This window comes from Microbacterium sp. zg-Y818, assembly GCF_030246905.1.
Classification (GTDB): Bacteria; Actinomycetota; Actinomycetes; order Actinomycetales; family Microbacteriaceae; genus Microbacterium.
Genome location: NZ_CP126741.1, coordinates 861434 through 1088228, shown reverse-complemented (window position 1 = coordinate 1088228; position 226795 = coordinate 861434). Strand labels below are relative to the sequence as shown.

Genomic DNA, 226795 nt, shown 5'->3' with positions numbered 1-226795 from the left:
GCGGCGCGCACGGCCTCGGGGCGGGACAGGTCGGAACTCATGCGGGTAATCTTAGAGTGAACCCGATTCCCGCTATCCAGAGGATCCTCCCGTGGCCAACACCCCCGCTTCCGCGCCGAAGGAAACGTCGACGACGACGCCCGCCGAGCAGGTGGGCTCGGGCAAGGGCCGCCCGACGCCGTCGCGTGCCGAGCGCGAGGCGGCTCGCAAGCGCCCGCTGGTGGCCGACACCAAGGAGGCCAAGGCGCGCGCGAAGGCGGAGCTCGCCGCGGCGCGCGAGAAGGCCCGCATCGGCATGGCCAACGGCGAGGATCGCTACCTGCCGGCGCGCGACAAGGGTCCGCAGCGCAAGTTCGCCCGCGACTTCGTCGACGCCGGGTGGCACCTCGGCGAGGCCGTCATGCCGATGATGCTGCTGGTCATCGTGCTGACGTTCATCCCGATCGCCGCCGTCACCTACTGGTCGTTCATCGGCCTCTGGATCTTCATCCTCTTCGTCATCGGCGACATGATCATCACCTCCATCCGGGTGAAGAAGGTCGCGAAGGACCGCTTCGGCACGCGCATGGAGAAGGGCCTCGGCTGGTACGCCGCGATGCGCACGATACAGATGCGCTTCATGCGTCTGCCCAAGCCCCAGGTGAAGCGCGGCGCGAAGGTCTGATCGCTGCGCGTCAGCGTGCGGTTCGGGCGAGTCCGCGGTTGATCTGCCGCGCCCAGAGCGGCCCGCGGTACAGGAACCCGGTGTAGCCCTGCACGAGGTCGGCACCGGCGTCCAGTCGTTCGCGCACGTCGGCCGCCGTCCCCACTCCCCCGACGGAGATGACGCAGAAGGTCGCCGGAACCGCTGCGCGGAGCACCCGCAGCACCTCGAGTGAACGCTTCTTCAAGGGCGCGCCGGACAGTCCACCGTCGCCGGCTGCCGCCACCACCGCGGGGTCGCTCGTGAGCCCCTCGCGGGAGATGGTCGTGTTCGTCGCGATGATGCCTGCGAGCCCGGATTCGACGGCGAGGCGGGCGATCGCAGTGATCTCCTCGTCGGGCAGGTCGGGGGCGATCTTCACCAGCAGTGGCGTGCTCCCGGATGCGTCGCGCACGGCCTCGAGAAGGGGTCGCAAGGTCTCGACGGCCTGCAGTCCGCGCAGGCCCGGCGTGTTCGGCGACGACACGTTCACGACGAGGTAGTCGGCCAGCGGCGCGAGCAGACGAGTGCTGGTGACGTAGTCGGCGGTGGCATCGGCGACGTCGACCACCCGGCTCTTGCCGATGTTCACACCGAGCACCGCTCGCCGCTTGCGGCGGCGGAGGGCACGCAGGCGGGATGCCGCAGCCTCGGCGCCGTGGTTGTTGAACCCCATGCGGTTGACCACGGCCCGGTCGGGCACCAGGCGGAAGAGCCGCGGGCGGGGGTTGCCCTGCTGCGGGATCGCGGTGAGCGTGCCCACCTCGACGTGACCGAAGCCGAGCGCCCACAGCCCTGCGGCCCCGGTGACGTCCTTGTCGAAACCCGCGGCGACTCCGAACGGGGAATCGAAGGTGAGGCCGAGCGCCTGCGTGCGCAGTTGCGGCGCCGGACGCGTGAACCGGCGCACGAGCGGCGCGAAGGGCCGCAGCCCCAGCGTGCGGATCACCGTCATCGCCGCGTGGTGCGCGGTCTCAGGGTCCAGACGCGTGAGGACGGCGCGGAAGAGAAGTGGATACATCGTCGGGTACCTGCGGCGGGGGTCGGGTCAGTCCGCGTGCACGGCGGCGCGGGCCGCGGCGTGGTCGGCACGCAGCTGTGCGATGGCGGTCTCGAAGTCCTCGAGCGAGTCGAACGCCTGGTAGACGCTGGCGAAGCGGAGGTAGGCCACCTCGTCGAGGTGGCGCAGCGGCCCCAGGATAGCCAGCCCGATGTCGTTCGTGTCGATCTGCGACGACCCTGTCTGGCGGATCGCCTCCTCGACCGACTGGGCGAGGATCGCCAGGTCGCCCTCGGTGACCGGCCGGCCCTGGCACGCCTTGCGGACGCCGGACATGACCTTCTCGCGGCTGAACGGCTCGATGACGCCGGAGCGCTTGATCACGTTGAGGCTTGCGGTCTCTATCGTCGAGAACCGCCCGCCGCACTCGGGACACTGGCGTCGGCGGCGGATGCTCAGGCCGTCGTCACTCGTGCGGGAGTCGACGACGCGGGAGTCGGGATGGCGGCAGAAGGGGCAGTGCATGGCACCGACAGACTAACGCCCGAAGCGGGCGGTGACCGCTTCGCCGTGCGCGGGGAGGTCTTCGGCCGTCGCGAGCGCCACGATCCCATCGGCCACTTCCGCCAGAGCGGCGCGGTCGTACGCGATGATCTGCTGCGGGCGGAGGAAGGTCGACGCGGACAGTCCCGCCGCGTAGCGGGCCTGACCTCCGGTGGGGAGGACGTGGTTGCTCCCGGCGAGGTAGTCGCCCAGGCTCACCGGCGACGCGGCGCCGACGAAGACCGCTCCGGCGTTCACGAAGTCGTCGACGTGGGGGTCGGCGAGGTGCAGTTCGAGGTGCTCGGGGGCGTAGGCGTTGCTCACCGCCGTGGCGGCGGCGATGTCGTCGACCAGCACCACGGCCGACTGCGGGCCCGACAACGCCTGGGCGATGCGCTCCGCGTGCCGGGTGCGCGACGCGCGTTCGGTGACCGCGTCGATCACCGCGGTCGCGAGAGACTCCGACGGCGTCACCAGCACGGCGGAGGCCTGCTCATCGTGCTCGGCCTGGCTGATGAGGTCCATCGCGACCAGCACCGCGTCGGCGCTGTCATCTGCGACGATGAGGATCTCGGTCGCGCCGGCTTCGGAATCGGTGCCCACCACGCCCGCGACGGCGCGCTTGGCAGCCGCGACGAAGTTGTTGCCCGGCCCGGTGACGACGTCGACCGGCTCGAGCCCGATCGACGCAACCCCGTACGCGAACGCGCCGATCGCGCCGGCACCGCCCATCGCGTAGATCTCGGTCACCCCGACGAGCCCCGCAGCCGCAAGGATCACCGGGTGCACCCGGCCGCCGTGCTCGCGCTGCGGCGGGGACGCGAGGGCGACTTCGCCCACGCCGGCGACCTGGGCGGGCACAACGTTCATCACCACACTCGACGGGTAGACGGCCTTGCCGCCGGGGACGTACACGCCGGCGCGGCGGACCGGCCGCCACCGCTGCTCGACCCGGGCGCCGGGCGACAGCTCGACGGCCGACGGAGGCGGGACCTGCGCGGCAGAGGCTTCACGCACACGGCGGATGGCTTCTTCGAGTGCTGCACGCACCGTCGGATCGAGCGAGGCGATGGCCTCGTCGACGTGATCTTGAGGAACCCGCAGGGCGTGACCCGACGCGCGGTCGAAGCGCTCCGCCTGCTCGCGCAGCGCGGCCTCGCCGCGGGAGGCGACGTCGTGCACGATCTGAGCCGCCGTCGTGAGCGCCTCCGCTCGCGCCGCTTGAGCGCGCGGGACGGATGCCAGCAACTCGGCCGAGGTGAGCGTGCGGCCGCGGAGGTCGATCGTACGGATCATCCCACCAGATTACCGGCCCCTCCCCCGGCCGCCGGCCGGGCTGCGGGCCTCAGCCCCGCGTGACGTCCGAGACGTCGTGCAGGTATCCGACGCGCCCGTCTTCGTGGCGTACGACGAACACCTCGCCCCGGTCCTCGATCACGAGCGCCCACGCGTCGGGGCCGATGCGGAAAAGCGGCGCCCCCTGCGCATCGACGACGTCGCGTTCGACGGGCACGAGGGCCCAGAACGCCTGACTCACCGGTCCGCCGGAGACCACGACGGGCTCCTCGACGACGACGGCCGCAGCCCACTCCGCTTCGGCGTCGGACTCGGCGGGGGTCTCGTCTGCTGCGGCGAGCGGCTGGTCGTCCAGCGAGCGCTCGACGTCGGGATTCTCACCGAAGGCGTCGGTGTCGTAGGCGCCCGTGTCCCGCGCGTTCGTGCCGGCTGCGGCCGTGTCTGCTGCGGCGCCTGCGCCGTACGCGCCTGCACCGTACGCATCGGTGCCGTAGCCGCCGGCGGCGTGGGCTCCGGCAGTGCCGGAGGCCGCGTCGGCGGGCTGCGCCGTGTCGGCGGCCGGGGCGGGACGCTCCGGGGCCGGGCGGGCGACAACCGGCCGCAACGGCCGGGCGTTGCGGTGCGCCGGAATCTCACGCCGGTACTTGAAGTCCTCAGAGAGCGTCGGCAGCAGCGGGGCGAAGACGGTGAGCACGACGCCGGCGAGCATCAGGAAGAACTCGACCCACACGACCCAGCTGCTCAGCCACACATCGGTCTGCACACCACGCACCACGTTGGTCCACAGCGCGGCGAGCCACACGACGGCGGAGACCGAGAACGCCACCGAGGCGAACTGATCGATCCCGAGCGAGCCGACGCGGCGGATGCCGTCGGGCGAGAAGCGGCGCAGGACCACGAGGAACACCGCCACCGTGGGAACGCCGATGGTGAGGATCCAGTCCAGACCCGAGTTCCAGACCGAGCCCCCGATTCCCCCGACGTCGCCGATGAGCTCGTCGCGGTACAGGGAGAAGAACGACACGATGAACGCCACGAGCCAGACAGCCAGGAGCGCCACTTCGCGCACCGAGAACGGACCCACGCCGTACTGCGGCGGGGCACCGGCGGACGCGGGCGCGGAATGCGCTGTGGCATCCGCGGCATCGGTGGAGTGATCGGGGGTGTTCACGGTGTTCTCGTCGAGCCGCTCGTCGGTCACGGTTCATCCCTTCGCCGTCGCGCCGGAGGCGCGGTCATCCGATGGTACCGGTCAGCCTAGGCAGTGGGGACCCAGCAGGCCCTTCAACTCGCCATAGAGATCCGCGGTCACCTGCACGTGCAGCGGCACCTCGAACACCTTCGCGATGCCGCCCTTGTGCACCTTCAGCGTCACCTCGGTGTCGCCCCGGTGCCGCGTGAGCACCTGTGCCAGTTCGCCGATCACGGCCTCGGTCGCCCGGTGCTCGGGCATCGTGAGCGTGAGCGGCCCGGCGACGTCGGTCGTGCCCAGATCCGGCGAGAATGCCGACTGGCCGTGCAGGTTCAGGCCGTCGTCGCGCCGCGAAACGCGGCCGCGGACGACGAGGATGGAGTCGGCGACGAGCATCGACTGGAACTCGGTGTACGTCTTGCCCATGAACATCACGGTCACCTCGCCGTTGAAGTCCTCGACCGTGATCATGCCGTACGGGTTGCCGCTCTGCTTGGCCACCCGGTGCTGCACGCTGGTCACGAGGCCCGCGACGGTGACCTGGTCGCCGTCCTGCACGTCCTCGGAGGAGAGCAGGTCGTGGATCGACATCGAGGCGTGCTTGGCCAGAGGTATCTCGAGACCGGCCAGCGGGTGGTCCGAGACATACAGGCCGAGCATCTCGCGCTCGAAGGCCAGCTTGTCCTTCTTGGTCCATTCCGGTCGCTCCGGCACCTTGGGCGGCATGACCTCCTCGGCCTCGTCGTAGAGGCTGTCGAAGTCGAAGCCGATGGCGCCGGTCGCGGCCTTGCGCTTGGAGTCCACGGCGGCCTCGGTGGCATCCTCGTGGATCTCCATCAGGGCACGGCGTGTCGAGCCCAGTGAGTCGAACGCCCCGGCCTTGATGAGCGACTCGACCGTGCGCTTGTTGGCGACGTGGATCGGCACCTTGGTGAGGAAGTCGTGGAAGCTGACGAAGTTGTCGTCGGCACGCGCCGTGACGATGCCGTCGACGACGTTGGTGCCGACGTTGCGAATCGCGCCGAGACCGAAGCGGATGTCGCTGCCGACGGCGGCGAAGTACCGGATCGATTCCCGCACGTCCGGCGGCAGCACCCGGATGCCCATGCGGCGGCACTCGTTGAGGTATACCGCGAGCTTGTCCTTCGCATCGCCGACGCTCGTCAGCAGCGCCGCCATGTACTCGGCGGGGTAGTGCGCCTTCAGGTACGCCGTCCAGTACGACACCAGCCCGTACGCGGCGGAATGAGCCTTGTTGAAGGCGTAGTCGGAGAAGGGCAGGAGGATGTCCCACAGCTTCTGGACGGCGGCGTCGGAGAACCCGTTCGCGTGCATGCCGGCCTGGAAGCCCGCGTACTGCTTGTCGAGCTCGGACTTCTTCTTCTTGCCCATCGCGCGGCGCAGGATGTCGGCCTGACCGAGGCTGAACCCGGCGACGCGCTGGGCGATCGCCATCACCTGCTCCTGGTAGATGATGAGGCCGTAGCTGGTGCTCAGGATCTCGGCGAGCGGCTCTTCGAGCTCAGGGTGGATCGGAGTGATCTCCTGCAGCCCGTTCTTGCGCAGCGCGTAGTTGGTGTGGGAGTTCGCTCCCATCGGGCCCGGCCGGTACAGCGCGATGACGGCCGAGATATCTTCGAAGTTGTCGGGCTTCAGCAGCCGCAGCAGCGACCGCATGGGTCCGCCGTCGAGCTGGAACACGCCCAGCGTGTCGCCCCGGGCCAGAAGGTCGTACGCCGCCTGGTCGTCGAGCGCGAGGTCCTCGAGCACGACCTTCTCGCCGCGGTTGGCCTCGATGTTGTCCAGCGCGTCGTCGATGATCGTGAGGTTGCGCAGCCCCAGGAAGTCCATCTTGATGAGGCCCAGGGACTCGCACGCCGGGTAGTCGAACTGCGTGACGATCTGGCCGTCCTGCTCGCGCTTCATGATCGGGATGATGTCGATCAGCGGCTCGCTGGACATGATGACGCCGGCGGCGTGCACGCCCCACTGGCGCTTGAGGTTCTCCAGGCCCACGGCGGTGTCGAACACCGTCTTGGCCTCGGGGTCGCTCTCGATGACGGAGCGGAACTCGGATGCCTCTTTGTAGCGGGGGTGCTTCGGGTCGAACATCCCGCCCAGCGGCATGTCCTTGCCCATCACCGCCGGCGGCATGGCCTTGGTGAGCTTCTCCCCCATGCTGAAGGGGAACCCGAGCACGCGCCCGGCATCCTTCAGCGCCTGCTTGGCCTTGATCGTGCCGTAGGTGACGATCTGGGCGACGCGCTCGTCGCCGTACTTCTCGGTGACGTACTGGATCACCTCGCCGCGGCGCCGGTCGTCGAAGTCGACGTCGAAGTCGGGCATCGAGACGCGGTCGGGGTTGAGGAACCGCTCGAAGATCAGACCGTGCTCCAGCGGGTCGAGGTCGGTGATCTTCATGGCGTACGCCGCCATGGAGCCGGCGCCGGAGCCACGGCCGGGGCCGACGCGGATGCCATTGCGCTTGGCCCAGTTGATGAAGTCGGCGACGACGAGGAAGTAGCCGGGGAAGCCCATCTGCACGATGACGCCGGTCTCGTACTCCGCCTGCTTGCGCACGGCGTCGGGGATGCCGCCGGGGTACCGCTCGTGCAGGCCGTTCTCGACCTCTTTGACGAACCAGCTCTCCTCGGTCTCGCCCTCGGGCACCGGGTAGCGCGGCATGTAGTTGGCCGAGGTGTTGAACTCGACGTTGCAGCGCTCGGCGATGAGCAGGGTGTTGTCGCACGCGACCTCGTGGTCGCGGAAGATCTGTCGCATCTCGGCGGGCGACTTGACGTAGTACCCGTCGCCGTCGAACTTGAACCGGTTGGGGTCGTCGAGGGTGGACCCTGACTGCACGCACAACAGCGCCGCGTGGCTCGTGGCGTCGTGCTGGTGGGTGTAGTGCAGGTCGTTGGTGGCCAGCAGCGGAATGCCGAGGTCCTTCGCGAGCCGGTGCAGGTCGGTCATGACCCGGCGTTCGATCGACAGACCGTGGTCCATGATCTCGGCGAAGTAGTTGTCCTTGCCGAAGATGTCCTGGAACTCCGCCGCCGCCGCGCGCGCGGCGTCGTACTGCCCCAGCCGCAGGCGCGTCTGCACCTCGCCGGACGGGCAGCCGGTGGTGGCGATGAGCCCCTTGGAGTACGTCTGCAGCAGCTCGCGATCCATGCGCGGCTTGAAGTAGTAGCCCTCGATCGAGGCCTTGCTCGAGAGGCGGAAGAGGTTGTGCATGCCCTCGGTCGTCTCCGACAGCAGGGTCATGTGCGTGTAGGCGCCCGAGCCCGAGACGTCGTCGCTGTTCTGCTCGGGCGTGCCCCAGCGCACCCGTGACTTGTCGCTGCGGTGCGTGCCCGGGGTGACGTACGCCTCGATGCCGATGATCGGCTTGATGCCGGCGTCTTTCGCCGTCTTGTAGAACTCGTACGCGGCGAAGGTGTTGCCGTGGTCGGTGACGGCGATGGCCGGCATGTCCAGCCGCACCGCCTCTTGGACCATGGCGCCGATGCGGGCCGCGCCGTCGAGCATCGAGTACTCGCTGTGGACGTGAAGATGAGCGAAGGAGTCGGATGCCACGGGTTCCAGTCTACGAGGAGCCCCGACATCGGCGGTCGGGCTGAGGGCGCGCCGCCTAGGCTGGGAGCATGGCCACTCCCGATTTCGTCCTGTCGCTGCGCGAGAGCATCGGGCACGCCCCGCTCCCCCTCGTCGGCGTCACCGCGGTGGTGTTCCGCGACGAGAAGGTGCTGCTGGGAAAGCGCGCCGACAACGGCTCATGGCAGTCGGTCTCGGGCATCGTCGACCCCGGCGAGGAGCCGGCGGATGCCGCCGTGCGCGAGTGCCTCGAGGAGGCCGGCGTCGTGGTGAAGGCCACGCGACTCGCCCTCGTACAGCAGATGCCTCGCATCACCTACGCCAACGGCGATCAGGTGGACTACCTCGACCTGGTGTTCCGATGCGAGTGGGTGTCGGGTGACCCGCACCCCGCCGACGGCGAGCTGACCGAGGTCGGGTTCTACGGCCTCGGCGAGATGACCGACGTCGCGCCCGAGAACGTGCGCAAGATCGCGCTGTCGATGGCCGAGGACGACCCGGCGACCTTCCGCGGCGGGCGCTAGAGGTCCAGCCGCATCAGCACGCGGGGAAATCCGGCGAGCACGGAGTCGGTGTCGGCGGCTTTGACGAATCCGGCGCGCTCGAACAGCGCCCGCGTGCCGACGTACGCCATCGTGAGGTCGACCTTCTCGCCCCGGTTGTCGACCGGGTAGCCCTCGATCGCCGGGGCGCCCCGCTCCCTGGCGTACGCCACGGCACCGTCGACGAGCGCGTGGGCGATCCCCTGCTTGCGGTGCCCCGGCCGCACCCGCACGCACCACAGCGACCAGACGTCGAGGTCGTCGACGTGCGGGATCTTGCGGTTGCGGGCGAACGAGGTTCCCGCCCGCGGGTACACCGCCGCCCAGCCGACCGGTTCGGCGCCGTCGTAGGCGACGACGCCCGGCGGTGGCTCCTCCGCGCACAGCTCCCGCACCCGCTCGGCGCGCGCGGATCCTCGCAGGGCATTGTTCTCGCGCGATCCGATGCGGTAGCTCAAGCAGAAGCACACGTTGGATGCCGGATTCTTGGGTCCGACGATCGCCGCGACGTCTGCGAACACGGTGGCGGGGCGCACGTCGATGACCATGACGCCATCATGGCGTCTCCCGGAAACAGGAGGAATGCCCGCAACAGGAGGAATCCGGCTGGATCGTCCTGTTCCGGTGATTCCTCCTGGGGCGGGGATACCGGGCGGGGTGCCGTGCCGGCGGTCAGTCACCGCGCAGCACGTCGAGGGCGTGCTGCAGATCGGCGGGATACCGAGAGGTGAAGGTGACCCAGTCGGTCGTCGCCGGGTGGGCGAACGAGAGCTCGCGAGCGTGCAGCCACTGCCGCGTGAGGCCCAGTCGCGCCGCCATCGTGGGATCGGCGCCGTAGAGCGGATCCCCGACGCACGGATGCCGGTGGGCGGCCATGTGCACGCGGATCTGGTGGGTGCGTCCCGTTTCGAGGTGTATCTCCAGCAGTGACGCACCGGGGAAGGCCTCGATCGTCTCGTAGTGCGTGACGGAGTCCTTGCCCTCGGGGGTGACGGCGAACTTCCACGAATGCGAGGGGTGCCGCCCGATGGGCGCGTCGATCGTGCCCGCGAGCGGGTCGGGGTGCCCCTGCACGACGGCGTGGTAGATCTTCTCGACCGTGCGCTCCTTGAACGCGCGCTTGAGCGCGGTGTAGGCGCTCTCGGTCTTCGCCACGACCATGAGCCCGCTGGTGCCGACATCGAGCCGGTGCACCACGCCCTGGCGCTCGGCGGCGCCGCTGGTCGCGACGCGGAATCCGGCTGCGGCCAGCGCCCCCAGCACGGTCGGGCCCTCCCAACCGACGGAGGGGTGGGCGGCGACGCCGACAGGCTTGTCGACGACGATGATGTCATCGTCGTCGTAGACGATGCCGAGGTCCGCAACGGCGACGGGCACGACCCGCGGCGGCTCCTTCTCAGCCCACGTCACCTCGAGCCAGCCGCCGGCGCGGAGCTTGTCAGACTTGCCCAGCGTGCGTCCGTCGAGGACGACACCGCCTGCTTCGGCCACCTCGGCGGCGAAGGTACGAGAGAAGCCCAGGAGCTTGGCGAGGGCGGCATCCACCCGCACGCCGTCGAGCCCGTCGGGAACGGGAACGCTGCGACTTTCCATGTCAGGCCTTCGCGGCCTCGTCGGAAGCCGAGGCGGCGTCGCCGTCGGACGCAGGCGCATGGTGCCGGTGGTGTTCGCGTGTGCCGTCGAACCGCAGGCCGACGAGCACCAGCACGGCGACGCTGATCATCATCGTGACGATGAAGATGTCGGCGATGTTGTAGATCGCGGAAGGGAACCCGAGCCACATCCACGGGGTGTGGATGAAGTCGATCACGTGGCCGACCAGAAACCCCGGCTCGCGCAGCAGGCGGTCGGTGAGGTTGCCCAGAATGCCGCCGAGGAGCAGTCCCAGCACCACTGCCCAGAGGCGGGAGTGCACGACGCGCGCGGCGAGGACGACGATCGTCACGGCAGCGGCGAGAAGGACCAGCGTGAAGATCCAGGTCACGCCCTCACCCAGGGAGAATGCCGCACCGGGGTTGCGCGTGAGGTAGAGCTGGAAGAAGTCACCCAGGACGGGAACCGTCTCCTCATAAGGGAGGTTCTCGATCGCGAGATGCTTGGTGAACTGGTCGGCGGCCAGCACCAGCGCCGCGAGAGTCGCGATGATGGTGCCGGCCGCCGCCGTACGCAGAGGCGTCCGTTCGGTCAAGGACCAGGCCTAGTGGCCGACGGCCGAGACCGGCGCGGAGCCGGACGTCGTGCCCGTGGTGTCGAGGTCGCGGAGCTTGCCCTCGATGTAGCTGCGCAGCTGCGAGCGATAGTCGCGCTCGAACTGGCGCAGTTCGGCGATACGCGTCTCGAGCACGCCGCGCTCCTTTTCGAGCCGGGCGATCTCGTCGCGGCCGCGGGCCTCGGCCTCGGCGACGATCGACGCCGCCTGTGCCTGCGCCTCGGAGATGAGCTTGTCGCGCTGAGCCTGGCCCTCGGCCACGTGCTCGTCGTGCAGACGCTGCGCGAGCTCGATGATGCCGGCGCTGGCGGCGACGGGAGCGGCCGGCGCGGACTCGGCGGCGGGGGTCTCGGCGACCACCTCGACGGCTTCGACCTCTTCGACCTCGGCGGGGGCCGCAGCGGCGGACGCGGCCGCCGGCGTCTCACCGGACTCGTAGGCGGCGAGCTTGGCCTTCAGCTCTTCGTTCTCCGCGATCGTCTTGCGCCATTCGACGACGATCTCGTCGAGGAAGTCGTCGACCTCGTCCGGGTCGAATCCTTCCTTGAAGCGCACGTGCTGGAACTGCTTGGTGACGACGTCATCGGGGGTCAAAGCCATTGTCTGGTCCTCTTTCGGAGCTCACGTCGCGGGCCGATCGGGAGCAGCCCGCTACCTGCGGGCCGATCAAACCAGCATAGTGCGAGCGGTCACGGGCCGCGAGGCGGGATGGGGGTCAGGGTCCGGCGATCGAGCGCGTGATCGACAGCAGCACGAAGCAGACGAGCATCGTCAGCGGGAATGCGAGATCGACGGCCACCGGCCCCAGTCGGAGCGGGGGGATGAACCTGCGGAGCAGCTTGATCGGCGGATCGGTGACCGTGTAGACGATCTCCGCCGCGACCAGGCCTGCGCCGCGGGGGCGCCACGATCGATTGAACATCGGGATGTACTCGAGGATCAGCCGCACGAGCAGCAGCAGAACATAGACGAGCAGGAGCGAGTTGACGATCGAGGCGACGAGCTTGAGCACGTCCACGGCGGTCTACTGCGCGAAGGCCGGCGCCTCGGGGTCGGCCTGCACCACAGCACCGTCACCCGACACCGCGACGTTCTCGGGCGACAGCAGGAACACCTTGCTGGTCACGCGCTCGATGCGACCGAACAGGCCGAGCGAGAGCCCGCTGGCGAAGTCGATCAGGCGACGCGCGTCGGCGTCACTCATCTGCGAGAGGTTGATGATCACGGGGATGCCGTCGCGGAAGTTCTCGGCGATGATCTGGGCGTCGCGGTACTGCTTGGGGTGCACCGTGAGGATCTCGCTGATCGCGCTCGGCGCGGGCTGGCGCACCACGGCAGGACGGTGGATCGGGGTCACCGGGGCGGGAGCCTTCTCGATCGGCTTCTCGCGGCGCGGCTGCTGCTGCGCTGCGGGCTCCTCGTAGACCTCTTCCTCGTCGGCCAGACCCAGGTACACCATGGTCTTCTTGAGGGGGTTCGACATCGCAATCCTCCGTGGTTCGCTCGTGTGTTCCGAGGCTATCCGTGCACGGGCCTCGGGCCCGTGATTGCCGAGCCGATCCGCAGGTGTGTCGCACCCGCGGCAATCGCCTCGGAAAAATCGCCGGTCATTCCGGCTGACATCCACCCCGCGTCGGGCACGACCGCGCGCACCTGATCGCGTGCCGCAGCGAGGCGGGCGAAGGCATCCGCCGCCGGTTCATCCAGCGGCGCGACGCCCATGACCCCGCGCACCCGCAACGTCGGGCACGTGCCGACGATGTGCTCCGCGAGACCGGCGACGTCGTCCGGCGATGTGCCGCCCCGCCCCGCGTCGTCGGTGAGATTGACCTGCAGCAGCACGTCGAGGATGCCTGCGACGGACTGCCCCGCCGCTTCGAGAGCATCTGCCAGCCGCGCGCGGTCGACCGAATGCACGACGGCGGCCGCCTCGCGGATGGCCCGGGCCTTGTTGGTCTGCGCCTGGCCGACGAAATGCCAGCGCAGGTCGGCGAGATCGGCAAGCTCCGCCCGCTTCGCGGTCAGCTCCTGCTGGCGGTTCTCCCCGACGTCGCGCACGCCCAGGTCGTACAACTCCCGGATGAGCGACGCGGGGTGGAACTTCGTCACCACGACGCGTGTGATCTCGCCCGGGTCACGGCCCGCCGACCGAGCGGCATCCACGATGCGCGCGTCGACGTCGGCGAGCCGCGCCTTGAGATCCACGGTTACTTCAGGAAGTCGGGGATGTCCAGGTCGTCGTCCCCGAATGCCGACTCGTAAGAGTCGGTCGAAGCCGGCGCACTGACGGTCACATGCTCGCGCTCGCGCTCCCGCTCCCGCGGGGTCTCGGCCTGAGCAGGCACCTCGCGGGCGGCTTCCGCGGCCGGAACCGTCGGCAGCACGGGAGCGGACGTGGCCCGCTGGGTCACCGGGTCCAGCCGCAGAGCGGGTTCGCCGCCGTCGAAGCCGGCCGCGATGACCGTCACGCGCACCTCGTCGCCGAGGGTGTCGTCGATCACCGTTCCGAAGATGATGTTCGCCTCGGGGTGGGCCGCTTCCTTGACGAGCTGAGCGGCGTCGTTGATCTCGAAGATGCCGAGGTTCGAGCCGCCCTGGATCGACAGCAGCACGCCGTGGGCGCCTTCGATCGACGCCTCCAGCAGCGGGGACTCGACCGCGAGCTCGGCGGCCTTGATGGCACGGTCGGCGCCGCGTGCGGAGCCGATGCCCATGAGGGCGGATCCCGCCCCCTGCATGACCGACTTGACGTCGGCGAAGTCGAGGTTGATGAGGCCCGGCGTCGTGATGAGGTCGGTGATGCCCTGCACACCGGCGAGCAGCACCTGGTCGGCGGTGGCGAAGGCCTCGATCATCGAAATGCCGCGGTCGCTGATCTCCAGCAGACGGTCGTTCGGCACCACGATGAGGGTGTCGACCTCTTCCTTCAGCTTCGACACGCCCAGCTCTGCCTGGCTCTGGCGACGGCGGCCCTCGAAGGAGAACGGCTTGGTCACGACACCGATGGTCAGCGCGCCGATCGACTTCGCGATGCGCGCCACGACCGGAGCGCCGCCCGTGCCCGTGCCGCCACCCTCGCCCGCGGTCACGAAGACCATGTCGGCGCCGGTGAGCGCCTCTTCGATCTCCTCCGCGTGGTCCTCAGCGGCGCGACGGCCGACCTCGGGATCGGCACCTGCGCCGAGTCCTCGGGTGAGCTCGCGCCCGACATCCAGCTTGACGTCGGCGTCGCTCATCAGCAGCGCCTGAGCGTCGGTGTTCACCGCAATGAACTCCACGCCCCGCAGGCCGAGATCGATCATGCGGTTGACGGCGTTCACGCCGCCGCCTCCCACACCCACGACCTTGATAACCGCGAGGTAGTTCTGGTTCTGGCTCATGCGCCGGCCTCCGTATCGTCCCGAACCCTAAACCTTCAACCTCATGTAGAGGTTTAAAGAAATGCTGGGTATGCAATTCCCGCTGACTCCGAAGCTAGGGTGCGGACGGGCCGCGCCGTGCAGCGTCGTGGGCGTGTCGCCGGATGCGAATTCAGAACCGGTCGTGGCGGGTCAGCGCAGCACGATGGCGTCGGGCGAGGACACGTCGTAGGCGGCCACCGTCTCGGGCGGCCGCGACCGCATGATGGTCTCGAGCGCAAGCGCCTTCATGGCCGACTGGTCGGCGCCTCCCCACACGATCTCGGTGCCGGTCGCCCCGAGGGTGAGCGTGACGTCGTTCGGCGTCGAGGCCGCGACCTGCGTCACCTGCATGCGGATGCCGGCGGGCAGCGACCGCACGACATGACCCACGGCCTCGAAGGCGTCCGATTGCGCACCACCGGCGACCTCGAGCAGCGGCTCCCCCACCGGCGGCGTGCTCGTCGTCGACAGTCCCACGCCCGCCGCGTCGACGAGGGTGTACCCCGCCGGCGACGACAGCACGCCGATCGGGGTGCGCTCCACGATGCGCACGACGAGCTCGTGCGGCGGACGCGCTTCCAGCGAGTAGGTCTCGACGAGGGGGAAGCCCACCAGCACGGCCTTGACCTCACTGTCGTCCACGAGCGGCATCGGCGTTCCGACCTGGCCGGACAGCGCCTCCTCGACGGCGCCGGCATCGAGTCGATCGGCGCCTTCGACGGTGATCGTCTGCACGGCGAACAGCGGGCTGTACGCGGCACCGAGTGTGCCCAGCACGAGCAGCAGCACGGCCGCGGCGACACCGATCCACGCCATCTGCCGGCGACGCTGGCGTGCCGTGAAGCGGCGCACCTCTGCGCGCAGCGCCCTCCTGCGGGCGCGGGCGGCGCGCATCACATCGCCCCACCGCACCTCGTCGCCTGCAGGCTCGGCCGGCGGGCGGGCGGACTCAGCGCCGCTCGCGGCATCCACGGCAGGGGGCGCAGGTCGAGTCAGCGGGCCGGCGTCCGCCGACGTGACCGCGTTCGGCGGGTCTTCGCGAAGGTGGAACGGGATCACCGGCGCGAGCGGCATCGTCTCGGCCTCGTCGGGCGGGGCGTCACCGGCGGAGCCGCGATCGACGGCCTCGGGAACCTCGGAGCTCGCCTCGGCGGGCTGCGGCCGTCGCGGCGGCCCCACGGTGCGGGGCGGGTCGACGGCGCGCGTCGCGGCATCCGTCCCGCCTTCTTCGGGGCGCGCCTCCGACGGCGGCGGGATGGGGCTCGGCCGGCGCATCCGGGCTACTCCGCCGCCGGGGACGGCGTCGCCGCGAGCGAGTCGAGCACCTGCGGGATGATGAGGTTCACGTTGCCGCAGCCGAGCGTGACGATGAAGTCGCCCTCTCGCGCGATCGACGCGGCGTAGTCCGCCGCCTGCTGCCAGTCCGCGACGAAATGCACGCGCGACGGGTCGCTGAAGGCGCCGCTGACGAGCTCGCCGGTGACCCCGGGGACCGGGTCCTCCCGTGCGCCGTAGACGTCGAGCACGACCGTCTGGTCGGCGTGGGACTCGAGCACCTCCGCGAACTCCCGGTACATCTCCTGCGTGCGGGAGTACGTGTGCGGCTGGTGGAGGGCGATGATCCGACCGTCGCCGACGACCGTGCGCGCGCCGGCGAGGGCGGCGGCGACCTCGGTGGGGTGGTGGGCGTAGTCGTCGTAGACGCTCACGCCGCGCTCTGCTCCGTGCAGCTCGAACCGGCGCTGCGTTCCGCCGAAGACCTCGACCGCGCGCAGCGACTGCTCGAGCCCGTAGCCGAGGGTGAGCAGCACCGCCACGGCACCCGCGGCGTTGATCGCGTTGTGGGCGCCGGGGACCGTCAGTCGCCCCTCGACCGAGACGCCGTCGTGGGTGATCGTGAAGGCGACGGGCCCTTCGGCGACGATGCCGGTGACCCGGACATCCGCCTGCGGGTGCTCACCGAACGTGATGACGTTCGGGTGCGCCAGCCTGGCCCGCACGCGCTGCGCGCCAGGGTCGTCGGACGAGATCACGACCGCCTCGCGCGCCTCGTCGCCGAAGCGGGCGAACCCTTCGTAGAACGCGTCGCGGGTCGCCCAGTGGTCGAGGTGGTCGGGGTCGACGTTGGTGATGAGGGCGACCGACGTGTCGTAGAGCAGGAACGTGCCGTCAGACTCGTCGGCCTCGATCACGAACAGCTCGTCGGCACCCGTGCCGCTCGAGACGCCGAGATCGGCGATCACACCGCCGTTGACGAACGTCGGGTCGGCATCCAGCCGCTGCAGCGCCGTGACGATCATGCCGGTCGACGTCGTCTTGCCGTGGGCGCCGGCGACCGAGACGAGCCGGCGCGAGCCGATCAGCCAGTGCAGCGCCTGCGAGCGGTGGATGACGTGCAGTCCGCGCTGCTTCGCGAGCACGAACTCGGGGTTCTCAGGCCAGATCGCACCGGTGTGCACGACCGTGTCGACGTCGTCGCCGAGGTTGGCGGCGTCGTGACCGACGTGCACGGTGGCGCCGCGCGCCGCCAGGGCCCGAAGCGCCGGGCTGTCGGCACGGTCGGAACCCGAGACGCGGATGCCGCGGTCGAGGAACATCCCCGCGAGTCCGGACATGCCGGAGCCGCCGATGCCGATGAAGTGCGCGGCGGTGATGTCGTCGGGGATGGGAAGGCTCAGGTCGGGTCGGATCATGGCCCGACAAGTCTAGGTCGGGTGCCGTGAAGGACAGCTGTGCGGCGCGCCCGTCAGCGAGCGAGCGCGGCGTCGATCATGGCGATGACGTCCTCGGTGCCGGTGCGGCTGCCGACGGATGCCGCCGCCTCCCGCATGGCCCGCAGCGCGTGGTCATCCTGCAGCAGCGGCACGATCTCGTCGCGCACCCGCCCGGCGGTGAACTCCCCGTCGGGGATGAGCCGCGCCGCTCCCGCACGCACGGCCGACGCGGCGTTGAGGGCCTGTTCGCCGTTGCCGACGGCGTACGGCACGTAGACGGCCGGGATGCCGAGGGCGCTGATCTCACTCACCGTCGCCGCACCCGCGCGCGCGACGACGACATCGGCGATCGCGAACGCGAGGTCCATGCGGTCGATGTAGGGCAGCAGCGCGTAGCCGGGGGCGCCGGGGTCCTGCAGCTCGTTCTTCTCCCCTGCCGCCTGCAGCAGCTGCCATCCGGCATCCCGCACGTCCTTCCAGGCGCCGGCGAAGGCTTCGTTCAGACGCCGGGCGCCCAGCGAACCGCCGAAGACGAGGAGCGTGGGCAGGTTCGGGTCCAGCCCGAAGTGGGCGGCAGCTTCGGCGCGCAGCGCCTCGCGGTCGAGGTCCGCGATCTCGCGCCGCAGCGGCATCCCCACCACGCGCGAGCGCTTCATCGGCGTGCCTGCGAAGGCGACGCCGACCCCTGCCGCTCGGCGCGCGCCGAGCACGTTCGCGAGCCCCGGCCGCGCGTTGGCCTCGTGCACGACGAAGGGGACCCGCTCGCGCGACGCCGCGACGTAGGCCGGAGCCGAGGCGTACCCGCCGAAACCGACGACGACGTCCACCCGGTGGGCGCGGATGTGCGCGCGCACCTGGGCGATCGCCCGCAGGAAGCGAGGCGGAAAGGCCACCGCCGCGCCGTTCGGGCGACGCGGGAAGGGCACCTTGTCGACGAACAGCAGTTCGTAGCCCCGCGCGGGCACAAGCCGGGTTTCGAGCCCTTCCCGGGTTCCCAGCACCAGCACGGTGTCGTGAGGGCTGCGGTCGCGCAGCCCGTCAGCGACGGCCAGCAGGGGGTTCACATGCCCGGCGGTTCCGCCGCCGGCGAGAAGGTACGTCGTCACCAGACGACCCTACCCGCGTCAGCGCGCGGCGACGCCGAGGTTCTTCACAGGCAGGGTGCGGGCGAACGACAGCAGGACACCGCAGGCCATGAGCACCGACAGCAGCGCCGTGCCGCCCTGGGACATGAAGGGCAGGGGCACGCCCAGCACGGGCACCACACGCAGCACCACGCCCATGTTGATGAGGGCCTGACCGACGATCCACACTGTGATGGCGCCGGCAGCGATGCGCACGAACGGGTCGTCGGTCTTGCGCACCACATGGAAGGCGCCGACGGCGAACAGCGCGAACAGCCCCAGCGCCACGATGCATCCGATGAGCCCGAGCTCCTCGCCCACGATGGCGAAGATGTAGTCGTGCGCGGCGGCAGGAAGCCAGGCGTACTTCTCGCGCGAGTTGCCCAAGCCCAGCCCGAAGACACCGCCGGCGGCGAGCCCCCACACCCCGTGCATCGCCTGGTAGCAGCCATCGAGGTAGTCCTCGATGCAGTTCGGGTTGAGGAAGCTCATGATGCGCGCCATGCGGTTGGGGCTGCGGATGGCGAGGACGGCGACGGTGACGGCGGCGAGGATCAGCGGGATGATGAACAGCCGCAGCTTCACACCCGAGAAGAACAGCGCGCCCAGCAGGATCAGCACCAGGATCATGGTCGTGCCGAGGTCGCCGCCGGCCATGACGGTCGCGATGACGAGGCCGCCGACGGGCACCACCGGGATGAAGACGTGCTGCCATTTGGTCAGCAGCGAACGCTTGCGGAAGAGCACCAGCCCGAGCCAGAGCGCGAGGGTGAGCTTGAGGAACTCCGAGGGCTGGGCCTGCTGGCCGGCGATGGAGATCCAGTTGCGGTTGCCGTCGTTCTCGATGCCGATACCTGGCACGAAGACGAGCAGCTGCAGGAACGTCGCTGCGATGAGGGCAGGCCAGGCGATCTTCTTCCAGAACGCCACTGGGAACCGGCTCATGACGAACATCAGCGGAATGCCGATCGCCGCGAACACCGACTGCTTGATGAGCGTGTCGAAGGGGCCAAGACCCGCCGCCGTGGAGACGGCCGACGTGGCCGACAGCACCATCACGAGCCCGAAGGAGGTCAGCAGGAGAGCCGCTGACGAGATCAGCACGAACTCGCTCGGCACCGGCGCGAAGACCTTGCCGAGCGAGATCCGCGCGGCCACGGGCCCGCGCGACGCGCCGTCAGGCGGGGTCGTCGGGGGTGTCGTGCGGTTGTGCGTCGTGCTCGTCATCGGCCCCCCTTTCGATCCGTTCGCGCACCGCCGCGGCGAAGCTGTTGCCGCGGTCGGCGTAGGACGCGAACTGGTCGAAGGATGCTGCGGCGGGGGCGAGCAGAACCACGTCCCCGTCACGGGCGATCCCCGCCGCCAGTTCGACGACCCGCGTCATGACCTCTTCAGTGTCGGCGTCGTCGACCTCGAATACCGGCACTGTCGGCGCGTGTCGCCCGAACGCCTCGAGGACCGCCGTCCGATCGGCGCCGATCACGATGGCCGCCTTGCTCTTCGCGCCCCTCCCCGCCACGAGGTCCGAGATGTCGACGCCCTTCAGCAGTCCGCCGACGACCCAGACGGCGCCGGGGTAGGCAGCCAGTGAAGATGCGGCGGCGTGCGGGTTCGTCGCCTTCGAGTCGTCGACCCAGGTGATCCCCCCCTCGACCGCGACCACCTCGATGCGGTGCGGGTCGAGCCGGAAGTGCTCCAGCGCCGCGGCGATCGCTGCCGGCGGCACGTCGAGGGCCCGGGCGAGGGCGCTGGCGGCCAGCACGTTCGCCACGACGTGGGGAGCCGCGAGCCCGTGCGCGGCGAGGTCGGCGACCGTGGTCAGCTCGAGCGCGGTGGTGGCCCGCTCCGCCAGGAACGCCCGGTCGACGAGGATGCCGTCGACGACACCGAGGTCACTGGGTCCCGGCACCCCGAGGTCGAAGCCGACGGCGCGGCATCCCTCGACGACCTCCGCCTCTTCGACCATCTCGCGGGTGGCGATGTCTGCCCTGTTGTACACGCAGGCGATGCGGGTGTTGGCGTACACGATCGCCTTCGCATCGCGGTACGCCCGGAACGAGCCGTGCCACTCCAGGTGGTCGTCGGCGAGGTTCAGGCACACCGAAGCCGCCGGCGAGACGGGCTGGGGAGTCGACTGCAGCCCGAGATACCAGAGCTGGTGACTCGACAGCTCGACCACGAGCACGTCGAAACCGGCCGGATCGCGCACGGCGTCGAGCACCGGCACGCCGATGTTGCCGCAGGGCGCTGCGCGCAGACCGGCCTCGGCCATCATGGTCGCCGCCAGCCGGGTGGTGGTCGTCTTGCCGTTGGTTCCCGTGATGAGCACCCAGTCCGCAGGGCGTCCGTCCTGCCGGGTCACCTTGTCGCGCACGCGCCAGGCGAGCTCGATGTCACCCCAGAGGGCGATGCCGGCATCCTGCGCCCAGCGGATCACGGCGTGATGCGGCGGGAAGCCGGGTGAGGCGACGATGACGTCGGGCGCGAAGTCCACGAGCTCGCGGGGCACCTCCGTCAAGGGGCCGGTCCACAGCTCGGCGCCGATCACCGGCAGCAGTCGCGCATACTCCTCGGCGGCGGTCTCGGTGACCACCAGCACCCGGGCGCCGAGCTCGGCGAGCGTGTCGGCCACCGAGAAGCCTGTGACGGAAAGGCCCAGGACGGCCACGCGCAGGCCACGCCAGTCGGCGTTCCAGCTCGTGAGTGCGTCCAGACGTTCATTCATTGCGCGGCGAGCCATTCGACGTAGAAGAGCGCGACACCGGTCACCGCGAGGATGCCGGCGATGATCCACATGCGCACGACGATGGTGATCTCCGGCCACCCTCGCAGCTCGAGGTGGTGATGGAACGGGCTCATGAGGAAGATGCGCTTGCCGCCGGTCGCCTTGAAGTAGTACCGCTGCAGCACGACGGAGCCGGGGGCGATGACGAAGACGCCCGCGATGAGCACCGCGAGCAGCTCGGTGCGGGTGAGAATCGACATCGCGACGATGACGCCTCCGATGGCCATCGACCCGACGTCGCCCATGAAGATCTTCGCCTTGGGCGCGTTCCACCAGAGGAATCCGACGAGGGCGCCGACGAAGGCAGCCGCGACGATCGTGAGGTCCAGCGGGTCACGGGTGAGATAGCAGGCATCGGCGTAGGCCGGCACGAGCGCGGTGCTGATGCAGCGTTGCTGGAACTGCCAGAACGACACCAGGCTGTAGGCCGACACCGTGAAGATGCCGGCACCCGTGGCCAGGCCGTCGAGGCCGTCGGTGAGGTTGGTGGCGTTGGACCAGGCGACCGAGAGGAAGGACACCCACGCGAGATAGAGGATCCAGCCGACGATCGCGCCCAGCGCCATGAACGACAGCACCGGGATGTCGCGGAACAGCGAGATGTGGGCCGACGCGGGCGTCACGTCGCGGACGTTCGGGAAGTTGAGGGCGAGGATGCCGAAGGGCACCGCCACGAGCACCTGGCCGATGACCTTGCGCCAGCCCGAGAGCCCGAGGCTGCGCTGGCTGCGCACCTTCAGGTAGTCGTCGATGAACCCGACGACCCCGAGACCCACCATCATCCACAGGACCAGCAGGCCCGACGCCGTGGGCGGGCTCCCACCGACGAACGTGCCGACCAGGTAGCCGAGCACGGTCGCCAGGATGAAGATGATCCCACCCATCGTGGGCGTGCCGCGCTTGGCGGCGTGCTGCGGGTTGTTGCCGTCCTCGGGGGTGCGGATGACCTGCCCCCAGCCCAGCTTCTCGAACAGCCGGATGAACAGCGGCGTGAGGAAGAGCGTGAACGACAGTGAGATCGTCGCGGCGATAAGGAGTGATCTCACGAGAACGATTCTCCCAGACGATCACCCAGATGCCGCAGACCTGCGGCGTTCGAGGATTTCACCAGCACCCGGTCGCCGTCGCGCAGCTCCTCCCGCAGGTAGTCGTAGGCCTCATCGGCGGTGGCGAAGTACACCGCCTCACCGTCCCACGAGCCCTCCGAGATCACCGAGATGAACAGGCGTCGGGCCTCGGGACCCACCACCACGATGCGGCGGATGTTCAGGCGCACCGCCAGCAGGCCGATGCGGTCGTGCTCCTCTCCCGAGAATTCGCCCAGCTCGCTCATCGCGCCCAGCACGGCGACGGTGCGCTGTTCGGGGCCCACGATCTGGGCGAGGGTCCGCAACGCGGCGGCCATCGAGTCGGGACTGGCGTTGTAGGCGTCGTTGATGATGCGCACCCGGTTCGAGCCCAGCGGCTGCATGCGCCACCGCTCGGCGAGCTCGACCGTCTCCAGACGTGCGATCGCGTCACGGGCGCTGACCCCGAGCGCGGTGGCGGCGGTGAGGGCGGCCAGCGCGTTCATCACGTGGTGCTCCCCCAGCACGCGCAGGCGCAGCGGCAGTCGCTCGCCGTCGACGACGACCGTGCACGACGTGCCGTCGGCATCCACCTCGACGTCTTCGGCGCGCACGTCCGCGGCGGACGTCCGCCCGAACCAGCGGACGCTCTGTCCGCGGTCGGCGGCGATCGTCGCCATCGTGGCCACCCGCGCGTCGTCGGCGTTGAGCGCGGCGACGCCCCCGCGGCGCACCGCGTGGATGAGTTCGGACTTGGCGCGCAGCGTCTCTTCCACCCCGCCGAAACCGCCGGCGTGGGCCATTCCGACCATGAGCACGACGCCGATGTCGGGCTCTACCAATCCGGCGAGCCGGGCGATCTCGCCCGGGCCGCTGGCGCCGAACTCGCTGACGAGGAACCGCGTGTCGTGGGTGACACGCAGCATCGTGAGGGGCGCGCCGACCTCATTGTTGAACGAGGCGCGCGGCGCGACCGTGTAGCCCTCGTCCTGCAAGATGCGCGCCAGCATGTTCTTGGTCGTGGTCTTGCCGTTGGACCCGGTGATCCCGACGATCTGCAGGCGGCCGCCGGCGCGCACCCGGGCGACGACGTCGCGCGCCAGGTCCGCCAGCGCGGCGACGGCATCGGCCACGACGATCTGGCTGATCGCTGCGGCGACGGGGTGCTCGACGATCGCCAGCACCGCACCGCGCTCGAGGGCGGCGTCGACGAACAGGTGGCCGTCGGTGTCCTCCCCCGGCTTTGCGACGAAGATGCCGCCGGGCTCGATGAGGCGGGAATCGGTGTCGACCGCACCGGCCACGACGGTCTCGGGCCCGGCTCCGGCGGCAGGGCGGAGTTCACCGGATGTGGCCCGGGCGACCTCGGCGAACGTCAAGGGAATCATGGGTGTCCGTTCTCGGTCACGAGCGCGCGCACGTCCGCGCGGGCGGCGCGATCACTGCGTCTTGGGAAGAAGGGGCGTCTGCGAATCAGAGGGCAGGACGCGGTAGTTCTTGAGCACCTGCGTCACGGCCTTCTGGAAGGCCTGGCGGTTCGCAGCAGACGATCTAATGGTAGTCGGCTCGTCGAGCGTGGTCAGAACGACGTACTGCGGATCGTCGGCCGGCACGATGCCGATGAGCGACGTGAAGTACACCCCGGACTTGTAGCCGTTCTCTCCGGCGACCTGCGCGGTACCCGTCTTGGCGGCGAGACGATACCCGTCCACGGCGATGAAATCGGCCATCTGGGCCTGCACCGCGACGTTCTCGAGCATGAGGGTCACCGCGTCCGCGGCCTCCTCCGAGACGACCTGCTCGGGTTCGGGCAGGTCGGGCTCAACCACGGTTCCGTCGGCGAGAGTGCAGGATTCCACGATCGACAGCGGCATCTTCAGGCCGCCGTTCGCCAGGGCCTGGTACGCGCTCGCGACCTGCGGGGACGTCATCGTGTAGCCCTGCCCGAACGTCGTGGCGTAGAACGTCTGGTTGTCCCATTCGGAGACGGGATGCAGAACCCCCTGCGGCTCCTGCGGCCAGTCGATCGCCGTTCCCCTCCCCACCCCGAAGCGTTGCAGGTACTCGTGGCGGGTGTCGGCGGTGAGCATCTCGCCGAACTTCGACAGCGCGACGTTCGATGAATCGATGAGCGCGCCGGTGAGGGTGTAGTTCAGCACCGGGTGCGATTCGAAATCGCCCACGCGGGCACCGTTGGGGAAGGTCTCGTAGTCCCCCGCGCTCACCGTCGTCAGAGGGGTCGCCACGCCCGCGTCGATGACACTGGCGGCGGTGATGGCCTTGAGGGTGGAGCCGGGCTCGTAGGACTCGAGGAACAGGCGCGAGCCGCGGTCCTCGGGCGCCGAGCCGTCGACGTTGTTCGGGTCGACCGTCGGGTACTCCGCCGCGGCACGGATCTTTCCGGTGGCCACCTCGAGCACCAGGATCGCCCCGCTCGAGGCCTGCTTGTTCTGCACCTCTTCGGCGATGAGCTGCTGCAGATACCACTGCAGATCGCGGTCGATCGTCAACTGCAGCGTGCCGCCGTCGACGGCGGGCGTCTCGATCTCGGTGCCGGGGATCACAACCCCGTCGGCGCCACGCAGGTAGCTGCGCTCTCCATCCTGGGGCGCAAGGCAGGTGTTCTCGATCTGCTCCACGCCGGCCAGGGGCTCGCCGTCCGAGCCCATGAAGCCCAGCAGGTTGCCGGCGACCGCCCCGTCGGGGTAGGTGCGCTGGGGGTGCGGGTCGAAGCGCATGAACGGCGCCCGCAGAGCCGCGAGCTCGCGGTACTGCTCGGTCGTCAGGCCGCGCTTGAGGTAGGCGAACCGGCTGCCGGGGTCTGCTGCGAGGGCGTCGTCGACGATCTTGATGATCTCGTCCGCGCTCTGCCCGGTGATGGCCCCCATCTCGGCGGCGACCTGCTCCCAGGGCACTTCGACGGTCACACCGTCGATCTCGCGCTCGACGGGACCGACGTTGAGCGGATCGAGCTTTCCGTCGTACTTCAGGATGCTGGTGGCCAGCGGCTCACCGTCTGCGTCTACGACCTCACCCCGCGTGCCGTAGAGCTGCTCGTGCGCGCCGAACGCGAGCTCCTGGGAGTCGGCGATGTGCCCGTCCGCGTTCACGACCTGGATGTCGACGAGCCGCAGGATGAACCCCGAGAGCACGGCGAGGACGACGGCGAGGGCGACGACGGTGCGCCGGCGCGGGCTGCGGGTGGCTCGGGTCGTCATGTCTCTCAGTGTGTGCGGGGGACGGGGAGTCCGTCGGTGATCGGCGGGGGTGTCGCGGCATCCGTCGCAGCGGCGGCGCCGCCCGCGCCCGCCGGCGCGTCGGGCGCGACCGGCACGCCCTCGATGGTGGACAGCGGCGCGGTCACCAGCGGGGCCTCGGCGATGAGGGCGTTCGGAACGGAGGGCCGGCCCAGCGCATCGATGGTCGATCCGCCCAGCGCGGCTTCACCGGCGCCGAGGACCGCGCCGTCGCTCAGGCGCAGATAGTTCGGGGACTCGGCGATCATCATGCCCAGCGCGGACGCATTCGCGGCCAGGAACTGGGGGGAGTTCAGCCCGGCGACGTCGTCGGTGAGGATCTGCTTCTGGTACGTCAGATCGCGCTGTTCCCGCGTGAGCTGCGCGACCTCGTACGAGCCCTGGGTGGTGACGATCGACAGGCCCATCTGCGCGGCGCCGATGGTGACCGCCCCGGCCACGGCGACGATCCCATAGAGAAGGCGCGGTCGCCGGCGCGGCGCCGGCGCGGCGACGACCTCGAGGCGTCGGCGCGGCCGGTCGATCGGTGCGGGCAGCGCTGCGGCCGTGGCCGCCGCGGAGCCCAAGGGCAGCGTGCTCATGCGTCCTCCCGCAGTCGTTCGGCGGCGCGCAGCCGCACGGGCGTTGCCCGCGGATTGCGGGCCCGCTCCTCGGCGGTGGCGAGCTCGGCACCCTTCACCAGCAGCTTCATGCGCGGGGCATGTTCGGGCAGTTCCACCGGCAGACCGGCCGGCGCAGTCGAGGTCGTCGCCGCAGCGAGCTCGCGCTTGACCAAGCGGTCCTCGAGGGACTGATACGACAGCACCACGATCCGCCCGCCGACCGGGAGCAGGCCCAGGGCCGCAGGAATGGCGCGTTCCAGCGCCGACAGCTCGGCGTTGACTTCCACCCGCAGCGCCTGAAACACGCGCTTGGCGGGGTGGCCGGCATTCTTCAGCGCGGCGGGGGTCGCCGCCTGCAGGATGTCGACGAGCCGGCCGGACCGCGTGATCGGCTCCGTCCGGCGTGCCTCGATGATTGCGCGGGCATAGCGGCCGGCGAGCTTCTCTTCGCCGTACCGCTCGAAGATGCGGCGCAGGTCGCCCTCGCCGTACGTGGCGAGGATGTCGGCCGCGGTCGTCCCCGCGGTCTGGTCCATGCGCATGTCCAGCGGCGCGTCCCGTGCGTACGCGAAGCCCCGGTCCGCCTCGTCGAGCTGAAGAGACGAGACGCCCAGGTCGAACAGGATGGCGTCAGCGGTCTTCCGACCCGTGGATGCCACGGCCTCGGCGATGCCGTCGTAGACGGTGTGGACGAGCGTGACGCGGTCTCCGAAGCGCGCGAGCCGCTCCCCCGCGATGCGCAGGGCGTCGGTGTCGCGGTCCAGCCCGATCAGCTGGGCCTCGGGGAACCGTTCGAGCATCGCCTCGGAGTGGCCGCCCATGCCGAGCGTGGCGTCGACGAAGACGGCTCCCTCGTGCTGCAGGGCCGGCCCGAGCAGCGCGACGCAGCGCTCGAGCATGACGGGGGTGTGGATGTCGCGGGCTTCCATGATGTGAAGGGCGTGGTCCTCGATCCTGATCCCCATCCGCTCCGACCTGGCACCGGGGAAGTGTGTCAGGGCGTGCGGCTGGGAGTCACGATCGAGGCTCAGAAGAGGCCCGGGATCACCTCCTCCTCCATGTCGGAATAGCTGTCTTCGTTTCCTTCGGCGTACGCGTTCCACGCGTCGGCGTTCCAGATCTCGGCGTGTGCGCCGACACCGGTGACGACCAGCTCGCGGTCGAGGTTGGCGTACGCACGCAGGGGCGGCGGGATGGTGATGCGGTTCTGGCTGTCGGGCTTCTCGGCGCTGGCGGCCGAGAGGAACATGCGCTGGAAGTCGCGGGACTGCTTGTTGGTCAGGGGCGCTTCGCGGATGCGCTCGTACACGCGCTCGAACTCGGCGGTGCTGAACACATACAGGCAGCGCTCCTGGCCGCGCGTGATGACGACGCCCGGACCGAGGTCGTCCCGGAACTTCGACGGGAGGATGACGCGGCCCTTGTCGTCGAGCTTGGGAGTGTGGGTGCCCAACAGCATCTCCACCACCCCCTTAGTCCGGCCCCGCCAGGTAGCGCCACTTTACTCCACTTCCCTCCACTTCACTACACCAACCTCCGACATTGCCCGTCGGCCACCCCGAGGAGCCGCAAACGCACGAAAAAAGAGCACCGACCCTGAGGTCGGTGCTCTTGCGTTTCGAGAGGTCAGTGCCGGTCTTGGCGGCGATCCCAGCGTTCGTTCATGCGATCCATGAACGAAGTGGAGGAGCGTGGAGGAGTGCCCGGGCGGGTTCGGGACCCATCCACCGGCGCACGACCCGAGCCCCGTGTGGGGGTGACGGCCAGCACGACACCGCCGAGCATGACGATGAAGGCGACGACGCCGATGGCGACCAATCCGGTCGATACCCCCGCGATCAGGCCGCCGAGGCCGAGAAGCACGAGAACCGTGCCGTAGACGATGTTGCGATAGCTGAGCGTGCGCCCATCGCGGGGCGCGCTCACCACGTCGGCGTCGTTGCGCATGAGATGGCGTTCCATCTCATCGAGCAGGCGCTGCTCCTGTTCGGACAGTGGCATGCATCCCCCTTGTGAGGTCCCAATAGGCATCGATTCTAACCGTGCCGTCGAGAACTAGGCTAGGCCCGTGTCGCCTACTGCGGATCCCATCGAGGCTGTTTCACAGCGACTGATCGCCTTCTTCACACACCAGCGGGATGCCGCCCGCGCAGAGGGGCCGGAAGCGGTGTCGTTCATCGAGGCGGGTGTCGGCGCCGTCGGCGGGGGAAAGCGCCTTCGCGCCCGCTTCTGCGTGACCGGATGGCGGGCTGTGGCCGAGGCCGGTGGCCGGCGCCCCGGGGATGCCCCGCCGGAGGTCATCGCCGCCGCTGCGGCGCTGGAGATCTTCCAGGCGGCCGCGCTGGTGCATGACGACCTCATCGACAACTCCGACACCCGGCGAGGGCGCCCGTCGGCGCATCGCGCGCTGGAGGCAGGGCACCGCGATGCCGGCTGGCTGGGCGATCAGGCGGGTTTCGGCCGCTCCGCGGCGATCTTGCTGGGTGATCTGCTGGTCGCGTGGAGCGACGACCTGCTCGAAGAAGGGCTCATCTCGGCCGCCGATGCCGCCCGCGCCGCCGCCGCGCGGCGGGAGTACGCGCTCATGCGGCGCGACGTCACGATCGGACAGTTCCTCGACATCGCCGAGGAAGCGGCCTTCCGGCAGTCCCCCGACGGTGAGCACGCAGACCGGGCCTTGCGCGTGGCATCCCTCAAATCCGCCCGCTACAGCGTGCAGCAGCCGCTTCTGGTGGGGGCAGCCCTCGCCGGCGCGGACCCGCAGCAGCACGCCGCGCTGGCGGAGTTCGGTCACCCCGTGGGCATGGCGTTCCAGCTGCGCGACGACGTGCTGGGCGTGTTCGGCGATGCTGCGGTCACCGGCAAGCCGTCCGGAGACGATCTGCGCGAAGGAAAGCGCACCGTGCTCATCGCTTACGCTCGCGAGGCGCTCCCCGTGAGCGCGCGGCGCACGCTGGATGAACTCATCGGCGACCCGCAGCTGGACCAGGAGCAGATCGGCGCACTCCAGCGCACGATCATCGACTCGGGCGCCCTGGACCGCGTGGAGGCTCTCATCTCCGCCTACGCCGCTGAGGCCGACCGGGCACTGCGCGGGGCGCACCTGGGCGATGCCGCCCTCGGCGAGCTGCGGGACCTCGCGCGCGCCGCGACGGCTCGATCATCCTGATCAAGCCGACTCGCGCTGATCGCCAAGCGCGCTGATCAGGCGAGCGTTTGGGCGACCCGGCGCACCTCGGCCTTGCGGCCCCGGCGAAGCGCCTCGATCGGGGGCAGACCGATCGAGTCGTCGTGGTCGAGAAGCCAGTCGATCGCCTCATCGTCGGTGAATCCGGCGTCGTGCAGCACGATCGCCGTTCCCCGCAGCGAAGAGAGCGGGTGCCCGTCCACGATGAACACCTCGGGCACCGCCAGCTTGCCGGTGCGACGGGATGCCACGAGGTGGTACTCGTCGATGAGACGCCTCACCCGGCCCAATGGTTCGCCGAGGGTCTCGACGAGTTCAGGCAGTGTCAGCCAGGTGGTCTCGATGCGCGAAGAGGTGGTGTCGCCGGTCACCCTCCCATGATGGCATCCAGTCGGGATGGGTCCGGCCGCTTCATGAGAATCTCATCATTCACAGGGGTCACTTGCGTCACTCGCGTTGACCCATATTCACTTCCGTGACAGCGTGGCGGGGGTTCCCCGAAGGAGACCTCACCATGCGACGACACCGCGCCCTCGCGCCGGCCCCCGCCGCCGCACCCCGGCTTTCATCCCCTCTCGTATCGACCACCGCAGCAGCCGTCCGCCGAAACTGGCCGGCCGCTGCGGCAGGGTCACTCGCGCTGCTGCTCACGTCCGGCCAGGCCGCCCACGCCGTCACGCCCCACCCCGTGCTGCGCGATGCGACGGTCGCGCCGGCGTCCGCCGGCAGCAAATCCCTTCCTGTCGGGCGCGCGCTGCCCGCCACGTCCTCGGCGCCGACCACCCATGTCGTCGAACCGGGCGACACCATCAGCTCGATCGCAGCGGCGCACGGGCTGCGGGTGGCCGATGTGCTCGCCCTGAACTCTCTGACCTGGTCGTCGGTCATCATGCCCGGTCAGACGATCCAGCTGGCCGCGCCCGCCGCCGCACCCGTCGCGCCCGCGGCACCCCCTGCCGGGACCTACTCGGTCGTCGCCGGCGACACCATGAGCGCCATCGCGTCGCGACACGGGGTGCCGACCGACGCGCTGCTGGCTGCCAACGGAATGGACCGGTCCTCGGTCATCTATCCCGGGCAGACGCTCGCGCTGCCCGGCGCGGGCATGCAGCCCGCGGCATCCGTCGCCCCCGCTGCGGCTCCCCCCACTCCCGCTGCTCCCGTTGCGGCGTCGCACGAGATCACGGCGGGCGACACGATGACCGGGATCGCCTCGCGCTACGGCGTGTCGCTCGACGCGCTGCTGTCCGCCAACGGCATGGATCGCTCCTCGATCATCTATCCGGGTCAGACCGTGAAGATCCCGGCTGCCTCGGTCGCGGGCCTCGACGCGGAACAAGCCGCGAACGCCCGCACGATCATCAGCGTGGGTCGGGAGCTGGGGGTGCCCGACCGGGGCATCGCGATCGCTCTGGCGACCGGCATGGTCGAATCGTGGTTGCGCAATCTGGACTGGGGCGACCGGGACTCGCTGGGCGTCTTCCAGCAGCGTCCCAGCCAGGGCTGGGGCTCGCCGGAGCAGGTGCGCGATGTCGAGCGCGCCGCCCGGGTGTTCTTCGGAGGGCCGTCCGACCCCAACGGAGCCGACAGCCGTGGCCTGCTGGACACACCCGGATGGGAAGCCCTTGCATTCACCGACGCCGCCCAGGCGGTGCAGGTCTCGGCCTATCCCCACCGCTACGGCGACTGGGAAGAGAAGGCGTACGCGTGGCTGGCCGCGCTCGGATGACCACAACCGGCGGCGGCGAGGGTGAGCCGCTACTCGGGGAGCGGCTGCGCCGTCCGTAGACTCTACGCGTGAGCACGAGCCAGCAGACGGACCCGCTGATCGGCCGTCTGGTCGACGGCCGGTACCGCGTGCGTGCTCGCATCGCCCGTGGCGGTATGGCCACGGTCTACGTCGCGACCGACCTGCGGCTCGAGCGGCGCATCGCTCTGAAGGTGATGCACGGGCATCTCTCCGACGACTCGATCTTTCAGAGCCGGTTCATCCAAGAGGCGCGCGCCGCCGCCCGGCTGGCCGACCCGCACGTGGTGAACGTGTTCGACCAGGGCCAGGACGGCGACATGGCGTACCTGGTCATGGAGTACCTCCCCGGCATCACGCTGCGCGACCTGCTGCGCGAGCAGCGCCGACTGACCGTGCCCCAGACCATCACGATCATGGATGCCGTGCTGTCGGGCCTGGCCGCGGCGCACCGAGCCGGTATCGTCCATCGCGACGTCAAGCCCGAGAACGTGCTGCTCGCCGAGGACGGTCGCATCAAGATCGGAGACTTCGGCCTCGCCCGCGCGACGACGGCCAACACCGCGACCGGCCAGATGCTGCTGGGCACGATCGCCTATCTGGCGCCGGAGCTGGTCACGCGCGGCAGCGCCGACGCCCGCAGCGACATCTACGCCCTCGGCATCATGCTGTACGAGATGCTCACCGGTGAGCAGCCCTACAAGGGCGAGCAGCCGATGCAGATCGCCTACCAGCACGCGACCGACTCGGTCCCCCGCCCGAGCGCCAAGAACCCCGGGGTGCCCGAGCCGCTGGACGAGCTGGTGCTATGGGCAACGGAGCGCGACCCCGACGAGCGCCCTTCCGACGCACGCGAGATGCTCGACCGGCTGCGCGAGATCGAGCGGTCGCTGGGCGTCGCACCGCAGGTGGTGCGCACCGCGCCCATCGGCGTGGTGTCCGAGGAGGACGTGCTCGACTCCGGGGAGATGACCAAGGTGCTCCCCGGGGCCTTCACCGCCCCCACGGTGACCTCTGACGTCGACAACTCCACGCGGCTGCGCCGACGCACGCAGCGCAACGCCGCCAAGGGCGGCTGGCTCGTGACCGTGGTGCTGCTGCTGGCGGGTCTCGCCGCAGGGGCCGGCTGGTGGTTCGGGTCCGGCCCCGGCTCTCAGGTGGGCGTGCCCGACGTGATCGGGATGACCTTCGCCGATGCCGAGGCGACCCTTGCCGTCGAGACGCTGCAGGCAGTGGAGACCGGCGAGAACAACCTCGAGGTGCCCGCGGGCCAGGTCATCCGCACCGAGCCCACACCGGGCTCGCGCGTGGACCAGGAGAGCCCCGTCACCGTCTTCGTCTCCCGTGGGCCGGCGGAGGTCTCGATCACCGCCCTGGCGGGAATGTCCGAGGCGCAGGCCCGGGAGTACCTGGACCAGAACATCGTGCGGGTGCAGGACGAGGTCGCGCGGGAGTTCCGTGACGACGTCGAACGCGACGTCGTGCTCGCGGCATCCATCACCCCGCGCGACGGTGGCGACCCGGTGGACTGCGCCGAGGGCTGCGCCGTGAGGCAGGACGACATCGCGTCGCTGACCGTCTCGGCCGGAGCGGTGCCCGACGTCGGCAACACGTCCGTGGAGTCCGCCACCCGCGCGCTGGACGAGGTCGGGCTGCTGGTGGCATCCGACACGATCGGCGAGTGGAGCAGCGACATCGACAAGGGTCGCGTGCTCGGGGTGGCCGACGTGGACGGCCCCCTGCGCCCGGGCGACACCGTCACCCTCGTGGTGTCGAAGGGGCCTCAGCCCATTCAGGTTCCCGACGTCACCGGTTCCACCGTCGCCGAAGCGATGAGAACTCTCGCCAACGCCGGCTTCGAGCCGGGCACAGCGCTGCCGGAGATCGCATGGGGCATCTTCACCGTGAGCAACACGTCACCGGAAGCAGGTTCGTGGCAGCTCCCGGGGACCTCCATCACTCTTCGCGTCACCGGCTGACCTTCCGTCGTCGCAACGGGACCCTCCGCGGGCGCCCGGTGGGCCGTCTGCGTCCACCGAATCGACGCTGACCCGCGCACGCGCTCAGTCGTCGCGAACGGCCCCGTGCGCGCAATGCAGTGGGCCGGTTGCGTCCACCCAGCGGGCGGGCGACGCAACCGCCCGACCCGGGCCGGGGCTCAGCGCTTCTCGAGCTCCTCGGCCACGAGGAACGCCAGCTCCAGGCTCTGCATGTGGTTCAGGCGCGGGTCGCACAGCGACTCGTAGCGCGTCGCGAGGGTGGCCTCGTCGATCATCTCCGACCCACCCAGGCACTCGGTCACGTCGTCACCGGTGAGCTCGACGTGGATGCCGCCCGGGAACGTCCCCACGGCGCGGTGCGCCTCGAAGAACCCGCGCACTTCGTCGACGACGTCATCGAAGCGACGCGTCTTGTACCCGGTCGGGGTCGTGATGCCGTTGCCGTGCATCGGGTCGGTCACCCACAGCGGTGTCGCGCCGGAGTCCTTCACGGCCTCCAGCAGCGGCGGCAGCGCGTCGCGGATCTTGCCCGCACCCATGCGCGTGATGAACGTCAGGCGCCCGGGCTCCCGCTCGGGGTCGAGCTTGTCGATGAGCTTCAGCGCCGTGTCCGTCGAGGTCGTGGGGCCGAGCTTGACCCCGATGGGGTTGCGGATGCGGGAGAAGTAGTCGACGTGCGCGCCGTCGAGGTCGCGCGTGCGCTCCCCGATCCACAGGAAGTGGGCCGAGGTGTTGTACGGCGTCCCGGTGCGCGAGTCGATGCGCGTCATGGGGCGCTCGTAGTCCATCAGCAGGCCTTCGTGGCCGGTGTAGAACTCCACGCGCCGCAGTTCGTCGAAGTCGGCTCCGGCCGCCTCCATGAACTTGATGGCCCGGTCGATGTCGGTCGCCAGGCGCTCATACCGCTGATTCGCCGGGTTCGACGAGAAGCCCTTGTTCCAGCTGTGCACCTCGCGCAGGTCCGCGAACCCGCCCTGCGTGAACGCACGGATGAGGTTCAGGGTGGATGCCGCGGTGTGGTAGCCCTTCAGCAGCCGCGCGGGGTCGGGCTGACGCGACCCGGCGGTGAAGTCGAAGCCGTTGACGATGTCGCCGCGGTAGGCAGGCAGCGTCACGTCGCCGCGGGTCTCGGTGTCGCTCGAGCGCGGCTTGGCGAACTGCCCCGCCATGCGCCCCATCTTCACGACCGGCATCGAGGCGCCGTACGTCAGCACGACCGCCATCTGCAGCACGGTCTTGATGCGGTTGCGGATCTGCTCGGCGGTGGCGCCGGCGAACGTCTCGGCGCAGTCCCCGCCCTGCAGCAGGAACGCGTTGCCAGAGGCGGCGCGGGCCAGCCGCTCACGCAGGTTGTCGACCTCACCGGCGAACACCAGCGGGGGCAGCGTCGCGATCTCGCTCGAGACGGCGGCCACGGCATCCGGGTCCGTCCAGAGAGGCTGCTGCTTGATCGGCAAGGCGCGCCAGGCGTCGAGGGGGTCGGTCTGCGGGAGCATCAGGCCAGTCTATCGACGCGCCACGGACGCCAGCGCCGTGTGACAGCGCCATGTGACAACGCCGCGAGGCCCCGTCAGCGCGCCGAGCCCGCGCGGCTCTTGACCGTCGACGCGTACACGTCGTCGTAGCGCTGCTCGCCCAGGCGCTGCAGCGCGACCATGATCTCGTCGGTCACCGACCGCAGCACGTAGCGGTCGCTCTCCATCCCCCGGTAGCGCGAGAAGTCCAGCGGCTCCCCGATGACCATCCCGACACGGCCGACGCGCGGGATCGTGCGGCCGATCGGCATGACGGCATCGGTGTCGACCATCACCACGGGGATGACTGGCACACGTGCTTCCAGCGCCATGCGCGCGATGCCGGTACGGCCGCGATACAGCTTGCCATCGGGGCTGCGCGTGCCCTCCGGGTAGATGCCGAGCAGGTCACCGCGGCCGAGCACCTGCAGGCCGGTGTTGAGCGACGCCTCCGAGGCCTTGCCGCCGGTGCGGTCGATGGGGATCTGACCGGTGGCCTTCATGAACATGCGGGTCGCCCACCCTTTGACCCCCTTGCCGGTGAAGTAGTCGCTCTTGGCCAGGAACGACATCGGCCGGTCGATCATGAGAGGGAGGAAGACCGAGTCGCTCACCGACAGGTGATTGCTGGCGAGGATCGCCGCACCCTCACGGGGGATGTTGGCCCGGCCCACGATCCACGGTCGGAAGATCGCTTTGACGACCGGTCCGATCACGATGTACTTCATGAGCCAGTAGAACACCGCTACGCGCTCCTGCCCGCGAGGTCGGCGACCCCGATGAGACCGGCGTCGTTGCCCAGCTGCGCGATGACGAAGTCGGCGACGGGTCGCTCGCCGTAGCCGGGAAGCGATGTCTCGTACGCCAGGCGCACCGGCTCGAGGAGCGTCTCGCCCAGCTGCGCCACTCCCCCGCCGATCACGAAGACCTCGGGGTCGAGCACCGCCTGGATGCCGCCGCAGGCTTCGCCGAGAGCAGTGGCGACTCTGCGCAGCGCCTCGACCGCGCCGGGGTCGTCGGCGAGCACGAGGCGCGAGATGGCGGGACCGGCGAGCGTGCCGTTCTCTTCGCGAATCTGCGCGAGGGCGGCGCCCATGCCGCCGGCGTCGGTGTCGGCGATCTCGTTCGCCTCCCGCTGCAGCGCGCGCCCCGAGGCGTACTGCTCGAGACAGCCGTTCTGGCCGCAGCCGCACAGGCGCCCGTCGCGCATGAACCGCATGTGGCCGAGCTCGCCGCCGATGCCGTGGCCGCCGTAGGCGAGCTCACCGCGCGACACGATGGCGCCGCCCACACCGGTGCCGAGCGTCAGCATGACCATGTCGCCCACGCCCCGGCCTGCGCCGAAGCGGTACTCGCCCCATCCCGCAGCGTTCGCGTCGTTCTCGATCGTGACGGGGCGGCCGATGCGCCGTTCCAGGTCCGCGCGCAGCGGCTCGTTGCGCCACGCGATGTTGGGCGCGTGATAGACGACCGACCGCGTCTTGTCGATGAAGCCCGCGGCGGCCACCCCGACGGCTGCCACCTCGTAGGACTGCGCGAAATGGCGGGCCATGTCGGCCACGGCATTCGCCAGCGACTCGGTGTCGACGGGTGTGTCGACTCGCAGTTTCTCGACGACGTTGCCGGCGTCGTCCACGACGCCTCCGGCGATCTTCGTCCCGCCGATGTCGATCCCGACCTTGAGCACGCGGCATCCTTCTTCCCGCCGCTGCCGGTGCGCAGGGCGTCTTGAAGTCTACTGCGCCGCCGCACAAGTCACCCGGAGCGCGACGCGCATGACGTTACACTCGGTTTCGGCGCAATAACCCGATTTTCGTTCGGTACCGAAGGAGTTGCCGTGGTCCAATTCGAAGTTCCCGCGATCGTCCCCGCTGATCCGCAGGGAAACATCAGTGATCTGCTCGCCGATCGGGTGAAAAGCACCCCCGACCTGGCACTGTTCGCCGTTCCCGACGGAGACGGCTGGCGCGACATCACCGCCGCCGCGTTCGAGAAGGAGGTCATCCGCCTTGCCAAGGGCCTGGTGTCCGCCGGCATCGAGCCCGGAGACAAGGTCGGCTTCCTCGCACGCACCACCTACGAATGGTCGCTCGTCGACTTCGCGATCTTCTATGCCGGCGCTGTCATGGTACCGATCTACGAGACCAGCTCGGCCGCGCAGATCCAGTGGAACCTCACCGACTCCGGCGCCATCGCCTGCATCGTCGAATCCACCGACCACGCCGCCCGCCTGGCGGAGGTCCGCGACGAGCTTCCGCTCATCCGCGACACGTGGACGATGGAAGCCGGTGACCTCGACACCCTCCGCGCCGCGGGCGCATCGGTCTCGGACGAAGAGATCGAGCGTCGTCGCAACCTCGCCGTCGGCGCGGACATCGCCACGCTGATCTACACCTCCGGATCAACGGGTCGCCCCAAGGGCTGCGTGCTCACGCACAGCAACTTCGTCGAGCTCTGCCGAAACTCCGCCAAGGCGCTCAGCGAGGTCGTCGCCGAGCCGGGCGCGTCGACGCTGCTGTTCATCACGACGGCCCACGTGTTCGCACGGTTCATCTCGATCCTGAACGTCCACGCGGGTGTGAAGACGGGCCACGAGCCCGACACGCGCCAGCTGCTGAAGGCCCTCGGCAGCTTCAAGCCGTCGTACCTGCTGGCCGTGCCGCGCGTGTTCGAGAAGGTGTACAACTCCGCCGAGCAGAAGGCCGAAGCGGGCGGAAAGGGCAAGATCTTCCGCGCCGCCGCCCACGCCGCGGTGGAGCACTCCACCCTGCTGCAGGACGGCAAGAAGATCCCGCTGGGTCTCGCGCTGAAGTTCCGCCTGTTCGACAAGCTGGTCTACGGCAAGCTGCGCGACGCCATGGGTGGCCGCGTCAAGTACGCCGTGTCGGGGTCGGCACCGCTCGGCCCGCGTCTGGGACACTTCTTCCACAGCCTGGGTGTGACGATCCTCGAGGGCTACGGCCTCACCGAGACCACGGCGCCGGCGACGGTGAACCTCGCCACCAAGTCGAAGATCGGCACGGTGGGCCCGGTCCTTCCGGGTGTGGGCGTGCGGCTCGGCGAGGACAACGAGATCGAGGTGCGCGGCATCAACGTCTTCAAGGAGTACTGGCGCAACCCCGAGGCCACGGCCGAGGCGTTCCACGACGGCTGGTTCAAGACCGGCGACATCGGCTCCTTCGACGAGGAGGGCTTCCTCACGATCACGGGCCGCAAGAAGGAGATCCTCGTCACCGCGGGCGGCAAGAACGTCGCCCCGGCCGCACTCGAGGACCCGATCCGGGCGAACCCGATCGTGGGCCAGGTCGTCGTCGTCGGCGATCAGAAGCCGTTCATCGGCGCCCTCGTGACGCTCGACTCCGAGATGCTGCCGACATGGCTCGCGAACAACGGCATGGACGCCGGCATGACGCTCGCCACCGCGGCGAAGGACCCGAAGGTGCGCGCCGAGGTGCAGAAGGCGATCGACACCGCCAACTCGCACGTGTCGCGCGCGGAGTCCGTGCGCAAGTTCAGCATCCTCGACAGCGAGTGGACCGAGGCCAGCGGTCACCTGACGCCGAAGATGTCGATCAAGCGCAACGTGATCCTGGCGGACTTCGCCTCGCACATCGAGGACCTGTACGCCGTTCCGGTGACAACGACCAACGTCGCTCTCGGCGGCTGACGGCTCCACCGCTGACGAAGAAGGCCCGGGGAATCGATCCCCGGGCCTTCTTGCGTGGTGCCGCTGTTGCCCGCAGCACGCGGTGGGCGTCAGAACCAGCTGGACTCGCGCACCTCGCGCATGGCCGCACGGCGCTCTTCGGGCGTGAGCCGATCGAGGTAGAGCATGCCGTCGAGGTGGTCCGTCTCGTGCTGCAGCGCCTGCGCGAGCAGGCCGTCGCCTTCGAGCACGACCTCGTTCCCGTCGAGGTCGATCCCGATGACCTTGGCGTGCGGATGCCGGACGGCGTCATGCCACAGGCCGGGGACCGACAGGCATCCCTCGCCCATCGGCACCGCCTCGCCCGAGACCTCCACCAGCCGGGGATTGAGGATGTAGCCGATGTCGCCGTCGATGTTGTAGCTGAAGGCGCGCAGGCCCACGCCGATCTGATTCGCGGCGACGCCGGCACGGCCGGGGAGCGCGACGGTGTCGAGCAGGTCCCGGACGAGTGCACGCACGCCGTCGTCGATGTCGTGGATCGGTGCGCACGCCGACCGCAGCACGGGGTCGCCGAACAGGCGGATGTCGCGGACGGCCATCAGACAGCGGGCGCGAGGTCGCGCAGGCCCTCGATGACGGTGGCTGCCAGCTCACGCGCCGCCGTGCGCGTGGTCGGGTGCAGCTCGCGGAACGAGATGGCACTTCCGGCGGCGATGTGCGGGTCGTACGGCACGTGCACGACGGAGCGCACGCGCGAGCGGAAGTGGGCTTCGAGCTCTGCGGGACGCACGAGCGGAGCTCCCGGGCGGCTCGCGTTGAGCACCACCACGGCGTTGCGGGCCTTGTCGGCGTGGCCGTTGGCTTCGAGCCATGTGAGCGTCTCGGATGCCAGGCGCGCCTCGTCGACGCTGAGACCCGTCACCACGATGATCGCGTCGGCCAGCTCCAGAGTCGCCCCCATGACGGAGTGGACGATGCCGGTGCCGGTGTCGGTGAGCACGACCGAGTAGTAGTGGGCAGCGAACTGCGCGACGTCGTTGTAATCCTCGTCGTTGAAGGCTTCCGAGACGTGCGGGTCGGTGTCGGATGCCAGCACGTCGAGCCGGGTCTCGTCGCGCACCACGATGTCCGACAGATCGTGGTAGCCCGAGATCTCCCCGCGGCGGCGCACCAGATCGCGCACCGTCTTTCCGCTGGGGTGACCGATCCGGTCGGCCAGCGTGCCCCGGTCGGGGTTGGCGTCGACGGCGATGATGCGGTCGTCGCGGGCGTCAGCGAGGGCCATGCCCAGCAGCGTTGTGATGGTGGTCTTGCCGACGCCGCCCTTGCGGGAGAGCACCGGGACGAACTTCGCGTTGCCGGTGAGCGTCGCGGCGATGCGGCGGTCCAGCTCTTTGCGCTCGCGCGCGCGGCGACCGTCACCGAGGTTGATGCGATGGCGAGACAGGGAGTACAAGAGGTGCTGCCAGGTGCCTTCCGGTTCGGGCCTGACCACGTGGTGCGGGTCGAGCAGACGGTCAGCGGTGAGCAGCTCGGCGGACTCGCGACCGGGCTCGATCTCGCCGAGGCGGCGGGGCGCGAGCTCCGCGCTGCGCGCACGCATGCGCTCGGCCGTGCGCGGGTGCGCCTCGTCCATGGCGCGCGCACGCCGGGCTGCGGCAGTCGACGCGGACGCCGATGTCGCGACGACACCGGACGGAGTGACCGCGTCGACAGCGGACGCAGAGCCGGTGACGGGACCGGACGTGGGTGCGTCGACGGCGCCCGTGGCGGCAGCAGACGCCGCGGCATCCACCTCCGCCGCGCTGACGGCCGTCGACGGCGCGACGACCTCGTCGGCGAACTCCTCGTCGTCAGCGAGCTCCTGGAATGCCGAGCGGTGCAGCTCCCCGGTCTCATCGTCGACCGTGACGTCCTCTGCGGCGACGATGTCGACGTTGCCGGTGGCGGGGTCGGTGGCCGGGGCGAACCCGATGGGAACGAAGCTCTCATCGATCACGACGCCGTCGTCGACGGCCTCGTCGTCGTCATCGTCATCGTCGGTCGAGGGCAGCACGACGTCGACCCGGGCCGTGGCGGCGCCGAGGACTCCGATACCGGTGGTGTCCAGGTTCGCGCCGTCGGCGAGGACGCCGTTCTCGGGCTCTTCGTCGTGGGTCGGGTCGTTGCGCTCGGGCGTCACAGCTCACTCCAAGTAGGGTTCGGGCCAGCTGCGCCCGCCCTGACAGGCTACTCGGAGGGGCGGACGACGGCCAAAAGGTCTCCGGCCTCCACCTGCTGGGTCCCCGACAGCGCCAGCCGCTCGATGACCCCGTCGACCGGGGAGGTGATCGCCGCTTCCATCTTCATGGCCTCGATCGACGCGATCGGCTGACCTGCGGTGACCGTGTCGCCCTCCTGCACCTTGACCGTCACGACACCCGAGAACGGGGCTGCCACCTGGCCGGGCTTGGAGGTGTCGGCCTTCTCGGCCTGGCGGTGTGCGACGTCGATCCCGCGGTCTCGCACGAACACCGGCCGCAGCTGGCCGTTGAGGGTCGTCATGACCGTGCGCATGCCCTTGTCATCGGCCTCGCCGATGGCCTCGAGGCCGACGTACAGCTGCACGCCCCGCTCGATCTCCACGACGTGCTCCGTGCCGGACGCCAGCCCGTACAGGTAGTCGACCGTGTCGAGCGCGCTGAGGTCGCCGTACGTGTCCCGAACCTCCTGGAAAGCGCGCGTCGGCCCCGGGAAGAGCAGCCGGTTGAGGGTGCGGCGGCGCGTGGCCGCATCGTCCTCGAGCGCGGCGGCGTCGTCGGCAGCCAGCTCCGTCACCCCGATCTTGACCTCGCGCCCCTGCAGCACCTTTGTACGGAAGGGCTCCGGCCATCCGCCCGGCAGCTCGCCGAGCTCCCCCGCCATGAAGCCGACGACCGAGTCGGGCACGTCGTACTTCTGCGGGTTCGCCTCGAAGTCGGCTGGGTCCGCTTTGACGGCTGCGAGGTGCAGCGCGAGGTCGCCGACCACCTTCGACGACGGGGTCACCTTCGGGATACGGCCGAGGATGGCGTCTGCCGCGGCGTACATGTCCTCGATGAGCTCGAAATCGTCGGCCAGCCCCAGCGCGATCGCCTGCTGGCGCAGGTTCGACAGTTGACCGCCCGGGATCTCGTGCCGGTAGACCCGTCCCGTGGGCCCGGGCAGGCCGGACTCGAACGGACGGTACAGGGCGCGGACCGCCTCCCAATAGGGCTCGAGGTCACTCACCGCGGACAGGTCCAGTCCGGTGTCGCGTTCGGTGTTCGCAAGCGCGGCGACCAGCGCCGACAGCGAAGGCTGGCTCGTGGTGCCCGACATCGGCGCGGCGGCGGCGTCGACGGCATCCGCGCCGGCGGCACTGGCCGCGAGCAGGGTGGCGAGCTGACCTCCGGCGGTGTCGTGCGTGTGCACGTGCACCGGCTGGTCGAACCGCTCGCGCAGCGCCGACACAAGACGCGCGGCGGCGGCGGGACGAAGCAACCCCGCCATGTCCTTGATCGCCAGGATGTGTGCGCCGGCATCCACCATCTGCTCGGCCAGGCGCAGGTAGTAGTCGAGCGTGTAGAGGTCCTCGCCGGGGTTGAGCAGGTCACCGGTGTAGCAGAGGGCGACCTCGGCGACAGCGCTGTCGGTGGCGAGCACCGCGTCGATGGCCGGACGCATCTGCGACACGTCGTTGAGGGCGTCGAAGATGCGGAAGATGTCCACACCGGATGCCGCGGCCTCATGCACGAAGGCGTCGGTGACGGCGGTGGGGTACGGGGTGTAGCCGACGGTGTTGCGCCCGCGCAGCAGCATCTGGATCGCCACATTCGGAAGGGCGGTGCGGAGAGCGTCGAGGCGCTCCCACGGGTCCTCGCCGAGGAAGCGCAGCGCCACGTCGTAGGTGGCGCCGCCCCAGGCCTCCATCGACAGCAGTTGCGGGGTGAGCCGGGCGACGTACGGTGCGGCGGTGACGAGGTCCTTCGTGCGCACCCGGGTGGCCAGCAGCGACTGGTGGGCGTCGCGGAACGTCGTCTCGGTGACGGCGAGGGCCGTCTGCTCGCGCAGCGCCTTCGCGAAACCGGCGGGGCCGAGTTCGAGCAGCCGCTGGCGCGAGCCATCGGGAGCGGGCGTGGTGAGGTCGAGCGCCGGGAGCTTGGATGCCGGATCGACCGTGACCGGGTTGGCGCCGTTGGGGCGGTTGACGGTGACGTCGGCGAGCCACCCCAGGATCTTCGACCCGCGGTCCTTGGACTCCCTCCCCTTGGCCAGGTGCGGCCGCTCGTCGATGAACGACGTCGAGAGGTCGCCGGCGACGAACGCGGGGTCTTCGAGAACCGACTGCAGGAACGGGATGTTGGTGGACACCCCGCGAATGCGGAACTCGGCCAGCGCGCGGCGGGAGCGCAGGACCGCGGCTTCGAAGTCGCGGCCGCGACACGTGAGCTTGGCGAGCATGGAGTCGAAGTGCGGGCTGATCTGGGAGCCTGCGGCGGTGGTGCCGCCATCCAGGCGGATGCCGGCGCCGCCCGGCGAGCGATACGTGGTGATCTTGCCAGTGTCGGGCCGGAAGCCCTGCGACGGATCCTCGGTGGTGATGCGGCACTGCAGCGCGGCGCCGCGCAGGCGGATGTCCTCCTGACGCAGGCCGAGCTCGTCGAGGGTCTCCCCCGCCGCGATGCGCATCTGCGCCTGCACGAGGTCGACGTCGGTCACCTCTTCGGTGACCGTGTGCTCGACCTGGATGCGCGGGTTCATCTCGATGAAGACGACCTCGCCGGTGCGGGGCCCCGCCGTCTCGAGCAGGAACTCGACCGTTCCGGCATTCTGATAGCCGATCGACTCGGCGAACGCCACGGCGTATCGGTGCAGCGACTGGCGCACGTCCTCGTCGAGGTTCGGCGCCGGCGCGATCTCGATGACCTTCTGGTGGCGTCGCTGCACCGAGCAGTCCCGCTCGAACAGGTGCACGGTGTGGCCGGCCTTGTCTGCCAGGATCTGCACCTCGATGTGGCGGGGCCGCTGCACGGCCTGCTCGAGGAACACCCGAGCGTCACCGAACGCGCTCTCGGCCTCGCGCATCGCCTCGGCCATGGCGGGGGCGAGCTCCTCCGGCTTCTCGACTCGTCGCATCCCGCGCCCGCCGCCGCCGGCGACGGCCTTGACGAAGATGGGGAAGCCGATCTCCTCGGCCTCGGCGAGCAGCGCGTCGACGTCGTCGGATGCCTCGGTGGAACGCAGCACGGGCACGCCGGCGGCGACCGCGTGGTGCTTGGCGGTGACCTTGTTGCCGGCCATCTCGAGCACTTCGGCCGGCGGGCCGATGAACGTGATGCCGGCCGCGGCCGCCTTTGCCGCGAGCTCGGGGTTCTCCGAGAGGAAGCCGTAGCCGGGATAGATGGCATCCGCCCCGCTCTCGGTCGCCACGCGGATGATCTCGTCGACGTCGAGGTAGGCGCGCACGGGATGCCCCTGCTCGCCGATGCGGTACGCCTCGTCGGCCTTCAGCCGGTGCAGCGAATAGCGATCCTCGTAGGGGAAGACGGCGACGGTCCGTGCGCCGAGTTCGAAGGCCGCGCGGAATGCGCGGATGGCGATCTCGCCTCGGTTCGCGACCAGGATCTTGCGGAACATGCTCACCTCACGTGGGATGACCGGGGCGCGCATCGCTGGACGCCGGAATGCCTGAGTGTGCTCACAGCCTAGAGGACGGTAACGTAGACCTCCGTGCACGTACTCTCCGTCAGTTCGCTCAAGGGCGGGGTCGGCAAGACGACGGTCACGCTAGGGCTCGCATCCGCTGCGTTCGCTCGCGGTGTCCGCACCCTCGTCGTCGACCTCGACCCGCAGTCCGACGTGTCGACGGGGATGGACATCCAGGTCGCCGGTCGCCTGAACGTCGCCGATGTCCTCGCCAATCCGAAGGAGAAGGTCGTCCGTCAGGCGATCACCTCCAGCGGCTGGGCCAAGGTGCATCCCGGCACGATCGACGTGATGATCGGCAGCCCTTCGGCGATCAACTTCGACGGCCCGCACCCGAGCGTGCGCGACGTCTGGAAGCTCGAGGAGGCGCTCGCGACCATCGAGGCGGACTACGACCTCGTGCTGATCGACTGCGCGCCGTCACTGAACGCGCTCACGCGTACCGCGTGGGCGGCGTCGGACCGCGTGATCGTGGTCACCGAGCCCGGGCTCTTCTCCGTCGCCGCCGCCGACCGCGCGCTTCGGGCGATCGAAGAGATCCGCCGCGGGCTGTCACCGCGGCTGCAGCCGCTCGGGATCGTGGTGAACCGGGTGCGTCCGCAGTCCATCGAGCACCAGTTCCGCATCAAGGAGCTGCGCGACATGTTCGGTCCGCTCGTGCTGTCGCCGCAGTTGCCGGAGCGCACGTCGCTGCAGCAGGCGCAGGGCGCCGCGAAGCCGCTGCACATCTGGCCCGGCGACTCGGCGCAGGAGCTGGCCGCCGACTTCGACGCTCTGCTGGACCGCGTCATGCGCACGGGTCGCATCGCCGACCCCGCCGAGGCCCGCGCCTGACCCCTCGCCGCTGCTGCTGCTGCCGGGTGAGTATTCGTCGCGCCGAGTGAGTATTCGTTGCGGCGGGTGCCCCCCGCGGCAAGCATGCGGCCGCGGCCTGAGACACCGGCGGCCACCAAGCTACGTAGACCGTCGCGAATTCTCGACGAGTGCGACCGAGAAACGCGAGTACTACTCGAGAACGCGAATACTCACTCGCGAGGGTCAGGCGGTGCGCTTCGAGCGGCGAGCGGCGAGCTCGTCGAGGGAGTCCGGCGCCTGCGCGTCGAAGTCCACCAGCGTGGACTCGACCTCGCGCAGCACCTTGCCCACGGCGATGCCGAAGACGCCCTGCCCGCGGCTCACGAGGTCGATGACCTCGTCGTTCGAGGTGCACAGGTACACCGACGCACCGTCGCTCATCAGCGTCGTCCCTGCCAGGTCGCGGATGCCGGCCGCGCGCAGCTGGTCGACCGCGGTGCGGATCTGCTGCAGCGAGATGCCGGTGTCGAGCAGGCGCTTCACGAGCTTGAGCACGAGGATGTCGCGGAAGCCGTACAGCCGCTGCGATCCCGACCCCGAGGCTCCCCGAACCGTCGGCTGCACGAGTTCCGTGCGTGCCCAGTAGTCCAGCTGCCGGTACGTGATGCCGGCGGCGCGCGCCGCCTGCGCCCCGCGATAGCCGGCTTCGTCGTCCATCTGCGGAAGTCCGTCGGTGAACAGGAGGTCGGCGAGGAACGGCTGCCCGTCGGCCGCTTCGTCAGCGGTCATGCTCGTCTCCTCAAATGTTCGGTCGGTTCTTCCACGCTAGAGGAGCCGAGGGGCACCTTCAATGACATCCGCTTCCAGACGTCGGCGTGTCGCGCTACGGCGTGATTCTCTCGAGCGCCGTCTGCACGAAAGCGACACGCAGCTCGTCCAGCCGGCGCACGAGTTCGGGTGCCAGCTCACCCGCACGGGCGCGGGCGTTGGTGTCGCTGCGACGCAGCATGGGTGCCAGCGCCGTCTCGACCAGGGCGACATCGCGCTCGGCGTTCTGGCGCAGCGAGCGCAGGTGGCGGGGCTGGATGCCGTGTTCTGCCAGCCCGGCCAGCGCGCGCAGCAGCGTCAGCGCGCGCTCGTCGTAGCTGTCTGCACCGGCCAGCAGACCCGCGGTGATCGCGTCGCCGAGCAGCCCGGCCTCGGCGCCGGCGGCGGCGATGAGCTCGTCTCGCCGGTATCGGCGCGGGGTGGCCGTGATCGACGGCGGCATGAGCGCGCCGAGGTCGTGACCCGCGTCGCGCTCGTCGAGCACTTCGCGGATGCGCTGCAGCGGCATGTAGTGGTCACGCTGGAGCGACAGGGCCAGCCGCAGCCGCTCGAGGTCGCCCGGGGAGAACTTGCGGTAGCCCGACTCTGTGCGCGTGGGCGCGACGATCCCCTGCACCTCGAGGAAGCGCAGCTTGCTGCTGGTGAGGGAGGGGAATTCAGGTGACAGCCGGGCCAGTACCTGCCCGATGCTGAGATATCCCGCGGGCGCTGAGCGTCCGCGGGGTGAGGCCTGAGCCATCAAGCGCTCGCCGCGCGGTCGACCGGTGCGATGAAGAAGTTGAGCCGGAACTTGCCGATGCGCACCTCGGCGCCGTCGGTGAGGATGGCGCGGTCCACCCGCTCGCCGTTGACGTAGGTGCCGTTCAGCGACCGCTGGTCGACGATCTCGAACGTGAGTCCGGTGCGTGTGATCTCGGCGTGACGGCGCGAGACGGTCACGTCATCGAAGAAGATGTCCGCTTCGGGGTGGCGGCCGATCGTGGCGACGTCGCTGTCGAGCAGGTACCGCGCGCCTGCCGTGGGGCCGGAGCGGACCATGAGCAGCGCCGACCTCGACGGCAGCGAGGCGATCGCCTCGAGCTCTGCCTCGGTCAGTTCGCTGCCGAACGGCACGAAGGACAGGTCCGAGTCGTGACCGAAGGTCTGCGTCGTATCCGACCCGCCCGCAGGGGTGCTCGCATCCGCCGCATTGCGGTGGATGTTTCCGTGCTCTCGACGGTCGTTCTCGTCCACGCTTCCTCCTTGGCGATTCAGCCTAGTGGATGCGCCGTGGCGCGTGCAGTGCGAATCGAGCCGCACACACCGGGCGCGGGGTGTTTCGGTGTGTGTCGTCGCGCGTGCCGATGCGGCCTCCCGCACGTAGCGTGGCCTGCGTCAGCCCCGGAGAACCAGGAAGGAACCGCGCCATGACCACGCCGCGCAACCACCGCCCGCCCACCGAGGTGCGTGAGCGGACGGCCTGCATGTGCATGCTCGGGCAGCGGTGCTCGGTGTTCGCCCCCGGCCACGCGGTGCACCTCATCCAGGCCCGCCTGGCGTCGGCGACCCCGGCCGAATGGTCGGACGCGATCGTGGACGAGGTGGATGCCGCCGCCGGGACGGTCTCGCTGCGCGCCGTCGACACCGGCGAGTCCGCGATCGTATGGAGCGCGGCGGGCGCGGCGCACGTCGCTGAGGTCGGCACCCCGGTCGCCCTCCACCGCCGCTACCAGGTGCTGGCCGTGGGCAGACGGTGGTTCAACGTCGCTCCGATCGGCGGGCACGCCGAGTAGGAGCGTCCGTCCCCGGGACGAACGAAGCCGACGGATCCGGAAGGCGCCGACTCAGACCGTCATCGAGTCCTTGACCGCCTGGCACGCGTCGATGCATGCGCGGCACGCCTGGGCGCACATGCGGCACACCTCGCTCATCTCGGCGTGCGGCAGGCACATGTCCTCGCACGTGGCGCACATCGCGATGCAGGCATCCAACACCGCCATCATCGACGCGGGCGTCATGCCCTGCATCCGCAGCATGGCGCGCATCATCGTGTTGCACATGTCGGCGCAGTTCATGCACGCCGGTGCGCAGTCCATCATCTGCGTCGAACACACCACACACGCCTGCTCGCACGCGGAACACGCGTCCATACACGCCTGCATCAGCGCCATGTCCATCGTGTCCATGCCGGGAACCGCCGACATGTCCTTCGACACGGCATCCATCATCCTGGAGTCCATCGCCCACCTCTTATCGTCCGTGCTCGACGAGCAGGGGGCCCGCCTGCCGGTCATGGTAGGACGGCCGGCCGACGCGCGGTAGCCCCCGGGTAGGGTCGGAGAGGTGATGCCCTCCCCCACCCGCACCCCCCGCCGAGCCCTTCTGGGCACCCTCACCGCCGCCCTGGGATTGAGCCTGGCCGGTGTGCTTGCGACAGCGGCCCCCGCCGCCGCGCACGACGAGCTGATCGCGTCGGATCCCGCCGACGGGAGCACGGTCGCCGCGCTGCCGCCCGAATTGACGCTCACGTTCTCGGCCGGTGTCCTCGACGAGCCCACCGCGACGCTGGTGGAGGTGACGGATGCCGCCGGCACCGACCTCACCGACGGCGATCCGGTCGTCGACGGCACCGTCGTCACCCAGTCGCTCGAGGGCGACGCGGCCGGTGAGGTCACCGTCACCTGGAAGGTGACCTCCAGTGACGGCCACCCCATCGACGGTCAATTCCGCTTCGAGATCACGGCAGCCGGCGCGCCGACGCCTACCCCGGAGGCAGTCACCGCACCCCCCGCCACCGCCGAGCCGACCGCGGACGAGATCACCGCGCCGGCTACGGAGTCGGCAACGCCCACCCCCGCAGCTGACGACGATGCCGCCTCGGTGCTGCCCTGGGCGCTCGGAGGAATCGTGCTGCTGGCCGCCATCGCCGCCGTGGCGTACCTGCTCGGCTCCCGCGCCCGACGCCGGCGCACCGACGGGGCTGCGGGCGGCCCCCAGGAACGCCCGGCCGACGAGGACTAGGCTGGTGGTCATGCCTCACTACGACGTCGTCATCCTCGGCGCGGGCCCCGGCGGGTATGTCGCAGCGGTCCGCAGCGCACAGCTCGGCCTGTCCGTCGCGATCATCGAAGAGAAGTACTGGGGCGGTGTGTGCCTCAACGTGGGCTGCATCCCCTCCAAGGCTCTCCTGCGAAACGCCGACCTCGCCCACACCTTCCTCCACAAGGCCGACCTGTTCGGCATCTCGGGGGATGTGCACTTCGACTTCGGCACCGCGTGGGATCGCAGCCGCAAGGTCGCGGACACCCACGTCAAGGGCATCCACTACCTGATGAAGAAGAACAAGGTCACCGAGTACGAGGGTCGCGGTACCTTCGCGGACGCCCACACGATCGACGTGGCCAAGGCCGACGGCTCGACCGAGCGCGTGACGTTCGACAACGCGATCATCGCGACCGGCTCCCGGGTGCGACTGCTGCCCGGCGTGGAGCTGAGCAAGAACGTGGTGACCTACGAGGAGCAGATCCTCTCCCGCGACCTGCCCGGTTCCATCGTCATCGTCGGCGCCGGCGCGATCGGCATGGAGTTCGCCTTCGTGCTGAGCAACTTCGGCGTGAAGGTCACGATCATCGAGTTCCTCGACCGGGCGCTGCCCAACGAGGACACCGAGGTCTCGAAGGAGATCCAGCGACAGTACAAGAAGTACGGCATCGACATCCTCACCTCCACCAAGGTGGAGTCGGTCACCGACGACGGCTCGAAGGTCACCGTCGCGTACACCGCCAACGCCGATGGCACCCCCGGTTCCATCGAGGCCGACAGGGTCATGATGTCGATCGGCTTCGCCGCCAACGTCGAGGGCTTCGGCCTGGAGAACACCGGCGTCAAGTTGACCGACCGTGGCGCCATCGAGATCGACGACTACATGCGCACCAACGTCGAGGGCATCTACGCCATCGGCGACGTGACCGCGAAGCTGCAGCTGGCCCACGTGGCCGAGGCGCAGGGCGTCGTCGCCGCCGAGACCATCGCCAAGGCCGAGACCCAGACGCTCGGCGACTACCGCATGATGCCGCGGGCGACCTTCTGCTCGCCGCAGGTGGCGTCGTTCGGCCTCACCGAGCAGCAGGCGCGCGACGCCGGCTACGACGTCAAGGTCGCGAAGTTCCCCTTCAGCGCCAACGGCAAGGCCAACGGCCTGGGCGAGCCCATCGGCTTCGTCAAGCTCATCGCGGATGCCGAGCACCTCGAGCTGCTGGGTGGACACCTCATCGGACCCGACGTGTCGGAGCTGCTGCCCGAGCTGACCCTCGCGCAGAAGTGGGACCTCACCGCTCTCGAGGCTGCCCGCAACGTCCACACGCACCCGACGCTGTCCGAGGCCCTGCAGGAGGCCTTCCACGGCCTCGCCGGGCACATGATCAACATCTGACGCCAGACGTCACCGCACCACCTGACGCCGCCCCAAGACGAAGCCGGGGGCGGCGTCAGGCGTTGGTGGCGCGTTTCGTCCCGCTGCGCTCGCTCAGCGGCCGCGGGTCAGAAGCCGAGCGCCCGCGCGAGTTTCGAACCGGATGCCGCGGGGCGCCCGCCCGCCTCGGCCACGAGGGCGTCGGCGGCGGCGAAGAGCGCCGCCCGCTGCTGCGGGTCGGCGGGGGCCGCGGGGCCGAGTTCCAGCTCCCACTCCCGCCAGGATGATTCCGTGCCGTGGCGCTCGTCGCGCGCGGTCACGTGGTCGTCGACGAACTCCGCGACGAGTCCCCCCGCGGCATCCGTCAGGGCATACGCCACGCGCGCGTTGCGGATCCGCGCGAGCGCCGTGAACGGGGGCTCCGCCCACTGCGAGAGAGCATCGACCACGCTCGAGGGCACCGGCAGCTCGAGCAGGTCGGCGGCGGGTTCCTCGCCGAGGGGCCACGCCCACTCGTGCTTTCCCTCGGGCGTGGAGATCTTGATGTGCCAGCCGGCATCGGGTCCCCCCGAGCGGCGCCGCACCGCGACGCCCGCTCGGGCGAGATGTCCCTCGGCGGTGTCGAGATAGCGGGCGTCGAGGTCCCGACGCTCGGCCTCGCCGACGGCGGCGACGCCGGGCAGTGCCGTCCAATCGGGCACGGCCACGGTGTCGTCGACGTCGTACTTGCGCTCCACCTCGAGCGAGCGCTGCGGCTCGTCGTCGGCGGTGGGGCGGTCGGGCTTGCCTGCCACGCGACTACGGCAGGTCGGGGTGGTCGTCGGGGTCGGGGTCGATGTCGTCCTGCGACTCGACGAAGCGGAAGACCGCCTCGGTGGGCCCGTCGTCGTCACCGGTGTTCTCCGGAGCACCTTCCCGCTCGTAGACGACCTGCGTCTCGCTGTAGGGCAGGATCAGCCGGTCCATGTCCGGGTCGTCGAGGGGAAGAACCTGTCCGTCGAGCGGACCTCCGTGCATACGTGCAATAGCCATGAGTTGACCTCCTGCTTCGACCATAGCCCCGCCCGCCTTGCGCTTCCGCGTCGTTGCCCGGCAGCACCGCGGATGCTACGGGCGCGCGCCTTCCCAGCCTCGCAGCGTGCCGTCGGGTGAGGCGAAACGGGCCATGAGCGTGCAGTCCTTGCCCCCCAGGCCCTCTTCGGCCAGCTGATCCAGCTGCGACAGCGCGAGCCGCGCGGCCGGCAGATGCACGCCCGTGGCCTCTCCCGCCTTCACCGCCAGCGCGGCGTCCTTGCGGGCGAGATCGACGGAGAACGTGGCATCGAAGTCGTGGTTGGCGGCTGCCGTCGGCACGACCCCCGGCACCGGGTACCAGGTGCGCTGCGCCCACGACTGGCCGGACGAGGCATCCACCACCTGCCAGAACACGTGCGGATCGAGTCCCAGGTGCTCGGCGAGCTGCGACCCCTCCGACATCGCCAGCACGCTGATGAACAGCATCATGTTGTTCGCGAGCTTGGCGGCGATGCCGCTCGTGGCTTCGCCGCAGGCGATGACCGTGCGGGCCATCGGGTCGACGATCGCGCGCGCCCGCTCGACGTGATCAGGGTGCCCACCCAAGAGGAACGACAGCGTGCCGGCCTCGGCGCCCGCCGTGCCACCCGAGATGGGGCTGTCGACGAACGAGAGTCCGCGCGCGGCGGCCTCGTCGTGGCACCACTGCGACGTGCCGACGTCGACGGTCGACGTGTCCAGCAGCAAGGTGGCGGGTGCCGCGTGCGCGAGCACGCCGCCTTCTCCCCCGTACACGGCGCGCACCTGGTCGGGCCCGGGGAGCGAGGTGAAGCAGGCGTCCGCGCCCTCGAGCGCGTCGGCGAGGCCGTCGGCGATCTGGATGCCGCGGGCGGCGGCCGCTTCGCGGGCGGCAGGCGACGGGTCGACGCCCCGCACGGTGTGTCCGGCGGACACGAGGTGGGCGGCCATGGGCGCACCCATGTGGCCGAGGCCGATCCAGGCGATGGTGGACATGGGGTTCTCCCTGCGACGTCGCTGTCGCGGCCGCGGGGTCTGCGGCCGTCACCAGTCACAATAGGGCGCGCCGCGGCATCCACCGAGCACGGCTGGCCAAGCAGGGGTCTGTGGCGGCATAGACTCAGGCGCGATGAAGCCCTTCCTGCTGCTGGCGACCCGCGCCGAAGACGTGCCCGCCGACGAGGAGTACGCGCTGTTCCTGCGCTACACCGGGCTGGACGAGCGGGATCTCGTGCGCAAGCGGCTCGAAGCGGAGCCGCTGGGCGAGGTGGACCTCGATGACTACTCGGGCGTCTTCGTCGGCGGCGGACCGTTCAACGCCTCGGACCCGCCGGAGAAGAAGTCCGCCGTGCAGCGGCGCGCCGAGGCCGATTTCGCGCGTCTGCTCGACCAGGTGGTGCCGCGGGACTTCCCGTTTCTCGGCGCCTGCTACGGCATCGGCACCCTGGGCTCGCACCAGGGCGCGGTGATCGACGGCACCTATCGCGAGCCGATCAGCGTCGTCACCGTGCAGCGCACGCCCGAAGGCGCCGCCGACCCGCTGCTGGCCGGCCTGCCGGACGAGTTCGCGGCATTCGTCGGCCACAAGGAGTCGATCGCCGTCCTTCCGCCGTCGGCGACGCTGCTGGCGACGTCGCCGGCCTGCCCCGTGCAGATGTTCCGCGTCGGCCGGAACGTCTACGCCACGCAGTTCCATCCGGAGTGCGACGTCGAGGGGATCTCCACCCGCATCCGCGCCTACGCGAAGTACGGATACTTCGCCCCGGACGAACTGGACCTGACGCTCGAGGCGGTGCGCCGGCTGCCGGTGACGCACACCGGTGGCATCCTGCGCGCGTTCGTCGAGCGCTACGCCCGCTGAGGCACCGCCCCGCCGCGCCCCGCCCTCAGTCGACCGCGGGGACGTGCCAGATGCGGTCGATGTACTCGCGCATCGACCGGTCCGAGGAGAAGAACCCCGTGCGGGCGACGTTGAGGATCGCCGACCGGGTCCACGCGTCGCGGTCGGCGTACGCGGCATCCACCCGCGCCTGCGCGTCGATGTACGACCGGTAGTCGGCCAGCACCATGAAGCGGTCGTCGTAGAGCAGGTTCGACACGATCGGCTCGAACACCGACGGGTCACCGCCCGAGAACGCGCCGGATGCGATGAGATCGATCGCACGGCGCAGGTCGTCGTCGCTCTGGTAGTACTCGCTCGGCCGGTAGCCGGCGACAGCGAGCGCTTCGACCTCGGGCTCGCTCATGCCGAAGAGGAAGAAGTTCTCATCGCCGACGAGCTCGCGGATCTCGATGTTCGCGCCGTCGTCGGTGCCGATCGTGAGCGCTCCGTTGAGGGCGAACTTCATGTTGCCGGTGCCCGAGGCCTCCTTGCCCGCGAGCGAGATCTGCTCGGAGAGGTCGGCGGCGGGGATCACGCGCTCGGCGAGGGTGACGTTGTAGTTCGGCGGGAAGAGCACCTGCAGTCGACCCTCCAGACGCGAATCCGTGTTCACGACCGATCCGACGGCGTTGATGAGGTGGATGATGCGCTTGGCCATCGCGTAGCCCGGCGCCGCCTTGGCACCGAAGATCACCGTGCGCGGCTGCAGGGCGGAGACGTCCAGGCGGCCGGAGAGGACGCCCTCGTAGAGCGTCACGACGTGCAGGAGCTTGAGCGTCTGCCGCTTGTACTCGTGCAGACGCTTGACCATGACATCGAGCATGTGGCCGTCGCTGATCTCGAACCCGTCGCGGGCGCGCAGCACCTCGTGCAACCGGCGCTTGTTCGCCGCCTTGACGTCGGCGAAGGCGGCACGGAATTCGGCATCCTCGGCGAACGGCTCGAGTTCGCGCAGGCGATCGAGGTCGGTGACCCACCCGTCGCCGATGGCCGCGGTGATGAGGGACGACAGTTCGGGGTTGGCCAGCCTCAGGAAGCGGCGGGGCGTCACGCCGTTGGTGACGTTGGTGAACTTGCCGGGGAAGAACTCATTGAAGTCGTGCAGCACCGTGTCGCGCAGCAGCTGCGAGTGCAGCTCGGCCACGCCGTTGACCTTCGAGGCGGCGACGGTCGCCAGATACGCCATCCGCACCGAGCGCTGGGGGAACTCCGCGATGATCGACATGTCGCGCACGCGCATCTCGTCGTCCGGGTACGCCTCGCGCACCGCGGCGAGGAAGTCGGCGTTGATGTGGAAGATGATCTCCAGATGGCGCGGCAGCAGCCGCCCCAGCAGGTCCACCGGCCAGGTCTCGAGAGCCTCGGGCAAGAGCGTGTGACAGGTGTAGCCGAAGCACTGCTGCGTGATCTCCCACGCGGCGTCCCAGTCCATGCCCCGCTCGTCGACGAGTACCCGCATGAGCTCGGGCACGGCGATGACGGGGTGGGTGTCGTTGAGCTGGAAGGCGACCCGGTCGGGGAGGGTCCGAAGGTCGGCGTCGCCGAGGTCGTCGAGGATGTCGGCGATGGATGCCGCGACGAAGAAGTACTGCTGCTGCAGCCGCAGCTGCTTGCCCTGGGGCGTGGAGTCCTCGGGGTAGAGGACCTTGGAGATGTTCTCGGCGTAGGTCTGCGCGCGCACGGCCTCTTCGTAGTCGCCGGCGTTGAAGATGCGCAGGTCGAAGGCATCGGTCGCCACGGCGGACCACAGCCGCAGGGTGTTGACGCGCCCGTTGTGGTAGCCCGGCACCATGTAGTTGTACGGCACGGCCCGGACGCTCCAGTCCGGGATCCAGCGGGTGCGGGTGACGCCGCCGTCGTCATAGGTCTCGGTGCGACCGCCGAACGAGACCGTCTGGGCCGCTTCGGGGTGGGGGAACTCCCACGGCGAGCCGAGCGCGAGCCAGGCGTCGGGCTGCTCGACCTGCTGGCCGTCGACGAACGTCTGGCGGAAGATGCCGTATTCGTAGCGGATGCCGTAGCCGACGTTGGGCACGCCCATCGTGGCGAGCGAGTCGATGAAGCACGCCGCAAGCCGCCCCAGGCCGCCGTTGCCGAGCCCCGGTTCGACCTCGATCGCGCGGAGCTCGTCGATGTCGATTCCGCACGCGGCCAGCGCCTCGGTCGCGACGTCGGTCAGGTCTGCGGCGAGCAGGTTGTTGTCGAGCTGGCGCCCCAGCAGGTACTCGGCTGAGAGGTAGCAGACGGTCTTCGCGTGCGACTCGCGCTGAGCCCGCCGGTCTTCCAACCACCGGGCGACGAGATAGTCCCGCACGGTGGTGGCAAGGGCGACGTAGCGGTCGTTGGCGGTGGATGCCGACAGCGTCACCCCTCGCTCGAGGTTGAGGTTCTGCAGGAACTCCTGCACGAATCCATCGACCGTCGGCGCGGGCGGAGCCACCGGCGCGATGGCCAGCGGGTGCGTCGCGCGGTGCGCAGAGGGGGAGGTGCTGTTTGTCTCGAACTGTTGGGCCACGACTACGACGCTACCCACCCTGGCGGGGGTGCGTGAACCACTCCCCCCTTTCCGCCGGTGGTTGCGACGCTCGGCGGCCCGACCGTTCAGGCGATGTCGGCGAAGCGCTCGACGTCGCCGGCCGCCACGGCGTGCTCCTCTGGCAGGTCCAGGCCCAGGTCGACGAGCACGACGCGACCGGCAAGGTCGGCGCCGGCACCCCGGATCAGCCCGGCCTTGACCGCGCCGAAGGTCACGGTGACCGCCGCCGGCAGCACCACATCGTCGCCGACGGTGCCGTCGTCGGGCTGCACGCCGCTGGGGATGTCGACCGCCACGACGCGGGAGCGGCCCGAGCGCACCGCGGTCAGCAGCTGCGTGACGGCCTCGCGCGCGCCGCCACGCAGCGAAGGGTCCGCCGAGGCGCCGATGCCGACGATGCCGTCCACGACGAGGTCGTAGGCGGGGTCGGCGGCACCCGCCTGCTTCAGGGTGACCGGGCGGGCGCCTGCGGCCAGGGCGGTGCCGAGGCCCCGGTCGTGGGCGGCATCCGCCGTCTGCAGCACGTCGACGCCGACGCCCTCCCCAGCAAGCGCCGCGGCGGCCAGCAGCGCGTCGCCGCCGTTGTCACCACGGCCGGCGAGCACGAGCACCCTGCCGCCGGGAGTCAGCTCGCGGCGGAGCACCGTCGCCAGGGCCGCCGCGGCGCGGTCCATCAGAGGCTCCCCCGCCGCCAGCAACGGCGCCTCAGCCGCCCGCACCTGGGCGGCGGTGTAGGCGGGCGTCAGGCTCATGCGTCCGCCTTCTGGCGGGCGTCTTCGGCTTCCTTCTCCGCCGCCTTCTTGCGCTCTTCGGCTTCGGCATCGCGTGCGGCCGTCAGCTCACCGGAGGCGACCATGACGGCGTTCTCGGCGCGGCGGACGCGACGCTGCGTGAAGGTCTTCGCCCCGTATCGGGCGCGGACGCGGTCGCTCTCCTCCTCCACGCCGGTGACGATATAGGCGCTCGCGATCAGCATCACCTGGGCCGACAGGTTGAACCAGAGCAGCAGCGCGATGAGCGAGGCGAACGTCGCCAGCAGGGGGTTGGCCGAGGCGCCGCCGACGAACAGCCCGGACAGCACCTGCAGCACGGTCAGCCCGAAGCCGCCCAGCAGGGCGCCGCTCCACAGTGCCCGGGCCGAGGGGCGCAGCCCCGACAGCACCCGGAACGAGACGGCGACGATGACGGTGTCGAGAACGAAGACGACGACGATCGTGAGCACCCGCCCGCCGATCTCGAGCAGCGTCGACGACGAGGAGACGCCGAGCCAGTCGGCGACGATCGCGAGTCCGGCAGTGCCGAGGAAGGTGATCGCAGCGGACGCCGCGAGCCCCAGCCCGATGCCGATAGCCAGGGCGAGGTTGCGCAGCAGCACCCACACGATCATGAGGTCTTCGGTGACCCGGTCAGCGATCATCCGCATGGCGGCGCGGAGCGTGCCGACCGCGCCGATGGCGGCGCCGATGAGACCGATGAGGGAGATCACGCCGGCGACGGTGAAGCCGGTGTTGACCGAGACCGATCGCGGATCCTCGATGATCCCCCCCTCCCCGACGATGCCGGGGATCGTGTTGTTCACGGCGGAGATCAGCGCATCGTAGGCGGCGGGGTTACCCGCCAACCAGAGCCCGGCCATCGAGAACCCGAGCAGCACGCCCGCGAAGACGCTGAACAGCGTGCGGTACGTGACGCTGTCGGCCAGGACCGGGCCGCGGTGCTCGACGTAGAGCAGCAGGGCGCGCACGGGCTTCTTCGACAGCGCCCAGGCGATGACCTTCTGCACGGCGTTCGGTTCGCTCATGCCGTCACCCTAGCCGCGTGGCGCGACGGCCCGCCGGACTTGACGCCGCCCGGGCCGGCATGGAAGCGCGGGGTCCCGGCGGAGCGCGGGGCGCGTGCGCAAGGTTGCGGTTCAGGCGGCGATGGATGCCGCGAGGGCGAGCCACGCCCCGCCGAGCAGGTAAGGACCGAAAGCGATGCGGGTGGTGCGCGTGGCCCGCCCGGAGGCCAGCAGGAAGAGCGCGACCGCTCCCCCCAGGACGAATGCGGCGGCGGTGCCGATGAGCACCGCCGGCCACCCCGCGTGCCCGAGGACCATACCCACCACACCGGCCAGCTTCACGTCGCCGCCTCCCACGCCTCCACCCATCGCCCGCAGGGTGGCGTAGAGGAGGAACAGCACCCCGCCGCCGAGGAGGGCCGTGACCAGCGGCACCCCGTCGCCGGCTGCCAGAGCGGCGAGCGCGAACAGCACGAGGATCAGCGGGTACAGCGGAAGGACGAGTGCGTTCGGAAGCCGGTGGCTCCTCAGGTCGACCACGGTGAGCGCGACGGTCGCGGCGGCGAAGAGCGCGTAGGCGACTGCGAGGGGCGCGACCACGAGCGGCGTGGCTTCCCACATCACCCGGAGTCCCGACACGGCGCCAGCGTATGGCTTTGCGCCGGGGCTCCGCGGGCGTGATCCACAGGGGCGCTGGGAGGCGCGCCGGCCAGCGGGCCCGCGGGCCCGCGGGCCCGCTGGCCGCAAGCTCAGCGGCGCCGAGTCACCAGAGCGGGTGGATGTCGGCGCGCAGGTGACGGTCGTACACCGCGTGCACGGCGGCGTCGAACGCGTCGATGTCGAAGGCGCCCGGCTCGAGCAGGGCCGCGGCGGCCGCGTTCGAGGACGCCTGGCGCACATTGCGCGCACCGGGGATGACGCTGGTGACACCCGGGCGGGATGCCACCCAGGCGAGCGATGCCGCCGGCAGCGACACGCCCTCGGGCAGTGCCGCCGTGAGATCGGCGACGGCCGCGAGCCCGGTGTCGTAGTCCACGCCCGAGAACGTCTCGCCGCGGTCGAACGCCTCGCCGTGACGGTTGTACGTGCGGTGGTCGTTCTCGGCGAAGGTGGTCGCGGCCGTGTACTTGCCGCTCAGCAGGCCCGAGGCCAGCGGCACGCGGGCGAAGATCGCGACGCCGGCATCCGCCGCCGCCGGCAGCACCTCGTCGAGGGGCTTCAGCCGGAAGGGGTTCACGATGATCTGCACGTTGGTGACGTTGGGGCGTGCGATGGCGGCAAGGGCCTGCGCGCAGGTCTCCACCGACACCCCGTACGCGGCGATGGTGCCGTCGGCGACGAGGTCATCCAGGGCGTCGTAGGTGGCATCCGCCTCGATGACCTCGGTGGGCGGGCAGTGCAGCTGCACGAGGTCCAGGGTGTCGACCCGGAGGTTCGCGCGGGAGCGGTCGGTCCAGGCGCGGAAGTTCTCGGGCGTGTAGTTCTCGGGCTCCTGCGCCATGCGGCGCCCCATCTTGGTTGCGACCGTGATGCCGTGACCCGGCCGGTCGGCGAGGAACCCGCCGATGAGAGTCTCGCTGCGGCCGTCGCCGTAGACGTCGGCGGTGTCGAAGAGGGTCACTCCCCCGTCGACGGATGCCGCCAGCACCTGCCGGGCGTCGGATTCGTCGACGACACCCCAGTCGGCGCCGAGCTGCCAGGTTCCGAGTCCGATCGCCGAGATGGACCGACCGGTGCGACCGAGAGGACGCTGCTGCATGAGTGCTCCTTTTGACCTGTCCAGAATGCCACGCTGCGGCGCGCCCCGGCGCGGCTACCCTGACCGGGTGCGGCGTGGCAGCCGCCGACCCGCGGCCGCGAGGAGCGCGGCGTCGACGGCCATCGCCAGCGCGACCATGAGCAGGTAGACCAGCAGGTCCCTGACGTCGAAGACCGTGCCGAGCAGCAGCATCGCGGGCGGGAAGGTGGTGCCGAGGCGCTCGGGGAGGCCGGTCAGCTGGAGCAGTTCCACGGCGGTGCACCACGCCGCTGCCACCAGCCCGAGGACCCGTGGGCGCGCTTCGGGGACCAGCATCGCGAGCCCGAGGTAGGCGGCGAGCGCGTAGAGCGCGTCCCCCGCGATGTCGGATGCGGCAGTGTCGGGCGCCCAGCGGTGCACGGCGAGTCCCGTGATGATCGTCGCCGCGAGCAGGCCGGCGGAGAGCAGGCGACGGCGGACGGGACGCGGCATCCGGTCACTGTAATGGGCTGAGGTGCGGACAGATGCCGCGGCGTGCGCGATGCGGAAGGATCGGGGTATGGATGCCGCACCCGCCGGACTGACACGCCTGCCCGCACCGCAATTCGTGATGACGGCCGAGGGCGACCGCCTCGCGACGTACACGTGGGGCGACGAGACCGCGCCGACCGTGCTGTGCGTGCACGGGTTCGGATCGAGCACCCGCGACAACTGGGTGGCCACCGGATGGGTGCGGGACCTGCTCGCGGCGGGGCTGCGGGTGCTCGCGGTGGACCAGCGGGGGCACGGGGCCAGCGACAAGCCGCACGCCCCGGGATCGTACGAGATGACAGGCCTGGTGACCGACCTCGTGACGGTGCTGGACACGTATCTGCTCGACTCCGTGCGCTACGTGGGGTACTCGCTCGGTGGTCGCGTCGGCTGGCAGGCGGCGGTGGACGTTCCGCACCGGATCGAGCGCGCGGTGCTCGGCGGCATCCCCGACGGCCGACCGCTTGCGCGCATGCAGATCGCCCAGGTGAAGGCGTACCTGGACGACGGGCGGCCGGTGGAGGATGAGGTGACTCGCCGGTACATCTCGCTGGCGGAGCGGGTGTCCAGCAACGACCTGCAGGCCCTCGTCGCGCTCGCCGAGGGGATGCGGCTGGGCGACAGCGACCCCGACCCGGCGTCGCCGCCGACGCAGCCGGTGCTGTTCGCCACCGGGAGCGAGGATCCGATTCTGGAGGAGTCGCGGCGGCTGGCGTCATCGGCGCCGCAGGGCACGTTCGTGGAGATCCCGGGGCGCACCCACGTCAACGCGCCGGGTTCCCGCGACTTCCGTCAGGCCGGGGTCGCGTTCCTCCGCGCGTGACCGCCGAGTGAGTATTCACTCGAGGCCGCGAATACTCACTCGGGAACGGGGGCGACGATCGCGCGCTCGTCGGGGATGCCGCGGGCGACGTCGCGGGTGCCGCGGCCCTTCGGGCCCCACTGCCGGTACGCGGCGAACGCGATGGGCAGCCCGCGCGCGACGCGGAGGTCGTCGCTGTCCATCGCCTGCACGTGCACGTGCGGCTGGGTGGAGTTGCCCGAGTTGCCGCACCGGGCGAGCTGCTCGCCCACCACCACCTCGTCGCCCGGTCGCACCTGCAGGGACCCGGCCTGCAGGTGCACCAGCGCGACGAACGCCTGGCTCACGCGGTCACGCACGATGACATGATTCCCCGCAACCGCCGCGGGGCCGTCCCGCAGGCGTCCCGCCTGCCCCGCGACGTACGCCACCAGCGCGAGCTGCGAGCGACGCGCCTCATGATCGGTCTCACGGTCGTGCACGCTCACCACCACGCCGTCGACGGGCGCGAGGATCGGCCTGCCGAACCCGACGAACCGCTCGGGTGGCTCGGTCGACAGAATCGTTCCCCACCCCCACTCCGACGCGGTGCGCCCGCGCTCGTCGACCCCGGTGAAGTCGATCGCGTATCGCTGACCCAGCACATCCACGCCGTGACTCGGGACGCGCCGGGCCGGGCTGTTCTGCACCAGCCATCGCCCCTCGAACGGCAGCGCCAGCAGCACCGGCGCACGGACGGAACCCGCCGCCGGCGACATGCTCACCGCCCCACACCCGCACAGGCAGCGACAGCGCCAGCGCCGCCGACGTCGAGGCCCGCCGCCCGCGCCGGCTCGGCATACGCCGCGGCGAGCGAGGCGACGGTGTCGTGCGCGTTGAGACCGCTCGGGTTCGGCACCACCCACAGCTGCGAACCGCCGAGCATCTCGCTCTGCCGCCCCGCCGTCGCGCGTGGCCTGCCGAAACCCTGCCGGTAGGCGGTGATGCCGACGATGGCGATCACCGCGGCATCCCACCCCGCGGCATCCGTCTCGAGCCGCCGGGCGCCCGCCCGCAGCTCTTCGCGCGACAGCTCATCGGCGCGCGCCGTCGCCCTCGGCACGAGATTCGAGATGCCGATGCCGGCGTTCAGCAGCATGTCGCGATCGCGCGGCGGCATGCCGTCGTCGGCGATGCGCGGGAGGCGGGGAAGGATGCCGGCGGCCAAGAGAGCCGGGTAGAACCGGTTGCCGGGGTGACCGAAGTGCACGCCGGTCGCCGCGGTCCACAGCCCCGGGTTGATGCCGACGAACACCAATCGCGGGTGCGGCGGCATGAGGTCGGGCACGCTCGTGTCGCGGAACGCCTGCAGCTGCTCGCGCGTGAAGCCCATGTCCGGCCGGCTGTCTCCCGATACGACGATGGCAGGGACTTCTCCCTGCCATGTCCAGGATATCGGGCCGACGGGGGCTTGCGGCAAGACCCCCTCGCGGGGGCAGGATGGGCGGCCTCGCCGCTGCGGGCCAGATACTGCGGACCAGCTGCGGGCCAGTCGGGGCGGAGCAGTCAGGGCGGCAGCCGGGGCGGGCAGCCGGGAGCAGGGGGCGTGTCATGTTCGACGTGATCATCGTGGGCGGCGGACCGACGGGCATGATGCTCGCGGCGGAGCTGCGGCTTCACGACGTGCGGGTGGTCGTTCTCGAAAAGGACGACGCCCCGTCCCCGCAGGTGCGCTCGCTCGGGCTGCATGTGCGCAGCGTCGAGCTGCTCGACCAGCGCGCATTGCTGGACCGATTCCTCGCGCTCGGCACGCAGTACCGGATCGGGGGGTACTTCGCCGGCATCGACAGCCCCTGGCCGGAGGACCTCGACACCGCCCACGGCTACATCCTCGGCATCCCGCAGCCCCTCACCGATCGCCTGCTGACCGAGCACGCCGCCGCGCTGGGCGCCGACATCCGGCGCGGCTCGACCGTCGTCGCGCTGACGCAGGACGGCGACGGCATCGAGATGGGTCTGGCGGACGGCACATCGCTGCGGGCCCGTTTCGCCGTCGGGTGCGACGGCGGACGCAGCACGGTGCGTCGCCTGGCCGGCATCGGCTTTCCCGGCGAACCCGCCACGATGGAGTGGCTGCTGGGCGAGATGGAGCTCACCGCCCCGCCCGAGACCGTGGCAGCGGTGACGGCCGAGGTGCGGCGGACGCAGCGCGGGTTCGGCGCCGGTCCCTCGGGCGAGGGCCGCTACCGCGTGGTCGTCCCCGCCGACGGCGTCGCGGAAGACCGCACCACGACGCCGACGCTCGACGAGTTCTGCGCGCAGCTGCGCCGCCACGCGGGCACCGACTTCGGCGCGCATTCCCCGCGATGGCTCTCGCGCTTCGGCAACGCCACGCGGCTGGCCGAGCGCTACCGCGTCGGGCGCGTGCTGCTGGCGGGAGATGCGGCCCACGTGCACCCTCCCCTCGGCGGACAGGGCCTCAACCTCGGCATCCAGGACGCCGTCAATCTCGGCTGGAAGCTGGCCGCCGAGCTGCGCGGTTGGGCGCCACCACACCTCCTGGACACCTATGAGTCCGAGCGCCGCCCCGTTGCCGACGATGTGCTCTCCCTCACGCGCGCGCAGAGCGAGCTGACGTTGACAGCCCCCGGCCCGCAGGCGGTGCGCCGCCTGATGACCGAGCTCATGACCATCCCCCAGGTCAACCGCCGCCTGATCGAGAAGATCACGGCCATCGGCATCCGGTACGACGTCGGCGACCCGTCTCCGCTGGTCGGCGGGCGCCAGCGGGACGTCGCCCTCACGCACGGTCGCCTGTACGAGCGCATGCGCGACGGGCGGGGGCTGCTGCTGACTCCCACCGGCGAGCTGGATGCCACGGGCTGGTCGGATCGCGTCGATCTCGTGGTCGACCGCAGCGCCCAGATGAATGCCGCGGCGGTCCTGCTGCGCCCGGACGGCCACATCGCGTGGCGTGGTGAGGACGCGCGGGGTTTACGCAGCGCGCTCGTCCGCTGGTTCGGAGAACCGGCCGCCGGTGCGCGCGTCGCTGAGCACCGCGAGTGACGCGAACTCATCTTCGCGCGAGACCGTCCCCACGCTCGTTGCCGCGCCCACTCTCCTTGTCGCGCCTGGGCCGGCGAGCCAGGATGAGGCCATGAACGCCTCCTCGCGCGGCGTCGGCACGGCGGGTCCCGCATCTCCCGCATCGACGCGGGTGCCACCGCAGCGCCTCGCCCCGAGCGATCGGGCGAACCTGATCATCGACCGCCCCGACCAGGTGAACGTCTTCCTCGTGGCCGGTCTTCTCACACCCGGCGGTTTCGTCGCACCGGACGGCTCGGTCGACATGCACGCACTGCGGCAGGCGGTCACGGTGCGTGCGCGGTCGATCCGCGAGCTGCGGCGGGTGGTGGCCCCGCGGTTCCTGCGAGCGCCCGCGTGGTCGGAGAAGACACCCGACCCGCAGCTGCACATCCGCCTGCTCGACCCAATCGCCGACACCGCTGACCTCGAGCGCGTGTGCGCCCGCCTGATGGTGACCCCACTCGCACGCGACCGCCCCCTCTGGGAGATGCTCATCCTGCCGTGCCGGGACGGCGTGCGGGTGGGCTTCATCTTGCGGATACATCACGTCCTCGCCGACGGAATGACGGCAGTCGACATCGTGCGCCGCCTGCTCGCCCCGGCGGACGACTCGCCCGCACAGTCCCCGGCTGACGGCGCGGGAGCACCCCTCCCCGGCGCAGCTCCGACGGGGCCGCGCTCACGCACGGCCGCCTTTCGCCGATTCGCCGCGACCCTCGGGGCGCACCGAATGCCGGACACCGTCCTGCTCGGACCGCTGGGCCGTCGGCGTGCCGTGGCGTTTGCGGATGCCGACCTCAGCGCCCTGCGGTCTCATGCCGCCGCCCGGGGCGCCACGGTCAACGACGCCCTCCTCTCGGTGATCGCCGCGGGCTATCACGCGGCCCTCGTCGCCTCCGGCGAACCGGTGCCCGCAGAGCTCGCGGTGTCGGTCCCGGTCGCCCTCGACCGCCACGGACAGGCGAGCAATCAGGTCGGACTAATGGTGGTGCCCCTCCCTCTGACCATCACGGACCCGGACAAGCGGCTCACGGCCGTGGCGACGATCACGGCACGGGAGAAACCGGCGGCCCGACGGCAGGGGACGCTCGAGATGATGCGCGGCCCCCTCGGTGCGCGGATCATGGTCCAGCTGGCCAAGCGGCAGCATCTGGTCGCGGGCTTCGTCACGAATGTGCGCGGCCCGAGCGGTGCGCTCCGCCTCGCCGGCGCGCCGGTGACCGCGCTCTGGCCGGTCGCGGTGATCGCGGGCAACGTGCGCCTCGGAGTCGCGGCCGTCTCGTATGCGGGGCGGCTCTGGTGCGGCATCCATTTCGATGCCGAGCACGTCGCCGGTGACGTGTTCGCTGACGCGATGCGCGAAGCGCTCGCCCGGACCGGCGCCTGATCGCCGACCTGGCCAGCGGCGGCGCGTTTCGTCTCGCGGCGCTCGCTCAATGCCTGTCCAGGAACGCCAGCACATCCCGGTGATAGCGCCGGTGCAGCGTGGTTCCCAGGTGCCCGGCCCGGGGGTACACGATTGCCCAGCCGCCGGGAATGCGCGCGGCGGTGTCGCGGAAGAGCTCCGGCGAGTAGAAGCGGTCGCGCTCCGCCCCGATGACAAGCGTCGGCACGGCGATCTCTGCCAACCGCTCCCCCACGTCGAAGTCGTCTTCGGCCTCGATGACCGCGAGCAGCTCGGCGCCGGCCTCGGCGAACGTGCTGCGCCCCATCAGCCACCCCGCCGCGCCGAACACGACCGCAGCGGGCGTGGATGCCGCGACCTCCGCCGCCATGATCGCGCCGGCACGCCGGGTGTGACCCGTGTGCACCGCGGCAGCCAGGCTTCGCTGCACCAGACTGCCGTGGTCGCTCAGGCGATAGGCCGCGGAGACGATGACCAGCCGGCGGACGAGGTGCGGGTGGTCCAGCGCCAGCTGCAGCGCCACGCTCCCCCCAGTCGACACGCCCACCACGTCGACCGGCGCGGGAAGGTGCGACGCGATCGCCGCCGCTGACCTGGCCGCGATCTGCGCCATCGACACCGGGGCGACCAGTCCGTGCGACCACTGCAGCCACACCAGCTCCCGCCTGCGCGCGAACGGCGCGAGAAGGCGCTGCTGCAGGGCCAGCCCGGCACGCGACGGCAGGTGAGGGCTGCCCGAGAGGCCGGGGAGGTACACCAGCGGCGCACCGGACCCGAACCGCAGATAGGGGATGCCGGGTGGCCATTCCCCTCTCACGACCGACGTCTTCGTCATGGGGTGCGACCTCCTGGCGGCCGATGGCGGGACGACTGCCCACAGCATCACCCGGGCACCGCGCCGACACAAGGACGTCCGGCCGCCCTTGTCGGCGGGCACGACGGTTCGGGATGATGGGGCGATGCAGCCACCACCGCTGGGCCGGTATCAGGAGATCGCCGACACCCTCGCCCGGCACGGTCTGGACTTCCTCGCCGGCGAGCTCGGCATCACGCGGTTCCTCCCCGCGCGCCGGCGGGCCGCAGCCGGCACTCCGCCCGCGCCGCCGGCTGACGCGCCGACCCAGCTGCGCTTGGTCCTCGAGGACCTCGGTCCTACGTTCATCAAGCTGGGTCAGCTGCTGTCGACGCGAACCGACCTGCTGCCGCCGGCCTACATCACCGAGCTGTCGAAGCTGCAGGATGCCGGACCCGCGGTGCCCGCCGAGCGGATCCGGGAGACCGTCCACCAGGAGCTGGGCAGCGACCCGGAGGAACTCTTCGCGTCGTTCGATTGGACCCCGATGGCATCCGCCTCGATCGGTCAGGTGCATGCGGCGACCCTCGGCGACGGCACGCCCGTCGTGGTGAAGGTGCGCCGCCCCGAGGTGGTCCGGCAGGTGCAGGACGACCTCGAGATCATCAACACCCTCGCCGGCCGAGCGGCCAAGGTGTCGTCGCTGGCCCGCTCCTACAACATCACCGGCATCGTGAAGGAGTTCTCCGACACCCTGCGCGCCGAGCTCGACTACCTGCGCGAGGCCCGCAATGCCGAGCGGTTCGCGCAGAACTTCGCCGCACGCCGCGGGGTGATGATCCCTCGCGTGTTCTGGGAGACCACCACCTCCCGCGTGCTCACTCTCGAGCGCATGACCGGCATCAAGGTGAGTGATCGGCAAGCCCTGGATGCTGCAGGCATCGACCCCGGCGCGCTCGCCGCGGCGGGCGGAAAGATCGTGCTGACGATGATCTTCGAGGACCGGTTCTTCCACGCCGACCTGCATCCCGGCAATCTCTTCGTCCACCCCGACGGCACGCTCGCTTTCATCGACTTCGGCATGGTCGGCGAGCTCAGCGAAGAACTGGCCGAGCAGCTCGCCGATGTGTTCATCGGCACGGGGACCCGCGACGCCGAAGCCCTCGCCAACGCACTGATCGAGCTGTCCGTCACCCAGGGGTCGGTGGACCGGCGAGCCCTGCGCGCGAGTGTGGCGTCCTTCCTCTCGCAGCACTTCGACAAGCCCCTCGGCGACATCCACTTCACCCGCATGGTCACCGACCTGCTCCGCATCCTCCGCGAGAGCCACCTGCAGCTGCCGCACGAGATCTCCCTCGTGGTGCGCACGCTCGTCGTCATCGAGGGGGTGGGCGTGCAGCTCGATCCCGCGTTCGACCTGAACGCGGTGCTCACGCCCTACGCCCGCCGCCTCATCCGCCGTCGGCTGTCGTTCGAGGCGCTGTCCAAGCGCATGGGACGCGCGTCGATCGATGCCGGTGCGCTCATGCTCGAGTTGCCCACGCGTCTTCGCCGGCTGATCGAGTCGGTCGATGACAACGGCATCGAGGTCCACCTGCGCGCGACAGAGCTCGTCCCGCTCTTCGCCCGCGCCGAGCGCATCGGCAACCGCGTGGTCGCCGGCATCATCACGGCGGCGCTCATCAACAGCATCGGCCAGCTGATGGGCCGCGACAACCGCCTGCGCACGTGGCAACGCGCCATCACCGGTGCCGTGCTCACCGCGTTCACGAGCCTGAGCGGCTACCTGCTGTGGACGTCCCGTCGACGACGGGACTGACGGCGCGGCCGGGCGCTCGGCAGGGCTGCTCTCGTTCGCGCAGACGCGCGAGTACCCCTCACGCGTCGAGGACCTCTATGCGAACCGTCACCGGGCCGTCCTCATGCAAGGACTCCGCTTCGCGGACGGCGCGCTTGAGCGGCAGCCAGTAGCGACCGGACGAGCTGGGGAAGATCGACGTGCGCCACGTCGTGCCGCCCACGGTCGCCTCGACCCGCACCGCGCCGAACCCGCGCGTGAAGGGGCCGGTCACCTCGCGGATGTCCTCGCTGAGCTCTTCCGGCACGTCGGTGAACAGCCACGTCTCGGGCCTGGCATCCCACCGGAACACGGTGGAGTCGAACTCGATGTGCACGAACCCAGTCTCCACCCCGGGGAGGCGGACGTGTGCCGCCCCGGGGGGCGCGGTCAGCCGATCGCCGGACGCGTCAGGAGACCCAGCGCGATGTCACGCCGAAGGCGTCGGCCACGGCACGGATCTCGTCCGCGCTCAGCCCCTCGCCGTGGCCGCCTGCGGTGAGGTTCATGTACTCGTACTTCGCGCCGGTCTCGGCGTACTCCACCCGGTCCACGGCACGGGTGACCGACAGATCCGAGCGGGCCATGACGCCGTGCTTGCTCCACAGCACGATCTCGTGCTCGCGCAGGCCCTGCACGTTGGCAGCCATGAGCTCGGCGGATCCGGGCACCATGAACTCCAGCACGCCGATGCCGTCGCGGAGGGCCACGATCGACTCCGGCTCCCATCGCAGGATGCGGCGGTTCATCGTCTCGGTGTCCCGATACGTCGGCACGTGGCTGAGGTAGGTCAGGTGCGGCGGCTGCGCGTGCACCACCGCGTGGAAGTCCAGCCCGCGCCGGCCGACCTGATCGTCGTGCACCGCGAGATGCGAGTTGAACTCACTCGTGAGCGCGTCGAACTGGCGCTGCGGCGACGAGAGCATCTCGGCACTCACGCCGTCGGCATCCACGATCACCGCCGCGATGGCAGCGAGCGGGTTCTCGGCGATCTGGCGCAGTCGCCGCCCCGATCCGGTGACGAGCAGCGTGCGCCCTGCCAAGGCGGGCGCCGCCAGCGGCAGCTCGATGCGCTCGGAGACCGGGAAGAGCTGACGAACGCGCGAAAGCTCGTCGAGGCAGATCGAGATGTTGCCGGCCCCGGCCTCGCTCGCGTCGATCTCGCAGATACGGTGCCCGGCCGCGCCCATGTTGGCGAGGTACTGCTCGATGGTCGGACGGTCGATGGCCATGGTCACTCCCTTGTCGCGATTCCGGTGAATCGTTTCAAGACTAGCCATGGTCTGACCACAGCTGCAACTCGCCGCCCCCTATGGCGAGGCCTTCAACCCGCTGTCGGCGCTGCCGGATGCCGCGGCGGCCATTTCCCTCCCCCAGCGCTTGGCGCGCTCCACCTCGCCATCGAGCAACGGGCCCGCGTATCCGCGGACACGGAAGGTCTCGGGCTTGGACGTCGTGTCGAATCCGAGTGAGCGCAGTTCCCTTCGCGCGACCTTGGCCGCAGAGCCTGGCAGACGCGGCTTGTCGACGCGGGTGTCGAAGACGGCGGCGGGAACGGGCGAGGACAGGGCGTCGAGCTGATCCAGCCACTCACGGATGCCGCGGTCCGGCGCGTGAGGCGCCGAGTGGGACTGCACGGCATCCGCGCGGGTCGCCGGGCGCGTCAGAGAGAAGGCGTGTGTCGGTCCCCCCACGACGACGAGATCGAACCCTTCGATCGAGGTAGGCGCAGAATCCGAATCCACGACGTGCACTGTGCCGCCGCGGTCACACCCCTCGGCCACAGCACGAGCGATCTGCTCGGTGTTGCCCCACAGGGATTCGTAGACCACGAGCACATTCATGTCCGCTCCATTCGTCGGGCCGCACTTCGGTGACGTGTCGATGCGCAGTCGCGCGTTGACCAACGTCGGCTGGCGGGCATCACCGCACCGCATTCACGACAGCCGCGCCTCCGCGTAGACCGCTCGGGCGCGATCTACGGCCAGGATATACCGGGGCGGATCAGGCCGATAGTGGCCGGATCGCGACGTCGCGCACGCGTCGGGCGGTCGAGGTTATCGTGGCGAACTCCCGCCCACCCAGCACGCTCTCGGTCCGCCGCATCAGCTCGTCACCGGCGAGCGCGGCGTACCCCGGACCGGCCGGGATCGGCGAGGTGGTCGTGGCATCCGTCACGAACTCCACCGCGAACCCGATGTCGCCCGCGATCCGCGCCGTGGTCTCGCAGCACTGCTCGGTGCGGATGCCGCAGACGACCAGCCGGCCGATGCCGCGAGCCGCGAGCTGCTGCTGCAGGTCGGTGGAGGTGAACGCGCTGACGGTGGTCTTCGTCACCTGGATCTCGTCGGCCCGGGGATCGAGCTCGGCAACGACCCGCACGAAGCCGGAGTCGGGGTCGAACACTCCCCCGGTGCCGGGCTCGGCATGCGTCACCCACGCCACGCTGTCGCCGACGCTGCGCGCATGCGCGACGAGCAGGGCGATGTTGTCGAAGACCCGCGGGTTGGCGGTGGCGGCCCAGTCGTCGCGGCGCTGCCGGAAAGACTCCTGCGCGTCGACGACGAGCAGGGCGGTGTCGGAGGTCGGGCTCATGCCCTCATCCTGCCGGGGCGCGGCGCCGCCGGAAAAGGCGGCAAGCCGTCACGGTGCGACGGGATCCGGCCACCCGTAGGGGGTATGGCCGACCCACGCGCGCTCCGGAATGAGGGGATCGGTCGAAATGAGGGCGACCTCGGCCAGGACGCCCTCATCCGGGCAGATCCCCTCAGTTCGGCGCGGCGCCCCGAACCCGTACGCGGCCACTCGCGCCACGCAACCCCCTGTGCACGGGCCGCGCCTGACGATGAAGATGGAGGATGCCGCAGACTCGCCTGCACGACTTCCGCCGCGGGAGCCTCCGCTTCGACGTCTCCGACACGGGACCGCTCGACGGCCCGACCGTAGTGCTGCTGCACGGATTCCCTGGGTCGCGCCGCACGTGGGACGCGGTGGCGCCCCTGCTGACAACAGCGAGCGCCCGCGTGGTGTCCTTCGACCAGCGCGGATACTCCCCGGGCGCGCGGCCTCGCCGGCGGCGCGACTACCGCGCGGTCGACGTCGTCGGCGACGTGACCGCGCTGCTCGATGCCCTGGGCGTCGACCGCGTGCATCTCGTCGGCCACGACTGGGGCGGATTCGTCGCATGGCGCATGGCCGCGGCATCCCCGCACCGCCTCACCGGGGTGACGGTGCTATCCACCCCTCACCCCCGCGCGATGCTGCGATCGCTGCTGTCGTCGGCGCAGGGGCTGCGGTCGCTGTACATCGGGTTCTTCCAGCTGCCGTGGCTGCCCGAAGCGCTGCTGCGACCTCGGCTCGCCCGGCTGCTCGTCGCATCGGGGCTCCCCGCCGACCTGGCTCAGGAATACCAGCGATTCCTCTCGGGCCCGCAAGCGCTGCGCGGCGCGCTCAACTGGTACCGCGGGATGTGGCTGCCCGACCGGCGTCGGCGACGTGCCGCCCGGCACGCCGCCACCGTCGACACGACCTACATCTGGGGCAGCCGCGATCAGGCGCTCGGCCGGCGCGCGGCCGAGCTGACCCGGAACTACGTCGACGCCGGATACCGCTTCGTCGAGCTCGACGAGAACCACTGGCTGCCCGAGCGGGCAGCGCCGCGGGTGGCACAGGAGGTGCTCTCGGCTATGGGGCTGGTTCACTCCGACGCGGATCCCGGCCGGTAGGACGAACGGGCGCAGCCCCGGCACTTGTACGCCACTCAGCCGGCATCCACCAGCAGCGCCACGAAGACCGCTAGCCCGAAGACGACGACCGACCAGCGCAGCACCGGAACGGGCAGCCTGCGACCGACCGCGGCACCCAGCCAGCCGCCCAGCAGGCCCGACACCGCCATGATGCCAGCCGCCGGCCACGACACCTCGGCGAAGACCGCGAAGAACACCAGCGACACCGCGCTCGCGACGACCGACAGCACGCTCTTGAGCGCGTTGAGCCGCTGCAGCGATTCGCGCAGCGCCACCCCGAGCACCCCCAGCATCATGATGCCGAGGCCGGCGTTGAAGTAGCCGCCGTACACCGCGACACCGAGCTGACCGACGCCCGCCCAGCGCAGTGGCTCGGCGCGAGGGGTGGATGCCGCGGCAGCCTCGGTGCGACGGGCGACCAGCGCGCTCAGATACGGCTGCGCGGCGAGGAGCAGCGTCGAGGCGAGCACGAGCCAGGGCACCACCGCGGTGAACGTGCTCTCGTCACCCGCGAGGAGCAGCGTCGAGCCGACGAGCGCGCCGATTACCGTGACGATGCTCAGCACGATGATGCGCCGCCGCTGGCCGGCGAGCTCACGGCGGTATCCCCATGCTCCGCCGACATAGCCGGGCAGGGCGGCCACCGTGTTCGTCACGTTGGCGATCACGGGCGGATAGCCGAGGGCGAGGAGGGCGGGGAAGGTGACGAGCGAACCGCCGCCGGCGATCGCGTTGATCGCACCGGCCGCCGTTCCCGCGAGGGCCAGCACGACGACCGCACCCCAGTCCATCCGACACCTCCCGAAGCCCACCCAAGCAGATGCCGGTCGCGGCGCCTACTCGGGGGGTTCGAGAGATCGCTGCGTCGGCTCGGAACCTTCGACCGGTGGTGCCGGTGACGTCACCCGAATCTGCCGCTGATGTAGTCCTCGGTGCGCTGATCGGCCGGCTGCTCGAAGATCTGCGCGGTGGGTGCGTACTCCACCAGCACGCCCGTCCGGTCACCGGTGGTGTCATCGGCGAGCGCGGTGAAGAACGCCGTGCGATCGGCGACCCGAGCCGCCTGCTGCATGTTGTGGGTGACGATGATGATCGTGTACTCACGGCGCAGCTCGTGCATGAGATCCTCGATGCGCATGGTCGCGATGGGGTCCAGAGCCGAGCACGGCTCGTCCATGAGGATCACGTCGGGTTTGACGGCGATGGTGCGGGCGATGCACAGACGCTGCTGCTGACCGCCGGACAGTCCGAACGCGGATTGCTTGAGCTTGTCCTTCACCTCGTCCCAGAGGGCCGCCTTGGTCAACGCCTCTTCCACCAGGTCGTCCATGCTCGACACCTTCATCCCGGTGACGCGGGGGCCGTAGGCGACGTTGTCGTAGATCGACTTGGGGAACGGGTTGGGTTTTTGGAACACCATGCCGATCCGGCGCCGCACCTCGATCGGATCGACGCCCTTGGCATAGATGTCGTCGTCCTGGAACAGCACCTGCCCCTCGACTCGAGCTCCGTCGACCAGGTCGTTCATCCGGTTGAGCGATCGCAGCAGGGTGGATTTGCCACACCCGGACGGGCCGATCAGGGCCGTGATCTCGTTCTTCCCGAAGCTGAGGTTGACGTCGGTGACGGCGCGGAAGGCACCGTAGTAGACGTCCACGTTCTCGCAGCGGATCAGCCCGCTCGGAGCGTCCAGCAGAGGCCGGTCGGCGTGCGGGTGGAACTGAGGGCGAGGCGTGTCCGCGGACGCGACGACACGGGAGGTGTTCATGGCTACCACCGTTTCTGATACTTGTTGCGGATGAAGATGGCCAGCGCGTTCATGAGCAGCAGCACAGCCAGCAACAGCACGCTGGTCGCGGCCGCCAACTCGTGGAACCCCTCTTGGGGACGGCCGGTCCAGTTGAAGATCTGGATGGGGAGGGTCGTGTAACCGCTCATCAGCCCGTTCGGGTCGAAGGTGATGTAGACCAGGGCGCCGAGGACCAGCAGCGGAGCCGCCTCTCCCAAGGCACGCGACAGCGCGAGGATCGACCCGGTCGCGATGCTCGGCACAGACGCGGGCAGCACCTGACGCCACACCGTCTGCCACGGGGTGGCGCCCAGCGCGAGCGATGCATCGCGGATCTCCCGCGGAACGGCACGAAGCCCTTCCCGTGTGGCGATGATGACGACGGGAAGGATCAACAGCGACAGCGCGAGCGCCCCACCGATGACGACGTTCTTGTTCTGCACCTGCAGCAGGCTGAGGAATCCGAGCGCGAGCAGGCCGTAGATGATCGCCGGCACGGCGGCGAGGTTCTGCACGTTCAACTCGATGAGCCGGTTGAACCAGCGCTTCTTGTCGGCGAACTCCTCCAGGTGGATCGCCGCGGCGATGCCGAGCGGGAGCGTGAAGACGGCGGTGGCGGCGATCACCCACGCCGAGCCGAGGACGGCCGGCCGCGCGCCCGCGGTCTCGGGTGTCGCCGAGGGGTAGTTGGTGAACAGCTGAAGGGAGAGCTTGCCCCAGCCGTCCATCAGGATCGTGATCAGCAGGGTCGCCAGCACCCCGAACGCGACGAGGAGCGACAGCCACAACAGCAGCAGGAAGAGCAGCGGACCGGGTTTGCGGTCCCCGTGGGTCCCTGTCCCCAGCGGAGCGGAGACCCGCACCGTCGCCGGCCGGGCGTGACGGGTGGTGGTCATCAGTAGGCCTCCCTGAAGCGGCGCACGAACCGGATGCTGATCAGGTTCATCAGCAGCGTGATGAGAAACAGCAGCAGTCCGACGGCGAAGAGGGTGTTGTATTCGAGACTCCCCACGCGGGAGTCCCCGAGGGCGGCGTTGGCGATGAATCCCGTCATCGTCTGCCCCTGCTCCAGCGGGTTGGTGACGATGCGGGCTTGACTGCCGGCGGCGATCGCGACGATCATCGTCTCGCCCACCGCGCGCGAGACCCCGAGCACGACGGCGGCGACGATGCCCGACAAGGCGGCGGGGAACACGACCCGCAGGGTGGTCTGCATGCGGTTAGCTCCCAGGGCGGCACTTCCCTGTCGCAGAGCGCTCGGCACGGCCGACATCGCGTCTTCGGAGATGGAGGCGATGGTGGGGATGATCATGACGCCCATCACCAATCCGGCCGCCAGCACGCTGAACGCGCCGGTGGGCAGCTGCAGCCATTCGCGCAGCACGGTCGCCTGCACGAACTGCAGAGCGAAGAACCCGTAGACGACCGTGGGAACACCGGCGAGAACCTCCAGTACGGGCTTGAGGATGCTGCGGGTGCGCGGTTTCGCGTACTCGGCCAGCATGATCGCCGCACCCAACCCGAACGGGACGGCGACCAGCAGGGCGATCGCCGTGGTCCACAGCGTGGCGGTGATCAGCGGGATCGCCCCGAACGAAGCGTCGGCGAACCGCGGTGCCCAGCGGGTGCCGAACAGGAACTCCCACACCGGGACCTCGGCGAAGAAGGACAGCGACGGAATCAGCAGCGCGATGAGGATGCCGGCGGTGGTGACCATCGTCAGCAGCGCGGCAAGGCGCAGAACCATCCTGATGAGGGTCTCGCCCGGCCGCCGACGGCCGGCGAACTGGGTACCCGGCCGGGGGCCCGGAGCAAGCTCCGGACCCGCGGCCTTCTCGATGACGGCGGTCATGAGATTCCTCGACGGAGGGTCTCACTCAGCCGAGTGAGGCGAGTTCTTCCTGGGCGACGGTGATCTGCTCCTGCGTCAGCGGGACGAATAGCGCAAGCTCCGCGATCTCATCGGAGTTGGCGACGTAGAAGTCGACGAACTCCTTCACCTGGGGCTTGTCCGCGTACGCGGCGTTCTTCACGTAGATGAAGAGCGGGCGCCCGAGCGGCGTGTACGTGCCGTCCTGCACCGTTTCGGTACTCGGGTAGACGCCGTCGATGGAGGCGGCGACGATGGTGCCCTCGTTCTCTTCGACGTAGCTGAGACCGAGGAAGCCGATCGCCCCCTCATCGCCGGCGACGCCCTGGATGGTGATGTTGTCGTCCTCCGAGGGGCTGTAGTCGGTGCGGATCGCGCCCGTCTCACCGTTGACCTCTTCGGTGAAGTAGTCGAAGGTGCCCGAGTCGGTGCCGGCACCGAAGAGCACGAGCGGCACGTCGGGGAAGCTGGGGTCGACGTCGGCCCAGCTGGTGACGGTGCCCTCGGATGCGGGCGCCCAGATCTTCGCGAGCTGCTCGAGGGTGAGGTCGGTGGCCCAGTCGTTCTCCGGGTTGATGATCACCGACAGCCCGTCGTTCGCGGCGATGATCTCGGTGAACTCGACACCGTTCGCTTCGCACTCGGCGGCTTCCTCGTCCTTGATGGGGCGGGATGCGTTGGAGATGTCGGTCTCGTCGGCGCAGAACGCCTTGAAGCCGCCCCCGGTGCCGGAGGTGGCGACGGAGACGTTCACCGAGGCATCCTGCTCCCGGAACAGGTCCGCGGCCGCCTCGGTGAGCGGGGCGACGGTCGAGGAACCGTCGGTTGTCACCGAGCCGCCGGAGCCGGCGTCACCGCTATCGGCGGAATCGCCGGCGGCGGGCTGGCCGCCGCACGCGCTCAATGCGAGAGCGACGGCGGTGAGCGTGGCAACGGCAGCGAATTTGGCTGTGGTCTTGGTCACGGGTGCGCTTTCCTTCATGCCCAGCGAAGGGCTCCAGGCCCGCCCGGTGCGGGGCGGGTCAGATAGTCGGTTCTCTATCTGACTGCCAGCGAAGTCCCGTACCTTGAACGCCGGGTGAACGCAGCCTGGCGGCCGGATGGCCCCCAGCGAACCGTCTGGTGCTCGCCGACCACGAGGAGCCAGTCGTCACACCCGCGACGGTGAACTCCCCGTCACTCCGACAGCATGACCGGAGCCGGGATGCCGGTGAGCTCGCGGAGCCGGTCGATGGGGACGTTCGCGCCGAAGGCCGGCATCCCGGGTTCGAGCCGACTGCCCGCTGCAAGGTCGCCGATCGGGAGCGGGTCGAATCCGAGCGCGTCGATCAGCTCCGCCGCGACGGCCAGGTCTGCGGGCGAATCGCCGGCGAGCGCGATCGACTTGCGCCCGAGGCGGCCCGCGGGGCGAGCCTCGTCCTCGAGGTCGTGGTAGCCCATGTGGTTGAGCGCTTTGACGACCCGTGCCCCCGGCAGCGCCTGCTGCACGGCTTCGCTCGAGGAGGTTCCGGGCGGGACGATGCTGTCGCGCGGACCGTCGGTCTCCCACCAGTGGTTCATCGCGTCGACGACCAGCTTGCCCGCCAGCTCAGCCACCGGGAGGTTCAGGTGTCTCCCGAGCGGGAGCGCGAGGATCACCAGGTCCGCCGAGCGTGCAGCCTCGGCCGGCGAGGCGGCGGTCGCGCCCGGCGTGAGGACCTCCGTGATCAATGCGATTCTCGCGGGGTCGCCCGAACCTGCGATCAGCACGCGCATGCCCGCGGCGTCCGCCAGACGCGCCAGGACGGTGCCGACCTTTCCGGCGCCCAGGATGCCGACGGTGTGTACGGGCCCCGTCATCGTGACGCCCCCACCCTGACGTCGGACTGTTCGGCCACGAGTTCGCGGACCCGCGGTATGACCTGGGTGCCGTAGAGCTCCACCGAGCGGAGCCGTGCACTGGCTGACACGGTGCCGGCAGTCGAGTAGATCATGTCGAATCGGCCGGCATCCAGCACTCCGACTGCGTGGGCGATCTTTCTCGCGACCGTCTCGACCGAGCCGACGTAGAGCGAGCCGTGCGCGACCTCGGACTCGAACTCCTCGCGCCGCAGAGGCGGCCAGCCGCGCAGCGCGCCGATGCGGTCACGGATCACCTTGTAGCCGGGGTAGAAGAGCGCCTTGGCTTCGGCGTCGGTCGCCGCGACGAACCCGGGCGAATGCATCCCGACCGGCTGGGCGATGGTGCCCTGCTGCTCGCTCGCCCGCCGATACAGATCTACGTAGGGGGCGAAACGGTCCGGCGCCCCGCCGATGATGGCCAGCATGAGCCGGAAGCCGTAGTGGGCCGTGCGGATCACCGACTGCGGCGATCCTCCGACTCCCACCCACGTGTTGAGTCGCCCCGACTCGGTCTTCGGATACACGTCCGCCTCGTGGAGCGCGGCACGGGTCGTCCCCTCCCAGGTGACCGGCTTCTCGTCCAGGAGCCGGTGGAACAAGTCGATCTTCTCCTCGAACAGCACCTCGTAGTCCTTGAGGTCGTATCCGAACAGCGGAAACGACTCGGTGAACGAGCCCCGTCCGAGGATCACCTCGGCCCGGCCGTGTGAGAGCGCGTCGACGGTCGCGAAGCGTTGGAAGACACGCACCGGGTCGTCCGAGGACAGTACCGTCACGCCCGAGGCGAGCCGGATGCGTTTTGTCACCGTGGCGATGCCGGCGAGCACCGTCTCGGGACTGGAGATGGCGAACTCCGGCCGGTGGTGCTCCCCCAGCGCCACCACGTCGATGCCGATCTCGTCTGCAAGCACAGCCTCGGCCACCGCAGCACGGATCGCCTGCGCCTGCGAGACGACCTGCCCCCGGTCATCACGGGGCAAGTCGCCGAAGCTGTCGATTCCGAACTCGATCTGTGAAGCATCCATCGTGCGCCTTCCGCGTTTAGTTGACACGTGAATCATCGCGCCGTATTGTTCACATGTCAACTACTGAGGAGCGGTGATGGGCACATCGACACGTCACGACCTGCCGACGAGCGAAGAGCTCGCGATCTGGCGGGCGCACATCGAGACCTTCGAGATCGTGCGCGCTCGGATCGACACGCGGCTGCAGCAGGACTCGCAACTGTCCAGCAGTGACTACAAAGTGCTCCTCGCGCTGAGTGAGGCCGACGGGAACGCGTTGCGTTCCTCGGAACTCGCCGCCCAGATCGAGTGGGAGCGCAGCCGACTCTCCGGACATCTGGGGCGAATGGAGAACCGACGCCTGGTGCGCCGCGAACCCTGCGCGGAAGACGCCCGCGGGTCGCGCGTGTGCCTCACCGATGAGGGCGCCCGCGCTTTCCGTGCCAGCACGCTTCCCCACCTGCGCGCGATCAAAGAGCTCTTCGTCGACGCGTTCACCCCGCAGCAGCTCGCCCACCTGGGCGAGGCCGCCGCAGCGCTGCGCAAGCACCTCGACCCCACCCCTGACCCGCCGGCGCAAAGCGTTCGAGCATCTCGATAGGGGAATCCTCCTCGACAGAAGGACGCAGCAGTGGGAGAAGAATCAGTCCGCCGAACCGACGTGGTCGTGATCGGTGGCGGACAGGCGGGATTGTCGGCCGGCTTCCATCTGAGTCGGCGCGGGTTCACCAGCGCGCTCACCGACCCCGACGCGGAACACACCTTCGTGATGCTCGATGCCGAAGAGCAGCCGGGTGGCGCGTGGCTGCACCGGTGGGAATCCCTGACGATGGCCACCGTCAACGGCATCTTCGACCTGCCGGGGTTTCGGCAGGCGCCTCCCGACCCGGCTGCACCGGCACGCGACGCCGTGCCCGCGTACTTCTCCGCGTTCGAGCAGCACGCGCAGCTGCCGATCCTCCGGCCCGTCACCGTGGCTTCGGTCACACGCGCCGATGACGACCCCGACGGTCGACTCCTTGTCCATTCCAGCGCCGGGACGTGGAGCACCCGCGCGATCATCAACGCGACGGGCACCTGGACCAACCCGACGCTCCCCTCCTATCCCGGGCAGGAGAGTTTCGGGGGACGCCAACTCCATACCCGCGACTACACGACGCTGCGCGACTTCGCGGGCGAGCGGGTCGCGATCGTCGGAGGGGGGATCTCGGCCGTCCAGCAGCTCGAAGAGATCTCGCGGGTGGCGGAGGTGGTCTGGTACACGCGCCGGGAACCGATCTTCCGCGACGGCGGCTTCACGCCCGAGGTAGAGGGGCGTGAGGTCATCTCCAAAGTCACGGCAGACATCGAAGCAGGAAACCTCACCGGCAGCGTCGTCTCCTACACGGGTCTCTTGTGGACCCCCTACGCGCTCGCCGCGAAGCGACGCGGTGTCCTCCTGCGACGGCCGATGTTCACGCGGATCGAACCGGCAGGCGTGCGAGAGGCAGACGGCACCCTCACCCCCGTCGACGCGATCCTCTGGGCAACAGGATTCCGCCCCGCCCTCGCTCACCTCGACCCGCTGGGGCTGCGCAACGCCCGGGGCGGCATCGAGATGCGAGGCACGCAGGTCGCCGCCGAACCCCGTGTGCATCTCATCGGCTTCGGCCCTTCACAATCCACCGTCGGAGCGAACCGAGCGGGGCGCGACGCCGTGCGCGCTCTGACCGGCCGCCCGCAGCCGGCCGTCGTCCGGGGTTGACCGACGGCAGCCCGCCGCTTGACCCGGTTGCAGGAACAGGGCTTTGACTTCCCTCAGCGGCTGCACCATTCGCCCGACTCTGAATCCGCACCGATCCCCAGGGGGAACCATGCCTTCCGTCCACCACCGCACCGTCCGCGTCGGCGGGCTCGACGTCTTCTACCGGGAAGCCGGGCCCTCCGGCGCCCCGGTGATCCTGCTGTTGCACGGCTACCCGACGAGTTCGCACATGTTCCGTCACCTGATCCCGGCCTTGGCCGACCGGTACCGCGTCATCGCCCCCGATCACATCGGATTCGGCCGCTCCTCGGCTCCCTCGGTCGACGATTTCCCGTACACCTTCGACGCGCTCGCCGACGTCACCGCCCGGTTCCTCGAGCAGGTCGGCGTCACGCGATACACCGTGTACGTGCAGGACTACGGTGCCCCGGTCGCCTGGCGGCTGGGGCTGCGCGACCCGGCCGCAGTCGAGGCCGTCATCTCACAGAACGGCAACGCGTACGAGGAGGGTTTCGTCGAGGACTTCTGGGCGCCCATCTGGGCGTACGGAGAGGACCCCTCTGCCGCGAACGAGGCGGCGCTCCGCCCGGCGCTCGAGCGCGCAGCGGTGGAATGGCAGTACACCCACGGGGTGCCGGACCCCACAACGATCGACCCGGATGCCTGGGAGCACGACATCGCCCTGCTGAACCGGCCCGGGGTGGACCGAGCCCAGCTGCATCTCTTCGGCGACTACTCGACCAACCGCGAGCTCTACCCCCGCCTCCACGAGTGGCTGCGCGAGACGCAGGTGCCCGTGCTCGCCGTGTGGGGCCGCAACGACGAGATCTTCGATGCCGCAGGGGCCGAAGCCTTCCGTCGCGATGTGCCGAACGCCCGCATCGAGCTGCTCGACGCGGGACACTTCCTCCTCGAGTCGAACCTCGACGACGTCGTGGAGATCATCCGCGATTGGCGCGGCGGGTTCTGACGCTCGATCAGCGACGAGCGGCCTGCGCCCGCAGCCTGCCGGCGCGGCGTCGCTCAGCTTTGCGCCGCCGCGCGACGGTGAGCCCGATACGCGCGTGTGCGGTTTCGGTTCTGGCAGGTCAGCGAGCAATACTGGCGGCGTCCTGCCGGCGACTGGTCGACGTACACGTCGGCACACGCGTCGCCCTCGCAGACACCGAGCCTGCTGGCATCCGGTTCGTGGCGAAGGTGGTCGATCAACGACAGCGTGGCGCCGGCCAGCAGCGCCCGATCGGGGCGAGCGGTGTGCCAGACCTCTTGCACCGTCCAGGCCTCAGAGGACAGCGCCGGTGACATCTGCGCCTCGGAGATGAGTCCGTTGAGCCGTTCGGCACACTCGCTACCCGAGGGCGCCGCGAAGATCGGATGGACCAGGTTCGCCGTCTCCACAAGGGTGCGCTCATCGAAGGGCGGAAAATGCGCCCAGAACTGCGGGCTTTGCGCACGGAGGCTCTCGGCCGTCGGATACGGCTCGTTGCCCTCGTGCGCTTCGATCCGGGGAGCATCGCCCCACTCGTTGACGATGTGCACGAGAAGCGGGAGGGGCAGAGGGTGTACCTCCGCGGTCTTCGGCGCTGCCATCGAGCTCCCCCTCCTGTCACCGGTAGTCAGAGCGTAACGCGTTGCACCGGACGAAGCGGATGGCGGGACGGCGATGCGTCACCGCGCCTCCACCGCGTCGTCGAGTCCGCGGAGCTTGCGCACCGGGGAGCAGAGGATCCACCCTGTGGCGAGGGTGGTGCCGACTGCTCCGACGACGATGGCGACGGCCGGTCCCCCGGCCGTGGCGACGAATCCGGCTGCGATGGCGCCGATCGCGATCATCCCCCAGCTGAGGAACCGGTAGGCGGCGTTGACCCGTCCGCGGAGGTCGTCGGGAGTCGCGAGCTGGCGGACGGTGACCGCCTGGGCTGCGGCGAGGCCGACGCCGAATCCGCTCAACGCAAGCGCGACACCCGCCACCGCGAGGGCGGCGGCCGAGGGCGCCGCCGCGATGAAGATCAGTGCGAGCGGGGCGGAGTTTCCCACGATCAATGCGGCGATGAGGGATCGTCCGTAACCGAATCGTCGGGTCGCTCTTGCGCTGACCAGCGCGCCGAGGACGGCGCCTGCACCCGACGTCATGAGCAGGCCGCCGAGGATCGCCGGGCCGAGCTCGTACTGCTGCGTGACGTGCAGCGTCAGGCCGAGCAGCAGGATCTCGCTGGCGAAGTTCCAGGTCGCGGCTTCCAGCGCCAGGTCGCGCACGACCCGGTTGCGACGGAGAAAGGCGAGTCCGGCCCTCGCCTCGAGCCACGGGGAGACTCGATCGACCGGTTCGTTCCGTGCACGCTCGACCGCGGTGACGCGCGTGAGGAAGAGTGCGGAGAAGAGGTAGGTGGCCGCGTTGGCGGCGAGTGCGATCGGCGCGGTCAGCGTCTGGACGATCACGCCGCCTACCCCACTGCCGGCGATCGACATGGCCGACTGGGTCGACGTCAGGCGCGCGTTGGCATCGGTGAGCCGGTCGTTCGGCACGACCGCGGGAAGCAGCGAGAAGTCGGCGAGCTGCGCCAAGACGGTGCACGCGCCGATCACGAAGACCGCGACGGCCAGCATCCAGATCGGCAGTGGAAGCGTCAGCGCGGCGATCACGATCGCTGTGAGGACGACCCCGCGTCCGAGGTCGGCTGCGATGAGCAGCCGCTTGCGCCGCATTCGGTCGACCACCACACCAAGCGCCAGAGTGAGGACGAGGAACGGCGCGTACTGAGCCACACGCACGACGGCGAGCTCGCCCGCACTCGCGTCGAGCGTCAGCAACGCGAGAAGAGGCAAAGCCAGCTCGCCGATCTCGGAGCCCAGCAGCGACGTCGCCGACGCGGCCCACAGCCACCGGAACGATCGACTCGGCCAGCGGTCCCCCGCTCTCAGGGTGCCGGCCCCGCCTCTCAACCCGTGCTGCTGTTCTCGCGATCCGGTCAGGTCACCTGTCGATTCACTCACCGCGCCCCCAAGGGTCAAGGTGCGTCACGCCATCATTGACGTCATCACGTGACAATTATGTCTCGCGATACCGGCGCTTGTCACGTGACCGGGGTGAATTGATCACCGAGACGCGATGCTGTGCACGAGCGTCTCTCTGCGCAAAGCCGGGCGACCCCCGACACATGCAGAGCCTCCGATCCCGTCCGGGTTCAGAAGAGTTGGCGCCAGTTCGCTTTGGCGAGATCGAGCAGCTCGTCGCCGCGGCCGGACATGACGGTGCGGATCGCGTAGAGCGCGAACCCTTTGACCTGTGCGGCCTCGATTGCGGGCGGCATGGAAAGCTCCTGCCGTTCGGTGACGACGTCGAGCAGGGCGGGCCCGTCGTGGTCGAGAACCTCGCGCAGAGCATCCGGAAGGTCCTCGCTGCGCTCCACGCGACGCGCGAAGATTCCCATCGCCTCGGCGATCGCGGCGAAGCTGGGGTTGGTGAGCCCTGTCCCGTAGGTGACGAATCCGGCCGCCTTCATCTCCAGCTCGATGAAGTTCAGGGAGGAGTTGTTCACCACGATCGTCTTCACCGGCAGTGCGTTCTGCGTGAGGGTGAGGAGTTCCCCGAGCATCATCGCGAGTCCGCCATCGCCGGCAAGGGCAACGACCTGTCGGTCCGGGTGCGAGACCTGCGCGCCGATCCCGTGGAGCAGCGCGTTCGCCATCGAACCGTGCGTGAACGAGCCGATCAGGCGCCGCCCCTCCGTCATGGACAGATAACGGGCAGCCCAGACGGTCGGCGAGCCGACGTCCGCGGTGAAGATCGCGTCGTCGGCGGCCTGCTCGTTCAGCAGGCGGGTGAGGTACTGCGGATGAATGGGACGCGTGCCCTTCGCCGGCACGGCCAACTCGTCGAGCTTCGCCCGTGTCTTCCGGTAATGGGCGGTGGCATCGTCCAGGTGTCCCCGATCTTCGCGCACGGCCAGTCGCGGGAGGAGCGCCGCAGCGGTCGCGCCGGCGTCGCCGACGAGCCCGAGGTCGAGCGGATGCCGTCTACCGAGCTGCGACCCGCGGATGTCGACCTGGATGGTCGTGGCGCGCTCGGGGTAGAACTGCTCGTACGGGAAGTCGCTGCCGAGTACCAGCAGAGCATCTGCGCCCTCCATGGCACGGTAGCCGGAAGCGAACCCGAGCAGACCCGTCATCCCCACATCGAACGGATTGTCGTGCTCGATGAACTCCTTGCCCCGAAGGGAATGCACGATCGGTGCGGCCAGCCGGTCGGCGAGAGCGACGACCTCATCATGCGCACCCTCCACACCCGCGCCGGCGAGGATCGTGACCTTGCGCGCGGCATCCAACAGCGCGGCGGCCTTATCGAGCTCCGGAGCGCTGGGCAGGATCACCGGATGCGATCGCTCGATCACGACGGCGCGGTTGTCGCCGATCTCGGCGAGGGCGACGTCCCCGGGAATGACCAGCACTGCGACTCCGCGCTGCTCGATCGCCGCACGCATCGCGATCTCGAGCAGCCGCGGCATCTGCTGGGGGTCGGCGACGTACTCGACGTAGACGCTGCACTCCCGGAACAGCTCCTGTGGATGCGTCTCCTGAAAGTACCCCGTGCCGATCTGCGCCGTCGGGATGTGCGCGGCGATCGCGAGCACCGGGACACGCGAACGGTTGGCGTCGAACAGACCGTTGATGAGGTGCAGGTTGCCGGGCCCGCACGATGCCGCGACGACTGCCAGCTGACCCGTCAGCGCAGCATCCGCAGCCGCAGCGAACGCCGCAGATTCCTCATGCCGCACGTGCAGCCAGCGGATCGTGCCGTCCTTGCGAAGCGCATCCGTGAACGCATTCAACGAATCCCCCGGAAGACCGTACACACGGTCGATCCCGTTGGCGTGCAACGTCTTCACGATGTTCCCAGCGACAGTGGCCATGACAGTTCATTCCTTCAGGGTTGCGGTTGTGCGGTTTTGGCGGACGGCGGCTCTCCCTCGGCCTTCACCTCACCCGCAGCGATCGCGGCGACGAGTTCGGCGTGATCCGCATGGGTCTGGTCCGCGTACGCGCGCGCAAAGCGGAGGATCTCTTCTTCGAAAGCGACTCCTCGTCCGATGTACGCGGCGATCGCCGCCGGGTCGCCGCTGCGGGCGTGCGCCTTCGCCAGCGTGCGACCGCAGGCCTTGGCGAACTGAGGGAGGTACGCCGCGATCTCGGCTCCCTTGGGGATGATCTTCATGTCGCGGTACTGACGCACGTAATAGTCCATGCCGTCGACGCGCATGTGCCCGAGGAAGATGTCGGCGGCGGACTGCATGAGGCGCTGACCCACGACGACCCGCTCGCCGTGGTTCGAGAACTCACTCGGGCCGAGGAACTCCTCGTACACCGAGGCGGCGGCCTGCTTCGCCTGCAGGAACAGGGGCTGACGCCCGCTGTCGCCCTCCAGAAGATGCAGCCAGAGCCGGACCGAGTCACTGCGGGTGAATCGATCGACGAGCCGGCGCAGGTGGGGCGGGATGGAGGCGAGGTAGGTGTCATAGACCTGCCGATAGGCACGGATGCGCTCTTCCTCGCTCATCCCTTCGTCGATCCGCTTCATCGGCTCGAGAAGGATCCTGTGCCGTCCGTTCTCTTCGGCGACCAGCTTCTTCGCCGAGCCGTGGTGGGTCTGCTTGCGCGACTGCTTCTCGATAGCGCGCGCTGCGGCATGGGCGAAGTCCGAGGTCAGTCCCTTCAGCGGCACATCGGCCGTGACCTGGTCATACCAGACGTCAAGCTCTCCCATGCGGGCATACCGTCGCATCGCCTTGCGGTATCCCGTCAGGACTGCGGCTGCGGCATCCTCACCGCAGGTGCCGCCGAGTCGCTCCGAGTCGCGGATTCCTTCCTGCGCACGTAACCGATCGACAGCTCGCATCTGCCGGACCGCGGGGTTCCATGCGCGCGTATGAGAGAGGGCTTCGGCTGCGGGTCTCATCGACCGCGCTCCTCGGCGATGGAGTTCGCGCCGTCGATCGTGATGAGCTGCCCGGTGAGGTAAGACGCGCCTTCGCCGGCGAGAAACGCGATCACGTACGCCACCTCGTCTGCGGTGCCGGATCGGCCGACGGGTGTGGCCGCGCCCATGCGCCGTTCCTGATCGGAGGCGGATGCCGTGTCGATCCACCCCGGAGCGACAGCGTTCACCGTGATGCCGGCCGCGGCCATATCGATCGCCGCCGCGCGCGTCAGTCCGACGATCCCGGCCTTCGCCGCATGGTAGGCGACGTCGCCCCGGTATGCGGCGACGGGGCCCGACACCGAGGACACGCTGACCACGCGCCCGTAGCCGGCGGCCTGCATGGGGCCCGTCACCGCGCGGGTCATCAGGAACGTCGTGGTCAGGTTCCGATCGAGCGAGGCGTGCCAGTGGCCGAGGACCGTTCTGCCGATCCCGCCCGGTGCGTACGAGTCGGACACGGCCGTCATCCCGGCGTTGTTGACGAGGATGTCCACTCCACCGAAGAGATCCCGCGCACACGCGAGGACCGCGTCCGCGCCGCCGTGATCGGTGAGGTTGGCGACCACCCCTTCCGCTCGGATGCCTGCGTCGCGCAATTCTGCGACGCGCTCGAAGATGCGATCCGTCGTCGATGTGATCATCACGTGGTTTCCGGCGAGCCCGATAAGACGCGCTGACGCGAATCCGATTCCGTGAGCGCTTCCCGCGCCGGTGACATCTGCGCCTCGCCGTCTTCGAGTTGTCATGGTGAAGCTCCCCTCTTGGGATCGACCGCCGAAACGGCTGGACGACGTCAACAGGTCGAGTCAAGACCGTGTGGTCGCCACAGGGTCAAGCGTCTGTTCCGGCCCGGGGTACGTCGACTCCGACGTTCCGAACGCCCGCATCGAACTCTCGACGCGGGCCATTTCCTGCTCGAGTCGAACCTCGACGACGTGGTGGAGATCATCCGCGACTGGCGCCGGGCGTACTGACGGATGACACGCTCGCCGAGGTCGGCGAGGATGTCGGAATGGCGGACGGCTACGACCCCCTGTTCCTCGACGCCGACGTCCCGTTGCCGACGTCGCGGCGACAAGTCGTGCGACTGGATTACCCGCGGTTCACCGTCGTGCTCGACATCGAACGGCGCCTGGCGGCCGTCACCGCGGTGAACATCGACGGCGCCTCTCTGCGTGACCTTCCACGCACCGGCGAGTGGCAGCTCGATCCCCGGGTGCCCGCCGACCAGCAGGCGGGACCCGAGGTCTACGCCGGGAACAACCTGGATCGCGGGCATCTCGTCCGTCGCCGCGATCCCGGGTGGGGCGAGACCCAGGCCGCGCGGGAAGCCACCGAGGCGACGTTCCGCTACCCGAACGCGGCACCGCAGGCCGCCGGGTTCAACCAGTCGAAACAGCTGTGGCTGGGACTCGAGGATCACGTCCTCGGCTACGCGGAGGCCACCGACCAGCGCCTGTCGGTATTCACCGCGCCCGTGCTGCGGGCAGATGACCCGCCCTACCGTGGCATCCGGATCCCCTTGCGGTTCTGGAAGGTCGCAGCGTGGCACTCCACCGACGGCCTCGCCGCCACGGCGTTCGTCCTGGATCAGAGCGAGCTTGTGGACATCCGCGAGGGGGCCGTGGTCGCGCCGCCGCTCGCGGCCTTCCGCACCTTCCAGATGCCGGTGGCCGAGGTCGTCGCCGCGACCGGGATCGACCTCGGTCCGCTCATCGACGCCGACGTGCTCCCCGTCACCGAGGGCGTCACGACGTGGCGAGAACTGGACACGACGGAGGACATCGTTCTCTGACAGCGTGGTGACCGAGTGCGGACAGCGACCGGCGCCACCATGTCGCGATCGTTTAAGGGTTCCAGGCGCCGCACGCGAAGACGGTGTCGGATTTCATCCGGTGCCTGAAGGCGATCTCGTCGACGACCGAGTACCCGGCGAGTGCGCTTCCGAAGGTGAGTACTCCGGCCGCGGCCAGAGCCAGTATGGACGTACGCTTGTCCCACTTTCACCCCCGCACGGCGCGTCAAGAACCTCCTGACCAGCAACGGCCGCCTGAATCTCCGCATCGAGCTTGAGATTCGCCGCGAGCTCGTTGACATTGAGGAGTCTCTCCTAACCCAGAGTTCGAGCGTCAGGCTGTCCACAGCGTCCATATCGAAGAGGTGCGCACCCAGACGCCCCATCACTCGGATGCAACCGGAGCGAAGTCCAGCCAGTCGAGGCCCTCCGCCGCGACACGGCGTGGGAGAGGTCAAAGTGATGGCATTGCGCTGACGCGATCAAGTTCCACCAACGAAAAAGATGGGCTGTTGGCAGAACCTGTCCTCGTGCGGCTCCCGCCGGATACCGTCCCCGCGTTTCCTCTAGTGGCCTCCACTTTTTCCTGTAGCCCGCGCCGAAACCGAAACCGAGGACCCCGGGGTACTCCCGCAAGCTCGATCGCGACGGCGACGGCACCGGCTGCGAGTAAGCACCAATCACCGCTACCCCACCCGCACAACCGTCCAGCGCGAGACGCGCGCTAGGCCGCCCGCGCAACCCCGGTCGATGCCCGAACGATCAGCTGCGAGCCGAGCGTCGCGACGTCGCCGATCACGGAGCCCGCAATCGCCTGCAACAGCAGGTCGACGGCGAGGGCGCCGCTGCGCTCGATGGGCATCTGCACCGTGGTGAGCCCTGGGGTCACGGCCCCGGCAAGGTCGATGTCATCGATACCCACGAGGCTGATGTCGTCGGGGCAGGTGCGACCGAGGTCCAGCATCCCCGCCTCAAGCCCGAGGGCGACGAGATCGTTGTAGGCAACGACGGCCGTGGCCCCGCTCGCTGCCGCGAGCGCGGCCGCGGCGCGCCCTCCCTGGATCGAGGCGGCGTGGTGGCTGAGGCGGGTGAGCCGGATGCCGTGGCATTGCGATGACGTGATCAAGTTTCACCCACGAAAAAGTCCCGGGAACCCTTAGGTTCCCGGGACTCACCGGTGGGCTGTTGGCAGAACCTGTCCTGGCGCGGATCGCGGCCGGATGCCGTTCCCGCGTTTCCTGTAACCACTCCCCGTTTTTCCTGTACGGGCGGGCGGGGCCATCCGTCGCGTCTCCGGAGGCGACGCCGCCAGCCCTCGTGACGCTGAGACATGCAAGCGGCGGTCGGCTCTCCCTCAACCCAGGTGTCCGGGAAAAGCCGGTCCGGCACCGATCATCCACCTGCACTGAAGGTCTCAAGCGCAACGACCACGACGAGAAGAACGGAGCTGAACCCGGTTCGGTGGACACGGGTTCAGCTCCAGTCGTCACTCACGTATACCGGGGCGGGTTTAGCCATGGATCTTCCCTCCGCAGATTCGGTCCCAACATCCGCCTCATCTCCGACCCGGGCACGCCGGGATCCGGGATCATCTCGATGGCGCTGAACACGATCACTTCCTGCTGCGCTGTGTCCGTGCTCGGATAGATATTCTCGAGCCACTGCCAGACGGCGACACGCTGTGCCTCGTTGGCCGCCGGACTCAGCAGCCAACGGACGACGTCCGGAAACAGGAGATGAGCTAGCACCTCTCCGTCGTTGTCCTCGAGACTTTCCTGAAGCAGTGGCCGCAAGAAAGGAAACTCGAAGAAGAGCGCCCCAGCGAGAGAGACCGTGCTGGCATTCATCGCAATACGTCCTGAAGTTCGTTCCTGAGGCTGCTCGCAACCAGCCGGTCATGATATGTGGCATTCGGGTTGTTCCTGAGCCACCTATTGAGTCCGTTCAAAGTCTCCTGCTCTTTCACACTGTGTGTTCTTCCGTTGTCTGACAGCGCGAACTTCAGCCGCGCTACCAGTCGGTGGCGAGAAGATCTCGCCGGGCGAGGAAGACGACGCCGCCGATGGCGTCAGCAGCCGCATCGAAGTCCGCGTGCGCGGCGACCAGACCGACGGCCCAGCCCTGAGGGGGGAACTTTTTGCGTGATCGCGGCGCTCCGGCCGAATGAGCCGCTCATACAGTTTTCGCGGCATCGTCGCCAGCAGCGAAGATACGCCGGGCGAGACCTCACGGGCCGCAGGAGAGGTCAGCGCCCGGTTTCGTACTCGAGAAGGTTCAGGTCGACGCATTGCTGGAGGTAACCCGAGACCCTGGCCGCGTGCGGCTCATCCCTGCAGTCGATTGCCACGAATCTTGATCCGGACCACTCCTGAAGCGTCCCGAGTTCACACAAACGGTCGTAGAGGTCTTGCTGAACCGCGACCCGATCCTCGCGCAGGTAGGCGCGCAACACGTACCTCCCCGATTCCTCCAACTTCTCGTCAAGAAGAAGACCGCGCTCGTCGTCGGCCCTGAAAGAAACCACGTCACCCAAGGCGACGCCGTAGCGGTAGAAGGGAATGCAACAGATCTCGAGCCGCTCCGAGTCGAGCCTACGGGTCCAGAGCTGCTCCAGGTTGGACTCATCGTCAGGGATGCTGGCATTGAGGATGAAGTCCGCCTTCTCCCGCCAGACGGGTGCGAGGTGCGTCCTGTAGGTGAACTGCGTCAACGGGCGCTCCCCCTCCAAGCCCCAGGCCAGTGCGTCGGCGGCCACGCGCCAGTGTAACCGCCAGGTGGAGTGGCGTGAGGAACGAACTGGTGACAGGTTCGGTTTAGGCCGCGAGTGTGAGCGGCTCGGTTAGCTTGGCTTCGAACTCGATGGGTGTCAAGCCGCCGAGGGTGTCCTGTGCTCGTTGCCGGTGGTATTTCCGCTCGATCCAGACGACGATCGCGAGCCGCAGCTCCTGCAGGGTCGCCCACCTCTGCTGGTTGAGCACGTTCGTTTGAAGAAGGCAAGCTCTACCTCTGCGCCATCAAGGACGTGTTCTCGAACCGGATCGTCGGGTACTCGATCAGCGACTGAATGAACGCACGTCTGGCCGTCGACGCCGTGAACAGCGCCGCCGCCAGGCGCGGGAACGTCGCCGGCTGCATGGTCCACACCGCCAGAGGACGCAGTTTCGCGCCCACAAGTTCGCCACCACCCCGGCAGATGTGATCTGCAGCCTAGTCGCCGCTCTCATCCGAGCAAGGCACTTGTGCGGTGCTCCCGTCGATGCGCAACCAGACACCCTCAAGGTCATCGATGTGGTCGATATTGAACGTCGTGAGGATCGAGTCCGCGGTGGGAGTCGACCCCCCGCTCGAGACGGTGACTCGCTCAAGCTCGTCGGTGGCCGGTATCGAGATCGACTCGGTTGTCGCTCGCAAGCCGTGCGGCGGCGCAGCGACAGCGAATTCACCTCCGGGTTCGAGGACGAAACTGCCGGAGCCCTCGTACGCGACCGTGACGTGACCTCCAGGTGGCTCAGCTCTGAACGAGAGCCTCAAGCCCTCTTGCATCGACCGGCTTCCACACCAGTGAAACCAAACCTCGCCAGAGCGCACCGTGAGCTCCAAGCGATCGTCACCGGGTTCGGTCGGAAAGAAGTACATGCATCCCGCCATCGTGCCCGCGCAAAGGGCGAGCACGGCAAGGGCACCCGCCCACCGTGCCATCAGGCGCAGTCCCTCGGTCAACATGCGGCATAGCCCCCTCGCCTAAAGCTGGCATCCCATTCGAAGTAATTGGCGCACGCTCTGTTGCCAGTTAGCAAGGTCGAGTATGCCGACGCTATGCCGTATGCAGCTGCGTACCCCAGGCCTCCCCACCCTGCCCATTGTGCGGCATGCCTGGATTCGTGAGCCATCAGGGAATCCCGACATAGAACGAGATGAGTGGGATCCTGCGTAACGAACACGTCGCCGAAGATCGTACCGCCCGTGCCCGCGCCTCCTGGATTGACGGCGTTTCCGCATACGAGTATTCCTGTCGACGCTGGCCGACAGTCGCCGCCGTTCGCCATCGCGTAGGCCCAGGCGGCTCCCGAGACGGGAGCATTTACGATGCGCCGGAGTAGGGGCAGGTCTTCCATGGCTTCAGTTGCGACGACGTTCCATTGCGTGAGGCCCGACCCGAACGTCATATAAAGCGGCGCGATCTGAGGAAGATACTGTTCATCGTTGGGCCATGGAAGCCGCCCTGGAAGACGCCGGTCGCCGCCGCGTACGCGGGCCAGCCGCCGCACAGGTGCTGATCAGCTTCCTGATCGCCAACTACAACCTCCGAAAGATCGCCGCGTGGCTCGACGACTACATCCGGGGACGACTCCCCGACCCTGCCAAGTTCAGACCGCTCCGCCGCCGCGACCGCGTGTGGGCGAACCGGTACACCAAGACCACCGGCGACGGCGATCCCACCATTCCCCCTCGCGGACCTCAGGCGGCAGCCGCAGCAGATTCCGACGACCCGCTTGTCCCGATGAGGACCTGACTCGCCGCAGGAGCAGCATCACCGGCCGGTGAAGAAACCGGCACACCCACGCTCACCCAGGACAATCGAACGCGCCCGAAACCGGGCGCGTTCGCCATTTCCGGGATCCGTTCCGCCGGGGTAGCCGATCCAACCGCTCCAGCCCTCACCACAACAACAGAAAAAGAAGAAGGGCACCGGCTTCACGCCAGTGCCCTTCTTCCTTATCGACCGTTTTGCCATCAGTTCTGCCAACGGCCCCACCGGTCGGGATGACAGGATTTGAACCTGCGACCCCTTGACCCCCAGTCAAGTGCGCTACCAAGCTGCGCCACATCCCGGTCTTCTGCTGTCCGCTGGCGGACAACTCCCCTATCCTAGCCGCTCCGCGCACGGCGCGCGAACCAGCACACCCCGCGCATGTCGCAGTCACCGTTGCCGCTGTCGGAGGGTGCCGCTAGCGTCTGGCCCATGAACCAGATCACGATCGAGCCGGCAACGTCGCCGCGGTTCGACGACATCCAGCAGGCGTTCGCCGACGGTGGCGACGGGGCCGAGTGCCAGTGCATGTGGTGGCTGCTGACGGGACGTGAGTTCGAGACCGCCACGGTCGCCGAGCGCACCGAGAAGTTCCGCGCCGAGATCGACGCCGGCCCGCCGCCGGGCCTCGTGGCCTACGTCGACGGCGTGCCTGCCGCGTGGGTGAGGGTCGGGCCACGCACCCGCCAGCCGCGCCTGGCACGCACCCGCAACTACGCCGCGTCCCCGGTGCCGTTCGACGACCCCGGGGTGTGGGCGGTGAGCTGCTTCGTCGTGCGACGCGACCACCGAAAGCAGGGGCTCACCCCTGCGCTGCTGGATGCCGCGGTGAACCTCGCTCGCGAAGGCGGCGCCCGCATCATCGAGGCGTATCCGATCGACGTATCGGCGAAGAAGGTGGCGTCGAACGACCTGTACCACGGCACGCTCTCCACCTTCGAGAAGGCGGGATTCCACGAGGTGGCCCGACCGAAGCCGAACATCGCGATCGTGCAGCTCGAGGTCTCGGGCTGAGCCGGGTGACCCACCCTCCCGGGCGGGCACCGCCCCGGACCGTACGATGAGACGACCGTCCGTCCTGCCCGAAGGAGCGCCGTGCGCACTGCACCCGACCGTTCGCCGACCACCCCCGCATCGAGCGCGCGGCAGGACCCCCGCTGGTGGTGGGGATTCGCGGTCTACGCGGTCGTTGCCCTGGTCCACGTCATCCTGCTGGCCGTGGATTCGCCGCTGACGTACCCGACCAAGCTCGCCCTCATGCCGGCGCTCATCCTCGCCGCAGCGTGGTCGCTGCGCAGGACGCGCTGGGGTGTCGCGCACAACCTCCTCGTCGCAGCCCTGCTGTTCTCGTGGTTCGGCGACGGCGCCGCCTTCTTCTTCCCGTTCTTCGACGACGAGCTGCCCATGATGCTGCTCAGCTTCGGACTGGCGCACGCCTGCTACATCGCCCTGTTCTGGCGACACCTCGCCGTGCGCCGGCTGCCCTGGTGGTCGGCCGTCTACGTGGTCTGGTGGCTCGTGCTGATCATCGTGCTGTGGCCGCTTCTCGGCGCCCTCGCCGTGGGCGTCGCCGTCTACGGCCTGGTCTTGGGCGGCACGGCCGCCGCCGCGACCCGCTGCAACCCGGCGGTCGTCGTCGGCGCGGTGTTCTTCTTGGCATCCGATACCACGCTCGCGTTCCGCCTGTTCGTCCCGGGCACGCCCGACTGGGCCGGGGTGGCCGTCATGGTCACGTACACGATCGGGCAGGGCCTCATCGCGTTCGGCGTGGCGCGGCACCTGCGCGGGGTGCGCGCGCGATGACGGATGCCGCCAAGCCGGCACGCGTCGACGCGTGGCTCTGGGCGGTGCGCGTGTACAAGACCCGCTCGGCCGCCACGACGGCGTGCCGCGCCGGTCACGTGCGGGTCAACGGCGAGCGCGCGAAGGCGGCGCAGCCGGTGCGGCCAGGCGACGAGCTGCGCGTGCGCATCGCGGGGTTCGACCGCATTCTGGTCGTGCGCCAGACGATCACCAAGCGGGTGGGTGCGACTCTCGCCGCCGCCGCCGTAGACGACCGCACGCCTCCCCCGCCGCCGCGCGAGATGACCGCGTTCGTGCCCGTCCGCGATCGCGGCGCCGGCCGCCCGACGAAGCGCGAGCGGCGCGAGACCGACCGTCTGCGCGGACGATGAGTGAGGCGAGCCTCGGGACTCAGAGGTCGTCGGCGATCTGCCCCGCGTACGTGGCGAGACCGCGCCGCAGCGCGACGTAGATCTCACGGACCGACGTGTCCTGCCCGAGCTCGGCCCGTCGGACCCATTCGTCGAACGCCAATCGCACCGTGCAGCTCACGGCGGTGATCAGCGCACGCGCGGTGAGCACGTCGGCATCCGCCTTCGCCGCGTCGACGGCGGCATCGGTGAGGGCATCGGCGCCGGCCGCCTCGTTGCGCAGTGCGACGGCCAGCAGCGCCGGTTCGCTGTGCACCAGCCGGCGCACCCGCAGCGAGCGCGCGCGACCGCCCGGCGCCTGCGCGTCGAAGGCTTCGAGCAGGCGCAACCACCCGGTGTCGAGCGCGGCGGCGACCGGAGCGCCGGCCCGGATCGCGGCGAGCGTCTCGCGGCGCACCGCAGCAGAGGTGTCGTCTTCGGGAGCGAAGAGCGCCTCCTCCTTCGTGGCGTAGTAGCGGAAGAACGTACGGGGCGAGATCCCTGCGGCCCGGGCGATCTCGTCGACGGTGGTCGCGGCGACCCCCTTCGACTCGAACAGCTCGAGCGCGGCATCCGAGATGTCGCGCTGCGTCTCACGGCGGCGGCGTTCGCGCAGCCCGACAGGCTCGTCGTTGAGCGCTGTGCGATGCGGGTTGCCGGTGTCCATGCGGCCAGTGTACAGATTGCGCCAACATGGCAGGCACTGCCAGTATTGTTGCTTCGTCGGCATCCGACACCTTCCCCTCGCATGGCGCCGCACGCGCGCGAGTCCCCAGCAGAAAGACCTTCGTGACCCTCGAGAAGACTCCTCCCACCGCGGACAACCCCACGCCCACCGGCACCGCGCCCGTCATCGTGCGCCCCGGCGTCGTCATCGCCCTGCTCGTGATCTCGGCCTTCGTCGTCATCCTCAACGAGACGATCATGAGCGTCGCACTGCCGAGCCTCATGACCGACCTCGCCATCACCGCGAGCACGGCCCAGTGGCTGACCACCGGGTTCCTGCTGACGATGGCGATCGTCATCCCCCTGACCGGCTACCTGCTGGCGCGCTTCCCGCTGCGAGGCGTCTACCTCGCCGCCATGAGCCTGTTCACGCTCGGCACCCTCATCGGCGCCCTCGCTCCCGGGTTCGAGATGCTGCTCGCCGGCCGCGTCGTGCAGGCATCGGGCACCGCGATCATGATGCCGCTGCTCTTCACCACCGTGCTGTCGATCGTTCCGGTGACGCACCGCGGGCGCATGATGGGCGTCATCTCCATCGTCATCGCCGTCGCCCCGGCCATCGGACCGACCGTGTCCGGCATCATCCTCTCCGCGCTCAGCTGGCGCTGGCTGTTCTGGATCGTGCTGCCGATCGCGCTCATCGCCCTCACCCTCGGCGCCCTCTGGGTGCGCAACGTCACCGAGACCCACCCGGCGAAGTTCGACGTGCTCAGCGTGCTGCTGTCGGCCCTCGGCTTCGGCGGCCTGATCTACGGACTCAGCTCCATCGGCGAAGCCGCCTCGGGCAACGCGCCGGTTCCGGTGTGGATCCCGCTCGCCGTCGGCGCCCTGGGGCTCGCCGCCTTCGTCGCCCGCCAGCTGCAGCTGCAGAAGAGCGACAGCGCGCTGCTGGACCTGCGCACCTTCAAGTCCAAGTCCTTCAGCCTCGCCGTGACGCTCGTCGTCGTCGTGATGGCGGCGCTCTTCGGCTCGCTCGTGCTGCTGCCCATCTACCTGACCGACGTGCTCGGCCTCGAGACGCTGACCATCGGACTCATGCTGCTGCCCGGCGGCGTGCTGATGGGCGTCATCGCGCCCATCGTCGGCTCGCTGTTCGACAAGTACGGGCCGACGCCGCTCGTGATCCCCGGCATGATCGTCGCCGCGGCGGCCCTATGGGGCATGACGACCTTCGACGAGTCGGCCACCATCCCCTGGATCATCGCCGTGCACATGACGCTCAACCTCGGCCTGGGCTTCGTCTTCACGCCGCTGCTCACCTCGGCGCTCGGCTCACTGCCGCGGGTTCTGTACCCGCACGGCAGCGCGATCGTCGGGACGATTCAGCAGGTCGGCGGCGCCGCCGGCACCGCGGTGTTCGTCACCCTCATGTCGGTGCAGGCGGCCTCGTCACTGGCGGAGGGCGCGAGCGCCGTCTCGGCCGTCGCCTCGGGCGTGCACCTGGCGTTCCTCACCGGAGCCATCGTGGCGTCGGCCGCGGTGATCCTCGCGTTCTTCGTGCGCAAGGCACCCGCGCCCGACGACGCCCCGCAGGGCGAGGCGCTTCCCGTTCACTGATCGCGGGTTCACGAAGGGTCGGCAGCGCGCGCTGTCGGCCCTTCGTCGTTCTCGGCGCTTCACCCTTCTCGGGCCTATGCGTGCTCCGGCAACAAGGCGAGCAGCCAGCCGGCGCTGCGCACCGCAGCCCCGGCCTCGGCGGCGCGCCGCGACAGCGCGCGGTCGGTCGTGACGACGATGACGCGACGACCGAGCGACACCAGCCGGGCTGCCTCGTCGACGATCGCGTCGTCGCCCGAGGCGGGCGCGCGCACCACGTGCACTCCCGCGGCAACGCCGGCAGAGCGCGCGGCGCCCTCGAGCACGACGGAGACCTCGGGGAACCACTGCCCTGCGGGAAGATCGATCGACCCGGCATCCACCCCCTGTCGCGCCCAGGCGGCCACGCGTGCCAGCAGCCGCGACCCGGCGCCGGCGCGGTCACGCCACCAGCCATTGGGGACCGAGCCCACGACGTTCGCGGCATCCACCACGATGGCCGGCCGCACGTCCAACAGAGTCCGCAGCTGTGGCCACGCCGTGGCCAATCCGGGATGCAGCGGGTAATCGTCGATGTTGGCGACGGGCACCCACGACAGCTCCCGGCTCTCGGCATCGCTGATGACGGGCTCGAACGGCGTCACGACATCGGCGAGCACGGTGCCGTAGCTCCAGATGCCCAGGTCCAGCATGCTGAGCAGCCGCGGCCGCACGGCATCCGCCGGCACCCCGGCCTCTTCCGCCGCTTCCCGCAGGGCCGCGGCCCCCGCGCTCTCGCCCTCGTGACGTGCGCCGCCGGGGAGCCCCCAGGTGCCGCCGAAATGACTCCACGACACCCGGTGCTGCAGCAGGATGCCGCGCTGCGCGTCGAGCGCCAGCAGCCCCGCTGCGCCGAAGCGGCCCCAGTAACGGGTGCCGTCATCGGCGACCACCCACGCGTCGCCGGGATCGCGCGGCCCGTCGGGGCGGCGCGGCTCATCCGGTGCGGGCGGGACGATCGTCACCGGTCCAGCCTGGCACAGCCCGCACCGCGTGGCGCCGCGCCGCGCACAAACCGCCGACGCGGCCACATACACCCACCCGGCCCGCCACGCCGGGAGCGCCACGCGATGCTGTGCGGCCCCACAATGGCGCGACCGTCGCCGCCAATGAGCGCTGTAGCCACTACATATGGGACTGTGTACTGGTCTGACCACATGCATATAGTGGTGAGCCCGCAGACCACCCCCCCGCCTCAGAGGATGCCATGACCGCCCCGACCCCGCCCGCCGCACCCCGCTCCGTCCCCGTCGCCGCCACCGTCGACGAGTACCTGTCGCGGGCCGACTGGCGGGTCAACGCCAACGCGAACCAGGGGTACTCCCTCGGCGGGCTCATGCTCAACGCCTCGGGAAAGATGATCGCCAACTACTGGCTCGATGAGGTGTACGCCCCCGAGGCGGGAGCTGCGCACCGCGACGGCGACCTGCACATCCACGACCTGGACATGTTCGCCGGCTACTGCGCGGGGTGGTCCCTGCGCACGCTGCTGGAGCAGGGCTTCAACGGCGTCCCGGGCAAGATCTCGTCGCGGCCGCCCAAGCACCTCAGCAGTGCGCTCGGGCAGATGGTCAACTTCCTCGGAACGTTGCAGAACGAGTGGGCGGGCGCCCAGGCCTTCAGCTCGTTCGACACCTACCTCGCCCCCTTCGTCCGGCTCGACGCGCTGACGTACGAGCAGGTGCGTCAGGCGATGCAGGAGTTCGTGTTCAACCTCAACGTGCCCTCGCGCTGGGGGACGCAGACCCCGTTCACCAACCTCACGTTCGACTGGACCGTCCCCGACGACCTCGCGCCGCAGCACCCCCTCATCGGCGGCAGCGTGTGCGACTTCACCTACGCCGACCTGACCGCCGAGATGACGATGATCAACCGCGCCTTCATCGACGTGATGACCGAGGGCGACGATGACGGCCGCGCCTTCACCTTCCCCATCCCGACGTACAACATCACCAAGGACTTCCCGTGGGACGCCCCCGAGGTCGATGCCCTGTTCGCGATGACGGCGAAATACGGCCTCCCCTACTTCCAGAACTTCGTCACGTCGGACCTCGACCCCCACATGATCCGCTCGATGTGCTGCCGACTGCAGCTGGACCTCACCGAGCTGCTCAAACGCGGCAACGGCCTGTTCGGCTCCGCCGAGCAGACCGGGTCGGTCGGGGTCGTGACCGTCAACTGCGCACGGCTGGGCTTCGTGCACTCCGGCGACGAGGCTGCCGTCATCGCGCGTCTCGACGAACTGCTGGAGATCGCGCGCGACACCCTCGAGGCCAAGCGCATCGTGATCGACCGGCACATCCAGGGTGGGCTCTTCCCGTACACCAAGCGCTACCTCGGGTCGCTCGAGAACCACTTCTCCACGATCGGCGTCAACGGGCTGAACGAGTTCGTGCGCAACTTCACCCGGGATGCCGAGGACATCACCACACCCGCCGGCATGACGCTGGCCGCCCGAGTGCTCGATCACGTGCGCGAACGGATGGTGCAGTTCCAGGAGGCCACGGGCCACATGTACAACCTCGAGGCGAGCCCCGCCGAGGGGGCGACCTACCGCTTCGCCAAGGAGGACATCGCGCGCTATCCCGGCATCCGTCATGCCGGCACCGCCGACAACCCTTACTACACCAACTCGTCGCAGCTTCCGGTCGGGTTCACCGATGACGCCTTCGAGGCGATGGCGCTGCAGGAGGACCTGCAAGGCAAGTACACCGGCGGCACCGTGCTGCACCTGTACATGGGTGAGGCGATGACCTCCGCCCGGGCGTGCAAGACGCTGGTGCGCCGAGCGCTGGAGCGGTTCCGACTGCCCTACATCACCATCACCCCGACCTTCTCGATCTGCCCTGCCCACGGCTACCTCTCGGGCGACCTGCCGTCGTGCCCGCAGTGCGGTGCCGAGTGCGAGGTGTGGACGCGCGTCATGGGCTACTTCCGTCCGGTGTCGTCGTTCAACGTGGGCAAGAAGGGCGAGGCCGCCGAGCGCGTGTACTTCGACCAGCAGAAGTCGGATGCCACGCCCCAGCTGGTCGGAGCCCCCACATGATCACCCCCACCACCGACGACCTGCGCGTCGCGGGCCTCACGCGCCTGTCGACGGTGGACTGGCCGGGCATGCTGGCGGCCACGGTGTTCCTGCAGGGGTGCCCATGGGACTGCTTCTACTGCCACAACCCGGCGCTGATCGCCCCGCGGGCGACACCCGCGATGACGTGGCACGAGGTGGCGGCGTTCCTCGACTCGCGGGTCGGGCTGCTCGACGCCGTGGTGTTCACCGGCGGCGAGCCCACCATGCAGCACGCGCTGCTCCCCGCGATGCAGACGGTCCGCGCCCGCGGCTTCGCCGTGGGACTGCACACCGGCGGGGCGTATCCGCGGCAGCTGGCGCGTGTGCTGCCGCTGGTGGACTGGGTGGGACTGGACATCAAGGCGGCCACCGACGACCGCTACACCGCGGTCACCGGCCGCCCGGGCGCAGGCGAGCGCGCATGGCTGTCGCTCGAGCTCGTGCTCACCCAGCAGCGGCTGCGCGAGAACACCGACCGCCCGCTGCAGCACGAGGTGCGCACGACCGTGCACCCCGACGCGATCGACGAAGCCGGCCTCACCGCGCTCGGATGCCGCCTGGCGGATGCCGGTGTGCGCGACTGGGCGGTGCAGCGATTCCGCGACACCGGCACCCGCACACCGCTCCCCCGCGGCGCCCGGACGACGCGCGCGGTCGCTCTCGACGGCATCCCCACCGCACGGTTCGACCGCGTCACCGTGCGCTGACCGCGCCCGCGTCGCCGCCCGTCGCCGCCGCGCCCGCCCCTCGCCCGAGAAACCACAAACGGGATGAGACATCGCGCATTGCGTGGTGTCTCATCCCGAAAGTGGTTTCTCGAGGGATGCCGCGGATGCGACAGCCCGAGCGATCAGCGCTGGCGCTTCTCGCGCACCCGCATGTTGATGACGATCGGGGTGCCCTCGAAGCCGAACAGCTCGCGCAGGCGCCGCTGGATGAACCGGCGGTAGCCGGGGTCGAGGAACCCGGTCGTGAACAGCACGAATGTCGGCGGGCGGGTCGAGGCCTGCGTGCCGAACAGGATGCGGGGCTGCTTTCCGCCGCGCAGCGGGTGCGGGTGCTCGGCGACGAGTTCGGAGAGGAACGCGTTGAACTTGCCGGTGGGGATGCGCTGATCCCACGACTCCAGCGCCGTTTCGAGCGCGGGCACGAGCTTGTCGAGGTGGCGACCGGTGAGGGCGGAGATGTTCACCCGCGGCGCCCACGCCACGTGGGCGAGGTCCTGCTCGATCTCGCGCTCGAGGTAGCGGCGACGGTCGATGTTCTCCATGTCGTCGTCGTTCAGGCGATCCCACTTGTTGAACGCCAGCACGAGGGCGCGTCCCGATTCGAGCACGAGGTCGATGATGCGCACGTCCTGCTCGCTCAGCGGCTGGCTGACGTCGAGCACGACGACGGCGACCTCGGCCTTCTCGAGCGCGGCCGAGGTGCGCAGCGACGCGTAGAAGTCCGCGCCCTGCTGCAGGTGCACCCGGCGACGGATGCCGGCGGTGTCGACGAGCCGCCAGAGCTTGCCGCCCAGCTCCACGACCTCGTCGACGGGGTCGCGGGTGGTGCCCGCCAGTTCGTTGACGACGACGCGCTCCTCGCCGGCGGCCTTGTTCAGCAGCGACGACTTTCCGACGTTGGGGCGACCGAGGATCGCCACACGGCGGGGACCGCCGATCTCCTGCTTGGCGACCGCCGAGACCTCCGGCAGCACCTTCATGACGTCGTCGAGAAGGTCCGCGACGCCGCGGCCGTGGATGGCCGAGACGGGGTACGGCTGGCCGAGTCCGAGGGCCCACAGGGCTGCGGCCTCGGGCTCGTGACGCTGGTCGTCGATCTTGTTGGCGACGAGGAAGACCGGCTTGCCGCTCTTTCGCAGCAGCTTCACCACATGCTCGTCGGTCGAGGTGGCGCCCACCATCGCGTCGACGACGAACAGCACCACGTCGGCGAGGTCGATCGCGACCTCGGCCTGTGCTGCCACCGAGCGGTCGATGCCACGCGCGTCGGGCTCCCAGCCACCGGTGTCCACCAGCGAGAACCGGCGGTCCATCCACTCGGCCTTGTAGGTGACGCGGTCGCGGGTCACACCGGGGGTGTCCTCAACGACGGCCTCGCGGCGTCCGAGGATGCGGTTGACCAGCGCGGACTTGCCGACGTTGGGGCGGCCGACGATCGCGACCACCGGCAGCGCCGGGGTGTACTCGATGCCGTCATCGCCCTGCGCCGCACCGGCGAGCAGGCCGGCGTCTTCGTCGTCGAGCTCATAGTCCGACAGCGAGGCGCGCAGGGTCGCTGCACGCTGCTCGGCGAGGTGCTCGTCCATGTCGGCGAGCTTCTCGGCCAGGTTGTCCGGGCCGCCTTCGTATTCTTCTTCAGCGCTCATGGTGCGCTCCCGTCTCTGCGTGGACGACGTCGAGTACGGCATCCACAGTCTGTTCGAAATTCAATGCGGTCGAATCGACCACCGTCACGCCGGGGGCGGCGGTGAGGAAGTCCACGACCTTGGAGTCGGCGGCGTCGCGACGGTGCAGGGCGTCGGCGACGGCCGTGGCATCCTGCGTCGTGATCTCGGCGCTGCGGCGCGCAGCGCGCACCTCGGGCGCGGCGGTGAGGAGAATCCGCACCGGCGCATCGGGGGTCACCACCGTGGTGATGTCCCTGCCCTCGACGATGACGCCGGCAAGGCCCGACGTCGCCACCAGCGCACGGAACATGGCGTTGACGGCCTCGCGCACCGCCGGGACCCGCGCAACGCCGCTCACAGCGTCCGACACGCGGGACTCACGGATGGCGTCGGTCACGTCCGTGGCGCCGACCCTCACCCAGTAGTCGTCGGGGTCGAGCGAGATCGCGAAGTCGAAGTCGCCCGCGACCTCGAGCACCGCGACGGCGTCGGAGGTGTCGACACCGTGCGACAGCGCGTGCCAGGCCAGCGCCCGGTAGGCGGCGCCGGTGTCGAGGTAGCCGTACGACAGCCGCCGGGCGGCCTGCTTCGAGACGCTGGACTTGCCGCTGCCGGCCGGGCCGTCGATCGCGACGACGATGGGGCCGCCGGTCGGGTCGGAGCCGAGGGAGGTGTCAGTCATTGGTGCTCGCAATCTTCCAGCCCCGCGCCGTCAGACCATCGACGGTCCGTCGCACCGCGGCGGGGACGACGCTGACTTCCGCCAGGCCGAACTGTGCGCCGGGAGAGTGCTCCAGACGCAGGTCCTCGACGTTCACGTCGAGGACGCCGAGGTCGCCGAAGAGGCGCCCCAGCTGGCCGGGGCGGTCATCGACCATCACCACGACGGGTTCGAAGCGGCGATTCTGGCCGTGTTTGCCGGGGAGTCGCTCGACGCCGTCGTTTCCGCGGCGGATGGTCTCAGCCACGTCGCGGCGGGCCCCGGGGACCTCGGGTTCGCGCAGCGCCGCCGACACGGCCGTGAGGTCAGCGGCCAGCGCGTCGAGAACGTCGACCACCGGGGCTGCGTTGGCGCCGAGGATCTGCACCCAGAGTTCGGGGGCGGATGCCGCGATGCGCGTGGTGTCCCGCACTCCCTGTCCGGCAAGGCGCAGCGAGCCCTCTGGCGCGTCGACGAAGCGGCCGGCCAAGAGGCTCGCCACCAGCTGCGGCACATGGGAGGTGAGCGCCACGGCCTGATCGTGCTCCTCGGGGCTCATCTCGATCGGCATGGCGCCGAGGTCCAGCGCGAGACCCTCGACCAGCGCCAAGTCGCCCGGCCGGGTCTCGCCGTCGCGGCAGACGACCCACGGGCGGCCGACGAAGATGTCGGCGCGGGCGGCGATGGCGCCGCCCCGCTCGCGGCCGGCCAGCGGGTGCGAGCCGATGTAGCGGGTGAGGTCAACGCCGCGCTCCCGCAGCCGCCGGAGCGGCTCGAGCTTGACGCTGGCGACATCGGTGACGACGGCCTGCGGATAGGCGGCCAGCTCACGCTCGATGACGTCGGCGGTGACGTCGGGCGGCACCGCCACGACGACGAGCACGGGCGCATCATCGGCGCGCGCGGCGCGGCCGGCGCCGTAGTCGATGGCCAGGCGCAGCTGTGCCGGGGATGTGTCGTCGAGCACGACGTCCACCCCGCGGGCGCGCAGCGCGTGGCCGATGCTCGAACCCAGCAGCCCGGCACCCACGATGCGGACGGGGCCCTGCACGCGCGCAGCGAGCGGCCCCGTCGTCGAATCGGTCACTGGCTCTCCTGGTCACCCGGCGACGGCTCTTCCGTCGCGGCGCGCGCCAAAGTGAGCAGCGCGCCGCGTTCCACTGTAGTCAACTCACGTGCCCGCCCAGCCGGGAGACTTCCCAGGTGCAGCGGCCCGAACTGGCGTCGGACGAGTTCGACGACGGGGTGGCCGACCTCGCTCATCATGCGCCGCACGATGCGGTTGCGGCCGGAGTGCAGGGTGAGCTCGACCAGACTCGTCTCGCCCGATGTGTCCAGCAGTCGGGCCTTGTCGGCGGCGATGGGGCCGTCCTCCAGCTCGATGCCTTTGGTCAACCGGCTGATCGTCTGTGCGGTGACCCGGCCGGACACCTTGGCGATGTACACCTTGTTCACCCCGAACGACGGGTGGGCGAGCACGTGCGCGAGGTCGCCGTCGTTGGTGAGCACCAGCAGCCCGGAGGTCTCGGCATCCAGGCGTCCGACGTTGTAGAGCCGCTCCGGCCAGTCCTTCGTGTACTGGCGCAGGTCGGGGCGGCCGTTCTCGTCCTTCATGGTGCTGACGACGCCGGTGGGCTTGTTGAGCATGACATAGCGCTTGGACTGGTCGAGCTGGATGACCGTGCCGTCCACGTCGATGAGATCGCGCTCGGGGTCGACACGGGACCCGAGCTCGGTGACGACCTGGCCGTTCACCCGCACGCGCCCCTCGACGATGAGATTCTCGGAGACCCGCCTCGAAGCGACACCCGCGTTCGCGAGCGCCTTCTGCAGCCGTACACCCTCGGTGTCCATCGTCTTTTCTCCTTCTGATCGTCGGGGATTGTCGTGCTCGGTCATCGCAGGCCTTCCACATCGAACCCGTCGGCGCCGTCGTCCAGCAGGGGCGAGATGTGGGGCAGCTCGTCGAGGGAGTTGATGCCCAGGTTGACCAGCAGCGCGTCGGTCGTGCCGTAGTTGATCGCCCCGGTCTCGGGGTCGGTGAACAGTTCGGTGATGAGCCCGCGCGCCACGAGCGTGCGCACCACCGAATCGACGTTGACCGCGCGGATCGACGCCACCTGGCTGCGGGTCACGGGCTGCTTGTAGGCGATGACGGCCAGGGTCTCAAGCGCCGCCTGAGACAGCCGCGACGGAGCCTGTGCGTTCACGAACTCCGAGACGAGCGCGTCGTGCTCGGCGCGCACGTAGAAGCGCCAGCCGCCGCCGACCTCGCGCAGCTCGAATCCGCGGCGGGGGCCTGCGGCCTTGCCGTCGTAGTCGGCCACGAGCGTCTCGATCGCCTGGCGCACGGCCGGCACGGGCGCGCCGACCGCGGCCGCGAGACCGACGAGCGACTGCGGCTCGTCGACGACGAGCAGGATCGCCTCGAGGCGCTCTGCAACGGATGCCACGTCCTGCGGCCGCTGCACGGGCTCTTCGCTGTCGTCGGTCGCGGGCACGGCCACAGGTTCGGTGTGCAGCGAGGGGTCATCGGTCATAGTCGGCTCCCAGAGAGGCGAGGCTGTCGTCCGACCACCGTTCGGCGGTCCAGCGGAGGGTCAGTTCGCCCAGTGGCTCGAGCTGCTCGAACGACAGGGCGGCGTGGCGGTAGAGCTCGAGCACGGCGAGGAACCGCGCGACGACGACGCCGGTCTGGTCCACACCGGCGACGAGGTCGCGGAAGTTGAGGGTGCCGGCAGCGCGCAGCAGAGTCACGACGATCGCCGCCTGCTCACGGATCGACACCAGGGGCGCGTGCAGGTGGTCGAGCCCGACATGCGGGATCTCCTTCGGCGCCATGGCGACCACCGCGAGCGCGGCGAAGTCATCGGGCGAGAGTGTCCACACGAGCTCCGGCACGGCGCGACGGTACTTCTCCTCCAGCGGCACCGAGCGGGTGTGCCGGCGGTCCTCGGCCTGCAGGTGGGCGGCGAACCAGGCCGAGACCTCTTTGAACGCGCGGTACTGCAGCAGACGCGCGAAGAGCAGATCCCGTGCCTCGAGGAGGGCGACCGATTCGGCATCCACCAGCTCGCCCTGCGGCAGCAGGCCCGCCACCTTCATGTCCAGGAGCGTCACGGCGACGACCAGGAACTCGGATGCCTCGTCGAGCTGCTCGGCGGTCTGCATCGACCGCAGGTAGGCGATGAACTCGTCGGTCACCCGGCTGAGCGCGACCTCGGTGATGTCCAGCTCGTGCTGCGAGATGAGTGAGAGCAGCAGGTCGAACGGACCGTCGAACACGTCGAGCGAGACGCGGAATCCGGGTTCGGCCGTCTCGGCCTGGGCTTTCGTCGACGGCTCGACGACGGCGGACGGGTCGTCGTCAGGCGACGGCGCCACGGGCGACCAGCTCCCGCGCCAGCCGCAGGTAGGCCTGGGCAGCCGGGTGCTCGGGTGCGAAGTCGATGATGGGAACGCCCGATACGGAGGCATCCGGGAACTTCACCGTGCGGCCGATGACGGTTTCGAGCACATCGTCACCGAACGCGTCGACCACCCGCTCCAGCACCTCGCGCGAGTGCAGCGTGCGCGGGTCGTACATGGTCGCCAGCACGCCGTCGAGCTCGATGCTCGGGTTGAGGCGGTCGCGCACCTTGTCGATGGTCTCGATGAGCAGGGCGACGCCGCGCAGGGCGAAGAACTCGCATTCGAGCGGAATGAGCACGCCGTGGCTCGCCGTGAGCGCGTTGACGGTCAGCAGACCGAGCGACGGCTGACAGTCGATGAGGATGACGTCGTACTCCCCCGCGACCTTGCGCAGCACGCGGGCGAGGATCGTCTCGCGGGCGACCTCGTTGACCAGGTGCACCTCGGCCGCAGAGAGGTCGATGTTGGCGGGGAGGATGTCCAGGCCCTCGACGGCGGTGGACACGATGACCTCGTGCGGGTCGCGCTTGCTGTCCAGCAGCAGGTCGTAGATGGTGGGGATCTCGTGCGTCGCGATGCCGAGACCCGCCGACAGCGCGCCCTGCGGGTCGAAGTCCACCGCGAGCACCCGGCGACCGTACTCGGCCAGCGACGCGGCGAGGTTGATGGTGGTCGTCGTCTTTCCGACGCCGCCCTTCTGGTTGCACAGCGAGATGATTCGCGCGGGACCGTGACCGTCGAGCTTCGGCGGGGTCGGGAAGCCCTGATAGGGGCGACCGGTGGGACCGATCGGTGTGTCCCCCGCCGCGGTCTTCGCCGCCTGTGCCTTACCCGCCACCGATGCTCCTGCTCTCTGGGATGCCTGCACCGATTCTAGCCATCACCGCGGCGATCGCCGGAGGGCGCGCGGTGGCGACCCTCCGGCGATGGCGACTAGCGCGCGGCGCCGGCGAGCGTGCCGGTGACCAGTTGCGAGGGGTCGTACGCGATGCAGAGGATCTCGCGGTCCCCACCTGCCCACGACTGCTCGCTGGGGTACATCGGCCAGTACTCCAGCGCCGACTCCTCCCAGGGTGTGCCGACGAAGGTGCCGAACTCGGCGATGCACGTCTCGTCGGCCTCGGCCGCGAGCGCGTCGGTGCCGGGGTACTCAGATCCCTCGACGTCGAAGGCGTGGTAGACCTCGTCCTCGTGCGGTTCCTCGCAGGGGACGACCGGGACGCTCTCCAGCTCGGTCTCGCCGGTCAGCTCCGAGGTGTTGAGGCAGTCCCCGACGCGGATCGCGAAGACGTCGACGGCTTCGGAGCTCTCGGTGACCTGGCCGCTCTCGGCGTCGCGAACGGGCTCCGACGAGGTGTCCGGCAGCGACGCGGCGGAACACGCGGTCAGCGTGGTCATACCGAGCACGACGAGGCCGGCGAGGGCGAGCTGGGGGCGGGCGAACTTCATGGTTGATCTCTCTTTTTCATAGGGAACTCATTGAGTGTTCAGAGGTATGACCATCCAGCTTGCCAGCACTCGGCGCGTCGGCGCCAATCGGGCGGGGTCAGAGGCTGCCCAGCACATCGAGCCGCACCTGGGCCACAATCGCGATGAGGGCGTAGTTCGTCACCGTGAGCAGCGGCGCCCACGTCAGCAAGGCGGCGCCGAGGCGCGGCATCCGCCCCCACACCCCATCGCGGAGCGCCCAGCCGAGCGTGAACCAGAACAGCGGAATGGTCACGAGCCACACCACCATGCACCAGGGGCAGAGCGAGCCGTACTCGAAGACGCTGCGGTAGGCGAAGAGGTGCACCAGCAGGAAGCCGCCGAGGACGAACAGTGTGAAGACGCGCCAGAACCACACCCGCAGCCCGTCGGGCGCGGCCAGCGCACTCACGCCGGCGTAGATCGGGCCGAGGAAGAGCGTCATGCCGATGAGCGAGTTGCTGAACCCCAGAAGGTTGCCGCCGGGTGACAGCAGGTTGGGTCCGCACGTGACCAGCACACTGATCTGGCACGAGAACAGCGGGTCCGCTCCCGTCAGCTGCCCGATGTACTCCTGGTAGAGCAGGAACGACACCACCCACCCGGCCGCTGCCGCGACGATCCAGAAGACGGCGAGCGCGCGCGATGGGCGAAGGGTGGTCGCGGCAGTGGTCGACATGCCCCTCAGTCTGGCGTCCCGCTCGCGCCGCCCGCTGATCGGCCGGCCGTGCAAACCCCACCCACCACCGCCCCGCCCGGCCCCACCAGACGCTGAGACGAATACGGGCGGCCGAGACTGTGGGGATTACCCACTGTCTCGGCCATCCGGTTTCGTCTCACCGATCGAGGTGACGAGGCGCGATGCGGCGCGGGCCCATCCGGGCCGCAGCGCCCCGCGGGTCAGCGAGCCCGCGGGTGGGACGTGACGTACACGTCGCGCAGCGCGTCGGGCGAGACGTAGGTGTAGATCTGGGTCGTGGCCACCGAGGCGTGGCCGAGCAGCTCCTGCACGACGCGCACGTCGGCGCCGCCCTGCAGCAGGTGCGTCGCGAACGAATGCCGCAGGGTGTGCGGCGACACGTGCGCGGTCAGCCCCGCGCGCTCAGCTGCCTGCCCGATGACCAGCCACGCGCTCTGCCGCGACAGCGGTGCGCCGCGGACTCCCAGGAACAGCCGCGGGGTCGCACTCCCCCGCCGCGACAGCTCTGGCCGCACCCGCGTGAGGTACGCGTCGACCGCCGTGCGCGCATAGGAGCCGATCGGCACGATGCGCTCCTTGTCGCCCTTTCCGCGCACGCGCAGCACGTCACCGTGCGCGAGATCGTCGACGTCGAGCTGGACGATCTCCGAAATCCGCGCGCCGGTGGCGTAAAGCAGCTCCAGCAGTGCGCGGTCGCGAAGGCCGACGAGGTCGCCCGGCAGGGCATCGGATGCCGCAGGCCCCGAGGCCTCGATGAGCGCCTCCACCTGCGCGATGGTGAGCGCCTTCGGCAGACGCCGCGCTGCCTTGGGCGGTCGCAGCCTTCCCGTCGGGTCGTCGTCGGAGAGCCCCTCCCGCACCAGGTGACGGTGAAACGACCGCACCGCGGATTGCAGCCGCGCCAGGCTCGACGCCGCCGGCGGCGGGTCGGCCGAGGCTCGGTCCGCGATGAACGCCGACACCACGTCGGCCGTCACAGCATCGGTGTCAGCGATTCCCTGCACCTCAAGCCAGCGCGAGTACCCGTCGAGGTCGCGACGGTAGGCGGCACTGGTGTGCTCCGAGAGACCGCGCTCGACCGCGACGTGACGGAGGTACCCGTCGACCGCGCGCTCGATGCGCATGTCAGTGCCCGGCGGCCCCGGATCGGCGCAGGCGCTCCGCGGCGGCGAACGCTCCGATCGCGAGGATGCCGTTGCGCATCCGCCCCTCGAGGATGCCGGTGATCACGTCGTCCAGCGGCACCCACGCCAGGCGGATGTCGCTCTCCTCGTCACCCCGGGCGTGCTTCTCGGCGGCGGCGGTGAGGCCGCGCGCGAAGAAGACGTGCAGCACCTCGTCGTTGCCGCCCGGTGAGCTGTGAAAGGTCACCAGTGGCTCCCACTGCGCGGCCACGAGGTCGGCTTCCTCCGCCAGCTCCCGCCGTGCGGCGTCGACGGGCGGCTCCCCTTCGACATCGAGCAGGCCCGCCGGGATCTCCCAGTCGCGGCTGCGGATCGGGTGCCGATACTGCTGGATCAGCAGCATCCGCCCCTCGTCGTCGAGCGCGACGACGGCCGCGGCACCGGTGTGCGCGACGTAGTCACGCACGATCTCGCCGTCGCCGTATCGCACGGTGTCGCTGCGGACATCCCACACGCGCCCCCGGTACACGAGCTCGCTGCGCACGACCTCGTACTCGACGGGCTCGTCGCGCAGCCCGGCGGGGTCGGGGTACTCCGCGGCGCCTGAGTCAGGCATTCTCGACGTCGAACAGTTCGCTGGCGCGGTGACGCTCGACGGCCGCGGCGATCAGCCCGTGGAAGAGCGGGTGCGGCTCGGTGGGCCGCGAGCGCAGCTCGGGGTGCGCCTGGGTGGCGATGTAGTACGGGTGCACGTCGCGCGGCAGCTCGACGTACTCCACGAGTCCCAGGTCCGGGTTCACGCCCGAGAAGACCAGGCCGGCGTCGGCGATCTGGTCGCGGTAGCGGTTGTTGACCTCGTAGCGGTGGCGGTGACGCTCATAGGCGACGTCCGAGCCGTAGACCTCCGCGGCGAGAGACCCCTCCGCGAGCTTGGCCGGGTACAGGCCCAGGCGCATGGTGCCGCCCAGGTCGCCGCCTGCGAGGATGTCGACCTGCTCGGCCATCGTCGCGATGACGGGGAACTCGGTGTCGGGGTCGAACTCGCTCGACGACGCGCCCTCGAGTCCGGCGACGTTGCGCGCGTACTCGATGACCATGCACTGCAGGCCGAGGCAGATGCCGAGGGTGGGGAGGCCCTGCTCACGCGCGAACCGCAGCGCGCCGAGCTTGCCCTCGATGCCGCGGATGCCGAAGCCGCCGGGGATCACGATGCCATCGACGCCCGCCAGCGCCTTCTCGGCGCCCTCGGGCGTCTCGCACAGGTCGGAGGGAATCCAGGTGATGTTGACCTTCGTCTCCTGGCCGAAGCCGCCTGCCTTGAGCGCCTCGGTCACCGACAGGTAGGCGTCGGGCAGGTCGATGTACTTGCCGACCAGGCCGATGGTGACCTCGTGCTTGGGGTTGTGCACCGCCTGCAGCACGGTGTTCCAGCGCGTCCAGTCCACGTCCGCGGCCTTCGAGAGCCCCAGCGCCCGCACGATGTAGTCGTCCAGGCCCTGCTCGTTGAGCATTGTGGGGATGTCGTAGATGCTCGGGACGTCCACGGCGTTGACGACGGCATCCTCATCGACGTCGCACATGAGCGCGATCTTGCGCTTGTTCGACTCGGTGACGGGCCGGTCGCTGCGCAGCACCAGCGCATCGGGCTGGATGCCGATGGAGCGCAGGGCCGCGACGGAGTGCTGCGTGGGCTTGGTCTTCTGCTCACCCGAGGCGCCCATGAACGGCACCAGCGACACGTGCACGAAGAAGACGTTGTCGCGACCCAGCTCGTGGCGGATCTGGCGCGCGGCCTCGATGAACGGCTGCGACTCGATGTCGCCGACCGTTCCGCCGATCTCGGTGATGATCACGTCGGGCTGGGGATCCTCGGTCGCCTGCAGTCGCATGCGACGCTTGATCTCATCGGTGATGTGCGGGATGACCTGAACAGTGTCGCCCAGGTATTCGCCGCGGCGTTCCTTGGCGATGACCTGCGAGTAGATCTGCCCCGTCGTGACGTTGGCCGACTGGTTCAGCTCGATGTCGAGGAAGCGCTCGTAGTGGCCGATGTCGAGATCGGTCTCGGCCCCGTCGTCGGTGACGAACACCTCGCCGTGCTGGAACGGGTTCATCGTTCCCGGGTCGACGTTCAGGTAAGGGTCGAGCTTCTGCATGACCACGCGCACGCCGCGCGCGGTGAGCAGGTTGCCCAGGCTCGCTGCGGTCAGTCCCTTCCCCAACGAGGAAACGACACCGCCTGTCACGAAGATGTGTCTGGTGGTGTCGTTCGAAAGGGGGGCCGCGCTAGAAGTTTCCGTCACGGGCTTTCATGCTACCAGTCATGCGCCGCCGAGGCTGAGCAGTTCGCGTGCGTGGCTGAGTGCCGCCTCGGAATCGGCCATCCCCGACAGCAGTCGGGCCATTTCGGCCTCTCGGTCGGCGCCGGCCAACCGCCGCACGCTCGAGGCGGTCACCGACCCGTCGCTGGCCTTCACGACGGTGAGGTGGTTGCCGGCGAAGGCGGCCACCTGCGCGAGGTGGGTGACCACGACGACCTGCGACGATTCGGCGAGTCGTGCCAGGCGGCGGCCCACCTCGATCGCGGCGGCCCCGCCGATGCCGGCATCCACCTCGTCGAACACGAACGTGGGCACCGGGTCGGTGCCGGCGATGACCACCTCGAGCGCCAGCATCACGCGGCTGAGCTCGCCGCCGGAGGCACCCTTGGCGACGGGCCGCGGCTCGGCTCCCGGATGCGGGGCCAGCAGGATGGTCACGTCGTCGCGGCCGGCGGCCGACGGCGACCCCGGCGCGACCTGCACCGCCAGGCGCGCGTCGGGCAGGGCCAGGGCACGCAGCTCGTCGGTGACGGCCGCGCCGAGCCGCTCTGCGGCAGCCGTGCGCGCGGCGGTCAGGGCGTCGGCGGCGACGTCGAGCACGGATGCCGCGGCGTCGCGCTCCTCCGTGAGACGCTCGACCCGGTCGCCGTCGTCGTCGAGTTCGGCCAAGCGGGCCGATCCGGTGCGCAGCAGGTCGATCGCGGCATCCACCGAGCCGTGCACGCGAGACAGCGTCGCGAGCTCGGCGCGACGCTCCTCGACGAGGGCGAGCTCCTGCGGTCCGGTCTCGTCGAGGTCGGCGAGGTATCCCGACAGCGACTGCGCGAGATCCACGGCGCGGTACCCGATCTCGGCCGCCTGCTCGGCAAGGGCGGCAAGAGAGCCATCGCGGTCGGCGGCACGCTCCAGAGCCCGCCGGGCCTCGGCGGCCAGCGCCGCGACGTCGGGCGCGTCGTCGTCGGTCGACAATGCCGCGTGGGCGGTCGCCGCGGCCACGCGCAGGTCCTCGGCGTGCGCGAGACGCTCGGCCCGACGCGTCAGATCGTCGTCCTCCCCCGGCTGCGGGTCGACCCGTTCGATGTCGGCCAGCAGCAGGCGCAGCTCCTCGGCCTCGCGCGCTCGGGCGTCGCGGTCACCGGTGAGCGTGGTCAGCTCGGCGTCCAGCGCCCGCCAGGTGTCGTATGCCGAGCGGTAATCCGCGAGTGCTGCGGCGACCGGCGCACCGCCGAACCTGTCGAGGGCCTCGCGCTGCGCGACGGCTGAGCGCAGCCGCAGCTGATCCGACTGCCCGTGCACGACGACGAGCTGGTCGGCGAGATCGGCGAGCACACCCGCGGGCGCGGTGCGGCCGCCTACCGTCGCACGGCTGCGACCCTCGCTCGAAAGCGTGCGCGCCAGGTACAGCTCCGCGTCGCCCCCGCCGATGGGTTCGAGGTCTCCGCCCGCCTCGCGCACCCGCTCGGCGACGGGTCCGTCGTCCGGGACGATCCACGTGCCCTCCACCGATGCCTGCGGCGCCCCCGAGCGCACGGCACCCGAGTCCGCGCGCTGACCGAGCAGCAGCCCCAGGCCTGTGACGACCATCGTCTTGCCCGCGCCAGTCTCTCCGGTGATCGCGGTGAACCCCGGGCCCATCGGCAGGGTCGCCTGGGCGATGACACCGAGGTCGCGCAGGCGGATCTCCTCGATCATCGCGAAACCTCGCAGAACACAGCGATGCTCACGGGGCCTCCGCCTCGACCGGTCCGACGGGTCCCCGCCAGCCGGTCACGGGCAGCTGGAACTTGCGCACGAGCCGGTCGGTGAAGGCAGCGGGATGCAGCCGCGCCAAGCGCACCGGGTCGGCGGAGCGGCGCACGACCACGCGGGCGCCCGGCGGCAGATCGTGCGAGCGCCGCCCGTCGCACCACAGCACGCCGAGGCCGTTGTTGCGCTCGAGCACCTCGATCGCCACCGCCGCCTCGGGGCTCACCACCAGCGGGCGCGCGAAGAGAGCGTGAGCCGACAGCGGGACGACCGTGATCGCCTCGACGGTGGGCCACACCACTGGTCCGCCGCCCGAGAAGTTGTACGCCGTCGACCCGGTGGGTGTCGACACGACGACGCCGTCGCACCCGAATGACGACAGCGGGCGGCCGTCGATCTCCATGACGACCTCGAGCATCCGCTCCCGGCTGGCCTTCTCGACGGTGGCCTCGTTCAGCGCCCACGTCTCGTAGATCACCGTGTTGGTGGCATCCTTGATACGCACCGACAGGGCCATGCGTTCCTCGACGACGTAATCGCGCGCAATGACGCGGCGCACCGCGTCATCCATGTCGTCCCGTTCGATCTCGGCCAGAAAGCCGACATGCCCCATGTTGACGCCGAGCACCGGGGCGGTGCCGTCACGGACGAGTTCGGCGGCCCGCAGGATCGTCCCGTCGCCGCCGAGCACGATGGCCAGCTCGATGTCGTCGACGGCGACATCGGTGCCGAGGGTGGCGACGCCCGAGAGATCGATACCCGTGAGATCGGCGCGATCCTCGGCGGTGACGACGGGGTGGGCGCCGGCGGACTGGAGGGCCTGGAAGACGCGCTGGGCAGCGTCGGCGTTGTCGCCCCGGTGGGCGTTGACGACGACGAGGATGTGTCGCTGAGGCTGCGTCATTCGATCTCCGCCAGTCGGTTCACGGTGCGCAACCATTCTGTCGGATTGCCGTCCACGCCCGGACGCAGATGCACCAGATACTCCGCGTTGCCGTGCGTGCCGGCGATCGGCGACGAGATGAGCCCGCAGGTGCCCAGGCCCGCGTCCCATGCCGACCACAGCACGCCGGCGACGGCGTCGGCGCGCAGGCCGGCGTTCTTGACGAGCCCCTCACGCACGCCCGTTCGCCCCACCTCGAACTGCGGCTTGATCAGCAGGACGACGTCGGCGTCCGGGGCGCAGACGGCCACCACGGCCGGCAGCACGTGCGCAAGCGAGATGAACGACAGGTCGCCGGTGACCACCGACGGCGCCACGTCGACGCCCGAGGCCGCGGCGAGGCTCTCCGGAGTCATGTGCCGCACGTTGAACCCTTCGACGGCCCGCACCTCGGGGTCGGCGGCGACGGATGCCGCCAGCTGACCGTGGCCCACGTCGACGGCGAGCACGGGATGGGCGCCTCGTTCACGCAGCACCTGCGTGAATCCTCCGGTGGACGCCCCCATGTCCAGCGCCGTCCGGTCCTGCACGTCCACGGCGAAGGCGTCGAGTGCGGCGATCAGCTTGTGCGCCGCTCGGCTGACGTAGTGATCGGATGCCGCGACGGTGATCGCGGCATCCTCCCCCACACGTGCGGACGCTTTCACGAGCGGTTGCCCGTCGACGCTCACGAGGCCGGCGGCGATCAGCTGCGCGGCGTGCGTGCGCGAGCGCGCAAGCCCGCGCGCAGCGACGGCCGCATCGAGACGCTCCGTCATGCTGAGGGGTCTGCCGGGCCGGACTGCAGCCGACGGGCCAGTTCGTCGTGCAGCGCCGCGTACCCCTGGGCCCGCTCGCCGAGGGGCTGGCCCTCGATCACCTCGAGCGCCGACAGCAGATCTTCGCGCGGCTGCGCGGGTTCGGCTGCGGACGGCTCGGGCGCGGCATCCATCGACATGCCCCCAGGATAGGCGCTGGTCCGCCGGATCAGGGCCGGTGGAACGGGTCGGCGTACAGCCGCTCCGGCACGCGGAACCCGAAGATACCACGTCCTGTCGCCCAGATCGCCGCCGCGCCCGCGCGCACGAGATCGATGGGGCGCGAGCCCTCGGAAAGGATGTGGACGTCGGGTCCGTCGATGCGGACCGCCGCATCGCGCACGGTCGTGACGTCGCCCTTGATCTTCACCTCGGGGTACGGCTCATGCAGCTCGCGCAGGTCGCCCAGGATGTACGTCGGCCGCGAATGCGGCGGCGCAGCCAGCACGTGCTTGGGCCGGTCCACCCCGGTGAGGACGAGCACCGACGGGATGCCGGCGGCCTGAGCCCCCGCGATGTCGGTGTCGAGGCGGTCACCGAGGAACAGTGGGTTCGATGCGCCGAAGCGGGCCACGGCTTCGTCGAAGATCGGGCGTTCCGGCTTGCCCGCCACGACGGCGAGCCGGCCGACCGCGGTATGCACGGCTGACACCAGGGTGCCGTTGCCCGGAGCGAGGCCCCGCGCCTGAGGGATCGTCCAGTCGGTGTTGGTGGCAATCCACGGGATGCCGCCCTCGTCCTCAGGCAGTGCGAGCGCGTACGCCGCTTCGGCCAGGTGCTGCCAGCCGACGTCGGGCGCGAAGCCCTGCACGACCGCGGCCGGCGAGTCGTCGGCGCTGCGCGTGACTGCGTAGCCCGCCTTCTCCACCTCGACCGTCAGTCCGTCACCACCGACGACGAGGATGCGCGCGCCGGGCGCCACGCGCTCCCGCAGCAGCCGCATGGCCGCCTGCGGACTGGTTACGACGTCCTCGGGTCTGGTCGAAGACAGGCCGAGTTCACGCAGGTGGCTTGCCACCGTGGCGTCGGTGCGCGAGGCGTTGTTGGTGATGTAGCCGAGCCGGCGGGTCTGACCCGCGCGCACCAGGCTCTCCACCGCGTGCGGAAGCGGGCCGGGTCCGGCATAGACGACCCCGTCGAGGTCGGCCAGAACGACGTCGACTCCGTCAAGCGGCGTCGGCGTGGCGTTGCGCGAGAACAGCGCCATCACTTCTCCGGGGCGTCGTCCGACAGCCCGGCGTCGTCGAACAGCGTCTCGCTCTTCGGGTCGATGGCCTCATCGGCCACCGCAACCGTCTCTGGCTCCGCGGCCGTTTCGGGCTCCGCGGCCGTTTCGGGCTCCGCGGCCGACGTGGCCCCCGACTCGGCTTCAGAGGCGTCGGCGCCATGAGCTTCGGCGTTCTCAGCGCCAGCCTCAGCGACAACCGCCTCCGCCTCTTCGGCGTCGGCCTCGTCACCCTCAGCATCGTCGGGCTCGAGCGCGAGCTCCTCGACCTCGTCGACGATCTGGAACTCCTCGTCCGCCGACGAACCGAGAGCAGCGTCGATCACCTCGGCGGCGACGATCGCGCGGCGCTGCCACTCGGCGGACTCGGCATCGCGTCCGAGCTCTGCCAAAACGGTCGCGCGGGCGGCGAAGAGCGCCGGGCTCCACTCGAAGGCACGGTCCGGATCCAGCTCGGGAATGTCCAGCTCCGCCAGTGCACGCTGCGGCTGCCCGAGGTCCAACTGTGCGCCGGACATCGCGATCGCGAGCTCGACCCGCGCCGGGGTGGCAAGCGCCGCGCGGTCAACCGAGCGACCGAGCTCGAGAGCGCGGTCGGGCCGTCCCACGCCGCGCTCGCTGTCGACCATGAGCGCGATCTGATCGTCGCGTCCCGAGATGCGGCGGTATGTCCGCAGTTCGCGCAGCGCCAGGGCGAAGTCCCCGATCGCATATGCCGTGATGGCGGCGGTCTCCCGCGCGACGGCGATGCGGCCGGCCCGGCGAATCGCGGCGAGGGCGTGCTCGTGTGCCAGCTGCGGGTCCTCCTCGATGAGCATCGCTGCCATCGCGAGGTGGCGACCGACCTGCTCGGCGTTCTCCTTGCTCAGGGTCTTCAGCTCATTGCGTGCCGAAGGGTGCAGATCTGCTGCAGTGACGTCGTCGGGGATGTGCGGTCCCGACTCACGCTCTTCCTGCGGGGGACGCGAGACTCGGCGATCGTCACGGGCATCGAACGGGCGCCCGCCTCCATCACGCTTCGCATAGGGCTTGCGGTCGCCGTCACGCGGCGGGTACGACTTACGCTCACCGTCACGAGGCGGGTACGACTTTCGCTCACCATCACGCGGCGGGTACGACTTCCGCTCACCATCACGAGGGGCGTACGGACGACGCTCACCGTCACGGGGCGGGTACGACTTCCGCTCACCATCACGAGGGGCGTACGGACGACGCTCACCGTCACGGGGCGGGTACGACTTCCGCTCACCATCACGAGGGGCGTACGGACGACGCTCACCATCACGCGGCGGGTACGACTTCCGCTCACCATCACGAGGGGCGTACGGACGACGCTCACCATCACGCGGCGGATAAGACTTACGCTCACCGTCACGGGGCGGATAAGACTTACGCTCACCGTCACGAGGCGCGTACGGACGACGCTCACCATCACGAGGCGGATAAGACTTCCGCTCACCATCGCGCGGCGGGTACGACTTCCGCTCACCATCACGAGGCGGATAAGACTTACGCTCACCATCGCGCGGCGGGTATGACTTCCGCTCACCATCGCGCGGCGGGTATGACTTCCGCTCACCATCGCGCGGCGGGTACGACTTCCGCTCACCATCGCGGGCAGCCGGCCGGTGATCACCGTCGCGCTTCTGGTACGGCTTGCGGTCGCCGTCACGCTTCACGAAGGGCTTGCGCTCCCCCGAGTTTCGCCGGTCGTCGGACACGTGCTTGGGGCGCCGGCGTTCTTCGCCATCCGGTCGCTTGTCGTCCGTCATCTCGGCTCCTTCCCTATTGCTTTGTTAACGCGAAATGGCCACCCAACTTTGGGTGGCCATTTCACGGAAGAAGTCCGGCGGTGTCCTACTCTCCCACAGGGTCCCCCCTGCAGTACCATCGGCGCTGAGAGGCTTAGCTTCCGGGTTCGGTATGGGACCGGGCGTTTCCCTCTCGCTATGGCCGCCGAAACACTATTGATGTTTCAGTCTGCACACAACAAAAGATTGTTGTCATGCGGTTCTCGACCGTACATCGAGAACCACTCAGTGGACGCGTAGCACCTCAAACGGGTGTGTTATCAAGTCATCGGCTTATTAGTACCAGTCAGCTGCATGCATTGCTGCACTTCCACATCTGGCCTATCAACCCAGTAGTCTAGCTGGGAGCCTCTCGCCCGAAGGCATGGAAGTCTCATCTTGAGGCCGGCTTCCCGCTTAGATGCTTTCAGCGGTTATCCATCCCGAACGTAGCTAACCAGCGGTGCTCCTGGCGGAACAACTGGCACACCAGAGGTTCGTCCAACCCGGTCCTCTCGTACTAGGGTCAGATCCTCTCAAACTTCCTACGCGCGCAGCGGATAGGGACCGAACTGTCTCACGACGTTCTAAACCCAGCTCGCGTACCGCTTTAATGGGCGAACAGCCCAACCCTTGGGACCTACTCCAGCCCCAGGATGCGACGAGCCGACATCGAGGTGCCAAACCATGCCGTCGATATGGACTCTTGGGCAAGATCAGCCTGTTATCCCCGAGGTACCTTTTATCCGTTGAGCGACAGCGCTTCCACAAGCCACTGCCGGATCACTAGTCCCGACTTTCGTCCCTGCTCGACCTGTCAGTCTCACAGTCAAGCTCCCTTGTGCACTTACACTCGCCACCTGATTGCCAACCAGGTTGAGGGAACCTTTGGGCGCCTCCGTTACTTTTTGGGAGGCAACCGCCCCAGTTAAACTACCCACCAGGCACTGTCCCTGAACCGGATTACGGTTCGAAGTTAGATATCCAGAGTGACCAGAGTGGTATTTCAACAATGACTCCACACGAACTGGCGTCCATGCTTCAAAGTCTCCCACCTATCCTACACAAGCCACACCGAACACCAATACCAAGCTGTAGTAAAGGTCACGGGGTCTTTCCGTCCTGCTGCGCGTAACGAGCATCTTTACTCGTAGTGCAATTTCGCCGAGTTCGCGGTTGAGACAGTTGGGAAGTCGTTACGCCATTCGTGCAGGTCGGAACTTACCCGACAAGGAATTTCGCTACCTTAGGATGGTTATAGTTACCACCGCCGTTTACTGGGGCTTAAATTCTCAGCTTCGCCTTGCGGCTAACCGGTCCTCTTAACCTTCCAGCACCGGGCAGGCGTCAGTCCGTATACATCGTCTTGCGACTTGGCACGGACCTGTGTTTTTAGTAAACAGTCGCTACCCACTAGTCTCTGCGGCCTCCAAACGCTTTCGGAGCAAGTCCTAATACGTCGAAGGCCCCCCTTCTCCCGAAGTTACGGGGGCATTTTGCCGAGTTCCTTAACCACGATTCTCTCGATCTCCTTGGTATTCTCTACCTGACCACCTGAGTCGGTTTGGGGTACGGGCGGCTAGAACCTCGCGTCGATGCTTTTCTTGGCAGCATAGGATCACCCACTTTTTATCCGCATCGTGTCTCAGCCTTAATGAGTGACGGATTTGCCTATCACTCGGCCTACGCACTTGCCCCGGGACAACCATCGCCCGGGTTGGGCTACCTTCCTGCGTCACACCTGTTAATACGCTAACCGCACCAGCATGGGGTCGTGCGCTAGCTCCAACGTTCTCACCCCGAAGGGATCGAATCAGAGGAATTCGGGCACTTAGCACCACTGGATTAGCTTGGGCGGTTCTTCGCCGGTACGGGAATATCAACCCGTTGTCCATCGACTACGCCTGTCGGCCTCGCCTTAGGTCCCGACTTACCCAGGGAAGATTAGCTTGACCCTGGAACCCTTGGTCTTTCGGAGGACGTGTTTCTCACACGTCTTTCGCTACTCATGCCTGCATTCTCACTCGTGTAGCCTCCACGGCTGGTTCACACCGCCGCTTCGCTGGCCACACGACGCTCTCCTACCCATCAATACGGCTGGACCACGAAGGCCTACCAATAATATCAATGCCACAACTTCGGTGGCGTGCTTGAGCCCCGTTACATTGTCGGCGCGGAATCACTTGACCAGTGAGCTATTACGCACTCTTTCAAGGGTGGCTGCTTCTAAGCCAACCTCCTGGTTGTCTAAGCAACTCCACATCCTTTCCCACTTAGCACGCGCTTTGGGACCTTAGATGGTGGTCTGGGTTGTTTCCCTCTCGACTATGAAGCTTATCCCCCACAGTCTCACTGCTGCGCTCTCACTTACCGGCATTCGGAGTTTGGCTGACGTCAGTAACCTTTTAGGGCCCATCGGCCATCCAGTAGCTCTACCTCCGGCAAGAAACACGCAACGCTGCACCTAAATGCATTTCGGAGAGAACCAGCTATCACGAAGTTTGATTGGCCTTTCACCCCTATCCACAGCTCATCCCCTCAGTTTTCAACCTAAGTGGGTTCGGTCCTCCACGACGTCTTACCGTCGCTTCAACCTGGCCATGGATAGATCACTTCGCTTCGGGTCTAGGACATGCGACTGAATCGCCCTATTCAGACTCGCTTTCGCTACGGCTACCCCTCACGGGTTAACCTCGCCACATATCGCTAACTCGCAGGCTCATTCTTCAAAAGGCACGCTGTCACCCCTACTAAGGAGGCTCCAACGGTTTGTAAGCAAACGGTTTCAGGTACTATTTCACTCCCCTCCCGGGGTACTTTTCACCTTTCCCTCACGGTACTTGTCCGCTATCGGTCATCTGGGAGTATTTAGGCTTATCAGGTGGTCCTGACAGATTCACACGGGATTTCTCGGGCCCCGTGCTACTTGGGATACTCTTCGCGTCAAGAGAGGCATTTCGACTACGGGGTTCGCACCCTCTATGACCAGGCTTTCAATCCTGTTCGTCTATACCTTCTTGTAACGCCGACAATTCGGCAGAACTGTCTGAAAAGTCCCACAACCCCGAATACGCAACTCCTGCCGGATATCACACGTACTCGGTTTAGCCTGTTCCGGTTTCGCTCGCCACTACTAACGGAATCGCGGTTGCTTTCTCTTCCTGTGGGTACTGAGATGTTTCACTTCCCCACGTTCCCTCTACCCGCCCTATATATTCAGGCGGGAGTCACTGGGTCGGCACGCCGCCCAGCGGGGTTTCCCCATTCGGAAATCCTCGGATCAAAGTGTGCTTATCCACTCCCCGAGGCTTATCGCAGATTGCTACGTCCTTCTTCGGCTCCAGATGCCAAGGCATTCACCGTTTGCTCTTAAAGACTTGAAAATCACATGAGTTTGAATCAAAACTCGCAACCCAGGCTGCAAGAGCCTGGATCAGAAATTGACTAATGATCTTTAAGATCATCGATCGAAACAATCCCGAAGGATCATCTCGAAGATGCTCGCGTCCACTGTGTAGTTCTCAAAGTACGGGCGGTACCCACCCCCGCCTGCCGGCAAGCCGACAAACAAAAGCAGGTCCAGAGTTACCGTCAGGCACCCAACCAGTAAAGGTCAGTGCGCATCCGGTCCCTCAGGACCCAACAGCGTGCATGTGCCGGCAGCAACCACCAGACCGTTCCAGCCGCAAGCGGCGTACTAAATCCGAAGGCAACCCTCCGACACCAAGTCAAATGTTCCACCCATGAGCTACCGGCGAGAACGTATGTCTCGATCCGGCGCCTGGACACCCCAAAGGGTGCCAGATGCTCCTTAGAAAGGAGGTGATCCAGCCGCACCTTCCGGTACGGCTACCTTGTTACGACTTAGTCCTAATTACCGATCCCACCTTCGACGGCTCCCTCCACAAGGGTTGGGCCACCGGCTTCAGGTGTTACCGACTTTCATGACTTGACGGGCGGTGTGTACAAGACCCGGGAACGTATTCACCGCAGCGTTGCTGATCTGCGATTACTAGCGACTCCGACTTCATGAGGTCGAGTTGCAGACCTCAATCCGAACTGGGACCGGCTTTTTGGGATTCGCTCCACCTTACGGTATTGCAGCCCTTTGTACCGGCCATTGTAGCATGCGTGAAGCCCAAGACATAAGGGGCATGATGATTTGACGTCATCCCCACCTTCCTCCGAGTTGACCCCGGCAGTATCCCATGAGTTCCCACCATTACGTGCTGGCAACATAGAACGAGGGTTGCGCTCGTTGCGGGACTTAACCCAACATCTCACGACACGAGCTGACGACAACCATGCACCACCTGTTTACGAGTGTCCAAAGAGTTGACCATTTCTGGCCCGTTCTCGTATATGTCAAGCCTTGGTAAGGTTCTTCGCGTTGCATCGAATTAATCCGCATGCTCCGCCGCTTGTGCGGGTCCCCGTCAATTCCTTTGAGTTTTAGCCTTGCGGCCGTACTCCCCAGGCGGGGAACTTAATGCGTTAGCTGCGTCACGGAATCCGTGGAATGGACCCCACAACTAGTTCCCAACGTTTACGGGGTGGACTACCAGGGTATCTAAGCCTGTTTGCTCCCCACCCTTTCGCTCCTCAGCGTCAGTTACGGCCCAGAGATCTGCCTTCGCCATCGGTGTTCCTCCTGATATCTGCGCATTCCACCGCTACACCAGGAATTCCAATCTCCCCTACCGCACTCTAGTCTGCCCGTACCCACTGCAGGCCCGAGGTTGAGCCTCGGGATTTCACAGCAGACGCGACAAACCGCCTACGAGCTCTTTACGCCCAATAATTCCGGATAACGCTTGCGCCCTACGTATTACCGCGGCTGCTGGCACGTAGTTAGCCGGCGCTTTTTCTGCAGGTACCGTCACTTTCGCTTCTTCCCTGCTAAAAGAGGTTTACAACCCGAAGGCCGTCGTCCCTCACGCGGCGTTGCTGCATCAGGCTTTCGCCCATTGTGCAATATTCCCCACTGCTGCCTCCCGTAGGAGTCTGGGCCGTGTCTCAGTCCCAGTGTGGCCGGTCACCCTCTCAGGCCGGCTACCCGTCGACGCCTTGGTGAGCCATTACCTCACCAACAAGCTGATAGGCCGCGAGCCCATCCCAGACCGAAAAATCTTTCCAGCTGCTGACCATGCGGTCGCAGCTCATATCCAGTATTAGACGCCGTTTCCAGCGCTTATCCCAGAGTCCGGGGCAGGTTGCTCACGTGTTACTCACCCGTTCGCCACTGATCCCCAAGAGCAAGCTCCTGGTTCACCGTTCGACTTGCATGTGTTAAGCACGCCGCCAGCGTTCATCCTGAGCCAGGATCAAACTCTCCGTAAAAGAAATGTGCCGACACAACCGGAATAAGGTCGTGTACAGCGAGTTTGAACTGACCAAATGGATGTCATTACTGACTTATCCGTTGCCGACCCCCCAAAGGGAATCGGACTTTGATCCAAAGGAATCTCACCCGGTAAAAACCGGGACGAGGTTATTTGGCATTTGACAAGTGCACGCTGTTGAGTTCTCAAGGATCGGATGCTCCTGCTGGCCGGCCTCTCGGCCTGCCCTGCAGGGCAACTTCTCTATCTTACCCATCTCCTCGCGCTTGTCAAATCGACCAGCGGGTGAGGTGGGAAGCTCCATCCGTGTCAGAAGACACTCGATCCGAAGATCGAAGAGGATGGGGTGTTGCCACTTGAGGGGTGCGGGGCTCTCGGCCTCTCCGCTGTCCCTGTGGGGCCAACAGAGAAAACAATACGTCGATCCTGGGGACTCGGCAAATCTGGCGCGCATCCCGGGAGTGTCGCCCGGAATCACGCGGCCAGAAGGGTGCGCACGGCGTCGACGAGCACCGCTCCCCCGGACGCCGCGAGTGCCTGTGAGACCGCGGACTGCGTGATCCCCTCGACCTCTGCGATCGCGCGCTGCGTGTCGCCGATGCACCGGCTGTACGTGATGCGCCGACCCCGCTCGGTCATAGCCGTCACGAGCTGATCGCGCGCGACGAATCCCGAGTTCGCCAGCCGAACCGCCTCCAGCGCTGCGGCATCGTGCCCGTCGGCGGCGGCCGCCCATGTGCGAACACCGGGAAGGGAACGGCTCTGCTTCGCGTGCACGGTGTCGATCGCTGCGCGGGCTGCCCACCAGGCGGGCCCCTCCGAGATGGTGCCGACGGTCACCGACGGCACGTCGTCAAGCGAACCCACGCCCATGCCGAAACGGCACTCGACGCCATCGGGGAGAGCGAGGCGAAGCAGGAGCACTCCAGCGGACGCCGCGGCAAGAGTCGGGTAGACGCCCTGAAGCTCATCCCCGACCGTGGGTCTCAGGGGCCGCTCCGCGAGTGCGAAGTCCGACTCCACCCGGGCGACGGCGGCCTCGAGGCGCTGTTGCGCGCCGCCCCGGTCGCTGAGGGTACGGGACCCGACGATGTCGGCGGTGACTGCCACACTCATGCAATAAGAGTACAGCTTATGTTTCTCGGATATAAGGGCTTGCCTTATGTGTTAGATCCCGAGGGCGTGGGCGACGCTCTGGGCCCGGGCGACCAGCTCGGCGCGCTGCTCGTCGACGCGCACCGGAGCCGTGCCGCCGACCCCGTCCCGGCTCGCCACCGAGCCCTGGATCGACAGCACCTCTCGCACCTGCGGCGTCAGCTGCGGGGAGATCTCGGCGAGGAGGTCGTCGCCGGCATCCTGCAGTTCCATCCCTCGCTGCTCGCACGCCCGCACCAACGCGCCAGAGATCTCGTGCGCGTCGCGGAAGGGCACTCCGCGCTTGACCAGCCATTCGGCGACATCCGTGGCCAGTGAGAATCCCTGCGGGGCGAGAGAGGCCATGCGCTCGGTGTCGAAGCGCAGCGTCGCGACCATGCCGGCGAACGCCGGCAGCACGACTTCGAGCGTGGTCACGGAGTCGAAGACCGGCTCTTTGTCCTCTTGCAGGTCGCGGTTGTAAGCCAGCGGAAGCGCCTTCAGAGTCGCGAGCAGGCCCGAGAGGTTGCCGATGAGCCGCCCCGCCTTGCCACGGGCAAGCTCGGCGATGTCGGGGTTCTTCTTCTGCGGCATGATGCTCGACCCCGTCGAGTACCCGTCGTCGAGTGTCACGAATCCGAACTCGCGCGTGTTCCAGATGATGATGTCCTCGGCGAAGCGCGAGAGATCCACCGCGATCATCGCCGCGATGAACGCGAACTCCGCGACGACATCACGCGCGGCGGTCCCGTCGAGAGAGTTCTCGGCCGGCCGGGCCAGCCCCAGCTCGTCGGCGACCAGCTGCGGGTCCAGCCCCAGCGTCGCTCCTGCCAACGCTCCCCCGCCGTAGGGCGAGACGCTCGCGCGCGCCGTCCAGTCGCGCAGGCGCTCGAGGTCGCGCACCAGCGGCCAGGCATGGGCCTGCAGATGGTGCGCCAAGAGGATGGGCTGGGCGTGCTGCAGGTGCGTGCGCCCTGGCATGATCGCGGTGGAATGCGCCTCTGCCTGGGCCACGATCGCATCGATGACCCGCAGGATCTCCCTGGCGATCAGCCGCGAGTGATCGAGCAGGTACATGCGCACGAGGGTGGCGATCTGGTCGTTGCGGCTGCGACCGGCGCGCAGCTTGCCCCCGAGCACCGCGCCCACCTCGGCGATGAGCGCGGCTTCCAGCGCGCCGTGCACGTCCTCGTCGTCCGGGCCGGCGACGAGGGTGCCGTCCTGCACGGCGGCGGCCAGTGCGTCCAGGCCCGCGTGCATGCGCCCTTCCTCGTCGGCGGTCAGATAGCCCGCGGCGGCGAGCGCCTTGGCGTGGGCATGGGAGCCGGCGATGTCGTACGGGGCCAGCGCCCAGTCGAAGTGAGTGGAGCGGCTCAGCGCCGCCAGTTCCGGCGAGGGGCCAGAGGCGAACCGTCCGCCCCACAGTGCGCCCGCGTTCGTGCCTTCACTTTTGCTTCCGCTCACCTGGTCAGCCTACCGGGGCCGACCGCCCGGCCGTTCCAGGGACGGCGCGGCGCGCGAGCAGCGCGAGCAGCCGCTCCAGCGGTCCCCGGCCCAGCAGCAGCGCCCACAGCGTGCACCCGGCGAGGATGCCGAGGGTGATCGGCCAGAAGGGGTGCAGCGCCCGGAACTCGGCGAGCCCCTCGGTGCTGCCGAGCGCGAGCCACGCCCACACCGCCCAGACGAGGAGCTGCGCGACGTAGGCGGTCAGCGGCATGGCGCCGGCAGCGCGCAGCGGCAGCACGACCCAGGTCAGCGGAGTGCGGCACAGCAGCAGGCACACCCCGATCGCGGCGATCGCGAACCCGCCCGAGCCGATGACCTCGAGGATGCCACTGGAGTGCGGCCGTGCCGTCCACACCGCGCCCCACACCGATACCTCCTCTTCGAACTCGCTGGCGCCGGAGACCAGCGCCAGCCCGTACCCCAGCATCGACAGGGAAGCACCCGCGACGACCAAGCGCAGCTGTGTGGTCAGATCCCGCAGATCGATGCGCGCCAAGCCCATGCCGGCGAGGAGGAACGCGATCCACACCGGGAACGGATAGTGCCACCCCACGAGCAGCGCGACCTGCTCCCCCACGGCCGTGTCCCAGAAGGGCGCCCGGTCGAGCCAGGCCTGCACGAACGGCATGACGAGGGCGACCACCGCCGCCGCGCTCAGAAGGGCGCGGGCGCCGAGCCCGGTGAACGGGATGCCGAGCAGGAACAGCAGCGCATAGGCGGGGAGGATCACGTAAACCGGCACACCCGTGGCGATGAGCAGAAGGCCGATGACGTACAGCACGCCGGCACGGACGGCCAGTCGTCCCCGAGCCGTCCGCATCGCGGAGCCGGCGAGGGGAACACTCCCCCCGGTGACCAGGCCGATCGAGACCCCCGCAAGGGTGGCGAACAGGATCGACGAACGACCGTCCGCCAGCCCCACCCACGTGGGCGTGTCCGGCGCTTGCCCGTCCAGCAGGTGCGCGGCGAGCATGCCGACGATGGCCAGCCCTCGCGCCAGATCGATCCCGGCCAGCCGGCCGGGCGCGTTCAACGTGCTTACTGCTGGCGCAGCAGCCACACCAGCAGCGCCTTCTGCGCGTGCAGCCGGTTCTCCGCCTCGTCCCAGACGACGCTCTGCGGGCCGTCGATGACCTCGGCGTCGACCTCGTAGCCGCGGTCGGCAGGAAGGCAGTGCATGAACGTGGCATCCGGCGCGGCGAGCGCCATGGTCTCGGAAGTGACCTTGTAGGCGCCGAGTTCCTGCAGGCGCGCCGCCTTCTCCTCCTCCTTGCCCATCGACACCCACGTGTCGGTGACGATGACGTCGGCGCCCGCGGCGGCCGCGACCGGATCGGTGTACAGCGTGAGCGACCCCCCGGTCTCGGCGGCGCGGCGCTCGGCGTCGGCGACGACATCGGCCCGCGGCGCGTACATCTCGGGCGAGGCGATGCGCACGTGCATGCCGGCAGTGACGCCCGCGAGGGCGTAGGAGTGGCCCATGTTGCTGCATCCGTCACCGAAGAAGGCGAGTGTCAGCCCCTTGAGCTCCCCCTTGTGCTCACGGATGGTGAGCAGATCGGCCAGCAGCTGGCACGGGTGGAAGTCATCGCTGAGGGCGTTGACCACCGGCACGCGCGTGCCTGCCGCCATCTCCTCCAGCCCGGCCTGCGTGTAGGTGCGCCAGACGATCGCCGCGACCTGGCGCTCGAGCACGCGCGCGGTGTCGGCGGGGGTCTCCTTGCCGCCCAGCTGACTGCTCGCCATGGAGATGATGAGCGGGGATCCGCCCAGATCGGCGATGCCGACGGCGAACGACACCCGCGTGCGGGTGGAGGATTTGTCGAAGATCACCGCGACCGTCTGCGGCCCTTCGAGGGGCTTCAGCTTCCAGCGGTCCTTCTTGAGGGCGACGGCCAGGTCGAGGATCTCGGCCTGTTCGGCCGCGGTCAGGTCGTCGTCGCGCAGCAGGTGACGGGTCACGCGGATGCCTCCTCGGGGGTGGTGGGGGCGTCGAGCAGGAGCGCCTGCTCGACGGTGGACAGCGCGCGGGCGAAGAGGTCCGCGAACTCGTCGATTTCGACGTCGCCGATCGTCAGCGGCGGCGCGAGGCGCACGGTGCTGTCGTTGGCCGCGTTGACGATGAGCCCGTGCTCCTGCGCGGCGGCGACGACGGCGCCTGCGACGGGATGCCGCAGCGCGATGCCGATGAGCAGTCCCTGCCCGCGGCATCCGTCCACCAGGGGCGAGCCGATGGCGGCGACGGCTTCGCGGATCTGCTGACCGCGCACGGCGGCGTTGGCCACCAGGTCTGCGCTCTCGATCTCACCGAGCACCGCCGAGGCGACGGCGGTGCCGAGGGCGTTGCCGCCGAAGGTCGAGCCGTGGGTGCCGGGGTAGAACAGCTCACTCGCCGCGCCGAAGGTGATGAGCGCCCCGATGGGGAACCCGCCGCCGATGCCCTTGGCCACCGTGATGGCGTCGGGGGTGATGTCGGCGTGCTGGAACGCGAACCAGGCGCCGGTGCGGCCGGCGCCGGTCTGGATCTCGTCGACGATGAGCAGCGCCCCGTGACGCGCGGTGATCTCGCGAGCGGCGCGGAGGAACCCCTCCGGCAGCTCCACGACGCCCGCCTCGCCCTTGATGGGTTCGACGAACAGCGCCGCCACCCGGTCGTCCATCGCCTGCTCGAGCGCTTCGACGGTGGAGTCGATGAACTCCACCCCGGGCACCATCGGCAGGAACGGCTCCTGCATGTAGGGCTTTCCGGTGAGCGCGAGCGTGCCCATGGTGCGACCGTGGAAGGCGTCCTTGAAGGCGAGGATGCGGGGCCGGGCGGCTCCGCCGTGCAGGCGGGCCAGTTTGAAGGCTGCTTCGTTGGCCTCCGCCCCGGAGTTTCCGAAGTACACGCGGCCGTCCGGGCCTGTGCCGGCAAGGCGCTTCAGGCGCGCGGCGAGCTCGAGCTGCGACGGGGTGGCGAAGAAGTTCGATACGTGGGCGAGGGTCGCGGCCTGCCGCGAGACCGCCTCGACGAACGTCGGGTGGGCGTGGCCGATGGAGTTGACCGCGATGCCGGCGAGGAAGTCGAGGTAACGACGCCCCTCGGCATCCCAGAGGGCCGCCCCCTCGCCGCGCACGAACAGCGCCGCGCGCTCACCGACGTTGCGCACCAGATCGCGCTGGGCGTCGTCCTTCCAGCTGTCTGCGGTCATCCCGCCACCACCTCCGTGCCGATTCCCTGCTCCGTGAAGATCTCCACCAGCAGCGAGTGCGGCTGGCGTCCGTCGATGATCGCAGCGGTGTCGACGCCACCGTCCACGGCGTCGAGGCACGCCTGCATCTTCGGAATCATCCCCGACTCCAAAGTGGGCAGCATGGCGCGCAGGTCGGTCGCCGTCAGGTGCGACACCAGCGAGCTGCGGTCTGGCCAGTCGGCGTAGAGGCCGGGTACGTCGGTGAGGATGATGAGCTTCGTCGCCCCGAGCGCAACGGCGAGGGATGCCGCAGCGGCGTCGGCGTTGACGTTGAGCGACTGCCCGGGATTGTCGAGGTCGGGCGCGATGCTCGAGACCACCGGGATGCGCCCGGCGGCGAGCTGATCGAGCACCGGCTGCGGATCGACCGCGACGACGTCGCCGACATTGCCGAGGTCGTGCTCGACTCCGTCGACGTGCACGCCACGGCGGCGTCCGCCGAACAGGCCCGCGTCTTCGCCGGACAGTCCGCTCGCGAACGGGCCGTGCGTGTTGATGCGGCTGACCAGCTGGGGGTTGATCTGCCCGGTGAGCACCATGCGCACCACCGAGATCGCCTCGGTGGAGGTGACGCGATACCCGCCCTTGAACTCGCTCGGAATCGACAGCCGGTCGAGCATCTTGGAGATCTGCGGCCCGCCGCCGTGCACGACGACCGGCTTGACCCCGACGAAGCGCAGGTAGGCGATGTCTTCGGCGAAGGCATCCTGCAGCTCGTCGGAGACCATGGCGTTGCCGCCGAACTTGATGACGATGATCTGGTCGCTGAAGCGCTTGAGCCAGGGCAGCGACTCGATCAGCACGCCGGCTTTGACCGCGGCCTCTTCGGGGGTGGTCTGCTGGATGTCGGTCATGAGGAGTACGCGCTGTTCTCGTGGACGTAGTCGTGCGTGAGGTCGTTGGTGAGGATCGTCGCCACGGCGTCGCCGACCTTGAGGTCGATGTGCACGTGGGTCGCGCGGGGGGTGAGGTCGACCTCCTCGCGCGGGCGGTCGGGGCCGCCGGCGGTGCAGACACGCACGCCGTTCATCCAGACGTCGACGTCGTAGGGGTCGAAGGCGGCATCCGTCGTGCCGATGGCGGCCAGCACCCGCCCCCAGTTGGGGTCGTTGCCGAAGATCGCGGCCTTGAAGAGGTTGTTGCGGGCGACCGAGCGGCCGACGGTCACGGCGTCGTCCTCGGTGGCGGCACCGGTGACCTGGATGGTGATGTCGTGGCTCGCGCCCTCGGCGTCGCCCTGCAGCTGGCGTGCGAGGTCGCTGCACACCGCGGCGAGCGCGGCGCGGAAGGCATGCGGGTCGGGGACGACGTCGCTGGCGCCGCTGGCGAGCAGCGTCACCTGGTCGTTGGTCGACATGCAGCCGTCGGAGTCGAGCCGGTCGAAGCTCACGCGGGTGGCGGCGCGCAGGTGGGCGTCGGCCTCGGCCGCGTCGATGACCGCGTCGGTCGTGATGACGACGAGCATGGTGGCAAGTCCCGGCGCCAGCATGCCGGCGCCCTTGGCCATGCCCCCGATCGTCCAGCCTTCGCCGCGGAAGACGCTCTGCTTGGAACGGGAGTCGGTGGTCATGATGGCGTGCGCGGCGTCGTCGCCACCGTCGGGACTGAGCGCTGCGATGCCCTTCTCGACCCCGTCGAGCACCTTGGCACGGAAGACCTCGTCGCCGGTGCCGATGAGTCCCGTGGAGCAGACGATGACGTCGCCGGCGCTCACGCCCAGCAGCTCGGCGGTCTTCTCGGCGGTCTGGTGCGTGGTCTGGAAGCCGAACGACCCGGTGAAGCAGTTGGCGCCGCCGGAGTTGAGCACGACTGCCTCGACCACGCCGTCGGCGATGGCCTGCTGCGACCAGATGATGGGGTTCGCCTTGGCGCGGTTGCTGGTGAAGACCGCCGCGCCGACCTTGAGCGGGCCGCGGTTGACGACGATCGCGACGTCCTTGTTACCGGTCGACTTCAGGGCGACGGCGACGCCGGCCGCGTCGAATCCTCGTGCTGCCGTGACGCTCACGGTGCCACTCCGTTCACGCTCAGGCCCGTGGCCTCGGGAAGGCCGAGGGCGATGTTCATCGACTGGATCGCGGCACCCGCGGTGCCCTTGGCCAGGTTGTCGAGCGCGGCCACGACCACCACGCGGTTCGCTGCGCGGTCGATCGCGAGGCCGAGGAGCGCGGTGTTGGCGCCCACGACGTCGGCGGTGCGCGGGAAGTGCCCCTCGGGCAGCAGCTGCACGAACAGCTCGTCGCCGTACGCCTGCTCCCATGCGCCGCGGATGTCGGCATCCGTCGCCCCCGGTGCGATGGGTGCGGAGCTCGTGGCGAGGATGCCGCGGGACATCGGCACGATCACCGGGGTGAACGAGATGCGGATGTCGGCGGGGTCGATGCCCGCGGGGCTTGCGGGGGCCGCGGCCAGTGCCTGGCGGATCTCGGGGATGTGCCGGTGCGTGCCGCCGACCGCGTAGGGGTTCGCGCTGCCGAGCACCTCGGCGGCGAGCAGGTTGGGCTTCAGGCTCTTGCCCGCGCCGGACGGACCGACGGCGAGCACCGTAACGATGTCACCCGGGTCGATGACCCCCGCGGCGACACCCGGGGCGAGGCTCAGGCTGACCGTCGAGGCGTTGCATCCGGGCGCGGCGATGCGGCTCGCGCCCACCAGGCGGTGACGTTGCTTTGCGCCGTCGACGAGCAGCTCCGGCACGCCGTACGCCCAGGGCTCGTGGAAGTCGCCGCCGTAGAACTGCGCCCAGGCCTCGGGCGAGGTCAGCCGGTGGTCGGCCCCGGCGTCGATGACGAGCGGGGTGTCGGCGAGCGCGTCGGTGTACTGCCCGGACTGCCCGTGCGGCAGGGCGAGGAACACGATGTCGTGGCCGGCGAGCACCTCGGGCGTCGTCTCCTGCAGCTGCAGGTGGGCGAGCGACCGCAGGTGCGGCTGGTGGTCGATGAGGGGCTGCCCGGCGTTGGAGTGTGCCGTGACGGTGCGGATCTCGATGTCGGGATGAGCGGCGAGGAGGCGCAGGATTTCGCCGCCCGCATAGCCGGAAGCGCCGGAAACGGCGACCGAATAGGTCATATATCCATCTTAATTGTCTGGGGTACGGGGCCAGGAACGGCGACGCCGGCGGGCGGCCGGACCGGCCGCATGCAGGGTCGCCTAGAGTCGGCGCCCGCCCAGACGGCGGCGTGCAGCAGCGGCGCTCGAGACGAGCGTCGAGGCGGTGCAGGCGGCCGAAGGCATGCCGCGACGATATCCCCCCGCCCCCGCGCCCCGCAAATCCGCCCTGTCGCCGCCGAGTGAGTATTCGCGGGGCCGAGTGAGTATTCGCGCGGCGGAGCTCAGTCGAGCGCTGCGAGCAGGGCGAGCTCGTCCGCGCGGCTCAGGCCGGAACGCCGCTCCCGGTCGAGGCCGGCGCGCCGCTCCGCAGCGAGGGTCCGCTCGAGCGTCGCGCGCAACGGCCGCAGCCGCCCACCGAGGATCGTGTACGCCGCGTGCGAGCGCGACCACAAGCCCGGCATGTCGGCGGGCAGCCACAGCGGCAGGGAGCTCGGACCCGACCAGTGGGTCACACCGTGGTCGAGCAGCCACTCCTCCGAGGCATCCACCATCGGACCCGTGTGCCCGGCCAGCTCCCGCGCGAGCGCGAGCACCTCGGCGAGCGGGTGCGGATCGCCCACGGCGTTGACGACTCCCGTCCAGGGCGCCTCGCCGATGGCGGTGATGAAGTCGGCCAGGTCGTCCACGTCGACCACCGCCACGCCCCGGCCGTCGGTCGGAGGCACCAGCACCGGCTCTCGGCCGGCGAGCGCGAAGCGCGCCACCCAATAGCCGAACCGGTCCGTCGGATCACCCGGCCCGGCGATCAGCCCGGGACGGACGATCGCCGCGCGATGGCCGAGAGCCCCTCGGACCGTCTCTTCCGCGGCGGCCTTCTCGTGCGGGTAGTCGCTTTCGTGCCCGGGTTCCAGCGACGCCACCACCGGTGCCGACTCGTCCGCCCCGGCGGCATCCGCGTCGGCGTACACCGAGATGGTGGAGACGTAGGTCCAATGGCGGGTCTGCGTGGCGAGGGCCTCGACGGCGGATGCCACGTGGGCGGCATCCGACGACACATCCACGATTTCGTCCCATTCGACGGCCGCCACCGCGTCATACGCGCCGTCCGCCGCGCGGTCGCCGGCGATGAGACGCGCTCCCTCCGGCGCCGGGCTGGAGCCTCGGGCAAGGCACGTCACGCGGGCACCGCGGTCGAGCCAACGCTCCGCGATGCGCGAGCCCAGCCATCCGGTCCCGCCGAGGATCAGCACGTCGGTCATGCGTTGATTCCACCAGAGGCGGGGCCGCGGCGCGACGGATGAATGCTCACTCGCGGGCACGAATACTCACTCGACAGCGCGAATACTCACTCGATGACGCGAATACTCACTCGCGAGCGCGTCAGAGGGGCCTGCCAGGATCGGAGGCATGCTCACCACGCTCGCCGTCTCCGGCTACCGGTCCCTGCGCGACATCGTCGTGCCGCTCGCGCCCCTCACCGTCGTCACGGGCGCCAACGGCTCCGGAAAGTCCAACCTCTATCGCGCGCTGCGGTTGCTCTCGGCCACCGCCAGCGGCTCTCTCATCTCGGCGGTCGCGCGCGAAGGCGGCCTGCCTTCGGTCCTCTGGGCGGGGCCAGAACAGGGCGGCGGAGAGGCGACGATCCGCCGCGGTCCGGTCGCCGTGCAGCTGGGGTTCGCCGGCGACGAACTCGGCTACCTCGTCGACCTCGGCATCCCCCAGTCCGATCAGCGCAGCCTCTTCGCCCGCGACCCCGAGATCAAGCGCGAGCAGGTCTTCGCCGGCCCGCTCGCCAAGCCCGCGACGCTGCTCATCGACCGGCTGCGCGGCGCGACCCGTGTGCGCGAGGGCTCCTGGGTCACCCTCGACCAGCAGCTCGCCCCTTTCGAAAGCATCGTGACCGACCTCGCCGACGGCGACACCGCCCCCGAGCTGCTGACCCTGCGACGCATGCTCGGCGCTTGGCGCTTCTACGACCATTTCCGCGTCGATGCCGACGCGCCGGCGCGACGCCCGCAGGTCGGCACCCGCTCGCACACCCTCTCGCACGGCGGCGAGAACCTGGCCGCCGTGTGGGCGACGATTCAGGATGCCGACCATGGAGCGGCCCTCGACCACGCCGTTGACGCGGCGTTCCCCGGCGCACGCGTGCAGGTCACCGGCAACGATGGCATGTTTTCGCTCTCCCTCCAGTTGCCGGGACTGCTGCGCCCGTTGCAGTCCACCGAGCTCTCCGACGGGACGCTGCGCTACCTGCTGCTCTGCGCCGCGTTGCTGCCGGCCCGACCCGCTCCCCTCATCGTGCTGAACGAGCCCGAGGCGAGCCTGCACGCCGATCTGCTGGCGCCGCTGGCCCAGCTCATCGCCGCGGCATCCGAGCGCACGCAGCTGATCGTCGTCACCCATGCGCCGCAGCTGGCCGCCGGCCTCGCCGATGCCGCCCACGTCGAGCTGCAGCGCACCCCCGACGGCACGGTCGTGGCCGGTCAAGGGTTCCTCGACGTCCCGGCGTGGAACTGGGGTTCGCGCTGACGCTCCCTCCCCCGAGTCCGATGACCCGCGGCGGCCGGGCCGCTGACCGGCCCGGCGAATACTCACTCGGCACGCCGAATACTCACTCGGCGCCGCGAATACTCACTCGCGAATCGCGGCTCCGAGGCGCTCGGCGGCGACGGCGACACCGGCGAGCTTCGCCTCGGTCGCCTCGGCGGCGGTCAGTGTGCGGTCGGGGGCGCGGAAGCGCAGCGCGAACGTGAGCGACTTCTCGCCCTCGCCGACACCCGACCCGCGGTAATCGTCCACGAGCCGCAGCGACTCCAGCAGCTCCCCCGCCCCGTCGATCAGCGCGGCGCGCACGGCGGATGCCGGCACGTCCCGCGGCACGACGAGCGAGACGTCCTGCGTCGCGGCCGGGTATCCCGACAGGGATGCCGCGACCACCCGGTCGCCGGCCAGCGACAGCACGAGGTCGAGGTCCAGCTCCGCCACGATCACGCGGCCAGGCAGGTCCGCGTCTTCGGAGACGGACGGCAGCACCTCGCCGACGTAGCCGACCTCGACGTCGCCGACCGACAGCACGCCGGTGCGTCCCGGGTGCAGCGCCGCGCGCTGCCCCTGCGCCACGTCCACGGTCACGCCGGCCGCCGCGGCCACCGTGCGGACCGCGTCCAGCGCGTCGCCCACGTCGAACGACTCTGCGGCCTGTCCTGGCTGCTTCGCGACCCGGTGGCCGGTCAACAGCACCGCGACGTGGCGTGCCTGCGGCGGAATCGAAGCGTCCAACGCCGCGAGCGTGGCGACATCGGGCCGCACCGCGAGCGGCGGCACGTGGTCGGTGCCGTAGACGACACCGGGCTCGGGCAGGAACACCGCGCCGGTCTCGAACAGCGCGAGGTCACCGAAGCCGCGCGCCAGGTTGCGGTGCGCGACCTGCAGCAGACCCGGCACCAGCGAGCGGCGCAGGAACGGCGCCTGGCCGTCGAGCGGGTTGGCGAGCTTGACGCTCGGCAGGTGCTCGCCGGAGGCGGACCCGTGCAGGTCGTTCTGCTCCGCCGTGGTGAAGGGGAACGACGGCGTCTCGGTGTATCCGGCGGCAGCCAGGGCGTTGGCCACGCGCCGGCGCCCCGCCTGCGCGGGGGTCAGGCCGCGGCCCGACGGCGGCACCGGCAGCACCGACGGAATGCGGTCGAACCCGTCGATGCGGGCGACCTCCTCGGCGAGCGTCCACTTGTCGGTCAGGTCCGGACGCCACGACGGCGGGATGACGACCCACCCCTCGCCGGTCTCGGTGACCTCGCACCCGATCTTCTCCAGCGCGCCGACGACATCGGCATCGCTGTAGTCCACGCCGATCAGGCCGGGCACGAACGCCCGGGGCAGATCGATCCCGGCGATGTGCACGTCGGCGAACAGCGCGCCGCCGACCTCCGTGTCGAGCGTCCCCCCGGCGTACTCGACCATCAGGTCGGCCACGCGCCGGGCGGCGACGAACGGGATGAGCGGATCCACGCCGCGCTCGAAGCGGCGCGACGCCTCCGACGGCAGCTTGTGCCGGCGGGCGGTACGGGCGATCGAGACGGTGTCGAACACCGCGGCCTCGATGAGCACGTTGCGCGTGGCATCCGTCATCTCGGTCGTGCCACCGCCCATGACGCCGGCCAGGCCGATCGGCCCGGACTCGTCCGTGATGAGCAGATCCTCGGTGCTGAGCGCGCGCTCCTTGCCGTCGAGGGTCGTGAGCTTCTCGCCCTCGTGCGCGCGGCGCACGGTGATGCCCCCGGTGAGGCGATCGAGGTCGTAGCCGTGGATCGGGTTGCCGAGCTCGAGCATCACGTAGTTGGTGATGTCGATGAGGATGCCGAGCGATCGGATGCCCGCGAGCGTGAGCCGCGCGACCATCCACGGCGGCGTCGGCTTGGTGGGGTCGACGTCACGGACGATCCGCACGACGAACTCGCTCGCACCCACGCGCCCGCGGATCGGCGCCTGGTCGTCGACCGCGACGGCGAAGCCCTCCACCGGCTGCTGCAGCTCGCCCCATTCCCGCTCGCCCGGGTCGCGGAACGCGGCACCGGTCGCGTGCGAGTACTCGCGCGCAACGCCGCGGATCGACAGCGCGTACCCGCGGTCGGGGGTGACGTTGATCTCGACCGCGACGTCGTCCAGGCCCAGCAGGGCGATGGCATCCGCGCCGACCTCGGGGTCGAGCCCCAGCTCCACCAGGCGCAGGATGCCGTTGTGCTCGTCGCCGAGGCCCAGCTCCTTCGCCGAGGCGATCATGCCGTCCGAGACGTGCCCGTAGGTCTTGCGCGCCGCGATCGGGAACGGCCCGGGCAGCACGGCGCCCGGAAGCGTCACGACGACCTTGTCGCCGGCGAAGAAGTTGCGGGCGCCGCAGACGATGCCGCGTACTCCCCCGTTGGCCTCTCCGACGTCGACCTGGCACCAGCGGATCGTCTTGCCGTTGGACTGCGGCTCCTCGACGAACTCGACCACCCGGCCGACGACGATCGGACCCTGCAGGTCGAAGCCGTGCACGTCCTCCTCTTCGAAGCCCACCGACACCAGCGCCGCGAGGACGTCCTCGGGTGTGGCATCGGCCGGGACGTCGACGTATTCACGCAGCCACGAGAGCGGAACGCGCATCAGACCACCATTCCAAACTGCTCGCTGAAGCGGACATCACCCTCGGCCATGTCACGCATGTCCTGTACATCGCTGCGGAACATCAGCGTCCGCTCGAAGCCCATCCCGAACGCGAACCCGGAGTACACCTCGGGGTCGATCCCGGCCGCGCGCAGCACGTTGGGGTTGACCATGCCGCAGCCGCCCCACTCGATCCAGCGCGCGCCGCCCTTGAAGGTGGGATGCCACAGGTCGAACTCCGCGGACGGCTCGGTGAAGGGGAAGAAGTTCGCGCGCATGCGCGTCTTCGCCTCGTCGCCGAAGAGCACCCGCGCGACGTGGTCGAGCGTGCCCTTCAGATGCGCCATCGTGATGCCCTTGTCGACGACCAGGCCCTCGAACTGGCTGAACACCGGCAGGTGCGTGGCATCGAACTCGTCGGTGCGGTACACCCGGCCCGGAGCCAGGATGTAGATCGGCAGGTCGCGCTCGAGCATGCTGCGCACCTGCACCGGGCTCGTGTGCGTGCGCATGACCAGGTGACGCTCGACCGGGTCGACGTAGAACGTGTCCTGCATCTGGCGCGCCGGGTGGTCCACGTCGAAGTTGAGCGCGTCGAAGTTGAACCACTCGTGCTCGAGCTCAGGCCCCTCGGCGATCTCCCACCCCATGCCGACGAAGATGTCGGCGATCTGCTCCTGCAGGAGGGTCAGCGGATGCCGCGCCCCGACGCGCGCACGCTGCGGCAGCGCCGTGATGTCGATGCGCTCCGCTTCGAGCTTCGCGGCCGTCTCGGCGGCGGCGACCTCCGTCTCGCGGGCGGCCAGCGCCTGGGTGACGCGGCCGCGGGCCTGGCCGACGAGCTTGCCGAATTCGGCCTTGCGTTCGTTCGGCACGTGGCGCAGCTGCGCGTTGAGTGCGGCCAGCGGCGAGCCCTCGGCGCTGTGCGCGGAACGCGCCGCCTTCAGCTCTGCCGTGGTGGTGGCGGCGGCGATCGCGGCGAGGGCCGCGTCGACGGCGGCATCCACCGCTTCCGGGGTGATTTCGGGAGTGTCAGACACGATCAACGAGTCTACCGAGGCCCGAGGGCGCTCCCGCCTCGATCAGCCGTCGAGCGAGCCTGCTTTACCGTCGAGCGTGCGCTCGGCCCGGCCCTGCACCGCGATGAGCTGGGTGTCGGTGACCTCGCCGACCGGGTGGTGCATGGGGTCCAGGTGCACCCGTGGCGAGCGGCGCGTGCGCTTCTGCAGCACATGCGCGACGTACGACAGCAGCAGGCACAGCACGATGTAGATGCCGCCGCCGACGAGGGCCGCGGGGATCAGCGGCGACCCGTAGACCGCGTTCGAGCCGAGCAGCTTCACGACGTAGAGCAGCTCGGGGTAGGTGATGATGAAGCCCAGCGCGGTGTCCTTCAGCGTCACCACCAGCTGCGCCACGATCACCGGCATCATCGCGCGGATCGCCTGCGGCAGCAGGACCAGGCGCATGACGCCTGACTTGCGCAGGCCGATGGCGTAGCCGGCCTCCCTCTGCCCGCGCGGCAGGGACTCGACCCCGGCGCGGATGACCTCCGCCAGCACCGACCCGTTGTACGCGATCAGCGCGATCACGACGGCCCAGTACGGCGGCATCTTCACGTCGATGACCGGCAGGCCGTAGTACAGCAGGGTCATGAAGACCAGCACCGGGATGGCGCGCAGCACCTCGACGATCCAGCCCACCGGCACACGCACCCAGGCGTGGTCCGAAAGCCGTCCGATCGCCAGGACGAGGCCGAGCACGATGGCGCCGACGGCCGCCACGGCGAAGGCGGCGAGCGTGTTGCCGGTGGCCTCGAGGAACAGCATCCAGATGGAGGCGTAACTGAACAGCTCCCACTTGGCGGGGCTGAACTGGCCGGTCTCTGCGAAGCGCCAGATGACCCAGGCCAGCACGGCCAGCACCACGAGGATGGTCAGCGCCCCGATGATGCGGTTGCGCACCACGGCACGGGGCCCGGGCACGTCGTACAGGACGGAGCTCATCGCGCGACCCTCCACTTGTTCTCGAGGGTGCGCTGCAGCCACGCCAGCAGCAGCACGAGGACGACGAAGATGACCATCACCCACACGAGCACCAGAAGCTGGTTCTCGCCACGCTCACTGAGCCACGACCGCACCGATCCGAGGTTGAGCACTGAGAAGCCGGCGGCGACCGTCGTGTTCTTCAGCAGCGCGATGAACACGCTCATCATCGGCGGGATGACCGACCGGGTCGCCTGCGGCAGCACGACGAGCGTCATCACCTGGGTGAAGGTCAGGCCGAGTGCTCTGGCCGCCTCGGCCTGGCCGACGGGCACGGTGTTCACACCGGAGCGCACGGTTTCGGCGACGTACGTGGCCGTGTAGATGCCCAGCGCGACCGTCGCAAGCAGGATCGCGTCGATGCGCTCCTGCAGCATGATCGGCAGGCAGAAGGCGAAGAAGAACATCACCAGCGTGAGCGGTGTGTTGCGGATCCAGTTGACGTAGACCGTGCCGACCCCCCTCGCGACGGGGACCGGCGAGACGCGCATCGCCCCGACGATCAGGCCGAGGACCAGCGCGATGACGGCGCCGCCGAAGAACAGCACCAGTGTGCCGCGCAGGGCCTCACCCCAGAGGTCGAGGTTGTCGGTGATGACACCCATCGATCCGCCTCTCGTTTCACATCAAATGGAACGATCCCGGCGGCGGCGCGAGCACCGCCGCCGGGATCAAGGTCACTCTGCCGCGTCGACCTCGGGCTGGTCGGCGCTCACGCCCGACGCACCCAGGTTCTTCGAGAAGATGGCCTCCCAGACCTCGCCGCCGTCGGTGAACATCGTGTTGATGTACTCCTGGAGCGCGGTGTCGCCCTTGGCGATGCCGACGCCGTAGCGCTCCTCGCTGAACGGCTCGCCGACGACCTTGAGGTTCTCGGGGTCCTGCGCGGCGTAGCCGATGAGGATGGCCTCGTCAGTCGTGACGGCGTCGACCTGGTTGTTCTTCAGGTCCTCGACGCACGTGGAGTACGTGTCGTACTCCTTCGTCTGCGCGGGCGTCTCGTCCTTGATCCGCTGCACCGAGGTAGAACCGGTGGCCGAGCAGACGACGTGGTCGGCCGTCAGCGCGTCGATGCCGGTGATGTCCTCGTTGTCGGCGGCGACGAGCAGTCCCTGGCCGGTGATGAAGTAGGGACCGGCGAAGGCGATCTGCTCCTTGCGCTTGTCGGTGATCGAGTAGGTGCCGACGTAGTAGTCGATGTCACCGTTGACCAGCGCCTGCTCGCGGTTCGCCGATGCGATCGGCTGGAACTCGATGTCGTCCTCGTCGTAGCCCAGCGATGCCGCGATCCAGCGCGCCACGTCGACGTCGAAGCCGGTGCGCTCACCGGTGGCGGGGTCGAGGAAGCCGAGACCGGGCTGGTCCTCCTTGACGCCGACCACGACGCTCCCGCGGTCGGTGATCGCGTCGAACGTGGGGCTGCCCTCGATCGTCACGTCTTCGGCGACCATCCAGGGCGTGCCGCTGGTGGTCTCCTCCGCCGCGTCACCGGTGCTGTCGTCGGTGGCACCGGGCGTGCCGCTGTTGCAGCCGGTCAGTGCGAGCGCTGCGACGGCGAAAGCCGCGACGGCGCCGCCGATCCGATTGATGCGCATGTGATCCTCCTGGTGATCTGTGCTTCTTGGGTCACCGCGCCGGTGCAGGGCGCGGACGTCTCAGTGGGTGATGAGCTTGGAGAGGAAGTCTTTGGCCCGGTCACTCTTCGGCGCGGTGAAGAACTGGTCGGGCGTCGCTTCTTCGACGATCTGCCCGTCGGCCATGAACACCACGCGGTCGGCGGCCTTGCGCGCGAACCCCATCTCATGGGTCACCACGATCATCGTCATGCCGTCCTGCGCGAGGCCGACCATCACATCGAGCACCTCGTTGATCATCTCGGGGTCGAGCGCGCTCGTGGGCTCATCGAAGAGCATGACCTTGGGCTTCATCGCGAGAGCCCGGGCGATGGCCACGCGCTGCTGCTGGCCGCCCGAAAGCTGCGCCGGCAGCTTGTCCGCCTGCTGGGCCACGCCGACCCGCTCGAGCAGGACGCGCGCCTCCGCCTCGGCATCCGCCTTCTTCATCTTCTTGACCTTGATGGGACCCAGCGTGATGTTCTCGAGGATCGTGAGGTGCGAGAAGAGGTTGAAGGACTGGAAGACCATCCCGACATCCGCGCGCAGCGCCGCGAGGGTCTTGCCCTCCTTCGGCAGTTCCTTGCCGTCGATCGTGATCGAGCCGCTCGTGATCGTCTCGAGCCGGTTGATCGTGCGGCACAGGGTGGACTTGCCCGAGCCGGACGGCCCGATGACCACGACGACCTCGCCACGGTTGACGGTGAGGTCGATGTCCTGCAGCGCTTGGAAGTCGCCGTAGTGCTTCTGCACGTCGGTCATCACCACGAGGGGCTGTCCGCGTCGGACATCGATGTTCGAAGTGCGCGGAGCAGCCTGCGAGTCTGGAGTCGCCATGAAGGACACTGTATTCCCGCGCTAAGACGCGCCACGGCAGATTGTGCCGACCTTTACCGTTCCGAAACATAACCGACGCGCGCGGGCGGCAGTGCTGCGGATGCCGCTGACGGGAGTCGCGCCGCCGCGATCAGGCGTCGGCGCGCTGCGCGAAGGCCGACTCGTAGAGGCACACGCTCGCCGCCGTGGCGAGGTTCAGCGACTCGGCGCTGCCGTAGATCGGCAGCCGCAAAGCGAGGTCGGCATGCGCCAGCGCCTCGTCGTCCAGCCCCCGCGCCTCGTTGCCGAACAGCCACGCGGTGGGGCGGGAGAGCTCCGCACGATGGGCCAGGAAGTCCTCGCCGCCGACGTCGGCGGCCACCACCTGCAGACCAGCGGCTCGTGCGCGCGCCGCCGTGGTCTCGAGGTCCGCGCCCACGGCGACGGGCACGTGGAAGAGCGAACCGGTCGTGGCGCGGACGACCTTGGGGTTGTACAGGTCCACGGTGCGGCCGGTGAGGATGACGGCATCGGCCCCCGCGGCATCCGCTGCCCGGATGATGGTGCCGAGGTTTCCGGGGTCTCGCACCTCTTCGCAGATCGCGATGAGTCGCGGACCCGCGGCGAAGACGTCCTTGACGGACGTGGGCGACTGGCGCGCGACGGCCACGATCCCCTGCGGGGTGACGGTGTCGGCCATCGCCTCGATGACCGCCTCGGTGGTGAAGACCACGTCGACGCCGGCATCCTGCGCCGCGTCGCGGACGTCGGCATGGCGCTCCAGCGCGCTCGGCGTCGCGAACAGCTCCACCAGCGTGTCGGGCCGGTGGGCGAGGGCTTCACGGGCTGCCTGCGGGCCCTCGAGCAGGAACAGTCCTGTCTCCTGGCGGGCGCTGCGCTTGGTCAGCTTGGCGACGGCACGCACACGAGGCGAGCGCGGATTCTCGAGCACGCTCCCATCCTAGGCCGCGCATGCGCGGAGAACGGATGCGGGCATGTGCACGGGAGCGGCATCCGGATACGCCGAAGGGGCGCCCTCCGTGGGAGGACGCCCCTTCGATCCGGTAGCGCGAGCGCCGCCGGTGGGAGTGCGAGGTCAGGCCTTGGGGGCGTTGACGTCGGAGGGCAGCGCGGCCTTGGCCGTCTGCACGAGCGAGGCGAACGTGGCCGGCTCGTTCACTGCGAGCTCGGCGAGCATGCGGCGGTCGACCTGCACGCCGGCCAGGCCCAGGCCCTGGATGAAGCGGTTGTACGTGATGCCGTTCTGACGGGCAGCGGCGTTGATGCGCTGGATCCACAGGCGACGGAAGTCTCCCTTGCGCTTGCGACGGTCACGGTACGCGTAGACCAGCGAGTGGGTGACCTGCTCCTTCGCCTTGCGGTACAGGCGCGAACGCTGACCCCGGTAACCGGAGGCGCGCTCGAGGATGACGCGGCGCTTCTTGTGGGCGTTTACAGCCCGCTTGACTCTTGCCATTTTCTTCTACTTCCTAACGTGCGGGGGGAGCTCAGAGACCGAGCAGCTTCTTGGCGACCTTCGCGTCACCCGGGGCGAGCACCTGCTCCTGGTTCAGGCGACGGGTGCGACGGCTCGCCTTGCCCTCGAGGTTGTGGCGCATGCCGGCCTGCTGCTTCATGAGCTTGCCGCTTCCGGTGACCTTGAAGCGCTTCTTGGCACCCGAATGGGTCTTCTGCTTCGGCATCTCTTCTTCCTTCGTTGCTGGTCCCGCGCAGGCGGGAGTCGGTATCCCGCGGTGCGGGGGTCTGTGGGGCCTATTCGGCCGTCTGGTCGCCCTCGGGCTGCCCGGCGTCGGCCTGCTCGGCGTCGCCGCGCTCGTCGTGCTCGCCGCCGGAGCGGGCGGAACGCGCCGCTTCCTTGTTGGCAGCGCGCGCGGCGTTCTGCTCGGTCTTGACCTCGGACTTGTTCTTGTGCGGGGCGACGACCATGACCATGTTGCGGCCGTCGATGGTCGGGCTCGACTCGACGGTGCCGTACTCCGCGACGTCCTCGGCGAACTTGCGGAGGAGCCGCACGCCCTGCTCGGGACGCGACTGCTCGCGCCCACGGAAGAGGATCATGGCCTTGACCTTGTCGCCGGCCTGCAGGAAGCCCTCGGCGCGCTTGAGCTTGGTTATGTAGTCGTGCGCCTCGATCTTCAGACGGAACCGGACCTCTTTGAGGACGGTGTTCGCCTGATTGCGCCGCGCTTCCTTGGCTTTCTGCGCCGCCTCGTACTTGAACTTGCCGTAGTCCATGATCTTGACCACGGGGGGCTTCGAGTTCGGGGCCACCTCGACCAGGTCGAGTTCGGCCTCCTGGGCCAGGCGCAGCGCCACCTCGATACGGACGACGCCGACCTGCTCACCCGCGGGTCCGACGAGGCGGACCTCGGGGACGCGGATGCGGTCGTTGGTGCGGGGATCGCTGATGCGGGACTCCTCTTACGTAGCGAATAGGTTCGGCCACCGCGACGATCCGCTTACAGCGGTCCCTCGCGGGCGGAAGATTCGCACGTTCCACCCGCACAGCGCATCAGCGCCGGCTTCTGCACCCTGACTACTCCGTGCGAGACGGAGCGGAGTGCGTGGACCCGGTAGCCTGGAGCGGCAAGCGCGGGTGGGATGTGATCCTCTTTCCATCCGGGAGCAGAAACCCCCGGTGCCCGCGAAAGTCTAGCAGAAAGTGCGATGTGAACACTATTCCCGATGGCCAGGACGATCTGACGGCGCACGGAAGTGCCCCGGATGCCGAGACTCAGGCCCGCTGGGAGGAGCAGGACCGCGCCGCAAGCGCCGCGACGCGCGACATCGCCGACGTGCCGGCGGTCGAGGTCATCACGACGGCCGCGGTGCATCTGATGAGCGCCGCCGCCGTGAAGGTCGGGCTCGCCGACGACCCCGACACGCAGATGGACCTCGATGAGGCGCGCAAGCTCATCAACGCGCTGGCCGGCCTGATCACCGCCGGTGCCCCCGAGATCAGCGACATGCACGCCCGCTCGCTGCGCGACGGCCTGCGCTCCCTGCAGCTGGCATTCCGCGAGGCGTCCGTGGTCCCCGACCCGATCGGCAAGGGCCCCGGCGAGAAGCTGACCGGCCCCGTCACCTGACCTGTCGCGAGTGAGTATTCGTGGTCGCGAGTGAGTACTCGCGGTGAATACTCACTCGCAGCGGTGAATACTCACTCGGCGGCGTGAATACTCACTCGGCGGCGCGGAGGAGCTTCACGGTCAGCGAGTCCACCAGCACCGCGACCCTGTCATCGGCGGCCCAGCGCGCGGCGAGGCGCTGCAGCACGGCATCGAGCTCTGACTGCTCGAGGCCCGCGATCAGCTGCAGCCGCACGACGAGCTCCGGTCCCCGCAGGCGCGCATCGGGATCCCCCGGAGCCACCGACAGGTCGAGCACCGCCAGCTCCCCGCCGATGCTCTCCTGCAGGCCGCGGTACACCTCGGGCGACGCGAAACTCGGCTCCCACGGACGCCCCTGGCCGATGGCCCAGACGGCAGGGCGGCGCAGCACGAACTCCGTCTCCGACGTCGGGTCGATGACGATGAGGTCGGTGTCGTCGTTCGCCGCGGCCAGCGCCGTGCGCACACCGTCGGCGGGAACGGGCCGCGCCGTGGCATCCCACCGCTGCATCGCCGTGACCGAGGTGAACACCGGCAGCACGCGACGCCCGTCGGGCGCTGCGACCGTCACGATCGACAGCTCCTGCGTCTTGTCGACCGTGAGGCCCGTCGGCCCCACCCCCTCGTCGCCCTTCTCGGCGACGAGCGGGATCAGCAGGCGTGCGCTGCGGTAGGCGTCGACGACCGCGGCCTGATCGCCCTCTCCCGCGCGGAACGCCGTCAGCGCCGCCAGCAGCGCCGGATCGGCCGAGCCGTCGTCACCGGCGTGGGGGTTGGCCTGGAAGGCGCGCCCCTCCCACGGCACGCCGGCTGAATCGCCGGAGTTGCCGCAGTGGTCGTCAGGCGCCGGCGACATCCAGCGCCTCAGCGAGCGTGAAGGCCCCGGCATAGAGCGCCTTGCCCACGATGGCACCCTCGATGCCGAGCGGCACGAGCTCACGCAGCGCAGCGATGTCATCGAGGCTCGAGATGCCGCCGGATGCCACGACCGGCTTCGGGGTGCGCGTGGCCACTTCGCGGAGGAGTTCGAGGTTCGGACCCTTCAGGGTGCCGTCCTTGGTGACGTCGGTCAGCACGTACCGCGTGCAGCCGGCCTGCTCGAGGCGGTCGAGCACCTCCCAGAGGTCGCCGCCCTCACGCGTCCAGCCGCGCGCCGCGAGCGTTGTGCCGCGCACGTCGAGCCCCACCGCGATCGCGTCGCCGTAGCGCGAGATGACGTCGGCCGCCCACTCGGGGTTCTCGAGCGCCGCCGTGCCGAGGTTGATGCGGGAGGCCCCGCTCTCGAGCGCCGCCTCCAGCGACCGGTCGTCGCGGATGCCACCGGACAGCTCGACCTGCACGCCCTTGACATTGCGGACCTGCTTGATCACCTTGCGCAGGACCGCGGTGTTGTTTCCCCGGCCGAACGCGGCGTCGAGGTCGACGAGGTGAATCCACTGCGCACCCTGGCGGGCCCAGGCCATCGCAGCGTCGACGGGGTCGCCGTAGGTCGTCTCGGATCCCGCCTCGCCCTGCGTCAGACGCACGGCCTTGCCGGATGCCACATCGACGGCAGGGAGGAGGATCAGCTCAGGGGTGGACGCGAAATCGTTCATGGCTCCAGGGTGCGGGCTCGGGGGCGCGGCGAAAGCCGCGACAGCACGGGTGGTCAGACAGTAGTGCGGCGCAGCGCGCCGATCCAATTGGACAGCAGGCGGATGCCGGCTTCGCCCGACTTCTCGGGGTGGAATTGGGTCGCCGACAGCGGTCCGTTCTCGACGGCGGCGAGGAAAGGGGCGCCGTGCCGGCTCCAGGTGACGGCGGGCGCCGGGAACGGCGGGATGACGTCGAGCGTCCAGGACTGGGCGGCATAGGAGTGCACGAAGTAGAAGCGCTCCTGTTCGATGCCGCGGAAGAGCACCGAGCCTTCGCCGGGTTCGACGGTGTTCCAACCCATGTGCGGCAGCACGGGGGCGTCGAGCTCGGTGACGGCACCGGGCCACTCCCCCAGCCCCTCGGTGTCCTCGCCGCGCTCGACGCCGTGCTCGAACAGCACCTGCATGCCGACGCAGATGCCGAGGACCGGAAGCCCTCCCGCCAGGCGACGGTCGATGAGCTCGTCGGCGCGGCTGGCGCGCAGGGCGTCCATGACCGCGCGGAACGCTCCGACGCCTGGAACGACCAGCCCGTCGGCATCGCGGATCAGGCCGCGGTCGGCCGTCAGACGGGCGTCGGCACCGGCGGCGATAAGTGCCTTCACCGCGGAGTGCACGTTGCCCGACCCGTAGTCGAGCACCGCGACGAGCGGCCGGTCGGGGGCGTCGCTCACAGCGCGCCCTTCGTGCTGGGCACGCCCTGCACGAGCGGGTCGAGGGCCTTGGCCTGGCGGAACGCGCGCGCGAACGCCTTGTACTCCGCCTCGGCGATGTGGTGGGGGTCACGACCACCCAGCACGGTGACGTGCACGGTCATACCGGCGTGGAAGGCGATCGCCTCGAACGTGTGGCGCACCAGCGAGCCGGTGAAGTGGCCGCCGATGAGGTGGAACTCGTACCCGGCGGGCTCACCGGTGTGCACCAGGTAGGGGCGTCCGCTGATGTCGACGACCGCCTGCGCGAGCGCCTCGTCCAGCGGCACCAGGGCGTCGCCGTACCGCGAGATGCCGCTCTTGTCGCCGAGTGCCTCGCGGATCGCCTGACCGAGCACGATTGCAACGTCCTCGACGGTGTGGTGGGCGTCGATGTCGGTGTCGCCGGATGCACGCACGGTGAGATCGGTCAGCGAGTGCTTCGCGAAGGCGGTCAGCAGGTGGTCGAAGAACGGCACGCTCGTGTCGATGTGGCTGCGGCCGGTGCCGTCGAGATCGAGTTCGAGCTCGACGGTGGACTCGCTGGTCGCGCGGCGCACAGACGCGGTACGCGCCTCGGGACGGGTCATGGCGTCGAGTCTATCGAGGCCAGCGCGTCGAGGAACGCGGTGGTCTCGGCCTCGGTGCCCGCCGTCACCCGCAGGTGCCCCGGGATGCCGACATCGCGGATGAGCACCCCCCGGTCGTACAGCGCCTGCCAGGTCGCGGCGGGATCATCCACGCCCCCGAAGAGCACGAAGTTGGTCCACGATTCGTGGGGCTCGTACCCGAGCGCCTGCAGGGTGGCAGAGATGCGGTCGCGCTGCGCGACGATCTCGTCGACCATGCCGAGCATGACGGGCGCGTGTCGAAGGGCCGCCGTCGCCGCCGCCTGCGTGAGCGCGCTCAGGTGGTACGGCAGACGCACGAGCCGCAGGGCGTCGATCAGCGCCGGATCGGCGGCCAGGTAGCCCACCCGGGCGCCGGCGAAGGCGAAGGCCTTGCTCATGGTGCGTGAGACGACGAGGCGCTCCCTGCCCGGCAGCAACGTGATCGCCGACTGCTGATCGTGGGGCGCGAACTCCGCGTACGCCTCGTCGACGACGACGATCCCGTGGCTGGCCTCGTAGACCGCCTCGACGACGTCGAGCGGCAGCGGCGTGCCCGTCGGGTTGTTCGGCGCGCAGAGGAAGATGACGTCCGGCGATGCGTCGGCGACCTGGGACGCCGCGTCGGACGGGCTCAGGGTGAAGTCGTGCGCCCGGTGGCCGGCGATCCACGAGGCCCCCGTCCCTCGGGTGAGCAGCGGGTACATCGAGTACGTCGGGGCGAAAGAGAAGGCGGTGCGTCCCGGGCCTGCGAACGCCTGCAGCACGTGCTGCAGGACCTCGTTCGATCCGTTGGCCGCCCAGATCTGTTCAGGGCCGAGGCCGTGTCCGAGGTACTCGGCGAAACCCTCGCGCAGCGCCGTGAACTCGCGGTCGGGATAGCGGTTGATCTCGCGGAGCGCCCGGGCCACCGAGTCGAGGATGTCTCCGGCCACCTCGTCAGGGACGGGATGGGTGTTCTCATTGACGTTCAGGGCGACGGGCAGAGCCGCCTGGGGTGCGCCGTACGGGGTTTGGCCGCGCAGATCCGCGCGGAGGGGCAGGTCGTCAAGACTCACGATCACCCCTCCCATGCTAGAGCGCATGGCGCGATCAGCGGTCGGCGGAGTACTCCAGCGGGATCGACAGGCGCTGCCCGGCGGCGACGGCCGAGGTCTCGAGCGCGTTGAGGCGCACGATGGCGTCGATGACGTCGCGCGGATCGGCCTTCGGTGCCACCTCTTCGGCGATGCCCCAGAGGGACTCGCCGGTCGCGACCGTCACGGTCTCGAAGCTGCCGGCGGGTGCCGAGTCGGAGACCGTCGCCAGCGCTCCCCCTCCGCTGAGCACGGCGACCGTGACGGCGGCGACGGCGGGCAGCGCGGCGGTGCCGACGAGCACGCGTCGACCGCGAGAGGTGATCCGCAGCCGCGTGGCGGACGGCGTGGGTCCGGCGAGCTGGATGGTGGTCATGAGTCCTCCTGTGTCGCGATCTTCGCATCCGACTCTCGGCCGGGAGAGCCGGATGCGAAGTTCTCTTCCGAAGTTATCTTCGAAGTTATAGGCTGTCAAGCACGAAACTCGCTCGGAGATCGATCGCACGCGACACGCGCGCACCTCGACCTTTCGGCATCCGTCACCGGATACGGTTTCGATAGGAGCACCCCACCACGGACCTCCGACATTCGAAGACGCTGCCCCATGCGGCGAGACGGGAGAGGGCGATGACCGACGCGACACCGGCCGGCCGCGAGCGGGCTCAGGACAAGCCGCACACGCGCCGACGCAAGAGCCTGAGCGAGAAGCAGCTCGCGATCCTCGAGGTGATCCAGCGATCGATCGCGCGCCACGGCTACCCGCCGAGCATGCGGGAGATCGGCGACGCGGTCGGGCTGAAGTCGCTCTCGAGCGTCACCCACCAGCTCAACCAGCTCGAGCTCAGCGGGTACCTGCGCCGCGACGCCGGCAAGACCCGCGCCATGGAGGTGCTGATCGACCTGCCCGGCTCCGCCGGCGAGAACCCGGCCGACGCGGCACCGTCGGTGGGCGACGCCGCCCTCGTGCCGCTGGTCGGACGCATCGCCGCGGGGGTCCCCATCACCGCCGACCAGCAGGTCGAGGAGATCTTCCCGCTGCCGCGTCAGCTGGTCGGCAAGGGCGACCTGTTCATGCTCAAGGTGAGCGGCGAGTCGATGATCGACGCCGCCATCTGCGACGGCGACTGGGTGGTCGTCCGCTCCCAGGCGACCGCTGAGAACGGCGACATCGTCGCGGCGATGCTCGACGGCGAGGCGACCGTGAAGACATTCCGTCAGCGCGACGGTCACACGTGGCTGCTGCCGCGCAATAGCGCCTTCGAACCGATCCTGGGCGACGAAGCCGTCGTGCTGGGCAAGATCGTGGCGGTCCTGCGGGCGATCTGACGCAGAACGACAGGGAGGGGATGCCGCGACGACTGCGGCATCCCCTCCTGCGTCCCCCCGCCGCTCGCGTCACACGCGCGCGGCCACCTGATCGCGCACACTGCGCGTTGCCGCGACCAGATTCCGCAGCGACTGCACCGTCTCCTCGTAGCCGCGCGTCTTGAGCCCGCAATCCGGATTGACCCACACCTGTCCCACGGGCAGCTCGTCGACCGCTCGTCGCAGCAGCGCCGCGATCTCGTCCGTCGACGGCACGCGCGGAGAGTGGATGTCGTACACGCCAGGCCCGACGCCGCGGGCGAAGCCGGAGCGGCGGATGTCGGCGATGACCTCGCCGCGGCTGCGTGCGGCCTCGATCGAGGTGACATCGGCATCGAGCGCCGCGATCGCCTCGATGACGACCGCGAACTCCGAGTAGCAGAGGTGCGTATGCACCTGGGTGGTCGGAGCGGCGCCGGCGGTGGCCAGCCGGAACGACGCGACGGACCAGTCGAGGTACGCCGGCTGGTCGGCCGCCTTCAGCGGCAGCAGCTCCCGCAGCGCGGGCTCGTCGACCTGCACGATGCGCAGGCCCGCGGCCTCGAGGTCGGCGATCTCGTCGCGCAGCGCGAGCGCGACCTGGTCGGCGGTCTCGGCGAGCGGCTGGTCGTCGCGCACGAACGACCACGCGAGGATCGTCACCGGGCCCGTGAGCATGCCCTTGACGTGCTTCGCCGTGAGACTCTGCGCGTAGGCCGACCAGGCGACGGTGATCGGGGCCGGACGCGCGACGTCGCCCCAGAGGATCGACGGCCGGGTCGCGCGTGAGCCGTACGACTGCACCCACCCGTTGCGCGTCACGGCGAACCCGTCGAGGTTCTCGGCGAAGTACTGCACCATGTCGTTGCGCTCCGCCTCGCCGTGCACGAGCACGTCGAGCTCGAGCTGCTCCTGCAGTGCGATCACCTGCCGGTTCTCCTCGCGGAGGAACTCTCGGTACCGTTCGCCATCCAGACGCCCCGCAGCGTGCGCGGCGCGGGCGCGGCGGATCTCGGGCGTCTGCGGGAACGAGCCGATGGTCGTGGTCGGAAGCACGGGCAGTCCCAGCGCCGCGCGCTGTGCCTCTTCGCGGTCGCCGGCCGCCGCACGACGGTAGTCGCCGGGCGCGAGCCCGGCGGCGCGGGCGCGGACGGAGCCGTCGCGCACCCCCGGCGCCGCACGCCGGTCGTCCAGCGCGTGTGAAGCGGCGTGGAGCTCGTCCTCGATCGCCGCCCTGCCCCGCGAGAGGCCGCGCGCGAGCGTCACCACTTGACCGACCTTCTGATCGGCGAAGGCCAGCCACGACGCCAGGCGGGGATCGAGATCGGGCTCGTCCGAGACGTCGTGCGGCACGTGCTGGAGCGAGGTGGAAGTGGCGGCGGCCACTCCTGCGGCACCGAGGCTGCGCAGCGCAGCGAGACGCTCCCACGCGGCATCCAGATCGCCGCGCCAGACGTTCCGGCCGTCGATGACGCCGCCCACGAGGATCTTGCCCCCCAGCCCGTCGACGACGGGCGGCAGGGAGCCGCGGTGCAGGTCGACTGCGATGGCCTCGATGGGAGCGGCGGCCAGACCCGCCCACGCCGAAGGTGAGAGCTGCGCGTAGCCGGCGGCGACCAGGATGGCGGGACGGTCCGCTGCCGAACCCAGCACGGCGTAGGCGCGCGCAGCCGTCTCGGCCAGGCGCTCCGGCGCCGCCGGCAGGCTCTCGCTCACGAGTGCGGGTTCGTCGAGCTGCACCCACTCCGCTCCGGCGGCACGCAGGGTCGCGAGGAGATCCCGGTACACCGGCAGCAGGTCCTCGAGGCGGCTGAGCGGGTCGAAGCCCTCGGGCGCGGCATCCGTCGCCTTGGCCAGCGCGAGGAGGGTGACGGGCCCCACGACGACCGGGCGAACGGTCACGCCGTCGGCCTTCGCCTCGGCGACCTGGCGGGCGAAGCGGTCCGTCGACAGCGCGAACGCGGTCTCAGGACCGATCTCGGGCACGAGGTAGTGGTAGTTCGTGTCGAACCACTTCGTCATCTCGAGCGGCGCCCGGTCGCCGTCACCGCGCGCGGCGACGAAGTATGCCGACAGCGGAATGGCGCCGTCACCGTCGCGCAGGTCGGCGAAGCGTGCGGGCAGAGCACCGACAGCGACCGCGGCGTCGAGCACCTGGTCGTAGAACGAGAAGCTCTCCGGCACGGACGAGTCCTCCCGCCCGAGCCCGAGTTCGACGAGCCGCTCGCGCGCGCCACGGCGCAGGTCGGCAGCGGCGCGCTCGAGACCCGCTTCGTCGAGGGTTCCGGCCCAGTGCGCTTCGACGGCGGTCTTGAGTTCGCGGCGCCGCCCGATGCGCGGGTAGCCGAGGATCGTGCCGTCGGGGAAGGTGGCGGTGGTCATGATGCGGTCTCCTTGTGTGGGGTGAGGATGCCGGCCTCGCCGAGGACGGCCAGGACGACGCGGTGATCGTTGAAGGCATAGAGGTGCACGCCGGGCGCGCCGTCTGCGACGACCTCGCTCGCCAGCCGGGCAGCCGCGGTCACGCCGATGTCGCGTTGGCCCTCGGCGGTCGGCTCGACCTCGAGGGCGATCGCCAGCTCTGCGGGCAGCTCCTCGCCCGTCAGCTCCAGCACCCGGCGGAGGCGCGCGGGCGAGGTGATGGGCATGATGCCGGGGAGGATCGGGATGTGGACGCCGGCTGCCCGTGCCCGCTCGACGAAGGCCAGATACACGTCGGGATGGAAGAACAGCTGGGTGATCGCGAGCGTGGCACCCGCGGCCTGCTTGGCCAGCAGCGCATCGAGGTGCTGGCCGGCATGCCGCGACCGGGGATGCCCCATCGGGAACGCCGCCACGGCGATCTGGGCGCGCTGGCGGGGCTGCACGCGGGCGGCGCCGGGAAGACCCGGGATCGCCGCCTCGGTGTAGGGGGCCCGCTCCGCCTGCACGCGATCGATCAGCTGCACCAGCTGCGCGGCGCTTTCGAGGTCGCCGAGGAAGGCCTCATCTTCGCCGACACCCGCCGGCGGGTCGCCGCGGAGGGCGAGGAAGCTCGTGATGTCGGCGTCGAGGAACTCCCGGATGAGTGCGGTCGCGCCGGCGTAGGTGTTTCCGACACAGGTGAGGTGCGCCAGCGGCTCGACCGACGTCGTCTGCCGGATGTGGCGCAGCACCGCGAGGGAGTCCCCGCCGGTCGACCCGCCGGCTCCGTAGGTGACCGAGAGGAAGCTCGGGCGCTGCTCGGCCAACATCCGGATCGTCTCGCGCAGCACCTCGGCTGCCGCCGGTGTGCGCGGCGGGTAGAGCTCGAAGGAGAACGGCACCGCCGGTGCGCTCGCCTCGGGCAGCAGGCTCATCTCGCCTCCTCAGGCGTCAGGGGACGCGGCCCATGCGGCCGCATCCACGCATCGTGTGCGTTTCTCGCGGGCGGGTGCCGGGCTCGGCTGTCGCTCCTGGCCTGCCCCCGTGCGGGGCGAGGCGACGATGGGCCAACGGTAACCAGGTCGCTCCTCCGGCTGCGGTCCTGTGACGATCCGTGCCGTTGTGTGTCGCCGCGTAACGTGGGGGCATGGTCGACGTCCTTCCCTACGGTTCCTGGCCCTCTCCCCTCTCGGCTGCGGAGGTCGCCGCGGCATCACCGCGGATCGAGGGGGCGACCTTCGTCGGTGACGGGGTGTGGTGGGGCCAGACCGTGCCCAGTGAAGGCGGTCGCACCACCGTGCGTCGGCGCAATCCGGACGGTGCGGTCTCGGACGTGCTCCCCGCCCCCTGGAACGCGCGGTCCCGCGTGCACGAGTACGGCGGCGGATCGTGGGCGGCCTCGCCCGACGGCACCCTGTTCTTCGTCGAGAAGACCGACCAACGGGTCTATGCGCTGCCCGCCGCTGGCGAGCCGACCCCGCTCACCCCGGACGCCGGCGACGTGCGCTTCGGCGGGCTGAGGTGGCAGCACGGGACGCTCCTCGCCGTGCGCGAGGACCACACCCGCGGGCCGCGCCCGGTGCGGGACATCGTCGAGATCGCGACCGCGGGCGACGTGCGCGTCGTCCCGCTGGGGGGTGGCAGCGACTTCGTGGCCCAGCCGGCGCTCTCCCCCGACGGCCGTCACCTGGCCTGGGTCGCCTGGAACCACCCCGACATGCCATGGGACCGCAGCCGCGTGATGGTGGCGAGGCGCGAGGCGGGCGGCACTGCGACGCCCACGTCGGTCACGTCCGGCACCGCCTCGGCCCTGCAGCCCGAGTGGCAGGATGCCACGACGCTCGTCTACGCCGACGACGTCACCGGACGGTGGAACCTGTGGCGCACGAACCCGGCAGCGGGCACGGCGCCCGAGCCGGTGACGCCGGCAGACGCCGACACCGGCGGACCGCTGTGGGGCCTCGGCCAGCGCTGGTTCGCCGTGCTCGAAGACGCGCGCATCGTCGCCGTCCAGACGAACGGCGACGACGAGGTGGTCGTCATCGGCTCCGACGGCATCGCACGGCCGCTCGAGGTGCCCCCGACCGCGGGGGTGTCGGTCGAGGACGCGGCCGGGACGCGCGTGCTGCTCACCGGGTCGGGCGCGACCCTGCCGTCCGGGCTGTGGCTGGTCGACGTCGACCGTCCCTCGGGCGCGATCACGATCGCCGGCGGCGAGTCCGCGTGGGACGCCGAGTGGATGCCGCAGCCTCGGCCGTTCACCGTCGACGGGCCGCTGGGTCCCGTGCACGCCTACGACTACCCGCCGACGAGCCCCGTCGCCGAGGCGCCCGAGGGAGAGCTCCCGCCGTACGTCGTGTTCGTGCACGGTGGACCGACCGGTCAGGTGGCAGGAGCAGCATCCGGCAAGATCGCCTACCTCACGAGCCGCGGCATCGGCGTGCTCGACGTGAACTACGCCGGCTCGAGCGGGTACGGCCGCGCCTACCGCGAGCGTCTGCGCGGCCAGTGGGGCGTCGCGGATGTCGCCGACGTGGCCGCCGCCGCTGCAGGGCTCGCCGCCGAGGGCCGGGCTGATGCCGCACGCCTCGCGATCGCGGGCGGCTCGGCCGGGGGGTGGACCGTGCTGTCCTCGCTGGTCGGCACCGATGTGTTCGCGGCCGGGATCTCACGCTACGGCGTGGGCGATGCCCGCTCGCTCGCGGAGGACACCCACGACTTCGAGGCCCGCTACCTCGACGGGCTCATCGGGCCCCTTCCCGAGGCGGAAGCGGTCTACGCGGAGCGCTCGCCCCTCAGCCATCCGGAGCGGTTCCGGGTGCCGGTGCTGCTGCTGCAGGGCGCCGACGACGAGGTGGTGCCGCCGTCGCAGTCCGAGGCCGTCCGCGACGCCCTGGCCTCACGCGGCGTGCCGCACGCGTACGTGCTGTACGAGGGCGAGGGGCACGGCTTCCGGCGCGGCGAGACGATCGCCAACGCGCTCGAGTCCGAGCTGTCGTTCCTGGGGCAGGTGTTCGGCTTCGAGACCCCCGGGGTGCCCACCCTGGAGCTCTCCGCCGGCGACTGACACCGCCGGGCGCGGCGAGCACACGGCCCCGGCGCCCGCGCTCACGCGTCGGTGCGGAACCGCTCCAGTTCGGCCGCGAGCCGCGGGGAGACGTGCGCGTGCAGCGCCGTGCCCTGCTCCTCGTGGGACTGGGCCAGGATGTGTCCGGTCTCGTGCGCCGCCGACACGAGGTCACCGCGGTCGTAGGGTACGAGCGCGTGCACCTCCACGGCGGGCAGCGGCAGCGCCGCCTCCACGGCCGCGCGCAGCTCGTCGATGCCCTCACCGGTGCGCGACGACACGAAGAGCGCGTCGGGCTCTAGGCCCCGCAGCACCATTCGGGTGTCCTCGTCGACGAGGTCGGCCTTGTTGAACACGACGATCTCGCGGATGTCCCGCGCTCCCACGTCGCCGATCACGTCCCTCACCGTCGCGAGCTGGCTCGCGGGGTCGGGGTGCGAGGCATCCACGACGTGCACGATGACGTCGGACCCGGCGACCTCTTCGAGCGTCGAACGGAACGCCTCGACGAGCTGGTGCGGCAGGTTGCGCACGAACCCCACGGTGTCGGTCAAGGTGTACACCCGGCCGTCCGTGGTCTCCGAGCGGCGCACCGTGGCATCCAGGGTCGCGAACAGCGCGTTCTCGACGAGCACACCGGCGCTGGTGAGCCGGTTGAGCAGGCTGGACTTGCCGGCGTTGGTGTAGCCCGCAATGGCGACCGAGGGGATCGTGTGGCGCTTGCGCTCGGCGCGCTTGGCGTCGCGCGCGGGACCGAAGTCGCGGATCTGGCGGCGCAGCACCGCCATGCGCGTGCGAATGCGGCGACGATCCAGCTCGATCTTCGTCTCACCGGGGCCACGCGAGCCCATGCCCGCGCCACCGGCGCCCACCTGGCCACCGGCCTGGCGGCTCATCGAGTCACCCCAGCCGCGCAGGCGCGGCAGCAGGTACTCGAGCTGGGCGAGCTCGACCTGCGCCTTGCCCTCGCGGCTCTTCGCGTGCTGGCTGAAGATGTCGAGGATCACCGTCGTGCGGTCGATGACCTTGACCTTGACGACATCCTCGAGCGCGCGCCGCTGGCTGGGCGCGAGTTCGGTGTCGGCGATGACGGTGTCGGCGCCGACCGACGCGACGATGTCACGCAGCTCCTGGGCCTTGCCCCGACCCACGTACGTGGCCGGGTCCGGGTGCGGACGCCGCTGCAGCACGCCGTCGAGCACGACCGCGCCGGCCGTCTCGGCGAGCGCCGCGAGTTCACGCAGGGAGTTCTCGGCATCCTCCTGAGACCCCTGCGGGTAGACGCCCACGAGCACGACATTCTCCAGCCGCAGCTGGCGGTACTCGACCTCGGTGACGTCCTCGAGTTCGGTGGAGAGCCCGGGCACGCGGCGCAGGGCGGCCCGCTCCTCGCGATCCCACTGGTCGCCGTCGCTGTCACCGTAGGCGGTCGACTCGTCCTGCAGCGCCTGTGCTGCGCCCAGCGGGTGGTTCTCTCCCCGCTCGCCGAACGTCGTGACCTTCACGCCCGAGCGCAGCTCTGCGCGGGCCAGCACCCGATCCACCAGGTCGACCGGGGTCGAGTCGGCGTTGTCGGGAATGGTGGTGTCTGTCATGTATTCCTTTCGGGATGCCGCTGACCGCGGCATCCTCAAACTCTAGCTTTCCGCCCTGCGGGTGGCCTCCGGTACGCTCGCAGGATGGGGAACGATCACTACTTCAGTGCGTCCCCGTCCAGTCCCGATGATCTCCGCCGCATCCGTGTGACCCTCGCAGGCCGCGCCGTCGAGGTCACGACGGCGGGCGGGGTGTTCAGCCCGGACCATGTGGATTCCGGAACGGCGGTGCTGCTGGCGAACACTCCACCGCCTCCGCCCGGTGGACACCTGCTCGACCTCGGCTGCGGCTGGGGTCCGATCTCCCTGTCGCTGGCCATGGATGCTCCCCACGCGACGGTGTGGGCCGTCGACGTGAACGAGCGGGCACTGGATCTCGTTCGCCGCAACGCGGAGGCGTTGGGGCTCACCAACATCAACGCCGCACTGCCCGACGATGTTCCCTCGGATGTCTCGTTCCGCTCGATCCGCTCGAATCCGCCCATCAGGGTCGGCAAGAGCGTGCTGCACGGCATGCTGCAACACTGGATCCCCCGCCTGGACGCGCGCAGCGACGCCTGGCTGGTCGTGCAGCGCAACCTCGGCTCGGACTCGCTGCAGCGGTGGCTGGATGCCACGTTCGCCGACGGCTACAGCGTGCACCGGGCAGCCACCGCCCGCGGTTTCCGGGTCATCCGAGTGCGCCGTCACGGCTCGCCCCCGACGGCCGAGATCACCCTGCCCTGAGCCGCCACCGTGGGGCGCCCGCACCCGCGCCTGGCGCGAGCGCGACCCGCGCCGGGCGCGACGTCGCAGGTCAGGCCAGCGTCACCTCGCCGGTGAAGACCAGGGTCGCAGGTCCCGACAGCAGCACGTGCTCGCCGTTGCCCTCCGTCCGCACGCGGACTGCGAGCCTGCCTCCGGGAACGTCGACCTGCCAGGCGTCCGGCGCGGCCGGCCCCGCCCAGTGCCGCACTGCAAGCGCCGCCGCCGCGACCCCGGTTCCGCAGCTGAGGGTCTCCCCCACCCCGCGTTCGAAGACGCGCATGGTGATCGCCCCGACGCCGCCGCGCACGAGCGGGTCGGCCGGGACGACGAATTCGATGTTCGCACCGTGGCGGGGCGCGGGGTCGAGAATCGGCTGCACCGTGAGGTCCAGGCCCTCGAGCTCGCGGTGCGTGGGGAGCGCGACGACGACGTGCGGATTGCCCACGTCGATCCCCTGGCCGGGGCGGGCGACGTCGAGCCCCCGGGCGCGCACGAGCACGTCGTCCCCCTCGGTGCGCCAGAGACCGAGGTCCACTTCGAACCCCTCGGGTGAGCGCGTGACCCGCTTCACACCGGCACGCGTGCCGATGTCGAGGTGGCCGCCATCGGCGAGGACGGCAAGCCCGGTGTCCACGAGATACCGCGCGAACACCCGGATGCCGTTGCCGCACATCTCCGCGGCCGAGCCGTCGGCGTTGCGGTAGTCCATGAACCACTCCGCGCCGGATGCCGCGGCCTCGCGACCCGCCTCGATCGCGGCGGAGCGCACGACGCGCAGGGTGCCGTCGCCGCCGATGCCGAACCGGCGGTCGCAGAGCACGGCGACCTGGTCGTCGCTGAGGTCCAGGGTGCCGTCGGGGTCGGCGACGATCACGAAGTCGTTGCCGGTGCCGTGGCCTTTGGTGAACGGGAGGGTCTGCGGCATCCGTCCAGTCTACGGTCGGGGCCGCGAGACCCGGCATGTGCACCCACGGGCACGTTACGTCGCCGGGCCTCGACACGTCCCCGTCGCGTGCACGGCGGCGTCACGCTAGCCGTCGAGCAGCGCGTCCGCCGAGGCGCCGGGCGGCACCCAGGTGACGTCGGGGTACCGCTTGAACCACGAGACCTGGCGCCGCGCGTAGCGCCGGGTGAGGGCCTGCGTCTCGGCGACGGCGTCGGCGTGCGGCATCCGCCCGTCCAGCTCCGCCAGGGCCTGAGCGTAACCGATCGCCCGTCGCGCGGTGACGCCGTCCTCCAGGCCGTCGGCGCGCAGGCGAGCCACCTCGTCGACGAGTCCGTCGGCCCACATCTGTTCGACACGGGCGTCGAGGCGCGCGACGAGCTCGTCGCGCGGCGTCGTGACCCCGACGATCGTCGTCGGCGTGTGCCAGAGCTGCGGTGCGTCCGGGAGGGCAGCCCCGTGGGTCGCCTCGCCGAGCTCGAGCACTTCGAGCGCCCGCACGATGCGCCGGCCGTTGCGCGGGTCGACCCGTTCCGCCGTCACCGGGTCGAGCTCCCGCAGCCGCGCGTAGAGCGCGCCGGGGCCCTCGGCGTCGAGCGTCGCCTCCAGCCGTGCACGCACCGCCTCATCGCGCGGCGGGAATCGAAAGTCGAACAGCACGCTGGAAACGTAGAGCCCCGAGCCGCCGACGAGGATCGCATCGGCGCCACGCCGGTGGATCTCACCGATCGTCTCGCGGGCCACACCCTGGTACCAGGCCACGGCGGCCTCATCGGCGGGGCGCAGGACGTCGAACAGGTGGTGCGGGATGCCACGCCGCTCGGACTCGGGCAGCTTCGCGGTGCCGATGTCCATGCCGCGGTACAGCTGCATGGCGTCGGCGTTGACGATCTCCGCCGGACGCCCTCGGTCAGCGAGGGCCTCGGCGAGGTCGAGGGAGAGCGTCGTCTTGCCGGTGCCGGTGGCGCCGACGACAGCCCACAGCCGCGGGGTGGCAGCCGCCACGTTCACCGGGTTCAGACGCCGATGCGCAGCGACGGCAGCCCGAGCGACACGGCGCGAGGCGCACCGGACTCGCCGGCGGGAGCGGGAACGCCGCACGACTCGGCCTGCGAGCGATCCCAGGCGTCGCCCGCGCGCGTGCGCCGAATGCGCAGAGGTGCGCCGTCCGGGGCGTCCGCGAGCAGGTGGAAGGGCGCCGCGTGCGTGACGACCGCGGTGACCACGTCGCCGGGGCGCGGGAGGGGGGAACCGGCGGGCACCTCGAAGTGCACGAGCCTGTTGTCCTCTGCTCGACCGGTCAGCCTGTGCGTGGCGGCATCCTTCTTGCCCTCGCCGGTCGAGACCAGCACCTGCAGCTCGCGGCCGACCTGCTTCTGGTTCTCTTCGAGGCTGATGCGGTCCTGCAGGGCGAGCAGACGCTCGTAGCGCTCCTGCACGATGTGCTTGGGCACCTGGTCGGGCATGGTCGCCGCAGGGGTGCCCTCACGGATCGAGTACTGGAAGGTGAACGCGCTCGCGAAGCGCGCGGCCTCGACGACCCGCAGGGTGTCTTCGAAGTCGGCGTCGGTCTCGCCGGGGAACCCGACGATGATGTCGGTCGAGATCGCGGCGTGCGGGATGCGCTCCCGCACCCGGTCGAGGATGCCGAGGAAGCGCGACGACCGGTATGAGCGGCGCATCGCCTTGAGGATGCTGTCGCTGCCGGATTGCAGCGGCATGTGCAGCTGCGGCATGACGGCGGGGGTCTCGGCCATCGCGGCGATGACGTCGTCGGTGAAGGCCGCCGGGTGAGGACTGGTGAACCGGATCCGCTCGAGCCCGGGGATCTCGCCCGCCGCCCGCAGCAGCTTGCCGAAGGCCTGACGGTCGCCGAACTCGACGCCGTACGAGTTGACGTTCTGTCCGAGTAGGGTGACCTCGATCGCACCGTCGTCGACGAGCAGCCGGATCTCGTTCAGGATGTCGCCCGGCCGGCGGTCCTTCTCCTTGCCGCGCAGGCTCGGGACGATGCAGAACGTGCAGGTGTTGTTGCAGCCGACGGAGATCGACACCCAGCCGCTGTGCACCGAGTCGCGCTTCGTGGGAAGGGTCGACGGGAAGACCTCGAGCGACTCGAGGATCTCGAGCTCGGCCTCGCCGTTGTGACGCGCTCGCTCGAGCAGGCTCGGGAGCGACCCCATGTTGTGCGTGCCGAAGACGACGTCCACCCACGGCGCCTTGCGCTGCACCGTCTCCTTGTCCATCTGCGCCAAGCAACCGCCGACGGCGATCTGCATGCCCGCGTGCTTGTCCTTGACAGACTTCAGATGCCCCAGGGTGCCGTACAGCTTGCCGGCGGCGTTGTCGCGCACGGCGCAGGTGTTGATCACGACCACGTCGGCCTCGGTGCCGGCGTCGGCGCGCACGTACCCGGCGCTCTCGAGCGATCCGGAGAGCCGCTCGGAGTCGTGGACGTTCATCTGGCATCCGAAGGTGCGCACCTCGTACGTGCGGGCGCGACCGTCGGCCGTGTGCGCTGCCGAAGACGGGGCGATGAGCGTGGGGGCGGCGGACGGGAAGGTCATGATGTTCCCCATTGTAGATTCCGTTGCGCGGTGAACGGTCGGTGCCAGAGGTCCCGGATCACCCGTCGTCGTCGGTTGATGCATACGGAGCGAGAAAGTCAGCGAGCTGCGCGGCATAGCCCTCGGGGTCGACGTTCCAGCTCTGGATGTGTCCGGCATCCGGCACCGGCACGTAGCGGCCCAGGGGGAGCGCGCGGGCGAACTCCTCGCTGTCCGAGTGCGGCACCAGTGGGTCGGCGAGACCCTGGAACACCAGAACGGGGACGGAGGCGAACACCGACGTCTGATCGAGTTCGTCCAGTGGCGTGAGAGACAGGTCACCACGCCACTGCACGACCTGTCGCACGAGCGGCGACAGCGCCCCCAGATGCAGTCGCTCCGCCTGGCCGTCGATGACGTGACCCCAGTCCAGCACCGGCGCGTCGAGCACCATGGCCACCACGCGATCGGCGTGCGCAGACTCATGCATGAAGCGCGTGACGATGCTGCCGCCCATCGAGTCGCCGTAGAGCACGAACCGCTCGGCGCCCTGCGACAGGGCGTAGTCCGCGGCGGCGTCGAGGTCGGCCCATTCCCTCTCCCCCAGGCTGAAGAGGCCGTTCGCACTCGCCGGTGCGCCTTCATCGTTGCGGTAGCTGATCAGCAGGGTCGGCAACCGGACATCACGGATGGTCGACAGCGGGCGCAGCCCGCTTTGGCGAAGACCGTCGATGCCGTGGACGAACAGCACCCAGGTCGACCCGTCGCCGTCGACCAGCCACGCCGGCATGGCACCCAGCTCGCCCTCGACCTCGACGTCGCGGAAGTCCACCCCCAGCGCGCTGCGCGGGTCTCCGGTTCACAGGTTGGGGTTGAGCGCGACGTCGACTCCGACTGCGGGCGCCCCGTCTGTGGGGAAGAACGTGCGCGTCACCGACTGTTCGTCCGAGCGCAGCACCGATCCGACGATCCCCTCGCCGGCGACTTCCCCGTCCGCCGCGGCCCAGGTCAGGCCGTAGGTGCCGACGCGCGTTCCGGCATCCGTGAGGGACAGGGTGATCTCGCCGTCGCCGACCGCTATCACGCTCCCCGCCGCGGTCGTGAGGTTGTGGTGCGGCGTGAGCAGCACCTGGGCACTGGCCAACGGAATCCCGACCAGTGCGGCCAGTCCTGCCGCCAGCACGCCCCCCACGACGACGAACGGCCACCGTCGTCGGCGGCGCTGGCGTCTCACACTGCGAGCATAGGGGATCTCAGCGGAAGCGCACGCCGCCGCGGGTACCGCTCTCGGCCAGCGCGGTGCGCGCGGCCGTCGCCGCCACCGCGCCCGGGTAGCCGCGCCGTGCCAGCTGGCCCATGAGACGGCGCATCGCGGTCTCATGGTCGACGCTGTCGAGCTGGCGAGCCTTCGTCCGTGCGAACTCGAGCGCACGCTCCGCCTCGTCGTCAGGCTGCTCAGCGAGCGCCTCGTCGGCGATCTCCCGCGGGATGCCTCGCGAGCTGAGGGTCTGTGCGATCGCCCGCTGCCCTTGTCCCTTGCGGTGGGTGCCGGCATGGATCAGTTGCTCAGCCAGCCGCGCATCGTCGAGGTAGCCCAACCGGGTGAAGGAGTCGAGCAGGGCTTCCAGATCGTCCGGGAGGAGCTCGTGCTCGGCCGCGGCCGCGCGGGCCTCGGACACGGACAGCTGGCGGGCGCGGAGCTTGCGCAGGAGGATGCGCTCCGCCACGGCCACCCGATCGGCACGGTCCTCGTCGGAATCCTCCGCCACGGCGGGCGCGACATCCGCATCCCACCTCGTGCGCCACTGCGGCGGGCCGTCGCCACGCCCCGCGGGGCGCCGGTCGAGGCGGGCCAGGGTCGCGGCGGTCTCGGCGACCGGGTCTGCGTCAGCGGCTGGCCCGGTGGCGGCGTTCCTGCTCCGCGCCGGTCCGGCGCTCGCACGGCGACCGCCGAACAGCGGGATGACGGGGGCGACCCCTTCGGCGTCCTCCGGGACGCCCCCGTCGCTCTCGAACCGGACCATCAGGCCGGGCGGCGTGCCGCGAGCTCGTCGGACGCCGGCTCCTCGACGACCTTCGGCTGGCCGATGCCCAGCTTCTGCTTGATCTTCGTCTCGATGTCGTTGGCGATGTCGGGGTTGCGCAGCAGGAAGTTGCGCGCGTTCTCCTTGCCCTGCCCGAGCTGGTCGCCTTCGTACGTGTACCAGGCGCCGGACTTCTTCACGAGCGCGTGCTCGACACCGAAGTCGATGAGACTGCCCTCGCGGGAGATGCCGGTGCCGTAGAGGATGTCGAACTCCGCCTGCTTGAACGGCGGCGCCATCTTGTTCTTGACGACCTTCACACGCGTGCGGTTACCCACCGCGTCGGTGCCGTCCTTCAGCGTCTCGATGCGACGGATGTCCAGACGCACCGAGGCGTAGAACTTCAGCGCCTTACCGCCGGCGGTGGTCTCGGGCGAACCGAAGAACACGCCGATCTTCTCGCGCAACTGGTTGATGAAGATCATCGTGGTGTTGGTCTGGCTGAGCCCACCGGTGAGCTTGCGCAGCGCCTGCGACATCAGACGCGCCTGCAGGCCGACGTGGGAGTCGCCCATCTCGCCTTCGATCTCGGCCTTGGGCACGAGGGCTGCGACCGAGTCGATGACCACCAGGTCGACGGCCCCGGAGCGCACCAGCATGTCGGCGATCTCGAGCGCCTGCTCCCCCGTGTCGGGCTGCGACACGAGCAGCTGGTCGATGTCGACGCCGAGCTTCTGCGCGTAGTCAGGGTCGAGCGCGTGCTCTGCGTCGATGAACGCGGCGATGCCGCCGGCGCGCTGCGCGTTGGCGATGGCGTGCAGGGTCAGGGTCGTCTTACCCGACGACTCCGGACCGTAGATCTCGATGATGCGACCACGGGGCAGTCCGCCCACGCCGAGGGCGACGTCGAGGGCGATGGAGCCGGTGGGGATGACCGCCACGGGCGCGCGCTCGTCGCTGCCCAGTCGCATGACCGAGCCCTTTCCGAACTGCCGGTCGATCTGGGCGAGGGCCGATTCAAGGGCCTTCTCGCGGTCAGCGGGTGAGGGCATGACGTGCTCTTTTCTGCTCGCGGTCGGTCGCCTGTAGGCTGACGCGCTCTGCCCGGATGGGCGGGATGCTGCGACAAGGCGTGTGGTGTGCGATGACGGGTTCCACGCTACGGAGGGCCTCCGACATTGGGTCGGTCGCCTGCCGTGATCGGGGATGACTCGTTCTCGACACCATCTGTGCAGGAGCCTACGCGCGTATCGAACACACTTTCGACGACACGCCGCGCCGCTTCGTCGTAACGTGCGAATGCGCTGGTCGGCTCAGCGCCCGCGCGGGTCCATGCGGCCGACGCCGTACCGCCGCGCGTCGGGCACGTCCGCTTCTTCGCAGAGCGCCACCCACACCTCACGGGCGCCGAGCCCGGCGTCGAGCGCTTCGCGCGCGGTCAGACCCCCGGCCCGCGACAACGCGAGGTCGGCGACGAGAGACGCGGCGCGCGAGCCGAACTCGTCCACGACGGCGCGATCGAACTCGCTTCGGCGCATTGCGGAGGAGATCAGCGCAACGAGAGCGCGGGCCTGGCATCCACCGACGCCACGAGGTCGTCCGGGACGACGTCGGGGAAGGTGTGCAGGCCTTCGAGCACCGAGATACGGTCGCCCACTTCACGCATGATCGACGAGATGGGCACATCGAGCGCGTCGGCCACGGCGGCGAGGATCTCGCTCGAGGCTTCCTTCTGCCCCCGCTCGACTTCGCTCAGGTACCCCAGAGCGACGCTGGCGCGGCCTGCCACCTGGCGGAGGGTGCGCCCCTTCTGAAGTCGGAAGTCACGCAGGACTTCCCCGATCTCTTGACGAACCAGGATCATTTCGGGCCCCCTCTCGCTTTCGATTCCATTGGGTGCATCACAGTACAACGACCAGAGCTGTCAATATAATCCCGCTTGTTGTGCGTGTGGTGAGAATCCGACATCCGTAACGCACGGGCCCCGCCGTCTGTTCCCGCTACAGCGCATCGAGCGCGAGCGAGACGGCGCGCACGGCTGCGGCGTTGCGGATCTGCTCCCGGTCGCCCTCGAGAACGAGGGATTCCACCCGGGATCCGAGTGAGGTGGACACCGCCACGTGCACCGTGCCGACGGGCTGCCTGTCCGGGGAGTCGGGACCGGCGATACCGGTCGTGGCGATGCCGATGTCGGCGGGATGGCCGGGGGAACCGACCGCGTTGCGCACACCGCGCGCCATCTGGCGGGCCACACGCTCGTGCACCGGACCGTGCGCTTCGAGCAGCAGCGCGTCCACGCCCAGGAGCGACTGCTTGAGGTCTGTCGCGTAGGCGACGATGCCGCCGCGCACGACGGCGGACGCCCCGGGTACGGCGACGAGCGACGCGACCACCAGGCCACCCGTGAGCGACTCGGCCACCCCCACGGTCCAGCCCAGCTCGCGCAGGCGTTCCACGAGTTGCTCCGCCTCGCTGCGGCGTCCGCCCGAGACGAGGGTCTGCTCCGCTTCGTCGGAAAGCTCAGGATCAGGGGCAGAGCGGAACGGGCTCATGAGGCCGTCCCGCGGCGTGCACGCCGTGAGCCGCGCACCTCGGCGACGATGTAGTCGACTCCGCTGGCGACGGTGAGGAGCACCGCGATCGTCATGGTCACGAGGTTGACCCAGTGGATCCAATCCCCCACGACCGTCCACAGCGGAAGCAGTGCGAGCGACAGCGCGACGGCCTGGGCGACGGTCTTGAGCTTGCCCATCCACGCCGCCGCCACCACGTGGTCACTGGCGACGATCAGGCGGTGCACGGTGACACCGACCTCACGCACCAGCACCACGACGGTGACCCACCACGGCAGCTCGGCGAGGATCGAGAGCCCCACGAACGCGCAGCCCGTGAGCGCCTTGTCGGCGATCGGGTCGAGCAGCTTGCCGAGATCGGTGACGATGTCGTGCTTGCGGGCCAGATACCCGTCGATCCCATCGGTGGCGATGGCCACGATGAACAGCACCGCCGCCCACCAGCGCAGGGGGCCGTCGGCACCGCCATCGGCCAGCAGCATCCACAGGAATACCGGGGCGCAAAGGATGCGCACGATCGTGATCGCGTTGGGGAGCTGCCTCGGGATTGCCACGATTCGAGCCTAGTTGCTGTGCCGGTCAGCGCCCGGTCAGGCCCCAGGCATCCTCATCGTCGGAGTTCTCCTCCACGACCTCGTACCCGGCGAACTGCTCCTCGACGGGGTCCTCCTCGTCGGGCACGTCTTCGCCCCGCAGTCGCGCGAGCACGCCCGGCAGCTGCTCCGTGGTCACGAGCACGTCGCGCGCCTTCGACCCCTCAGAGGCGCCGACGATCTCCCGCGATTCCAGCAGGTCCATCAGGCGCCCGGCCTTGGCGAACCCGACGCGCAGCTTGCGCTGCAGCATCGAGGTGGAGCCGAACTGCGTCGACACGACGAGCTCGGCGGCTGCAAGCAGCAGCTCGAGGTCGTCTCCGATGTCGGCGTCGACCTCCTTCTTCTCCACCACCGCGGCGACGTCCTTGCGATACTCCGGACGCGCCTGCTGCGTGACGTGCTTGACGACCTTCTCGATCTCGCTCTCGCTGACCCACGCGCCCTGCACGCGCACGGCCTTCGAGGTGCCCATGGGGCTGAAGAGGGCGTCGCCCTGGCCGATGAGGCGATCGGCTCCGGGCTGGTCGAGGATGACGCGGGAGTCGGTGACGCTCGTCACGGCGAACGCCAGGCGCGAGGGCACGTTGGCCTTGATGAGACCGGTGACGACATCGACCGACGGCCGCTGCGTGGCGAGCACCAGGTGGATGCCGCTGGCGCGCGCGAGCTGCGTGATGCGGACGATGGAGTCCTCGACGTCGCGCGGGGCGACCATCATGAGGTCGGCGAGCTCGTCGACGACCACCAGCAGGTACGGGTAGGGCTTGAGCACGCGCTCGCTGCCGGCGGGCAGCTGCACCTCGCCGGCGACGACGGCGCGGTTGAAGTCGTCGATGTGGCGGTAGCCGAACGACGCGAGGTCGTCGTACCGCATGTCCATCTCCTTCACGACCCACTGCAGCGCCTCGGCCGCCTTCTTGGGGTTCGTGATGATCGGCGTGATGAGGTGCGGCACGCCGGCGTAAGAGGTGAGCTCGACGCGCTTCGGGTCGATCAGCACCATGCGCACCTCGCTGGGCTTGGCGCGCATGAGCAGGCTCGTGATCATCGAGTTGACGAAGCTCGACTTACCGGAACCGGTGGAGCCGGCCACCAGCAGGTGGGGCATCTTGGCGAGGTTGGCCACGACGTAGCCGCCGCCGACGTCCTTGCCCACGCCGATCGTCATCGGGTGCACGGAGTTGGTCGCCGCGGGCGAGCGCAGCACGTCTCCGAGCGTCACGATCTCGCGGTCCGTGTTGGGGATCTCCACGCCGATCGCGCTCTTGCCGGGGATGGGGGCGAGGATGCGCACCTCGTTCGATGCGACGGCGTAGGCGATGTTGTTGGTCAGAGCCGTGATGCGCTCGACCTTCACGCCCGACCCGAGGGCGATCTCGTACTGCGTGACCGTCGGACCCCGCGAGAACCCCGTGACGCGCGCGTCGACGGAGAACTGATCGAACACGCTCGTGATCGCGCGCACCATGGCGTCGTTGGCTTCGGACCGCGCCTTCGGGGGCGTGCCGGCGGCCAGCGCGGCCGTCGAGGGCAGGCGATATGTCGCAGCGGGCGGCAGGCCGTCGCCGTCGCCGCCGAGGCCGGACATGCCGGGCAGCTCCCCGTCGCCCTGCACCTCGGTGGCGTCTTCGCGGATGCCGGTGTCAGCGCGCCGGCTGCCCTTGCGCACCGCGTCGGTCACGTCGGGATGGATGACTTCTGTCGCGGCATCCTGCACGGGAAGAGGCGGCAGGGGCGGGGGCGGCGCGATGGCCTGGTCGAACCCGCCGGTGTCGCCCTCGGGCGACAGCAGCATGGTGAGGTCCTGCGAGCCGATCCCGTCGTCGGGATCCTCCTCGCGACCGGACTTGTTGCGCCGCCACCAGGGCAGCGCGTCGTCCTCGTCGCCCGACGACGCGGCCGTGGGCGCTTTGGCCGGCTTCTCGACTCGCTCGGTGCCGAACATCCAGGCGTAGAGGTCGCCGAGACGGTGCCCGATGCGGTTGGGCGGCGTCTTGGTGATGATCAGCACGCTGAGCAGTGCGAGCAGGCCGAGTACGATGCACGCGCCGATCTCGGTCAGGTACGACAGCGGCTCACCGATCATCCAGCCGAAGAGGCCGCCTGCGGCACTGAGCGACGGCAGAAGTTCGCTCGGCTGCGGTCGTCCACCCAGCACGTGGCAGAACCCCGCGATGGTGAGTACCAGGAGCCCGAAGCCGATGCCGATGCGCCCGTTGTCGTGCACCGACGACGGATGCCGGAAGAGCCAGCCCGCCAGCAGCAGCAGGAGCACCGGCAGGATGAACGCCTCGCGTCCCAGCAGCGCCCCGGCGGTGTACGCGCTGATCGTTGCGGCGACCTCGGTGCCGATGAAGAACCACTCGACCACGGAGCCGGCGACCGCCATGAGCACGAGGAGGAACGGGAAGCCGTCGCGGCGCTGGTCCTTCTCGAGCGTCTCGGGGCCGAAGGCTCGGAACAGCCCCCCGGTGGCGTGCGCGAGCCCCATCCAGGCGCGCACGACGACGGGCGGTTTCTCGGGTTCATCCACGTATCGCTTGGGCGCGGGGGCCGGCTTGCGGGCGCGCGAGGACGACCCCTTCGCGGGCGCGCGGCCGCTCGTGGTCGGACTGCTGCTCCTGGCCATCCCTCCACGCTACGTCGGGACCACCGACATTGCCTGGAACGACGCGGCGCTTCGCCCGGCCCGGCGCGGCCCGCGGACCACTGCGACAGCGCACACCACGAACGCAGAACGCCCGCGGACCGCACCAGGCGGCCCGCGGGCGTCGTGACGGAAGGCTTACGCCTCGATCACCAGCGGCACGATCATCGGGCGGCGACGCAGACGCTGGTTGACCCAGCGGCCGATCGTGCGGCGGACGACCTGCGAGAGCGCGTGCGAGTCGCGCACGCCGGACTTCGACGCCTCGGCGAGCGCGGCGGCGATCTTGGGCTTGACGTCGTCGAACACCGAGTCATCCTCGGCGAAGCCGCGGGCGTGGATCTCGGGTCCGGTGATCACGCGGCCGGTGGCGGCATCCACCACGACGATGACGGAGATGAACCCCTCCTCGCCGAGGATGCGACGGTCCTTGAGGTCGGCGTCGGTGATCTCGCCGACCGTCGAGCCGTCGACGTAGACGAAGCCGATGTCGAGCTGGCCGACCACCGTGGCCACGCCGTCCTTGAGGTCGACGACCGTGCCGTTCTCGCCGAGGATGGTGCGCTCGGCCGGAATGCCGGTGTCCTGCGCGAGCTTGGCGTTCGCCATCAGGTGGCGATATTCGCCGTGCACGGGCAGCACGTTCTTGGGCTTGAGGATGTTGTAGCAGTACAGCAGCTCACCGGCGGCGGCGTGCCCCGAGACGTGCACCTTCGCGTTGCCCTTGTGCACCACGTTCGCGCCGAGCTTGGTCAGGCCGTCGATGACGCGGTAGACCGCGTTCTCGTTGCCCGGGATGAGGCTGGATGCCAGGATCACCGTGTCGCCGGGGCCGGGCTCGATCGCGTGGTCGAGGTTGGCCATGCGGCTGAGCACCGCCATCGGCTCGCCCTGCGAGCCGGTGGACATGAAGACGATCTTGTCGTCGGGCAGGTCCTGGGCCTTCTTGTAGTCGATCAGCACACCCTCGGGAACGGTGAGGTACCCGAGGTCGGCGGCGATCGTCATGTTGCGCAGCATGCTGCGGCCGAGAAGCGCCACGCGGCGGCCGTTGGCGTGAGCGGCATCCAGCACCTGCTGCACACGGTGTACGTGGCTCGAGAAGCTGGCGACGATCACGCGGCGCGGCGCCTTGGCGATGACCTGGTCGAGCACGGGCCCGATCGAACGCTCCAGCGGGGTGAAGCCCGGCACGTCGGCGTTGGTGGAGTCCACGAGGAACAGGTCGACACCCTGCTCGCCCAGTCGCCCGAACGCGCGCAGGTCGGTGAGGCGCCCGTCCAGGGGCAGCTGGTCCATCTTGAAGTCGCCGGTCACCAGCGCCATGCCGGCGGGCGTGTGGATGGCGACGGCCAGCGCGTCGGGGATGGAGTGGTTGACCGCGACGAACTCGAGGTCGAACGGTCCCACCTGCTCCTTCTGCCCCTCCTTCACGGTGAGCGAGTAGGGCTTGATCCGGTGCTCTTTGAGCTTCGCCTCGACCAGCGCCAGGGTCAGCCCCGAGCCGATCAGGGGGATGTCCCGCTTCAGCCGCAGCAGGTAGGGCACCGCCCCGATGTGGTCTTCGTGACCGTGCGTCAGCACGACGCCGACGATGTCGTCGAGGCGGTGCTTGATCGGCTCGAAGTCCGGCAGGATCAGGTCGACGCCGGGCTGGTGCTCCTCGGGGAAGAGCACGCCGCAGTCGACGACGAGCAGCTTGCCCTCGTATTCGAAGACGGTCATGTTGCGCCCGATCTCCCCGAGTCCGCCGAGCGGCGTGACGCGGAGGGTTTCGGGGGCGAGGGCGGGGGGAGAGGTGATCTCGTGGGGACTCATCGTGTCGTGCCGTGAACCTTCGGGAGTGCGCCGCCAGCTGCCGCGTTGCGGTCGGGACGGAAATTGGAGAAATCAGCGCCGACGACGTCGGTCACCAGGGCAAGCTCGTCCTCGATCATCGCCGCTTCCCACTCCTCCGGCCCCACGAGGGGCAGGCGGACGCGGGGGCTGGAGATGCGGCCGAGGCCGTGCAGGATGTACTTCGCGCTCACAGTTCCCGGCACGTGCGTCATGACTGCGCGCACGAGGGGTTCCAGCTGCTTGTGAGCCACCGTGGCCGCGGCGAGGTCGCCCCGGTTCACGGCGTCGATGATGACCCGATAGGGCGCGGCCGCGATGTTCGCGGTCACGCCGATCAGGCCGGTCGCACCGATCGCGAGGTGCGGAAGCGCGTTCGCGTCGTCGCCTGAGAAGTACATCAGGTCTGTTTGGTTGAGCACCCGGCTGACCTCGCTGAAGTCGCCCTTGGCGTCTTTGACCGCGAGGATGTTCGGGTGCTTGGCGAGACGCAGGATCGTCTCGTACTTGATCGGGACCCCGGTGCGTCCGGGGATGTCGTAGAGGATGACCGGAAGGTCGGTGGCGTCGGCCACCAGGCGGAAGTGCGTGAGGATGCCCGCCTGGGTGGGCTTGTTGTAATACGGCGTGACGATCATGATGCCGTCGGCGCCGGCCTTCTCGCTGGCCTTGTACAGCTCGATGGCGTGGGCGGTCTCGTTCGACCCGCCGCCGGTGATGATCTTGGCGCGGCCGGCCGCGACGTCCTTGCCGACCTCGACGAGGCGGATCTTCTCCGGGTCGGTGAGGGTGCTCGTCTCCCCCGTCGTGCCGGTGACGACGATGCCGTCGGCGCCGGCGGCGATGACGTCGTCCATGTGCTTCTCGACGGCGGGCCAGTCGACCTCACCGTCGGCGGTCATCGGTGTGACCAGCGCGACGAGGACCTGTCCGAACGGGTTGGCCTGATGCGTCATATTCCCAGGGTATCGGTTCACCGGCACGCTCCCGATAGTGTCGCGCCATGACGTGGCAGACCCGAGCGACCCGCGAGGTGTACGGCAACAGGTGGATCCGCGTGCGGGAGGACGCCGTCACCGGCCCCGCCGGACGGGGCATCTACGGGGTGGTCGAGATGCGGCATCCGGCCGTGTTCGTCGTCGCCGTCGACGACGAACAGCGCGTGTGCCTGGTCGCGGTGGACCGTTACACCGTCGGAGCGTCGCTCGAGGTGCCCGCCGGCGGCTCTGACGGCGAGGACCCGCTGGACGCCGCCCGCCGTGAGCTCGCCGAGGAAGCGGGCGTGACGGCATCCGACTGGGAGAGCCTGGGTGTGATGAGCGCGCTGAACGGCATCGCCGTCGCCCCCGAGCACGTCTTCCTCGCCCGCGGCATCGGCACGGTGCAGGACGCCGCGCACACCCAGGCCGAGGAGGGGATCGACGCCGTGCACTGGGTGCCGTTCGGCGAAGCGCTCGCGATGATCGCCGACGGCCGCATCACCGACGGCGAGACCATCGCCGCACTCGCGTACGCCGGCATCCGCCTGGGGCGCTTCGCCTGATCAGCGGCCCTTCGACGCCGTGGCGACCACGAGGCGGTCCGGCAGCACGCGCGTGAGCGCGACGAGCGCCTTGTACCGCAGCGACGGCACCGAGACGGACTTCCCGCGGGCGACATCGCGCAGCGACTCCACCACGACGTCGCGGGCGTCGAGCCACATCCACGCGGGCACGCCCTCGCGCCCCGGCTCCATGCCCATGCGCTCGTGGAAGTTCGTGTGCGTGAACCCGGGGCACACCGCGGTGACCATCACCCCGCGCGGGCTGTAGGCGACGTTCGCCCAGCGGCTGAAGCTGATGAGCCAGCCCTTGACGGCGCCGTAGGTCGAGCGCGGGGTGAACGCGGCGACGGATGCCACGTTGACGATGCGCCCGCGGCGGCGGGCCAGCATGCCGGGGAGGGCGGCGCGCATGAGCGCCATCGGCACGGCGACGTGCAGGGAGAGATGGCGCTGCTCGTCGGCGATGTCGTTGGTCTCGAAGGCCAGCGGCAACCCGAAGCCGGCGTTGTTGACGAGCATGTCGACGGGGCGGTCCTCGTCGCCCAGCCGCGCGACGACCGAGGCGAGGCCATCGGGATCGAGCAGGTCGGCGGCGAGCGCCTCGCACCCCACGCCGTGCGAAGCGGTGAGATCGTCTGCGAGTGCGGCGAGCGCATCGGCATCCCGTGCGACGAGCACGAGACCCATGCCGCGCTCTGCCAGCTGCCGGGCGTACTCGGCGCCCAGCCCGGAGCTCGCGCCGGTGATGAGTGCCGTCTTCGCCATGGGGGCGAGCCTACGACGCCGGCCGGAGGGTGAGGAAACGGTAGCGGACGCCGGTGCGCGACGTGTGCCACCCCTCCCCCGGGTCCGTGTCGACCGTGCGCCACGCGCTGCGGTCGGGCGCGAACGTGTCGCCGTCAACGTCGAGATCGAGCTCGGTGACCTCGAGCCGGTCGGCACGGTCGATCGCCTCGCGGAAGAGACCGCCGCCGCCGATCACCCAGATGCGGTCGGGGGCGTCCGCGCCGGCGTCGGCGAGCTGCAGCGCGGCATCCAGCGAACCGGCGCGCTCGGCGCCCTCGGCGGCCCAGGCGGGGTCGCGCGTGACGACGATGTTGCGTCGCCCCGGCAGCGGCCGGAACCGCGCCGGGAACGATTCCCAGGTCTTGCGGCCCATGATGACGGGCGCTTCGGCGGTGACCGCCTTGAAATGGGCGAGGTCCTCGGGGACGTGCCAGGGCATGCCGCCCTCGGCGCCGATCACGCCGCCGCGGGCTTCGGCCCAGACCAGGCCGATCGGCGCGCTCACACCGCCACCGCGGCGCGAATGGCCGGGTGGTGCCGGTAGTCCTCGACGAGGAAGTCTTCGTAGCGGTAGTCGAAGATCGACTCCGGGGTGCGGGCCAGACGCAGGGTCGGGTAGGGGTACGGGTCGCGGCTGAGCTGCTCGCGCACCTGCTCGAGGTGGTTGTCGTAGATGTGGCAGTCGCCGCCGGTCCAGACGAACTCTCCGGGCTCGAGGCCCGTCTGCTGGGCGACCATGAGGGTCAGCAGCGCATAGGAGGCGATGTTGAACGGCACGCCCAGGAACAGGTCGGCCGAGCGCTGGTACAGCTGGCACGAGAGCTTGCCGTCGGCGACGTAGAACTGGAAGAGGGCGTGGCAGGGCGCGAGGGCCATGCTCGGGATGTCGGCGACATTCCACGCCGACACGATCAGTCGGCGGGAGTCGGGGTTCGTGCGGATCTGGTCGACGATCTGGGCGATCTGGTCGATGTGGCCGCCGTCGGGCGTCGGCCATGAGCGCCACTGCACGCCGTAGACGGGGCCCAGCTCGCCGTCGGCATCCGCCCATTCGTCCCAGATCGTGACGCCGTGCTCGCGCAGCCACGACACGTTCGACTCGCCGCGCAGGAACCACAGCAACTCGTACGCGATGGACTTGAAGTGCACCCGCTTGGTGGTGATGAGGGGGAACCCCTCGGCCAGGTCGAACCGGATCTGCCGGCCGAACACGCTCGTGGTGCCGGTGCCGGTGCGGTCGTCCTTGCGGGTGCCGTGCTCGAGCACGTCGCGCAGGAGGTCCTCGTACGGGGTGGGGATCGCCGTGGTCACGGCTGCCACGATACCCGCGGTCGCCGCCGGCGGCTTATCCACAGCGCGCGCGCCCCTACACGCGGAAGGGCTAGCCTGAGCCATAGTGAACCCCGTCGATGCTCTCCTCATCCTCACCGCGCTGCTCGCGGTGACCCTCGGGGTCGGCGTCTTCGCCCGCTGGAGACAGGGCCGGCCGCAGCACCACGTGCCCAACGAGGTCGTGGATCCCGAGCGGCTGGGCGCGGAGCGCCTGGGCGACACGGCGACGCTGCTGCAGTTCAGCACCGAGATGTGCTCCCGCTGCCCGGGCGTGCACCGCACGCTCTCGGCCGTCGCCGACGAGCGCGACGGGGTGCTGCACCTCGACGTCGACCTCACCCACCGCCCCGACATCGCCAAGCACTTCGGCGTGCTGCAGACACCCACGACGCTGATCCTCGACGGGGATGGTGCCATCCAGACCCGCTTCGGCGGCATCCCCACCCGCCACGTGGTCGAACTCGAGCTCGCCCGGTTGACATCGGACATCGGCGGGTGAACCGGCCTGTGGATGCCACGCCCGCCGGGATCGACCCCCGCGGTCCCCGCTTCGCGGCGGCCATCACGTCGGCACTGCTGCTCGGGACCACGCTGCTCGGCCTCGTGGGCATGTCGACCGCCCGCGCGCCGTTCGGCTGGTTCGCCTACCAACCGCTGGCCGACGAGGTCTTCGCCCCCGTCGGCTGGGCCGTCGCACAGGCGTCCGTGGCCGAGCGTGCCGGTGACCCGGGCTTCGTCGCCCTGCTCGTCCTGGCGCTGCTGTTCCTGTGGGGCGTGCTGTCACCGCGCACGGCGCCCTGGGCGGCGCTCTTCCGCACGCTCGTGAAGCCACGGCTGGCCCCGCCGACCGACCTCGAGGACCCGCGCCCACCGCGGTTCGCGCAGGGTGTCGGGCTCTTCGTGTGCGCTCTCGGCCTGCTGCTGCACCTGGCGGGCGTGCCGTGGTCGCTGCCCGTCGCCGCGGCGGCGGCCTTCGTCGCCAGCTTCCTCAACGCCGCGTTCGGCCTCTGCCTCGGCTGTCACCTGTACCTGCTGCTGCAGCGGGTCGGGCTCGTGGGCCGAGCACGCCCCGGCACGGCCTGACGGCCACGCAGCCGTTCCCCCGCGGCATCCGCCCCGTTAGGCTCGCACCGGGAGCGCGCCCGGCGCCCCGCCGACCGGGAGGACACCATGAGCGTCACGAGCGAAGCCAGCACCACGTGGCAGGGCACACTTTTCGAAGGGTCGGGCGAGGTGGACCTCGGAACCTCGCACCAGGGTCCGTTCGCCGTGAACTGGAAGGCCCGCAGCGAGGGATCCGCGTCGGTGACGACCCCCGAAGAGCTCATCGCCGCCGCGCATTCGTCCTGTTTCTCGATGGCGCTCTCGAACGCGCTCGCCCAGAACGGCACGCCCCCCGAGCGCATCGAGACCACCGCCTCGGTCACCTTCGTCCCGGGAGAGGGCATCCGCGGCAGCCACCTGAACGTCAACGCGAGCGTCCCCGGCCTGTCGCCGGAGGACTTCGCCCGCCTCGCCGAAGAGGCCAAGAGCGGGTGCCCCGTGTCGGCCGCACTCGCGGGCATCGAGATCACCCTCGAGGCGACCCTCGCCTGACATGGTCGACCAGGGACGACCACGACGCGTCGTGCTGGCGGGGGCGTCGGGGCTGATCGGCAGCGCGCTCGCCGAGTCGCTGCGCGCCGACGGCATCGCCGTCACCACACTCGTGCGTCGGGCGCCCGCCGCCCCCGACGAGGTCGAGTGGCTCACCGACGACTCCCCGCTCAACCCCGACGTGCTCGCCGGCGCCGACGCGGTGGTGGGCCTCAACGGCGCCAGCATCGGGCGGTTTCCCTGGACCGAGGCATACAAGCACGAGCTGCTGTGGTCGCGCATCACGCCGACGCAGGCAATCGCCCGTGCCGTGCGCGACCTGGGCGACGACGCCCCCGCCTTCCTGTCGTCGTCGGCGGTGGGATATTACGGATCCGCGCCCGGCGAGCGTCTCGCCGAGACCGCCGGCCGGGGTGAGACGTTCCTCGCCGACCTCTGCGGCGAATGGGAGACGGCAGCCTTCGCGGCCGGTGACCGTGCCCGGGTCGTCGCGCTGCGCACCGCGCCCGTCGTGCACCGCGAGGGGGTCCTGAAGCCCCTGTTGCTGCTGACTCGGGCGGGTGTCTCCGGTCCGATCGGCCGCGGCACGCAGGCGTGGCCGTGGATCTCGCTCGACGACGAGGTGCGTGCGATCCGCCACCTCATCGATGCCGACGTCGAAGGACCCGTGAACCTGTCGGGGCCCACACGGGCGACCGCGAACGACCTCGGCTTCGCGCTGGCGGTGCAGCTGAACCGCCCCTACCTCGTGCGTGCGCCCGCCTGGGCGATGCGACTCGTGCTCGGCCCGGACGCGACCGAGGCGCTGCTCACGACCGATGCGTTCGTCGTACCGCACGTGCTGGAGGCGACGGGCTTCGACTTCGAGCATGAGACCGTCGACGAGGCGGTCGCGGCGGCGCTGGCTTCGTAGCCGGGGCGGTTGCCGGGCGGGGTTGCGGCGCCTGGCGGGGCTGCCTAGCGGGGCGGGGTGGCCTAGCGGGGCGCGGTGCGCGACGTGCGCTCCAGCGCGATCGCCTTGCGCACCGCAGCGCGCGCGCGTCGGCGGTCGCCCGCCGCGTCGTAGGCCAGGCCCAGCCGGTACCAGGCACGCCAGTCGTCCGGTGCCGCCTCGACCTCCGCGCGGTAGCGGGGGAAGAGCGCATCGGCCTCTTCGCGCAGCGGACGGCCGCTCGGACGCACCGAGACGGTTTCGACGGGAAGACCGCCCTCGGCCTCGAGACGGCGTCCGACCTGCTGTGCCCGCACCCCGAACCACAGCTCACGACCCAGGCCCCACGCCGCCAGCACCGGCAGCGCGAACAGGGCCACGCCCATCGCGACGCCGACCGGTTCGCCGCTCATCAGCAGCAGCCAACCGCGGTGGGCGACGAGCACGATGTACAGCGCCAGCATCACCGCCATCACGGCGACGCCGATACGGGCGCTCATGCGCCGGTGGTGCGGGCGACCTGACCGGGCACGCCGCCTTCGTCGATACCCGCATCGGCCGGTTCCGCGCCGGGAAAACGGATGCCGATGTCCAAGAAGCTGTCGAGGCCCACCACCACCCCGCGGGCGTCCCGTGCGGCCTGCAGTGCCAGGCGGATTCCGGGCGCGTAGGCGCGGGCGGGGTCGATGGTGTCGTGCACGATCGACAGCGACTCCCCCGGCCCCGAGAGGATCGTCTCCTGGCGGGCGATGACCCCGGGACGGCGCAGCGAATGGATCGGCACGCTCGCGACCTGCTGCCCGCGTGCGCGCTGGTCGACGTGTGGCGACTCGACGGGACCGACCTGGGAGCGCGAGGCGGCGATCAGCTCGGCGGTGCGCACCGCGGTGCCGCTGGGGGAATCGACCTTGGTCTCACGGTGAGCCTCGACGATCTCGATCGAGGGGAAGAACGGGGCGGATGCCGCGGCGAGCGCGGTTCCGAGCACGGAGCCGAGCGAGAAGTTCGGGATGAACACGGCGCCGGTGCCCGCGTCCTGCACGAGCGGGCGCACGAGGGCGATGCGCTCGGCCGACCACCCGGAGGTTCCCACGAGCAGCTGCTTCCCCCGCTCGACGGCGCGGCGCACGACGTCGATCGAGACGGCGGGGGTCGAGGTGTCGATCACGAGGTCGGCGGCATCCATCTCCGAAAGATCGCTCGCCGACGACAGCGCCGCAACCAGTTCGAAGCCTTCTGTCTCGGCCACGACCCCGCTCACGATGCTGCCGAGCTTGCCGGTCGCGCCGACGAGGGCCACGCGTGTCGTCATGCCACCAGCCTACGGGGCTACGCTCGAAGGCATGGTGAGCCTGCGCCCCGCACCCGTCGACGACCCCGCCGCGCGCGAGCTGCTCGAGGAGTACTTCGCCATGCGGGCCGAGACCTTCCCCGGCCCGGCGTACCGCACCGTCTTCCCCGACCCGGCGGCCTTCACTCCCGACGCGGGGGTGTTCCTGATGGTCGAGGACGACGAGGGGCGCGCGGTCGGCTGTGGCGGCATCCGGCGCATCGCCGACGGCCCTGACGGGCGCCGATACGAGGTGAAGCACCTGTACCTGCGGCCCGAGACGCGCGGTCGCGGGTGGGGCCGGCTGTTGCTGGGTGGGCTCGAGGATGCCGCGCGGCAGTGGGGGGCCGGCGAGCTCGTCCTCGACACGCACCACAGTCTCGAAGCGGCGGGGCGGCTGTACGCGGCATCCGGGTTCGTCGCCATCGAGCCGTACAACGACAACAGCAACGCGACCCGGTGGTATGGGAAGGTGCTCGGCGAGCGATCGGCTCCGCGCAGCGATGCGGGGCCAGCACACAGCCGTTCCGAGTAGACGAGCTGCCCGCTGGGGCGAATACTCACGCGGCGTGACGAATACTCACTCGGCGTGACGAATACTCACTCGCGAGCGATCAGCGGCCGCCGCGCAGCGCGGTCACCGGCTCGATGCGCGAGGCACGCCGAGCCGGGAACCAGCCGGCGACGAGACCGACCACAGCGCCGAGGACCGCGCCGCCGACGGCGATCCACGGGTCGATGATCGGTGTCCATTGCTGTGCCACCGAGAACAGTACGACCGACACCACGGCCAGCGCGGCTCCCAGCAGACCGCCGAGCAGCCCGATGATGATCGACTCCACCACGAACTGCGATGCGATCTGCCGTCCCGTCGCGCCCAGCGCCCGGCGCAGGCCGATCTCGGGCACGCGCTCGATGACGTTGAGCATCGTCACGTTCGCGATGCCCAGCGCACCCGCCAGCAGCACGATGCCTCCGAGGATCAGGAAGACCACGTTGACGTCGGCGCTCACGCTGTCGCCGAGGACTGAGCGCGCCGACGGCGCGGCGACCTCCAGGTTCTCGGGGGCACCGGGCGACAGCGCGATGGCCGACTGCTTGCCCACCTGCGGCCCGGTTCCCATGGATATCCGGATCTGCATCTCGCCGGGGGCCGTCAGCGCCCGCTCCGCGCGCGCCGTCTGCATCGGCATGACGACGGCGTCGAGCAGCCCGCCGCGGGCCTGCACCCCGTCGAAGACCCCGACGACGGCGTAGGGGACTCCCCCGATGAACACCGACGGCTGCCGGTCCACCCGGTTGATCCCCAAGCGCTCCGCCGCGCGCGCACCGAGCACCACGACACGGTCCGCCCGCTGGTCGTGCCCGGCGTCGAACATGCGACCGGTCACCAGTTGCCCGCCGATCACGTCGAGCAGGCCTGCCGTCGCGGCGACGAGGGCGGGCGACGCGACCGCGGGCGCCGAGGGGTCGTTCACCGGCACGGCGGTGATGGAGTCATCACCGAGCGACAAGTCGGCGACGAGCGTCGCCGCCTCCACGCCGACGAGCCGTGTGACGCGGTCGACGCCGTCCCACGGCAGCCGGGCCGTGGCCGCGCTGCCGCCCGACGCGGTCGCGGTCTCGCCGGGCGAGACCACCACCTGCGTCGCCTTCACCGCGTCGAATTGACGCTCGATCTGGTGCGCGGCCGTCTGCGCGAAGCCGATCGTCGCGACCAGGGCACCGATGCCGAGCACCGTTCCCACGAGCGTCATCGCCAGCCGGCCCGGCCTGGAGCCGATGTCCGCGGTCGCCTCGACCACGAGATCCTGGAAGGTGAAGCGATCGGCGCGCCGCACGTGGGGCACGAGATCAGTCGCTGCCGTGGTGTCGCCTTCCGCGGAGTCGGATGCCGCAGCGGAGTCGGATGCCACGGGCTTACGCCGCAGCCGAGGACGCCACCGCATCAGGACTCCTCGCTCAGGCGACCGTCGGCGATGCGCACGCGCCGGTCGGCGCGGGCGGCCACGGTGCTGTCGTGGGTGATGACGACGAGGGTGAGCCCGTCGGCGCGCAGGTCGTCGAACAGCTCCATCACCTCTTCGGAGGTGGCGGCATCCAGGTTTCCCGTCGGCTCGTCAGCCAGCAGCACGCTGGGGGTGCTGACCACGGCGCGCGCGACGGCGACACGCTGCCGCTCGCCACCGGAAAGCGTCGTGGGAAGGAAATCGAGGCGGTGCTCCAGCCCCACCCGCTCGAGCGTGTCACGGGCCCGGCGTTCGCGCTCGTGCCGCGGCACCCCGCTGTAGAGCATCGGCATGAGCACGTTGTCCAAGACGGTGCGCCGCGGCATGAGGTGGAACGACTGGAACACGAACCCGATCCGGCGCGCACGCACCGCCGCGCGCTCGTTCTCGGTGAGGGTCCCGGTCACGACACCGTCGATGCGGTACTCCCCCACGCTCGGGCGGTCCAGCAGCCCCAGCATGTTCAGCATCGTCGACTTGCCCGACCCACTCGGCCCGACGATGGAGACGTAGTCCCCGCGGGCGATGCGCAGGTTGACGCCCTTGAGCGCCTGCACCTCGGGCGGACCGGCGAACGAACGGGTCACGTCCCGAAGCTCCAGGAGCGCCTCGGTCACCGCCCGACCACCACGAGGGCGCCCTCGGCGAGCTCCCCGTCCACGGCTTCGACCTCGACGAAGCCGCCGGCCGCCAGTCCTGTGGTCACGACCACGAGCCGGGTGGCCGCATCCTCACCGTCGCGCGGATCGCCGTCGACCACCTCGATGCGCGCCTCGCCGCCGGGTCCTGCCGTCAGTGCCGCAACAGGCACGAAGAGCACCTCCCCGGCCGTCGCGCCGACGGGGAGGGACACCCGCACGTTCCGCCCCTGCAGCTGCATCGCCTGATCTGCGGTGAGCTCGTCGGGCTGCAGGGTGATCTCCCACCGGTCCCCCTGGGTCGCCCCGGGGGCGAGGGCGGCGATCACCGCGCGGTGCGGTGTGCCGTCGGCGAGCTCGAACGTGGCCTCGCCGCCGACCTCGAGCAGGGCGCCGTCGGCGGGCGCTGCCGCGCCGATGAGGGTGATCGACGCCCCCGACACGATCATCGCCGCGCCCTGCAGCACCTGCCCACGGGTGACGTCGACGGCGTCGACGCGGCGCGGCAGCTCGCTGAGGTAGAGCACCTCACCCGCCGACAGCGACGGCAGCGCCTGCTCCCGCGCCCGGTCCAGCAGCTGGCGGGCATCGGCGAGCTGGCGTTCGGCGGCATCGACCGCGGCGCGGGGGCCCGTCGTGTCCGGGGCGATGTCGAGCTGGCGACGCTCCAGGCGGCGAAGTTCCAGCGTGTCGCGCAGGTCGGACACCTCGGCGTCCCAGGCCGGCACCTCGGCCGGCTCGGCGGGGCGCTGCGCCAGCCGCACATCGAGGGCGCGCTGGGCGCTGTTGACGGCGTTGTCTGCGGCACGGACGTCCACGGCCGACGCGCCGCCGGAAGCCTGCCCCAGATCGGCCCGCGCTGCGGCGAGCGCCTGCTCGGCCGAGCGCACGCCCTCCTGCGCGGCGAGCACGGCGTCGGCGGCCCCTTCGTCCGACACCGGGGCCGGGTAGCCGACCTGCGCGTAGAGCTCGGCGACAGCCGCGGCAGCCGTGGCGTCGAAGACGTCAGACGCCGGGTCTCCGGCGTCGATGCCCACCGCCCGCATCGCCTCCTTGAACTGCACCACGTCGGGCCCCGTCAGCCCCACCACGAGCGTGCGATAGGCCGGCAGCTCACCGGGCAGCACGATGACGGGCCGTCCGGCCACTTCGAGAGCGACCGCGAGCGGCTCGAGGGTGGCGCCGACCTCGGGAACGCTCCCGGTGACCACTGCGGGGCCGCCGAGGGCGGCGGTGTCTATCGTCACCTCGACCGAGTCGGCATAGCCGACGTCGCCGCGGATCGTCACATCGTTGCTCAGGATGCCGCGCTCCACGGCGACGGTGATGAGGCCGGCTTCGGGCGGGTCGGTGAGAGACGCGGCATCCGCCGGCGACAGGACGAACCTGCCCACGAGAAGGCCGACGACGAGGCTCAGCACCGCGGCGGCCGCGATGAACCACAAGGCGCGGTTGGTGCGGAAGACGCGGCCCCACCCCTGCACCTTCGCCGACGGGGTGTCAGGGAGGTCGGGTTCTGCCGCACCGACGTCGCCGACGATCGCGGGCTCCGTCGCCTCATCGACCGGCAGCAGATCGTCGAACGCCCGCGCGTCGCGGCGGCCCACTTATCGTCCCTGCTCGGCAGCGGCCTTGAACGCGTCCAGTTCCGCCTTGTGGTCGGCGATGAACTGCTCCTCGAGGGCGGCGGTGATCTTCGTCTGCTCGTCGCGGTAGTCCGTCTCCTCGCGGCAGTCGAGGTCGGCCAGCGCGAGCTCGATTTCGCGCTCGGCCAGCTCGGCCAGCACCGGGTCGTCCTCGATCCACTCGGTCTGGCCCTCGTAGTACGCGTTCAGCTCGTCGATGAACGAGTTCTGCGCGTCCATCTGTGCGACGAAACCGGAGTGCCCGGACTCATCCATGCAGGCGGCCCACTCGGCGTTGAGGTCGGCGAACTCAGGAGCGACCTGCATGTCGGTGTAGAACGTGTTGAGCGCATCCATCAGAGGCTTGTGCTCGTCCGAGGTCAGCGGGTTGTCGCCGTCCATCTCGTGCTGGGCCCAGCCGTGGCATCCGGCCTGTGTCCAATCCCACTCGTACGAGCCGTCCTCGTCCATCTCCTCTTCGGGGATGCCGGGACCGTAGAGCACCTCGTAATACGCCGCCTGCTCGGATTCGGTGAGGCCCGAGACGTAGTCCTGGTTCGGGTCGCTGTACTCCTCATCGGCAGGCATGGGCTCGTCCATGCCTGGGGACTCGACCATTCCGTAGCCGTACTGGGCCACCCATTCGCGGGAGTCCGGGTCCCATACGTCATCGTCGCCGAAGACGACGGTGCCGTTGTTCGAGTTCGGGATGTACTCGAAGCCCGCCTCGTTCATGCATGCGGCGACGAGTTCCTCGCGCTCGGTGTTCTCCTTCTCGTACTTCTCGAGCTGCTCCTCCTCGCTGAGATCGCTGCCCCAGGCGGAGGCGAGGTAGGCACCCAGCGGGGACTCCTCCGCGGCGACGGCGTCGGCGTCGGACGCGGTGCACCCGGTCAGGGCGATCAGCAGAGCGGCGGTGCCGACGACAGCGCCCGCAGTGTGACGGTTCATGTTCCTCCCAGAGTCACCGCGGCGCACTCGCCGCGTCATATGGGCAGGCTATGCGCCAGCTGTGAACACCGCGTCCATCGCGAGGATGATCTTCGTGTGTCGCACCCACCCGATCACAGAGTGCCCGAGGGGACCGGGGCCCGCCGTGCGGATCGGCAGAGGTGTTACCGGATCGGTATCAGACCGGCGGCAGCTCGGGCAGTCCGGTGCGCAGCTCGACCGGCAGGTGGCCCAGGTCGTTGTGGGAGATGAGCGTCCAGGGGCGCCCGCTGCGCTGGGCGACCACGGTCAGCCCGCAGTGTGCCTGGTTGAGGGTCAGCCACCGCCACGCCGGCATCTGCAGCACCTCGCGGACGAACCAGGCGATCACGAAGTTGTGAGTGATGATCAGTTCGTGGGCGTCGGGCTTCCGACGCAGGAACTCGGCAACGGCGTCGGCCATCTGCGCCGATCCGGCTTCGGTCTCGGCCTCGGTGTACGAGCCGAAGAAGGATTCGTACACGGCCGGGGTGTCCTCGGACATACCGGTGGGGACGCAGTCGAACAGCAACCCGTTCGGCTGCGGCGACACGGCCGGCAGACGATCGGCGACCGCGCGGGCGGTCTCTGCGGCGCGTTCCAGGGGCGAATGCCACACCGCGGTCAGCGGCACCCCCGACAGGCGGTCGGCCAGAAGCGAAGCCTGGCGCTGACCGCGCGGCGAGAGGGGGCCGTCATCGATGCCGTGCTCGGCATCGATGTGCTCTCCATGTCGCACGAGGTAGAGGTATTGCGTCACGCTTCTCACTTCGTCGGGGGAATCGCCCTGCCGGGCGCATTCTCCAGCCTATGTCAGGCGATCACGCCGCCGCGCGGGCCAGCTCGGCGAGCTGGCTGCGCCCGAGCTTCACGCCCACGCCCTGCACCAGCTCCCCGACGTGGGACGGGGAGTACACGTTGACGATCGGAGCCACGACCGTCTTCTGCGCCAGCACCCACGCCAGGGCCACGGCGGCGTCGGACACGCCCAGCTCGGCACCGAGGGCGTCGAGGGCCTTCAGCGTGCGCGTGCCGCGGCGATTGATGCTCGCGGCCAGCTGCGCCCCACGGACGGAGGCCCCTACCCGCGAACGCGAGCGGTGGTGCCCGGCGAGGAAGCCGTGCTCGAGCGTCTGCGAGGGGGTCACCGCGATGCTCTGCGCCCCGGCGACCAGGCGAAGGTCGCCCTCGAAGTCAGTCCGACGCAGCAGGTTGTAGGGCACGTCGAGCGTGGTCAGGCGCGGCAGACCGGCAGAGGAGAGAATCCTCGCCTCGACCAGCTGGGGAGCGGTGAAGCCGAACGCGCCGACGGCACGCACCTTGCCCGCCTCGACCAGCCACTGCACCGTGGCGAGAGCATCTTCGAGGGCAGTGGTGCGGTCGGAGCCGCCGTCGAGGTACAGCAGGTCGATGCGGTCGGTGCGCAATGCGGTGAGCGATGCCTCCACCGCACGCACCAGGTTGACGGGGCCGAGCCCCGGGTGCTCGGGATGGCCACCCACGCGCACCGAGACGACCACCTCGTCGCGCAGACCCCGCGAGTGGATCCACTGGCCGAGGATGTGCTCGCTGCGGCCGCCGGCATAGGAGTCGGAGGTGTGCACCGCGTTACCGCCGAGCTCGAGGTAGCCGTCGAGGATGGCGTGACTGGATTCCAGATCGACGTGCCACCCGAATTCGGAGCCGCCCAGGATGAACGGGAAGACCGACAGCCCCGACTCCCCCAGTGGTGTGCGCACGCCGGTTCCCACCGGCGGCCCCATGACGGGGATGGGAGCAGAGGGATGGCCGCCCGGGGCCGCGGGCAGGCGCGTCGACGTATCCGTCGGGCCGACGCCGAATAAACCCATGTCACACCCCCCCACGGATCCCTCGCAGGACCCGAGCCGTTTCGTCCACGCCCCCGGCGCTTATCTCGAGGGTAAGCCAGGCCTGGGACACGCCCGGCCATTGCTCTGCACGTCGGGTGAACTTTGCATAACGTTCTGGTCACAACGTGCGCGTGTGTCCGCCATACGGGGGACAAACGGCGAACACCCGCCCTCCACAGGAGAGACGGGTGTTCGCGCGTGATCGGAATCAGGCCTCTGCAGGCACCTCAGCGGCCTCGGCGGGAGCGGCCTCGGCGGCACTCTCCTCCACCACGGGCTCCAGCGACAGCTTGCCGCGATCGTCGATCTTGGTGATGCGCACCAGCAGCTTCTGGCCCACGCCGAGCACGTCTTCGACGTTCTCGACGCGCTTGCCGCCGGCGAGCTTGCGGACCTCGCTGATGTGCAGCAGGCCGTCCTTGCCGGGCAGCAGCGAGATGAACGCACCGAACGCGGCCAGCTTCACCACGGTGCCGAGGAACTGCTCGCCGACCTCCGGGTTGGTGGGGTTGGCGATCGCGTTGACCTGGGCACGAGCGGCCTCGGCCGCGGGGCCGTCGGTCGCGCCGATGTAGACGGTGCCGTCCTCCTCGATGGAGATCTGCGCGCCGGTCTCATCCTGGATCGCGTTGATCGTCTTGCCCTTGGGGCCGATCAGCTCGCCGATCTTGTCGACGGGGATCTGCACGCTGATCACGCGCGGAGCCGTCGGCGCCATCTCGTCGGGGCCGTCGATCGCGGCGTTCAGCACGCTCAGGATCGTCATACGGGCGTCCTTGGCCTGCTGCAGCGCGGCGGTCAGCACCGACGACGGGATGCCGTCGAGCTTCGTGTCGAGCTGGATCGCGGTGACGAACTCGCTCGTGCCGGCGACCTTGAAGTCCATGTCACCGAGGGCGTCCTCGGCACCGAGGATGTCGGTCAGCGCCGCGTAGCGGGTCTGACCGTCGACCTCAGCCGAGACGAGACCCATCGCGATGCCGGCGACCGGAGCGCGCAGCGGCACACCCGCGTTCAGCAGCGACAGGGTCGACGCGCACACCGAGCCCATCGAGGTCGAGCCGTTGGAGCTCAGCGCCTCGGAGACCTGACGGATCGCGTACGGGAACTCCTCGCGGCTGGGCAGCACCGGCACGAGGGCGCGCTCGGCGAGGAAGCCGTGCCCGATCTCGCGACGCTTGGGGCTGCCGACACGGCCGGTCTCACCGGTCGAGTAGGGCGGGAAGTTGTAGTGGTGCATGTAGCGCTTGCTCGTCGTGGGCGACAGCGAGTCGATCTGCTGCTCCATCTTGAGCATGTTCAGCGTGGTGACACCCAGGATCTGGGTCTCGCCGCGCTGGAAGATGGCCGAACCGTGCACGCGCGGGATGACCTGCACCTCGGCGTCCAGCGGACGGATGTCCGCCAGGCCACGACCGTCCATGCGCACACCCTCGGAGAGGATGCGATCGCGCACGATCTTCTTCGTGACCGACTTGTAGGCGGCGGAGAACTCCAGCGGTGCCGCTGCCGGCAGCTCGCCGGCCTCGGTCGCGGCGATCAGCTCGGCCTTGACGCGGTCCTTCAGCTCGTCATCGGCGGCCTGACGCTCCTGCTTGTCGGCGATCTGGTAGATCGGGACGAGCGAGTCGTGCGCGCGAGCCGAGACGAAGTCGTACGTCTCCTGGCTGTAGGGCAGGAAGACCGGGAACTGCTTGATCTCCTTCGCGGCGGTGTTGGCCACCACGTTCTGCGCGCCGACGAGCTCCTTGATGAAGGGCTTCGCAGCCTCCAGGCCCTGCGCGACGATCTCCTCGCTGGGCTTGGTGGCGCCGGCCTTGATCAGGTTCCAGCTGTTCTCGGTGGCCTCGGCCTCGACCATCATGATCGCGACGTCGCCGTCGGGCAGCACACGGCCGGCGACGATGAGGTCGAAGACGGCCTCTTCCATCTGCTCGACCTTGGGGAAGGCGATCCACTGGTCGGCGTGCTCACCGTGACCGGGCATGAGCGCGAGGCGCACGCCGGCGATCGGACCCGAGAAGGGCAGACCGGAGATCTGGGTGGACAGCGAGGCGGCGTTGATCGCGAGCGCGTCGTAGTACTCGCCCGGGGCGATCGAGAGCACGGTCACGACGATCTGCACCTCGTTGCGCAGGCCCTCGACGAACGAGGGGCGCAGCGGGCGGTCGATGAGACGGCAGACCAGGATCGCCTCGGTGGAGGGGCGGCCCTCGCGGCGGAAGAACGAGCCGGGGATCTTGCCTGCGGCGTACGAACGCTCTTCGACGTCGACGGTCAGCGGGAAGAAGTCGAAGCCCTCACGAGGGTGCTTGCCGGCGCTGGTGGCCGACAGCAGCATCGTCTCCTCGTCGAGGTAGGCGGCGACGGCGCCCTGCGCCTGCTGCGCGAGGCGGCCGGTTTCGAAGCGGATGGTGCGGGTGCCGAAACGTCCGTTGTCCAGGACGGCTTCGGCGGCGGTGATTTCAGGACCTTCCAAGAGGTCTCTCCTTCTTTGTTTAGACTCGCACGCGCGTTTCGCGCACGAGATCGTTCGAAGGAGCAGGAACAGGCAGATATGGGCGCGCGGAACAAGTCCGCAGGTCCGCCTGCGCTGGCCACCAGTAGAAGACCACCGTCCGATTTCGGACGGGAATCCACCACAGGGGACCAGCTTTCTGCCGGGCCTGCTCCCTGAGCTCAGTATTCGATTGAGCGGATGCCACAAGGGCACCCTGACCGAGCCTAGCAGGCGCCGCCTGTCACGCGTCTGCGAGACGGTACGCCCGCTACCCGCGACGGGTGCGCCCTGCGTAGGCTGGTCCCATGAGCACCGATGACACGTCCGCAGCCTCCGAGGAGATGAAGCGCAAGTTCAAGGAGGCGCTCGACAAGAAGAACGCACACACCCGCAACGGTGAGGCGCACCTTGACGGCGACTCCGCCGTGCACGGCGCCCACGGCGCCGTGACCCGCCGCGAGTTCCGCCGCAAGAGCGGCTGACACACCGCAACCGGGGGGCCCGCCGCACGCGCGGTCGGGCCCCTCACCCTTGGGCGGGCCCGTTGCCGGCGGCCGGTCTCCCGGCCGGCCGCACGTCGTACGGCGCGTCCGGCAGCCGGTTCTGGAACTCCAGGATCGCCTCGTTGTGCACCGTGCCGTCGCTCACCTCGATAGCCCGCGAGAGCGTCTCGTCGGCGGACCATGCGGCCCGCCCGGCCATGACCGTGGGAACGAAGCCCAGCAGCGCCTCGCTGATCTCCCAGCTCGCCGAGTTCCACAAGTACGACGGGCTGTGGTCGACGGCGTAATAGTTGACGGAGCCACCGACGGTGAACATCGGGTCGGCGAAGCTCGTCGGCCGCGCCCACTCGAACCCCATCCCCTCATCGCATGAGACGTCCACGATGAGGCTCCCCCGACGGAACGCGGCGAGGTCGGTCGTCTTCAGATACACCAGCGGCTTGTTGGGGTCCTGCAGCGTGCAGTTGACGACGATGTCGCTCTCGGCGAGGAAGGCCGCCAGCGGCACGCGTCCCTCGTCGGTGATGACCTCGCTCGTGTCGGGTCCGTCGTGGTCGAACTGGATGATCTGAGTGGCGTGGATGGGCGCTGCGACCGACGCCGTCGCCCGGTTGGTGAGCACGCGCACATCCTGCACGCCGTGAGCCCGCAGGGCGGTCACGGCGCCCCGGGCCGTGGCTCCGAACCCGATGACGACCGCCGTCAGCCGCCGGCCGTAGTCCCCCGTCGAGCCGCACAGCTGCAAAGCGTGCAGCACGGAGCAGTACCCGGCGAGCTCGTTGTTCTTGTGGAAGACGTGCAGACCGAACGAGCCGTCGGCATTCCAGTGATTCATCGCTTCGAACGCGATGACGGTGAGGTGCTTGTCGAGGGCGAGCTGGGTCATCTCCTCGTCCTGCACGAGGTGCGGCCAGCCCCAGAGCACCTGGCCGTCGCGCATTCCGCGCAGATCGGCGTGCTGCGGCTTGGGCAGCAGCAGCACATCGGCCGCCTCGAACAGCTTTCCCCGGTCCACGATTGCGCCGACGATCGGCCGCAGCTCGTCGTCGGAGATCCCGAAGCGCTCGCCGTAGCCGGCTTCCAACAGCATCCGCGCACGGAGGTCCTCGGGGATCCGCTCGAGGTGGTCGGGGTGAAGCGGCACGCGGCGCTCGTCGGGCTTGAGTGAGGCGCCGACGACGCCCAACGTGAGAGGGTGCTGCGTCGCCATCGTCGCCTTCTTCCCGTCGCGGGGCCGGGTGGACACCGTGATCCGACGCTACCAGCGACGTGCCGGCCGCGCTCCGCCGGGCGTGGGACCCTACTCCCCCGCGAGCCCGCCCAGCAGGTGCCCGAAGGAACGCCCCTCACCCAGATAGGTGGCGGGATCGAACGGGTCCCCCTCGCTGCGCGTCGTGCGGCGAGCGACGGCGTCGGCCAGTTCCCGCGCGGCGCGGTCCACGCGCGCGGCGAGCGGGGCGACCTCATCGGCGGGCGCACCCCAGTCGCTCGATGCGGCGAAGACGCCGGTGGAAACCGGCTCGGCGTGCAGGTACGTGAACAGCGGCCTGATGGCGTAGTCGATCGCGAGAGAGTGACGCGGGGTCCCGGCATTGGCGCCGATGAGCACCGGCATGCCGGTGAGCGCATCGGGGTCGAGGATGTCGATGAACGATTTGAACAGCCCTGAATAGCTGGTGGAGAAGATCGGGGTCACGGCGATGAGGCCGTCGGCCGACACCACCGTGTTGATCGCCGTTTCCAGGGCGGGCGGAGCGAAGCCGGTCAGCAGGTTGTTGGTGATGTCGTGGGCGAGGTCGCGCAGCTCGACGGTGTCGATGCGCACCTCCTCACCGCGCTCGCCCAGTTCGCGCCGGGTGGCCGCGGCGAGCTTGTCGGCGAGCATGCGCGTCGAGGAGGGGTTCGACAGTCCCGCCGAGACGACGGCGATGCGGCGGTCGCTCATCGCGCACCCCCGCTCAGGCCGAAGGCGGCACCGGACGGAGCGTCCTGATAGGGGGAGGGACCGCTGAGGTTGTCGCCGCGGTTGGCGCGCGGGCGCGCCTCGCGCGGGGCGGCGTCGCCGTAGACCTCGGCCACGCGGGCGGCGTGGGTCGGGGCATCGGGCACGTCGTCCGGCCTGTTCTGAGCGAACTCGCGACGCAGCACCGGCACGACCTCTCCGCCGAGGAAGTCCAGCTGCTCGAGCACCGTCTTCAGCGGAAGGCCGGCGTGGTCCATCAGGAACAGCTGACGCTGGTAGTCGCCGAATACGTCGCGCATGCCGGCGTACCGGTCGATGACCTGCTGCGGCGAGCCCACTGTCAGCGGGGTCATTTCGCTGAAATCCTCCAGCGACGGACCGTGGCCGTAGACGGGCGCGTTGTCGAAGTACGGCCGGAACTGGGCGACGGCATCCTGGGAGTTCTTCGCCATGAACGCCTGGCCTCCCAGGCCCACGATCGCCTGCTGCGCAGTGCCGTGACCGTAGTGGGCGTAGCGCTGGCGATACAGGTCGATGAGTCGCTGGTAGTGCTCGGCGGGCCAGAAGATGTTGTTGGCGAAGAAGCCGTCACCGTAGTACGCGGCCTGCTCAGCGATCTCCGGAGTGCGGATGGAGCCGTGCCAGACGAACGGAGCGACGCCGTCGAGCGGCCGCGGCGTCGACGTGAAGCCCTGCAGCGGGGTGCGGAACTTCCCCTCCCAGTCCACGACGTCCTCTCGCCACAGCTTGTGCAGAAGCGCGTAGTTCTCCACCGCCAGCGGCAGGCCCTGCCGGATGTCCTTGCCGAACCAGGGGTAGACCGGCCCGGTGTTGCCACGGCCGAGCATGAGGTCCATGCGGCCGCCAGAGACATGCTGCAGCATCGCGTAGTCCTCGGCGATCTTCACCGGGTCGTTGGTGGTGATCAGCGTCGTCGCCGTGGACAGGATCAGTCGTCGCGTGCGTGCGGCGATGTACGCCAGCGTCGTTGTGGGCGAGGACGACCAGAACGGCGGATTGTGGTGCTCGCCCAGCGCGAAGACGTCCAGCCCCACCTGCTCGGCGTGCTCGGCGATCGTGAGGGTCGCCTGGATCCGCTCGGCCTCGCTGGGAGTGCGCCCCGTGGTCGGGTCCTGCGTGATGTCGCTCACGGTGAAGATGCCGAACTGCATCTGTGTGCCGGTGCTCATGTCGTCCACGGTCGTTCTCCGCTCCCGGATGCCGATCGGCACCCGTTCCATGCAAATGAATGTATCCGCTCCAACGCGTGCGCTACCAGGTTATTCCCGCGCGCGCAGGCCCCGGTGACCCCGGCGGCTCCGCAGGTAGTGTGGCCCGCGATGGACGAGGCAGCACACAATGGCGGCGGACCGGCATCGGCTCGGCCGAAGCCCGGCGCCGCGCGACCGAAGCAGCGCGTGCCCTTCTGGGACAACGCCCGCTTCGCTTGCATCGTGCTTGTGGTGTTCGGCCACGCGACGCAGCGCCTGACCTACGACTCGGATCTCGCCCAGGCGGCGTATCTGCTTGTCTACGCCTTTCACATGCCGGCCTTCGCGATCATCTCGGGCTATTTCTCCAAGGCCGGTGCGCTCGGCGAGCGCCAGATGGCCCGCGTCATCACCGACATCCTGGTGCCGTACCTGATCTTCGAAGGGCTCTGGACCCTCACGAAGTGGCTCGTCGAAGGGGCGGCCAACCCCAATCCCACCCAGCCGTCGTGGACTCTGTGGTTCCTGCTCGCCCTGGGGATCTTCCGCGTCTTGCTGCCGTACCTGGCATTGCTGAAGAAGCCCCTGCTGTGGACGGCGGCCATCTCGATCGGCGCCGGATACCTCCCGAACCTGGACTCGACCTTCTCGCTGGCGCGCACCCTCGGGCTGCTGTTCTTCTTCACGCTCGGCTGGTGGCTGCGAGACCGCGACGTCATCGCGCGCTTCGACCTGCTGCGGTCACGACCGTGGTGGGTGGTGGCCGGCGCTCTCGGCGTCATCTCGGTCGCGGCCTGGGCGACGTGGTTCTTCGTCGAAGAGTGGCGCACCCTCGACCTGCGGGCGTGGATGTTCTACGACACCGGCTATGCCGAGCTCGGCGCCGCCCAGTGGTGGGCGGGTGGGGTACGCCTGCTGCTCATGGTGGTCGCCCTGATCCTGACGGCCGCCTTCCTCGTGCTCGTCCCCCGGCGCGACAGGTGGTGGACCCACTTCGGCCAGTACACGATGTACATCTACCTGCTGCACTCGTTCGTCCTCTACCCCTTCCGCGAGTCCGGCGTGCTGCAGCAGCTGGATCCCGCGTGGTTCTGGCTGCCGGTGGTGGCGGTGCTGTCGGTGGCGATCGCCCTCGGCCTGGCGACGCGGCCCGTGCGCACCGTCTTCCGTCCCTTCGTCGAGCCTCGGCCGCGCTGGCTGTTCGCCGACCCTGCGCTCGCCGCCCGCGAGGGTCGCGGCAGCGACCCCACCGGTTCGCGCCGCACCCCCGAGCCGCCCCGCTCCGCAGGCGCCGGCCCGCGTCGACGCGGAGCCTGACGCCCGCGGCCTGCCTGCACCGCGCCGGAATCCCCCGCACGAACGACGAGGGCCGCCCCACACCTGGGACGGCCCTCAAGAAGTTTTGTGCGATTGAACGCTGGTTGCGACTTAGCGGCGCAGTCCGAGACGCTCGATCAGCGAGCGGTAACGCGCGATGTCGATGTCCTGGAGGTAGCCGAGCAGACGACGGCGCTGACCGACGAGCAGGAACAGCCCACGACGCGAGTGGTGGTCGTGCTTGTGCTCCTTGAGGTGCTCGGTGAGGTCCTTGATGCGCTGCGTCAGCATCGCGACCTGCACCTCGGGGGATCCGGTGTCACCGGGGTGCGTCGCGTACTCTTCGATGATCGCCTTCTTGACTTCTGCTTCCAGTGCCATAGGTGATCCCCTCTCTCCTCGTTGCGCGGCGCCCGACGCCTGATGCGTGGGCTCTCTTTATCCGCGGCCGATCTAACGGCAACCTGGAAAGTCTATCAGCCCGGCAGCACCGGCAGCATCCGGGCCGACGTCATCGCCGGCGCCGTCGGCGACCGGCCGCAGGGATCCGGACGTTCGTCGGCGGATTCCGGTCGACGCACCGTCCGCCCGCTCCCCGTGTCCCACCCCGGGCCTAGAGTCGCCGCGTGAGCACCGCACCCGTCCCGATCGTCACACCGACCTCGCCCGCCGCACCGCCGTCGGGGCCGCTGCGTCAACCGGGGGCGGCTGCACTGACCGTGCAGTTCCTGCTCACCGGGATCATCTGGGGATCGAGCTTCCTGTTCATGAAGGTCGCCCTCGAGGGCGTCTCCCCCGCTCAGGTCGTCTGGGCCCGGCTCGTGCTGGGGGCGCTGACCCTCGGGGTGTTCGTGGCGCTGCGGCGGGAGCATCTTCCCCGTCGACTGCGCCTCTGGGGCCACATGACGGCGCTCGCCCTGTCGTTCTGCGTCGCGCCGTTCCTGCTCTTCTCATGGGCGCAGCAGTACGTCACGTCGGGCCTTGCGAGCATCTACAACGCGACGACGCCGATCATGACCGCGGTGATGGCCTGGGCCGTGTTCCGCGTCGAGCGGCTCAAGGCCGCTCAGATCGCCGGCATCCTCGTCGGCGTTGCCGGGGTCATGGTGATCATCGCGCCGTGGCAGGGACTGGATCTGACCCAGAGCCTGCTCGCACAGCTCGCGATCCTCGGCGCGACAGCCTGCTACGGCTTCAGCCTCGCGTACATGCGGCGATTCCTGTCGAACTCCGGAATGAGCGCGCTGGTCTTCTCGTTCCTCAACATCGGCATCGCCGCCGCGATCATGCTCGCACTCACGCCTGTCGTGGCGCAGAGCCCTGTGCGCCTGGACGTGCCGATCGTGCTCAGCCTGCTGGCACTGGGGTGCCTCGGCACAGGGGTCCCCTACATCTGGAATCAGAACGTTCTGCGAGCCTGGGGCCCCACCCGCGCGTCGACGGTCACCTACATCACGCCGGTCGTGGGGGTGGCGCTGGGCATCGTCCTGCTCGGCGAGACCCTGCACTGGAACGAGCCCGCCGGGGCGGTGCTGGTGCTGCTGGGCATCCTGCTCGCGCAGAACCGCCTGCGGGTGCGGAGGCGACGACGGTCAGGCCTGGAACGAACCCTGCAGGTCGAGCGTGATGGTCACGTCCTTGCCCACCAGCACACCGCCGGTCTCGAGCGCGGCGTTCCATGTGAGACCGAAGTCCTCGCGGTTGATGACCGTCTTGGCCGTGGCTCCGGCCTTGTAGTTGCCCCAGGGGTCGGTGCCGAAGCCGCCGAACTCGACCTCGAAGGTCACCGGCCGCGTGATGCCGCGAATCGTCAGATCGCCGTCGATCAGGAAGTCGCCGTCGACGAGCCGCGCGGCGTTCGACACGAAGTCGAGCGTGGGGTGGTTCTCGGCGTCGAAGAACTCCGCCGAGCGCAGGTGGGCGTCACGTCCCTCGTCCTTCGTGTTCACCGACGCGACGTCGGCCGAGGCGGTCACGCGCACGCCGAGCGGGTTCTCGGGGGCCACGATCGTGCCGCTCTTGACGTCGAACGTACCGCGCACCTTCGAGATCATCATGTGGCGCACGCTGAACGAAACCTCGCTGTGCGAGGGGTCGAGCACCCAGGTGCCGGCCTTGTAGCCGGGAATCTCGATCGTGGTTGCGTTCGTCGCTTCGGTCATGGCGTCCTCCATCGTGCGCCGGGCTGTCCGGCGGTCTGTCACGCCCAACGACCGTTTTCCGGCATCTATTCCCGTGAATGGATCTTTGGGTCAGGACTTTCCCGAGGTCCCCGCTTCGAGGATCGACACGATCGAGAACAGCGTGAAGCACACCGCCCCCAAACCGGTGAGCACGCGCGCGGGGATGAAGAGCCCGGGGTCGGTGGTGGCCGCCTCGGCCAGGAACGCCGCGAAGAACAGGCACGCCAGACACGTGAAGATCGGGATGAGGGGCACCCGGTTCGCCAGCTCGAAATGCCGCCGCCACACCGCGGCCAGCAAGAAGACCTTCGAGACGACGCTGTAGCAGATCATGCCCAGCCCGATGAGAATGCAGCCCGGCGCAAGGCGCTCGGGCCGGTCCGAGCCGAACAGCACGACCAGCCCCCAGACGACGGCGAGGGTGCCCATGGCGAGCACCCAGCTCGTCCACGCCCAGCGCTCGGGCTCGTCGAACTCGTTGCGCACCTGCCGGCCGACCGTGGCCACCAGGGAGATGAGGCTGGCGCAGATGGCCGCAAGGCCGATCATGACGTGACCGGCGATGTAGCGGGGCGCCTCGGCCGAATCGGTGAGCAGGACCGCCGCCCAGACGACCAGCACCAGCGCGGCCGTCGCCGGGATGCAGATCAGTCCCACCATGACAGCCCTGCCGTACGCACCGTCCGGAGCGCCGTCCTCGTGCCGGCGGGCCGCGTTGTCCGTGATCAGTGTGAACGCGCTCGAGGCGACGGCGACCGTCGTGACGCAGGCGGCGATCAGCCCGACGCCGAACACGACGTGCCCGGCGACGAAGTCGGCGTTCGATGGCCCGCCGCGGATGACCAGCCCCCAGATCGCGGTGGCGGCTGCGACTCCGTAACCGAGCACCGGCAGGACCACCTTCCAGATCGGAGCGAAGGTGCGGGTCAGCTGGCGGATGATCATCGCGGCCGTGGTGAACAGTGCGATGCAGATGGCCGTCAATGCCATCAGCACATGGCCCGCCGTCCGGTGGGCAGGGTCGTCGCCCCCGGCGAAGACGTACCAGCCGAAGCTGAGGCAGACCGCTCCCATCAGGAGCGGGATGGCGCGGAACAGGATGCTGACACCGAAGTTCATGCGACATGTCCTTCCGCCGGCACCGCCGAACCGCGGTGCGGAGGGCTACAAGGTAGGACCGCGCGCACCCTGCCGCAAGAGCACACCGGGGAACGACGGAGGGGCGGATGCCGTGGCATCCGCCCCTCCGCAGGGTCGATCCGGTGCTCAGCCGACGGCGAGCAGATCGATGATGAAGACGAGGGTCTTGCCGCCGAGGAAGTGGCCCCCGGCCGGGCCGTAGGCCAGGTGCGGCGGGATGATCAGCTCGCGGCGACCGCCGACCTTCATGCCGGGAATGCCGTCCTGCCACCCCTGGATGAGGCCGCGCAGCGGGAACTGGATGCTCTCACCGCGGCTCCACGACGAGTCGAACTCCTCGCCGGTGTCGTACTCCACGCCCGCGTAGTGGACGGTGACGGTGTCGCCGGGCTTCGCCTCGGGGCCGTCGCCGACGATGAGGTCACGGATGACCAGCTCGGAGGGAGCCGGTCCCGTGGGGGCGTCGAACTCGGGCTTGCTTCGGTTGTCAGTCATGCTCCCCATCCAACCCGAGGTGCTGGGTGCGGTCAACGCGCCACGCTCGCTTGACACCCCCTGAGTGCCGGAGGATCATTGAGGCATATCGACTCAGCGCTCGGGAGACACGCAGGCATCGCCGCGGCACCGGGCGCTGAGTCGTTGACGGGACGTCGTCAGCCCAGCCGCCCGCACCGTCCGGCTACCGCGCGAAGAGCGCCGCCCGCGCCGCGACCGCTCGGGCGAGGAAGACGTGCTCGTCCTCGACCGCATGCGGGTCCCGGCCCGACAGCGCGCGCTGGCGGGCCGCGGCGAGCGCCGTGGCATCGGAGATGAAATCCTTCATGGCGGGCCCTCCCCCCGGCAGCGTGCGCGCCCACGCCATGGCGCGGCGACGCCCCGCGCCGGTGGCCAGCATGTCGACCTCCCCCGCAGTGAACCAGCCGGCTGCCGCATAGTCCGCCAGTCGTGCGCGCGTCAGCCGCGCCTCCTCCCGGCGCAGCAGCAGCACCCCCGCGATGAACAGGACGAACAGCGGCATCTGCAACGTCGTATACAGCGCGAAGAAGTCCGCGAAGAGCGCGGAGCCGTTCCACAGCGCGTGCAGCACCGTCGCGCCCACGAGGCCCAGCGCCCAGGGACCCAGCGCCGCCCCGACCGACGCGCCGTTGCGCGCGGCGCGGCCGAGGGCGTACCCCGTCACCGCCGTGAACATCACGTGTGCGAACGGCGAGAGGATGCCGCGCACGAAGAAGGTCACCGTGGTCTCGGCGACGCCCCCTTCGATGAGGGCGGAGGCGAAGTAGAGGATGTTCTCGGTGAAGGCGAAGCCTGCGCCGATGAGCGCCCCGTAGACGATGCCGTCGACCGGTCCATCGAACGCCCGCCGCCCGATGGCGAAGATGATCAGCAGCCCCAGCCCCTTGGCCACCTCCTCCACCACCGGAGCCTGCACGACCGACGAGAACGCCTCGCGCGCGGGCGAGCCGTCGTAGCCGATGACCAGGGTGATGACGAGGTCCACGGCGAGGGCGATCACGACCGACGCGATCGCCCCCCACGCAATCGCGAGCACGACGAGGGACCGGGGCTCGGGCTCCCAGCGGTCGACGATGCGCACCGCGAGGAGCACGCCGACGAAGGGCACGACCGCGAGCACCATGCCGACCACCGAGGCGGCGGCGCCCAGGAAGGTCAAGAAGTACGCCACCAGCCCCACCAGCAGCAGCACCAGGACGCCGATGATCCAGATGGGCGCGCTGCGACCCTTGCGCGGCGGCACGGGCAGCGCAGGAGGCGACGAAGGGGCAGGCGCGATGGGCGCGGCATGCCCGGGATGCGGCTGGGAGAGCGCGGAAGTGTACGGCACGACCGACAGCCTAGGGGTGGCGCAGAGTGTCGCCGATCGCCCCCGGTCGGGCCGCTAGCCTGAAGGGATGCGCTTCGCCCACGTGATTCCCTCCGCGGGTGCACCGCCCCGGCTTGCCGCCGTCCGCGGCGACGAGGCCGTCATCGTCGAGGACCTGTTCCCCGGCGCCCCTCGCCTGCTGCAGGACCTCATCGACGGCGGCGACGGGCTGCTCGGGCAGGTGCGCGACGCCGTCGATGCCGCCACGACGTGGCATCCGCTGGCCGGCACCTCCTTCGCCTCCGCAGTGCTCGCGCCGCCCGTGATCTTGGCGATCGGGCTGAACTACGCCGCCCACTCCAGCGAGCTCGGACTGAAGGCGGACACCGCCCCGACGGTGTTCGTGCTGTGGCCCAACTCCCTCACCTCGCATCAGGCGACGACGTCGTGGCCACGCTCCCTCAGCGAGTCGGTCGACTATGAGGCGGAGCTGGGCGTCATCATCGGCCGTCCCGCGAAGGACGTTTCCACCGAGGCGGCACTTGAATACGTGTGGGGCTACACGGTGGTCAACGACATCACCGCGCGCGACATCCAGTTCTCGGAGGCGCAGTGGTCGCGCTGCAAGTCGTTCGACGGCTTCACGCCCACCGGCCCGTTCGTGGTGACCGCCGATGAGATCCCCGATCCGCAGGACCTGCACATCTGGGCCGTGGTCGACGGCCAGACGGTGCAGGATGCCACCACGGGCCAGATGATCCGTTCGGTCGCGACCCTCGTGTCGCACCTGTCTTCGTCGGCGACGCTGCTGCCGGGCACCCTCATCTCCACCGGCAGCCCCGGTGGAGCCGGCTACTCCCGGGACCCGCAGATCTTCCTGCGCGACCGGTCCACCGTCACCGTCGGCATCGACGGCATCGGCGAGCTCACGACGCGCTGCCGCATCTACGACTGAACCCCCGCACGCCGCAGCGCACGGGGGTTCCGTCGACACCAGGGTCAGTCGCAGGTGATCTGCGTGCCGTCGGTCAGCTGCCACACACCGGTGCCGAGCTCATTGCAGGCCGCGTCGGTCGCGCCGAGCACCGCAGTGAAGATCACGATGCCGAGGATGATCATCAGCACCATGAGCACGCTGCTGATGATGATGGCCGCCAGTGCCCACGTGTTCTTGACGCCGGCCTTCTTGCTCTGCACGTACGCCACGATGCCGAGGATCAGGCCGAACAGCTGCGCGAAGAACGACAGCACGAAGGCGACGATGCCCAGCGTCTTTCCGGGCACGGGCGCGCCCGGCGCCGCCGGGGCACCGCTCGGGTCGTATGCGGGCGCCGCGCCGTACGCGGGCGCGGAGCCGTAGGCGGGCGCTGCCGGAGGTGCGGTCGGAGGCTGGTAGGGGGGCTGCCCGGCCGGAGGGGTGGGCGACTGCGGGGGGTTCTGGTCGGACATGTCTGCTCCTTGATGTGCCGGCGTGTCCCGGATGAGAAAACGCTAGCCTTCCCCGTTAAAGTGCGACAAATCGCCCCATTCAGCTCTCGATTATGCTATCGGCGGCCTGCTGCACCGGGATGGCGGCGGTGATGGCCTCGAGGCCCGACAACCGCGCCGGCGACAGCTGCTTGTCCACCTCGTCCCGGCTCATGAGCCCTGCTTCGACCACGAGGTCGCCCACGTTGTGGCCCGTCAGCAGGGCGGTCTTGGCGAGAGCCGCGGATGCCGCATAGCCGATGAACGGCGTGAGGGCCGTGACCACACCCACCGACGACCCGACCATCGCGCCCAGGCGTGCGCGGTTCGCGGTGATGCCGTCGATGCAGTTGACCCGCAGCGTGCGCATGGCCCGACGCATCCAGGTGATCGACTGGAAGAGCGAATGCGCGATGATCGGCTCGAACGCGTTCAGCTGCAGCTGGCCTCCTTCGACGGCCATCGTGATGGTGAGGTCGGCGCCCGCCACCGAGAAAGCGACCTGGTTCACGACCTCCGGGATGACCGGGTTGACCTTGCCGGGCATGATGCTCGAGCCCGCTTGGCGCGCCGGCAGGTTGATCTCGCCGAACCCCGCCTGCGGTCCGCTGGAGAGCAGCCGCAGGTCGTTGCTGATCTTCGACAGCTTGATCGCGTTGCGCTTGAGTGAGGAGGAGAACGACATGAACGAGCCCGTGTCGCTCGTGGACTCCACGAGATCCACCGCAGTCTCGAGGTCGAGCCCCGAGATCTCGCGCAGGTGCCGCAGCACGGCGCGGGAGTAGTCGGGGTGCGTCGTGATGCCTGTGCCGATCGCGGTGGCGCCCATGTTGATCTCGTACAGCAGCGACGCGTTCTCGGTGAGCCGCGCGTGGTCCTCGCCGAGCGTGGTGGCGAAGCCGTGGAACTCCTGCCCCAGGGTCATCGGCACCGCGTCCTGCAGCTGGGTGCGACCGACCTTCAGCACGTCGTGGAACTCGACCGCCTTGGCCAGGAACGACTGACGGAGCAGGTCGAGCTCCTCCAGCAGCGTGCGCAGGTCCAGTCCGAGGCCCACCTTGATCGCCGTCGGGTAGACGTCGTTCGTCGACTGGCTGCGGTTGGTGTGATCGATCGGCGAGAGGAAGGCGTAGTCGCCCTTGGGCCGCCCTGCCATCTCGAGCGCGATGTTGGTGATGACCTCGTTGGCATTCATGTTGGTCGACGTTCCGGCGCCGCCCTGCACGACGCCGACGACGAACTGGTCGTGGAACTCGCCGTCGATGACGCGCTGCGCGGCAGCGTCGATGAGGCGGGCGCGCTCGGGGTCGAGCGCCCCGATCTCGGCGTTGGCTCGGGCAGACGCCTGCTTGACCATCGCCAGCGCGCAGACGAGGTCGCGGTAGACCGAGATCGGCCGCTGCGAGATGGGGAAGTTCTCGAGGGCCCGGGCGGTGTGCACCCCCCAGTACGCGTCGGCGGGGATCTCCACCGACCCCAGGGAGTCGGTCTCGGTGCGGGTGGCGGGCGTGTCGTCCAGTGGCATGATGCGTCCTCGTGGGTGCTCACAGCGGTGTGATGGGATCCTCCGAGCCTACCCGGGGACACCGGTCGCCCTCGCCCGATGCCGTCAGCGAGCGGGTTTGCGCGAGAACGCCTCGAGCCGCTCCTGGGGAGTCAGCCGCGCCATCTCGGCGACCCACGCCGGCGAGAAGTGGTCGCCCGTGGGGGCATCGGCGACCGGGACGACGGCGTGGGTGATCGTGTCGTCGTACACGTGCACGAGATGGAAGGACTGCCCGGCATCCATGCCGTTGACCTCCGCCGGCGGCCGCTGCAGGTTCATCGTGTAGCAGGTGGCCGACGCGACGCTGACGGGGATGCCGGCGAACGTGCCGTGCGTGGAGTAGTGCAGGTGACCTGCGAGGATGCCGCGCACGTCGCTTCCCCGGACGAGGTCGGCCAGAGCGTCCTGGTGGCGGAGCTCGAGGATGTCGAAGAGCGGGATGTGGCTGGGAAGCGGCGGGTGGTGCATCGCCAGCAGCGTGCCCAGCGGCGCCGGCTCCCGCAGTACACCGCGCAGCCAGTCCAGCTGCGCGGGGTCGAGGTCGCCGTGGTGCCAGCCCGGCACGCTGGTGTCCAGCGCCACCAGGCGCAGCCCGCCCAGGTCCCAGACCCCGGTGACGGGCTCTTCGTTGGCCTCGAGCCCCAGGAGCTCGCGGCGGAGCTCGGGGCGTTCGTCGTGGTTTCCGGCCACCCAGATCACCGGCGCCTCGAGCCGTTCGGCGACGGGTTCGACCGCCGCGCGCAGTGCGCGATACGCCTCGGGCTCCCCCAGATCGGTGAGGTCGCCGGTGAAGACCAGCGCGTCGGGCCGCACACCCAGCCGCTGTACCGCCGCGAGCGTCGCCTCGAGGTTGCGGGCCACGTCGAAGCGCCCGCCGAGCCTGACGTCACCGCCCAGCAGGTGGGTGTCGCTCAGGTGAACGAGGGTGCGACGGGCCGGCGGATGGATGCCGAACTGCACAGGCTGCGGGGGCTGCATTCCGCCGAGTCTAGGCGAGGGCTCCGACGCCCGATCCGGTCAGTGGTTGAAGAGGATCAGCAGCAGACCGAACAGCACCGCGCCCGCGCACACCGCGAACGCGGCGTACGCCCCGACGAGCGCGAGACGCTTCTGACCATCGGTCAGCGGACTGCGGGTGGCGGCCTTCGCGGCGGCCTTGGCCGCCCGGCGCGCCTGCTTCTCGGAGATGACGGTGATGGCGTCGGTGAACTCCGCCGGGGCGACGACGGGAGCCCGCCCGGCACGCACCAGCAAACGCAGCCCGAGGGCGTAGAAGCCGACCACAACGACTGCGGCGAGCAGAGCGGCGACGAAGACCTCCAGGAATGCCACCCAATCGATCGAGAAGCTCACCGGTCGCCCTTCCGTTCGTCGGCGCGGGCGCCTGTCGTGGCATCCTTCGTCTGCGTCATCTCGTTCTCCGCCTGCTCGCGCAGGAGCGCGCGGTGACGGCGGGTGGGCGGCGGGTTGCGCTTGACCTTCACCGCGCGGCCGGACTCCGCCACTTCGCTCATCGCGTTGGCGGCGTTGACCTCGTTGCGGCGCGAACGCAGGAAGATCGCCAGGACGATGACGACCGCGGCGACCGCTCCCACCAGCACACCCACGACCTGGCCGAGCCACACCACGATGAGAGCGAAGAGCGCGCCGACGGCGCCGGCGGCGGGGAGCGTCAGCAGCCAGCCGATCATGATGCGTCCGACCGTGCGCCAGCGCACCGTCGAGCCGCGTCGACCGAGACCCGATCCGATGACCGAGCCGGAGGCGACCTGCGTCGTCGACAGCGCGAACCCGAGGGCGCTGGAGGCGAGGATGGTCGACGCGGTGGATGCCTCCGCAGAGAAGCCCTGCGCGGGCTTGACGTCGGTGAGGCCCTTGCCGAGCGTGCGGATGATGCGCCAGCCGCCCATGTAGGTGCCGAGGGCGATCGTCACGGCGCACGCGAAGATGACCCACAGCTGGGGCTGGTCCGAGGACTGCCACCCGACGGTGATGAGCGCCAGGGTGATGACCCCCATCGTCTTCTGCGCGTCGTTGGTGCCGTGGGCGAGTGCCACGAGCGACGACGTGAAGATCTGTCCCCAGCGGAAGCCGTCGCGCCCATCGGGCTTGGAGTCGTACCGGCGGGTCATGGCATAGGCGAGCTTGGTCACCGTGAACGCGATGATCCCGGCGGTCAGCGGCGCGATGAGGGCGGGCAGCACCACCTTGGACATGACGACACCGACATTGATCGCCGCCGCACTCGCGCCCACGAGGGTGGCCCCGATGAGACCGCCGAACAGTGCGTGCGACGAGCTGGAGGGCAGCCCCAGCAGCCAGGTGAGCATGTTCCAGGTGATCGCGCCGATGAGCCCGGCGAAGATGATCGACGGGAAGACCGTGGCCGAGATCTCGTCTTCTCGGATCATGCCGCCCGAGATGGTCCGGGCCACCTCGGTGGACAGGAACGCGCCCACGAGGTTCAGCACCGCCGCCAGCAGCACCGCGGTCTTGGGCTTGAGAGCACCGGTGGCGATGGGCGTGGCCATCGCGTTCGCCGTGTCGTGAAAGCCGTTGGTGAAGTCGAAGAAGAGGGCCAGTGCGATGACCAGGACGACGATGAGGGCTGCGGTTTCCACCGTTCGCTTTCCGTCGGGAGATGGGGGAAGGGTGTCGACGAAGTCGACGTGCGAACGAACAGTTCAGCGGGGATTCGTGCTCCGTTTACCGGGCCGCAAGAAATCCTCGCACATCCGCGCCCGTGCTGCGTGCCGTTTCGGCACGCATCGACACGTGCCCGCCCGACGGCGGCTAGCGTGGTGTGGTGACCGTCATCGCGCAGACGCCCCCGGCATCGCCCACTCCCCCCGTCGCCGCTCGCCGCCCGGTCGAGCGGACCCACCACGGCGACACGTTCTCGGACCCCTATGAGTGGCTCCGGGCCAAGGAAGATCCCGAGGTGATCGCGCACCTCGAAGCCGAGAACGCGTACACCGAGGCGCGCACTGCGCACCTCGAGGGCCTGCGGGAGCGCATCTTCGAGGAGATCAAGGGCCGCACCCTCGAGACCGACCTCTCGGTCCCGACCCGCCGCGGCCAGTGGTGGTACTACGGCCGCACCCTGGAAGGCAGCCAGTACGGCATCCAGTGCCGCGCCCCGCTGACCTCCCCCGAGGACTGGACGCCGCCGGTGCTGTCGCCTGACGTGCCCGTGCCCGGTGAGCAGGTCCTGCTCGACGGCAACGTCGAGGCGGAAGGTCACGACTTCTTCTCCCTGGGCAGCTTCGAGGTCACCAGCGACGGGCGCACGCTGCTGTACGGCGTCGACACCGAGGGCGACGAGCGCTACACCGTCCGCGTGCGCGACCTCGAGACGGGCGCCGCCCTGCCGGATGAGATCCCCGGCACCTTCGCCGGCGCGACCTTCTCCCCCGATGGCCGGTTCATCGTCTACACGACCGTCGACGACGCCTGGCGGCCCGACACCGTGTGGCTGCACGAGCTGGGCACCCCCGTCGCCGACGACACGAAGCTCTTCCACGAACCCGATGAGCGGTACTGGGTGGGGGCCGGCTTCACCCACAGCGACCGGTACCTCATGATCGAGCTCGGCTCGTCGATCACCTCGGAGGAGTGGCTGCTGGATGCCGACGACCTCCGCGGCACGCCGCGCGTGGTCTGGCCGCGGCAGGACGGGGTGGAGTACTCCTCCGAGCACGCGGTCGTCGCCGGCGAGGACGTGCTCTACATCCTGCACAACGACAGCGCGCTCGATTTCGAACTGGTGCGGGTCGCGGCATCCGACCCGTCCGGCGCGCGCAAGACGGTGCTCGCCCACGAGCCGGGCCGGCGCCTGCTGGGCCTTTCGACCTTCCGCGACTGGGCCGTGACGGCGTACCGCCGCGAAGGACTGGAGCGCGTCGGCATGCTCGACTACGCCACCGACGCGGTCAAGGAGATCGCCTTCGACGAGCCGCTCTACAGCGTGGGACTGTCGGGCAACCCGGAGTGGGCGCCGCCCATGCTGCGGTTCGGATACGGGTCCTACGTCACCCCCGGCACCGTCTACGACTACGTCGTGGCCACCGGCGAGCTGCTGCTGCGCAAGCGTCAGCCGGTTCTCGGCGGCTACGAGGCGTCGGACTACGCGCAGGAGCGGGTGTGGGCGACGGCGGGCGACGGCACCCGGGTGCCGGTGTCGCTGGTGTGGAAGCGCTCGTTCGGCGCGCCCGCCGTGGACGGCCCCCGCCCGCTGCACCTCTACGGCTACGGCTCGTACGAGCACTCCATCGACCCGGGGTTCTCGGTGGCGCGGCTGTCGCTGCTCGACCGCGGCGTCGTGTTCGCCATCGCGCACGTGCGCGGCGGCGGCGAGATGGGCCGCCAGTGGTACGAAGAGGGAAAGCTGCTGCACAAGCGCAACACCTTCACCGACTTCGTCGACGCCGCCCGTCACCTCGTCGACGCCGGCTACACCTCCCCCGACCGGATGGTCGCCGAGGGCGGGTCGGCCGGTGGGCTGCTGATGGGCGCGGTGGCGAACCTGGCGCCGGAGCTGTTCGCCGGCATCCTCGCCGGTGTGCCGTTCGTCGACGCTCTCACGACGATCCTCGATCCCTCGCTTCCCCTGACGGTGATCGAGTGGGACGAGTGGGGCGACCCCCTGCACGACGCCGAGGTGTACGCGTACATGAAGTCGTACTCCCCCTATGAGAATGTCCGCGAAGGGGTGACCTACCCGCGCATCCTCGCAGTGACCTCCCTCAACGACACCCGCGTGATGTACGTGGAGCCGGCCAAGTGGGTCGCGCGCCTGCGCGAAGTCGGCGCCGACGCGCTGCTGAAGTGCGAGATGGTCGCCGGCCACGGCGGCGTCTCGGGCCGGTACAACTCCTGGAAGGAACGTGCCTTCGAGCTCGCCTGGCTGCTGGACGTGCTGCGAGTCGCCGACGCCGAGTGAGTATTCGCGGGCGCGAGTGAGTATTCGCGGGGCGAGGGTCCCGCCTGCAGGTGATCTCACCGGAACAGGAGGCTTCTGTGGCATCCGCCCTGTGTCCGTGAGATCACCTGCGCCGGGGAGGCCCTCAGCGGTGCAGTCCCTGCGCGATGGCCGTCGAGATGACCGTGATCACCCGCTCGGATTCGAAGAGCACCTGGTGGTAGTCGAAGCGCAGGACGCTGTACCCCAGCAGGATGAGCCGGGCGTCGGCGGCCAGGTCGCGGCGGCGGTCCCTTCCCTGATGATGGGCGAAGCCGTCGAGCTGCACGACCAGCCGTTCCCCGATCAGCGCATCGACGGGGTGGCCGTCGATCCACACCTGCTGGCGCACGCTCACCCCGATCGAGCGGGCCAGCAGGACGAACCGCGTCTCGACCCCCGAGTCGGACAGGTCGGATGCCACGGCCGCCAGCGCCCGCGCCGCCTCCCCGCGCCATTGGATGCGTGCCAGCAACGCGGGAGGCACCGCCTTCTGCCGGATGGCCGATTCCCAGACGCAGAGGGCATCGGCCATCGGCGCGCAGCGCGCGACCTGGAAGAGGATGTTCGGCAGCGGGTCCACCAGGGTGCCCCCACCCACCGGCGCCGGCCCACGGGACCAATGCAGGCGCACTCCGTCGGCATCGTGGCGTGACGAGGTCGGCGGAACCACGAGGTGGGTCTGCTGGTGCGGCGGCGTCCACAGGCCGATGTGCGCCGCCGCGCTCACGCAGCTGAGTCGCCCGCCGACGTAGGCCGCACGGCGCGGGCCCGGTGGGCAGTCGCGCGTGACCAGCCAGGAGCGCCGCACCCGCTGCACCGCGCCGCGCTCTACCGCGAGGCGGATGCCGTGGGTCGTGAAGCCCGCGGCCTTCACGGCGCTGGAATGGGCGGCCCCGCCGTGGGCGACGAGCCACGAGACGAGTACCGATGTCGGATGCATGCCGTCATCCTGCGGGGCACGGCCTCGGCCCCGCGGGCGCCGAGCCGCGCCCCGTGGACGGACTCGCGACTCGGCCGCCTGTGCAGGAGGCGCAGCGGCGCAAGTGCGGCATCCACCCTCCCCCGGAACAGGAAGACTCACCGCAACAGGACGGAGAGCGCCCGAAGCATCCTGTCTCGCCGAGATCACCTGCGCCCGGGATGGATGCCGGCCCGTGGCGCGGCGGCGCTAGCGCGGCGCGAGCCCGGCATCCCTCCCCGCCGCGCGGCGGCGCGAGCGCGGCGCGAGCGCGGCATCCCTCCCCGCGACAGGAAGACTCACCGACACAGGACGAAGCAGCCCGGAACGACCTGTTCCCGGGAGACCTCCTGCAGCGGGGAGGTCTCCCGGGAACATACGGTCGCCCAGCGACGAAGGCCGCGTGACGCGTGACGCGCGACGCGAACTCAGCCGAAGAGCGCGGCGGCCTCTTCGTAGCGGTACAGGGGCACGGTGTTGAGCTCGCCGAGCGCCTCTTCGAACGAGACGCGCACGATGTCGGTGCCCTTCATCGAGACCATCTGGCCCCACGCGCCGTCCATGATGGCGTCGGCGGCGTGCAGCCCCAGGCGGGTCGCCAGCACACGGTCGAACGCCGAGGGCGAGCCGCCCCGCTGGATGTGGCCGAGCACGGTGGCCCGAGTCTCGATGCCGGTGATGCGCTCGATCTCCGGCGCGATGATCTCGCCGATGCCGCCCAGGCGCGGGCGGTTGAAGGCATCCAGTCCCTTGTCGCTGTAGGCCTCGTCCATGCCGGACAGCTTGAAGCCCTCCGACACGACGACCAGTGGCGCGCGGCCGCGGTCGTGGGCTTTGGAGACCTGCTCGCAGATGTCATCGATCGACATCGGCACCTCGGGGATGCAGATGACGTGTGCGCCGGCGGCCATGCCGGCGTGCAGGGCGATCCAGCCGACGTGGCGGCCCATCACCTCGGCGACCATGCACCGCTGGTGCGAGTCACCGGTGGTGCGGAGGCGATCCATCGCGTCGGTGGCGATGTTCACGGCGGTGTCGAAGCCGAAGGAGTAGTCCGTGGCCCGAAGGTCGTTGTCGATCGTCTTGGGGACGCCCAGCACGTTGATGCCGTCTTTGGAGAGACGGTTCGCTGCGGCCAGGGTGCCCTCGCCGCCGATGGCGATGATGCCGTCGATGCGGTGGCCGTAGAGCGTCTTGGCGATGTTCTCGGCGCCGCCGCGCGGGCCTTCGTAGGGGTTCGTGCGGCTGGTGCCGAGGATCGTGCCGCCGACCTTCGACAGGCCCTTCACCTCGTGTCGGGTCAGGGGGAAGAAGTCCGCGTCGACGACCCCGCGCCAGCCGTCGCGGACGCCGACGAACTCGAGGTCGTAGGTGGTGGTGCCCTTGAGCACGACGCCGCGGATGACCGCGTTCAGGCCGGGGCAGTCGCCGCCGCTCGTGAGGATGCCGATCTTCATGGAACGTCCTTGCTGTCAGCTGTTCAGTGATGGTGCGGCCACGCTGCCTCCCTCGACACTATCGCCGCACGCGATCACCTGCCAGACGTGCGGGCCGGGGTAAATGCGACGCGGCCCCGCCGAAAGGCGGGACCGCGTCGATCATCAGGCCGCGTCGGCGGCAGCGGGTATCAGCTGCCGCCGAGCGACCGCCGCAGCAGATGCATGAGGGCGGCCAGCTGCACCGAGTCGGTCGACGCGGCGTCGGCCGCCTCGCCGTCCAGTGCACGCGCCGCGAGGCCCTGCTTGGAGTCGATGAGCTCGGCGATCTTGGTGTCGATCGTGTGCGCCGCGATGATGCGCCACGCCGTGACGGGCTCGCCCTGACCGATCCGGTGCACGCGGTCGATCGCCTGGGTCTGCTCGGCTGCCGTCCACGACAGCTCCGCGAGGACGACGTTGGATGCCGCCTGCAGGTTCAGCCCCACACCGGCAGCCGTCAGCGAGCACACCGCGATGCCGACGCCCGGATCGTTGTTGAACGCGTCGATGGCGTCCTGGCGAGCAGGGGTCGTCTGGTCGCCACGGATCGACACGGTGCGCAGGCCCGCCGCGGCGAAGTGCGCCTCGGCGGCATCCATGACGTCGATGTGCTTGGCGAAGAAGACGACCTTGCCCACCGACCGCTGCAGCTGCACCGCGTAGTCCGCAGCGAGCAGGGCCTTGGCCTGGCCGATGCGGCGGACCATGGTGAAGACGTTCTCCGAGCCGGAGCCGGCGGACTTGGCCTCTTCCAGCTCGTTGTGCGCGACGAGCCGCACGATGTCCTCGTCGTAGTCGCCCAGGAACACCCGGTCACCGCGCGCTTCGAGGATGCGGCGGTACTTCGCCGCGAGGCGGTCGCCGAGCTCGCGCTCCGCGGCCCGGATCGAGCGACCGAAGTCGTCGTCGAGCTCGACGGGGAGGTCGGCGATGAGCTTGTCTGGGAGATCCGCGGCGACGTCCTTCTTCTTGCGCCGCACGATCCCCATCGAGATGACGGCCTCGCGCGCCTCGGGGTAGAACGCCTTGTCCGCCGGCGTCAGACCCGTGGCATCGAGCTTCTCCATGAGCTCGGGACCGGGCTTCTCGCCGTTGGTCCAGCCGAGGAAGCGCCAGATCGCGTCGAAGTCCTCGACGTCGTTGATCAGCGGGGTGCCGGTAAGGGCGAGCATGAGCGGGTCGCTGACCTGCTCGCGGATGAGACCGGCCAGCGCCAGCACATTCTGGGACCGCTGCGACGAGAGGTTCTTGATGAAGTGCGCCTCGTCGACGACCATGCCCTTCAGGCCGATCGAGCCGAGCCACGACAAGTGCCGGTCGAGGATCTCGTAGTTGACGATGAAGACGTCCGCGAACGCGTCGATGTTCTCGCCGTCGCCGTGGATGACCGTTGCACGACGCTGCGGCGTCCAGCGGTGCACCTCGCGGGCCCAGTTCATCTTGACCACGTTGGGCACGACCACCAGCAGAGGGTAGGCGTCGGCGACGGATGCCGCGAGCACCGACTCGGCCGTCTTGCCGAGTCCCGGCTCGTCGGCGAGCAGGAAGCTGCGGTGACCGTGACGCACTGCCTCGAGGAACCGCGACTGGTGCGGCATGATCTCGAGGCCCTTGGGCGACAGGCGGTCGAACTCGGGCATGGGCGGCAGGTCCATCGACGCCGCGGTGCCGCCGGCGCCGGTCTCGAACGCCTTGTACAGCGGCCCCATGAGCTCCCAGCCGTCGAGGCGGCGACGGGGAGTGTCGGCGTGCGGCTTGCGCGAGAGGTCCGGCGGCAGGAACGGGTTCGCCTCGCGGCGTGCCTCGATCTGCGGGGGGAACACCTGACGCGAGCTGACGGCGGCCGGGACGACGGGGGCCGCCACCGGGACGCGGTCGGTGATGATGAGCTCGTCCGGCGGGAGCTCGGCTCCCGACTCGAGCAGCCAGTCCCGACGCATGCGCTTGGCCACAGGCGACGTGGCCTGGTCGACCTCGAGCAGCTGGATGAGCGACGTGTCACGCGCCGCGGTCTTGGCGAGGATCGTGGCGACCCCGTCGAGGCGCTTGAGCAGCTCCGCGCGCGTGGCATCGGTGACGTCGGTGTCGGCCTTGACCCGGGCCCGCTCCTCGCGCACGAGGAAGGCGATCACCTGGAACTTCGAACGGTTGGTGGGGCCGAGCTTTCCGCGCTGGGACTTGGCCTCGACCTCGCGCACCTTGCGGGCGAGGATCGGGATGATGGGCGCGTCGTCGTCACGTCGCGACGACGAATTCTTCCTGCGCCGCGACGTGGACTGCGCGGCAGGTGCCGTGGTCGGCATGCTCCTCCTGGGCGTGGATGCCGGATGCCTCGGGCTTTCCCGGGGCGGGATCGATCTGCATGTCACCGCGTGCGGCTCGGATGCCGGGACGACCGCGGTAAAGGGACATCGCACGTGGCGACACGGGCCCACTGCGGCCGAATGCGGCGGCGAGGCGCCTTTCCCCGACATCCAGTCTAGGGCATATGCGCCGGTCAGCCCCAGATCATTGCGGCTATGTCTTCGGTATAGCCTTCGGGCCCGTAGTCCAGCCACACCGTGGACACCCAGCCGTTGTCGCGGAAGAAGTGCGTCTCGCCCTTCTCCACCAGCTTGTCGTCGTAGCTCAGGAGCGTCTCGTTGAACCGGCACAGGGTGCCGCCCTGCGCGTCGCCGCAGGCGAAGCCGGAGCCTGACAGCGCTGCGACCAGCTCGGATTCGGCGGCCGGGTCGACGATCGCGACACTCGTCGCGATGCCCCGCTCGGAGGGGTAGCCCCACGTGCACCGCAGCGTCGGCACACCCGATTCCAGCAACGCCAGCGCATCGGCGTTCTGCGTGGAGGGCATGGTGACGCCGGGGTCGTTCATCGGCGCGACATTCGCCTCGAGCACCCCGCGCATCGACGAGGAGTAGATGTCGTCGCAGGATGCCGGAAGGGCGATGTCCTGTGCGGGCGCGCTCGCGCTCGGCGACGCCTCCGGGGTGGCATCCGGTGTGGCATCCGGTTTCGACGAGCCTGCCGTTGGCGTGCCCGAGGGGGTGGCGCCGGTCGGCTCCGTGGCGGAGGGCTCCGGCTGGCAGCCGGCCAGCGCGCCGGTGAGCATGCCGACCACCGCCACGACGAGGGCAGTGCGGCGAAGGGAGGTCGAGGTGTCAGCCGAGGTGCGCATCGCCTCCGACGATAGCGCGATGCGGCCGCCAGGTCGGCGCAGCCGTCCACCGACGAGCGACGAGCCCGCTGGCCCTGACCGGGCTTGCGGGGACGGTTGAATCGGCGACATGATGCCTTCATCCGTCCCCGGATGAAGTCACGAAGGAGTGACGATGACACCTACGGCCCCGGTATCACGACGACAGTTCCTGAGTCTGGCGGGCATGCTCGCCGGGACGGCTGCGCTCGCCGCCTGCAGCGGATCGCCCATCGCGGGCCAGACCGCTCGGCCGCTGCAGTTCTGGCACCTGCTCAGCGGCGCCGACGGCGTGACGATGTCGGGACTCATCGACACCGCCAACGCCGCACAGACGGCGTATGGCGTGCACCCGACGGTGCTGTCGTGGGGCGAGCCGTACTACACCAAGCTCGCCATGGCGGCCGCCGGCGGACGGGCGCCCGACCTGTCGGTGATGCACGCGTCGCGTGTCGTCGGATACGCCCCCGGCGGGCTGCTCGACCCGTGGGACGTGCAGCGCCTGGCCGACCTCGGCGTCGACGAAGCCTCGTTCCCTGCGGCCGTCTGGGAGAAGGGTTTCGTCGGCGACGACCTCTACAGCGTCGCGCTGGACGCTCACCCGTTCATCCTCATGTTCAACACCGAGATCTGCGAGCGCGCAGGGGTACTGGACAGCGACGGACGCCTGCGTGCCGTCTCCTCCCCGGAGGACTTCCTGGAGCTCGCCCGGGCCGTTGCCGGCGAGTCCGAGGGCCACGGCCTGTCCTACGGTTACCTCGGCGACGGGGCGCAGATGTGGCGCCTGTTCTACACGCTCTACACCCAGCACGGCTCCGAGATCGAGCTGCCCGAAGGCGGCACCGCCGAGATGGACGACGACGTGGCGCTGACCGCCCTGACGTTCATGCAGCAGCTGCTCGACGGCGAGATCGCGGCGCGAGAGAACGATTACCAGTCGGCGATCGCCGAGTTCGCCACCGGCCGCAGCGGCCTCTTCCTCACCGGCGTGTGGGAGCTGCGGTCGATGCAGCAAGCGGACCTGCCACTGGATGCCACGCTCATCCCGACCCTCTTCGGTACGCCGAGCGTCTACGCCGACTCCCACGCGTTCACGCTGCCGCACCAGAGCTCACCGAACCCCGAGACGCGGGACCTCGTCTACCGGTTCGTCGCCGACATCCTCAAGGGTTCGTTCGACTGGGCCGGCGCCGGGCACATCCCGGCGTACCTGCCCGTCACCGAGGCTCCGGCTTATGCCGACCTGCTGCCGCAGGCCCACTACGCCGAGGCCGCGGAGTACGTGCGCTACGACCCGCCCGCGTGGTTCACCGGGTCGGGCTCCCGATTCCAAGCCGAGTTCGGCTCCGCGGTGCAGAACGTGCTGCTGGGCGGCGATGACCCGGTTGCCGCGATCACCCGCTTCCGCTCGCGCCTGGACACCCAGCTGCGAACACCCAATCCGGCCAACCCGCAGGGAGGCGCGTCATGACCACCACGGCACCTGCCGCCTCCACAGCGACGGTCGTGACCGGCCGTCCGGGGGCCCGCGTCCGCCACGCCACCGGCGAGCGCCGCGAGACCGCCGCGGCGTGGGGGTTCCTCACCCCGTTCATGATCGCCTTCGTGCTGTTCCTGGTGTGGCCGCTGCTGCACGGGCTTTACCTGAGCTTCACCGACCAGTCCCTCACCGGCGCCGGAGGCGGTTTCGTCGGGTTCGCCAACTACGCCGAAGCGCTCGGCGACCCGGTGATGTGGCGGTCACTCGGGAACACGGTGTGGTTCACCATCCTCTCGACGGTGCCGCTGGTGCTCCTCGCGCTCGTGATGGCCCTTCTGGTGCACCGGGGGCTCCCCGCCCAGTGGCTGTGGCGGCTGTCGTTCTTCATGCCCTACCTGCTGGCATCCACCGTCATCTCGCAGATCTGGGTGTGGATCTTCAACCCCCAGATCGGCGCCGCCAACCGGGTGCTCGCCTGGTTCGGACTGGAGCCCCTCGCGTGGCTGCAGAGCCCGGACACCAACATGTACGCCATCGTCATCGCCACGGTGTGGTGGACGGTGGGCTTCAACTTCCTGCTATACCTCGCGGCACTGCAGAACATCCCCGCGCAGCAGTACGAGGCGGCCGCCATCGACGGTGCGGGACCCTGGCGGCAGCTGTGGTCGATCACCCTGCCGCAGCTGGGCCAGGTGACGGTGCTCATCGTCATCCTGCAGATGCTCGCGTCGCTGAAGCTCTTCGACCAGGCGTACCAGATGCTCGGCGGCGTCGCGAGTGACACCACCCGCTCGATCGTGCAGTACATCTACGAGGCCGGATTCGTCGGTTACCGGTTCGGATACTCCTCGGCCATCTCCTACGTGTTCTTCGCCATCATCGTCATCATCGGGGTGGTGCAGGCGTTCGCCATGCGCCGCCGGGGGGAGCAGTCATGACCACCACCGCTCAGGTCCGATCCCCGCTGGCGACGCCCGACGGCGCCGGCACCCGGCCCGACCGCACCACCAAGCCCGGCGCGCGCCGGCTGAGCCCGCTCAACATCCTCGCCTTCCTCGCGCTGGCGCTGATGGCGATCGGCTGGCTGCTTCCCTTTCTCTGGGCGGTGGCCACCTCGTTCATGACCGAGACCGATGCCGCCTCCGGTGGCAGCTGGATCGGTCCGTCGGGCCCCACCACCGACGCGTACGCGGCGATCCTCGCCCAGGGGAACGTCTACATCTGGGCGTTCAACAGCCTGTGGACCTCCGCTGCGGTGACCGCCATCACAGTGGCCATCTCGGCCATGGCCGCCTACGCGTTCTCGCGGCTGGAGTTTCCCGGCAGGAAGTTCCTCTTCGGCGCCGTGATCGCCTCGATCGTCGTGCCGCCGCAGGTGCTCATCATTCCGCTGTTCTACGAGATGCTCGCGTTCAACCTCGTCGACACCCCGCTGGGACTGATCCTGCCGCAGGTGGTCGCCCCGGCGATGGTGTTCATCCTGAAGAAGTTCTTCGACCAGGTGCCGATCGAACTCGAGGATGCCGCCCGGGTCGACGGCGCCGGGCGAGTGCGCGTGTTCTGGTCCATCGCGCTGCCGCTGTCGCGTGGCATCCTCGCCGCCGTCGCGATCTTCGTGTTCATCTCGACCTGGAACAACTTCCTCTGGCCGTTCCTCATCATCAACGACACGAACCTCATGACCCTGCCGGTGGGCCTGCAGACCGTGATCAGCGCCTACGGGGTGCAGTACGCCCAGGTCATGGCGCAGGCGGTGCTCGCTTCGCTGCCGCTGATCGTGCTGTTCCTGATCTTCCAGAAGCAGATCGTCCGCGGCGTCGCAACGACCGGTTTCGGCGGCACCTGAGCCGCTCCCCCTCGGCACACCCCCCTTCGACAGGAGAACCATGCCCCGCGCCCGCATCGTCATGGACCGCGACTTCACGGTGGGAGACGTGCCCCGCCGGCTCTTCGGCTCGTTCGTCGAGCACATGGGACGCTGCGTCTACACCGGCATCTTCGAGCCCGGGCACCCGCAGGCCGACGAGCGGGGGTTCCGCCGGGACGTGCTGGCGCTGGTGAAGGAGATGGGGCCGACGGTCGTGCGCTACCCGGGCGGCAACTTCGTCTCCGGATACCTCTGGGAGGACGGCGTCGGGCCCGTCGCCGACCGGCCGCGGCGCCTCGACGGCGCCTGGCACACCGTGGAGACGAACGCCTTCGGGCTGCACGAATTCGTCGACTGGGCACGGGAGGCCGACGTCGAGGTGATGCAGGCGGTGAACCTCGGCACGCGCGGCGTCGAAGAGGCGCGGGCGCTCGTGGAGTACTCCAATCACCCCGGCGGCACCTACTGGTCGGACCTGCGGCGCCGCAACGGTGCCGAGAAGCCCTTCGACATCCGGTTGTGGTGCCTGGGCAACGAGCTCGACGGGCCCTGGCAGATCGGGCACAAGACCGCGCACGAGTACGGCCGTCTCGCGCAGGAGACCGCCAAGGCGATGCGGTTCGTCGACCCCGACCTGGAACTCGTCGCGGTGGGGTCGTCGAACCGCCAGATGCCCACCTTCGGGTCGTGGGAGCACACCGTGCTCACCCACGCCTACGACGAGGTCGACTACATCTCGATGCACGCCTACTACCAGGAACGCAACGACGATGCGGCGTCGTTCCTGGCCGAAGCGGTCGACATGGACGCCTTCATCGAGGGCGTGGTGTCGACCATCGACGCGGTCAAGGCCGCCGGCAAGCACCGCAAACAGGTCGACATCTCGTTCGACGAGTGGAACGTCTGGTACCAGGAGGGCCTGCAGACCGACGATCAGCCACACCTCGTGGCCCGGCAGTGGCGGGAGCACCCGCGCCTCATCGAAGACACCTACTCTGTCACCGACGCGGTCGTGGTGGGCACGTTCCTCCACAGCCTGCTGCGTCACGGCGACCGCGTGCGCATCGCCAACCAGGCGCAGCTGGTCAACGTCATCGCCCCCATCCGCTCCGAGGAGAACGGCCCCGCGTGGCGGCAGACGATCTTCTGGCCCTTCGCCCGCATCGCCCACCTCGCCCGCGGTCGCATCCTGCGGCTCGCGGTGGATTCGGCGCAGATCCCGACGGTGAAGTTCGGCGACGTCGACGCGGTCGACGCTGCCGCGACGTGGGACGAGCAGACGGGCGAGGTGGCGCTGTTCCTGGCGAACCGGTCGCTGGATGAGGCCGCCGAGGTGACGCTCGAGCTGCGGGGGCTCGACGTCACCGAGGTGAAGGATGCCGAGGTGCTGACCGTTCCCGACGACGGCGACCGCCACACCGCCAACACCCAGGAGGCACCCGACTCCGTCGGGCTGGTTCCCCTGCGCGGCGTGGGCATCGACGACGGCGTGCTGCGTGCGACGCTTCCGCCGGTGTCGTGGGCCGTCGTGCGATTGGGGGTCGCCCGGTCGTGACCTGCGGCATCCTGCGGTTGCACGGTTACGCTTGACCCATGCCCCGTCTCACTGAACGCGAACTCGCCGCCACCATCGACCACGCGATCCTGAAGCCCGACTTCACCCGGTCGGACGTGGACGCGGAACTGGACATCGCGGCCGAGTGGGGCGTCTTCAGTGTGTGCGTCCGTCCGTCCGACATCCCTTACGCCGTGCAGCGGCTCGACGGCACCGGCGTCGCCGTCGGCACCGTCATCGGGTTCCCGCACGGCACCACCTCGACCACCGCGAAGGTGGCCGAGACGATCCGTGCGCTCGAGGACGGCGCTACCGAGTTCGACATGGTCATCAACATCGGCGCCCTCCGCTCGGGCTTCGACGAGGTCGTCGTCGACGACATCCGCGCCGTCGTGGATGCCGCGGGGGGCCTGATCACCAAGGTCATCCTCGAGACGAGCCTGCTGGACGAGGAGCAGATCGCCCGCGGCAGCCGGCTCACCGAGGCCGGCGGAGCCGACTTCGTCAAGACCTCCACAGGCTTCGCCGGCGGCGGCGCGACCGTCGAGCACGTCCGGCTCATGCGCGCCAACGTCGGTCCGGGGGTGCAGGTGAAGGCCTCGGGCGGCGTGCGCAGCCTCGACACGGCGCTCGCGATGATCGAGGCCGGCGCGTCGCGCTTGGGCACGAGCGCCAGCGCCACGATCCTCGGCGAACTGCGTGCCGTCCTCGCCGGCGAATCGGCGTCGGGCGCCGTCGACGAGTCGTCCTACTGACCCGGCCTACTGCAGCGCGGCGCGGACGCGCTGGACGTCGTCCGTCATCTGCGCGATGAGGGCGTCGATGCCTTCGAAGGCGACCATCCCGCGGATGCGGGCGATGAAGTGCACCTCGACCCGGTGGCCGTAGAGGTCGAGCTCTGTCTCGTCCAGGACGTACGCCTCGACCTGGCGCACCGCGACGTCGTCGAAGGTGGGGTTGGTCCCCACCGAGATGGCGGCGGGGTACCGCGTCGTCGAGTGCGGTGAGGGTGTGGCATCCGCCCCCTCGATCGCCCCATGGTCGACGAGCCAGCCCGCGTACACGCCGTCTGCGGGGATGAAGCCCTCGGCCTCGACCGAGAGGTTCGCGGTCGGAAAGCCCAGCTCGCGCCCGCGCTTGAGCCCGTGGACCACCTCGCCGCGGACGGCGGCCGGGCGCCCCAGCAGGCGCGCGGCGGTCTCGACGTCACCCTCGGCCAGGAGCGTGCGGATCCACGTGGACGACACGCGCCGCCCCTCGTCGTGCGCACGGATGTCGTCGATGACCTGCACCCGGAACCCGTACTCACGGCCGAGGTCGGCCAGCAGCTGGGGATTGCCTGCTCCCCCGCGACCGAAGCGGAAGTCGCTGCCGACGAACACCGTCACCGCACCCACCGCATCCACCAGCACCCGACGCACGAACTCTTCCGGGGCGAGGTCTGCCAGGGCGCGGTCGAAGCGCAGCACGAGGGTGGCATCCACCCCGGTGTCCGCCAGCAGGGCGAGCTTCTGATCGACGCTGACCAGGTCTTCGGGACAGATCTCGGGTCGCAGCACGCTCAGCGGATTGCGGTCGAAGGTCACCGCCACGACGCGGGCGCGCTCGGACGCCGCCTCCACCCGGGCACGGTCGATGCCGGCGCGGTGGCCGGCGTGCACGCCGTCGAACTTGCCGATGACGACCACCGACGGGCCGAAGCCGGCGGGGATCTCGGCGGGATCGCGGAACGTGATCACCAGGAGGACCTCTCGACCGGTTCGACAGCGGATTCCACGACGCGGCCGGGGCGGTGCGTGACGAGCCACCACAGGCCCAGCACCGGCAGCGCGAGCGGAATGAAGAGGTACCCCGCCCCGAACCATTGCCAGACCGTCTGGTGGTCGAACTGCTCAGGGAGGAGGAAGGTCAGCGACCCGACGACGATGACGCCGGTCAGCTCGAAGCAGATCGCCACCCAGGCGACGACGTACCAGGCCCGGGATCCGGCGAACACCAGCGCGAGCGTGGCGAGGATGTACACCACCGCGGCCGCGGCCGACAGCGAGTAGGCCAGCGGTGCCTCGTCGAAGCGCTCGACGATCTGCACGAAGGAGCGGCCGGTGGCAGCGAGCGCCATGACCGCGTAGACGATCACGAGCACACGGCCGATGCCGGTCATACGCGGGCGGGAGGACATGTCGCGCTCCAGTGTAGGGGCCGCGGGAAGGAGCCGGCTCATGCGCCCTGCACCGTCCAGATGACCTGCATGCGCCAGACCATGACAGCCACCGACAGTGCGGCGATTCCCATGATGACGGTGCTCCAGCGGCTGCGCTCGAGGAGCGCCCACAGCACGGCGGCCGGGGGCAGCAGCACGGCCGAGACGAGGTAGACCCAGAATTCGAGCAAGCTCCCCGACGGCGGGTTTCCTGTCAGCGGCGCGGCGATGCCGACCACGACCTGTGCCACCAAGAGCAGCTCGACCAGCGCCAGCGAGCCGACCGTGAGGTCGCTCGGGCGGCGCCCGGCGAGGCCGAGCACCACGCAGAGCAGGCCGGCCACGACGGCGACGGCCACCTGGACGACGGCGAACCACAGGATCATCAGTTCTCCTCCGAGACGTTCATGGCGCTCTTGACGTCGTCGCCGCGGCGCTCGACGATCCCCACCAGCCGACCCTCGGGATCGATCGCCGCCGCGCGCTCGGTGGTGAGCCGGGTCGCGGCGCCGGTCAGGCGCTTGCCGTGTCGCAGGTCGCGGGCTTCGTCCGCGCTGACGGGGAACGAGCCGAGCACGCTCGCGGCGACCTGCGCCTGCGGCAGGAGCGCCTCGGCGGAGATGTCGTCGACACCGACCGCGTCGGCGACATCGAACGGGCCGATGCGCGTGCGCCGCAGCGCCGTGAGGTGTCCCCCGACTCCGAGCGCGGCGCCGAGGTCGCGCGCCAGCGCACGGATGTAGGTGCCGCTGGAGCAGTCGACCACGACGTCGAGGTCGATGACGCCGGCGCCGTGACGGCGCTCGCGCACCGCGAAGCGCGAGACGGTGACCGCGCGCGCGTTCAGCTGCACATCTTCGCCCGCGCGGGCGAGGTCATACGCCCGCCGGCCGTTGACCTTGATCGCGGAGACGCTGCTGGGCACCTGCGAGATCGCCCCGGTGAGGTCGGCGATGCCGGCGGCGAGCCGCTCGTCGTCGACGGCCGCCACTGCCTCGGCATCCGCCGTCGTCGTCACGGTGCCGTCGGCGTCATCGGAGTCGGTGCCCACGCCCAGCCGGATGGTCGCCTCGTAGGTCTTGTCGAGCCCGACGAGGTAAGTGAGCAGCCGCGTCGCGCTGTCGACGCCGAGCACCAGCAGGCCCGTCGCCATCGGGTCGAGGGTTCCGGCGTGGCCGATCTTGCGCGTCCCCAGGGCACGGCGGGCGCGGGCGACGACGTCGTGACTCGTGATGCCGCCGGGCTTGTCCACGAGCAGGATGCCGCCCATCAGCAGAAGTCCCGGAAGACGCGGGCAGGACGCCGGAAGTCGGTGTTGTCGACGATCGCCGACGCGGCGCGGCGGGGGTCGGCGTCGCGCAGGTACAGCTCCTGACCTTGCCGGTACCGCGCGTTGGAGGCCGCGGTGTGGTCGGGGTCGGCCCCGTCGCGCTCGGCGAGGCGGGCGAAGGCGACGTCGACCGGGACGTCGAGCCACACCGACCAGTGCCAGAGGCCGCGCAGCTCGGGTCGGTGCAGGAAGATGCCGTCGACCAGCAGCACCGCGTCGGGGCCAGCGACCTGCGGAGCGACGTCGACGGAGGCGTCGGCGGCGACGTCCCACACCGCGGTGCGGAAGGGCTCGCCGGCGCGGAACGGCTCGATGAGCTCCCGGCGGAAGGCGGCGTAATCGTAGGAGTCGAGGTAGAACCCCTCCGGCGACGTGCGGCCGCGGGCATAGCGCTGCGCACGCGGACGGTGGAAGCCGTCGACCGACGCGCGGAAGACGGGAACGTCGTCGAACACGGTCGCGAAGCCGTCGGCGAATCGGGTCTTGCCCGCCCCGTCGAACCCGTCGACGGCGAGCAGGATCCGGCCCCGGCGATGATGCTGGCTCACGTCGTCGCGCAGGCTCCGCCAGAGGTCGGGGGCGGTGGTCTCGGGCATCCCTCCAGCTTACTTCGGTGGCGACGGCGCACCCCGCGGAACGAGCGGCCGTAGGCTTTTGCGGTGCCCGACCTCGCCGCTCCGCTCATCGCGTGGTACCGGGAGAACGCGCGGGACCTGCCGTGGCGGCATCCGGAGTTCGGCGCGTGGGGTGTGCTGGTGAGCGAGTTCATGCTGCAGCAGACGCCGGTGGCGCGGGTGATCCCCCACCTCGAGGCGTGGCTGGAGCGCTGGCCCGATCCCGCAGCGCTGGCAGCCGCCCCGCCCGCCGAGGCGGTGCGGCAGTGGGCGAACCTGGGGTACCCGCGGCGCGCGCTGTGGCTGCACCGCGCGGCCGTGGAGATCCGCGACCTGCACGGGGGCGTCGTGCCGGCGGACGTCGACGCGCTTCTCGCGCTCACCGGGATCGGCGATTACACCGCCCGCGCCGTGGCGGTGTTCGCCTACGGACAGCGGCATCCGGTCGTCGACACCAACACCCGGCGCGTGCTGGCCCGGGCAGTCGACGGCCGGTCGCAGCCGGGGGCGCCGGCGCGACGCGACCTCGCGGCGATGGCGGCGGTGCTTCCCGCCGACGACGCGGGCGCGGCGGTCGTCAACGCGGCGACGATGGAACTCGGAGCGGTGGTGTGCACGGCACGCGCGCCGCGGTGCGAGGCGTGCCCGCTCGCGCACCTGTGTGCGTGGCGGGCAGCCGGGTACCCCGACACCGGTGACAACCGGCGACGGCAGGCCCGGTACGAGGGCAGCGACCGGCAGGCGCGCGGGGCGGTGCTGCGGGTGCTGCGGGAGGCCGCGGCCCACGCGGTGCCGGCGGAGGCGGTCATCGCCGACTGGCCGGACCCCCGCCAGCGCGACCGCGCGATCGACTCGCTGATCGCGGACGGGCTGGTCGAGGCATCCGAGGGCAGGCTGGCGCTGCCGCGCTGAGCCGTGGCAGCGTCAACGGCGGTGCCACCGTGCGCAACGTCGGGAATTCGAGCGGCCGGGGCCCGTGGTGCCTGCGAAAGCAGGCGGGGCGGGACGGATCGGCGACGTCGTGCACGCGGTCCGACGGTGCCGAGGTTGCGGGTGCGGCCCGGGCACGACGTAGGCGCCGCAGCGAGTAGTCACTCGCGAGGCCGAGTACTCACTCGGCGTCGCGAATACTCACTCGCGACCGCGAATACTCACTCGGCGTCTTCGAGGTCGCGCGGCTTCACGTACGGGTCGGGCTCGCCGGCGTAGGTGGCGCCGGTGGCGAGACCGGCCACGGCCGCGTCGCGCTCGCGCGCCTCGCGCAGCAGGTCCTCGATGTGCCCGGCGTTCTCGGGGATCGCGTCCGGAATGAACTCGAGGGTGGGGGTGAGCCGCACGCTGAGCTTGCGCCCGACCTCGCTGCGCAGCAGGCCGGTGGCGGCCTTCAGCGCCTCAGCGGTGTCGGCGCGCTCCTTCTCGGTGCCCAGCACCGTGTAGAACACCGACGCGTGCTGCAGGTCGCCCGTCACCTTGACATCGGTGATGGTGGTGAACCCCAGTCGCGGGTCGCGCAGCCCCTTCTCGAGGCGCTCGGCGATCAGCACGCGGATGCGGTCGGCCATTCTGGCCTGACGCTCTGACGACATGGTTGTGTCTCCCTGAAAAGGTGGAAGGCGGGGGGCGCCGTGTGGCACCCCCCGCCAGGTGATCAGCCTCGCGGCTTCTCGACCATCTCGGTGGTTTCGATCTCGTCGCCGATCTGGATGTCGTTGAACTTGCCGAGGCCGATACCGGCCTCGTAGTCCGTACGCACCTCGGTGACGTCGTCCTTGAAGCGGCGCAGCGACTCGATCGCCAGGCCGTCGGCGACGACCACGCCGTCGCGGATGACGCGTGCCTTGGCGTTTCGGGTGATCGTCCCCGAGCGCACGATGACACCGGCGATGTTGCCGAACTTGGAGGAGCGGAACACCTCGCGGATCTCCGCGACGCCCGACTGGATCTCCTCGTACTCCGGCTTGAGCAGGCCCTTGAGCGACTGCTCGACATCGTCGATCGCGTTGTAGATGACCGAGTAGAACCGGATGTCCACACCCTCACGCTGAGCACGCTCGCGTGCCTTGGCGTCGGGGCGCACGTTGAACCCGATCACGATCGCGTTGTCGATCGTGGCGAGGTTCACGTCGGACTCCGTCACGGCACCCACACCGCGGTGGATGATCCGCAGCTGCACCGAGTCGTCGACCTCGATCTTCAGCAGCGACTCCTCCAGCGCCTCGACGGCACCGGAGACGTCACCCTTGATGATGAGGTTGAGCGACTCGACCTTGCCCTCCTGCAGAGCGCGGGTGAAGTCCTCGAGCGAGATGCGCTTGCGGGCCTTGGCCAGCTGGGCGTTGCGCTCAGCGGCTTCACGCTTCTCAGCGATCTGACGGGCGAGGCGGTCCTCTTCGGTGACGATGAACGTGTCACCGGCGCGGGGCACGGAGTTGAGGCCCTGCACCTGCACGGGGCGGGAGGGGTAGGCCTCTTCGACCGGGTCGCCGTTCTCGTCGGACATGGCACGCACGCGGCCGTAGGCGGTGCCTGCGACGATCGCGTCGCCGACGCGCAGCGTTCCGGACTGGATGAGCACGGTGGCAACCGAACCGCGGCCCTTGTCGAGCTTGGCCTCGATCGCGACACCACGGGCGGCCTTGTTCGGGTTCGCCGTGAGGTCGAGCCCGGCGTCGGCGGTCAGCAGGACGGCATCCAGCAGTTCCTGGATGTTGGTGCCCTGGCGAGCGGAGACGTCGACGAACATGACGTCGCCGCCGTACTCCTCGGCGACGAGGCCGTATTCGGTGAGCTGCTGGCGCACCTTGGCCGGGTTGGCGTCGGGCTTGTCGACCTTGTTCACGGCCACCACGATCGGCACGTTCGCCGCCTGCGCGTGGTTGAGGGCCTCGACCGTCTGGGGCATGATGCCGTCGTCGGCGGCGACCACGAGGATCGCGAGGTCGGTGACCTGCGCACCACGGGCGCGCATGGCGGTGAACGCCTCGTGACCGGGGGTGTCGATGAACGTGATCGCTCGCTCGATGCCCTCGTGCTCGGTCCAGACCTGGTATGCACCGATGTGCTGCGTGATGCCACCGGCCTCGCCGGCGACCACGTTGGTCTGACGGATCGCATCGAGCAGTCGCGTCTTACCGTGGTCGACGTGACCCATGACGGTCACGACCGGCGGACGGATCTCGAGGTCGTCTTCGCTCTCGGCTTCGAGCTCTGCATCGAGGTCGAGACCGAAGCCCTCCAGGAGCTCCTTGTCCTCGTCCTCGGGCGAGACCATCTGGATCTTGTAGCCCAGCTCCTCGCCGAGCACCTCGAAGGTCGCCTCGTCCAGCGACTCGGTGGCCGTTGCCATCTCGCCGAGGTTGAACAGGATCGTCACCAGCGTGCCGGGCTGCACCGTGTAACCGGTGATGGCCTCGATCTTGTCGGCGAAGTCCGCGATCGATGCGCCGCGGCGCATGCGGATGATCTCGCCGTTACCGCGCGAGACGTTGACGCCGCCGACGACAGGCGCCGACCGCATCTCGAATTCCTGCCGCTTCGCCCGCCGCGACTTGCGCTGCTTCGACTTGCCGCCGCCCTTGCCGAAGGCACCTGCGGTGCCACCGCCGGGTCCACGACCACGGCCACCGCCACCGGCGGGACGACCGGCGAAACCACCGGCGGGCGGACCGCCGGGACGCTGGAAGCCGCCGGCTGCGCCGCCGGGACGACCGGGGCCGCCGGGACGCTGCTGGAACGGGGCGCCGGGACGACCGCCACCACCGGGACGACCTGCGCCGCCGGGACGGGGTGCGCCCGGACGCGGCGCGCCGGGGCGCGGTGCCTGGGGACGCGGGATGTTGCCGGGCGTGGGGCGCTGCCCCATGCCCTGAGCCGACGCGAACGGGTTGTTGCCCGGACGGGGACCGGCGGGACGCTGGCCCATGCCCTGCGAGGAGGAGAACGGGTTGTTGCCGGGCCGCGGTGCGCCACCGGGGCGCGGAGCACCCGGGGCGGGAGCACCCGCGGCGGGAGCACCCGGGGCGGGGGCGCCGCCGGCGGGCTTGGGCGCGCCGGGCGTCGCGGACGACGGTGCCGATGCGGCGGGAGCCGCCTCAGCGGGCTTCTCGGCAGCCGCGGGCGCAGCCGGAGCGGCGGGAGCGGGTGTCGGGGCAGCCGGGCCGGGAGCGGGAGCCGCCGGAGCGGCTGCCGCAGCGGCCGGAGCCGCGGGAGCGGGAGCCGGGGCCGGAGCGCTCGGAGCCGCAGGGCGGGCGGGGCCCGGACGGCCTGCGGGACGCGCGGGCGCACCCTGGGCGGGAGCGCTGGGAGCGGGCTGTGCGCCGTCGGCCTGCAGGGCCTGACGGAGCTTGCGAGCCACGGGGGGCTCGATGGTCGAGGAAGGGCTCTTGACGAACTCGCCGAGCTCCTTCAGCTTCGCAAGTGCGACCTTGCTGTCGACGCCGAGTTCGGAAGCGATCTCGTGCACGCGTGGTTTTGCCACAATTCTCCTGTCTGAAGGTCTGCCCCAGACAGGAGCAGACCACTAGTTGCGGACGGGTCTCATTTCGAGCCGTTCACTTTGAGTCCATAGCCGTTCAGCCGTTTCGCTGGAAGTGGTTCTGAAGGGTCTGCGTGTCAAGCGAACCTGACACGCGCAATGCTCGCCCGAAGGCACGGCGCCGGATGGCGGCGTCCACACACTCGCTCGTCGGATGCACCCACGCGCCCCGCCCCGGCATCGATCCGCGCTCGTCGACGACGACCTGCAGATCAACAGCCACGACTCGGGTGAGCGTGGTCCGGAGGGCACGCGCGCGGCATCCCACGCACGTTCGAACGGAATCCATCCTACCCCCTCCGCGCCTCAGAGCGGATGCCACGCCCCCGCCGCGCCGGACGGATCAGCTCTCCTCCAGGATGCTGTCGGGCTGGATGTCGATCTTCGCGCCGGTGAGCTTCGCGGCGAGTCGGGCGTTCTGACCCTCCTTGCCGATGGCCAGCGAGAGCTGGTAATCGGGCACGAGCGCCCGCACGGCCTTCGTGGACGCGTCGAGGATGAAGCTCGACGTCACCTTGGCCGGCGACAGTGCGTTGGCCACGAACGCGGCGAGCTCCGGGTTGTAGTCGACGATGTCGATCTTCTCGCCGCCGAGTTCCTCGGTGACGGCGCGCACGCGGCGACCGAGTTCTCCGATGCAGGCGCCCTTGGCGTTGATCGAGGGGTCGGTGGCCATGACGGCGACCTTGCTGCGGTGGCCGGCTTCACGCGCGAGCGAGACGATCTCGACGAGACCCGACGCGATCTCGGGCACCTCGAGCGCGAAGAGCTTGCGCACGAGTCCGGGGTGCGTGCGCGACACGGTGATCTGCGGTCCCTTGAGGCCCTTCGCGACGCTCGTCACGTAGACCCGCAGCCGCGACCCGTGGGCGTAGGACTCGCCGGGCACCTGCTCCTCGGGCGGGAGGATCGCCTCGACGGTGCCGAGGTCCACGTGCACCATGCGGGGGTTCGGGCCCTGCTGCACGACGCCGGCGACGATGTCGCCTTCACGGCCGCGGAATTCCCCCAGCACGGCGTCGTCGGCGATGTCGCGCAGCCGCTGGCTGATGACCTGCTTGGCGGCGAACGCCCCGATGCGACCGAAGTCCTCGGGAGTGGTCTCCTCCTCGCCGATCACCGCTCCCTCTTCGTCGAGCATCGGCACGAAGATCGCGACGTGGCCGGACTTGCGGTCGAGCTCCACGCGGGTGCCCGCGGGAACCTCGCCGGTGGGTGAGATGTGCTTGCCGTAGGCGGTGAGGAT

218 protein-coding genes, 1 tRNA gene, 3 rRNA genes and 4 pseudogenes (2 of these 226 cut by a window edge) are annotated in these 226795 nt (G+C 69.7%); 51 read left to right on the top strand and 175 right to left on the bottom strand.

Going from position 1 to position 226795, the window contains the following annotated elements; translation table 11 throughout:
* A protein-coding gene (locus tag QNO21_RS04920; protein WP_257515937.1) for a dipeptidase crosses the window boundary here: on the bottom strand, positions 1 to 41 show its beginning. It extends 1354 nt beyond the left edge of the window; 41 of the gene's 1395 nt are visible here — the first part of the coding sequence; it begins with the start codon at positions 39 to 41; its stop codon lies off the left edge, out of view.
* 50 nt (positions 42 to 91) lie between these two features.
* Between QNO21_RS04920 and QNO21_RS04915 the strand changes: the two genes are divergently transcribed.
* Entirely contained in the window at positions 92 to 664 is a 573-nt protein-coding gene (locus QNO21_RS04915) for a DUF3043 domain-containing protein (protein ID WP_374113660.1), read from the top strand.
* 10 nt (positions 665 to 674) lie between these two features.
* Here QNO21_RS04915 and QNO21_RS04910 read toward each other — a convergent pair whose 3' ends face one another.
* From QNO21_RS04910 to dnaE, 5 genes are read right to left on the bottom strand one after another with little or no spacing between them, the layout of a single operon-like run.
* Positions 675 to 1703: a quinone-dependent dihydroorotate dehydrogenase gene (locus tag QNO21_RS04910; protein ID WP_257518743.1), complete on the bottom strand. Its 1029-nt coding sequence runs from the start codon at positions 1701 to 1703 to the stop codon at positions 675 to 677.
* 27 nt (positions 1704 to 1730) lie between these two features.
* The gene (nrdR, locus tag QNO21_RS04905; protein ID WP_257515935.1) at positions 1731 to 2207 is read right to left on the bottom strand and encodes a transcriptional regulator NrdR; all 477 of its coding nucleotides are present in this window, start codon (positions 2205 to 2207) and stop codon (positions 1731 to 1733) included.
* Between the two features lie 12 nt (positions 2208 to 2219).
* Complete coding sequence (gene hisD, locus QNO21_RS04900; protein WP_257518742.1) at positions 2220 to 3521, bottom strand: histidinol dehydrogenase; 1302 nt, start codon at positions 3519 to 3521, stop codon at positions 2220 to 2222.
* Positions 3522 to 3570: 49 nt separating this feature from the next.
* The gene (locus tag QNO21_RS04895) at positions 3571 to 4722 is read right to left on the bottom strand and encodes a hypothetical protein (RefSeq protein WP_257518741.1); all 1152 of its coding nucleotides are present in this window, start codon (positions 4720 to 4722) and stop codon (positions 3571 to 3573) included.
* 51 nt (positions 4723 to 4773) lie between these two features.
* Positions 4774 to 8244 carry a DNA polymerase III subunit alpha gene (gene dnaE, locus QNO21_RS04890; RefSeq protein WP_374211407.1) on the bottom strand — a complete coding sequence of 1157 codons (3471 nt, stop codon included), beginning with the start codon at positions 8242 to 8244 and terminating at the stop codon, positions 4774 to 4776.
* Between the two features lie 116 nt (positions 8245 to 8360).
* Here dnaE and QNO21_RS04885 point away from each other — a divergent pair, with 116 nt between their 5' ends.
* On the top strand, positions 8361 to 8834 hold the full coding sequence (locus tag QNO21_RS04885; RefSeq protein WP_257516097.1) for an NUDIX hydrolase: 474 nt from the start codon (positions 8361 to 8363) through the stop codon (positions 8832 to 8834).
* Here the strand turns inward: QNO21_RS04885 and QNO21_RS04880 are convergent.
* The 20 genes from QNO21_RS04880 to QNO21_RS04785 all read right to left on the bottom strand — a co-directional run bounded on the left by QNO21_RS04880 (position 8831) and on the right by QNO21_RS04785 (position 28012).
* The gene (locus QNO21_RS04880; protein WP_257518739.1) at positions 8831 to 9400 is read right to left on the bottom strand and encodes a GNAT family N-acetyltransferase; all 570 of its coding nucleotides are present in this window, start codon (positions 9398 to 9400) and stop codon (positions 8831 to 8833) included. The two genes, QNO21_RS04885 and QNO21_RS04880, sit on opposite strands and share 4 nt — an antisense overlap.
* A 124-nt stretch (positions 9401 to 9524) precedes the next feature.
* Positions 9525 to 10445 carry an RluA family pseudouridine synthase gene (locus tag QNO21_RS04875; RefSeq protein ID WP_257518738.1) on the bottom strand — a complete coding sequence of 307 codons (921 nt, stop codon included), beginning with the start codon at positions 10443 to 10445 and terminating at the stop codon, positions 9525 to 9527.
* Position 10446: 1 nt separating this feature from the next.
* Positions 10447 to 11040, bottom strand: a complete 594-nt coding sequence (gene lspA / locus QNO21_RS04870) for a signal peptidase II (protein WP_257518736.1) — start codon at positions 11038 to 11040, stop codon at positions 10447 to 10449.
* Positions 11041 to 11049: 9 nt separating this feature from the next.
* Positions 11050 to 11661 (bottom strand): DivIVA domain-containing protein, encoded by a 612-nt coding sequence (locus QNO21_RS04865; RefSeq protein WP_257517454.1) that lies wholly within the window; start codon positions 11659 to 11661, stop codon positions 11050 to 11052.
* Positions 11662 to 11776: 115 nt separating this feature from the next.
* Positions 11777 to 12079 carry a YggT family protein gene (locus QNO21_RS04860; RefSeq protein ID WP_257517455.1) on the bottom strand — a complete coding sequence of 101 codons (303 nt, stop codon included), beginning with the start codon at positions 12077 to 12079 and terminating at the stop codon, positions 11777 to 11779.
* 6 nt (positions 12080 to 12085) lie between these two features.
* On the bottom strand, positions 12086 to 12544 hold the full coding sequence (locus QNO21_RS04855) for a cell division protein SepF (protein ID WP_257517548.1): 459 nt from the start codon (positions 12542 to 12544) through the stop codon (positions 12086 to 12088).
* A 35-nt stretch (positions 12545 to 12579) separates the two neighbouring features.
* Entirely contained in the window at positions 12580 to 13266 is a 687-nt protein-coding gene (locus tag QNO21_RS04850) for a YggS family pyridoxal phosphate-dependent enzyme (RefSeq protein WP_257518735.1), read from the bottom strand.
* Positions 13267 to 13268: 2 nt separating this feature from the next.
* Positions 13269 to 14441 carry a cell division protein FtsZ gene (ftsZ, locus tag QNO21_RS04845; RefSeq protein WP_257518734.1) on the bottom strand — a complete coding sequence of 391 codons (1173 nt, stop codon included), beginning with the start codon at positions 14439 to 14441 and terminating at the stop codon, positions 13269 to 13271.
* A gap of 171 nt (positions 14442 to 14612) precedes the next feature.
* Positions 14613 to 15737, bottom strand: a complete 1125-nt coding sequence (locus QNO21_RS04840) for an FtsQ-type POTRA domain-containing protein (RefSeq protein WP_257518733.1) — start codon at positions 15735 to 15737, stop codon at positions 14613 to 14615.
* 5 nt (positions 15738 to 15742) lie between these two features.
* Positions 15743 to 17155, bottom strand: coding sequence for a UDP-N-acetylmuramate--L-alanine ligase (murC, locus tag QNO21_RS04835; protein WP_257518732.1), 1413 nt, complete (start codon positions 17153 to 17155; stop codon positions 15743 to 15745).
* 53 nt (positions 17156 to 17208) lie between these two features.
* Complete coding sequence (gene murG / locus QNO21_RS04830) at positions 17209 to 18282, bottom strand: undecaprenyldiphospho-muramoylpentapeptide beta-N-acetylglucosaminyltransferase (protein WP_257518731.1); 1074 nt, start codon at positions 18280 to 18282, stop codon at positions 17209 to 17211.
* An 18-nt stretch (positions 18283 to 18300) separates the two neighbouring features.
* Positions 18301 to 19527, bottom strand: a complete 1227-nt coding sequence (gene ftsW, locus QNO21_RS04825; protein ID WP_257517306.1) for a putative lipid II flippase FtsW — start codon at positions 19525 to 19527, stop codon at positions 18301 to 18303.
* Positions 19478 to 21025, bottom strand: a complete 1548-nt coding sequence (gene murD, locus QNO21_RS04820) for a UDP-N-acetylmuramoyl-L-alanine--D-glutamate ligase (RefSeq protein ID WP_257518730.1) — start codon at positions 21023 to 21025, stop codon at positions 19478 to 19480. The genes ftsW and murD overlap by 50 nt, the downstream gene beginning before the upstream one ends.
* The gene (mraY, locus tag QNO21_RS04815; RefSeq protein ID WP_257518729.1) at positions 21022 to 22131 is read right to left on the bottom strand and encodes a phospho-N-acetylmuramoyl-pentapeptide-transferase; all 1110 of its coding nucleotides are present in this window, start codon (positions 22129 to 22131) and stop codon (positions 21022 to 21024) included. Before mraY ends, murD begins: the two co-directional genes overlap by 4 nt.
* Positions 22128 to 23540, bottom strand: coding sequence for a UDP-N-acetylmuramoyl-tripeptide--D-alanyl-D-alanine ligase (locus QNO21_RS04810; RefSeq protein WP_257518728.1), 1413 nt, complete (start codon positions 23538 to 23540; stop codon positions 22128 to 22130). The genes mraY and QNO21_RS04810 overlap by 4 nt, the downstream gene beginning before the upstream one ends.
* A gap of 51 nt (positions 23541 to 23591) precedes the next feature.
* Positions 23592 to 25370 carry a peptidoglycan D,D-transpeptidase FtsI family protein gene (locus QNO21_RS04805; protein ID WP_257518727.1) on the bottom strand — a complete coding sequence of 593 codons (1779 nt, stop codon included), beginning with the start codon at positions 25368 to 25370 and terminating at the stop codon, positions 23592 to 23594.
* Positions 25371 to 25375: 5 nt separating this feature from the next.
* Positions 25376 to 25990 (bottom strand): cell division protein FtsL, encoded by a 615-nt coding sequence (gene ftsL, locus QNO21_RS04800; RefSeq protein WP_257518726.1) that lies wholly within the window; start codon positions 25988 to 25990, stop codon positions 25376 to 25378.
* Positions 25987 to 26940: a 16S rRNA (cytosine(1402)-N(4))-methyltransferase RsmH gene (rsmH, locus tag QNO21_RS04795; protein WP_257518725.1), complete on the bottom strand. Its 954-nt coding sequence runs from the start codon at positions 26938 to 26940 to the stop codon at positions 25987 to 25989. Before rsmH ends, ftsL begins: the two co-directional genes overlap by 4 nt.
* Positions 26941 to 27038: 98 nt before the next feature.
* Positions 27039 to 27470 carry a division/cell wall cluster transcriptional repressor MraZ gene (mraZ, locus tag QNO21_RS04790; protein ID WP_257495985.1) on the bottom strand — a complete coding sequence of 144 codons (432 nt, stop codon included), beginning with the start codon at positions 27468 to 27470 and terminating at the stop codon, positions 27039 to 27041.
* Positions 27471 to 27637: 167 nt separating this feature from the next.
* Positions 27638 to 28012 carry an SCO2097 family morphological protein gene (locus QNO21_RS04785; RefSeq protein WP_257517512.1) on the bottom strand — a complete coding sequence of 125 codons (375 nt, stop codon included), beginning with the start codon at positions 28010 to 28012 and terminating at the stop codon, positions 27638 to 27640.
* A 67-nt stretch (positions 28013 to 28079) separates the two neighbouring features.
* On the opposite strand from QNO21_RS04785, the gene QNO21_RS04780 reads away from it, so the two are divergent.
* Entirely contained in the window at positions 28080 to 29180 is a 1101-nt protein-coding gene (locus tag QNO21_RS04780; protein ID WP_257516270.1) for a polyprenyl synthetase family protein, read from the top strand.
* 35 nt (positions 29181 to 29215) lie between these two features.
* On the opposite strand, the gene QNO21_RS04775 is transcribed toward QNO21_RS04780, so the two are convergent.
* Positions 29216 to 29542, bottom strand: a complete 327-nt coding sequence (locus QNO21_RS04775) for an Rv2175c family DNA-binding protein (RefSeq protein ID WP_374113668.1) — start codon at positions 29540 to 29542, stop codon at positions 29216 to 29218.
* Positions 29543 to 29712: 170 nt separating this feature from the next.
* On the opposite strand from QNO21_RS04775, the gene QNO21_RS04770 reads away from it, so the two are divergent.
* A complete protein-coding gene (locus QNO21_RS04770) occupies positions 29713 to 30927 on the top strand; it encodes a muramidase family protein (RefSeq protein ID WP_257518724.1) in 1215 nt (404 codons plus the stop codon).
* Between the two features lie 68 nt (positions 30928 to 30995).
* On the top strand, positions 30996 to 32924 hold the full coding sequence (pknB, locus tag QNO21_RS04765; RefSeq protein ID WP_257516268.1) for a Stk1 family PASTA domain-containing Ser/Thr kinase: 1929 nt from the start codon (positions 30996 to 30998) through the stop codon (positions 32922 to 32924).
* Between the two features lie 179 nt (positions 32925 to 33103).
* Here pknB and QNO21_RS04760 read toward each other — a convergent pair whose 3' ends face one another.
* The 3 genes from QNO21_RS04760 to QNO21_RS04750 form a co-directional block, all read right to left on the bottom strand.
* Positions 33104 to 34441 carry a class II 3-deoxy-7-phosphoheptulonate synthase gene (locus tag QNO21_RS04760; protein ID WP_257518723.1) on the bottom strand — a complete coding sequence of 446 codons (1338 nt, stop codon included), beginning with the start codon at positions 34439 to 34441 and terminating at the stop codon, positions 33104 to 33106.
* Between the two features lie 74 nt (positions 34442 to 34515).
* On the bottom strand, positions 34516 to 35202 hold the full coding sequence (locus QNO21_RS04755) for a lysophospholipid acyltransferase family protein (RefSeq protein ID WP_257514957.1): 687 nt from the start codon (positions 35200 to 35202) through the stop codon (positions 34516 to 34518).
* Positions 35203 to 35204: 2 nt separating this feature from the next.
* Positions 35205 to 36146: an ROK family glucokinase gene (locus tag QNO21_RS04750; protein WP_257514956.1), complete on the bottom strand. Its 942-nt coding sequence runs from the start codon at positions 36144 to 36146 to the stop codon at positions 35205 to 35207.
* A 150-nt stretch (positions 36147 to 36296) separates the two neighbouring features.
* On the opposite strand from QNO21_RS04750, the gene QNO21_RS04745 reads away from it, so the two are divergent.
* On the top strand, positions 36297 to 38126 hold the full coding sequence (locus QNO21_RS04745; protein ID WP_257514955.1) for an AMP-dependent synthetase/ligase: 1830 nt from the start codon (positions 36297 to 36299) through the stop codon (positions 38124 to 38126).
* An 89-nt stretch (positions 38127 to 38215) separates the two neighbouring features.
* Here QNO21_RS04745 and def read toward each other — a convergent pair whose 3' ends face one another.
* From def to QNO21_RS04730, 3 genes are read right to left on the bottom strand one after another with little or no spacing between them, the layout of a single operon-like run.
* A complete protein-coding gene (def, locus tag QNO21_RS04740) occupies positions 38216 to 38707 on the bottom strand; it encodes a peptide deformylase (RefSeq protein WP_257518722.1) in 492 nt (163 codons plus the stop codon).
* A complete protein-coding gene (locus QNO21_RS04735) occupies positions 38707 to 40290 on the bottom strand; it encodes a MinD/ParA family ATP-binding protein (RefSeq protein ID WP_257518721.1) in 1584 nt (527 codons plus the stop codon). The genes def and QNO21_RS04735 overlap by 1 nt, the downstream gene beginning before the upstream one ends.
* A gap of 47 nt (positions 40291 to 40337) precedes the next feature.
* Positions 40338 to 43745, bottom strand: coding sequence for a pyruvate carboxylase (locus tag QNO21_RS04730; protein ID WP_257518720.1), 3408 nt, complete (start codon positions 43743 to 43745; stop codon positions 40338 to 40340).
* A 93-nt stretch (positions 43746 to 43838) separates the two neighbouring features.
* Here QNO21_RS04730 and QNO21_RS04725 point away from each other — a divergent pair, with 93 nt between their 5' ends.
* Entirely contained in the window at positions 43839 to 44648 is an 810-nt protein-coding gene (locus tag QNO21_RS04725) for a ParA family protein (RefSeq protein WP_257514950.1), read from the top strand.
* A gap of 204 nt (positions 44649 to 44852) precedes the next feature.
* Here QNO21_RS04725 and QNO21_RS04720 read toward each other — a convergent pair whose 3' ends face one another.
* From QNO21_RS04720 to QNO21_RS04710, 3 genes are all read right to left on the bottom strand, one after another.
* Entirely contained in the window at positions 44853 to 45398 is a 546-nt protein-coding gene (locus tag QNO21_RS04720; RefSeq protein ID WP_257518719.1) for a MerR family transcriptional regulator, read from the bottom strand.
* Between the two features lie 94 nt (positions 45399 to 45492).
* Positions 45493 to 46176 (bottom strand): transcriptional regulator FtsR, encoded by a 684-nt coding sequence (gene ftsR, locus QNO21_RS04715; RefSeq protein ID WP_257518717.1) that lies wholly within the window; start codon positions 46174 to 46176, stop codon positions 45493 to 45495.
* Positions 46176 to 46670, bottom strand: coding sequence for an FHA domain-containing protein (locus QNO21_RS04710; RefSeq protein ID WP_257514947.1), 495 nt, complete (start codon positions 46668 to 46670; stop codon positions 46176 to 46178). The genes ftsR and QNO21_RS04710 overlap by 1 nt, the downstream gene beginning before the upstream one ends.
* A gap of 173 nt (positions 46671 to 46843) precedes the next feature.
* Between QNO21_RS04710 and QNO21_RS04705 the strand changes: the two genes are divergently transcribed.
* Positions 46844 to 47209 (top strand): hypothetical protein, encoded by a 366-nt coding sequence (locus tag QNO21_RS04705; RefSeq protein WP_257518716.1) that lies wholly within the window; start codon positions 46844 to 46846, stop codon positions 47207 to 47209.
* Between the two features lie 51 nt (positions 47210 to 47260).
* Here the strand turns inward: QNO21_RS04705 and QNO21_RS04700 are convergent, their stop codons facing one another.
* Complete coding sequence (locus QNO21_RS04700) at positions 47261 to 47641, bottom strand: four-helix bundle copper-binding protein (RefSeq protein ID WP_257518715.1); 381 nt, start codon at positions 47639 to 47641, stop codon at positions 47261 to 47263.
* Positions 47642 to 47762: 121 nt separating this feature from the next.
* Here QNO21_RS04700 and QNO21_RS04695 point away from each other — a divergent pair, with 121 nt between their 5' ends.
* Positions 47763 to 48437, top strand: coding sequence for a copper resistance CopC family protein (locus tag QNO21_RS04695; protein WP_257518714.1), 675 nt, complete (start codon positions 47763 to 47765; stop codon positions 48435 to 48437).
* Between the two features lie 10 nt (positions 48438 to 48447).
* On the top strand, positions 48448 to 49848 hold the full coding sequence (gene lpdA, locus QNO21_RS04690; protein ID WP_257518713.1) for a dihydrolipoyl dehydrogenase: 1401 nt from the start codon (positions 48448 to 48450) through the stop codon (positions 49846 to 49848).
* 107 nt (positions 49849 to 49955) lie between these two features.
* On the opposite strand, the gene QNO21_RS04685 is transcribed toward lpdA, so the two are convergent.
* The 3 genes from QNO21_RS04685 to QNO21_RS04675 form a co-directional block, all read right to left on the bottom strand.
* Positions 49956 to 50621: a CYTH domain-containing protein gene (locus QNO21_RS04685; RefSeq protein WP_257518712.1), complete on the bottom strand. Its 666-nt coding sequence runs from the start codon at positions 50619 to 50621 to the stop codon at positions 49956 to 49958.
* Positions 50622 to 50625: 4 nt separating this feature from the next.
* Positions 50626 to 50859, bottom strand: coding sequence for a response regulator (locus QNO21_RS04680; RefSeq protein WP_257516353.1), 234 nt, complete (start codon positions 50857 to 50859; stop codon positions 50626 to 50628).
* Positions 50860 to 50934: 75 nt separating this feature from the next.
* The gene (locus QNO21_RS04675) at positions 50935 to 51855 is read right to left on the bottom strand and encodes an NAD(P)-dependent oxidoreductase (protein WP_257518711.1); all 921 of its coding nucleotides are present in this window, start codon (positions 51853 to 51855) and stop codon (positions 50935 to 50937) included.
* A gap of 133 nt (positions 51856 to 51988) precedes the next feature.
* Between QNO21_RS04675 and QNO21_RS04670 the strand changes: the two genes are divergently transcribed.
* Positions 51989 to 52720, top strand: a complete 732-nt coding sequence (locus tag QNO21_RS04670; protein ID WP_257516355.1) for a glutamine amidotransferase — start codon at positions 51989 to 51991, stop codon at positions 52718 to 52720.
* Between the two features lie 25 nt (positions 52721 to 52745).
* Here QNO21_RS04670 and QNO21_RS04665 read toward each other — a convergent pair whose 3' ends face one another.
* The 6 genes from QNO21_RS04665 to QNO21_RS04640 all read right to left on the bottom strand — a co-directional run bounded on the left by QNO21_RS04665 (position 52746) and on the right by QNO21_RS04640 (position 59287).
* The gene (locus QNO21_RS04665; RefSeq protein ID WP_257518941.1) at positions 52746 to 55181 is read right to left on the bottom strand and encodes a glycogen/starch/alpha-glucan phosphorylase; all 2436 of its coding nucleotides are present in this window, start codon (positions 55179 to 55181) and stop codon (positions 52746 to 52748) included.
* Between the two features lie 161 nt (positions 55182 to 55342).
* A complete protein-coding gene (locus QNO21_RS04660) occupies positions 55343 to 56029 on the bottom strand; it encodes an NAD(P)H-hydrate epimerase (RefSeq protein WP_257518710.1) in 687 nt (228 codons plus the stop codon).
* Positions 56026 to 57078 carry a YihY/virulence factor BrkB family protein gene (locus tag QNO21_RS04655; protein ID WP_257518709.1) on the bottom strand — a complete coding sequence of 351 codons (1053 nt, stop codon included), beginning with the start codon at positions 57076 to 57078 and terminating at the stop codon, positions 56026 to 56028. Before QNO21_RS04655 ends, QNO21_RS04660 begins: the two co-directional genes overlap by 4 nt.
* A gap of 111 nt (positions 57079 to 57189) precedes the next feature.
* Positions 57190 to 57696, bottom strand: coding sequence for a prepilin peptidase (locus tag QNO21_RS04650; protein WP_257518708.1), 507 nt, complete (start codon positions 57694 to 57696; stop codon positions 57190 to 57192).
* A 124-nt stretch (positions 57697 to 57820) separates the two neighbouring features.
* Positions 57821 to 58816 (bottom strand): aldo/keto reductase, encoded by a 996-nt coding sequence (locus QNO21_RS04645; protein WP_257518707.1) that lies wholly within the window; start codon positions 58814 to 58816, stop codon positions 57821 to 57823.
* A gap of 54 nt (positions 58817 to 58870) precedes the next feature.
* A complete protein-coding gene (locus QNO21_RS04640; RefSeq protein WP_257518706.1) occupies positions 58871 to 59287 on the bottom strand; it encodes a ribosomal maturation YjgA family protein in 417 nt (138 codons plus the stop codon).
* A gap of 67 nt (positions 59288 to 59354) precedes the next feature.
* Here QNO21_RS04640 and QNO21_RS04635 point away from each other — a divergent pair, with 67 nt between their 5' ends.
* Entirely contained in the window at positions 59355 to 60149 is a 795-nt protein-coding gene (locus QNO21_RS04635; protein ID WP_257515149.1) for an alpha/beta fold hydrolase, read from the top strand.
* Positions 60150 to 60184: 35 nt separating this feature from the next.
* Here QNO21_RS04635 and QNO21_RS04630 read toward each other — a convergent pair whose 3' ends face one another.
* On the bottom strand, positions 60185 to 60886 hold the full coding sequence (locus QNO21_RS04630; protein WP_257518940.1) for a M23 family metallopeptidase: 702 nt from the start codon (positions 60884 to 60886) through the stop codon (positions 60185 to 60187).
* A 2-nt stretch (positions 60887 to 60888) separates the two neighbouring features.
* On the bottom strand, positions 60889 to 61500 hold the full coding sequence (locus QNO21_RS04625; RefSeq protein ID WP_257518705.1) for a mismatch-specific DNA-glycosylase: 612 nt from the start codon (positions 61498 to 61500) through the stop codon (positions 60889 to 60891).
* 218 nt (positions 61501 to 61718) lie between these two features.
* On the opposite strand from QNO21_RS04625, the gene rox reads away from it, so the two are divergent.
* Both rox and QNO21_RS04615 read left to right on the top strand, forming a co-directional pair.
* The gene (gene rox, locus QNO21_RS04620; protein WP_257518704.1) at positions 61719 to 63173 is read left to right on the top strand and encodes a rifampin monooxygenase; all 1455 of its coding nucleotides are present in this window, start codon (positions 61719 to 61721) and stop codon (positions 63171 to 63173) included.
* 91 nt (positions 63174 to 63264) lie between these two features.
* Complete coding sequence (locus QNO21_RS04615) at positions 63265 to 64581, top strand: wax ester/triacylglycerol synthase domain-containing protein (protein ID WP_257518703.1); 1317 nt, start codon at positions 63265 to 63267, stop codon at positions 64579 to 64581.
* Between the two features lie 46 nt (positions 64582 to 64627).
* Here the strand turns inward: QNO21_RS04615 and QNO21_RS04610 are convergent, their stop codons facing one another.
* Positions 64628 to 65434, bottom strand: coding sequence for an alpha/beta fold hydrolase (locus QNO21_RS04610; protein ID WP_257518702.1), 807 nt, complete (start codon positions 65432 to 65434; stop codon positions 64628 to 64630).
* A 124-nt stretch (positions 65435 to 65558) separates the two neighbouring features.
* Between QNO21_RS04610 and QNO21_RS04605 the strand changes: the two genes are divergently transcribed.
* Positions 65559 to 67211, top strand: a complete 1653-nt coding sequence (locus tag QNO21_RS04605) for an ABC1 kinase family protein (protein WP_257518701.1) — start codon at positions 65559 to 65561, stop codon at positions 67209 to 67211.
* A 58-nt stretch (positions 67212 to 67269) separates the two neighbouring features.
* On the opposite strand, the gene QNO21_RS04600 is transcribed toward QNO21_RS04605, so the two are convergent.
* The 4 genes from QNO21_RS04600 to QNO21_RS04585 all read right to left on the bottom strand — a co-directional run bounded on the left by QNO21_RS04600 (position 67270) and on the right by QNO21_RS04585 (position 69824).
* On the bottom strand, positions 67270 to 67566 hold the full coding sequence (locus QNO21_RS04600; RefSeq protein ID WP_257515154.1) for a DUF1905 domain-containing protein: 297 nt from the start codon (positions 67564 to 67566) through the stop codon (positions 67270 to 67272).
* Between the two features lie 73 nt (positions 67567 to 67639).
* Positions 67640 to 68461 carry a class II aldolase/adducin family protein gene (locus QNO21_RS04595; RefSeq protein WP_257515155.1) on the bottom strand — a complete coding sequence of 274 codons (822 nt, stop codon included), beginning with the start codon at positions 68459 to 68461 and terminating at the stop codon, positions 67640 to 67642.
* Between the two features lie 78 nt (positions 68462 to 68539).
* Positions 68540 to 69073, bottom strand: coding sequence for a flavodoxin family protein (locus QNO21_RS04590; protein WP_257515156.1), 534 nt, complete (start codon positions 69071 to 69073; stop codon positions 68540 to 68542).
* A gap of 160 nt (positions 69074 to 69233) precedes the next feature.
* Positions 69234 to 69824 (bottom strand): isochorismatase family protein, encoded by a 591-nt coding sequence (locus tag QNO21_RS04585; RefSeq protein WP_257518700.1) that lies wholly within the window; start codon positions 69822 to 69824, stop codon positions 69234 to 69236.
* Positions 69825 to 70087: 263 nt separating this feature from the next.
* Here QNO21_RS04585 and QNO21_RS04580 point away from each other — a divergent pair, with 263 nt between their 5' ends.
* On the top strand, positions 70088 to 70954 hold the full coding sequence (locus QNO21_RS04580) for an alpha/beta fold hydrolase (RefSeq protein ID WP_257518699.1): 867 nt from the start codon (positions 70088 to 70090) through the stop codon (positions 70952 to 70954).
* A gap of 35 nt (positions 70955 to 70989) precedes the next feature.
* On the opposite strand, the gene QNO21_RS04575 is transcribed toward QNO21_RS04580, so the two are convergent.
* The 7 genes from QNO21_RS04575 to QNO21_RS04545 form a co-directional block, all read right to left on the bottom strand.
* The gene (locus QNO21_RS04575) at positions 70990 to 71766 is read right to left on the bottom strand and encodes a sulfite exporter TauE/SafE family protein (protein ID WP_257518698.1); all 777 of its coding nucleotides are present in this window, start codon (positions 71764 to 71766) and stop codon (positions 70990 to 70992) included.
* Positions 71767 to 71876: 110 nt separating this feature from the next.
* On the bottom strand, positions 71877 to 72650 hold the full coding sequence (gene pstB / locus QNO21_RS04570) for a phosphate ABC transporter ATP-binding protein PstB (RefSeq protein WP_257518939.1): 774 nt from the start codon (positions 72648 to 72650) through the stop codon (positions 71877 to 71879).
* 95 nt (positions 72651 to 72745) lie between these two features.
* Complete coding sequence (gene pstA / locus QNO21_RS04565; RefSeq protein ID WP_257518696.1) at positions 72746 to 73660, bottom strand: phosphate ABC transporter permease PstA; 915 nt, start codon at positions 73658 to 73660, stop codon at positions 72746 to 72748.
* Positions 73660 to 74616 (bottom strand): phosphate ABC transporter permease subunit PstC, encoded by a 957-nt coding sequence (pstC, locus tag QNO21_RS04560; protein ID WP_257518695.1) that lies wholly within the window; start codon positions 74614 to 74616, stop codon positions 73660 to 73662. Before pstC ends, pstA begins: the two co-directional genes overlap by 1 nt.
* A 25-nt stretch (positions 74617 to 74641) precedes the next feature.
* Positions 74642 to 75598 (bottom strand): PstS family phosphate ABC transporter substrate-binding protein, encoded by a 957-nt coding sequence (locus tag QNO21_RS04555; RefSeq protein WP_257518694.1) that lies wholly within the window; start codon positions 75596 to 75598, stop codon positions 74642 to 74644.
* 212 nt (positions 75599 to 75810) lie between these two features.
* Positions 75811 to 76473 carry an NADPH-dependent F420 reductase gene (locus QNO21_RS04550; RefSeq protein WP_257518693.1) on the bottom strand — a complete coding sequence of 221 codons (663 nt, stop codon included), beginning with the start codon at positions 76471 to 76473 and terminating at the stop codon, positions 75811 to 75813.
* Positions 76470 to 77540, bottom strand: a complete 1071-nt coding sequence (locus QNO21_RS04545; RefSeq protein ID WP_257518692.1) for an LLM class flavin-dependent oxidoreductase — start codon at positions 77538 to 77540, stop codon at positions 76470 to 76472. Before QNO21_RS04545 ends, QNO21_RS04550 begins: the two co-directional genes overlap by 4 nt.
* A 76-nt stretch (positions 77541 to 77616) precedes the next feature.
* Here QNO21_RS04545 and QNO21_RS04540 point away from each other — a divergent pair, with 76 nt between their 5' ends.
* From QNO21_RS04540 to QNO21_RS04530, 3 genes are all read left to right on the top strand, one after another.
* Entirely contained in the window at positions 77617 to 78120 is a 504-nt protein-coding gene (locus QNO21_RS04540) for a MarR family winged helix-turn-helix transcriptional regulator (RefSeq protein WP_257518691.1), read from the top strand.
* Between the two features lie 30 nt (positions 78121 to 78150).
* A complete protein-coding gene (locus QNO21_RS04535; protein WP_257518690.1) occupies positions 78151 to 79263 on the top strand; it encodes an NAD(P)-binding domain-containing protein in 1113 nt (370 codons plus the stop codon).
* 109 nt (positions 79264 to 79372) lie between these two features.
* On the top strand, positions 79373 to 80233 hold the full coding sequence (locus QNO21_RS04530; protein ID WP_257518689.1) for an alpha/beta fold hydrolase: 861 nt from the start codon (positions 79373 to 79375) through the stop codon (positions 80231 to 80233).
* 53 nt (positions 80234 to 80286) lie between these two features.
* Here the strand turns inward: QNO21_RS04530 and QNO21_RS04525 are convergent, their stop codons facing one another.
* From QNO21_RS04525 to QNO21_RS04505, 5 genes are all read right to left on the bottom strand, one after another.
* Positions 80287 to 80853: a CGNR zinc finger domain-containing protein gene (locus tag QNO21_RS04525; RefSeq protein ID WP_257513946.1), complete on the bottom strand. Its 567-nt coding sequence runs from the start codon at positions 80851 to 80853 to the stop codon at positions 80287 to 80289.
* Positions 80854 to 80931: 78 nt separating this feature from the next.
* The gene (locus tag QNO21_RS04520) at positions 80932 to 82257 is read right to left on the bottom strand and encodes an MFS transporter (protein WP_257513945.1); all 1326 of its coding nucleotides are present in this window, start codon (positions 82255 to 82257) and stop codon (positions 80932 to 80934) included.
* A gap of 191 nt (positions 82258 to 82448) precedes the next feature.
* Positions 82449 to 84173 carry a ubiquinone-dependent pyruvate dehydrogenase gene (gene poxB / locus QNO21_RS04515; RefSeq protein ID WP_257513944.1) on the bottom strand — a complete coding sequence of 575 codons (1725 nt, stop codon included), beginning with the start codon at positions 84171 to 84173 and terminating at the stop codon, positions 82449 to 82451.
* Between the two features lie 14 nt (positions 84174 to 84187).
* Positions 84188 to 85156, bottom strand: coding sequence for a DUF2252 family protein (locus QNO21_RS04510; RefSeq protein WP_257513943.1), 969 nt, complete (start codon positions 85154 to 85156; stop codon positions 84188 to 84190).
* Positions 85157 to 85212: 56 nt separating this feature from the next.
* Positions 85213 to 85986: an SDR family NAD(P)-dependent oxidoreductase gene (locus QNO21_RS04505; RefSeq protein WP_257518688.1), complete on the bottom strand. Its 774-nt coding sequence runs from the start codon at positions 85984 to 85986 to the stop codon at positions 85213 to 85215.
* Positions 85987 to 86252: 266 nt separating this feature from the next.
* Between QNO21_RS04505 and QNO21_RS04500 the strand changes: the two genes are divergently transcribed.
* Together QNO21_RS04500 and QNO21_RS15390 are read left to right on the top strand one after the other, a co-directional pair.
* On the top strand, positions 86253 to 87035 hold the full coding sequence (locus QNO21_RS04500; RefSeq protein ID WP_257513941.1) for a DNA/RNA non-specific endonuclease: 783 nt from the start codon (positions 86253 to 86255) through the stop codon (positions 87033 to 87035).
* Between the two features lie 616 nt (positions 87036 to 87651).
* Positions 87652 to 87708 (top strand): annotated as a pseudogene (locus QNO21_RS15390) (excalibur calcium-binding domain-containing protein); the annotation flags it as partial.
* Positions 87709 to 87759: 51 nt separating this feature from the next.
* On the opposite strand, the gene QNO21_RS04495 reads toward QNO21_RS15390, so the two are convergent.
* The 4 genes and pseudogenes from QNO21_RS04495 to QNO21_RS04480 all read right to left on the bottom strand — a co-directional run.
* Positions 87760 to 88161, bottom strand: coding sequence for a substrate-binding domain-containing protein (locus QNO21_RS04495; RefSeq protein ID WP_257513940.1), 402 nt, complete (start codon positions 88159 to 88161; stop codon positions 87760 to 87762).
* 364 nt (positions 88162 to 88525) lie between these two features.
* On the bottom strand, positions 88526 to 88882 hold the full coding sequence (locus tag QNO21_RS04490) for a hypothetical protein (protein ID WP_257513939.1): 357 nt from the start codon (positions 88880 to 88882) through the stop codon (positions 88526 to 88528).
* Positions 88883 to 89280: 398 nt separating this feature from the next.
* Positions 89281 to 89790, bottom strand: a complete 510-nt coding sequence (locus tag QNO21_RS04485; protein ID WP_257513938.1) for a DUF4265 domain-containing protein — start codon at positions 89788 to 89790, stop codon at positions 89281 to 89283.
* A gap of 58 nt (positions 89791 to 89848) precedes the next feature.
* Positions 89849 to 90028: pseudogene (locus QNO21_RS04480) on the bottom strand (IS3 family transposase); the annotation flags it as partial.
* Between QNO21_RS04480 and QNO21_RS15410 the strand changes: the two are divergent.
* Positions 90025 to 90198 (top strand): annotated as a pseudogene (locus tag QNO21_RS15410) (DDE-type integrase/transposase/recombinase); the annotation flags it as partial. The pseudogenes QNO21_RS04480 and QNO21_RS15410 sit on opposite strands and share 4 nt — an antisense overlap.
* A gap of 44 nt (positions 90199 to 90242) precedes the next feature.
* Here the strand turns inward: QNO21_RS15410 and QNO21_RS04475 are convergent.
* Complete coding sequence (locus QNO21_RS04475; protein ID WP_257518687.1) at positions 90243 to 90734, bottom strand: hypothetical protein; 492 nt, start codon at positions 90732 to 90734, stop codon at positions 90243 to 90245.
* 511 nt (positions 90735 to 91245) lie between these two features.
* On the opposite strand from QNO21_RS04475, the gene QNO21_RS04470 reads away from it, so the two are divergent.
* Positions 91246 to 91548, top strand: coding sequence for a hypothetical protein (locus tag QNO21_RS04470; RefSeq protein ID WP_257513935.1), 303 nt, complete (start codon positions 91246 to 91248; stop codon positions 91546 to 91548).
* Positions 91549 to 91794: 246 nt separating this feature from the next.
* On the opposite strand, the gene QNO21_RS04465 is transcribed toward QNO21_RS04470, so the two are convergent.
* Positions 91795 to 91868 (bottom strand) — tRNA-Pro (locus QNO21_RS04465).
* Positions 91869 to 91998: 130 nt separating this feature from the next.
* On the opposite strand from QNO21_RS04465, the gene QNO21_RS04460 reads away from it, so the two are divergent.
* The 3 genes from QNO21_RS04460 (at position 91999) to QNO21_RS04450 (ending at position 93740) form a co-directional block, all read left to right on the top strand.
* Entirely contained in the window at positions 91999 to 92580 is a 582-nt protein-coding gene (locus QNO21_RS04460) for a GNAT family N-acetyltransferase (protein ID WP_257513934.1), read from the top strand.
* Positions 92581 to 92661: 81 nt separating this feature from the next.
* Positions 92662 to 93369: a lysoplasmalogenase gene (locus QNO21_RS04455; protein ID WP_257518686.1), complete on the top strand. Its 708-nt coding sequence runs from the start codon at positions 92662 to 92664 to the stop codon at positions 93367 to 93369.
* On the top strand, positions 93366 to 93740 hold the full coding sequence (locus QNO21_RS04450; RefSeq protein WP_257513932.1) for an RNA-binding S4 domain-containing protein: 375 nt from the start codon (positions 93366 to 93368) through the stop codon (positions 93738 to 93740). The genes QNO21_RS04455 and QNO21_RS04450 overlap by 4 nt, the downstream gene beginning before the upstream one ends.
* 19 nt (positions 93741 to 93759) lie before the next feature.
* Here the strand turns inward: QNO21_RS04450 and QNO21_RS04445 are convergent, their stop codons facing one another.
* Positions 93760 to 94425, bottom strand: a complete 666-nt coding sequence (locus tag QNO21_RS04445) for a TetR family transcriptional regulator (protein ID WP_257513931.1) — start codon at positions 94423 to 94425, stop codon at positions 93760 to 93762.
* A 122-nt stretch (positions 94426 to 94547) separates the two neighbouring features.
* Here QNO21_RS04445 and QNO21_RS04440 point away from each other — a divergent pair, with 122 nt between their 5' ends.
* Entirely contained in the window at positions 94548 to 96041 is a 1494-nt protein-coding gene (locus tag QNO21_RS04440) for a DHA2 family efflux MFS transporter permease subunit (RefSeq protein ID WP_257518685.1), read from the top strand.
* Positions 96042 to 96115: 74 nt separating this feature from the next.
* Here QNO21_RS04440 and QNO21_RS04435 read toward each other — a convergent pair whose 3' ends face one another.
* Positions 96116 to 97024 (bottom strand): NUDIX domain-containing protein, encoded by a 909-nt coding sequence (locus tag QNO21_RS04435; RefSeq protein WP_257518684.1) that lies wholly within the window; start codon positions 97022 to 97024, stop codon positions 96116 to 96118.
* A 242-nt stretch (positions 97025 to 97266) separates the two neighbouring features.
* Here QNO21_RS04435 and QNO21_RS04430 point away from each other — a divergent pair, with 242 nt between their 5' ends.
* Entirely contained in the window at positions 97267 to 99105 is a 1839-nt protein-coding gene (locus QNO21_RS04430) for a ribonucleoside triphosphate reductase (protein ID WP_257513928.1), read from the top strand.
* On the top strand, positions 99102 to 99833 hold the full coding sequence (locus QNO21_RS04425) for an anaerobic ribonucleoside-triphosphate reductase activating protein (RefSeq protein ID WP_257518683.1): 732 nt from the start codon (positions 99102 to 99104) through the stop codon (positions 99831 to 99833). Before QNO21_RS04430 ends, QNO21_RS04425 begins: the two co-directional genes overlap by 4 nt.
* A 143-nt stretch (positions 99834 to 99976) precedes the next feature.
* Here QNO21_RS04425 and der read toward each other — a convergent pair whose 3' ends face one another.
* The 30 genes from der to QNO21_RS04275 all read right to left on the bottom strand — a co-directional run bounded on the left by der (position 99977) and on the right by QNO21_RS04275 (position 133270).
* On the bottom strand, positions 99977 to 101500 hold the full coding sequence (gene der / locus QNO21_RS04420) for a ribosome biogenesis GTPase Der (RefSeq protein ID WP_257518682.1): 1524 nt from the start codon (positions 101498 to 101500) through the stop codon (positions 99977 to 99979).
* Positions 101490 to 102203 carry a (d)CMP kinase gene (gene cmk, locus QNO21_RS04415; protein WP_257518681.1) on the bottom strand — a complete coding sequence of 238 codons (714 nt, stop codon included), beginning with the start codon at positions 102201 to 102203 and terminating at the stop codon, positions 101490 to 101492. The genes der and cmk overlap by 11 nt, the downstream gene beginning before the upstream one ends.
* Positions 102196 to 103308 carry a prephenate dehydrogenase gene (locus QNO21_RS04410; protein WP_257516986.1) on the bottom strand — a complete coding sequence of 371 codons (1113 nt, stop codon included), beginning with the start codon at positions 103306 to 103308 and terminating at the stop codon, positions 102196 to 102198. Before QNO21_RS04410 ends, cmk begins: the two co-directional genes overlap by 8 nt.
* Positions 103305 to 104075: a pseudouridine synthase gene (locus QNO21_RS04405; RefSeq protein WP_257516985.1), complete on the bottom strand. Its 771-nt coding sequence runs from the start codon at positions 104073 to 104075 to the stop codon at positions 103305 to 103307. Before QNO21_RS04405 ends, QNO21_RS04410 begins: the two co-directional genes overlap by 4 nt.
* Positions 104076 to 104116: 41 nt before the next feature.
* Positions 104117 to 104761, bottom strand: coding sequence for an SMC-Scp complex subunit ScpB (scpB, locus tag QNO21_RS04400; RefSeq protein ID WP_257518680.1), 645 nt, complete (start codon positions 104759 to 104761; stop codon positions 104117 to 104119).
* Positions 104751 to 105605 carry a segregation and condensation protein A gene (locus QNO21_RS04395; RefSeq protein ID WP_257518679.1) on the bottom strand — a complete coding sequence of 285 codons (855 nt, stop codon included), beginning with the start codon at positions 105603 to 105605 and terminating at the stop codon, positions 104751 to 104753. The genes scpB and QNO21_RS04395 overlap by 11 nt, the downstream gene beginning before the upstream one ends.
* Positions 105589 to 106470 (bottom strand): ParA family protein, encoded by an 882-nt coding sequence (locus QNO21_RS04390; protein ID WP_257518678.1) that lies wholly within the window; start codon positions 106468 to 106470, stop codon positions 105589 to 105591. Before QNO21_RS04390 ends, QNO21_RS04395 begins: the two co-directional genes overlap by 17 nt.
* A 95-nt stretch (positions 106471 to 106565) precedes the next feature.
* Positions 106566 to 107081 (bottom strand): septum formation family protein, encoded by a 516-nt coding sequence (locus QNO21_RS04385; protein ID WP_257516972.1) that lies wholly within the window; start codon positions 107079 to 107081, stop codon positions 106566 to 106568.
* 97 nt (positions 107082 to 107178) lie between these two features.
* Positions 107179 to 107778, bottom strand: a complete 600-nt coding sequence (locus tag QNO21_RS04380) for a vitamin K epoxide reductase family protein (protein ID WP_257518677.1) — start codon at positions 107776 to 107778, stop codon at positions 107179 to 107181.
* 221 nt (positions 107779 to 107999) lie between these two features.
* Positions 108000 to 108923: a site-specific tyrosine recombinase XerD gene (gene xerD / locus QNO21_RS04375; protein ID WP_257518676.1), complete on the bottom strand. Its 924-nt coding sequence runs from the start codon at positions 108921 to 108923 to the stop codon at positions 108000 to 108002.
* 1 nt (position 108924) lies between these two features.
* Entirely contained in the window at positions 108925 to 109539 is a 615-nt protein-coding gene (locus QNO21_RS04370) for an NUDIX domain-containing protein (protein WP_257518675.1), read from the bottom strand.
* Positions 109532 to 111226 carry a CTP synthase gene (pyrG, locus tag QNO21_RS04365; protein WP_257518674.1) on the bottom strand — a complete coding sequence of 565 codons (1695 nt, stop codon included), beginning with the start codon at positions 111224 to 111226 and terminating at the stop codon, positions 109532 to 109534. The genes QNO21_RS04370 and pyrG overlap by 8 nt, the downstream gene beginning before the upstream one ends.
* A gap of 18 nt (positions 111227 to 111244) precedes the next feature.
* Complete coding sequence (recN, locus tag QNO21_RS04360) at positions 111245 to 112936, bottom strand: DNA repair protein RecN (RefSeq protein WP_257518673.1); 1692 nt, start codon at positions 112934 to 112936, stop codon at positions 111245 to 111247.
* Between the two features lie 28 nt (positions 112937 to 112964).
* Positions 112965 to 113894, bottom strand: coding sequence for an NAD kinase (locus tag QNO21_RS04355; RefSeq protein WP_257518672.1), 930 nt, complete (start codon positions 113892 to 113894; stop codon positions 112965 to 112967).
* On the bottom strand, positions 113891 to 114691 hold the full coding sequence (locus QNO21_RS04350) for a TlyA family RNA methyltransferase (RefSeq protein ID WP_257518671.1): 801 nt from the start codon (positions 114689 to 114691) through the stop codon (positions 113891 to 113893). The genes QNO21_RS04355 and QNO21_RS04350 overlap by 4 nt, the downstream gene beginning before the upstream one ends.
* Positions 114688 to 114870 (bottom strand): hypothetical protein, encoded by a 183-nt coding sequence (locus tag QNO21_RS04345; RefSeq protein ID WP_257518952.1) that lies wholly within the window; start codon positions 114868 to 114870, stop codon positions 114688 to 114690. Before QNO21_RS04345 ends, QNO21_RS04350 begins: the two co-directional genes overlap by 4 nt.
* Before the next feature lie 29 nt (positions 114871 to 114899).
* Positions 114900 to 115937 (bottom strand): HAD-IIA family hydrolase, encoded by a 1038-nt coding sequence (locus QNO21_RS04340; protein WP_257518670.1) that lies wholly within the window; start codon positions 115935 to 115937, stop codon positions 114900 to 114902.
* The gene (locus QNO21_RS04335; RefSeq protein ID WP_257518669.1) at positions 115937 to 116782 is read right to left on the bottom strand and encodes a tetratricopeptide repeat protein; all 846 of its coding nucleotides are present in this window, start codon (positions 116780 to 116782) and stop codon (positions 115937 to 115939) included. The genes QNO21_RS04340 and QNO21_RS04335 overlap by 1 nt, the downstream gene beginning before the upstream one ends.
* Positions 116783 to 117799: 1017 nt before the next feature.
* Positions 117800 to 117916, bottom strand: a 5S ribosomal RNA gene (gene rrf / locus QNO21_RS04330).
* Between the two features lie 106 nt (positions 117917 to 118022).
* A 23S ribosomal RNA gene (locus tag QNO21_RS04325) occupies positions 118023 to 121128 on the bottom strand.
* A 432-nt stretch (positions 121129 to 121560) separates the two neighbouring features.
* A 16S ribosomal RNA gene (locus tag QNO21_RS04320) occupies positions 121561 to 123085 on the bottom strand.
* Together the 16S, 23S and 5S rRNA genes form the textbook arrangement of a ribosomal RNA operon.
* A 476-nt stretch (positions 123086 to 123561) precedes the next feature.
* Positions 123562 to 124203, bottom strand: a complete 642-nt coding sequence (locus tag QNO21_RS04315; protein WP_257519337.1) for a SatD family protein — start codon at positions 124201 to 124203, stop codon at positions 123562 to 123564.
* A 51-nt stretch (positions 124204 to 124254) separates the two neighbouring features.
* Complete coding sequence (gene argH / locus QNO21_RS04310; protein WP_257519338.1) at positions 124255 to 125685, bottom strand: argininosuccinate lyase; 1431 nt, start codon at positions 125683 to 125685, stop codon at positions 124255 to 124257.
* A gap of 4 nt (positions 125686 to 125689) precedes the next feature.
* A complete protein-coding gene (locus QNO21_RS04305; protein ID WP_257519339.1) occupies positions 125690 to 126760 on the bottom strand; it encodes a heparan-alpha-glucosaminide N-acetyltransferase domain-containing protein in 1071 nt (356 codons plus the stop codon).
* Between the two features lie 5 nt (positions 126761 to 126765).
* The gene (argF, locus tag QNO21_RS04300; protein ID WP_257519341.1) at positions 126766 to 127689 is read right to left on the bottom strand and encodes an ornithine carbamoyltransferase; all 924 of its coding nucleotides are present in this window, start codon (positions 127687 to 127689) and stop codon (positions 126766 to 126768) included.
* On the bottom strand, positions 127686 to 128918 hold the full coding sequence (locus tag QNO21_RS04295) for an acetylornithine transaminase (protein ID WP_257519342.1): 1233 nt from the start codon (positions 128916 to 128918) through the stop codon (positions 127686 to 127688). Before QNO21_RS04295 ends, argF begins: the two co-directional genes overlap by 4 nt.
* A complete protein-coding gene (argB, locus tag QNO21_RS04290) occupies positions 128915 to 129814 on the bottom strand; it encodes an acetylglutamate kinase (RefSeq protein WP_257519343.1) in 900 nt (299 codons plus the stop codon). The genes QNO21_RS04295 and argB overlap by 4 nt, the downstream gene beginning before the upstream one ends.
* Complete coding sequence (argJ, locus tag QNO21_RS04285) at positions 129811 to 130968, bottom strand: bifunctional glutamate N-acetyltransferase/amino-acid acetyltransferase ArgJ (protein ID WP_257519344.1); 1158 nt, start codon at positions 130966 to 130968, stop codon at positions 129811 to 129813. The genes argB and argJ overlap by 4 nt, the downstream gene beginning before the upstream one ends.
* Positions 130965 to 132029, bottom strand: a complete 1065-nt coding sequence (gene argC, locus QNO21_RS04280) for an N-acetyl-gamma-glutamyl-phosphate reductase (protein WP_257519345.1) — start codon at positions 132027 to 132029, stop codon at positions 130965 to 130967. Before argC ends, argJ begins: the two co-directional genes overlap by 4 nt.
* A 263-nt stretch (positions 132030 to 132292) precedes the next feature.
* Positions 132293 to 133270 carry an NAD-dependent epimerase/dehydratase family protein gene (locus QNO21_RS04275; protein WP_257519347.1) on the bottom strand — a complete coding sequence of 326 codons (978 nt, stop codon included), beginning with the start codon at positions 133268 to 133270 and terminating at the stop codon, positions 132293 to 132295.
* A gap of 148 nt (positions 133271 to 133418) precedes the next feature.
* On the opposite strand from QNO21_RS04275, the gene QNO21_RS04270 reads away from it, so the two are divergent.
* Positions 133419 to 134543, top strand: coding sequence for an AAA family ATPase (locus QNO21_RS04270; protein ID WP_257519348.1), 1125 nt, complete (start codon positions 133419 to 133421; stop codon positions 134541 to 134543).
* A 102-nt stretch (positions 134544 to 134645) separates the two neighbouring features.
* Here the strand turns inward: QNO21_RS04270 and pheT are convergent, their stop codons facing one another.
* The 10 genes from pheT to infC all read right to left on the bottom strand — a co-directional run bounded on the left by pheT (position 134646) and on the right by infC (position 144060).
* Complete coding sequence (pheT, locus tag QNO21_RS04265) at positions 134646 to 137156, bottom strand: phenylalanine--tRNA ligase subunit beta (protein ID WP_257519349.1); 2511 nt, start codon at positions 137154 to 137156, stop codon at positions 134646 to 134648.
* Positions 137156 to 138196 carry a phenylalanine--tRNA ligase subunit alpha gene (pheS, locus tag QNO21_RS04260; protein ID WP_257519350.1) on the bottom strand — a complete coding sequence of 347 codons (1041 nt, stop codon included), beginning with the start codon at positions 138194 to 138196 and terminating at the stop codon, positions 137156 to 137158. The genes pheT and pheS overlap by 1 nt, the downstream gene beginning before the upstream one ends.
* Before the next feature lie 42 nt (positions 138197 to 138238).
* Positions 138239 to 139162 carry an amino acid ABC transporter permease gene (locus tag QNO21_RS04255; protein ID WP_257519351.1) on the bottom strand — a complete coding sequence of 308 codons (924 nt, stop codon included), beginning with the start codon at positions 139160 to 139162 and terminating at the stop codon, positions 138239 to 138241.
* The gene (locus QNO21_RS04250) at positions 139159 to 139806 is read right to left on the bottom strand and encodes an amino acid ABC transporter permease (protein WP_257494913.1); all 648 of its coding nucleotides are present in this window, start codon (positions 139804 to 139806) and stop codon (positions 139159 to 139161) included. Before QNO21_RS04250 ends, QNO21_RS04255 begins: the two co-directional genes overlap by 4 nt.
* Positions 139807 to 139878: 72 nt before the next feature.
* Entirely contained in the window at positions 139879 to 140796 is a 918-nt protein-coding gene (locus tag QNO21_RS04245; protein WP_257516414.1) for a glutamate ABC transporter substrate-binding protein, read from the bottom strand.
* A 60-nt stretch (positions 140797 to 140856) separates the two neighbouring features.
* The gene (locus QNO21_RS04240; protein ID WP_257494978.1) at positions 140857 to 141576 is read right to left on the bottom strand and encodes an amino acid ABC transporter ATP-binding protein; all 720 of its coding nucleotides are present in this window, start codon (positions 141574 to 141576) and stop codon (positions 140857 to 140859) included.
* A gap of 205 nt (positions 141577 to 141781) precedes the next feature.
* A complete protein-coding gene (locus tag QNO21_RS04235; protein ID WP_257519352.1) occupies positions 141782 to 142582 on the bottom strand; it encodes a TrmH family RNA methyltransferase in 801 nt (266 codons plus the stop codon).
* 144 nt (positions 142583 to 142726) lie between these two features.
* Positions 142727 to 143107: a 50S ribosomal protein L20 gene (gene rplT / locus QNO21_RS04230; RefSeq protein WP_257516416.1), complete on the bottom strand. Its 381-nt coding sequence runs from the start codon at positions 143105 to 143107 to the stop codon at positions 142727 to 142729.
* Positions 143108 to 143138: 31 nt separating this feature from the next.
* Positions 143139 to 143333 carry a 50S ribosomal protein L35 gene (rpmI, locus tag QNO21_RS04225; RefSeq protein WP_257517405.1) on the bottom strand — a complete coding sequence of 65 codons (195 nt, stop codon included), beginning with the start codon at positions 143331 to 143333 and terminating at the stop codon, positions 143139 to 143141.
* Positions 143334 to 143403: 70 nt separating this feature from the next.
* Positions 143404 to 144060, bottom strand: a complete 657-nt coding sequence (gene infC / locus QNO21_RS04220) for a translation initiation factor IF-3 (RefSeq protein WP_257517406.1) — start codon at positions 144058 to 144060, stop codon at positions 143404 to 143406.
* 260 nt (positions 144061 to 144320) lie between these two features.
* On the opposite strand from infC, the gene QNO21_RS04215 reads away from it, so the two are divergent.
* Positions 144321 to 144740 (top strand): DUF1844 domain-containing protein, encoded by a 420-nt coding sequence (locus tag QNO21_RS04215; RefSeq protein ID WP_374211413.1) that lies wholly within the window; start codon positions 144321 to 144323, stop codon positions 144738 to 144740.
* Positions 144741 to 144831: 91 nt separating this feature from the next.
* Here the strand turns inward: QNO21_RS04215 and QNO21_RS04210 are convergent, their stop codons facing one another.
* The 6 genes from QNO21_RS04210 to QNO21_RS04185 are packed head-to-tail and all read right to left on the bottom strand — an operon-like array spanning position 144832 to position 149147.
* Positions 144832 to 145617, bottom strand: coding sequence for an SseB family protein (locus QNO21_RS04210; protein ID WP_257519353.1), 786 nt, complete (start codon positions 145615 to 145617; stop codon positions 144832 to 144834).
* The gene (priA, locus tag QNO21_RS04205) at positions 145601 to 146356 is read right to left on the bottom strand and encodes a bifunctional 1-(5-phosphoribosyl)-5-((5-phosphoribosylamino)methylideneamino)imidazole-4-carboxamide isomerase/phosphoribosylanthranilate isomerase PriA (RefSeq protein ID WP_257517156.1); all 756 of its coding nucleotides are present in this window, start codon (positions 146354 to 146356) and stop codon (positions 145601 to 145603) included. The genes QNO21_RS04210 and priA overlap by 17 nt, the downstream gene beginning before the upstream one ends.
* 53 nt (positions 146357 to 146409) lie before the next feature.
* On the bottom strand, positions 146410 to 147069 hold the full coding sequence (gene hisH / locus QNO21_RS04200) for an imidazole glycerol phosphate synthase subunit HisH (RefSeq protein WP_257517158.1): 660 nt from the start codon (positions 147067 to 147069) through the stop codon (positions 146410 to 146412).
* Entirely contained in the window at positions 147066 to 147677 is a 612-nt protein-coding gene (hisB, locus tag QNO21_RS04195; RefSeq protein ID WP_257516378.1) for an imidazoleglycerol-phosphate dehydratase HisB, read from the bottom strand. The genes hisH and hisB overlap by 4 nt, the downstream gene beginning before the upstream one ends.
* A complete protein-coding gene (locus tag QNO21_RS04190; RefSeq protein ID WP_257519354.1) occupies positions 147674 to 148768 on the bottom strand; it encodes a histidinol-phosphate transaminase in 1095 nt (364 codons plus the stop codon). The genes hisB and QNO21_RS04190 overlap by 4 nt, the downstream gene beginning before the upstream one ends.
* 19 nt (positions 148769 to 148787) lie before the next feature.
* Positions 148788 to 149147 carry a LysM peptidoglycan-binding domain-containing protein gene (locus QNO21_RS04185; RefSeq protein WP_257519355.1) on the bottom strand — a complete coding sequence of 120 codons (360 nt, stop codon included), beginning with the start codon at positions 149145 to 149147 and terminating at the stop codon, positions 148788 to 148790.
* Between the two features lie 251 nt (positions 149148 to 149398).
* On the opposite strand from QNO21_RS04185, the gene lexA reads away from it, so the two are divergent.
* Complete coding sequence (gene lexA / locus QNO21_RS04180; protein WP_257516380.1) at positions 149399 to 150097, top strand: transcriptional repressor LexA; 699 nt, start codon at positions 149399 to 149401, stop codon at positions 150095 to 150097.
* 69 nt (positions 150098 to 150166) lie between these two features.
* Here lexA and metE read toward each other — a convergent pair whose 3' ends face one another.
* A complete protein-coding gene (gene metE, locus QNO21_RS04175) occupies positions 150167 to 152497 on the bottom strand; it encodes a 5-methyltetrahydropteroyltriglutamate--homocysteine S-methyltransferase (RefSeq protein ID WP_257519356.1) in 2331 nt (776 codons plus the stop codon).
* Positions 152494 to 153453, bottom strand: coding sequence for a methylenetetrahydrofolate reductase (locus QNO21_RS04170; protein ID WP_257519357.1), 960 nt, complete (start codon positions 153451 to 153453; stop codon positions 152494 to 152496). The genes metE and QNO21_RS04170 overlap by 4 nt, the downstream gene beginning before the upstream one ends.
* A gap of 212 nt (positions 153454 to 153665) precedes the next feature.
* Between QNO21_RS04170 and QNO21_RS04165 the strand changes: the two genes are divergently transcribed.
* Positions 153666 to 155585, top strand: a complete 1920-nt coding sequence (locus QNO21_RS04165) for a S9 family peptidase (RefSeq protein WP_257519358.1) — start codon at positions 153666 to 153668, stop codon at positions 155583 to 155585.
* 41 nt (positions 155586 to 155626) lie between these two features.
* On the opposite strand, the gene hflX is transcribed toward QNO21_RS04165, so the two are convergent.
* Positions 155627 to 157180: a GTPase HflX gene (gene hflX / locus QNO21_RS04160; RefSeq protein WP_257519359.1), complete on the bottom strand. Its 1554-nt coding sequence runs from the start codon at positions 157178 to 157180 to the stop codon at positions 155627 to 155629.
* An 84-nt stretch (positions 157181 to 157264) separates the two neighbouring features.
* On the opposite strand from hflX, the gene QNO21_RS04155 reads away from it, so the two are divergent.
* Positions 157265 to 157906: a class I SAM-dependent methyltransferase gene (locus tag QNO21_RS04155; RefSeq protein WP_257517200.1), complete on the top strand. Its 642-nt coding sequence runs from the start codon at positions 157265 to 157267 to the stop codon at positions 157904 to 157906.
* 70 nt (positions 157907 to 157976) lie between these two features.
* On the opposite strand, the gene dapF is transcribed toward QNO21_RS04155, so the two are convergent.
* From dapF to dapA, 14 genes are all read right to left on the bottom strand, one after another.
* A complete protein-coding gene (gene dapF / locus QNO21_RS04150; protein WP_257519360.1) occupies positions 157977 to 158852 on the bottom strand; it encodes a diaminopimelate epimerase in 876 nt (291 codons plus the stop codon).
* Positions 158853 to 158957: 105 nt separating this feature from the next.
* Positions 158958 to 159875, bottom strand: a complete 918-nt coding sequence (miaA, locus tag QNO21_RS04145) for a tRNA (adenosine(37)-N6)-dimethylallyltransferase MiaA (protein WP_257519362.1) — start codon at positions 159873 to 159875, stop codon at positions 158958 to 158960.
* An 11-nt stretch (positions 159876 to 159886) separates the two neighbouring features.
* Positions 159887 to 161437 (bottom strand): tRNA (N6-isopentenyl adenosine(37)-C2)-methylthiotransferase MiaB, encoded by a 1551-nt coding sequence (miaB, locus tag QNO21_RS04140; protein ID WP_257519363.1) that lies wholly within the window; start codon positions 161435 to 161437, stop codon positions 159887 to 159889.
* A gap of 58 nt (positions 161438 to 161495) precedes the next feature.
* Positions 161496 to 162248 carry an alpha/beta hydrolase family protein gene (locus QNO21_RS04135; protein WP_257519365.1) on the bottom strand — a complete coding sequence of 251 codons (753 nt, stop codon included), beginning with the start codon at positions 162246 to 162248 and terminating at the stop codon, positions 161496 to 161498.
* Between the two features lie 27 nt (positions 162249 to 162275).
* A complete protein-coding gene (locus QNO21_RS04130) occupies positions 162276 to 162650 on the bottom strand; it encodes a DUF8805 domain-containing protein (protein ID WP_257519366.1) in 375 nt (124 codons plus the stop codon).
* A gap of 19 nt (positions 162651 to 162669) precedes the next feature.
* A complete protein-coding gene (locus tag QNO21_RS04125) occupies positions 162670 to 163440 on the bottom strand; it encodes a regulatory protein RecX (protein ID WP_257519367.1) in 771 nt (256 codons plus the stop codon).
* Positions 163440 to 164492, bottom strand: a complete 1053-nt coding sequence (gene recA / locus QNO21_RS04120; RefSeq protein WP_257507114.1) for a recombinase RecA — start codon at positions 164490 to 164492, stop codon at positions 163440 to 163442. Before recA ends, QNO21_RS04125 begins: the two co-directional genes overlap by 1 nt.
* 261 nt (positions 164493 to 164753) lie before the next feature.
* On the bottom strand, positions 164754 to 164978 hold the full coding sequence (locus QNO21_RS04115) for a DUF3046 domain-containing protein (protein WP_257519368.1): 225 nt from the start codon (positions 164976 to 164978) through the stop codon (positions 164754 to 164756).
* Positions 164979 to 164989: 11 nt separating this feature from the next.
* Positions 164990 to 165304 (bottom strand): helix-turn-helix domain-containing protein, encoded by a 315-nt coding sequence (locus QNO21_RS04110; RefSeq protein WP_257517189.1) that lies wholly within the window; start codon positions 165302 to 165304, stop codon positions 164990 to 164992.
* Positions 165305 to 165440: 136 nt separating this feature from the next.
* Positions 165441 to 165992, bottom strand: coding sequence for a CinA family protein (locus QNO21_RS04105; protein WP_257519369.1), 552 nt, complete (start codon positions 165990 to 165992; stop codon positions 165441 to 165443).
* Positions 165989 to 166567, bottom strand: a complete 579-nt coding sequence (pgsA, locus tag QNO21_RS04100) for a CDP-diacylglycerol--glycerol-3-phosphate 3-phosphatidyltransferase (protein ID WP_257519370.1) — start codon at positions 166565 to 166567, stop codon at positions 165989 to 165991. Before pgsA ends, QNO21_RS04105 begins: the two co-directional genes overlap by 4 nt.
* A 25-nt stretch (positions 166568 to 166592) precedes the next feature.
* Entirely contained in the window at positions 166593 to 169238 is a 2646-nt protein-coding gene (locus QNO21_RS04095) for a DNA translocase FtsK (protein WP_257519371.1), read from the bottom strand.
* Between the two features lie 156 nt (positions 169239 to 169394).
* On the bottom strand, positions 169395 to 171074 hold the full coding sequence (locus tag QNO21_RS04090) for a ribonuclease J (RefSeq protein ID WP_257517126.1): 1680 nt from the start codon (positions 171072 to 171074) through the stop codon (positions 169395 to 169397).
* Entirely contained in the window at positions 171071 to 172048 is a 978-nt protein-coding gene (dapA, locus tag QNO21_RS04085) for a 4-hydroxy-tetrahydrodipicolinate synthase (RefSeq protein ID WP_257519372.1), read from the bottom strand. The genes QNO21_RS04090 and dapA overlap by 4 nt, the downstream gene beginning before the upstream one ends.
* 47 nt (positions 172049 to 172095) lie before the next feature.
* Here dapA and QNO21_RS04080 point away from each other — a divergent pair, with 47 nt between their 5' ends.
* Positions 172096 to 172635: an NUDIX domain-containing protein gene (locus QNO21_RS04080; RefSeq protein WP_257519373.1), complete on the top strand. Its 540-nt coding sequence runs from the start codon at positions 172096 to 172098 to the stop codon at positions 172633 to 172635.
* Here QNO21_RS04080 and QNO21_RS04075 read toward each other — a convergent pair whose 3' ends face one another.
* From QNO21_RS04075 to QNO21_RS04065, 3 genes are read right to left on the bottom strand one after another with little or no spacing between them, the layout of a single operon-like run.
* Positions 172636 to 173400: an SDR family NAD(P)-dependent oxidoreductase gene (locus tag QNO21_RS04075; RefSeq protein WP_257519374.1), complete on the bottom strand. Its 765-nt coding sequence runs from the start codon at positions 173398 to 173400 to the stop codon at positions 172636 to 172638.
* A gap of 10 nt (positions 173401 to 173410) precedes the next feature.
* Positions 173411 to 173926 (bottom strand): dihydrofolate reductase, encoded by a 516-nt coding sequence (locus QNO21_RS04070; protein ID WP_257519375.1) that lies wholly within the window; start codon positions 173924 to 173926, stop codon positions 173411 to 173413.
* Positions 173923 to 174732: a thymidylate synthase gene (locus tag QNO21_RS04065; RefSeq protein WP_257519376.1), complete on the bottom strand. Its 810-nt coding sequence runs from the start codon at positions 174730 to 174732 to the stop codon at positions 173923 to 173925. Before QNO21_RS04065 ends, QNO21_RS04070 begins: the two co-directional genes overlap by 4 nt.
* Positions 174733 to 174817: 85 nt before the next feature.
* Between QNO21_RS04065 and QNO21_RS04060 the strand changes: the two genes are divergently transcribed.
* The 4 genes from QNO21_RS04060 to QNO21_RS04045 all read left to right on the top strand — a co-directional run bounded on the left by QNO21_RS04060 (position 174818) and on the right by QNO21_RS04045 (position 177262).
* Entirely contained in the window at positions 174818 to 175252 is a 435-nt protein-coding gene (locus QNO21_RS04060) for a TlpA family protein disulfide reductase (RefSeq protein WP_257519377.1), read from the top strand.
* On the top strand, positions 175249 to 175836 hold the full coding sequence (locus QNO21_RS04055; RefSeq protein ID WP_257519378.1) for a DUF4395 domain-containing protein: 588 nt from the start codon (positions 175249 to 175251) through the stop codon (positions 175834 to 175836). Before QNO21_RS04060 ends, QNO21_RS04055 begins: the two co-directional genes overlap by 4 nt.
* A gap of 87 nt (positions 175837 to 175923) precedes the next feature.
* A complete protein-coding gene (locus QNO21_RS04050) occupies positions 175924 to 176349 on the top strand; it encodes an OsmC family peroxiredoxin (protein ID WP_257519379.1) in 426 nt (141 codons plus the stop codon).
* 1 nt (position 176350) lies between these two features.
* The gene (locus QNO21_RS04045) at positions 176351 to 177262 is read left to right on the top strand and encodes a TIGR01777 family oxidoreductase (protein WP_257519380.1); all 912 of its coding nucleotides are present in this window, start codon (positions 176351 to 176353) and stop codon (positions 177260 to 177262) included.
* 62 nt (positions 177263 to 177324) lie between these two features.
* On the opposite strand, the gene QNO21_RS04040 is transcribed toward QNO21_RS04045, so the two are convergent.
* Together QNO21_RS04040 and dapB are read right to left on the bottom strand one after the other, a co-directional pair.
* The gene (locus QNO21_RS04040; protein WP_257519381.1) at positions 177325 to 177780 is read right to left on the bottom strand and encodes a hypothetical protein; all 456 of its coding nucleotides are present in this window, start codon (positions 177778 to 177780) and stop codon (positions 177325 to 177327) included.
* On the bottom strand, positions 177777 to 178592 hold the full coding sequence (gene dapB, locus QNO21_RS04035) for a 4-hydroxy-tetrahydrodipicolinate reductase (RefSeq protein ID WP_257519382.1): 816 nt from the start codon (positions 178590 to 178592) through the stop codon (positions 177777 to 177779). The genes QNO21_RS04040 and dapB overlap by 4 nt, the downstream gene beginning before the upstream one ends.
* Before the next feature lie 31 nt (positions 178593 to 178623).
* Between dapB and QNO21_RS04030 the strand changes: the two genes are divergently transcribed.
* Positions 178624 to 179145, top strand: a complete 522-nt coding sequence (locus QNO21_RS04030) for a GNAT family N-acetyltransferase (protein ID WP_257519383.1) — start codon at positions 178624 to 178626, stop codon at positions 179143 to 179145.
* A 79-nt stretch (positions 179146 to 179224) separates the two neighbouring features.
* Here QNO21_RS04030 and QNO21_RS04025 read toward each other — a convergent pair whose 3' ends face one another.
* From QNO21_RS04025 to QNO21_RS03995, 7 genes are all read right to left on the bottom strand, one after another.
* Positions 179225 to 180559 (bottom strand): ABC transporter permease, encoded by a 1335-nt coding sequence (locus tag QNO21_RS04025; protein ID WP_257519384.1) that lies wholly within the window; start codon positions 180557 to 180559, stop codon positions 179225 to 179227.
* Positions 180559 to 181236 carry an ABC transporter ATP-binding protein gene (locus tag QNO21_RS04020; protein ID WP_257519385.1) on the bottom strand — a complete coding sequence of 226 codons (678 nt, stop codon included), beginning with the start codon at positions 181234 to 181236 and terminating at the stop codon, positions 180559 to 180561. Before QNO21_RS04020 ends, QNO21_RS04025 begins: the two co-directional genes overlap by 1 nt.
* Positions 181233 to 182864 (bottom strand): efflux RND transporter periplasmic adaptor subunit, encoded by a 1632-nt coding sequence (locus QNO21_RS04015; protein WP_257519386.1) that lies wholly within the window; start codon positions 182862 to 182864, stop codon positions 181233 to 181235. The genes QNO21_RS04020 and QNO21_RS04015 overlap by 4 nt, the downstream gene beginning before the upstream one ends.
* Positions 182865 to 183833 carry a hypothetical protein gene (locus tag QNO21_RS04010; protein WP_257519387.1) on the bottom strand — a complete coding sequence of 323 codons (969 nt, stop codon included), beginning with the start codon at positions 183831 to 183833 and terminating at the stop codon, positions 182865 to 182867. It abuts the gene before it with no gap.
* 178 nt (positions 183834 to 184011) lie between these two features.
* Positions 184012 to 184611 carry a histidine phosphatase family protein gene (locus tag QNO21_RS04005; protein WP_257519388.1) on the bottom strand — a complete coding sequence of 200 codons (600 nt, stop codon included), beginning with the start codon at positions 184609 to 184611 and terminating at the stop codon, positions 184012 to 184014.
* 61 nt (positions 184612 to 184672) lie between these two features.
* Entirely contained in the window at positions 184673 to 185701 is a 1029-nt protein-coding gene (locus tag QNO21_RS04000) for an aldo/keto reductase (protein WP_306813540.1), read from the bottom strand.
* A gap of 229 nt (positions 185702 to 185930) precedes the next feature.
* The gene (locus tag QNO21_RS03995) at positions 185931 to 188201 is read right to left on the bottom strand and encodes a polyribonucleotide nucleotidyltransferase (RefSeq protein WP_257519390.1); all 2271 of its coding nucleotides are present in this window, start codon (positions 188199 to 188201) and stop codon (positions 185931 to 185933) included.
* Between the two features lie 326 nt (positions 188202 to 188527).
* Here QNO21_RS03995 and QNO21_RS03990 point away from each other — a divergent pair, with 326 nt between their 5' ends.
* Positions 188528 to 188704: a DUF5302 domain-containing protein gene (locus tag QNO21_RS03990; RefSeq protein WP_257494958.1), complete on the top strand. Its 177-nt coding sequence runs from the start codon at positions 188528 to 188530 to the stop codon at positions 188702 to 188704.
* Positions 188705 to 188747: 43 nt separating this feature from the next.
* Here QNO21_RS03990 and QNO21_RS03985 read toward each other — a convergent pair whose 3' ends face one another.
* From QNO21_RS03985 to QNO21_RS03975, 3 genes are all read right to left on the bottom strand, one after another.
* Positions 188748 to 189935: a N(5)-(carboxyethyl)ornithine synthase gene (locus QNO21_RS03985; RefSeq protein WP_257519391.1), complete on the bottom strand. Its 1188-nt coding sequence runs from the start codon at positions 189933 to 189935 to the stop codon at positions 188748 to 188750.
* A 90-nt stretch (positions 189936 to 190025) separates the two neighbouring features.
* A complete protein-coding gene (locus QNO21_RS03980; protein WP_257519392.1) occupies positions 190026 to 190670 on the bottom strand; it encodes an FMN reductase in 645 nt (214 codons plus the stop codon).
* Positions 190667 to 191860 (bottom strand): LLM class flavin-dependent oxidoreductase, encoded by a 1194-nt coding sequence (locus tag QNO21_RS03975; RefSeq protein ID WP_257519583.1) that lies wholly within the window; start codon positions 191858 to 191860, stop codon positions 190667 to 190669. Before QNO21_RS03975 ends, QNO21_RS03980 begins: the two co-directional genes overlap by 4 nt.
* Positions 191861 to 192028: 168 nt before the next feature.
* Between QNO21_RS03975 and QNO21_RS03970 the strand changes: the two genes are divergently transcribed.
* A complete protein-coding gene (locus tag QNO21_RS03970; protein WP_257519393.1) occupies positions 192029 to 193216 on the top strand; it encodes an acyltransferase family protein in 1188 nt (395 codons plus the stop codon).
* 111 nt (positions 193217 to 193327) lie between these two features.
* Here the strand turns inward: QNO21_RS03970 and rpsO are convergent, their stop codons facing one another.
* A complete protein-coding gene (gene rpsO / locus QNO21_RS03965; protein ID WP_257517254.1) occupies positions 193328 to 193597 on the bottom strand; it encodes a 30S ribosomal protein S15 in 270 nt (89 codons plus the stop codon).
* A gap of 386 nt (positions 193598 to 193983) precedes the next feature.
* Between rpsO and QNO21_RS03960 the strand changes: the two are divergent.
* Positions 193984 to 194712: pseudogene (locus tag QNO21_RS03960) on the top strand (DMT family transporter); the annotation flags it as partial.
* A 96-nt stretch (positions 194713 to 194808) separates the two neighbouring features.
* On the opposite strand, the gene QNO21_RS03955 reads toward QNO21_RS03960, so the two are convergent.
* From QNO21_RS03955 to QNO21_RS03940, 4 genes are all read right to left on the bottom strand, one after another.
* On the bottom strand, positions 194809 to 195378 hold the full coding sequence (locus QNO21_RS03955) for a YceI family protein (protein WP_257517109.1): 570 nt from the start codon (positions 195376 to 195378) through the stop codon (positions 194809 to 194811).
* A gap of 90 nt (positions 195379 to 195468) precedes the next feature.
* Positions 195469 to 196518, bottom strand: a complete 1050-nt coding sequence (locus QNO21_RS03950; protein WP_257519395.1) for a DUF2776 family protein — start codon at positions 196516 to 196518, stop codon at positions 195469 to 195471.
* 147 nt (positions 196519 to 196665) lie between these two features.
* Positions 196666 to 197034, bottom strand: a complete 369-nt coding sequence (locus QNO21_RS03945) for an FKBP-type peptidyl-prolyl cis-trans isomerase (protein WP_257494966.1) — start codon at positions 197032 to 197034, stop codon at positions 196666 to 196668.
* Between the two features lie 184 nt (positions 197035 to 197218).
* Entirely contained in the window at positions 197219 to 198385 is a 1167-nt protein-coding gene (locus QNO21_RS03940; protein ID WP_257519396.1) for a PrsW family intramembrane metalloprotease, read from the bottom strand.
* A 67-nt stretch (positions 198386 to 198452) separates the two neighbouring features.
* On the opposite strand from QNO21_RS03940, the gene QNO21_RS03935 reads away from it, so the two are divergent.
* Positions 198453 to 199319: a fumarylacetoacetate hydrolase family protein gene (locus QNO21_RS03935; RefSeq protein ID WP_257519398.1), complete on the top strand. Its 867-nt coding sequence runs from the start codon at positions 198453 to 198455 to the stop codon at positions 199317 to 199319.
* 44 nt (positions 199320 to 199363) lie between these two features.
* On the opposite strand, the gene QNO21_RS03930 is transcribed toward QNO21_RS03935, so the two are convergent.
* The 5 genes from QNO21_RS03930 to QNO21_RS03910 form a co-directional block, all read right to left on the bottom strand.
* The gene (locus tag QNO21_RS03930; protein ID WP_257516937.1) at positions 199364 to 199813 is read right to left on the bottom strand and encodes a DUF4190 domain-containing protein; all 450 of its coding nucleotides are present in this window, start codon (positions 199811 to 199813) and stop codon (positions 199364 to 199366) included.
* Between the two features lie 79 nt (positions 199814 to 199892).
* A complete protein-coding gene (locus QNO21_RS03925) occupies positions 199893 to 201356 on the bottom strand; it encodes an aspartate ammonia-lyase (protein ID WP_257519399.1) in 1464 nt (487 codons plus the stop codon).
* An 84-nt stretch (positions 201357 to 201440) separates the two neighbouring features.
* Positions 201441 to 202355 (bottom strand): phosphodiesterase, encoded by a 915-nt coding sequence (locus QNO21_RS03920; protein ID WP_257517035.1) that lies wholly within the window; start codon positions 202353 to 202355, stop codon positions 201441 to 201443.
* A gap of 39 nt (positions 202356 to 202394) precedes the next feature.
* Positions 202395 to 202730, bottom strand: coding sequence for a peptidase (locus QNO21_RS03915; protein WP_257517034.1), 336 nt, complete (start codon positions 202728 to 202730; stop codon positions 202395 to 202397).
* Positions 202727 to 203998 carry an inorganic phosphate transporter gene (locus tag QNO21_RS03910; protein ID WP_257519400.1) on the bottom strand — a complete coding sequence of 424 codons (1272 nt, stop codon included), beginning with the start codon at positions 203996 to 203998 and terminating at the stop codon, positions 202727 to 202729. The genes QNO21_RS03915 and QNO21_RS03910 overlap by 4 nt, the downstream gene beginning before the upstream one ends.
* Positions 203999 to 204183: 185 nt before the next feature.
* On the opposite strand from QNO21_RS03910, the gene QNO21_RS03905 reads away from it, so the two are divergent.
* Positions 204184 to 206319, top strand: a complete 2136-nt coding sequence (locus QNO21_RS03905) for a S9 family peptidase (protein ID WP_374211414.1) — start codon at positions 204184 to 204186, stop codon at positions 206317 to 206319.
* Between the two features lie 124 nt (positions 206320 to 206443).
* Here QNO21_RS03905 and QNO21_RS03900 read toward each other — a convergent pair whose 3' ends face one another.
* From QNO21_RS03900 to QNO21_RS03880, 5 genes are all read right to left on the bottom strand, one after another.
* Positions 206444 to 207280: a DUF559 domain-containing protein gene (locus QNO21_RS03900; RefSeq protein ID WP_257519401.1), complete on the bottom strand. Its 837-nt coding sequence runs from the start codon at positions 207278 to 207280 to the stop codon at positions 206444 to 206446.
* Between the two features lie 446 nt (positions 207281 to 207726).
* Positions 207727 to 208755, bottom strand: a complete 1029-nt coding sequence (locus QNO21_RS03895; RefSeq protein ID WP_257517064.1) for a 6-phosphofructokinase — start codon at positions 208753 to 208755, stop codon at positions 207727 to 207729.
* Between the two features lie 170 nt (positions 208756 to 208925).
* Positions 208926 to 211079: a DEAD/DEAH box helicase gene (locus QNO21_RS03890; RefSeq protein WP_257519402.1), complete on the bottom strand. Its 2154-nt coding sequence runs from the start codon at positions 211077 to 211079 to the stop codon at positions 208926 to 208928.
* Positions 211012 to 211188: a hypothetical protein gene (locus QNO21_RS03885; protein ID WP_257516422.1), complete on the bottom strand. Its 177-nt coding sequence runs from the start codon at positions 211186 to 211188 to the stop codon at positions 211012 to 211014. Before QNO21_RS03885 ends, QNO21_RS03890 begins: the two co-directional genes overlap by 68 nt.
* An 85-nt stretch (positions 211189 to 211273) precedes the next feature.
* Complete coding sequence (locus tag QNO21_RS03880) at positions 211274 to 211951, bottom strand: RAD23 family protein (RefSeq protein ID WP_257516421.1); 678 nt, start codon at positions 211949 to 211951, stop codon at positions 211274 to 211276.
* 154 nt (positions 211952 to 212105) lie between these two features.
* On the opposite strand from QNO21_RS03880, the gene QNO21_RS03875 reads away from it, so the two are divergent.
* Genes QNO21_RS03875 through deoC form a run of 5 tightly spaced genes read left to right on the top strand, consistent with a single transcriptional unit; the run spans position 212106 to position 217626 of the window.
* On the top strand, positions 212106 to 213440 hold the full coding sequence (locus QNO21_RS03875; RefSeq protein ID WP_257519403.1) for an extracellular solute-binding protein: 1335 nt from the start codon (positions 212106 to 212108) through the stop codon (positions 213438 to 213440).
* On the top strand, positions 213437 to 214387 hold the full coding sequence (locus QNO21_RS03870; RefSeq protein WP_257516419.1) for a carbohydrate ABC transporter permease: 951 nt from the start codon (positions 213437 to 213439) through the stop codon (positions 214385 to 214387). The genes QNO21_RS03875 and QNO21_RS03870 overlap by 4 nt, the downstream gene beginning before the upstream one ends.
* A complete protein-coding gene (locus QNO21_RS03865) occupies positions 214384 to 215295 on the top strand; it encodes a carbohydrate ABC transporter permease (protein WP_257516418.1) in 912 nt (303 codons plus the stop codon). The genes QNO21_RS03870 and QNO21_RS03865 overlap by 4 nt, the downstream gene beginning before the upstream one ends.
* A 40-nt stretch (positions 215296 to 215335) precedes the next feature.
* Positions 215336 to 216871: an arabinosylfuranosidase ArfA gene (gene arfA, locus QNO21_RS03860; RefSeq protein WP_257519404.1), complete on the top strand. Its 1536-nt coding sequence runs from the start codon at positions 215336 to 215338 to the stop codon at positions 216869 to 216871.
* Between the two features lie 38 nt (positions 216872 to 216909).
* A complete protein-coding gene (gene deoC, locus QNO21_RS03855; protein WP_257519405.1) occupies positions 216910 to 217626 on the top strand; it encodes a deoxyribose-phosphate aldolase in 717 nt (238 codons plus the stop codon).
* Between the two features lie 6 nt (positions 217627 to 217632).
* Here deoC and QNO21_RS03850 read toward each other — a convergent pair whose 3' ends face one another.
* Genes QNO21_RS03850 through QNO21_RS03830 form a run of 5 tightly spaced genes read right to left on the bottom strand, consistent with a single transcriptional unit; the run spans position 217633 to position 220997 of the window.
* On the bottom strand, positions 217633 to 218610 hold the full coding sequence (locus QNO21_RS03850; RefSeq protein ID WP_257519406.1) for a bifunctional riboflavin kinase/FAD synthetase: 978 nt from the start codon (positions 218608 to 218610) through the stop codon (positions 217633 to 217635).
* Positions 218607 to 219032, bottom strand: coding sequence for a hypothetical protein (locus QNO21_RS03845; RefSeq protein WP_374113661.1), 426 nt, complete (start codon positions 219030 to 219032; stop codon positions 218607 to 218609). The genes QNO21_RS03850 and QNO21_RS03845 overlap by 4 nt, the downstream gene beginning before the upstream one ends.
* A 56-nt stretch (positions 219033 to 219088) precedes the next feature.
* The gene (locus QNO21_RS03840) at positions 219089 to 219457 is read right to left on the bottom strand and encodes a hypothetical protein (RefSeq protein WP_257515956.1); all 369 of its coding nucleotides are present in this window, start codon (positions 219455 to 219457) and stop codon (positions 219089 to 219091) included.
* Positions 219457 to 220341, bottom strand: a complete 885-nt coding sequence (gene truB / locus QNO21_RS03835) for a tRNA pseudouridine(55) synthase TruB (protein ID WP_257519407.1) — start codon at positions 220339 to 220341, stop codon at positions 219457 to 219459. Before truB ends, QNO21_RS03840 begins: the two co-directional genes overlap by 1 nt.
* Positions 220341 to 220997 (bottom strand): nucleoside/nucleotide kinase family protein, encoded by a 657-nt coding sequence (locus tag QNO21_RS03830; RefSeq protein WP_257519408.1) that lies wholly within the window; start codon positions 220995 to 220997, stop codon positions 220341 to 220343. The genes truB and QNO21_RS03830 overlap by 1 nt, the downstream gene beginning before the upstream one ends.
* A 63-nt stretch (positions 220998 to 221060) precedes the next feature.
* Between QNO21_RS03830 and QNO21_RS03825 the strand changes: the two genes are divergently transcribed.
* Positions 221061 to 221927, top strand: coding sequence for an iron-sulfur binding domain-containing protein (locus tag QNO21_RS03825; RefSeq protein ID WP_257519409.1), 867 nt, complete (start codon positions 221061 to 221063; stop codon positions 221925 to 221927).
* Between the two features lie 239 nt (positions 221928 to 222166).
* On the opposite strand, the gene rbfA is transcribed toward QNO21_RS03825, so the two are convergent.
* The 4 genes from rbfA to nusA all read right to left on the bottom strand — a co-directional run.
* Positions 222167 to 222601 (bottom strand): 30S ribosome-binding factor RbfA, encoded by a 435-nt coding sequence (rbfA, locus tag QNO21_RS03820; protein ID WP_257519410.1) that lies wholly within the window; start codon positions 222599 to 222601, stop codon positions 222167 to 222169.
* Between the two features lie 62 nt (positions 222602 to 222663).
* Positions 222664 to 225492, bottom strand: coding sequence for a translation initiation factor IF-2 (infB, locus tag QNO21_RS03815; protein ID WP_257519411.1), 2829 nt, complete (start codon positions 225490 to 225492; stop codon positions 222664 to 222666).
* Between the two features lie 94 nt (positions 225493 to 225586).
* Complete coding sequence (locus QNO21_RS03810; protein ID WP_257516932.1) at positions 225587 to 225838, bottom strand: YlxR family protein; 252 nt, start codon at positions 225836 to 225838, stop codon at positions 225587 to 225589.
* Between the two features lie 54 nt (positions 225839 to 225892).
* Positions 225893 to 226795 carry the 3' portion of a transcription termination factor NusA gene (gene nusA / locus QNO21_RS03805; RefSeq protein WP_257519412.1) on the bottom strand. The gene runs 87 nt beyond the window's last position, so only the last 903 of its 990 coding nucleotides appear in the window; its start codon lies beyond the right edge, outside the window — the gene reads right to left on this strand; it ends in the stop codon at positions 225893 to 225895.

Bases quoted from the DNA above. Each gene is read 5' to 3' on its own strand.
- QNO21_RS04910 (WP_257518743.1), bottom strand. From the start codon at position 1,703: ATGTATCCACTTCTCTTCCGCGCCGTCCTCACGCGTCTGGACCCTGAG.
- nrdR (WP_257515935.1), bottom strand. From the start codon at position 2,207: ATGCACTGCCCCTTCTGCCGCCATCCCGACTCCCGCGTCGTCGACTCC.
- hisD (WP_257518742.1), bottom strand. From the start codon at position 3,521: ATGATCCGTACGATCGACCTCCGCGGCCGCACGCTCACCTCGGCCGAG.
- dnaE (WP_374211407.1), bottom strand. From the start codon at position 8,244: ATGCTCGACGGCGCGGCCCGCATCGGCGCCATGGTCCAAGAGGCGGTG.
- QNO21_RS04885 (WP_257516097.1), top strand. From the start codon at position 8,361: ATGGCCACTCCCGATTTCGTCCTGTCGCTGCGCGAGAGCATCGGGCAC.
- QNO21_RS04880 (WP_257518739.1), bottom strand. From the start codon at position 9,400: ATGGTCATCGACGTGCGCCCCGCCACCGTGTTCGCAGACGTCGCGGCG.
- QNO21_RS04875 (WP_257518738.1), bottom strand. From the start codon at position 10,445: ATGGAAAGTCGCAGCGTTCCCGTTCCCGACGGGCTCGACGGCGTGCGG.
- QNO21_RS04865 (WP_257517454.1), bottom strand. From the start codon at position 11,661: ATGGCTTTGACCCCCGATGACGTCGTCACCAAGCAGTTCCAGCACGTG.
- QNO21_RS04855 (WP_257517548.1), bottom strand. From the start codon at position 12,544: ATGTCGAACCCCCTCAAGAAGACCATGGTGTACCTGGGTCTGGCCGAC.
- ftsZ (WP_257518734.1), bottom strand. From the start codon at position 14,441: ATGAGCCAGAACCAGAACTACCTCGCGGTTATCAAGGTCGTGGGTGTG.
- QNO21_RS04840 (WP_257518733.1), bottom strand. From the start codon at position 15,737: ATGCGCCGGCCGAGCCCCATCCCGCCGCCGTCGGAGGCGCGCCCCGAA.
- murC (WP_257518732.1), bottom strand. From the start codon at position 17,155: ATGATCCGACCCGACCTGAGCCTTCCCATCCCCGACGACATCACCGCC.
- ftsW (WP_257517306.1), bottom strand. From the start codon at position 19,527: ATGACGAGCACGACGCACAACCGCACGACACCCCCGACGACCCCGCCT.
- murD (WP_257518730.1), bottom strand. From the start codon at position 21,025: ATGAATGAACGTCTGGACGCACTCACGAGCTGGAACGCCGACTGGCGT.
- QNO21_RS04810 (WP_257518728.1), bottom strand. From the start codon at position 23,540: ATGATTCCCTTGACGTTCGCCGAGGTCGCCCGGGCCACATCCGGTGAA.
- QNO21_RS04805 (WP_257518727.1), bottom strand. From the start codon at position 25,370: ATGACGACCCGAGCCACCCGCAGCCCGCGCCGGCGCACCGTCGTCGCC.
- ftsL (WP_257518726.1), bottom strand. From the start codon at position 25,990: ATGAGCACGCTGCCCTTGGGCTCCGCGGCGGCCACGGCCGCAGCGCTG.
- rsmH (WP_257518725.1), bottom strand. From the start codon at position 26,940: ATGGAAGCCCGCGACATCCACACCCCCGTCATGCTCGAGCGCTGCGTC.
- mraZ (WP_257495985.1), bottom strand. From the start codon at position 27,470: ATGCTGTTGGGCACCCACACTCCCAAGCTCGACGACAAGGGCCGCGTC.
- QNO21_RS04785 (WP_257517512.1), bottom strand. From the start codon at position 28,012: ATGCCACTGTCCGAACAGGAGCAGCGCCTGCTCGATGAGATGGAACGC.
- QNO21_RS04770 (WP_257518724.1), top strand. From the start codon at position 29,713: ATGCGACGACACCGCGCCCTCGCGCCGGCCCCCGCCGCCGCACCCCGG.
- QNO21_RS04760 (WP_257518723.1), bottom strand. From the start codon at position 34,441: ATGCTCCCGCAGACCGACCCCCTCGACGCCTGGCGCGCCTTGCCGATC.
- def (WP_257518722.1), bottom strand. From the start codon at position 38,707: ATGGCCGTCCGCGACATCCGCCTGTTCGGCGACCCCGTGCTGCGGTCG.
- QNO21_RS04730 (WP_257518720.1), bottom strand. From the start codon at position 43,745: ATGTTCCGCAAGATCCTGGTCGCGAACCGAGGCGAGATCGCCATCCGC.
- QNO21_RS04720 (WP_257518719.1), bottom strand. From the start codon at position 45,398: ATGACCGCTGACGAAGCGGCCGACGGGCAGCCGTTCCTCGCCGACCTC.
- ftsR (WP_257518717.1), bottom strand. From the start codon at position 46,176: ATGGCTCAGGCCTCACCCCGCGGACGCTCAGCGCCCGCGGGATATCTC.
- QNO21_RS04705 (WP_257518716.1), top strand. From the start codon at position 46,844: ATGACCACGCCGCGCAACCACCGCCCGCCCACCGAGGTGCGTGAGCGG.
- QNO21_RS04700 (WP_257518715.1), bottom strand. From the start codon at position 47,641: ATGGATGCCGTGTCGAAGGACATGTCGGCGGTTCCCGGCATGGACACG.
- QNO21_RS04695 (WP_257518714.1), top strand. From the start codon at position 47,763: ATGCCCTCCCCCACCCGCACCCCCCGCCGAGCCCTTCTGGGCACCCTC.
- lpdA (WP_257518713.1), top strand. From the start codon at position 48,448: ATGCCTCACTACGACGTCGTCATCCTCGGCGCGGGCCCCGGCGGGTAT.
- QNO21_RS04680 (WP_257516353.1), bottom strand. From the start codon at position 50,859: ATGGCTATTGCACGTATGCACGGAGGTCCGCTCGACGGACAGGTTCTT.
- QNO21_RS04675 (WP_257518711.1), bottom strand. From the start codon at position 51,855: ATGTCCACCATCGCCTGGATCGGCCTCGGCCACATGGGTGCGCCCATG.
- QNO21_RS04670 (WP_257516355.1), top strand. From the start codon at position 51,989: ATGAAGCCCTTCCTGCTGCTGGCGACCCGCGCCGAAGACGTGCCCGCC.
- QNO21_RS04660 (WP_257518710.1), bottom strand. From the start codon at position 56,029: ATGAGCCTGACGCCCGCCTACACCGCCGCCCAGGTGCGGGCGGCTGAG.
- QNO21_RS04655 (WP_257518709.1), bottom strand. From the start codon at position 57,078: ATGAGCGAACCGAACGCCGTGCAGAAGGTCATCGCCTGGGCGCTGTCG.
- QNO21_RS04645 (WP_257518707.1), bottom strand. From the start codon at position 58,816: ATGCAGCAGCGTCCTCTCGGTCGCACCGGTCGGTCCATCTCGGCGATC.
- QNO21_RS04640 (WP_257518706.1), bottom strand. From the start codon at position 59,287: ATGCCGCGTCCCGTCCGCCGTCGCCTGCTCTCCGCCGGCCTGCTCGCG.
- QNO21_RS04635 (WP_257515149.1), top strand. From the start codon at position 59,355: ATGGATGCCGCACCCGCCGGACTGACACGCCTGCCCGCACCGCAATTC.
- QNO21_RS04630 (WP_257518940.1), bottom strand. From the start codon at position 60,886: ATGTCGCCGGCGGCGGGTTCCGTCCGTGCGCCGGTGCTGCTGGCGCTG.
- QNO21_RS04625 (WP_257518705.1), bottom strand. From the start codon at position 61,500: ATGGGCTTCACGCGCGAGCAGCTGCAGGCGTTCCGCGACACGAGCGTG.
- rox (WP_257518704.1), top strand. From the start codon at position 61,719: ATGTTCGACGTGATCATCGTGGGCGGCGGACCGACGGGCATGATGCTC.
- QNO21_RS04615 (WP_257518703.1), top strand. From the start codon at position 63,265: ATGAACGCCTCCTCGCGCGGCGTCGGCACGGCGGGTCCCGCATCTCCC.
- QNO21_RS04610 (WP_257518702.1), bottom strand. From the start codon at position 65,434: ATGACGAAGACGTCGGTCGTGAGAGGGGAATGGCCACCCGGCATCCCC.
- QNO21_RS04605 (WP_257518701.1), top strand. From the start codon at position 65,559: ATGCAGCCACCACCGCTGGGCCGGTATCAGGAGATCGCCGACACCCTC.
- QNO21_RS04595 (WP_257515155.1), bottom strand. From the start codon at position 68,461: ATGGCCATCGACCGTCCGACCATCGAGCAGTACCTCGCCAACATGGGC.
- QNO21_RS04590 (WP_257515156.1), bottom strand. From the start codon at position 69,073: ATGAATGTGCTCGTGGTCTACGAATCCCTGTGGGGCAACACCGAGCAG.
- QNO21_RS04585 (WP_257518700.1), bottom strand. From the start codon at position 69,824: ATGAGCCCGACCTCCGACACCGCCCTGCTCGTCGTCGACGCGCAGGAG.
- QNO21_RS04580 (WP_257518699.1), top strand. From the start codon at position 70,088: ATGCCGCAGACTCGCCTGCACGACTTCCGCCGCGGGAGCCTCCGCTTC.
- QNO21_RS04575 (WP_257518698.1), bottom strand. From the start codon at position 71,766: ATGGACTGGGGTGCGGTCGTCGTGCTGGCCCTCGCGGGAACGGCGGCC.
- pstA (WP_257518696.1), bottom strand. From the start codon at position 73,660: ATGACCACCACCCGTCACGCCCGGCCGGCGACGGTGCGGGTCTCCGCT.
- pstC (WP_257518695.1), bottom strand. From the start codon at position 74,616: ATGACCGCCGTCATCGAGAAGGCCGCGGGTCCGGAGCTTGCTCCGGGC.
- QNO21_RS04550 (WP_257518693.1), bottom strand. From the start codon at position 76,473: ATGACGGGGCCCGTACACACCGTCGGCATCCTGGGCGCCGGAAAGGTC.
- QNO21_RS04545 (WP_257518692.1), bottom strand. From the start codon at position 77,540: ATGGATGCTTCACAGATCGAGTTCGGAATCGACAGCTTCGGCGACTTG.
- QNO21_RS04540 (WP_257518691.1), top strand. From the start codon at position 77,617: ATGGGCACATCGACACGTCACGACCTGCCGACGAGCGAAGAGCTCGCG.
- QNO21_RS04530 (WP_257518689.1), top strand. From the start codon at position 79,373: ATGCCTTCCGTCCACCACCGCACCGTCCGCGTCGGCGGGCTCGACGTC.
- QNO21_RS04525 (WP_257513946.1), bottom strand. From the start codon at position 80,853: ATGGCAGCGCCGAAGACCGCGGAGGTACACCCTCTGCCCCTCCCGCTT.
- poxB (WP_257513944.1), bottom strand. From the start codon at position 84,173: ATGGCCACTGTCGCTGGGAACATCGTGAAGACGTTGCACGCCAACGGG.
- QNO21_RS04510 (WP_257513943.1), bottom strand. From the start codon at position 85,156: ATGCGAGCTGTCGATCGGTTACGTGCGCAGGAAGGAATCCGCGACTCG.
- QNO21_RS04505 (WP_257518688.1), bottom strand. From the start codon at position 85,986: ATGACAACTCGAAGACGGCGAGGCGCAGATGTCACCGGCGCGGGAAGC.
- QNO21_RS04500 (WP_257513941.1), top strand. From the start codon at position 86,253: ATGGCGGACGGCTACGACCCCCTGTTCCTCGACGCCGACGTCCCGTTG.
- QNO21_RS04490 (WP_257513939.1), bottom strand. From the start codon at position 88,882: ATGAATGCCAGCACGGTCTCTCTCGCTGGGGCGCTCTTCTTCGAGTTT.
- QNO21_RS04475 (WP_257518687.1), bottom strand. From the start codon at position 90,734: ATGGCACGGTGGGCGGGTGCCCTTGCCGTGCTCGCCCTTTGCGCGGGC.
- QNO21_RS04470 (WP_257513935.1), top strand. From the start codon at position 91,246: ATGGAAGCCGCCCTGGAAGACGCCGGTCGCCGCCGCGTACGCGGGCCA.
- QNO21_RS04460 (WP_257513934.1), top strand. From the start codon at position 91,999: ATGAACCAGATCACGATCGAGCCGGCAACGTCGCCGCGGTTCGACGAC.
- QNO21_RS04450 (WP_257513932.1), top strand. From the start codon at position 93,366: ATGACGGATGCCGCCAAGCCGGCACGCGTCGACGCGTGGCTCTGGGCG.
- QNO21_RS04445 (WP_257513931.1), bottom strand. From the start codon at position 94,425: ATGGACACCGGCAACCCGCATCGCACAGCGCTCAACGACGAGCCTGTC.
- QNO21_RS04430 (WP_257513928.1), top strand. From the start codon at position 97,267: ATGACCGCCCCGACCCCGCCCGCCGCACCCCGCTCCGTCCCCGTCGCC.
- QNO21_RS04425 (WP_257518683.1), top strand. From the start codon at position 99,102: ATGATCACCCCCACCACCGACGACCTGCGCGTCGCGGGCCTCACGCGC.
- der (WP_257518682.1), bottom strand. From the start codon at position 101,500: ATGAGCGCTGAAGAAGAATACGAAGGCGGCCCGGACAACCTGGCCGAG.
- cmk (WP_257518681.1), bottom strand. From the start codon at position 102,203: ATGACTGACACCTCCCTCGGCTCCGACCCGACCGGCGGCCCCATCGTC.
- QNO21_RS04405 (WP_257516985.1), bottom strand. From the start codon at position 104,075: ATGGACACCGAGGGTGTACGGCTGCAGAAGGCGCTCGCGAACGCGGGT.
- scpB (WP_257518680.1), bottom strand. From the start codon at position 104,761: ATGACCGATGACCCCTCGCTGCACACCGAACCTGTGGCCGTGCCCGCG.
- QNO21_RS04385 (WP_257516972.1), bottom strand. From the start codon at position 107,081: ATGAAGTTCGCCCGCCCCCAGCTCGCCCTCGCCGGCCTCGTCGTGCTC.
- QNO21_RS04380 (WP_257518677.1), bottom strand. From the start codon at position 107,778: ATGTCGACCACTGCCGCGACCACCCTTCGCCCATCGCGCGCGCTCGCC.
- xerD (WP_257518676.1), bottom strand. From the start codon at position 108,923: ATGCGCATCGAGCGCGCGGTCGACGGGTACCTCCGTCACGTCGCGGTC.
- QNO21_RS04370 (WP_257518675.1), bottom strand. From the start codon at position 109,539: ATGCCTGACTCAGGCGCCGCGGAGTACCCCGACCCCGCCGGGCTGCGC.
- recN (WP_257518673.1), bottom strand. From the start codon at position 112,936: ATGATCGAGGAGATCCGCCTGCGCGACCTCGGTGTCATCGCCCAGGCG.
- QNO21_RS04355 (WP_257518672.1), bottom strand. From the start codon at position 113,894: ATGACGCAGCCTCAGCGACACATCCTCGTCGTCGTCAACGCCCACCGG.
- QNO21_RS04350 (WP_257518671.1), bottom strand. From the start codon at position 114,691: ATGACGGAGCGTCTCGATGCGGCCGTCGCTGCGCGCGGGCTTGCGCGC.
- QNO21_RS04345 (WP_257518952.1), bottom strand. From the start codon at position 114,870: ATGTCGATGGATGCCGCGCCCGAGCCGTCCGCAGCCGAACCCGCGCAG.
- QNO21_RS04340 (WP_257518670.1), bottom strand. From the start codon at position 115,937: ATGGCGCTGTTCTCGCGCAACGCCACGCCGACGCCGCTTGACGGAGTC.
- QNO21_RS04335 (WP_257518669.1), bottom strand. From the start codon at position 116,782: ATGGCAGCGATGCTCATCGAGGAGGACCCGCAGCTGGCACACGAGCAC.
- QNO21_RS04315 (WP_257519337.1), bottom strand. From the start codon at position 124,203: ATGAGTGTGGCAGTCACCGCCGACATCGTCGGGTCCCGTACCCTCAGC.
- QNO21_RS04295 (WP_257519342.1), bottom strand. From the start codon at position 128,918: ATGACCGCAGACAGCTGGAAGGACGACGCCCAGCGCGATCTGGTGCGC.
- argB (WP_257519343.1), bottom strand. From the start codon at position 129,814: ATGACCGACATCCAGCAGACCACCCCCGAAGAGGCCGCGGTCAAAGCC.
- argC (WP_257519345.1), bottom strand. From the start codon at position 132,029: ATGACCTATTCGGTCGCCGTTTCCGGCGCTTCCGGCTATGCGGGCGGC.
- QNO21_RS04275 (WP_257519347.1), bottom strand. From the start codon at position 133,270: ATGACCGACGTGCTGATCCTCGGCGGGACCGGATGGCTGGGCTCGCGC.
- QNO21_RS04270 (WP_257519348.1), top strand. From the start codon at position 133,419: ATGCTCACCACGCTCGCCGTCTCCGGCTACCGGTCCCTGCGCGACATC.
- pheT (WP_257519349.1), bottom strand. From the start codon at position 137,156: ATGCGCGTTCCGCTCTCGTGGCTGCGTGAATACGTCGACGTCCCGGCC.
- QNO21_RS04255 (WP_257519351.1), bottom strand. From the start codon at position 139,162: ATGAGCTCCGTCCTGTACGACGTGCCCGGGCCCCGTGCCGTGGTGCGC.
- QNO21_RS04250 (WP_257494913.1), bottom strand. From the start codon at position 139,806: ATGGGTGTCATCACCGACAACCTCGACCTCTGGGGTGAGGCCCTGCGC.
- QNO21_RS04245 (WP_257516414.1), bottom strand. From the start codon at position 140,796: ATGCGCATCAATCGGATCGGCGGCGCCGTCGCGGCTTTCGCCGTCGCA.
- QNO21_RS04240 (WP_257494978.1), bottom strand. From the start codon at position 141,576: ATGACCGACGTGCAGAAGCACTACGGCGACTTCCAAGCGCTGCAGGAC.
- rplT (WP_257516416.1), bottom strand. From the start codon at position 143,107: ATGGCAAGAGTCAAGCGGGCTGTAAACGCCCACAAGAAGCGCCGCGTC.
- rpmI (WP_257517405.1), bottom strand. From the start codon at position 143,333: ATGCCGAAGCAGAAGACCCATTCGGGTGCCAAGAAGCGCTTCAAGGTC.
- QNO21_RS04210 (WP_257519353.1), bottom strand. From the start codon at position 145,617: ATGTCGCCGGCGCCTGACGACCACTGCGGCAACTCCGGCGATTCAGCC.
- priA (WP_257517156.1), bottom strand. From the start codon at position 146,356: ATGAACGATTTCGCGTCCACCCCTGAGCTGATCCTCCTCCCTGCCGTC.
- hisB (WP_257516378.1), bottom strand. From the start codon at position 147,677: ATGACCCGTCCCGAGGCGCGTACCGCGTCTGTGCGCCGCGCGACCAGC.
- QNO21_RS04190 (WP_257519354.1), bottom strand. From the start codon at position 148,768: ATGGGAGGGGTGATCGTGAGTCTTGACGACCTGCCCCTCCGCGCGGAT.
- QNO21_RS04185 (WP_257519355.1), bottom strand. From the start codon at position 149,147: ATGACCACCATCCAGCTCGCCGGACCCACGCCGTCCGCCACGCGGCTG.
- lexA (WP_257516380.1), top strand. From the start codon at position 149,399: ATGACCGACGCGACACCGGCCGGCCGCGAGCGGGCTCAGGACAAGCCG.
- metE (WP_257519356.1), bottom strand. From the start codon at position 152,497: ATGACCACCGCCACCTTCCCCGACGGCACGATCCTCGGCTACCCGCGC.
- QNO21_RS04170 (WP_257519357.1), bottom strand. From the start codon at position 153,453: ATGAGCCTGCTGCCCGAGGCGAGCGCACCGGCGGTGCCGTTCTCCTTC.
- QNO21_RS04165 (WP_257519358.1), top strand. From the start codon at position 153,666: ATGGTCGACGTCCTTCCCTACGGTTCCTGGCCCTCTCCCCTCTCGGCT.
- hflX (WP_257519359.1), bottom strand. From the start codon at position 157,180: ATGACAGACACCACCATTCCCGACAACGCCGACTCGACCCCGGTCGAC.
- QNO21_RS04155 (WP_257517200.1), top strand. From the start codon at position 157,265: ATGGGGAACGATCACTACTTCAGTGCGTCCCCGTCCAGTCCCGATGAT.
- dapF (WP_257519360.1), bottom strand. From the start codon at position 158,852: ATGCCGCAGACCCTCCCGTTCACCAAAGGCCACGGCACCGGCAACGAC.
- miaB (WP_257519363.1), bottom strand. From the start codon at position 161,437: ATGACCTTCCCGTCCGCCGCCCCCACGCTCATCGCCCCGTCTTCGGCA.
- QNO21_RS04125 (WP_257519367.1), bottom strand. From the start codon at position 163,440: ATGGTCCGGTTCGAGAGCGACGGGGGCGTCCCGGAGGACGCCGAAGGG.
- recA (WP_257507114.1), bottom strand. From the start codon at position 164,492: ATGCCCTCACCCGCTGACCGCGAGAAGGCCCTTGAATCGGCCCTCGCC.
- QNO21_RS04115 (WP_257519368.1), bottom strand. From the start codon at position 164,978: ATGCGCCGAAGCGAGTTCGATCGCGCCGTCGTGGACGAGTTCGGCTCG.
- QNO21_RS04110 (WP_257517189.1), bottom strand. From the start codon at position 165,304: ATGATCCTGGTTCGTCAAGAGATCGGGGAAGTCCTGCGTGACTTCCGA.
- QNO21_RS04105 (WP_257519369.1), bottom strand. From the start codon at position 165,992: ATGAGCCCGTTCCGCTCTGCCCCTGATCCTGAGCTTTCCGACGAAGCG.
- QNO21_RS04095 (WP_257519371.1), bottom strand. From the start codon at position 169,238: ATGGCCAGGAGCAGCAGTCCGACCACGAGCGGCCGCGCGCCCGCGAAG.
- QNO21_RS04090 (WP_257517126.1), bottom strand. From the start codon at position 171,074: ATGAGTCCCCACGAGATCACCTCTCCCCCCGCCCTCGCCCCCGAAACC.
- dapA (WP_257519372.1), bottom strand. From the start codon at position 172,048: ATGACGCATCAGGCCAACCCGTTCGGACAGGTCCTCGTCGCGCTGGTC.
- QNO21_RS04080 (WP_257519373.1), top strand. From the start codon at position 172,096: ATGACGTGGCAGACCCGAGCGACCCGCGAGGTGTACGGCAACAGGTGG.
- QNO21_RS04075 (WP_257519374.1), bottom strand. From the start codon at position 173,400: ATGGCGAAGACGGCACTCATCACCGGCGCGAGCTCCGGGCTGGGCGCC.
- QNO21_RS04050 (WP_257519379.1), top strand. From the start codon at position 175,924: ATGAGCGTCACGAGCGAAGCCAGCACCACGTGGCAGGGCACACTTTTC.
- QNO21_RS04045 (WP_257519380.1), top strand. From the start codon at position 176,351: ATGGTCGACCAGGGACGACCACGACGCGTCGTGCTGGCGGGGGCGTCG.
- QNO21_RS04040 (WP_257519381.1), bottom strand. From the start codon at position 177,780: ATGAGCGCCCGTATCGGCGTCGCCGTGATGGCGGTGATGCTGGCGCTG.
- dapB (WP_257519382.1), bottom strand. From the start codon at position 178,592: ATGACGACACGCGTGGCCCTCGTCGGCGCGACCGGCAAGCTCGGCAGC.
- QNO21_RS04030 (WP_257519383.1), top strand. From the start codon at position 178,624: ATGGTGAGCCTGCGCCCCGCACCCGTCGACGACCCCGCCGCGCGCGAG.
- QNO21_RS04025 (WP_257519384.1), bottom strand. From the start codon at position 180,559: ATGCGGTGGCGTCCTCGGCTGCGGCGTAAGCCCGTGGCATCCGACTCC.
- QNO21_RS04010 (WP_257519387.1), bottom strand. From the start codon at position 183,833: ATGAACCGTCACACTGCGGGCGCTGTCGTCGGCACCGCCGCTCTGCTG.
- QNO21_RS04000 (WP_306813540.1), bottom strand. From the start codon at position 185,701: ATGGGTTTATTCGGCGTCGGCCCGACGGATACGTCGACGCGCCTGCCC.
- QNO21_RS03990 (WP_257494958.1), top strand. From the start codon at position 188,528: ATGAGCACCGATGACACGTCCGCAGCCTCCGAGGAGATGAAGCGCAAG.
- QNO21_RS03985 (WP_257519391.1), bottom strand. From the start codon at position 189,935: ATGGCGACGCAGCACCCTCTCACGTTGGGCGTCGTCGGCGCCTCACTC.
- QNO21_RS03980 (WP_257519392.1), bottom strand. From the start codon at position 190,670: ATGAGCGACCGCCGCATCGCCGTCGTCTCGGCGGGACTGTCGAACCCC.
- QNO21_RS03975 (WP_257519583.1), bottom strand. From the start codon at position 191,860: ATGCAGTTCGGCATCTTCACCGTGAGCGACATCACGCAGGACCCGACC.
- QNO21_RS03970 (WP_257519393.1), top strand. From the start codon at position 192,029: ATGGACGAGGCAGCACACAATGGCGGCGGACCGGCATCGGCTCGGCCG.
- rpsO (WP_257517254.1), bottom strand. From the start codon at position 193,597: ATGGCACTGGAAGCAGAAGTCAAGAAGGCGATCATCGAAGAGTACGCG.
- QNO21_RS03955 (WP_257517109.1), bottom strand. From the start codon at position 195,378: ATGACCGAAGCGACGAACGCAACCACGATCGAGATTCCCGGCTACAAG.
- QNO21_RS03950 (WP_257519395.1), bottom strand. From the start codon at position 196,518: ATGAACTTCGGTGTCAGCATCCTGTTCCGCGCCATCCCGCTCCTGATG.
- QNO21_RS03945 (WP_257494966.1), bottom strand. From the start codon at position 197,034: ATGACTGACAACCGAAGCAAGCCCGAGTTCGACGCCCCCACGGGACCG.
- QNO21_RS03935 (WP_257519398.1), top strand. From the start codon at position 198,453: ATGCGCTTCGCCCACGTGATTCCCTCCGCGGGTGCACCGCCCCGGCTT.
- QNO21_RS03930 (WP_257516937.1), bottom strand. From the start codon at position 199,813: ATGTCCGACCAGAACCCCCCGCAGTCGCCCACCCCTCCGGCCGGGCAG.
- QNO21_RS03925 (WP_257519399.1), bottom strand. From the start codon at position 201,356: ATGCCACTGGACGACACGCCCGCCACCCGCACCGAGACCGACTCCCTG.
- QNO21_RS03920 (WP_257517035.1), bottom strand. From the start codon at position 202,355: ATGCAGCCCCCGCAGCCTGTGCAGTTCGGCATCCATCCGCCGGCCCGT.
- QNO21_RS03900 (WP_257519401.1), bottom strand. From the start codon at position 207,280: ATGCATCCGACATCGGTACTCGTCTCGTGGCTCGTCGCCCACGGCGGG.
- QNO21_RS03895 (WP_257517064.1), bottom strand. From the start codon at position 208,755: ATGAAGATCGGCATCCTCACGAGCGGCGGCGACTGCCCCGGCCTGAAC.
- QNO21_RS03890 (WP_257519402.1), bottom strand. From the start codon at position 211,079: ATGCCGACCACGGCACCTGCCGCGCAGTCCACGTCGCGGCGCAGGAAG.
- QNO21_RS03885 (WP_257516422.1), bottom strand. From the start codon at position 211,188: ATGTCCCTTTACCGCGGTCGTCCCGGCATCCGAGCCGCACGCGGTGAC.
- QNO21_RS03880 (WP_257516421.1), bottom strand. From the start codon at position 211,951: ATGCGCACCTCGGCTGACACCTCGACCTCCCTTCGCCGCACTGCCCTC.
- QNO21_RS03875 (WP_257519403.1), top strand. From the start codon at position 212,106: ATGACACCTACGGCCCCGGTATCACGACGACAGTTCCTGAGTCTGGCG.
- QNO21_RS03870 (WP_257516419.1), top strand. From the start codon at position 213,437: ATGACCACCACGGCACCTGCCGCCTCCACAGCGACGGTCGTGACCGGC.
- QNO21_RS03865 (WP_257516418.1), top strand. From the start codon at position 214,384: ATGACCACCACCGCTCAGGTCCGATCCCCGCTGGCGACGCCCGACGGC.
- arfA (WP_257519404.1), top strand. From the start codon at position 215,336: ATGCCCCGCGCCCGCATCGTCATGGACCGCGACTTCACGGTGGGAGAC.
- deoC (WP_257519405.1), top strand. From the start codon at position 216,910: ATGCCCCGTCTCACTGAACGCGAACTCGCCGCCACCATCGACCACGCG.
- QNO21_RS03845 (WP_374113661.1), bottom strand. From the start codon at position 219,032: ATGACCGGCATCGGCCGTGTGCTCGTGATCGTCTACGCGGTCATGGCG.
- QNO21_RS03840 (WP_257515956.1), bottom strand. From the start codon at position 219,457: ATGATCCTGTGGTTCGCCGTCGTCCAGGTGGCCGTCGCCGTCGTGGCC.
- truB (WP_257519407.1), bottom strand. From the start codon at position 220,341: ATGGGCGGCATCCTGCTCGTGGACAAGCCCGGCGGCATCACGAGTCAC.
- QNO21_RS03830 (WP_257519408.1), bottom strand. From the start codon at position 220,997: ATGCCCGAGACCACCGCCCCCGACCTCTGGCGGAGCCTGCGCGACGAC.
- rbfA (WP_257519410.1), bottom strand. From the start codon at position 222,601: ATGTCGTCAGAGCGTCAGGCCAGAATGGCCGACCGCATCCGCGTGCTG.
- QNO21_RS03810 (WP_257516932.1), bottom strand. From the start codon at position 225,838: ATGGATTCCGTTCGAACGTGCGTGGGATGCCGCGCGCGTGCCCTCCGG.